We start from the raw sequence: 230686 nt of genomic DNA on the forward strand, positions 1-230686 counted from the left end.
CTGTGGTCGGTAACCCGCTCGTCGGTTAGCCGGTACGTAATCCAGTCCTTGCACGAGAGAATCGTCTCGACCTGCGCGAACCGGGCGGGTTCCTCGCGGGCCAGCCAGGCTAACAGCGGGAGGCTCATGCCGGGATAGGGGGCCGACCCACACTGGGCGACGATGTCGTCGAGGGTTCCCGCATCGTCCCACGCGTCGAGGATCTCGGCCGCCCGAGAGTCCGACCAGAGGATCGCGGGACGAACCGGGTCGCCCTCGCTCGTCACGGCCCAGAGCCCATCACCCTGTCCGGTGACGCCGACGCCGCGTGGCTCGGCATCCGCTGGAAGTGCCTCGACTACCTCGCCGATGGTCTCCGCCGTCAGTGCGTAGGCCTGTCCCATCGACTGCTCGGTGTGGCCGGCCTCCGGAGTGGCGGTCTCGGTCTCGCGTGTGGCACTCGCTACGGCCGACCCCCGCAGGTCGAATGCGACCGTCTTGATTTTCGTCGTGCCGACGTCGACGGCGACGAGGACGTCTCGCTCGCTCTCGGTCCCGGTCTCTCCTTCGGTCATGCGTCTTTGTCGCTCCTTCGTGTGTCCTGTCGTCTGTGTCTCATCTGCCACAGAGTGGGGGTCTCGCTCTCACCCACCTCGCTCAGAACGAACAGCCGGTCTCCTCGCACGACCGGACGGTCTCCGGGCCGTCGATCTTGTTCAGCAGGTTGACTTCGGTGCCCTCGCCCGCCTCCACGATCTCGCCGGTCCACACCGGATTGACCGACTGGTGGTCACACGCCCGGTAGGACGTCTCCCCGAGGACGGTCTGCATCTCCAGCCCTTCGAGCGTGTCGCGGACCGTCACGTGGTCGCTCGTCCCGGCTGCTTGGACCCCACGAGCAGCGGTTCTGACGAGTTCGTAGCCAACGCGGGCGAAGTTCCCCGGCAGCGTGTCGTACGCGTTCTGGTAGGCCTCGACGAACTGTCGGTTGTCGCCGGTGTCGAGTTTGTGGCTGTACAGCGTCGACGAGTAGGTGCCGGCTGCGACCTGACCGAGTGCGCCACGACTGACCTGCGCGAAGAGGGCGGTGCCGATGATGTCGAGTTCGTCTTTCAGACCGGCGCTGTTGGCCTGTTTCATGAAGTTGATCAGGTCGCCTCCGGTTTCGGGGAGGACCAGTACGTCGGCGTCGGAGCTGGATATCTGGCTGATCTGCGGCCCGAAGTCGGACGTCCCGGGGTCCGGCATCGTCCGCCCGACGACGTCGACGTCGAGGTCCTGTTCGTCGACACGCTGTTCGAGTTGGTTCAGTGCGGACTGCCCGTAGGCCTCGTCGGTGCTGTGGAGCCACCAGTTCGTGCCGAGTTCGCTGGCGGCGAAGTCGGTGAGGCCGGCCATGTGCTGGGCCGCGTTCGACTCGTACCGGAAGGTGTTGGCGTTGCAGTCCTCGCCGGTCAAAGCGACCGTCGCCGCCCCGGACATGTAGAGCGTCTCCTGCTGGCCGACGTAGTCGGCGACGGCGAGTGAGACGGAACTCTCCAGTGCACCGGTGATGATCTGCACGCCGTCCTCTTCGACGACCTTCTGGGCTTTCTGCCGCCCGGTTGCGGGGTCGGTCTGGGTGTCCTCGTACACGGCGTCGACCTCGAAGTCGAAGGCATCGCTCTCGGTGACGAACTGGACGCCGAGTTCCGCGCCCTGTCGCTGTGCCTTCCCGAGTGGGGCAGAAGGGCCGCTCGTGGGAACCAACACGCCGAGTGAGAGCGTCCCGATGTCGGTCGCGCCGGCTTCGGTGTCGGTGCCGCTGCTTCCCGCCCCTGCTTCGGTGTCGCTTCCGCCCTCACTCCCGCTTTCGGTGCCGCTTCCCCCTTCCCCAGCGTCTCGGACGCACCCTGCGAGTCCCGTCAGGGCCACGCTACTCGACAGTATCTGCAAGGCTCGTCGTCTGCTCAGGCCACCACTGGAGGTGTCGGCGTTCTCCAGTGTCCCGTCGGGTGTTGACATGAACCTCTGTATCGAGTTACGACACTAAAGCATACTGATGTACAGGTCTGACCACCATGCTTCAGGATTTGCGTTCTCGAGCGCGATGGGCGACGGATGCAAGTACTCGACGGCCTACCGACTTACACCCAGATGCCGGTCGAGAACGTCGTCGTCGGCCTGCAGTGCGTCGCTCGTGCTCCCGTGGACGATCCGGCCGTTGTCGACGACGTACACGTAGTCACAGACGTCGAGTGCGACGTGGACGTTCTGCTCGACGAGGAGCACGGTCAACCCCTGTGATTTGAGGTTCTCGATGACCTCGACGACGCGCTCGATGATGTAGGGTGCGAGCCCTTCCGTGGGTTCGTCGAGGAGCAGCAACTCGGCGTTGCTGACCAGCGCGCGGGCGACAGCGAGCATCTGCTGTTCGCCCCCACTCAGCGCGCTGGCGGCGGTGTGCTCGCGGTCGGCGAGGTTCTCGAAGGTGTCGAGTACGTCCACGATGCGCTGACCGAACTCCCCTTCACCACCGCCCAGTTCGGCGAGTTCGAGGTTCTCCCGGACGCTCAGGCTGTCGAAGACGCGGCGCTCCTCGGGAACCAGAGCGACGCCGTGGCTGACGGTCACCTCCGGCCGCGTGTCGGTGATGTCCACGCCGTCGAACGTGATCGACCCGGCGCGAGGCGTGAGAGAGCCCATGATCGTCCGCAGCGTGGTCGTCTTCCCGGCACCGTTCCGGCCCACGAGCCCGACCACCTCTCCCGAACCGACGTCGAAGCCGACCCCTTCGAGTACCGTCGTCGCACCGTAGCCGGCCGTCACGCCTTCGAGGTGCAACAGGGGGTTGTTGAGGCGGTGCGGACCGTCCCGTCTCGAACCGGGCGTCCCGTCTGTCCTCGAGCCAGGCGTCGCGTCTGCCGTCGACCCCGACTCCGCTTCTCGCTCGGGCGTGTCGGTCATCGGTCGTACCCCCCGAGGTATGCTTGCTGAACCGCCTCGTTGCTGGCGACCGCCTCGGGGGTGCCCGTCGTGATCGGACGGCCACTGTTGAGTACCGTGATCCGGTCGGAGAGACGCATCACGAGGTCGACGTCGTGTTCGACGAGGACGAGGGTCCTGTCTGCCAGCACGTCTTCGACGAGTTCGATCGTCGCCAGCGTCTCCTCGCCGCTCATCCCCGCAGTCGGTTCGTCGAGCAAGACCACCTCCGGGTCGGTCGCGAGGACGAGCCCCAGTTCGAGGCGTCGCCGGTCACCGTACGAGAGCGTGCTCGCCCGTGCCTCGGCGAACGCCGTGAGACCGACCCGGTCGAGGACCGACTCCGCACGGTCTGTGATCGTCTCGAGACCCCCGACTTCGGCGAGGAACGTCTCCAGCGTGGAGAGGTCGTCGTAGGTCGCTGCCTGGGTGGCCAGCCTGACGTTCTCGCGCACGGAGAGCCCGGTGAAGACGGTCGTCAACTGGAACGACCGGGCGAGGCCGCCCGCGACACGCGTTGCTGGCGGGGAGTCCGTGACGTCCGTCCCGAGTAGCGTGATCGACCCGTCCGTCGGCGCCATCGCCCCGCTGATGAGGTTGAACAGCGTGGTCTTGCCCGCACCGTTCGGGCCGATGATACTCCGGAACTCGCCGCGTTCGATCGCTAAATCGACCCCGTCGACTGCGGTGAACCCGCCGAACTGTTTCGTGAGCCCATCGGTCCGCAACACGACGTCGTCGGCCACAGTCGTGTCTCCGTACGGTGTCTTCTCGCTCTCTGCGGCCGTGTCAGTCATCGCCCTCCACCTCACTGGCCCGCCCACCCGAAGCCGTCTTGGTTTCGGTTGCCCCGGCGTACTCAGACAGTCGAATAGGCAGGGAGACGAGGCCCTTCGGCAAGAACAGCACGACCGCGACGAAAGCAGTTCCGAGCAGCAGTCGCCACCACGGGATGAGTGACGAGAGGCGCTCCTCGAAGATGGTGAACACGGCCGCCCCGAGCATCGGGCCGTACAGCGTTCCAGCACCCCCGAGGACCGCCATGACGACGACGTCGCCGCTGTTGATCCAGTGCAACAGCGTCGGTGTCGCAAAGCCGTTGTAGAGGGCGAAGAGGGCTCCCGAGAGGCCGGCGAGCGTCCCACTCACCGTGAACGCCTGTCGCTTGACCCGCTGGACGCGATAGCCGACGAAGCCCGCTCTGAGTTCACTCTCTCGAATCGCCTGCAGGACGGAGCCGAACGGTGCGTGCATCATGCGGCGGACGAGAAGGTACGAGCCGACAACCGTCATCAAGAGGAAGTAGTAGAACAGTGCGTCGCCCGTGAACGCGAACGGTTCGCGACCGACGATGATCTCGCTGAAACGCACACCGACGGGGCCGAACCCGTACAGCGGCTCGGGGACACCGAACAGGCCGTTACTGCCGCCGGTGAAGCCGAACTTGACGACGGCCTCGTTCGCGAGCTCGGCGAAGGCGAGGGTCATCATCACGAAGTAGACCCCCGAGACACGGATCGCGAGGTGACCGACGACGCCGGCGACGAGCGCAGAGCAGCCGAGGGCGACGGCGAGGGCGACGAACGCCGAGGGCGTGACGTGCGTGAGCGTCAGCACGACGGCGTACGCGCCCACCCCGTAGAAGAGCGTGTGTCCGAGCGAGATCAGGCCGGCGTATCCGAGGACGATGTCGAGACTCAACGCGAACAGCGCCCAGATGAGTGCCGTCGTCACCATCGAGACGACGAACTTCGAGTAGAGGACCCCCTCGAACACCGGGACGAGCGCGAGCAGTCCGACGACGGCGAGGCCTATGCGGAACCGTAGCCGCGGTCGGTCGCCGAGGACGCCACCGTCGAGGTCGCTGACGAACTGGCTCGGTTCGGAGTCGCCGGCGTCGACCTGCGTGCTGCCGCCGCCGAACAGCCCCTCTGGACGGACGAGTAACACGCCGATCATGAGCCCGAAGACGACCATCCCCTGCAGGTCGGGGACGAACGTGCTGGCGACGCTCTGGAGGATACCGACGAGGAGCCCGCCGAAGACCGCCCCGCGAAAGCTCCCGAGACCACCCAGGACGACGATGACGAACGCCGGGATGATCACCGCATTGCCCATCGAGACGTTCACGTTCTGGTAGCCGCCCAGGACGACACCACCGAACGCCGCCATCGCAGCCCCGTAACCGAACACGAGCGTGTAGTAGCGGTCGATGTCGATGCCGAGGTTGCGGACCATCCCTCTGTCCTCTGCCCCGGCTCTGATCACCAGTCCGAACCGCGTGTGGTGCAAGAGCCCCCACGTGACGAGGGCGAGCAGGAGGCCGGACGCGATCATGAAGTAGTTGTACAGCGAGTAGGAGAACCCGAGGAGCGAGACCGCACCATCGAGCAATACAGGGGGTGAGAGGTTCTTCGCTTCGGTCCCCCAGACGAGCTGTTTCGTGTCGTAGATGATCAACAGCAGGCCGAAGGTGAGGAGGATCTGTGCAAGTTGGCCGCGCCCGTACACACGTCGGATGAGCCCCCGTTCGAGACCTGCACCGAGTGTGCCGACGAGAAGCGGAACGAAGACGAGTGCGAGCCAGAAGCCGCCCTCGCCGAAACCGATGATAACCGAGACTGCGAAGTAGGCACCCAGCGCCAGCAGCTCGCCGTGTGAGATGTTCAACACGTCCATGACCCCGAAGACGACGGACAACCCCGCGGCGACGAGGACATAGACGACCCCAATCGTCACCCCATTGAGGAGAATTTCGAGCAGTTGGAGTGCCGAGACCATATCACGCTCTCACGAGTCCAGTGATAAAATCCCATCCTTACATCGCTGGAGGAGTCTCAATTCGATATCACTCCTTGTGACCCCGGGAAACACTCATCTGCGTCCGGCGTCCAGTGTGTGCCAATGTTCCGTGCGAAGCTCTATCTCGACATGGAGACGGACTGTATCCTGAGTGAGGTCACCGCTCGCTGGGAGACCACGTTCACGGTCAACTACGAGGAGGTGATCGACGACGAGCACATCAAGTTCGTCATCGATGCCGGGGGCAACGCCGACGAGTTCGTACGGGCGTTCGAGGCTTCAGACCAGGTCTGCACCGTCGACCGGGTCGACGAGACCCACGTGAAGCTCACGAAACGCTCGTGTGGTGCGCTGCCGATCATCCGGAAGAACCACGGCATGATGCAGTGGTGGGACCGCGTGAACGGCACCCAGCGAATCTTCGATATCGTCGTCTATCGTCGGGCTGACCTCCGGAACATCGTCACGGAGCTTCGGGAGTTCGGATCGGTCGAAGTCCTGCAGTTGCTGCCGTACCAGTCCTCAGAGACCCTGCTGTCGGACCGCCAGGCCGAGGTGGTCGGACTCGCGCTCGCAGAGGGCTACTACGAGTGGCCCCGAGCGGCCGATGCCGAGACGCTCGCGGCGGAACTCGGTATCGCGCACTCGACCTTCCTCGAGCACCTCCGGAAGGCGGAGGCCCGACTCCTGCGCAGCGCGTTCGAGGGCGAGCAGCGCAGCGGCACGACCAGTGACGGGGAGCTGCGTGTCTCGCCGTCCATCGGGAACTAGCCCAGCATCCGATTGCTGTCGCAGAGTCGCTTCCGCCGGGGACACATCGACCGACTCTCTCTCTCGCCGAGTAGCCGACCCCACTTGAATAGCCTACGAGTGTAGGCTAAAGACGTTCATGATTAAGTGTTGTAAAGTGAACCATGTCTCAGAGGCATACGTCCAGGCGTGCGTTCCTCACAGCAGCGGGCACCACAGCGACCATCGGCCTCACAGGCTGTCTCGGCAACGGTGGCGACGGCGGTGGCGGTGGAGACTCCGGCGGTGGGGGAGACTCCAGCGGCGGGAGCGGGAACGGGGGCGGCGATGGGGGCAGCGGTGGAGGTGGTGGGGGCGACACCTCGACCACCATCACTTACCTCTCGGACCGCGGGGACTCGAAGGACGTCATCGACCAGATCATCGCGGAGTTCGAAGCGGAGTTCGACTACACGGTCGACGTGACGTACACCGCGAAGGGGACGTCGACCGACGAGCAGTTACAGAAGATGCGGGCCGCGAACAACCCGCCGGACATCGTCTTCGACACCGCTTCGGACGCGTACCGGTACCAGCGTGACGGCAACGCCGCTCCGGTCAGCGAAGCCGTCCAGGGGACCGGCCTCCCGGACCCTGTGAACGTCGAGGGGGAATCCTACTTCGTCCCGACGATGGTCGAACCCCTGATGGGGTGGTACCGGAACGACATCTACGACGAGAACCCGACGACTTGGGAGAACTGGCTCGCCGAGGCCCAGCGCGCGAGCGAGGAGGAAGACATCAACGGCTACGTCGTCCAGTCCGGGAACACGAACAACGCCGACACCTCGGTCACGCAGACGCTCTGGCAGAACGACGTCGACATCTACAGCGGCCCGGAGGGCGACATCGAGGTCACCATCGACCAGGGCGAGAACCGAACTCGCGCGGTCGAGACGTTCGAGTGGCTCGCGTCGATGGCCGAGTACGCGCCGAACGGGTCGGGCTGGGAGTGGGGCGACGCGATTGCCGCGCTCCAGCAGGAGAACGCCGCCGCCGCGATGAGCGTCGGTGGGCTCCCGATTCTCACCATCATGGGGAACCGTCCTGACCTCGTCGACAAGCTCTCCCCGACCGCGTTCCCCGTCCCCGACGGCAAGGAACAGGACAAGTGGTGGGCGTACATGGAGGGCCACGTCGTCTGGTCCGGCGGCGAGGCGACCGAGGGCGCCCGCGAGTTCGTCAACTTCTTCAACCAGTCCGACCGGTTCATGGACTTCCTGCTCTCCGCACCGCTGTTCCAGTTCCCGCCGACGCGCGAGGGTCTCGACAGTGAGGCGTACACCACGAACGAGGTCGTCCAGAACAACCCCGAGGTGATGGAGCTGGTTCGCGAGAACTGGGATGCGTTCACGACCGTCCTCGCGACCGGGGACGACGGCGCTCCGAACATCGTCGGCGCGGACGCCTACGGCCAGCAGAAGTTCGGCGAAGCCGCCGACCAGCTACTCGTCGGCGGGCTCTCACCGGAAGAGACCGTCGACTGGCTCGCGGAGGAACTCAGGGCGCTCCAGGGCTAACTGAGGTTCCTCGCCGCAATGAGTACCTCAACGTCGCTTTCGACACGGTTCGCAGAGATCGACGAGCGTCGCCTGCTGCTGTTGGTGACGTTCGTCCCGCTCGTCGCGTTCTTCGTCGTCGTGTGGGCCATACCCATCCTCTACGCGCTCGGGATGAGCCTGTTCTCCGACCCGACCGGCGCGAGTGTCTTCGTCGGCCTGGAGAACTACACCGCGATCTTGGCCACACCGGCGTTCCTGACGTTCCTCTGGAACAGTGTCGTCTACGCCGTCTCGACGACGGTGTTCAGTCTCCTGCTCGGCCTCGCGCTCGCACTGGTCGTCAATCAGCAGATCAAGGGCGGAAACGTCCTCCGGACGATGATGATCTTCCCGTACCTCCTGCCGACGCTCGTCGTCATCTTCATCTGGCAGTTCCTCTTCGACCCGAACCTCGGTGTCATCAACCAGTGGCTGCTCGGCTTCGGTGTCATCGAAGAGCCCATCGCGTTCTTCTCGACGCTCGAGTGGGCGATGCCGGCCGTCGCGATCACCAGCGTCTGGAAGTTCGGCTCGTTCGCGTTCTTCATCCTGCTCGCCCGCCTCCAGGCCATCGACCCCAACCTCTACGAACGCGCCCGCGTCGAGGGCGCATCGTCGTGGCAGTCGTTCCGCGATATCACGATTCCACACCTCCGTGGAGCCATCCTCATCATCCTCCTCGTTCGGGGCATCTGGATGTTCAACAAGTTCGATATCATCTACCTCGCCACCAGAGGCGGCCCGCTTGATGCGACGACCACCCTCCCGATCCGCGTGTACGAACTCGCGTTCAACGAGGTGAACTTCGGCGGTGCCACCGCGTTGGCAGGCATCATGTTCTTCCTGCTCGCGGGGGTCGCCGTCGTCTACTTCAAACTCTTCACCCCCGAAGAGGAGGTGGCGGCCTGATGGCCCTCGGCGAAGGCGCTGCGGGGTCGTACGTCCCACAACACGTTCAGGCGACGGTCAAACGCGTCTCACTCGCCGTGGTCGCGATACTGGTCGCCATCTTCGTCACCATCCCCGTGTACGTGATGGTGGCCGTCGCGGTCCAGGCACCCCAGACGGTGTTCGCTGGCGGTGACGTGAACCTCCTCATCGAGTCGTTCACGTTCCGGAACTTCGCGGTGCTGCTCGAAGAGACCGCGACCGTCCAGTACTTCACGAACAGTCTGATCGTCACGGTGAGCTCGACGGTCCTCTCGACATCGCTCGCGGTGGCGGCCGGCTACGGCCTCACCCGCTTCGAGTTCAGGGGGAAGACGATGGCGGCACGCGCGGTGCTGTTCTCGTACATGTTCAGCCCGATCGTGCTCGCCATCCCGCTGTACGTGATCTTCTTCACGCTCGGCATGCTGAACAGCTACTTCGCGCTGACGCTGGCGCTGACGGGAATCTCGGCGCCCTTTACCATCTGGTTGATGTGGCAGTACTTCCAGACCGTGCCCATCTCGCTCGAAGAATCGGCGTGGGTTCGCGGTGCGAGTCGCACCCGGACGCTCTGGGACGTCGTGTTACCGGTCGCGAGACCGGGGTACGTCTCCGCGGCCATCTTCTCGTTCGCCGTCGCGTGGAACGACTACACGATGGCACGCGTCGTGATGAGTCAAGACGAGATGTACACGATCACGGTCGGGGCGAGCCTCTTTCTCGACCGCGTCAGCATCGGCTGGGGGGAGACGATGGCGGTGTCGCTCCTCATCTGTATCCCCCCGTTCCTCATCGCACTGTTCCTGCAGAACTACCTGCTCCAGGGCTTCAACGTCGGAGGGCTCGAATAATGGCACGACCAATCCACTTCGATACGGTACGCAAAGAGTACAAGACAGCCAGCACCGTCCACGTCGCCGTCGACGACCTCACGCTATCGATTCCGGAGGGCTCGTTCACGACGCTCGTCGGGCCGTCCGGCTGTGGGAAGACGACCACGCTCCGCATGATCGCGGGGCTGGAGACTCCGTCGAGCGGCCGCATCGCGTTCGGTGACGAGGACGTCACCGAGCAGTCGCCACAGGAGCGCAACTGCGCGATGGTGTTTCAGTCCATCGCGCTCTACCCGCACATGACCGTCCGCGAGAACATCGGGTACGGCCTCAAGATCCAGGGGGTTCCGAAGGCCGAGCGCGACGAACTCATCGACGAGGCTGCGGCCACCCTCCAGATCACCGAGCAGCTCGAGAAGATGCCCGCGGAGCTTTCGGGCGGCCAACAGCAGCGCGTGGCGCTCGGGTCCGCGTTCGTCCAGGACCCCGACGTCCTCCTGCTGGACGAACCGATGAGTGACCTGGACGCGAAGCTCAAAGCCGAGCTTCGCGTCGAGGTCCAGCGCCTCCATCAAGAGCTCGACGCGACGGTCGTCTACGTCACGCACGACCAGACCGAGGCGATGACGATGAGCGACCAGGTGATCCTCCTGAACGAGGGCCGACTGGAGCAGTTCGCGCCACCGGGCGAACTGTTCGACAGGCCGGTCTCCGCGTACGTCGCGGAGTTCATCGGCACACCGTCGACGAACCTCCTGTCGGCGACCGTCGCAGCGTCCGAAGACGGCTACGTCCTCAGCGCACCGGGGTTCGACGTCGCCGTGCCGGCCGAACACTTCGCGGACCGTGTCGGCGAGCGGGTGACGGTCGGGATTCGCCCGCAGTACCTCTCGGCGGACGACGGGACGTACGGCCTCGACATCACCGCCGAGGTCATCGAACAACTCGGCACCGAGTTCGTCGTCCACGGCTACACGGACGACGGTTCGGCCGTCGACGCCGTCTCCGCCGCCTTCGGAGACGTCGACCCGGGCGACGAACTCGACCTGTCCTTCGAAGCACGCGACCTGTTCGTCTTCGACGACGCCGGGCAGACGATCTGTCACGGTCCTGACCTCGTCCGCGAGAACCTCTCACAGCCGAGCTGACCACCTGTTCGCTATCACGCATCCCATGACACACGACTCACCGACACACCGAGCGCGGACGAAACGCGAAGAGCAAGCCAGAGACGACCGCAGAGAGGTGACGCCGGTCATGACCGACGGTGGACGGGTCGCGCCATCGCTGCTTCCGGGCGGCGAGGGCCGACCGTTGTCGGACGTGACGGTCCTGGAACTCGGGCACATCATCGCGGGCCCGTTCTGCTCGATGATCCTCGCCGACCTCGGCGCGGAAGTCATCAAGGTCGAATCACCGGGGGGCGGTGACGCCGTCCGCGACTCGAGTCCGATCGGGAACAGCTCGTTCAACTACGTGAACCGGAACAAGCTCAGTGTCACGCTCGACCTGAAGTCCGACGACGGCACGGCCATCTTCGAAGAACTCGTCGCGAACGCCGACGTGCTGGTCGAGAACTTCGCGGCCGGGACCGCCGACCGCCTCGGCGTCGGCTACGACGACCTCAAGACGGTCAACGAGGAACTGGTCTACTGCTCGATCAAGGGGTTCAACCAGGGCCCCTACGAGCGGTTCCCGGCGCTCGATCCGGTCGCCGAAGCGCTCTCGGGCGTCATGAGCGTGACCGGCCATCCCGGCCAGCCGCCCGTCCGGTCGGGAACGAGCCTGTCCGACATGGTGGCGTCGCTTTACGCCGCCGTGACGGTTCTCGGTGCCATCCGTCAGCGCCAAGAGACCGGCACCGGCCAGCACCTCACCGTCCCGCTGTTCGAGAGCACGGTCGCACTCATGGGGTACTGGCTCGCGTACACACAGGCGTACGACGACGTCCCCGAGCCGATGGGCGCGAGCCACCCCGGCTGGGCCCCGTACGACGTGTTCCGGTCTGGCGACGACGAGTGGGTGTTCATCGGGCCGTCTTCGGACCGGCAGTGGCGGCAGTTCTGTGACGCCCTCGGCCTCGACATCGGCGACGACGAGCGGTTCGCGGAACTCGAGAACCGCCTGGAGAACCGCACGGAACTCCACGCCATCGTCGAGGCGACCTGCGAGGAGTACACGCGTGACGAGCTCGTCAGGCGTCTGCAGGACGCGGGCGTTCCGGTCGCCCCGGTGAACGACATGGGTGACGTCCGGGACGACCCCCACCTCGAGGCGACGGACGCACTCGCCGAAGTCGAAGCCACCGAGGGCGACGGTGGCCGCGTCCGGACCCCGCGATTCCCGGCGCGCTCGACGGGGTTCGACCGGGTCGAGTCGACGGACCCGCCGTCGCTCGGTGAGGACACCACCCCCGTCCTCGAGGCGCTCGGCTACGACGAGGGCGAGATCGACCGGTTCCGAGAGGCGGGCGTGCTGTGAAGCTCCTCGACCTCACGCTGCGCGAGGGCGAACAACGCCCGGGCGTCGAGTACACCGTCGACGAGAAGGTCGAGGCCGTCCGAGAACTCGACGCGCTCGGCGTCGACTTCGTCCAGATCGGGTTCCCCGTCGCGGACGACCGCACCAGGCGCATCTGCGAGCGCGTGGACCTCGAGGCGAAGACCACCGGCATCGCACGGGCGATTCCGAGCGATGTCGATGCGGCCATCGACGCCGACGTCGACGTGGTCACCGTGTTCGCGCCGACGAGCACGCGTCACCTCGAGCACGTCCTCGGGAGCCCCCGCGAGGCCATGCTCGAGTCCGTCGTCGACGCCACCGACCGCGCCCGCGCGCATGGCCTCGAGGTCCACTTCGACGCGATGGACGGCTTCCGCACCGAGCCATCCGTGCTCGACGAGACCTTCGACGCCATCGACGCCGAGTACTACACCATCGCGGACACTGTCGGGAGTCGCACGCCAGCCGGCGTCGTCGACCACCTCGAATCGCTCTCGACCGACCGCTCACGTGTCGGCGTCCACTTCCACGACGACCTCGGCGTCAGCGTGGCGAACACGCTCGCGGCGGCACGGCTCGGCGTCGCGAAGGCCGACGTCTCGGTCGGCGGCATCGGCGAGCGCGCCGGGAACGCCTCGCTGGAGGAGGTCGTTGCCGGCATCGCGGTCGGCGAGGAACCGGCGGAGACCCACGTCGACGAAGCCGAACTCCTGCCACGGGCGACGGCAGTCCTCGACGCGCTCGGCGAGTCCGTCGAGCCGTCGAAACCACTGCTCGGTGACGAGGTGTTCGCACACGAATCCGGCTTACACACGGCCGCGATGCTCGAGGACCCGGGCACGTTCGAGCCGTTCGACCCCGCGCGCTTCGGCGGACGCCGACGCTTGCTGTTCGGCTCGTCGACCGGGAACGGGGCCGCGCGCCGACTCCTCGAACGCGCTCAGAGAGAACCAACGGAAGACCGCATCCACACGCTCCTCGAGGAACTCGACGCACCAGCGGACGAACTCTCGCTCGAGGACGCCATCGCTCTCGCCCGTCGAATCGACTGACTCCACGCTGTTCGGTCGGCGTCGCCCCCGCCTCCCGAGGCAGTCGGTCAGTGTCCGTCGGTCAGTGTCCGTCGGTCGGTGTCCGTCGGTCGGTGTCCGTCGGTATCCACTGAGTGCGGTCCGCAGTCGTCTGTGAGTGGCGCTTCGAGTTCCTGACGAGCGAGCCACGCTGGACACCACCCCGACACGAGCACCGGCGACACGCCGACGTGCGCCGAACAGACACCTCAACGCATCAACACATTTGACATTGGCCTGTGCGTTGAAAATGTTTTATAATCAACTATTATCGATACTACGCTGACGATGAATCGGAATAGCCCCCGGCGAGGGTGCGCGAGCACCCGACGGCGAAGCACTGCTCGCCCACACACCGATGGTGACCCAGTGTAACACCGCGCACAGACCGTCCGTCGAACGGTGGCGGTCCCGAACCCGATGTGACCAGTCACGACCCGTGACTGGAGGCTTCCGATGACTCGCGTGCGCTGTCGGACCAGCGTCGTCGTGCTCTGTTGTCTGGTTGTCGTCGCCGGGGGACTGGCCGGTTTCGCCGCGGCGCGGAGTGACAGTATCCACACCACGGCCGACGGCGAGGCGGCGGCGGTCGAGGCGACCGACGCCCCCACGATAACCACGAGCCCTGCCTCACCGGAACTCGGCACTGAAGTACAGTTCACCCTGTCGGGCGCGAGTCCGAACGCCGAATCGTACGAGTGGGAGTTCGGCGATGGGACAGCCGCGACCGGTCCGCAGGTCAATCACGTGTACGTCGAGCCGGGGACGTACACGGTCACGGTAACGACGGCGGACGACAGCGGCGCGCGAATCGACCAGTACACGACGGAGGTTACGGTCGAACGTGCGTTCGCGAACGTCACCTCAGTCGAGGACGGGCAAACGGTTCGCGTCCCCGAGTTGGGGTTCCCACCCGAGCCGCGGCTCGACGTGTATCAGCTCGAGGTCGAGGCCGGCCAGGCAATCGCGATGACCGTCAGTGGCTTCGGTGGAACGGTGCGGTTACACTCGCCCGACATCGAACGACTCGACCGCCTCGAACTGAACATCAACCTCGGCTCACTCGGCACGCTGATGGGGACGACTGCCGAGGAGACCGGAACGTACTACATCGCAGTCGAGCCTGCGCTCGACGGAAGCGTCTTCTTCGAACCCACGCTCATCGACCCGGATCCGTTCGAACCGAACCAGGAACGAACCACGGCCGAAGAAATCAGCGTGAACAGCCCCATCGAGGGAACGGTCACGGAAGCCGACAGGGATGACTGGTTCGTCGTCGACGCCGGCGAGGGGAACCTCAACGCGACGGCCGAGTTGACGCTCCGACCGACGAACCAGAACGACATCGCCGTCGAACTCTACGACGCCGATGGGACGCAACTCGGCGAGTACAGTACGGCGTACGACGACATCACGACGAAGAGTCGATCGAGTGCCGTCGATATCCAGTATCGTCCTCGGGCCGAACAGTGGGTCGAAGATGCGCCTGCGGGGGTCTACTACGTCCGAGTCCGGTGGCTCGACACCGACTCGTTCCGTGATGGGCCGAGTTCGTACGAACTCCGGGTGAACGGGACCGAGCCGGCGGACCAGCCGGTCCGGATCGACGTCTCGTCCTCGACGGCGACGGTCGGAACCGAACTCGAGTTCAGTGCGCAGAACGACGCTGACATCGAGTCGTACGAGTGGGAGTTCGGTGACGGCGGCGCTTCGGACCGTCCACGCGTCAGGTACGCCTATCTCGAGCCGGGCAGCTACACGGTTACGCTGACTGCAGCAGACGAAGACGGCACGGTCACCGAGACGACGACCGAGGTCACAGTCGAACGCGACTTCGCTGACGCCGCGCGGATCGAACCGGGAGAGACGGTGAGCGTTCCGGACCCCGAAGATTCGTTCAACCGAAGCGTCGACGTGTACCGTTTCGACGTCGAGGCAGGCCAGGCAATCGCCATCGATGCCAACGGGTTCGGCGGAGAGTTGCGACTGTACTCGCCCGACGCCGAGACGCTCGACCGTCTCGAATTCAACATCGACATCAACTCGTTCGGTACGCTCGTGGGGACGACTGCCGACGAATCGGGGACCTACTACATCGCGACCACTCGGTCGGCCGCCGGGCCGACCTCGTTCAGCGTCGCGTTGAAAGAGTCGGACCCGTTCGAGCCGAACCAGGGTCAGTCAACCGCGGCGACGATCGAGCCGAACAGCCGGCTCGACGGGACAGTCACGGAAACCGACCCCGAAGACTGGTTCGTTCTCGAGGCTGGTGAGGGCGACCTCAACGCCACAGCCAGGCTCACGCTCTCACAGATCAATCAGAACGACATCGCCGTCGAGCTATACAACGAGGATGGGCACACCATCGGAGCGTTCGGCACTGCGGGTGGATTCTCCCCGAGAAATCGGACGTTCGCCGAAGAGATCAGAGGGGTCTATCAGGCCACGCAAACAGCGACTATCGACACGCCCGGGACCTACTACGTCCGTGTTCGCTGGGTCGACTCGGACGAGTACCGGGATGGGCCGAGTCCGTACGAACTGGCGGTGAACGCCACGGTGGAAGACGTCGCCGGTCCGGCGAATTTCACCGTCTCGAACCTCCAGGCACCCCATACTGCAGTGCGGGCCACACAGATCGAGATTGCGGCAGACGTCACCAACGTCGGTGAACGGACGGGAACGCAGACCGTCGAGTTACGAGTCGACAACCAGGACGACGGCTCGCTCGAATCCGACGAACCGCTCGCACAGCAGGACGTCACGCTCGACCCGGGCGAAACCCGGACGGTGACGTTCACTGACGTCGATACGCGGGACCTCGGTAGTGTCGGTGAGGAGACCGAGTTCGGTGTCTTCTCGGCGAACGAGAGCGTGACCGGCCGGATTACCATCGAGGCACAGCCGACTGCCCCCGCAGACTTCCAGGTCTCGGCACTGGAAGCACCGCGTCGCGCCACAGCGGGTGATCGGGTCGAGGTCTCTGCACTCGTGACGAACGCCGGGGAGTCCGACGGGACACAGGCTGTCGACTTCCGTCTCGACCAGAACGGAAACGGCATGCTCGAGGACGGTGAGACGCGCCGCTCCGAGCAAGTCACGCTCGCTCCCGACGAGGACACGACCGTCACGTTCGACGTCGACACTGGCAGTCTCACACCGGGACCGTACACACACGGCGTCGCCACGGCGGACGATACGGACACCACGACCATCACGATCGAGTCTGCGGAGACGAACCAGCCACCGACCGCAGACGCCGGGGATGACCGAACGGTCGACGAGGGCACGACTGTCGAACTCAACGCGAGCGGCTCGACTGACCCCGACGGAGAAATCGTCACCCACGAATGGACGCAGACGGCTGGGCCGTCGGTCGAACTCTCCAGCGAGTTCGCGGACCGGCCGACGTTCACCGCACCCGCGGTCGACGCGGAAACGACCCTGACCTTCGAGGTGCAGGCTCGTGACGGAAACGGCGGCACCGACACCGATTCGGTCACCGTCACCGTCACCCCGACGAACGACCCACCGACTGCCGATGCTGGCGACGACCAGACCGCCGACGCAGCGCTGACCGTCGAACTCGACGCGAGCGACTCGACCGATCCGAACGGTGACGAACTGTCGTACGCCTGGCGACAGGTCGCCGGGGCCGGAGTCACGCTCTCCGATGCGGACACGGCGACACCCTCGTTCACTGCCCCGACGGGTGACTCTCGACTCGTCCTCGTCTTCGAGGTCGAGGTCGACGATGGGTCTCGGACCGACACGGACACGGTCGAGGTCACCGTCGAGCCGGCCTCCGAGGGGACGGCGTTCTTCAGTGTGACCGACCTCGACGTTCCGGACGAGGCGACGCAGGGCGAGGAGCTGACCCTCTCGGGGACGGTGACCAACACTGGCGACGCCGAAGGAACACAGACCGTCGAAGCGCGTGTCGACCGCGACAACGACGGGACCTTCGAGACGATTCAGTCCGAGACGTTCACGCTCGCGAGCGGCGAGAGCAGACAGTTCACGTCCACGCTGACGGTCCCGGACGACCTGGGGCCTGGAACGTACACGGGCGGCCTGTTCACCGACGAGAGCGAGCGGACGGACTCGATCGAAATCGTGTCGGCGACGCCGGAGCAACCGGAGCAAGAGCGGTACACGCGCGACGAGATCTCTCAGGCGAAGTACGGCGAGGACTTCGACGAACTGAGCACGGAGACGGCACGGCAGGTCGAAGAACTGTCCCTCCGTCAGCCGTTCGCCGACGGTGACGGCCCAGTGGACGTCAAGACGCGTGAGGAACTCGCGAACGACCGGTACGGTGAGGATTTCGACGACCTCAGCCGGGAGACGACGATCGAACTGCAGGCCGAGTTCGACGCGCAGTTCGGTGACGCGGGTGCCGACGCCGAGTACACGCGCGACGAAATCGCCCAGGCGAAGTACGGCGACGACTTCGACGAGTTGAGTACGGAGACAGCCGGCCAGGTCGAAGAGCTGTACAACCGCCAGCCGTTCGCGGGTGACCGAACACCGAGCGAGGTGCGAACGCGCGAGGAGATCGCTGAGGCGAACTACGGTGCCGAACTGGGCGACCTCAGCCGTGAATCCCGGCTCGCAGTCGAGCAGGCGTACCACGAGCAGTTTGCGGAGATGGAGGACGGAGCATAAGTGGTAAACTATCCCGCCCTACTCGCTCCCTCCCGCCTTGCGGCGGTCGGTTACTCCTTGAGGACGGGGGCTTTACCGAAACGACATTGTGCCCCGCGACCCCATGCGTGGACGCGGCCCGACTTCCTCTTCCCGTCTTGCCGTCGGCGTGGGCGCATTGGTGATGCCTCCCACTCCGACCGACGGCGAGGATTGTCCCGTCGATTTACTTCCCGGTATCCTCACGCTCTACCCCAAGACGGGGACGGAGTCGAACCGTTCGCGGTCGTCGTTCCCGAGTGCAGGGTGCGTTGGAATCGCACCACAGGAGCCAGTTTACTGGTGGCTCCTACCGACCTCGGCTTGTGCGAGGACGGCAGTAACTCGGGGTACAAAGTCAACCAAATTAATACCTTGTGAACGGGCTTCCTCTCCTCCCTACTCGCGTCTCCGACGCTCGTTGAGGAAGGAGGCTCCGCGCTACCGCGTGCTGAACTGCTGGATCGGCAACGAAGAGCGAACACTCATCTGAACACACGTTCGAGATCATCCTCGTCGTAATTGACCAAGAGTCGGTCCTCGTCTTTGAATGTCCGGAGGACGATATTCGTGGTGGAGTTTTCGATCCCCTCCGTCTGGATGATTCGCTCCATGAGTCGTTGGAGGTGTTCGTGATCTTGAACGCGGGAGATTACGTAAAAAGACATCTCCCCGAGCATGAAGAACACGCGCTGGACGCCTGAGTACGCCGCGAGCTTCTCGGCGACTTCCTCATAACCAGGGCCGTTGTAGTCCGCGTTGATCTCGGTGATCGCCATGAGGCCCAGGCCGAGCGCCTGTGGGTCGAGTTGCGTGACTTTTCCAGTGATGATGCCTTGCTTTCGGTACTTCTCCATCCGGTAGTAGATGGTCGATGTGCTCACGTCTAGTTCGTCACTCAATTCGTCGACGTCCACGTCAGTATCCTCGTCCAGTCGCCGTAACAGCTGAAAATCCACCTCGTCGAGGTCGACCTTTGTCATCAAGGAGACCATGGGTCGCGATAAGTTAATAGATTGGTCTCGTCCCAAACGTTGGATAACAAATCTGGAATCGTTCCAACCCTCTCCGGATGGGGGTCACTGAACCGTGAGGTCTGCGTCGACTGTCGGGCGGTCCGTACGCATCGGATTCCGCGCGCGCTCGGCGTCAACCACGCCCGGATCGAGCGTGACCGAGACCCGACCGGGTGCGTCGCCCATCTTCACAACAGTCGCTCCATCGGGTTCGATGACAGTGCTCTGTCCGCAGAAGCTGTTGCCCGCTTCCAGTCCGGCACGGTTACAACCGACGACGTACGCGCCCTGTTCGACCGCCCGTGCTGGGAGAAGGGTATGCCAGTCGCGTTCCATGCGGACCGTCCATGCGGAGAGGTTGACCACTACGTCACACTCTGCCCGAGCGAGGGCAGCGCTAGCCGCGGGGAAATTCAGGTCGTAGCAGACCTGGATCCCGACGCGGCCGAAGGGCGCGTCGACGGCGACGTACGTTTCCCCTGGCGTGAAGGCGGTTCGTTCGTCCCCCCAGAGGTGTCGCTTGTCGTACTGTGCACGGACGGCACCGTCCGAGTCGAGCCAGACTGCAGCGTTCGAGACCCCCTCACAGCTCCGGACCGGCATTCCGAACAGGACGTGGCTCTCGGCATCTGCGGCCGCTGCCCCGAGTACGTCGGTCGTCGGGCCAGGAACCGGTTCTGCCACGTCGTCCAGCGCATCGAACACGTGGTAGCCTGTCGTGGCGAGTTCGGGGAACACGATCAACTCTGCCTCGGAGGACGCGACTGCGTCGGCCATCCGCTCAACTGGGTCGTCGTCATCGTCGGTTTCGAGCCGACTGTCGAACTGGACGACGTCGACGGCAAAGCGGTTCATCTGCCCTCGAACTCCGGTTCGCGGTCCTCTCGGAACGCCGCGACGGCCTCCGTATGGTCATGCGTCTGCGAACAGATACGCTGGGCGCGCGTCGCGTCGTCCAGCGCTCGATCGAGGTCAACGTCGAAGCTGTCGTTGATCAGGTGCTTGCTCTGGGCGAGCGCGATGGGTGGCCTGTTAGCCAGTTCTGAGGCGAACTCCTCGGCAGCGTCGAGGAGGCGATCGGGCGACACGTGCTCACGGGCGAGGTCCCAGTCGACGATCTCCGCCCCGGCGAGCCGCCGCCCAGTGAAGATGAGTTCCTTCGCCCGTGCCTCGCCGATCAACCGGGGAAGGAGGAACGCGCCACCGTCTCCCGGAACGAACCCAACGTCGATGAATGTCTCCCCGAGGACGGCCTCGTCGCTCACGACACGGAAATCACAGGCGAGAGCAGTGTCGGAACCCGCGCCCAGGGCGTATCCGTTCACGGCCGCAACGACGGGCGTCCCGATACTCCGGATGGTTCGGACAACGTCCTGAAAGAGCCCGAGGCCCGTCTCGTACTCGACGAACTCCATCTCCGGGCGAAGTGGCATGTCGTTCAGATCGACGCCGGCACAGAACGCGTCGCCGGCGCCCGTAAGAACGATGGCTCGGACCGCCTCGTGGTCATCCAGGCGCTCGAATGTCTCGACTGCGACACGCAAGAGGGCCTCGTTGTAGGCGTTCATCGCGTCGGGACGATCGTACGTGACGCGAGCGATGTGTTCGCCCGTGGCCTCGACTCTGATCGGGCCGTCGGTCTCGACACCGATATCGAACGCTGTGTCAGTCATCGGAATCACCGGGAGATGGAACCGAAGCGATATCACTTGATTGTCTCTCTTCCCCGGAGACGGTGATTGCGGCGTCGATGATTTCGACGCCCGTCGCGTCGGCGAAGACGGGATTCAGATCGAGTTCCGACACCGACGGGTGTGCCTCGACGAACCGGGAGACATCGATGAGAAGGTCGACGACCGCATCTCGGTCCACAGGTGGCTCCCCACGAGCACCATCGAGCAACTCTTGAGCATCAATGTCGTCGAGCATGGCGCGCGCATCCGCTTCGGTCAGTGGGAGTGCACGAAAGGCGACGTCTTCGAGTATCTCGACAAACACGCCACCGAGGCCACACATGACGACCGGCCCGAACTGTGGGTCGTCGACTACGCCAATGATGAGTTCGACGCCGGTCTCCCGCATCGGAGACACGAGCACCCCGTCGAGGCTGGCTGTCGGGTCGAACGCGCGAACTGCGGCTATGAGGTCGTCGTAGACGTTGCCCGCACGGTCCGGGTCGACGTCGAGGGCGACACCCCCCGCGTCGGACTTGTGGACGATGTCTGGGGTTACGATCTTTAGTGCGACCGGCCCGTCAAAGTCGGCCGCTGCTGATACGGCTTCGTCAGGATTGGTCACGAACTCGAACGGTGTAACCGGGAGCCCACTTGCCGCGAGGGCACGCTTCGATTCGAGCTCCGAGAGCTGGCTCCGACCCTCGGAGATGGAACCGTCGGCTGGATCTGGTGCAGGGTCGTGGGCGAGGCGAAAATCACTGCTTTCGGCCAGCGCCCGGGAACGAGCACCGTACGTCGACACGGCCGCCAGGGTCGCACTGGCGACGTCGAGCGACTCGAGGACCGGGACCCCCCGCTCTCGGAGGACGGCATGCGGCGCCGTGTCGAACCCTTCGTAGGCGCTTTGGACGACGATTGGCGTCTCGTAGTCGGCCACGAGGTTGGCTAGCTCCGTCGCGGCCTCCACCTCGACGTCTGTGTACTGCTCGGCGAACCGGATCCCGTATCCACCGAAGAGGCCGGTCAGCAAGAGCGCATCCACATTAGGATCAGCTAAGATCGCCGCAGCGCAGTCAACGAACACGGACTGGTCCTCGTCGGTCCCCCCTGCAACGTCAACCGGGTTGACCACACTTGCAGCGTCCGGGAGGCTCTCGCGGAGGCGAGCCTGCGTGGACTCACTGAGGCGTGGGACCGACAGTCCACGCTCGGCGAGGGCGTCGGCCGCGAGCGTCGCGTGACCACCCCCATCAGCGAGGACGCCGACGTTCAAGCCGTCCGGGCGGGGGAGTGACGCCAGCGCGTTCGCGACGTTCAGTAGTTCGTCGGAGCGGTCCACGCTGACAACTCCTGCCTGTTCGAGGACAGAGTCGGTCACAGCCGCGTCACCGGCGAGCGAACCGGTGTGAGACGACGCCGAGCGCTTCCCGACCACAGACCGGCCGCTCTTGAGGACGACGACTGGCGTCTCGGTGACGACCTCTCGGGCCTGTTGTAAGAACGCGCGCCCGTCGCTCAATCCTTCGACGTAACAGACGATCACCTCGGTCTCGGGGTCGGCGTTGAGATACGGAAGATACTCGTGGAACTGCAGATCGGCTTCGTTGCCGACGCCGACGTAGTGGCTGAACCCAACACCGTCGCGCGTCGCGGCCTCAGTGAACAGCGATATCGCCATATTCCCGCTCTGACAGAGTAACGCGAGGCCGCCTTCAGGGACTGTGTCCGTTCCGACGAGATTCAGGCCCCGGTGGACGTTGATCATCCCGGAGGTGTTCGGGCCAATCAGTCTAATGCCCTGTTCGCGGGCGAGCGAGACGATTTCGTCCTCAAGCGACTGTCCCTCCTCGCCCATCTCGCCGAACCCGACTGCAACGACAACCGCGCCAGCGAGGTCGGTTCCCTCGCAATCTTCGAGCACGCTTGGGACGACTTCAGCGGGCGTGACGATGAGCGCAAGATCGACGCGCTCGGGGATCGCAGAGACAGTCGGATAGACCCGCAAGCCTCTGATTTCGTCGGCATGTGGGTTAACCGGATAGATCTCACCGTCGTAGCCGCCCTCGTGGAGAGTTTCGATGGCCTGATAGCCCCGTTTGGTCTCGTCGGTCGAGGCACCGACCACCGCGACCACGTCGGGGTCCATGATGCGGTCGATATCTGTTGTGTCGACCGACACACTCACTCCCCCTCGAACGACGGATCTCGTCCCTCGGCGAACGCGTCGACCCCTTCCTGCCAGTCGTCAGTCGCCATGCAGGCCAGCAGGGCCTCAGCCTCGGCGGTCAGCATGTCGTCGCGTGTGGCCGTCCCGACTCGGCCGAACTGCTTTTTGGCGAACTCCATCGGGATAGGCGCGTGCTGCACGAGGGTTTCGGTTAACTCCCTTACGGCTCCCTCCAACTCGGAGGCCGGATGAGCGCTGGTGGCAACACCCTCCTCTGCGGCCTCGTCTCCGGTGAGCGTGGCCGCCGAGAGGATGAGTTCTTTCGCCCGGGCTGCTCCCACGCGCTGGCTGAGGGTGTACGAGACACCCCCGCCCACGTACGTGCCGACCCCGACCTCGGGGAACCGAAATTCGGCGTCATCCGCTGCCAGAACGAAATCCGCGCTGAGTGCCAACTCTGCGCCAGCACCAATCGCGTACCCGTCCACCTTCGCGACGACAGGTTGGGGGTGTGTCTGAACCGCTCTACAGGTGTTCTGTGCAGCCCAAACGTAGTCACGCCGCTCTTTTGGAGTGCGACGCGTCTCGTCGTGCTGCTGCATGTCTGCGCCGGCACAGAAGGCGCGGCCCTCCCCTTCGAGAACGACCACCCGGGCATCCTCGCTGGCTGCACGGTCGAGCCCTTCCCGAACGCCCTCGTACAGCGCTGGGGTCACGGCGTTGAGGCTGTCCGGCCGGTTCAATCGGATGGAGGAGACAGCCCCGTCTCGGTGGTAGATGGTCGGGGGGTCTCTTGTGGTGTCTTTCTGGTTCATGTGCGAACTGCTACCTAAGCTCTCAGGGGCAATCCACATAAATTTTATCTCGATACAAATTTAGGGGCTATAATTAGCAAAAAGTTTGAATTAGAGTCTACAATCTGCGAAAGATTATTATGGCAGTCTGTAGAACAGTAGCATGCCAATGTCGAACATAGACATGCGCAAACGACGTAACGTGCTGAAAGCGGCCGGCGTGGGGATGGTGACGGCCCTCGCAGGCTGCACTGGCGGCGGTGGCTCCGGGTCGGGGTCAAGCGGAAACGCGGGGTCGGGAACGGAGTCCAGTTCCGGTTCGACGTCGACGAGTCAGTCAGGATCAGGTTCGGAATCGAGTGGCGGTGGGACGCTTCGGTTCCTCGGGTTCGGCGGGAACACACAGAAGTCCCAGATGTCTGTCTTTGAGGGGTGGAGCCAGGAGACCGGAGCGACAGTGAAGGGGACGTCCGCAGGTGGCACGACGGAGATGATCTCGCTCATCAAGCAGAATCCTGGCTCTTTCGACATCGTCGCATTGAACGATACCGGGATGGCGCGCGCACAACAGGAGGGGGTGATCGAGCCACTCGATCTCTCGAAGGTGCCGAACTACGAGAAGAACATCAAAGAGTCCGCCCGGTCGCTCTCGTTCAACATGAACGGCGACGAGACGATGGGGCTCATTCGTGAGAACGGTGCCACGGGCTTCGCGTACAACACAGAGAAAGTCGATGGGGAACTGAACTCCTGGGACGCACTGCTCGATTCGAAGTACGAAGGGAAGGTGTCGCTCATCGACCGGACGATCGACCGCCTGTCGAACAGCGCGGCGGCAGCGGGACTCAACATCAACGAGGTGCCGGATAACCAGTCGAAGACCGATCAGATGTTCGAGCGGGCCGAAAAGGAGAACCAGAACGTCTTCTCGTACTGGGGAGACGGCGCCACATCGATCCGTTACCTTCGCCAGGAGAACGCCTGGATATGTGAAGCGTGGGGCGGCCGCGTGCTCGCACTGCAAGAAGAAGGCTACGACCACATCGAGTACGTCATTCCGAAAGAGGGGGCAATGGGCTGGGCCGACAACCTCGCGGTCGTCAAGGGGTCCGAGAGCCGCGAGTTGGCCCACGAGCTGCTGAACTACACCTACAAGCGGGAGAACCTGCTCACTCTCTCGGATGACATGAACTACACCGTGCAGGTGAAGAACCCTCCGAGTGAGATGCAGCAGCTGCCCGACTACGCACCGGCAGAAGACCTCGCCTTCCGCAACTGGGAGAAAGTCCTCCCGAAACAGGACGTGTGGACTCAGCGACTGGACAAAATCAAACAGAGTTGAGATTGATGCTCGAAGTCAGGGGTTTCACGAAATACTACGGCGATCTCTGTGCAGTCGAGGACCTCTCGTTCCACATCGAGGAAGGGGAGTTCGTTACGTTACTGGGTCCCTCCGGCTGCGGCAAATCGACGACGTTGCACGCGATTGCCGGGCTTGTTGAGCCGACGGAGGGGAATATCTATCTTCGTGGCGACGACGTGACCGACCTCCCACCCGAAAAGCGGAACATCGGGATGGCGTTTCAGTCTACTGCCCTGTTTCCGCACATGACCGTTCGCGAGAACATCGCTTACGGGTTGAAAATGCACGGCTACGCGAAGGCCGACGTGACCGACCGTGTCGAGGAGTCACTCGAACTCGTCGACATGCCTGAACATGGCCAGCACAAGCCGGGTGAGCTCTCCGGTGGCCAGCAACAGCGCGTCTCTCTGGCCCGTGCCCTGGCGTACGAGCCCGACATTCTCCTGTTGGACGAACCACTCACGGGGCTCGACCGCGTCCTCCGTGACGAGATGCGTGGCTGGCTCAACCGGATTCAGCGCGAAGTTGGTGTCACGACGCTCTACGTCACGCACGATCAAGAGGACGCACTGTCGATGTCCGACACGGTCGTCGTCCTCAACGACGGCCGCGACCAACAGATCGACAGCCCCGAACGTATCTACGAGTCACCTACTAACCCGTTCGTCGCGGAGTTCGTCGGCAAGTCCACGCAGTTTACCGGAGAAGTCACCCACGAGAACGGCCAGGCCGTTGTTTACAATCAAGACAAACGGATCGAGTTGGACGGAGCGCAGTTTGCTGACGGCACCGCAGTTTCACTGTACGTTCGCCCCGAAGACATCGAAGTAAGCCACGAGGCAGTCGAGACGCAGAACGAACTCCGTGGGACGGTCACTGACGTCGCAAATCTCGGTAACCGTGCCGAGGTGTCAGTCGAACTCGGCACTGGTTCGACTGCACTCGCACATACGAATCGATTCCCTGACTTCTCAGTTGGCGATGAGGTGTACGTCCGATTCGACTCCCGACAGGTGATCGTTCTATGAGCGTTCAGCGGTCGGGTCTGAACGGACTCACGCACCTGATCGGCGATCGTCTTGAAGGCCGCGTTTCTAACCGCCATCTCGCAGGGTTCGGCGTCGGATTCGTCGGGCTTTTCTTTATCGTCCCAATCGCTCTGTTGGTCCCTGAGAGCCTTCACCTCGGGAGTGCGACGCCGTTCGAGTCCTATCGGCGGGTGACGAACGGCATCTACGTGAACGCGTTCGTCCGTTCGTTCCTGTACGGAGCGCTCACGACTGTCGTGACGCTCGCGCTGGCGTACCTGCTGTCGTACTTTCTCGTGTTCTCGTCCGACCGAGTCCGTCTCGGAATGACGCTCATCGTCGTTCCCCTCTGGATCGCGTACATCGTGCGGTACTTCGGGATTTTGCTGTTCTTGTCACCGGCCGGTCCGTTCGCCGATTTGACCGGGATCGAACCGGAGCTGCTCTTTACGACGCCTGCGGTGATCATCGGGCTCGCGAACGTCTACCTTCCGTTCGCGGTGTTGCCGATATACAACTCGCTCAACGCCATCGACGGGGCATTGATCGACGCGTCTCGGGTCCTCGGTGCTGATAAGTGGCGAACCCTTGGCAAGGTGGTGTTCCCGCTCAGCCTTCCCGGACTGGTCGCAGCTGGGCTCATCGTCTTTATTCTTGCAGCCGGCTCGTTCCTCGGGCCAGCCGTCCTCGGTGGCCCGAAGCAGACGATGATCGCGAACGTCATCGCCCAGTCGTTCCTGGAGAACTTCAATATCCAGTTCGCATCGGCACTCGCCGTCGTATACACCGTCTTGCTGGTTGGGCTCCTCTTGGTGTTCAATACAGTCTTCGACCTTCAGGAGGTGCTCGGGAACATATGACTCAGACCACGACGGCTCGACTCGAAGGTCTCACGCTCCGCGTGATGGTCACGGTCGTGTTCGGGTTCTTGCTCCTCCCAGTCGTGATCGTCGTCCTGACGTCGTTCACGACACAGAGTTTCCCAGCCATCCCGCAGGAGGGAGTCTCGCTCACGTGGTACGCCGAACTGCTAGCAGACCAGAAACTACTGGACGCGCTGACGGTGAGTCTCATCGTCGCGACTGCGTCTGCGGTCCTGTCGGCAATCGTCGGAACCATTGCCGCCGTCGGCTTCGTTCGAGGAGAGTTCCCTTACAAGGAACAGATCTCGACGGCTATGCTCTTACCGATCATCATTTCACCGGTCATTACCGGTATCGCGCTCGTTCGGTACTTCAGTACGGTCGGGCTCTCCTCGGGATATCCAGCACTCGTTCTTGGCCACACGGTGCTGTCGCTCCCGTACGTGTTCTTGTTGGTCCGTTCTGAGCTTCTGACCTTCGATCAGGACCTCGAACGGGCCTCGCGGATCCTCGGTGCCGACCCAGTAACGACCTTCAGGCATGTGACCGGGCCCATCATCTCTCCTGCGATTCTCGCCGGTGGCTTCATCGCGTTCGTTGTCTCCTTCGGGGAGTTCACCGCAACGCAGTTCCTTATCTCACCCGACACCAGTACCGTGCCGGTCGTCATCTACACGATGCTCAGGACGGGCCTGACGCCGACGATCAACGCCCTTTCGGTGGTTTTGATCGTCGTCATGCTCCTCCTCGCACTGAGTAGTCGGCAACTCTCTTCTTCGTGAGGCCCCCGCTTGGCCGATGTTGATTCATCGAACGGTGTGTCGGATCGCAGGCGGCATGTTACAGAGATACTCAATCGAACAGCTGTCATGCCCCCGACCGCGTGGGGCGAGAGGCGAGACCGCCTGTACGACCCCGAGTGCAGGTCACTACACGGCACGCTCGGCAGGAGTCTCCGCGATGCAGGCATCGATATCGCTCTCTACGACCTCACGACCCAAGCATAATCTGTGGAAATATCCGCGTTCTATGGGGCTGAACCACGCGCTGTATGGCGATTCACCAGCGCCCTTACGAGATCACTGTGACGACCACAGTGTCTCTATGCGTTGCTCTATTGCTGTGAGGACGGTGGAGTATACTTCGAGTGGATGGAGCGACGGGCGTTCGAGGTCGGTAATTTCGGTGGCAGACGGTGGCTTGTGGACATGCAATCGGGTGTTGTGCGCGTTCGGGTGCCGGTCCCAGCGACACTCCCAGCGTTCCCCGTCCTCGTGCTCTTCGACGTAGTGGACTGAGAAATCGCCAGTCGTGAACCATCGGATGTCGAGACGGACCGCTGTTACTGTGTCTGGATATCGTCCAGCGTCGAGCAGTCCACGAAGCAGTCGAGGTTCGTATGAATCCGGGTCGAACGCAGTCTCGGCGACGAGTGAATCGGACGACAGGTGTCGCTCCAGCAGGCGCAGCGTCTGTCTGTCCGCTGGCCCTGTCGAGCGCGGGGCCGAATCCTCCGGTGGCTGGCTCATTTAGGCCGGAATCAGATGCCCGTCATTCTGGGAGAGCTGGCGAGCAAGTTCGTACAGCCGGATATCTCGAATCACGCCCTGCCACTCGCTGATGGCGGTCATCCGCTCGTGAATGGTTTCGTGACTATCGTGATCGAACACGTTGACAGCCGTTGGGTCGGTCGTCTCGAACTGCGCTTCGTATTCCGTTCGCTGGGCTTCAAGCGCCTCCACGCGGTCGATGATTGCTTCGATAGAGAGCTCGGTTGCGATTCGACTGGCGTCCTGCCATTCGAGATACCCCTCGTTACGTTCGTATGTTGCTGGGCGACTGTCTCTCTCGGCTCGAGCGATGCCCATCTCTGCCAAGCGATCGAGGTGCTTTTTGGCGGCATTCGGAGAGCAGTCTGCAAGCTCAGCGATCTCGGTGTAGGCAGTCGGTGAGGTAACGCCGAGGACGACGTCGTAGACACGACCAAACGTGTCTGTCCCCGTCTGCCACCGGCGCTGCGTATCGTCGGACGTGGGGGTCGGATCGAACTCGGTCATATCTCTCTGTAGGCGGCTACTCTCAATATATCTTCTGATTTTTCAAATATATGCGCAACCGTGATGGGCTACCGAAACAGCAGACTCGCTCTCGCTCCCCGTCAGGGGCCCCGCTCGGGCCTATACATTGATTACGGCGGGTTTGATACGCTATTCAGCCGGTCGATGTCGTCGTCCTCGTAGGCTGCTCGCCACATCGCGTGGACAGCACGCGTCACGAGTGAGACCTCGGTCACCTCGATGCAGGACGGTACGGCGGCCGACGTTGCGGCCTCGGGTGGCGGATGGAAATGGGTCTCGGGAGAGTGTGTATTCGGGTGGCGATCGAAGCGCCAGTTGACGCCGTCGCTATCGACGTAGTGAAACGAATACATCCCGAGTTCGCTCCATTGGATATCGAGCCGAGCGCTGGCGGCGTCGCCAAGGCCGTCAGCGAGACTGATCTGCAGTTCCGTGGGGGCGACGACGTCATCGTACGCTGTTTCGTCGACTAACGGCTCGAGGTCGAGCCAGAGATCGCGAATCCGCTGGAGCGCCGGAAGATAAATTGGCCCGAACTCCCCGGCGCGGTCGTCATCGCTCATACAGCGAGCTGGTGGCTGGCCTCGTCGTAGGCGAGTGCGGCTTGGGCAACGGCGAGATTCTGTCGCGTTGTGCGCCACGCCGTAAGATCGTCCCACACCTCCGTCTCGTCGGCGTCGAGTTGCTGGGCAAGTTCCTCCGGTGACACCACGTCGTAGCGGTCCTCGTAGCGCCGGATATCGGCCTTCATCTCCTTGATGCCCTCGAGCAACTCCGTCCGAGTCGCTTCGTCGCGAAGTTCACGGATCCGGGACATCAGCACCCGGTCGCTGTTGCGACGATACAGCGTTGTTTGGCCGTCTGGTTCCGTTTCTGCGAACCCGGTGTTTACGAGCGCCTTGCAGTGACGCCGGGCCGTCGGCTCGCTCACCAGCGCTCGATCGGCGATCTCGGCTGCTGACTGCCCCTCGTGGGTTTGTTCGATGATCTCGTACACGCGCTCGAACGGTGTGGTGTCTGCTTTCCAGTCGGCTTTGACCTGCTCGTTGACGTCGTCCCACGTCTCGGTCATACTGGGAGGTACGGACTCTAACGTCAAATAATTTCTCAAGGAAAGCATTCTTTTCTAAACCGACCGCGATCAGACAATCTGCTCCTCTAACGTGTCTCGATGCGACCGGATGGTTGGTGGAGTGACGCTCGCCACCTCCGCGACGTCCGCCTGCGTCAGCCATTGTCCCTCCTCGCGACCCGCCTTGTACAGACAGGCCGCTGCGAAACCTGACGGGTTGACACCCGATGCGACGCCTGACGATTCTGACTGTTCAGCCAAGCTCCGCGCTCGCTGTCGGATGTCCACCGGAACATCGAGTGCTGACGCGAACCGGGGGACGAACTCACTCGGGCGAACCGGCTGAGTCGGGAGCCCAAGTTCTGTATTCAGGGTCTTGTACGCATTCGCGACGCTCGATTGTTCGACGCGTGCTGTGTCGACGACGTCGTCGACGACCTCTACACCTATCTCGACACCAGCGGTGCCCAGCGGACGTCTCGACTTCCCGAGTGGGAGGACTTCCTAGAACTCGCCGAGGAGTACGAGGTGGCGCCATGAGGGCGTGCTTTGATCGCTCAAACGGGGGATGCTGAGCGGTCACAAATCCTCGTACGATGCGTCTCCTTCTATCCCATCCCTCAGCTACGATTCGAAACCAGGTCTTCGATGAACCGGAACCCGTTCACGAACGTCACCGAGTCACCGTACCCCTCACTCGCGAGTACGGTCTCAGCCCCCTCTCCAGCCGCAATGTCGGTCGTGTAGATGTACACCTCGGCCGCCGTCCCCGCGCTGAGGTGCTGGGCAGCTAGCGCAGTGAGGGCGGGGTCCGCTCGTTCAACCTCGTCAGCAGGGCGGTCGTCGGCGTTCGCGATATACCGCTGGACACCGTCCATCACCCGCGAGACGATCGGTTCGGAGAACTCCAGCGGTGACGCAACCGTCGCCCAACCCTCGTCGTTCACGTCGTCGACGGGCGGGGCTTCGATATCGGGGTCGTCGACGGTCAGCTCCTCGTACACCCGTTCGGGGAGGACGAAGGTGACGTCGTTTCGGCGGGCGAATCGCCGAACAGCTTGGTAGCGGCTGTTCGAGGGCTGGCCCATCGCGACGAATAGCCCGGTGTCGGCGATGTGGAGCCGGCTCACGTGTCGTCAGTGCCGTTGCCGATGTCCAACTCACCGAGCCCTGCCCCAGCCTCCTCGAAATCGTAGTGCTCGTGGACGACGGGCCGGAGCGCTTGCAGAATCATCTCCGCGGCCAGCGGTGAGATGTCGAGGTCCTCCGCCATCAGTCGGTGGGTCACCTCGCCGCGTTCGCGGGCGACAGCGTATGTGAGCGCCGTCGCGAGTCCGGCGACGCCGTGGCGGTCGATGTAGGTGTCGATGTCAGAGTTCGTCTCCCGGCGGCCCACCGCGTCGATGAGTGCCGGCGTGATCGTGTACTCGCGGTCGCCGGCAGTCGTCGTCACGGTCAGGTCGATTGCGCGGGCGGCGTACTGCCGGGGCTGTTCGTCTTGTGTAACTTCGACGACGCCGGTGTCGACGAGCCGGTTCACGTAGCTGTATGCCGTTCCCTGGGCGAGGTCGAGGTCCTCCATCACGTCCTGGACGGTCGCCTCCCCCTCCTGGGCGAGATACGCGTACAGCTGAGCTAGCTGTGGCTTTTCCAGCAAGTCCGCGACCGAGAGGAAGTCACGGACGATGTCGCCGTCGGCGCGCTTTGAGGTGCGCGACATGGGCCGTTCTTGATTACAGTTTACAGCAAATCAGTAAAAAGTGTTTTGGGTCACTCTGCCGGCGTTGTGACGAGGTGTTCCTCGAGGTCGCGTGTCCAGTACGTTGCGGGGCCGCCGGGACTACATCTCGCACACAGCTGTAGTGGGCCTTCTAGGTGGCCGAATTCGACACGGAACCGGGTGAGGGCTGCAAGTGCGTCGACGACGAGCCCGCACCCGTCGCAGGCGGAATGGTCACGCTCGTCGGGATCGAGATTCGACTGGATCGCGCAGTCGACGCAGATCGGGTGTGTGACTTGTTCGTCTTTTCCCCAGGTATGTGCCTCCCCCACGTCTGTACCGGGAACCGAATCGCAGAAGGCACAGCCAGCAAGTGTCTGTTGCATCACGCTCCTCCCTCGTCGGTGTCGCGAGCAAAGCGAGGCGCGACGAAGTAGTGCCTCGATAGCGAACGGCGACCAGTGGGAGCCATGAGCAAGCAGCAGCGGTCCAGCCTCGATGGAAGACCGCGAGTTGGAGTATCGAGTCGAATGTCTCGTCACTTGGCTCGTGGACGAGAACGCGTTCGTTGGGGATGGGACTGACGACGTCGTCGTCGACGAGGGCACTGACCAGAGAATGGGCTCTCCTCTCGTCGATATCCGCTACCGCCACGCGGACAGCAACTTGATCCTGTGCGACGAGTTCTGCTTCAAACCGTTCGTGGTCGGCTGATGCATCGTCGAGTGCGTCTGTACCGGGCATAGGAATCACGTCGGCGCGAATTGACGCGCCTCGGTCTCTCAGGCGCGGACAAACTGCTCGCTGTTACGTGCTTAACCAACGCTGCAGGGGGGTATGATTCTGTGTTGGTTAATTCGCGGCGGCGTGACAAAATCGTTGGTGTGCTGGTCTGGACGCTCCTCCCGCTGGTCGTCGGCTATCTCGGGTTCCGCCGGGCCGACCTGAGCTAGTCGGTCTTGACGGGCTGTCTATTCGGGTCCAGAGAACCGACGCTGGCATCAGATTCTCGGGCGACAGAGATAACCATCTCACTTGATATGTTCCGTCTGCGTAGGAGGGGACGTGACTACCGATGACGTTCGACGGACTCGACAGACAGAAGCTGGGATACCTTGGACGATTCACGCTGGTCCACGTGCTCGCGTACATCCTCGTCGGGGCTGCGTTCCTGAGTATCCAGAACGCAATCCCCGCTGCTGACCGGGTCGCGATCGACTTCTTCGAACCGTACCGCCCGGTCGAGATCACTGTGCTCGGCTGGGAACTCGTTCGCGGTGCCCTGCTCGCGGTCGTACTCTCTCCCTTCTACGGCGACATCCTCGGGAGAGACCGGGGCTGGTTGGTCCTCTTCACCACGGTGCTCGGTCTGACGATCGTCGGGTCCGTCGAACCGAGGGCGGGGTCGATCGAGGGCGTCCTGTACACGGAGACGACGGCGGTCGCCCACCTCGCCGTCCTCGGAGCCAGTGTCGTCCAGGTCGGACTGCTCACCGGCGCGTTCTTCTGGTGGGAACGGCGGGCGACTACGGACGTCTCGGGAGAGCGACGGAACTCCCTGGTCGACCGCGAGGTTCGCGGAGCGATCCCGAAGTACGTCGGCCGTTTCACCGTCGTGCACGTCGTGACGTACTTTCTGGCCGGCATCGCGTTCTTCGAGTTGCAGGATTACGAGACCGCGTTCGCGACGATGGAGGCGTTCGAGCTCTACCGGCCTCTCGATGGAGCAGTGGGCATCTTCGTGTTCCCGACGCAGATCATCCGTGGAGCGTTCCTCGCCGCTTTGCTCGTCCCCTTCTACTCGACCATCTTCCGTAGCGACCGGGGCTGGCTCTACCTGTTCGGATTGTTCCTGGGTATGACGCTGTTCGGCGCGCCTAACTTGCTCCAGGAGTTCGTCGAAACGCTGGCGTCCGGCTCGCTCGCGGAGGCGTTCGTGGGGACTGCCGAGGTCACCGTGCAGATGGCCGTGTTCTCACTCCTCCTCTGGTGGTGGGAACGGCGGTCGCTCGCCCGTCGCGACCGCACCGCGAGCGAAGGGGGGCGTAATGCACGCTTGTTCCAGTTATAGTCCAAACGCGTGTCGGATTAGACGTACGACGGTCGCTCAGCGTATTCGATGGGATCGTGTTCCTCGAGATTCTGGAAAGCCTGCAGACGGAACGCACAGGAGTCACACGTCCCACAGGCGGGTTCCTCTTCTCGGTAACATGACCACGTGTGTTCGTAGGGGACCCCAAGTTCGAGCCCTCGCTCGGCGATGTCCGTTTTCGTCCACTCGACGAACGGTGCGACCAGGGAAATATCCGTCTCGGGTTTCGTTCCGACGTCGATTACCTGCTGGAACGCCTCGAAAAAGGCCGGGCGGCAATCAGGATATCCTGCGAAGTCTTCCGAATGAGCGCCGATGAAGATGGCTGATGCGTCGTGTGCCTCCGCGTAGGACGTCGCCATCGACAGGAGATTTGCGTTCCTGAACGGAACGTACGACGTGGGGATTTCTTCGTTGTCCATATCCGCGTCGTCGACCTCGATATCCTCATCAGTCAGTGATGAGGCACCGATTCTGGCGAGGTGCTCGGTCTCGATATGGAGGAAGTCATCGGCATCGACGACGTCTGCGAGTTTCTGCGCTGACTCGAACTCCTTATCTTCGGTTCGTTGTCCGTACGACGTGTGGAGGAAGAGGGGATCGTATCCACTCTCGATTGCTTCGTACACAGCTGTCGCACTATCCATTCCGCCTGAAACGAGAATCACCGCCTTGTCGTGTTCGCTCATATGTTTGAGTCGTTATCGATTGCTCGTTCGAACTGCTGTACAACGGTCTCCGAGACGTCTCCAGAGACTGATCGTGTGGTCGTCGTCGTCGATCGCTCGACGCCTCGCATCGCCTCACAGAGATGGGTCGCTGAAATCTCAACGACGACACCGACGGCACCGAGTTCGTCGTAGAGACCAGTCGCGATATCACGCGTCAGTGACTCTTGCATCGTCAGCTGACGAGACTGCCAGCGGACGTACCGTGGTAGTTTCGAGAGTCCAACGACTTCGCCATCGGGGACATAGGCGACGTGGGCAACGCCATGATACGGAAGAAGGTGGTGCTCACAGAGACTGTACAACGGAATCCCGGTCTTGACTACTGGATTCGACTCTTCGACGGGGAACGTTCTGAGTGTCGGCTTTGCCGCTGTGCGAGTCCCTTCGGTCAGTGTCTCGAATGTCTGTGGGACCCGACGCGCCCACGTGTCATGGAGTTCCTCACGCTCTGGGTCCGCTCCGACGGCTTCCAAGAGGAGTTTGGTTCCCTCTTGTGCTTTCTGCCAGTCGATCTCCGTTCCATCGGGTGCTCGCTGACTCTGCTTCGTCTTCCCGTTTGTTTCACCCGTCATGAATCACGTCCCCGGAGCGTCGTTCCACAGGTCGACATGCAAGCGTGGCGTGTACCGATATCCGTACTCGAGTGCGAGCTCTGCGGTCAACTCGCGGGTTTCGGACAGACGTTCTCGAGTCATCCCCTCAGGCATCAATAAGACGTCTTCGTTCCGAATCGAGGCAGTACTCACCTCTCGGAGTTCTTCAACGAGTGACTCGATCTCGTCCATGTCCTCGCGGTCAGTGACGACGAACTTCAGCTGGAAGTCATAGGCCTCAACGAGAGCCGCAAGCGCGTCGTAATCCAGTCGGTCCCGTTCGTGTCGTTCATCCCAGACGCCGATATCGGTGTCGCCGCCCGCAGGGGGTCGTTCTTCCGTCGGGGTCGACGAGGCGAGTTTCGGACTAATCGAAGCGAGATCCATCGGGACGTCGCGGAAGACGGTCCCGTTCGTCTCGACCGTGATGTGGTAGCCTTCCCGATTGAGTGTCTCCAGCAGACTGTCGACTCGGTCATGCATCATCGGCTCTCCGCCGGTAAGAACGACATGTTCACTCTCGTGTTCGGTCGCCTGTGAGACGACCTCGTCGATATCGAGCCAGCCGTGTGTTGGCTCCCACGACGTGTGATACGAGTCACAGAACCAGCATCGGAGGTTACACCCCGACGTCCGGATGAACGTGCTCGGGACCCCAGCCAATTTCCCCTCACCCTGCAGCGAGTGGAATATCTCGTTGATAGGGAGTGTGTCGTCCCCCTGCTCGACAGGGCGAGAGACTGACCCCGAGTCCGAATTGACAGGCATAAAATCAGATACCCGAACAGAGTTCGTGCGTCTCGGCGACTTCGACAGAGACGTCGGAGATGTTGTCTGGGAGCGATTCGAGTATCCGATGTTCGAGAACGACTGCCATTACCTCTGCAGTCGGTGGATGCTGAAGAACGACGACAGCATCGCCGTCTCCCGACTGTTCGAACGCGTCGATGAGTGGATCACCCGCTTCGAGGAGGAATCGATGATCCCACTCGTCGATGATGCTCGTGATATCTCCTTTGTCGACAACCCACCCTTCCTCAGTGAGTTCGCCAGTCACAGTGACTGCAATCTCGTAGTTGTGGCCGTGCGGTCGAGCGCACTTGCCGTCGTGGTGCTGGATACGATGCCCAGAACTGATCCGTATCGGACGATCACGGCCCACGTGGAGGGTCCGCTCGCCCGCCTCAGATAATGGCGAGTGAGACGAATCAGTTTCTTCGAGTACTCTCTGAGTCATACTCGGATATTCTTCAGGTCGTATTAAAATGATGCGCTTCGGAGTGAAAGTGAACAGCATCGACCCTCAGCCCGTTAGCGATGGTTTCCACAGAACGTGATACAGTTTGAGTGCAGTACCAAACTCTAATTCGCCGAAACGGCACCTGTCACTCAGACCGACACACGACAGGCCCACGATTCCCTTCTTCGGTTGTGGCACTGATCTCGCAGTGAAAATACTCCCCTTGTGGATACATGATGAATCGGTCTTCGTCATCGTTTTCGACACGACCGACTCCCGAGATAGACCACTCTGCATCCTCAACCCCGTGCCATGTGAAATATTCTTGTTCGTCAGAGACGGCAAAATCGAGCGTTCCGGTCCCACTGCCGAGAATGTGCTCGACCTGGTCGAGTACGATATCATCGGTAATGACAGCCATAGCATGAGATACTGCGCCATCGCATTTAATTGTAGAGACGAGTTCTACTCTCGTTTGAGAGGATTCATTACCCCGAGCAAGGTATGATGGGCCGGTGAATATCTAGCTGTGAGGTTCTACGTGCCCGAGTGGGATGATGCAGTCGACGCTCACTATGATTTCGAGCACGACGAGCTCTCTGAACTCGACCGTGACAATCGAGAACTCAACTACATCTGGGATATCTTCGGACCTGAAACGACGCCGATCGATGGGGTTCTGATCTCACGCGAACAGGTCGAAACCTCGGACCGGAAGTTTGCGCGACTCACATCTGATGGCGTCTACGAAGATGACGTTCTCTCGGTCCCCGACTGGTTGCCGACAATCAGTGACTGCGGTGCATGGGGCTACAAATCGCTCCCCTTCCCGCCGTACGGGAACAAAGAGATGCTCGACTTTTACGACGAGCTGCAAGTGACGACAGGGGTGACAATCGATCACCTCGTGTTGGGATCGGGAAAGGACATGGGGCGGTTGTATCTCGATAAACGCGCCTTCGGTGACGGCTTCAAACAGTCTGATATCCCTGATTCGGTGACTGATGTGGTCGACGTTATGATTGATGAGTGGCCTGACGAGTGGCCACCGTATGTGGACAAGTATGAACCATCGATCCGGACTTCACGTGACGAGGACGTACCGCCGTTCACGCGAGAAGATTTTGAGGGGGATGTCGAGACGGTGCTATCGTGTCTCGATGACGATTCGCGGGCGGTCTATCGTGAGGACGACAAGCAGTTCCGATACGACCTGACCCTTCGGAACGCTCGCGAGATGTATGACCTGTATCAAAACGGGCCCGACTCATCTCCAGAGAAAGACTATCGCTTCCGTCTCATGGTCGCAATCCAGGGATGGGATACCGAATCGTATCGGACTGCCGCGTCGGAGGTACTCGACTTGGGGTACGATTATCTCGGGATCGGTGGCGTTGCTGGGAGCCCGATCCACGAAGTCCGAAAGATTGTGAAGGGAGTCGGAAAGACGATCAAGGAATTCGAACGCACTAGGACGACACGGGTTGACTCACACGTGTTCGGCTTCGCAAAAACCGAAGCTTTCGAAACGATCGGACGCTCGGGGATGACCAGTTTCGACAGTGCCAGCATGCTCCGCTCTGCGTGGACGGGTGGAGAAAATTACCGATTGGACACTGAGGAGCGGTATGATGCGATTCGTGTTCGGTATTCGTCACCGGGAGATAATCTCTCTGAAGCGATCGAAAAGTCACTTCGCGGTCGAGAAACACTTGTTGCCCTTCGGGCGTATGCCGCAGAAGAGTCGATTAGCGATGCACTACGGGATTGGGAACATACGGCTGAAAAGGTTCTTCCGGAAACTCGGCAGTTCCTTCGCAACCATCGACACGACACATGTTACGATGAATCGCGCCTTCGAGACGTCGAGACAGCACTCAGAGAACGGTTGACGCCCGCAAGAGAACTCCAAGCGAGTTTCAGTGACGACCTTCGTGGAAAACTCATCAAACTCCTCCGTGCGGATGACCCCGAAGATTCACTCCCGTTCGCGGAGTACGAAGAACTTCTCGATCAGGCGGAGTCGATATTCGAGTCGTTCCCACGGATGCAAGACGAACTCGAGGGGATGGAGTCGGCCACACCGTTAGAGCAGGTCTGGACCGTCGTCAAAGACTACGCAGAATGGATTGGTGACGAAGACCTCCTCGAAGAGTACTACGAAACCTTGGCTGCACGCCCGTGGGAGAAATGTGACTGCCGTATCTGTGGGGATACCGAAGATCCTACCCAGGGCCATGGAATCGAAGTGTGTATCTTCCGCGGGAACGACCGAAACCGGCGACGGGGATTCCACAACACCAAACGGTTCTACGACCAGTTTGCCGAGGCGCTCCCGAAGATCCTAGTCGTCTCTCGTGGAACTGACGACATCAATCAGTACGAGAGGGTCCAAGAGTACCTCGCGGCCGAACAACCGGAGTTCTGGTCGCATATTCACGACCTGCCAGTCGCTGAGATCGGTGTAGTAGACAAAGAGGGCGTTCGAGAGTGGTGGACAGACACCGATACGTCCGGTACTCCGAATCCACCGATAGAAAGCCTCACAGAGCATGCCCAACGGTACCAGCACCTTTTCGTCCATACTCCCACCCAGCAGGGACTCAGTGACGAAACCCGAACCACTATCGAAGAGACTGGATGTGATGTGACGGAACTTTCGGAGGCAACTGCACTCCGAGAAACTGTCCTCGAAGCCTGTGGTGACAACTACGCGGTCGGTCGTGACTTTCTCCCCCATCCGCCCGAAATCGAAACAAAAGACGGACTTGATGTACTGGTCATCGATCAGTGTTCGGGATCGAAAAACGTCCCAGAGACAGCACCGGTTTTCGGCGCCGAAGAGACACTCAAACACTCACGAAAAGAACTCCTCAACCGGGAGAACGTCCTTGGTATCGAAGCGCGCGACCTCTATGCGGGGCGTCAGCAAGAGTATATCACCAACGCAGTTCGGCAGTTGCGGAGAGCTCACGATGTCGACCGGTATTTCATCAGTGCAGGGTTCGGACTCGTCAAAGAAGACGAGAAACTTCCCCCGTATGAGGTGACGTTCAGTTCGATGAAGGTCTCTGAAATCAGAGACCGATCCGAGCGGTTGCACATCAAACAGGACGTCCAGCGATTGGTACACGAGTCGTCCTACGACGTCGTATTCTTCACTCTCGGAAAAGACTACTACACGAGCATCGATATCGACGAGATGGTTCAGCAGGTCCCAGCGAATCGGATCGGTGTCGTGTTCAATCGCGAACTTGTCGAAGAGCAGTTCGAAAATATCGTCTCTGTCCCTGCACGCACCGAAGACGCGAAGAACCACGGGACCATCGTTATTGGCCTCAAGGGGCGGTACATGGAACACTTTGCTCGTCGGGTCGACGCCGTGGACACCCTTACACCCGCACGAATCGAAGAGCTCTGTCGCCGAATCGACGAGGAGCCAACACAAACCGGGTTCGGGTCTGAAGACGAAGACCAAACGAACGGCAACGACGAGAGTACCTCATCAGAGACACTGACTGATGAGAGCACTACAATCGGCCCACAGGCGGTCTACGATGCGTTGGTCGGCCTCTCAGAACTCTCTGCAGAGACGTATCGTGAACTCGAATTTGATGAACTAACTGAGCTCCTGGCTGCGTTCGGTATCGATTCGAGCACCGTCACCAACCTCGGTGATGACGCGTATCTGGTTCAACCCGAAGGACCACACGCCACGGACTTTGTCGTGCTGTGTGGAACAGCTGTATCGACAACTGCAGCCGGAGAAGGGCCGGTCCGTGCTAAGGAGACACCCCTCCCTGTACTGGCAGAGAAGGCCAGCGACGACGAGAGATTTCGAGAACTCGAGAATCCGCTCTTCTTAGACGTCAACTCGAACCAAGTCGCGGTGTACAGCGATCGGTATCAGCAGGTAATCTATCTACATGACCGTACAGGAGACTGGGAGCCCGTCGCTGCGCAAGTCCCACTGTCGATCGAGGTGGCCACAGAGCTCTATGAGGTATTCAGTCCACTGGAATCTCGAGTCTCCCAGACGCAGTTAGAATCGTTCTAATTCAGCGCCCCGACCTGTTCTGAGCGTCATCCTAGATAAAGCATGGTATAGCCTAGCAGACGTGTCAATACATATCAAATAGTTATTAATACTCCCCGAGCCTGTTGAAGCTCGTCGTTCGATGCTCTATCGCCAACGGACCCTCGAGACGCCACACGGTGACCTGGAGACACCCGTACTGTTTCCAGTCAGCAACGTGGGAAAGCGATCCTCAGATAACACACCTGCTTACGCTGATCAGATACCCGATCTGCGGACAGCGATGGTCAACGCCCGAGCGATTCGTCAACGCGAACCGCAGTGGGAACGGTTACTGGACGGGTCTTCCCTCCGCCAAGAAATGGGGGTCCCAGACGACACCATCGTGTTTGCAGATAGCGGTGGGTTCGACTTCCACACCGAAACGCTCGATACGACGCCAGAGAAAACATTAGAAACGCAAATTCGAATCGATGCAGACGTGTTCGGAACCGTCGACCTCCCCCTCTCGCGGGAAGATCGACAGGCCAAAAATCAACGACGCATCAATGAGAGTATCCAGTACGCGTTGGCCGCGAGTGACGCGCACGAGGGTGATTCACTCTTGTTCGCAAGCGTTCACGGTCACGACCCAGAGACGGTCCGTAATTCGATTCGCTATCTCGACCGACACGGTGATTTCGATGGGTTCGCACTCGGGAGTCTCGTCCCGATTCGGACCGATTACCGAAAAACGACGAAACTGATTCTCGCCGCTCGATTGGCGACGGACAAACCGCTCCACGTCTATGGGTTGGGTGGATTGGTGTATCAACCGCTCCTCTTATATCTAGGAGTCGACACATTCGACTCGTCGTCGTTCATTCGGAGTGCGGGAAATCGGAACTACTTGATTCCAGGGTTCGGGGGTCGGGAGATGCACCGGATAGAGGGGTTGGAGTACTTGCCCTGTCCATGTCCGGTGTGTGGGCCGCGCACTACTGAAGCGGTTCGCGCCGACCGCAACCTCCTCGTCCAGCACAACCTCTGGGCACTCACCATCGAACTCAGGCGGTTTCGATATATGATCGCCGCCGGTGAGGATATCGAGTCATATCTCGAATTAAGATTTCAGGGGAACGATGTGACCCACCGTGCGTATCGAATGGCCAAACAACAAGTCCGGAGGCTTGCGTGAGCGAACGGCCCACCGTTCGACCGGTCACTCTTGGTCGCCTCGTCGAACTTACCCACGCATGTGAGCACGATCCGCAGACAACCGACGATATTGAGACTCGACTCGACGTCTCTCGACGAAGAGCACGCGAGACGCTTCTCGAAGCGATCCGACTCGACTTGGTCGATGAACTCGAAGATGGTGACGTCCTTCGGTACACGACGACCGACATCGGCCTTGAGTTCCTCAACGCAATTCGAGAAGAAGCGTGGGACGGTGTCAGCAGTCTGCTTGAAGCCCACAGTCCCCACTACCACGCCTTCCTCGAAGTGCTACGCGATATCGGCCCGGCGGAACTCGAACTCGTGTTAGCCGAACTAACGCACCGTGAATCGGCATCGAACCGAACGTACAACCAGACGAGCATCGAAATCCTGAGTGACTGGGGAGAGCGACTGCAAGCAGTTCAGCGGAACGCTTTCACCGGAAGCTACTACGTCATCAACGACTGGTCTGCGCCGACTGCGTTCGCGGATGAACTCCTCAGCGTCTACGACGACCTCGAACAGACCGCTGGCGTCAATCTCCGACAGCGATATCTATCGATCCCAAAACTCCGAGAACACTTCTGTGAGCGGACGGGTTGCTCGCGGGAGTCGTTCGACAAGTCCCTTATAGAGTTGGTCAGCCAGAATATCGGCTCACTTGAGCTGTCGGGAGCCCCTATCGATACGGGAGCAAAGGACGCACTCCTCGGAATCAAATCAATTGCACTGAGCGACAGTGACGGGTTGGTTTCGACGACGCAGTCAACAGCACAGATTATGACCGGTGTCGAACAGTACGGAAAACAGTTCTACTACCTCGCGGTGCACGAGCGAGACATCACCTACACCCCCAACCACAACCCATGAGTAATACCCAGTTCACCATCACCGACCAGCAGCGAGACTACTCCCAGTTCGGTCTCTCGGAAAATCCGTTCCCGTACAGCCCAGTCCCGGATGATGATCCAGCCGTCTACTGCGGGCAAGAACATGCGACCAGAGAGATCAGCGAGACCGTCTCGACGGTCCTCAGTACAGGAAAATCGAAGCACCTCGTCATCACCGCGAAGTATGGGAATGGAAAGTCACATACCCTCAAATACACGCGGTCACTCATCCGTGACCGATCGGATGTGATTGTTGGGTACGTTGCACAACCGGGTGAGGGGTTTCACGACATCTACCAGGAGTTCATTTACGACCTCGGCTTCGACCGGATTCAGCGGTTGGCCTACGAGTATCTCGCGGTCTTGTCCTGTGAGGTGACAGAGTTCGAACCGACCGGCCCGGACGAGATGCAACGGCTCATTGATGACGGCGAGATACTGCTGTCGGAGTTAATCCCCGAAGCGATTCGTCGACTGAACGAAATTACGGCGTTCGCCGACTTTGCTCGCGCGATGCTTCACATGGTGTATGAGGATACAAACCTCTACGCATGGCAGTGGCTCACCGCTGATGGCATTCGGTACGAACAGCGAAAACAGATGGAGATACACAGCGCACTCGACGATGACACGTCGAGTGTTCGAGCCTTTACTGCGCTGAAGAACTTGGTGGTCGAACTCGGATACACCGGTATTTTCCTCTTCATCGACGAGTTTGAGAGCATCTCTCGTCTGAGTCCGAAAGACAAGCAAACGACGCTCAATAGCATCCGTCATCTGATGGATCAGAACAGCCATGGCCTGTGTGTTCTCTTCGGGTGTGCCCCAGAGGTCTGGCAGGACGTCATGAGTGAATATCACGCCTTCTCTGAACGCATCGGCAAAGAGGTCGCGTTGAAACCACTCTCCGATGAGAACCTCAGATACCTGGTCCGGAGTTATCTCGAACTCGCCCGTGAGAGTGGTGAGGAAACGCTCGCCCCCTTTGGAGAAGACGGGCTGAACGTTGTGTTACAATACTCACAAGGGAACATCAGACAGGCACTGTCTATCTGCAGTCAGACACTGGATCAAGCGGTCGAACAGGACCTCGACGTGATTGATGCGGCGTTTGTCGAAGCACAGATATCGAATCGGAGCTAATATCCCTGTTGGACCCCCGGGGTGACCAGTTTTATATATCAAGGCAGGGAGTTGCGAGACGTTGAGACAGACTGTCTTACTCCCCGATGGCGGCGGTACGCAATCCTTCGAGTCGCTGCTACGAGACTGCAAGGAAACACTGCGGAGCGCACGAAACACGCAGTCACAACTTGCTGATTTCGAGACACCGCCTTCCAGGCTGTTGGACGCACTTTCTGAGTGTGAGCACGAGTATAAAGAACTCGACGGAGAGATAAATATCGGAGAAACCGAACGGCAGACTGTGGGGCAGGTGGCGACGCGCCTCGAACTGATCGAAGCGGTTTTTACAGCATACCTCTCGTATCACGAATCTCTCGTCGCCCATGATGCCGAACTCTATCAGACATGGCGAACTGGCCTTGACGAGTTGGCGGCGTCGACGACGCGTCTCAGTGCAATCGACGGCGTCGAAAGGCAGTGGACGGCCGTCGAGAAACTCGCATCGAAGGGGCGATTCGCCCAACTCGCAACGAATGACCGATTCAATCTGTCGTTGCTCGATAGCGCCCTCCGCGAAGCCGACAGCGCATATCGAACCACAGTCGAGACCGATCCCTACAGGGAGTACTGCCGGACGATCGGGACCGAGCACCGACGTGCCTGTATCGAGCTACTCAATGAACTCACGGAAGACAATCCGGCGAAAGTAGAGTTCGGGTCGACGCTCTCGACGTGTGCTGATCTGCTCGACGCAACAGCGGTCGAAAAGACACGAGAGGGGATGGAGGGCCTCGCGATGACACGCTACAGCATCAACCGAGCTGTGGCACGCCAAGAGACAGCACAAACCCTGGTGACAGAACTGGAGTCGACGCTTGCAGGCGAGAAACGAGCCGAAGTCGACACTGAGGCGTTGTCGGAGCGTGCCGCATGCGGCGACATGGATGCCGTTCAAGCGGCCGTCGTCGACGTCGTTGGGGCGGCAGTCACGAGACCACCAGAAGACCAACTCCGACGACAACTCTCCGCAGCAGATGGCAGTCTCCTCGCCGTGATGAACGAGTACGGACAGTCACTCGCGGACATACAGCCGCTTCTCCAGACGATGCTTGAACGAAACGAAATCAGTGACATAACGGTACAGTTCGATGAGTGAACACGCCGGGACCGATATCCCAACTGAGGAGGTAATCGACCGAGCGTGGTCGACGTTCAAGGACGCCGAGGCGTTCGAAACGGTTCGATCGCGTGTGCTGAAAGCCGTCGACGAGGAGTGCCGCAAGCAACTCAACGCCGGCGATTACGACCCCACAGTCGCTCTCGCGACAGTCTTCGAGGCGTTCGAAGGCGGATATTACGACGCGGACGAGAGTGTCGACAGTACGGATTACGTCGGAGAACTCCTGGAAGAAACCGACCTGTTCTTGGACGTCCTCGATTACAGCGAACAGCGTCTCAAGCGACTCCTCTGTACGCGGTTGGTGGAGCAACTCGACAGAAACGACGAACTGCTCTATGTATACGACAGACAGCGCGTCCGGGGTCGTGTCGCCGAGATGGCGCGGTATTTCGCACTTATGCGCCAGCGGATTACGGCCGACACCGATTTCGAGTTCACACCGAGTCTGGTGAAGATGGTGAAGATGGACGTGCTCGACCGGCAGCAACCCATCTTCGGTGCGGATCGACCCGAGGCGGACTCCTTTCAGACGCCGCTCCGAGAGATTAACTCGAAAGTATCCGAGGAGACCACCCGCCCAGCGTTCGAGCTTGAACAGACACTCGGCGACGAGTGGCGGACGGCGGTCCAAGAGACACTTGAGACGTTCAAGCAGTTCTTACAGGACGGTCTTCCCGACGAGTTCGACTCGCTGGCCCGCTATCAATCAGCGTCGTTCAGTAGTCTATATCTCGACGCAGTCACAGCCAACACCGAAGGGAGTGACTCTCATTCGAACGTCATCACCGCAAGTACCGGTGGGGGAAAGACGGAGGCGTTCATGTTTCCAGCGCTTGCGTACTGCATCACGGCTTGGAAGGCAGGAATCAGCGGGAACAACGCCGTCTTCACGTATCCACGACGAGACCTCTGTAACAACCAGTTTCGCCGCGTCGTCAAGTACGCGTTCATGCTCAATCGGCAACTCGGGTGCGCAGACGAGGACGTTCATGAGGCACCCATCTCTGTCTCACTACAACACGGTGGTCGAAAGTCGATCGAGGTACCGTGTCCGTATGACTCCTGTAGTGGGACCCTTCGGCCGCCGAAAAAGCCCAACAGTGACAAACACGATGACGGACCACTGCACTGCAGTCGGCATGACGATCACGTCCTTGCGTTTGTGACGACGGATCGCAAAAGCGCTGCAGACGTCATCGTCACGACACAAAATTCGCTTCACATCCGACTGATGGATCTTTATGGGGCCGATGCCTACTGGAATGCTGAATTCCCGACCAAATTCGTCGTCATCGACGAGGTCCACGTTTACACCGAGCAAGCCGGTATGCACGTTGCGAACGTTATTCGGCGATTCAAACAGGCGCTAAGGAAACAACAACGCCGTCAACAGCCGACACTAGTCGCTTCGAGTGCGACGATCAACAACGCCGAAGAATTCACGAAGAAGATATTCGATACAGAGACTGCAGCACACATCACACCGGCTGCAAACGAACTTGAGACGACTGGTCGCGAATACATAATTTTCGTCAAAGCAACCGAGCCCAGGGACGTCGCGATACCTGTCGGGGACTCCGTGTTCAAGCCACGAGACGAGTGGGAGGATATCACTCGATCGACGGCATCGAATCTCTCGTGTATGATTCAGGTGGCGTTTGGGTTTTATCATACGATGCGGAAAGAGCGGACTGGGAGTCGGCCTGGACTGGATGTGGACAAAGACAAGATTCTGGGCTTTGTCGATTCTATCGACTCGGTCAGTCGACTCGGTGGTAAAGTACAGGAAGCAGAGCGCGAAAACGGATTGTACAAGCTCCGCCGCCCAGATGCCGTCTTATCCGGGGAAGGAACGAATCCCGACTGTCCGAAAGAGCAGTTCCAATCCGCCGCCGATGAAGAAACTGGAGAGCGTGCGGTCTGTGACCCGCTCCCGCCGAATCCACACCTGAACTCCTGTCCGGTCTACGAAGCCGGTGAGTGTTGGTGGACGATGCGGAGTCGGTTAGACCTCAAGGAGATGCGCGTCGCGATTCACAAAAGTGGGACCACGAGTCGACCAGATTCAGATGAGAATCCCGGCGACGAATGGGAAGAGATGATCTCGACCAGCGCGCTCGAAGTCGGATTCGACCATCCGAGTATCATCGGCACCTTCCAGTATCGAGCTCCAAGAAACGTGCCCGGATTCGTCCAGCGGAAAGGACGGGGCGGTCGCGACTCAGACGACAAACCTGTGACCGTTGCCGTGTTAGGTTCGACGTCGACGGACGCGTACTACTTCCACCACTCGGAGTATCTGAGCAACCCTGGCGAGAAGCATATGACAATCCCACTCGACCAGAACAACCGCTTCATTCGTCGTGAACATATGACTGCGGCCGTCTTCGACTACTTCAATCTGCACGAGTCCGTGGACTCGATTCGGATCTATCGAGGCGGGTACAACAGTGGGCCGGATATCGATCAACTCCAAGCGGAGTTGGAGTATCGCCGTGAGGAATTGGCTGACTGGCTGCGGTCGGTGTTTGCCACGAGTGACAGCGGCGAGTTGAACGAAGAAGTTGAACTCGTCCTCGACAATCTTGAAACGTACGCCCAGTCGCTGTCAGAGCCAATCGCTCCAGAGCACGACGAGACGCCATACTGGAAGTTTTTCAACTCCGTCGTCGACGAAACGGGCAATGCTGGTCGGAACACGCGTCTGGATGACCTTCTCGAGACACTGATAGAGGGAGGAAGTACATGACGAAGCGCTCGTTGAGCAGGGAGGAGAGAATCGGCCGTCTCGAAGGGATCAACCGCCATCTCGAAGACCTACAGGGCAAGAATTACAGTTGGCTCCACCTGCCGAATATCTTCGCTCATGACCCGGTTGCCGAAGAACCGTTCGTCCTGTCGAGTAGTTTTATCCCCGAAAGTATCGGTGGGTCGGTCAGCGTTGTCGAGACCGAGGACGGTGAAGTGCTCGCACAGGAGAACCTCAATCAGATGCTCTCGAACTTCCTCCCCGGTGGGTACAAACAGCGGTGGAAACGGTTCGACCTCTGGCAGGGGGATTGGCGAGTTATTCACGATGGCACTGGCGTCGTGAACGTCCAACCGATGTTCGAGGTAAAAGAGACGAGCTGGCTCTCCGAAGAAATCGGTGATGTTGGAGCCGAACAGTACACCGGACTCGAACTCGACCCCGACGAAGTCCTGGTGTACATCCCTCGGACGATACGGGTGAAACAACTCCAAAAGCGAAACGTCGAATACTACTGGTCGGTGGACTATCAAGTCGTCACTGCGGGAGGGGAACCACCGGGGAAATACCTCCGTCTTGGTGATTCCGACCCGACGACGAACTACCTCTGGTTCAAGCATCTCGTCTCCGAGCGTGACGGAACACCGTTAGCCCTCGCACCGACGAACGACATTGTCGTCGACGGAACGTATCTTCTGGACGTGGAGTTCCTCCGCTGCTACTACACGTCACTGTTGACGCTCTACGAGAAGGACACGAACAAGACGCTCTCGCGAACGATCAGATATCGGCATGGGACGGGTGGACCTCCTGCATTCGTCGGGAGTCGCGAGAAGAGCCAGGCACTTCTCTTCGATCTGCAGCGAGAGACAATCCGTGAGCGAATCGCGACCGTACTCGATGACTCGGAGCCACTGAAACGCGATCTGCAGTTTGCGTTCCTCTATCGACTCGTCTGGGACCACCTCTTTTTCGAGGCACAAGGCGAGATTCTGGATCACGTCTACGAGGTGGGGCCCTTCGTCGATCACCTTCGAGCAGTCGACTATCGGAGTAAACTCCGAAAGCCGGCTGGTAACGGAGTATTCGACGAATCTCTCGAGGATATCGAGGTGACATTGGGCGAACTGCTTTCGGACGAGGCGGAGACACGACTCACACAGATGGGGTATGCGTCAGTCGATGAGTCACATATTTTTGACGTCATCCACACCTATGAGGGGATCGTCGAAGAACTCCTCAAGAAAGTCGATGACGAGGCTGCTCTCCTCGACTTTGCCGAGGAAGTGTTCGTCCATTCGGCTGAGCATGCACTCTCTGCGTGGGCGACAGAGGAGACAGCAGCTGGTGTCGATTTCGAGTTATGGTACGACGTTAATTTCCAGGCCACGGAGACAGAGACAACGCCCGTGGGAGTCTATGACTCGATTCAGGGGGGCTCCGGGATTGCAGATGAAATCCATGAGCGATTGCTCGAGACGCCAGATATCGACCTCGATACCGCAATCGAACGACAAGGTGAGTGTCACACTGCCGTCACAGATCGCATCGTCATCGAATTGCTCGGAGACGCGGATTCACAGTTCCTCTTCGAGGAGTTTTGGGAGCACCGACAACGGTTCGAAGACCGCCTTGACCAAGTCATCTCCTCGGCAATCGGCGCCGAAGTCGATGCCTACAACGAGTCCGACCTCCTCTTACACGTCGGAAATCGGATTCGGACGCTGTTGGAGACGCGCGAACTCGCCCGATTCAACACCTACGTCGCTGGTGAATACGAGGGAGTCGCAGAGACGATCGACCGAACACCTCGAGCTGTCGATCTCGTACTCCATCTCGACCAGCATTACTTCAGAGACCCGCGAATCAGATCGACGTACGAGCAGTTCACCGATGCGTCGAGTCGTCGTGACCTTTCGGAACTCGCAGAACGTGTCGGTGAGCTCACCATGCAGTGTGTGACTGCCTGCCCGGACTGTCTCGAAGTCGATACGCCAACGTGTATTCACGGCATGAAATATCAGTCACAACTACTCAATCGCAAGTTGCTCCAAGCGGTGATCGAATGATATACGACCTCGCTGAGGTCGCTGCGAAGTACGACTCACTGAGCGGTTCAGAAATCACGGTTCGGTGTCGTGTTCAGAGCGATCCGCGGTCGGGTCCTGCACACGGTCAGAAGACCCTGTATGTAATCGACGATCCGACCGGGTCGATGCCACACGAGGGGTTGTTGTCGTTCTGGACGAGCGAACCGGACATTCCCAACGTTACCCGAACCGAACCGTACGTCATCTCTGCAATCGGGGAGACAGAACCTGGAGCGCCACCGGCGACACTTCGACGCGGTGAGACCGTCTTGGTCCGAGGGATTCCGAATCTCCTCACCTCGGATGGGCAGTCGAAGCTGTACATCAACGTGACGACGGCGGTTATTCGAGCGCCAGACATTCGAATCGGAAAGAGTGAGATGCGCGTCCGCGAGCAGTGTTCCCGCGAGTACTACCTCTCGTTCGTCAAGAAGGTGTACTCGGGACGAAAGCGCCTGAACGGGGCGATGCTGCGTGGGCAAATCGTTCATAAAGCGATCGAGAAAGGACTGGACGAACAGCTCGACCGATTTCGCGATGATGGGTGGGGCGCGTCGAATACGAGGCAGTTCGTCGACCAGATCGTCGACGAGCAGTTCTCGCTTGAGTTGGCGAAACTCGTCGCTGCCGGGATCGGAAAAAGCCCTGTCGAAGACGCGAAATCACTCACGGAGACACTGTTTCAGGACGCGGAGTTTCAACGGCGACTCACAGCCGCATCGAATCCGCAGACTGAGCGCGAACTCCCCGTCGCGTACGGATACCGTGGTGACGTCGACCTCGTCCTCGATGGTGTACCGTACGAACTCAAGACGACGCACAATCCAAGCCCGAAGATACGTGAGAAACACGAATTCCAGCTGAAACTGTATCTGTTAGTCTTGTTGCTCGAGCGATTAGATCGTGGGGACTCGCTCGCCGATGAGTTAGCCAACAGTGTCGAGGGCTATCTGCTCTACCCGAACACCGATAATGATGAGGGGGTGCGATTCGTGCGCGTTACCCTCCAAGAGGACGATATATCGACACTTATGAGATTTCGAAACGCGGTCGCAGACGCTCGGACGACGTTCGGCGTCCCATCCCCATACAACAAAGACTGTGACGGGTGTCGCCACCGGACCGAGACGAAACTTGGCGATGCAACACTGCCGTCACCGTGTAAGTACCACTGTCAGACCGAGCGCCGGTGGTCATGCTACAATATCGAACAAAACGGAGCAGTGACGTCAGACTGTTCACTGTTTGCAGAGTGTGAACAACGCTTCGAGTTCATCGATTCGGAGAAAAATGATCATTACAACCGTCTCCGAAAGGCACTCCGGACTGAACACGAGGCGCGAACCACAGCCGGGAATTTAATCGAGCGACTGGACGAGTCCACACTGACACGTAGTGGCCGGTTGATAACGGGGGCCTCCCTCTCAGGCGCTCAGTCACCGTCGGTGGCGATCTTCGGCTGGACCGAAGACACGATACCGGCGTTTGTCCCAGGTGACGAGCTTACTGTCATCCCAGAAACCCCTGGAGAAACCGCCGAATATGCAACGTATCGTGGACACGGCGATGGCGAGCTCTATCTGGAGTTCGCTCCGAAAATTCCCACTCGGTTCATCCGTGACGATGTCTCGTTCAGTATCTCATATCGGTTCAACGCCGACACAGTCTCTCGGAAGTACCTCCCGTATCTCGATTATGCCCAACGACGCGACACCAACCCACGGTTCAATCACGATGCGGCTGCGACATCGACGACACAACAGCCGGATGTACTCACTGATACAGCAGACATCTCCAGTTCTCTCACTGCGAATACGGAACTGTTCGTCGACGTTCCGGTCCGGGCGGACCGTCATACTGTCGTCGAAGAACTCATCTACGAACTCCTCACTGCACAATACTTCGACCTCGAGGATGAACCGGTTACCAGTGCTGGACGACGGACCCTCGTTCTCACAGGCAACCCACAGCAGCTAGCGGCAGTCGAAGACACAACGCCCGCAGGAAACCATTACCGACTGGACGGCCGAACGGGAGGCGAGAAGACGATCGATCCGACGGATTCGTTCCACGAGATACAAACACAGTTACTCAATTCACGATCGCTACTCTCGACGATACAGTACGCCCTCGAATCGGAGACGTTTCACACACTCAGAGAAGGTGGCTTCGGGAACCGAGATCACTCCGACCGCTTTTTCGACGTCCTCGTCTTGCTTGGGGCCGAGCAACTCACCGAACCGGAGTATCTCTTCGTGAATGACTTGGCAGATAGAGTCGTTTCGATCGGCGATCGGCGCCATGGTGGTCCGACGATGCTCAGCCCGGCAGCTCGTAACGAAGGGCTCGCAGAATCGTATTTCGCCTGGGGGCACTCGAGGTATCAGTCAGTCCCGGCGTCGGAGGCGACGAGTCTCTCGTTCGGTGGTCACGGGAACACGTTCCTCGAGGAGTTGTATCCAGACACGACTTGGGAGCCACATGAAACCTCGTTCACCTTTTTACCGGTGAGTGGGACAGACGCGACGGACTTAGACACGCTCGAACTACACGCGTCGGTCCGTGCAGAGTCAGGGGATGCCCATCAGTTCGTCTTCGATACGACACATACGACGGCGAATCCGTACGAGGTTCAGGCATCATTCATCGAGCGAACCCAACTCGATGACGAAGCGTTCGTTCAGGGCGAGGTATATCTTATCGACGACCACTCACTGCACCTCGTCGAAAAGGAGCGACTCGCAGACGAAGAGACCGCGTCTCACAAGATCATCATTCAGGCAGAAGCCGAAGAAGTCTCAGCCCTCACCGAGAGCTTTCTGTACAACCGTCAAGAGGCAGGCGTCGTGGCATCGGTTGTCGCCGAGTCCAACCCAGACGTCGTCGTTACCCCCTTTGCCGCCCAGGCAAACGCGATCCAATCACAACTGGTCGATCGCGGATTGGAGGTGCCTGTGATGCTGGCAGACCAACTCAATGGGACGCGATACGACAGCGCAATCGTGAGTTTCGCCGTCGCAAACGACATCAATGTCCTTCGCCCACCACTGACCGAACCAGGAACGCTGTACCAACTGCTGAGTTGTGCGGACGATATCGTGCTCGTGGGAGACCGTGAGACAGTTGGATCCAAAGACCTGCTGAAACGCCTGCTTGAAGAGGAAGCGGCAGAGTACGTCTCACCGATGTAATCGAGACGAGTCGATTATCGGCCATCAAGAGAGCCTCAGGCAGCAGTCGCCCTCAGCTCACTCACCGACAGGACTGCCTTCCAGACACACCGTGGGAACGTCTTTATACGCAGATCGGAGTGTCATCGTGGAGACCCCCGCTGCAGTGGCGAGTTCTGTCTGTGTGAGCCTCGGTTCGGTCTCACGGCTCCACAGTAGACGACACCAGCAGCTACGCCACCAGGATACCTCCCGACGAATGTGTCGGTACTCATCGCCTCTCGGAGCAACTGACGCGCTGCGGACTCGGTTTCTGAAGACGCATCCACCGCCGTCAGGATTTGTGGCAGAACATCTGTGGGTTCGACGGGGGGGACGCCCAGTCGGAACTCCTTCAACATCGCACGATACGCTCGCTCGATTCGTTTCCGCTCGACTCGAGACACACAAACGACCGCCGCAATCCCCCGTGGAATCCGCTCGATTCGAGCGCCTGCGTACAGCGCCGCACTCGCACACCCTTCGATGGTTCGGCCGTGGAGGAATCCCTCATCGTGGATACGTCGATACACCATCGACCCCGTTTCAGTGACGGCCTGTGGGAGGCCGAGCGCCGATGCCATCCGGTCAATCTCACGGAGTCCAGTCCGAAGCGTCCGCTCGTTCCCACCGTGCGACACCATGCATGCCACGTTCGCAGGCGACTGAGTTGCATCCGCTTTCGCGCCGAGAGCGGCCGACCGTTACTGTTGTAGTTCCCCCACCCGATGTCGGTCGTCAACCCTTTGTCGTGACGAGTCAACGTCGCTGGGGATCCGACACGCGACCTCGAGTCCCCCTCATCGGACACAAAACTCCGCCACTCCGGACCCGGGTCGATCTCCGCTCTGTTCCGTCGGGGATGACACTCGAATCGCACTCTGGACACCGTTGTGTCGTCGCAGCAGTCTCGTGGGGGCTGGTTTTCTCAGTGTGGTCTGTTTCGTCTGCCTCTGAAGGATTCGAACAGTCGTCGTGTTGGCACTGAGTGATGTCATCTGTGTCGCTGTAGATGACACCGAGATTTCCGGGAGCAGCCATCTTATCTAGCACCTCCGGAGGACGTTGGCAGTTCAAGTGGGAGGGCTTGGGTGCCTTCGTCGGTGAGAGACGCGAGGATAGGATTGGGGATGTGGGTGACTGAGTGTTGCAGCCAGTCACCGGTGGTTCGAGTTGACTGGTGGGGAGTCTCAGGCACGTCCGATGCGTAACAGCGGTGGGCCCGTTCACACTGAGGCCATCCAGGAACCAATATCCGGTCACTTCTATCTCTACAACATCTACGATGGTGGGGGCCTGCCGCTGACTTTGAGGGGTGGCTCGTCTTTTCAGTCCCCGAGTCTATGCCCTCAGAGATTCACATATGCATGTCAGGTGGGTGTGGAACACCCGTCGTGGCCGTCTGGTCTGGCCGAATGAAGCCGGCATGACGCTGCTGGACTCTCGGTGAAACGCATCACTGATCGGGGTTTCAACAAACCACGAGAACAGGTTGCTAACCGCGAACCGTAATATCCCAACTCAGCGGCGCGGTGCCGTGGGATTCCCGCGTGTTCACGCGCAGGAGGATCTCAATCCGACTCTGGTCGTGCCAGACGTGCGCGAAGCGTCTCCTCGCGGCGTTCGAACGACGCTGCTTTCGTTTCGATGTCCTGACTCACTCGCTGAAGGCTCGCCAGAGCCGCTTGACTCTCGATACCCGTCTGCCCATCGCGCTTCGTCTCTGATTCGGCACGACGTTCGTACGACTGCTTCACCGTCTCTAACGTCGTCTCTGGATTAAACAGGAGATCGTTGGCTGTCCGGACGTAGCCGTCTAGTGCAGACCCCTCCTTTCCGGTGAAAAAGTGTGTGAGTGCGTACGTTGCACCCGAGTGCAGTGTCCAGAAGTCGATCTCAAACGGATCTGCTGTGTTGACGTTCGCATCACTCGCTGCCCGCTTCGAGAGATACTCCGGGAAGCCCAAGAGCTCGTAGAACGACTCCACCGAAAACGGCATCGCGGCGAAGTCGACAGTGAGCTCCTGCGCGTCGACGATGAACTCGTAGAGGTCGTTCGCGACCAGTTCGAGTTGGGTGAGCGTCTCCCCCCACCACGTTCCGAAGCCGCCGACGTCGCCGACGTGCTTCACTGTCTCGCGGTCGGTCAGCGAGCGAATCGAGTTCGCACACGTCGTATCCCGGGCGAAGCCCTCGACGTAGACCGCATGGCCGCCGAAGAAGTCATAGCCCGATGAGAGGCCCATCGTGATCGGGTCGCGGCGGGCCGGGAGTTCGACCGACAGCCCATCGAACATGACGTCCATGTGTACCTCGCCGCCACCGCGGTACTGTCGAATCTCACCGAAGACCACGTCACCGAGTGCATGGCTGTCGATGGTCGTCTCGCGGAGGACGCGCTCTAAGGGAGCGTACACATCTGAGGGGTTGATCACCGAGTACGATTGAGTAGGGATGTGGAAGAGCGCGTCTTCTGAGACGGTGTGACCGTCCTCGGTTGCAGGCGAACCCGAGGATGTCGTCCCCCCGTCCGGTTCGAGGTGAGTTGGCCTGTTGTCTTGTTCCTGTTCTCGCGTCACCAGCCGAGATGGCTCCACGAGCGCGTTGAATCGTGACGTCTTGACCCACGAGTCAGTGTACGGATTGTGGTAGGCGACCTGCGTTTCGACCGCTCGGGGGAGGTCTCTGATTGCTTCGGCGAACGAGACGACTGCTGGTTGTTCGACGTCTGTCTGTGCTGCGTACCAGTCTGGAAGCTGTGCGTCCGCGCGTCCGTCGACGCCCGCGAACACGGTTGTTGTCTCTTTTCGTGGCATTTCTGCTCCACGAGGCACGCTTCTTCGCGCCCCGCACCCTTCAGGGGGCGATAAAACTCGCTAGACGATCGCCGACACGTTCAGCGGGCGGTAAACGAGAGGTCAAGCGGCGTTTCGTGCGCGAAGTTGTCGTCTTCACGGGGGGTCGCTCTTCGACCTCCGAGAGCCACTGCTGGACCGTCTCATCCGACGCGTCCACACCGGCCGTGATGTCGACGCGAATCTCAGATCCATCTCGACTCAATCGAGATGCGCTCGAAGCTCGTCACGCCGTGCTCGAATCGTCGTCGGCGTCGTCCCGGCAATCTCCGCAAGGTCGGTCTGTCGAACCCACTGATTCGACTCGTTCAGCGCGAGATACAGACACGCCGCCGCAACACCCGACGGACTCCGGCCGTTCGCGATACCCGATGATTCCGCATACGCTACCAACTCCTCCGCACGCCGCCTCGTCATCGGCGAGAGCGAACATTCGAGTTCCGAGATGAGTCGAGGCAGGAGTGTTCGTGGCCTAATCAGTGCCGTTTCGAGGCCGAGTTCACTGTTAATCGCTCTGTAGGCGTTGTTCACCGACGACTCGTCGACGTGTGCGACCCTGACTACCTCGTCGAGGGTTCTCCCGGACCCTGCACAGCGACAGACCGCATAGACACACGCCGCGGCCATCGCTTCGATCGATCGCCCGACGATGAGATCTGCTGCCATCGCTTCGCGATACAGCGCACTCGCCTGTTCGCGGACGTCCCAGCCGAGGTCGAGCGCGCTCGTTAGCCGTGCGATTTCGCCACAGGCAAACGAGAGATTCTTTTTTGCTTTTGTCGACCACCGTGCCTGAGTCTGGTGATATCGAAGCCGTCTGAACTTCGCTCGCGTCTCACCAGAGAGCGTGTTGCCGTAGCCGTCGCGTTTGTAGCCGATTTCAGTCGAGAGGCCACGGTCGTGCCGAGTCGCTGTCAACGGTGCACCCGTTCGCTTCGTCTGTTGCTCCTCATCATCGAACAACCGCCCATCTGCGGCGTGGTCGATCCAGTACTCGGTGACGATGAACCCACAGTCGAGACAGGAGACTTCACCACCGTCTGTTTCGAGGCACCCGGTACACTCCGGGCACGCCTCGGTCGCAATCGTCTTGCCAGTCTCTTCATCGAAGCCGGTTTCGTAGGGATTTCCAAGCGACATCAGTTCTCCACGGAGCGCATCTCTTCGCGCCCCGCACCCCTCTGGGGGGAACAAAATCGGCTTGCGGTGACGGACTCGCCAGTCACGCGTCGGCGGTCGCCGAACGAAGCGACGCTTCCCCTGCACGCCGGTATGGCTTTGTGGTGTCACGTACACCCAGCAGTGTGTTCAGACGCGACGGTCTCTCCGTACTCGCCCTCTCGATACTCCTCTTGCTTGCCGGCTGTACGGCCGGTATCTCGCCGACAACACAGGCGACAGAGTCAACTGGAGCTGGAAGCCTTGAACAGGGAGTCACTGTCACAGTCATCAAGGTGACCGATGGCGACACGATGGACGTCCGTTTCGCCAACGGGAGCGAGGAGACGATTCGACTGCTCGGCGTCGACACACCCGAAGTCTACGCGGAGAACAGCCCCAGCGAGTGGGAGGGAGTTCCCGAGACGCAGGCCGGCCGCGACTGGCTCCGACAGTGGGGCGCGAGAGCCAGCGAGTTCGCGACGAGCGAACTCGACGGCGAGCGTGTCGAGATTCGCGTCGACCCACAGGAAGATCGGCGTGGGGGGTACGGTCGCCTCCTTGTGTATCTCTCGACAGCCGACACTGAGCGGTCGTTCAACTACCGACTCATCGAGCGCGGCTATGCACGACTGTACGATACACCGTTCACCGAGCGCGATGCGTTCGTTGCGGCCGAGGCAGACGCACGAGAATCCGGGACCGGCGTGTGGAGCTTTGGCGACGAGATAGAGAGTCAGACAGCATCGAGTATCCAAGACTCCCCACTCGAACTCGTCGAGGTCAACGCGGACGCCGCAGGTAACGACAACGAAAACCTCGACGATGAGTACCTCGTCTTCGAGAATACTGACCCGGAGCCACTCGAGATCTCGGGGTGGACGGTTTCCGATTCAGCAGGGCACACGTACACCGTTCCAGATGGCGTCCGGCTGAAACCGGGTGCACGTATTCGACTCGTCACAGGGCCGGGGAGCGATACACAGTCGGCGCTTTACTGGGGCGAAGACCAAGCACTCTGGAACAACGGTGGGGATACAGTGACGGTTCGGACGGCGAATGGTGAGACGGTTCTGAAGCAAGCCTACTGAAAATGAGACCAAGCGACGCAGTAGCTCTCAGCCACGGTCAACCGCGTGACTCTCTATACGTTTCGAGGTCCAGTCCCTCGATAGCGTGGAAATAGTCGTCTCCGGCAACGAGCGGAACTCCGAGTGAGCGCGCAGTCCCAGCGATGTAGAGATCACTCCTGTTGATTAACTCGCCCTTAGAACGGAGTTCAGTGCGGATCGCCGCCGCTCCAGCGGCAGTCGTATTCGTGAATGCCACCGGCTCAACCCACTCGTATTTCGACATCGCTTCCTCCTGTGTCATTTCTTGGGTGATCATCAACCCCCGATAGAGTTCGGAACAGACGATAGTTGACGCGCCAATCTCTTCGGCGTCGTGAGCGGCCAAGTAGGTGAGTGCGTCCTCGTCTCCTATCGCGTAATCGATAAGAAAAGATGAGTCGACGAGCTTCACGATTCTCCCGAGAGCTGCTCGTCGATGTCGTCGCCGAGTTCGTCGAGCGAACTGTCAGTATCCTCGAGCCCGCGAGCGACCGCTGCTTCGAGGTCTGCAGCCTCCTCGTCGGTGAGAAAGCGTTGGTCCGCCAATTGGAATCAAGTTCGTTGAGGACCCGATCGAGCGTCTCACTGAAACTCTCGTCGCCACGCTTGTGCGCCTTGAGCCATTTGTAGACCTCTTCTTTGATACCAATGTTCTTCGAGGCTATTCGTTGTTTGTGTACACATCAATGTTAGTTGCCGGGCTTAATCTATGGGGACGTGTGGCTCGTCGAATCAGAGCCCGTTCTCACCAAATCTCTGGAAACACGCCCAGCAGGGGAGCGAATCGAGTTCAGCACAGACACCACAGTCATCGGCCTCAGTCGAAGACGACTCGGAAGTCGCTTCCTCGCGAGAGCGCGCAGACTGACCTGACACCACCGAGGCGTACCCACCATCGGCGACCACGTTGACTTGTGTGACGACGTCGAGAATCTGCCGGCGCATCGCGACGGCGACACGGTGTTTACAGGCTCCGTCGAATCGAGCATCAGCTGGACAGGTACACGCGACTGGGACGCCCGCACGAACTGCCACGATGTACTCGTGATTCTCTGGGTCGGCGTAACTCTCGTTTCGCACCTGAACACCGTCGGGAACAAGCGAGAACTCGAACGCTTCGTACTGGGCACGCTTGCGAACTCGACCGGAGAAGTCGAGCCGCGCGAGTGGATGCACTGTCGGGTTGTGGTCGGACATGAGTGACTCCGCGGAGTCTCCAGAGGGACAGTCCTCGTCGACTGCACCACTCGAAGCCCCGCGCCCCTGCCGGGGCTGAGAAACGCGCTCCGCAGCGATGACCAAGCCAGCCTCCTCAGTCGTTCCTGAACGACCGCAGCGTCGTCGCTGTCGTTCCACTGCAGTAGCCACGAACGCGCCGCTCACGCCACCCGAGCGGAGCGAGGACGCTCACAGCTGCTCGGATCAACAGGGCGTCGTAAAAGTCGGTGTCGTAGCGCTCGTCGGATTCAGTGGCGAGTCGGACGCGGTCGGCCGTCTCATAATCGTCGTCGACGACGACATACGACAGCGTCTCACCCGGCGAGGTGTCGAGCCCCAGCTGCTCCGCGCGTTCGAGTGCGGCGACGTTCCGCGTCGCCTGCGTGTACTGGTCGAGTCGCTTCGAGACGCGATTGTCGATCACCAAATCCCTCGGATTGACGTCACCGCGTCGAAGCCGGCCGCGCCAGTACTGGAGTCGTTCACAGACGGCCTCTGGGTCGCGATGGGCGTCGAGTGTCTCGATGAGGTCACGCTGTGCTTCGGCAACGAAGGGAGGTGTACTCCGCTGTCGGCACTCGGTCCCTCGGTACTTGTACTCGTCTCGACCGCGAACACGACCAAAATACTTCGTCAGCGCACCTGCCTCGCTGTCTCGCATCGGGCAAAAGGCGATCCAGTCGTACGCATCTTCGTACTCGAGGCGAATCTCGGTCGTCTCCGTGAGGTCAGCACAGAGTTCGGTGAGTGGTGTTTGTGGCTCTCCTTCCCTCGGCGTCACCCACAGACTGTCGACGATACCGTGAACGATCTCCCAGCCGCTCTCCTCTAAGACGTCCTTCGCGTCGAGCAAAATCTCACGGGCGAATGCGTTGATCGCTTCGTGACATTCGATACGGCCGAACTTCGCGTTCGAGAAGCCCTGATACCCGAAACAGGAGACGAGAATCCACTTTAGCGCGTCTGACTGTCCCTCTAATCGGCGAATACACTCTGGGTCGACCGCCTCCGATAATTCAGCCTTGATCTCATCACGGTCGGAGACGATCGGTTCGAGCACGTCGGGGAGAAACCCGGGCTCGTCGCAGATGCTGTAGTCGAGGCCAGGCACGTCCGAGCAGTCGTGACAGTCACAGCGAACCGTCTCGGGGCTGATGTTCCGCGTGATGATGATGTTCGGATAGAGGCTCGAGAAGTCGAGTTCGTGGACGTCTTCATGCAGGCCGACGTTCGGCGCGAAAGTGTACCCCCCGCGGTCGGCCTCGTGGAGTTGCCGCATGGTTTTGAACCGCTCCGGACGCCACGACTTCCACTGCACCAAGACGTCTCTCGCGTGGGCCTCGCGAATCTGGATCGCCGTGAGGACGTTTCCGATCGAGGCCCACGCGAGTTCCTGCAGCGGCTTTCGCGAGCGTGCCACGAGGTCGAGACAGCCGTCGAGATTCGTCTCGTCGAAGAAGAACGTGTTCGCGCGATTCACGAGGACTCGTCCAGGAAGGTCATACCGAGCAGGCGAGTGCCCGACACGACCGTAAGTCGTATACGTCGATTTTCCTGCTAACTCTGTCCAGCCGGGCTCTCGTCCGAGTGCAAAGTCCGTGTCCTCACACTCTTCCGCCAGTTCGAACAGGGTTGGAACGAGTTCGGCCGTATCGACGATGAGGACGTCCGGGTCGCGTTCTGCAAGGGCCGCGGTGACGGCTGCGAGCAACTCGGTCGGCGAGCCAGTATGAGTCGTCCCATCGATTTCGATTGCTTCGAGTGGCGGGGTCGAGATATCCACGAGGTCCACACCGAGCGAAAGCGTCGAGAGCGTCGACGGCGGTGTCGGGTCGAGGTTGTTCTCGAGACAGTAGCGAAACTGTGGCGAGAAGTCGACGTTGAAACAGCGGTACGTCCCGGGTGTCTCCCAGGTGTGGATCTGACGTGCGACGCGGCCGGCCGCGTGGGGTGGCCCGTCGAGGTCGACGGCGAGGACTGTCTCTAGACTCCTCCGCCAACTCGGTCGGCGCTCGACCTCCGAAATGGTATCCACGAACGGGAGCCTCTGGAGCCGCTCGGCAGTCTCTACGCGACCGGGAGCCGCTGAGTCACAAATACTGACGTACAGCCGAGGGCGATACGACTCGTCTTCGATCCATCTCGTCTGTGTCCCGTCCGTCTGCCAGATGGTGACGGTGCCATCTTCGTCGAACTCGAATTTGAACGGCACGAGCGATGAAGTCGACATGGGTCAGGCTCCGTTCGGTGGCTCACCTGAGGACTCGCCTTCGCCGAGACGCTGCTCCAGTTCACAGAGCCGGCGTTCGTGTTCGAGGAGGATTGAAACAAGGAGTGGGAGTTCCTCAAGCTGAGGATTCAGATAACCACCCGCAGCGGCGTGGGCTCGAGCGTGCTCGAAGAGGCGATCGAAGTGTGGCTGGTCGTCACGACGAAGCGCTCGTCGGTATGGTTGCCACTGGTCTTCGAGGCCGCGAATCGAATCCCGGTAGGTCGGATTAGTCCGCCCCATCAACCGACACCTCCCGAGACAGTGATGACGCCCTGGTGAACGACGGCGACGCTGGGACTGCTGCTGTCGATGGCGTCGTCCCCTCTTCCATTGCCTCGAAGCGTACCGAGAGGATCTCAGCCCAGTACGACAGCGTCGTCTGGAAGCCTCCCTCGACCGGATAGACGAGCGTCTCGAACTTTTCATTCCCCCCACGCTCGCCGACGAAGCGCGGGCCGAAGCGAGTGAGCTCACACTCGAGGACAGAGTCGGCCGCCTCCACAAGGGCCGCGCTCAACGGTGCGGTCGTCTCACGCGTCATCAGTATCGGAATTTCCCGCTCGTGTGCGAGTTCCTGAAGCACCCGGACGTTGGCCTCGACAAGCTCGTGTGCGACACCGAACCGGATGTCCGGACTCCGATAGTGGAACTCGAGTTCGGGAACGACGACGAGCGAGGTCTGAGTGTCGACGACCTCGTGTAGTTGTGAGACGAGCGTCCGGTGTTGATACGGCGTGAACGCCCGTGCAACGTGGATCCGGTCGAGGAGACGCATACTCGGAACGAGCCGGGTGAGTGTACTCGTCGTCGCCATGCCGTTGCTGTCGACCCATATGGCCGTACTGCCGGTCGGTCCCTGCGTGAGGACGTGGTTGATTACCAGCGACTGAATCGTTCCGACGGCCCGTTCGTCGACGTCGATGAGGTGGAGCCCCGGGTCGAGTGAGGGCAAGGTCGGGGTCGTTCCCTGTTCGTCAGTGCGAGCCGGTGTGTTCGGTCGATGTCTCATACCACCCTATGCAGCCACCAGCGAATTAACCGCGAGCGGGTCGTTTCCGAAAGTTCCGGCGACCGGGCAGCAAGAGTTTCCAGCGATCACTGACGGCTAGTTACCGAGAGTCAACATCAAAGCCCCATCAGATAGGACCGATGCACGTCGCGTTGAGGGAGTACGGTGGAGTACTTCACTCGTCTCGCCGTGCGACGATGATGCCAGCGGCGAACAGGACGACTCCGAGTCCAATCAAGCCGACAGTCGCGATCTGACCGGACAACAGAAATCCCGCAACGACCAGCACAGAGGCGACGGCATGCAATACGGCGGTTTGGTTCACACGCTGACCAGGGAAAGCTCGTACAAAAACACCCGGAAATGGGTGGCCACTACCTGGCCGCAGAGGACACCCTTCTCCAGCACGGCCGTAAGAAGTCTCCGTATCTGAAACCGTCAGGAGAGCTGAATGCAGGCTGGCAACGAACCCGTTCGAGCACTGACCCGACACCGCCTCACGGCTCCGGTGCACGAGCCGCTAGCCGATACTGTCGCCCGCGTTTCTGTCCCTCGGCTCGAATCAGGTTGTACTGTTCGAGCTTCGAGCAGTAGTTTCGAATCGTCCGCTTCGTCTTCGGGTCGTCGACGCGCTCGCGATACGCGTCGTACAACGAACCTGGACTCACCTCGTCGGCCTCGGCGATGATCTCGTAGACGACGTGCTGATGCGGGGTGAGTTTCTCTATGTCTTTCCGTTTCAGTTCCGATTTCCCCTCGGGAACCGCACTCTCGACGACGGCCATCGGGATGTGGTCGAGGCCCTGACTCTGTGCCTCTCGGGCTGCGGTGCGGAGGATGCCGATCGAGACGCGGGCATCACCCGCTGCGGCCTCGGCGATGTATCGAAGTGCCTCAGTGTCGATGACACCGTCGTCGAGCCCCCACCGCACGCGGTCTGAGAGGATGGCGACTAGTTCATCCGTCCCGTACTTGTCGAACTGAATCCGAACCGAACTCTGCAGTCGGCTCCGGACCCGCTCGTCAAGTCGCGAAAAGAGATCGGTCTCGCGGTTGGCGATGAGGATTGGGTGGACACCCCTGATACGATACAAATCGTAGAGGACGTCCGTCGATTCGAGTTGGTCGACTTCGTCGAGAATGACCACATAGGGCTTGCCGTCGTACGCGTGCAGTCGGTCAAGGAGTTCGTCCTTGGGAGTGGAGCGGCGATGGATGTCGAGCGTCTGGCCGATGCCATCTAAGAGCCGGTAGAGTAATCGGAATCTCGTGTAGTCCTGCCAGCAGTTGACGTACTGGTACTCGAGTTCGAGGACCGCTTCACGAAGGCGGTCGACGGTAAAACGGGCGATGCACGTTTTCCCGGTCCCCGAGGGGCCCAAGAGAAGGGGTGTTTCCGGGGATTCGCCCAGCGTGAGTGGGTCGAGTGTTCGCGAGAGATGGTTGACTTCGGCGTCCCGGTGTGCGACCTCCTTCGGGATGAATTCGGGCTGCAACACGCGGGCGTCCTGTATCACACCAGAGTACTGGGGCGTGGAGGGACTTAATGGGAACAGGGTCGTTTCCGATACTTCCGATACGATGTGTGGGTTGTTGGATTGGAAGTATCAGAGTCGACCCGATTTTCAGGATATACAATATGTATTTATACCTGGACGCATTCGCGTAGCCTATCGACAAAGTCATTTATGACTAATATTCAGAGACTTGTCTCAAACGCTGCCATTGATTACGAGGCGGATTTACTCACGTCGACGGGCAAGAGTGGACTGTTCTCGACCGGTTATCTCGCGACGAAACCACTCATCGAATATCTAAATTCGGGAGAAATCCCGCTTGTTGTGTTTACCTCGCCGAAGGAGTCACCGAGCGTGCAAAATGGAGATGAACCGGTGGTAGAGTTTCCGAGTGCCGAAGGATACCAGTCGTTTGGTGTCGTCACCGATTCTCGAATTCTCCTCCTCACCGGCAATGATGACGGAGACGTTTCCTACTCGTTCTCACTCATGGACATCGATACCGTCTCGGTCGAAACTACCTCCTCGTTTTTGTCATCCCAAGCTCGTCTGGTCATCACGACGGTCGACGGCGTAGAGGCTGTAACCCATCGGCTCACGTCAGTTGACCCGCATGAAGCTGCGGAGGTCATCGTGGAGAAGGCAAACGAGAACCGGTGTGTCGAGCTTACTGATCGACTCGAAGAGTCAGCACAACAACTCGCTGCTGGTGACAGTCGAAGAGACTCCCTCGAGATCCTTGAGCAAGCCGCTGACCGATTATTTACGGTCACTTCTTATAACGACGCACAAACAGGAGAGGCCGATTCTCTCACCGACTCAGGCCGTCGGTTACAGGAACTTCGAGGCCAGGTACAGAGTGCCCAAACCGCCCTCTCGAAACTACAGGACGTCGAGGACACGATTCAGGACGGTGATGATGCGGTCCAAATTGGTTCCTCGAACGCGATCGGACACTACGAGACAGCGCTTGACCAACTTCAGTCCTTACAAACTGTAGTCGAAAAGAATGAGCTTCCATTTGCGGATATCCTTTTGGGTCGAATACAGAAGGTAAACAATCGCTTAGAGAACCACCGTCCGACCACAACTCACGAGAGACTCCACAAGTTACTCACGAAAGGACGGGACGCCATCGCGCAAGCAGATCGCACCGACGGACCGAAAGACCGACTCGAACACCTCCAAACCGCGGTTGAGACACTCAGAGAGTACGCGGCCACAGTGAAAGATGCTGGGTTCGAAGGAGGTGTGAACAAAGGCGAACGATGTGAGATCTGTCAGCGACCAACATCGGTTCGTTGTGAGACCCACCTCAACTCGGATATCGTCTACACCTGTCTGCCGTGCCGGTCGTTTGGTGCTGAGACGGATGAGGGGTTGCTCCTGTCCGCACAAGTCACCAAGCAGATCGATGAGTGTGAACGACGACTGGGGCAAACACTCGCCGATTCCAAATTCGTTCTGTACGCGAACGGTTCGTGGAGCGGATTTCCCGGGTCTGAAGCGTACTCGAAGCGAGTCCGTCGTATCACGGCGCTCATCTGTCTCACAGACGCGCTCGGACGTGTGCCCTCGTACAACGAGGCAACCACTCGGTTCCCGGATGGCTTGAGCCCACCTCACGACTACTACGACTTTGCCGCCGAGGTCGGTGTCCGTCTCGATGAGGCGTTCCTCGATCAACTCCGAGAACAATCCTCCAACGACGAACTAGCACCTACGGCCGATCAACTCATCGAGGAGAGTGCGTATCCCCGATCCCAGTATGAGAAGCGGTTCGGGTCAATAAACAGTGCCATCGAGAAGGCGGGAGTTCGATTTGGTCAATCGGACAGTTGGGTCCCTGCTATTCGTGAGTACTACGAGACACACCGAAGTGCACCGACTCCCGACGAACTGGAGGCGGAGTTCGGTGTCGAGATCGGAGACATCCTTCTGGACGCCCAGACATGGCGAGAGGCACTGTTGTGGGCTGGGATTCCAGAACGCGACATCGTTGAAGAGGACCCGATCCGCGATGAGGCCTTGCGGATCGAAGGCGAGCTCGAACATCGCCCCACTGTCGAGGAGATACGGTTCTACTTCTCGTACCCCACTCGGGCGCTCAGACGATACATCCCACGAGGAGAGTCACTCGAGGAAGTCCTTGACCGACTTTCGTTCCAGTATCCGGAGCGATCATTGGAGCCAACAGGAGATCTCGATGAATCCCCGGATTCGGCGTCGGATATCCCATCCCACACGGACTTGTTGAGAGAAGCACTGTGGCTCGTCCGGCGACACGGACAGGCGAAGTGTAGAGCCGAATTCGCGGACCTCTCTATGTTCGATATTCAACACTACGATGTCCAATTTGGGTCACCCGACGCTGCCATTGAGCGTGCTGTTGGTCTCTCGACTCACGACCCCACCCAAGCGGAATACGCCCCGAAGGTGCAACTCGCCGAGGAAATCGAGGAGTTTGGAGACTTTCTGGGTCGGTCACCAAAGCCGATCGAGTTACTGTTGTACGGTTCGGTGTCAGTCGATAAATTCGCGCAGAAGTTCGAATCGATGGCCGAGTTGAGTGAGGCTGCTGGTCACTCTTGGCCCCAAAGTATTCCTTCGAACGAAGCTCTTCTGTCTGACCTCAAGCGTGTTGCTGTCCCGCTCGGGTCGCCCCCTACGCTCGAACAGTACGCCCAGAACGGTGAGTACCCTTATGAACACCTCGTCCGCCGATTTGATGACTGGTTCGGCGTCCTCAGAGCTGCCGGGTTCTCACCGCTGTCTGAGGGGAATCCAGTACTCGAATACCACTCGTCGGATGTCGACTTAGTTCGGTTCGACGCTGACGTGCGAGTTCGTACTGGCCTCGGCCGTGATGAGATACTCATCGATGAAATCTACCGAATCGCGTACGAACTCGGTGGGCGGCCGACACCGGACTCCGTGCAAACCCTCTCACAGTACCCCATCGATCTCTACGCTGAGGAATTCGGCTCCGTTCAAAACGCGATCGAGGTGGCTGACCTCGAGGATCTTGCCGACGTCGACCCTGCAGTCAATGCCCACGTTCGTGGTGATTTACGAACAGCGCTACAGGCGCTCATCGAAGAGTCACCGCACCCACCGCTGTCGCACGTCGTTTCCGCTGAACTTCAGTACTCAACACTATCGTTCATCACTGTGTTCGGTTCGTTCGAGAACGCGCTGAAGGCTCTTGGGTATTCCGCGGACGAACTGCCCACTGCCACGAAACCCGAACTCCTCGAGGCGTTCAGTACCGTAATGGATCAACTCGACGAGGTCCCGACCCCACAACAACTACACCGTCACTCGCGATTTGCAGCGCAAGACTTCGTGCTAGTCTTTGAGACGTGGCACTCGGTGTATGACGAGGCGAGTGTTGAACGCCCTTCGGAGATGTTCGGGAGTACCTCTTCTGAGGCCAATGAGAGTCAACAGCCGTCCGAACCTGTCTCCGAGTTCGAGTTTGACTCCGAAGTCGAGTCCGAATCTGGCACCAGAGGTACCGAAGAGAACGAGTCTGGAGCCTCACCAACGCGAGCGGAACTGATCGAGGCAATCCAATCGACGAACGAACGTGTTAGTGGGCCACTCAAATCGTCGGATCTCAATGCACACTCTCCGTACTCCCAACACCAGTTCACGACTGAGTTCGGCTCGATAGAGGAGGCACTTGAACACAGTGGGATCGACAGACGCGAGCAGTGTCTCGACGAAATTGGCTTCGTTATCGACGAAATCGGCAGATTCCCGAATCAGGCCGATGTCGGTCGGCATGCGCGTGTAAGTGGGCCCTTCATCAATCGATACTTCGACGACTGGCTCGACGCGCTGACGGCGTTCGCAGACCGTCAGGGACTCTCAGGAAAAACCGCGAGTGATGAGTTGCTACTCGGTGAGATCGAGCGACTCGGTTCCAAGCAAGCCGACGCTGTGATGCCGTCTCAGATAGAACAAAAGGGTGTTTTCGAGCCGGCCGACTACGTGGAACGGTTTGGGTCCTGGCCGGAGGCACTCAACTCCGCCGGTATCGAGGCAGAAACTGAACTCCTCGAATCAATCCGCCGACTGAGACGCGATGCTGATGGGCCGCTCACCGAACAGTCGTTAGAGAGGAGTGATCGATTCGACACGGACATACTCGATGAAGTGTTTGGATCGCTCGAAGCCGCTATCGACGCGTACGTCGAATCGTACGACACTGACATCGCCACGACGTCAAACGCTGTCGCTGGTGACGAATCTGATGAGCAACAACCAGCCTCGGACGAATCAACACATCAAGCCGGAGGGGCGGGTACCCGGACAGAAACGCCGGATAGCCCGACAGATGAGGCAAACGAAAACACGTCAGACACGGGCTCAGAACCCACCTCTAATGACGAACTGCGCGAAGCGCTGATCGAAACACTTCGTGATCTTCACAACGAGTTAGCGCACCCGGTGATGTCCTATGACATTAGTGAAAAGACGTCCTACTCTCAGTACGACTATTCGTCCGAATTCGGGTCACTGGACAACGCCTTCGAGGCAGCAGGTATCGACCGAACAGACTCGTTCCTCTGTGAGTACCATCGAGTGGCGCTGGAAGTCGGAGAACTCCCCTCGAAAGCGACATTCGACGAACACGCACATTTCAGCTATGTCACCTTGGTAAACAGACTGGGCGACTGGGATGAGATTCAAGCTCGCTATCGGGAGTGGGTAGAGGGTAGGTCCGACTCACCTGGCGACACAGAGATCCACAGCGGTTCAAGGGAGGCACAGAATGACTCCGACGCTGACTCCAAAGGGGCTGGTTCGTCATCCACTGAACGTGAGACGGGCGGTTCACTCGAAGAAGAGAGTGCGCCGGCAAACGAATTCGATGAGCCAGTCGAGACGGTCACCTTCTCCGATGTCGCCGTCGGCTCTCAATACGACCAACCGATTGCGGTACGCTTAGTCGCAACCGAACCGGAGACCGCCAGTGATGTAGACGCCCTCCTTACAGTCGAAGATACGAGTGGCGAGCGGGTACAATTTCGCGTTCTCACGGGCCACTCTCCGGGGGTCGATTGGACCGTCGGAGACTGGTACGAGATACAGAGATTTTGGAGTGGCAATAAATACAAAAACGGTGAGCCGCACCGATATTTACTGAGTACAGAGAGGCTCTCAGCTCAGCAACTCGATACTGCTGAACAAGCGAACGAGGACAGCACTGATCATGACAAGGATAATAATATCGATGACAGTGATGAATTGATGGGTTCGATAGATGAACAACTCGATGAGTTGCTTGGAGAGACATGACCTCCGACATGAGTGCGCCGATTGAGTCGATCGACGGTGTCCCAACGGATTCGATCATCGTTATTTCAGATCCTGCGACGTCAGGTGGTGATCGAGGGAACATGGGGTGGTTGCGAAGCCTTCCGTACTTGGTGCGGCAGGGAGTGACCACGTATACGTTCAATCCGGCGTGGCTTCGATACGGATCGGATGAGACGTTCGATGAGGTCTTAGAAGAACAACCTGGAGAAGGCGGATATACGTACCGCGCAATCGACGATTTCAGCTTCCAGTATCAACTGATCGAGACGGACACTCCCGTATCCACGATCACTGCCCCACACATCTGTCAGTACACGAGTCAAGAGGGCGAGCACAAGGGTGAGGTAAGTACGACTCACAAACTGCTTCGAGCCTATGATGCGGGACAGTTAGACGAGCTCGTCCTTGTCGTCGACAAGTCTGGATTCCGTCTCTCGAAGCAAGAGACCGACAAGCCACTGATTGAAGCCTTAGACGTACATGAGCTCTCATATCGAGGGGTTGCGAGTTATTATCTCAAACACGAACTTCCTGTCCGCTATCTCGGCCTGGACGAGACGCTCAATATCTGGTTACATGAGGCAGCAATCGAGTACGCCAGCGTCATGGAGTCCGAACCCAACCGGATCGCTGATCTGTTCGAATTCGATGTACTGCAACCTGGTATTCGGACGTGGGGCTTTCTGGAGTTCTTAGCGAATAAAACGACCGAAGAACAGACCGATCACGTGCAAGCGACGATCCGGCCATGGGTAGAACGCGACATTACGAAAATTCGTGATCACATCCTCAATGCGCTCCAGCGGTTCGAATTCGATGCTGAACAGGTCCGAGCGTTTCGGAACTCCAGATAACGGCCTCAGTGGTGGTGTTTCCCTCTCCGGACGGTGATTGTCAAACGCGATACGGGCGGGCATAGATATTTTAATGGCTCTTTCTTGATTGATTATATCACCCGCGAAGTATCCCTCTCTCGACACCACCATGGCGCTATTTAGGAGAAACGTTGTTGGCACTGAGGTCCTCTCGATGTGGCGATACGTATCCCACGCCGAACCAGTCACTCGGAAGGAACTTATTCAGCGATACTATCCCGGAGATGCATCGAACCCCAACGAGAGTGATCAGCGAAAACCACTTGTTGATGCAATCGATTTCCTCATCGACACTCGACAGTTCCTGGAGCACGAGAATGGACTGGTGATTACGGACGCAGCCCGTGAGGAAGTGTGTCCGGAAGTTTCGATTCTCCGTGGGATCCGTACCGCGACCGGCGAAGACGCCGCCTACAACGACGTCCTCGACGTGCTGACCGAAGACGACCAGGTCTTCTTCGATCGAGGAGATCCATTGGTAGACCTGCTGAGTGGGCGACGGAGCGATGTCAGTTGGAACTCCACCCGTCTGAACTACTGGCGACGAATGATGGATGCGATTGGCGTCGTCAGAGACGTTGATGCGGATTCAGATGAGGACTATACCACCATGTTGTCCCTCCATCGAGAGCTACTGAATGCACTGCTTCGCTCAGTGATGGAGCCGTCCGAACCGGCGCAACTCAGCCAAGTCCTCAATGACCTTCACGAAGAGTACCTCCCAGTGTATGCGGGCGCGAATCGAAACAGCGTGGCAGCATACATCGAGCGTGCACTCTCCCACGCTCAAGCACACGACGACGTGAATATCGGACAGGAAAGTGACTTTGGACCGACAGTTGACCTCAACGGAGCTGGAGTCAACTTAATTGCACTCCGAGTACGCAGTCAAGAATGACGACCTATCCAAAAAATTGGACGACAGATGCGATCCGCAAGTACATCACACAAGAATCACAACAGAAAGATCGTGAGTCGTTCGAGAAAACACACGTCCCGATAAGTCGAATACGGGTTGAAGAGGACAAAGCAGTGTCCTCTTGGGTCGACGAAGACCAACGACTAGTTGGCGAAGAGATCGTCTTGGAGACCGTTCTCGACTCAACGCCTGACCAAGGGAATCGACTGTTCTTCGTTGTCGGTGAGAGTGGGAGTGGAAAGTCCGAACTCTGTCAGTGGCTCGATTACAAGATTCAAGACGAGGTCACTGATCAGACATCGGATAGCTTCGCACACGAGCCGATCCTCATCCCACGCCAGGTCAGAGAACCCCGGGATGTACTACAGTTACTCACTGAGAACCTCGACGAGTGGGATTTCGAGGATGTAAAGTATCTCTCGGACCTTCCGGAGTCGGGCATCTTCAAAACGGTCACTGGGAATATCATCAATCGGTTTAACAAACGCCAGACCGCGACGGTCGACTTTCTCAACGACGACCTGTTCGAAGACAAAGTCAAAACGAATCTGAGTGAGTACGTCGACACCTTCGCCGACCCCGACCAAAGTGTTGAGTTCGAACCGATCTCTCAGGAATCTCTCGAGTCGTTGCTCGAGAAATTCCCGCGCGTCACGCACGAACACGAGCACCACGATATCGAACCAACAGAATACCTGTATCGTGAGATCAAGACTGCAGCAACTGACGCTATCGAGGAGATGTTGTTCGATGGAGACTTCATCGATGTGTTGAACGGTGTCGATGAGGCCTATCGAGAGCGAAACCGCCGCCCGGTGTTGATCATTGAAGACCTGACCGGGTTCACGATCTATGACCACCAGGTTCTCTCGTTCTTTTCGGATCTCGGTTCAGCCCATTTCGACGTGATTGTCGGGGTAACCACAGGTGTCCACCGGCGGCTCATCGACAAACGACGTGCAGACGTCTCCTCTGAGGACACTATCGATGACCGAACGATGGCTCGGTTCCGACTCACCGAAGAGACTGCAGACGGAACTGGCTCTCGGACCCTCTTTCTCGAACAGGAAGACGTCCATATCGACCTCGCTCGAAAGTACTTGACAGCGATTAAGTCAGAAACCGATGCACAGTACGAACCGCCGCTGCCTGCGGGGTTGAGCGCAGACGACGTTGAATCTGCGTTCGGTGACGGGTTGTACCCGTTCAACGAGCAGTTCCTCACCCGGATTTACCAGAATCTCCAAGAAGACGAGATCCGCAAACAGACTCCGCGTGTCTATCTCACGTTCGTCATCGAGGAACTACTGAACAGCATTACTCCTCCCTTCGAGCATGCAGAGAAGTTACAACAGCGGTTGGGCGTAATCGAGAACCCGATCTCACCAAGCTACAACGGCGAGGACGAACCAGTCCTGAAGTGGTACGGGGTCGTCTCTGGCCGCGCGCAGGTCGCCGACTCGCGGATTCCCGGGTCATTCGGGATTGACAGTGAGGGGCGTGCTCCAATCGTCGACGATCCCGTTGATGTGTGTCCCGAGTGTGGAACCGGGATCTACCAAGACAGCGATGAGTGGGTCTGTCCTGAGTGTGGATACGAGTCCACGTCGGGAGACACACGTAGGGAAACCTTCGACGAACAAAAAAACGAGCTCCTAGCGTGGTGCCGCGGGGAGACGGATTTCAATCAGACGAAGAACATTGAGCGTGGTGCAGAACGAGTGATTCGATTTTTCCACCGGACGCCGGACTCACTCGTTCGACCGGGGAACTATTCACAGTCGGCGGCATATTTCAGGTGGGAGAAGGGGTCGACGCGAGTCCCCGTCCATATCGACAATGGGGACAGCCCGAACTTCACACAGGTCGTGTTGAACCCCGATTTAGACGAGAAACTCCTCAGAGACCTCCTGCGAGTTGGTGTCTGGGACGATATCGGCATCACGACACACGACGCCAAGGAGAATATCGACCTGGGTCAGTTGCGAGAGTGGGCTGACGACGCTGTCCAAACGCTCCGAGCAGACATTGAATCTGATATTCACGACACGTACGGTGCTGATCTCGATGAGATCGCGATTTTCGGGAAGTATCTTCTCAACGTCTTCACTGGAACCAGCACCGAGTTCACCGCAAGGGCGCTGGCACAACCAGTCGATGAGTCGCGAATACAGCTCGCCTTCTCCACGACAGCGTTCGAAGGCGATCTAAACAAGCTCCAAAATAAAGCCGAGTTCCTCCGAGGTCTCTTCCACGCTCGGTTCCACGTTCGGAGAAACGTCGTCGATGCCGACCAACTCGAAGAGACAGTGGGCGATCTCGACCCTGAGAAACTTCTCCTCCGCATCGGGTCGATCAGTGGAAGTCTCAAGGGACTCAAAATCGGACCGAAGTCCTCTGAGACGATCGAATTCGACACTCTACTCAAATCCCCGGTCTCTCTCAACATTAGAGGGTTCGCGCGTGATATCGATGAGTACAGTTCCATCTTCGCGGACGATCTGGAGTCGATTCGGTCCGAATACGGAGGGTTGTATCGACGACTCAATGGCATCGAATCTGAGTTCGACATCAAGACACTGACCGAGGCGTACTCAGTCGTGACGCGCCAGCAGCCAAACGACCTCAGCGAGATAGACGACATCGAGCTCTCGACAGTCAAGACGCTCATGAGCGAACTGGAGAGCATCGCCCAATCCGTAGAAACGTGTGACTCAGTGTGGGACTTCCTCCTTCTGAAGCAAACGGCGTATCAACTGAAATACAAGGGGTCACTGAGTGATTATTTTTCTCAGTTCAGTACCTTTGTCGATGAATTGGAGGGGCTCGAGACGGATCTCGACGCTCGAATCGCGGAATTAGAAGACACGGAGTTTAATCCGGACACTGAGTCGTTCGACCAGGCACAGCAGACTGCTCGGACGCTTCGTGAGAGGTTAGGTGAGTCACTATGACGACAGCACAGAACGTCTCGACTGTGCAAGACCGTATCGAATCGATTCACAACAAGGCTGAACAGGTTGCCGAACTTGCAGAGGAGGCCGATCAGATCAAGGCGAAACGCGAACGGGCCCAAGCAAAAAACAACGGGTTCGAATCGCTCGAGAGTAAACTCGATGACGTCGAAGAACAGTACGGCAAACTCAAAACATGGGTACAGATCGCGGGGTGCCTCAACGTCTCTGTCGAACGGGATGAACTTCGAGCAGTAATCGAAGAGATCGACGGCGATATCGGTTCGTTCCTCGAGAGAGATTACGAGGGGTTCTACAACCGGAGTGACGTCGATGACGAAGCGGCGTCGTTTGAACACCATCGAGAGACCCTTCGAGGCTTCACCGATGAGGTAAAGCGTGATGTCCAATCGGTGGCACAACAGGAGGCAAAATCCGTCGATCGGATCCAGTCGCTTCTTCAGATTCCAGACATCGGAACTGACGAGGACAAACAGGTTTGTGATAATTATCAGTACTTCCTCGGCCAGATCTCGAAAGGGAACATGCATCAAATCACTATCGAGCGCCTCTCTCAGCATCGTGATGACTTCCACTCGTTGGATATCAGTCTGGGTACGGATCTCTCAGAGGAAGCGAGAGACGTGATTTGGAGTATTCTCGAAGACAAAGAGGTCACACTCGCGGAAGTGAGTAGTGACGTCCTGGCCGATCTCAAGAGCTTCGAGGAGTTCAGCCAGCGACTCACTGTTGAATTCACGAGGTCTACATGACTCGATTCGATCCGATTGCTCTCGGGGAATACGCACAAGATAGCTACGCGACGTACCTCATCGGTGGTAACCAGCGAGGGTATCATGGCCTGCTTGAAGGATTTCAAACTGACACAGCATCGGCAGAGGGGACTCCGACTGAGTTCATTCGCTCAAAAGGACCGATTCTTCAGGGTGTTCCTGCGGCAACCTGGAGTGAGACCCCCTGGACAACGTTTGCACGCTCGGTAGACGGAACGTTCGCCCCGAACGGACTCGAAAAGCCGATTATTGACGCGTTCACCGACGAGGGGTTCGAGAGCCTCCAGACACATCAGGAGGAAGCGATACAGTGGCTCGTCGATGACAAGCACGCACTCATTGCTGCGGGAACGGGACGTGGGAAGACGGAAGCGTGGTTCATCCCAATACTGCAATACGCACTGCGTGCGAAGCGTGGTCGCATAGAGGGGCACTCTGGCTACGATTCGTCGATCAAAGCGGTTATCACATATCCGACAAAAGCACTTGCACAGGACCAACTCAAACGCTTCATCGAGTATCTCTGGTTGGTCAACGAAAAGACCGACCTACCGAGCGATCAGAAACTCACTATCGGCGTCTACGACGGTGACACGCCGTATCGAAACTGGGTCTCCGGAGAGAACAAAGACCCCTTCACGTACCTCATCGACTCGTTCAAACACTTCGAGTTACCAGGGACGATCGCAGAACAGACCGCGATTGATGAGGCGACCCTCGAGGAGGTCCCACCCAGTGTCTTCGTTGAGAAGGGAAGTACCACAAACGAGTATCGACTCAAGTTACGAGAGGAATACGGCGGCCACCGCCTGGATTTCGTGCATCTCACACGCGACAAGATGCACGAGGATCCACCAGACATCCTGTTGACTAACCCGGACACCATCAATTATCGACTCTTCAACATCAATGACGAGCAGGCCCACCGGATGTTCGTCGACCAACCCAAGTTCTTGGTGTTCGACGAGGTTCACACGTATCAGGGCCTTTTCGGCGCACACGTCTCCATGCTCGTCAAACGACTCCGGCAACTCCGAACCGAACGCGGAGTCGAAGATCAACTTCGGATTATCGCCTCAAGTGCAACGATTGACGAGCGAGAAGTACTGTTCCAACGGTTATTCAACGTCCCTACCGACGAGCGAGACACGACGTACAAACTCATCGAAGAAGCGACCTCCGACGAGGTATCGGGCGAATCCGGCGAGTTGCCGGACAGTTTGACCACGGTCCGGTTTGACCCTGATACGATCGACCAGCCCGACTCGTGGTCAGTAGAGGTACGCGAGCAATTTTCGGACCTCGGGATCGACCCGACGGATGGGGGTGAACTCTCAGAGCAAGTGTCGGCTGCCGTGTCTGATGGGTCGCTCCAGTGTGTTGACCACCTTCACGGTGTTCTTCAAGACCCGCTTGCAGACGAATATGATATCGATGCCGCACCGGAATTCGATGACTTCACCGACTACATCGAACGCACATACGGGTGTAACTCCGCCGAGGCGACACGTGCGGCGCACAACGTTCTCGTGCTGTTTGGACTTGCAGGATATGAACTTCGGGCTCACGTACTCAACTGGCCCGTTGACGGCTACTACAAATGCCTCCACTGTCACCAGATATACTCGAAGCCGAAAGAGTGTGATTGTGAAGGTCACGAACACAGCACCTCGTTCGTTACTAAACTTCGATTGTGTCAAGACTGTGGTGAGCAGGTGTATGAAGCATGGCTCTGCCCCGACTGTGGGACAGTCCGCCCGGTGACACAGGAGACAGAAGGTGAGTATCTCTATGCAAGCAAACCGGAGTGTAATCACCCAAAGCACGCAGAGTTACAACGTGTTTACTGGACTCCCGAGTACCAGTGCGCTTCGTGCGGGACGATCGAGCGACTCAGCGATGGCTTGGGCTACTGTGCGTGTGGGGGGTCGCTGACCCGGACAACCGACGGCCTCGTTTGTAAAGACCCGACCTGTGAGAGAGAGAACAAGCCTGCAGAGAGTAGCTGTGCTGACTGTGGTGGGCAGTTGGAGCTCTTAGAACCAGAGCGACTCGAGTGCTCTGACCCATCCTGTGAGCGCCATGGAGACGATCAGGAGGGTAGAAACTGTCGCGACTGTGATTCACGACTGGTTCCGAAGGTTTCCCTCTCGTGGATCTGTAGCAATGAGAATCACCGTGGGCATCGACCGTGGGAAAGCCCTGGTACCTGTGACTGCGGTCGTTCGACGTTCGTCCTCCCGGCGTATATCGATACCCAAGAGGCGGATTACTGCGTCGACTGCAACGAAAGCCGGAAATCCGAGGTCTATCACCTCGCCGGGACAGGTTGTGCAATCGAAGGACACGATTCGATCGACAGAGAGTACTCTTCGTTCGGACTCAAGGCGGTGTACCGTGATTCGGACGGCAACATCCGTCTTGCATCACCCGGTAAGGCCTCGCATGCGCTCCCCTGCTATCACGGACGGCGTCGGAACTACGACTCACTCATGCGGTCACCGACGAACGCGGGCGTCACGATGAGCCAGTTTATGTTGCGACGATTGGCTGATCGCAACGGCTCCCAAGAGCAGGCCAAACTCATGTCATTCGCGGATTCGTACCGTGACATGGAACGGCTCGCAAACGACTTTGACGAACCCGAACGGAAACTGTTCATCCAACAGCGGATCCTGTCGTTCCTTGTCGAGCATCAAACAGCGACGCTCACCGAACTCCTTGAGGGAACACTCGAATCAGCACGGGCGTATTGGAACGACATCGAGGCGAGCGATGACGTAATCGATGACGTCATTGGCTACGGGCAGTGGAGAGGGACACTCATGGGGCAACTGCTGCCGGGGTCGTATCTGCTGTACAATAATAATATCTCCCGCCAGTACGGCGAACTTGTCAACAAAGGATTCGTCGATATTTCGTTCGCAAAGCCACTGCGAACCCCAGAAGAACGGAAGATCTGTCGGGAGTTGTTGGAAGAAAACCGCCAGCCTCGGCAGTCACTCCTCAAGACGATTCGCGAATCAACCGAGATTGCGAACCCAGTTTCGGTCATCAGCGATTTGAAAGAGCGTGGCGTCCTCAGAGAAGACGAAGAGTACGACCGCATCGGATTCGACTTGGACGCAATCGCGGTCAAGTTAGTCTCCGACGCGCATGGAATACCGTACAATCCCCATTACGATACCTTCTGGAGTACGGCAGAGAGGGAGGTCGGGAAATCGATTCCGGAGACAGTCCAGTTTACCGTTCGATACACTGAGCGGGCAGACCCAGGCTCACCATACTTCGAGCGGACAGCGTACAGGGCAGCGACGACCAGCCCTCGACTACTACTCAGTCAAGTCTACAAGGGAGACGTCCCTGCTGACGAACGACGACGGATCGAGCACGAATTCAAGCACGATCCGACGCCGAATTTCCTCTCGACCGGGCCGGCGATGGAGATCGGGATCGATATCGGAGACCTCAACACGTTGCTACTGATGGGGACGCCACCGAATACGAACGCGTATCTCCAGCGGATTGGCCGAGCAGGACGTGACGTCGGCAAGTCACTGGTCACGACGGTCAGTAAGCGCAACCCCATCGATTTCTACTATCACAAACTCCCGGAGAAACTCATCAGCTCGGCCGAAAAGCCTGTGCCACTCAACCAGCACAACGAGAGTGTTCTTCGAATTGCACTGACATGGTCGGTGATGGATTACATCGCTGCTCGATATCACATTCCGTGGGAACGAAACGAGCACGTCGACAGCCAAGAGATAACGAAACCCGACCCGAGCGAGTGGGATCGTTATCGGAAAGAAAACCCACGAGACAAGCCCCCCTCGGACGTTCAGCGCTTTACGCAACTCTACAACAAACGAGTCGAACAGATTAATCACGGGTCGATTTTCGAGGTGCTCCAGCACATCGTCGAACATGATGACGGGGTCGACAAATGGCTCCATGATCTTCTGGACTACGTCTACTGCCGAAACTGCCAACATATCTTTTCTGCAGAGACGACAGGAGAGTGCACGGAGTGTTCCGAGGGAGATCTTCGCCACGCAAGAGAGGAGTTCGACGAACTCATCGACGACGTCCTCAATAACTTCGCCAGTCGAGTGGTGTATCCTGCCTACAACTATCGGAGTGACTTACAGTCGGATCTCCAAGGAGTCGTCGACGAAATCGATGAACTGGAAGGGACTGCACAGGCAGGTGGAGGGGGAGCGTTCGGCGGAGGCGGATTCGATGAGCTTGACTCGCAAGGGTCCGACTCAGAAGTCGATCGCCGTCTCAGTCGCCTCAAACTCAAGCGAGACATGATACAAGACCTCATCAGCGAGTACAACAGCTCGAAGTTCAGTGACATCCATGGTCGGTCTGCGGTCTCCGAGTACGTCCCTCAACTACGAGCGTTCGGTGACTCGGTGGCGGTGACGCGTCGTGAGCGGTCCAACCGCGGGACGATCAAAGCCGAGAGCAAGTCCTCGTGGGACAGAGATTCCGCCATGGCGATTCGCGAACTCCATCCGTACGCATACGTTCTTCGCAACAAGCGCGGATACGTGGTGACAAAGGTGGAGCGCGATACCGAGGGGACACGCGCGCTCCAAGAGCAAACTGGCGGACCGAAACTCCGCTGCCGAAAGTGTGGGTTCACGACACAGTGGGAAGAGCAATCCCAGTGTCCAGATGACGGCTGTGATGCGGGTGCGGAGCACCTCGTGAAAGTGGAATCGATAGCCATCAACGGTGTCGAGCTCACGGAGGCGTCTGTCGAAGAAAACGACTACAACGTGACGGACGTGTATCCGCTTTCAGGGTACAATACGAATCCACGGAGCACCTTCGGGCACACCTCGACTGAGATCCCAGAGTTCGAAGTCGAGCGATCCGTAACGTTCACCGGCCCCGATGACGCGCTGCTGTTCACGGTTGAACAGGGGAGAGTCGAGGTCGTCGAAGCCGTCACATCCTTTACGACCTCCTATGATGACGAGCAGAAAGATCCACGAGAACAACCCCTCCGAATCTGTCACGATCGCGACTGTGGGAGTGTTGTGGTCCCCGGCGCTGATGGGACGAAACGGTGTCTGAGCGATCCGACCCACGACCGCTCTGAACAGGCCGACGTCTTCGTGGGCCGGACCTTCACGACGAAAGGGCTGCGTATAACGGGGTCAGAACTCTCTGATTCGTGTCTTCATACGCTCGCGCATGGCTTCAGACTCGCACTGCAGCGGACCGGTGGACTGGATATCCGCAGTCTGCAGGAAGCGTTCAACGAGGGCGATGACGAAGCGTTCGTTTTCGAGAGTGCTGTTGGTGGGAACGGCGTCACGGATCTCCTCTTCCAAGTGGAAGATGATGTCCACGTCGAGTTGCTCGACGCATTGACCGTCATGCACCAGAATATCACCGGGTGTGACTGTGCAACGGGTTGTCCCGAGTGTCTGTATCAGTACGGGTGTTCCGAACGCAATCGGGATACGACGCTTGCGAAAGACCTCACTGAAGAACTCCTTGACTCGCTACTGAGTCAGCAACCTGAGGAGATCATCACCGGATAAGCAGACGGGTTCCGGAGGTAAGCGTACGTTCAACTCGTCCGGTCTCAGATGACCTCACTGAGCGAGGACTCATCATCCCCCTCCTTCGGAAGAGGGGCGCCCTCTTCAAGGACGAATTCGGCGAACTCGATCGTTGGATCGCCACCCGTGTCGATCGCTTCCTCGAGGATGTCCACGCCGCCAGCTGCATACTCACCGAGGATTTCCAGTTGTCGAAGTTGATCAGAGAGGATCTCTGGATTTCCCGTCTCCTGATACGCAATCGAAGCTGCAATCGAGGTATACAAATCTGTGTGGTTCACGTTCGCCCAGAGCATCTCCTTGTCCCCATCTTCGTCACGCTGTCTCTGGCCTCGCTGATACCCCAGCGCGGCACAGAACATGAACATATCGACGTAGGACCCGAAAATGCCGAACTCTCTGACAAGGGTCTCATACAGTTTCGGTCGGGTGTAATAGATTCGGTCGCTCATAGGGAAGCCTCCTGTCCGGTCAGTTGATCGTGTTCGGGTTTGAGTTCCGTCACCGGGTACGAACCATCAGCTTCCCCGTCATCGAAGTCGAGAGAATACTGCTTCCCAACGCGTGGACGAAGTTCATCGGCAACTGGTCCGCTCCACTGTGAATCCGTTGCGAAGACGACGACTTGTTTGGCGAGTTTAGGGATTTCACGGCTGATATGTCGGCGGTGGGTATTGTCTAGACTCCCGAACGGCGAGTCCATCACGATCGGATAGATTCCACCTGAGAAGTATTGCGCGTCGTTCGCTTCTTCGTGTCGCTTCCGAGCGATCGAGACGAGGCTTCCAATGAATGTGAGACTCGCGATCTGGCGTTCACCACGGGACATCTCTACCCGCTCATACTGGTTGCCGACCTTCTTTCGAGCCTCTAATTCGAAGTTCTCGTTGATGATCGCGTGGAGCGCCTCACCGTCCTTGTGCGCGATTGCGTCAAACTGTTCGGAAACCGTCTCGTTTGCCAGTTGGCGCACTGTTTGCTGGAGTTTTCGGAAGGATGAATCCAGTTCGCCCCACGTCTGCTCTGCTGCCTGCCACCGCCGTCGAGCGAGTTTTGCTTCAGCTTCTTCTTCCCGTGCCTCTCGGACCTTCTTTTCGATGTTCTCTTTTCGTTCCTGTAACTCCGAGATCTTGTCCTCGATGCGTCCAATGTCTTTCAGGGTCTCCCTGAGCTGCGCTCGTTTTTCTTCGCGTTCCTGCTGGAGTTCCGCCGGTGATTTACCGTCGACACCTGTTCCACTGAGAGAGGACAGTTTTGTCTCGAGTTCGTCGATTCGTTCGGTTTGCGCTCCGATCTCGTCTGTGAGTTCCGCTTGTCGCGATCGGCGGTCAGTGAGCGTCGACCGTAACTCCTTGTACTGTTCCTCAGCGAATCCGAGCCGACTCTTCGTCTCCACAGCGTGCGCATCGACACCACTCGCATCGTGAGTCGGTTCGATAGCCTCAACTCGATCGTGATATATCGACCCTTCATCTAGGGGTCGACCGCAGATACACTTCTCTTCTTCAAGCAGGTTATCGAGGAATTCCTGCGAAACCCCGGAACCTAACAAATCGTTCGAACGAAGTTCTTCCAAATCAGCAACCGTCTCCCTCATCGCAGGAAGAGCAAACGCTAACACGCCGTCTTTTGTGAGTGACTCTCGGATGCTCTTTGTGACCGACTCTCTCTCCCCGATGAGTCGCTTCCGCTCATCTTCAGCGGCTTGTAATTCCGCTTCAATCTCTTGGCTCTCGTCTTGTTCTTCCAACTGATCGGTTATTTCCTCAATCCGAGCCTCAAGATCGCGCTCCTTGCCATGGTACGTCTCCAGTTGGGCCTGTTTTTGGGTTAGTTGCGACTCGATCTTGTCTTGTTCGTCGAGAGACTGAGAGAGTCGATCGCTTCCTGAGGATTTCAATTCAGAGCGAAACTTCCGAGCGACGTCATCGAGATGGCGGAGTGAGCGCTCTAGAATAGTCAGTCCCATTATGTTCTGGATCGCTGTTTTGATGCGCTCTTGATTCGCTGTTTCGGCAAGGGCGTCGATATCTTCACCGTCGAAAAAGAACAGCGAACTTAGTCGTTCGGGAATCACCTGCATCAGGCGTGTCTCGGGGTTGTTGATCGTCTGGGACCGGCCCTGCTCATCCGAGGTGAGGTTCGTAGTCGTCTCACCTTGTTCCCCGAGTAAGTCACCCGCATGTTGTTTCTCGTACGAAGTCGTTCTGGTGGCAACATACTGAACACCATCGTGTACGAACGAGAGTTCCACCGAGACCGGTACCGCATCACCCACTGCCGCCTCGTCAATCGCCTTCTCGTTTGCGAGTCTTCGAGTACCAGTCTCGAAGTCAGTATTCCCGTACAGCACCCACGTAAATGCGTTCAGTAATGTCGTCTTTCCCGATCCATTGTCTCCGTGAACGACGGTGACGTTTTGTTGTTCGTCTTGGGAAAAATCTAGTTCTGCATCGCGAAACTGTCTGAAGTTTTTGAGCGTGAGTCGGTGGAGTTCCATTAGTTCACCTCTTCCTCGATTATTTTCTTGACTTCAGGGATAATATTGTGCGGTCGCTGGAGGTGGAGCTGCTTTGCCTCAGCATCAAGAATCCGATTTTGGATACGTTTGATCGTCTCCTCGTCGATCTCGACATCCGCGTCCACATCGTCACTCATTATTCGTTAGAAGTACTAACCATCTGGATGTGTATATATTTGTCCTGGGATTATCAATTCAGATGTCGGGACTGTGATGACATTGGATTGGGTCGCTCGCCCCCGAACAGAGAGCTCCGACACTCGTAGGAACGCCCACCCAATAGTTGAGTTGAGCTCATGTTGATAAGTACGATACGTTCTCTGGATAAGGGTACTCGTTTTGAAGATAGTTCAAAACCTTCTCCGGATATGGTTTGAACGTAGGCGTCGTCTCAGTCAGCTCCGGCCACAACGACTCGAACACCGCCCGTACGTCGAACGGATTCGAGACCCGGACGACCGCCTTTCCGGTTTCTTTCTCCGTGAGGGTCGGCCGCTTCACTCCGCAGTCACTCATCCACCCTTGAATCGTCTCTGCCCGGTCGACGTTCGACACAGAGATGTTGAAACCCCCTGTCGAAAAGTAACCACTTGACTCCAGCCATCCGCGCAGAAAATGCGTCTCCAAGCCATCTCCGACGTGAGGAAAATCACCGGCATCGTAGTCCGGGTACGGATATCCCGCATCACGCAAGTGACTGATAAACGTCGGATTCGAAATCTGAGTGCTGGTGAGTATGTTCCCAGTCTGAGAGTGCGTGTTACGTGAGATCGAGTATTCACTGTCGACTGCTTTGGCAAATTCGGTCACAAAATACGACTTCTCTCCAGTTCGGCCAATCAGTAGTGCGGGCTTTTGATTCTCTCCGTGAAACTGTAGCGACGAATGGGCGACGAGCGCTCCGAACCAGTATGCCTTCTCTGGGGTTGAGATATCTGCAAAGTATGACTCATCTATTTGAATCCGAGGTCCCCCTACGTCGCGGGTTTCGAGACCTGCCGCTTCCTTCGCAGCGTTCCACGAGCCAAACACATACCTGATCGCGTCTGCTGAAGTGGCTAGATCCAGTGAATTGAATTCCTTATATGAGGGAGACTTACCTAGTTGCTCCGCTGCGTAATGGAGGAGTTGGATCAGGTCAGCCCGTCGCTCTTCGCTCACCACACGATTTGACGAATCCTTGAACTCCGAACCGTCTGGGAGTTCCTCTGCAAGGAGTGTATCTAACTCTTCCATCAAATCGTCGTTCATGGAGGAATCACTGTATGTCTGATATATAAACATCGGGCAGCAATTCTCAAGTCGTGATACGGTAGGAGTGAGGCTCCTGTGAAGAGGAGTAGCGAGCGGGCTCCAACCACGGTTTACGATTACGTGTAGAAGCCAACCGACAGCTATAGTAGACTTTGAAACTCTTCGCAGCCGATTGCGCCGCTCTGGCCGTCCCAACGGGTTCACAATAGGCCCTGACAATCGAGTGAGTGGATTCTTTCAAAGTCTACTATAGAGTGCGATTGTTGCTCCGGATCGGATTGTGGTCGACGAGACGAAGTATTGATAACGCACGCATTGCTGAGTTTCCTGTCGATGATACATCCACGTTGTGGAGTCTAGCCGCGCTTCGTCGGGCAAGTAAGCTAACAGGCGATGATGTCAAGATCAAAACCCTATCTCAGTACACAGACGAAGAATCGAGGGAGATCTCGAAACGATGTAAGAAACTGCGTTCGGTTCTCGGCCAGAAGGAATTACAGAGCTTCCGTCACAAGCACATGAGTTAGTGGTCTGCCGGTGGGATGTATAGCCATACTCTCCCACCCGGTCGCCCAGCGATGCAGTCCATGGACCGGAGAGCCTGTGAAACCAGGTCCCAGAGTTCACCCGGGGGACGGTTACCAACCGAGATCGACTCTAAGGCAGTCGCTTTGACTGTGCTCGTTCTGGCTACCGACTCCGATCGTATCAGACGAGCGGTGACGACGGTCGCGTTGAGTATCTCCTCTCGTGTGAACGCACCTAAGCTAGTGGCATCGTCGTGAGGCACTGGGTCTTTCCGATCGTTGGTTTCGGACCGAGTCTGCGTCTGACGAGAACTGTGCTGCTCACTGGATCCGGATTGTGACGACAGAGAGACATCCGTTTCCGGATTGATAGGACTGTCTGGTGACGTCGTGTCGTGTCCTGTCGGTTGGTGTGGTTCCGCTCGGATCGAAGTCTCCGTCTCCGATGCCGGTCGAGAGTACTCTGCTGCCTGAGACTCTCCAACCGCTACCGATGCAAATGATTCGGCGATTTCTCCGAGTATCCCTTCTTCGGCTTGGATCTCCTCTAGTGAGAGAGGTGCCTCGGTCACCTCCTCGTCTGTCTCAAACTCGCGTAAATGTTTGACTGGATCGAGATCAGGATTTAGTAATAGAGGTTCGAACTCGCCACGGGTGAAGATCCGCTCGTATTCGGTAACGATCCCGTCCAACGCTTCTACTCCCTCTTCTGTTATCATGTACGTCGAATCGAGATCTAAGCGCGACGTTGCTTTCGCGGTTTGTGACTGTGGTGGGTTTCGATGCTGATCACGCTTGCTCGAACTGATCAGATGATGACGTAGAAATCGGGTCAGAAAACTGGCATCCGACGGGTTGAGCCCTGGTGACTGGTCGATAAGTTCGCGTGGGGTAAATGAGTCGACATCAGTGAGTGCCTTAGCCAATCGAAGATACTCGTCGTAAGTGGCAACAAGCCATAACATATCATAGACGATCGGGTTGTATTGGTGAGAGGGACGTGGAAAGATATCGAACAGGAAATCGCGATCTGCCTCGGTGAACTGCTGATTATATAATTGCTGTTCACCGGAGAGTCCACGGTTCAGTTGGATCTCCAAGATCCATCGATACCGCTTCGCGAGGCGAACCAAGGCCCATGTTCGATGTTCTGGTCGAAAATAGACGGCATGCACACCACTGGACGCAGATTTCGCCGGGACTAACCGAAGGGACTCGATCTCAGTTGTTTGTCTGAATTGTTGCGGTGAGACACTCAGTTCGTCACTGAAAACAGGCCCTTCCAGAATGATCTCGGGAGGGAAGCCACGGGAAGCGCTCATATACAGATATAGTTTAATTCAAATATATGAGTCTATGCTCTCCATTATCATTGATTAGTGTCTACTGGGTTGGCTGATTACTTTCATTGCGGTGCCTCGAACTCCGTCTTTTTCATTGACGAAGTCGTCAGCGCGAGAGCGAACGTCTCGATGGCGGTTCTGGACGAACACTACGACCGCCGCACCGAGCGTGACAAGATGGAACAACGAAGGCGATACTTGAATCAGGTGTAACCCTCCGTCTCGGGATGCACCGTTCGTTAGGATGGTGTTCAAATGACGCGAACATCACCATCGCCGTCGACGATGCCATCGCGTCGTAACACGAGTACTGACTCGTCGTACCCGTGTTGTTCGACCGCTCGTTCGATTGCCGCCGCAGCGATTCGGTCGTCGGTCAGAATAGCCACCCGTGGGTTCCCCTCACGCAATAATTCGATTGCCATCCCCGCGAACACCGTATCGGCTTTCTCGACCCGATGTTCTTCCTTCCCCGTCTGACGCGCAATCTCACGGCGAACGAAATCCATCGCTGCGACTGCATCGGGGTCCGTCGGGGATGGCGGATCGATGAGTTCTGCCCACCCCTCGTCTACCGCCCTTTCCACTCGGTCGGCGATATGCATCGTACTCAGTTCCTGTTTGACTCGCTGTGGAACCAGTAGCGTGAGTTGCCCACGCTCAGCAAACTCTCGAAGCTTCTGGAACTTCGGATGGTTTACCCCACCCACAGCGACAAACAGGTTCGTATCGATGAGGATGGCGTCCTCGGGACCGAGTTCGTTACTCCCCATCGAAGACTAATGCGTCCGGATCGCACGAGATTAGCTGATCGAAGTACGGATCATGTTCTCGGCCAGCCTCGAGAACCGGGCGGAGCGCGTAGATGATTGCCATCCCCTCGGCAGGCTGGACGCCCATCTCCGTCGCGGCCATTCGCTGCGTGAGTTCACCCGCGTAGTACTTCGCTGCCGTTTGGACCGCAGCTGTGAGTTTACTCACTCCGTGCCGGTTGTGGAAGTACGCGGCATCGTCGTCAAATTCCGTGAGAGCCACGGCGTGAATCAGCGTCGGCGTGATCGCGACCTCACGCCCGTCGACGAACGCGAACGGAGTCGCTGTGAGCTGATGCGGGCGCGTCGATTCGTCGCGGTCGACGACACCCAGCCGCTCCAGTCGTTCGACATCGTCGTACGCAGTTGCACGAGCGACCTCTAGTTCGTCGATGAGTTCCTGAATCGTCGTCGGGCCGTAGTAGGAGAGGTATACGTACTCGCGGGCGAGACGAGGATTCTGGAGCAACGTCGTGGCCGCGAGCAAGCCGTCAAGGTCATCTAGTGACCTCGGACTGGCTTCCTCGGTTGTGGGCGTACCACCGTGGTCGGTGAGTGTGGGCATACTCGTGATACGAAATCTATGTATTTTAGATTTTTGCCGCTTCAGAACGCAAATTCGTCCTGGGACAAGTCTGAGTGTAAGGCCACAATCTCCCGAAGTCACGGCTTCTTCGATTCGTTGAACACGCGATGGTGCTGGCTCGTCGTGCGGTTCCACGATTCTCAACGCGCTATTCGCCCAAGCGATTTACGCTCCGCCAACACGTTGTTCTGCTCTGTCTCAAGGTGAAACGACGATCACATACCGCGGCCTCGTTGACGAATTGATTCCGAGAACTCATCATCAAGTGTGTCGTTCACGACATCGAACAGACACTCGCGTTGTTCCATACAGCATAGTCACGGGTATCAGTAGATATCGGTTATTTTTTACTTCGACCAAAACGGCGTCAGTCACACTTGCTCAGGCTCAGACGGTTCGTAGACTTGAATCCAGCCGTCACTCCTGACTTTCACGAGGTAACGGGTGTACTGAAACTCGACCGTGCCGACGCTCTGTCGAGACTCACCGTCCACGCTCGGCCCGAAGAACGCAGTTTCAATCGCTGGTACGTCTACAATTTCGTACAGCGATGGCGATTTTACCTCAACCGGGGAGACACCTTCGGCCTCTGCGATGGCATAGACGATTGCGGTCGTGAGTCCCCCCCCCCGACAATCGGGTTGGTAGTATCGCTGTCCCACCTGCGACCAGTGCGTATCGACACCACTGGTTGGGTCGTCGTCGCTTCTTATTCCGCCGTTAGTCTTCTCGGTCATTCATCTCACTCCGTGCATGTGTTTCCTGATACGAGTCGAGACTGCCACCGATGCCTTCGAGAGCGGCCAGAACTTGGTCGGCGTGTTCGGCGGTCGTAATCGTCTCGGTCGCCTCGTCGTACGCGATGACTCCTTCGTCCACCAACTTCGGAACGTGAGCGTGATACAGTGAAACGTACACCGCTTCGCGCTGGTCTTCTCGTACTTCGTGTTCGGGAATCGTGTTCTCCCACGCGGCGATTTTGGTCGCCAACTCCGTCAACGACCACTCGGTGTCTTCGAGGAGGGTGTAGCAGATGTAGCGCTGTCGGGCGTGTCCTAAGGCCTCGTACACCGACTCGATCTATAGGGCGGCGGCAGTTGCGTGTCGGGTGACGCGGACACGTCGGATGCTGCTTCCTCATCCGCACCCCGTTCGTCAGCCATATTGGTATATAACACGCAGAGTGCATTAACGATTCTCCCGAGTTGGGGGAAGACGGTGTTTGCCTGTCTTGATTTACGAGGGGAGAACAGATAATCGTTTGAGGGTTTCAACGGAGTCATTTCATTTTCATCGATTGCACTCATATCTGTGAGTGGACGGTAATTATATTGACTACAACCTCGTGCTAGTCTGTATGAACGTCTCCGACGACGAACGTGGTCCGCCTCGCTCGGATTTCTCGGGAGATTTGGGTGAACGACTCGAAAACGCTCCGGCGGACGAACGCGTGTACCGAACCGCACTCGAACTCACCAGCCCAACTCGTGTTGTGGAGGTTGCAGAGCGAGCCGACTGTTCAAAGAATTCGGCTCGTCGGCACCTGCGACGGCTTGCTGACATCGGCGTGTTGACGCGGGTGACGGAAAACCCGGAGGCGTTCGAGCGGAACGAGTCGTACTTCGAGTGGCGGCGACTCAATCGACTCTCGGAACTGGACGACGACGAGTACCGAGACCGACTCGGTGAACTCCTCTCAGAAGACGAAACGTACCGCGAAACGTACGATGTCGAGACGCCGGACGAAATCGACCCACTGGAGTACGGAGAGTACGGCGACGCCGAGAAGGTCTGGCTGGACCTGAACAACTGGACTGCGATTCGGAGAGAGATTCGTGACCTCAGGCGCTCCCGACGGGAGAGTCCCGTCGACGAAGGGGTCGCCTGACAGTGGACGGAAAACACGACCGAACACCGAATCGGGCGCTCCTCCGAGAACTCGCGTCGTTGCTGGGGTCCGAGTCGTGGGTCGACAACACGACGGTGTTTCCGGTGAACCGTCCCGACTCGATTGTCATATCCCTCGAACGGCAATACTACCCTCACAAGTACGTCTCGGAAGCGTACATCGAGGTGCAGTCGTACACGAACGGCGACTTTCACATCTCGTACGTTGAAGATCATCATGGCGAGAGGTGGTTGTGCCGATGGGATAGACACGACAGTGAAGACTACACGCGAGACCATTTTCACGCACCGCCGGAGGCTCGTCACGAAGACGGTGAGAATCGGGAGTACCCGAGTTCAGTGTGGACAGTGATTTCTCGAGTGGTTGCACCGTGGGTGTACGAGCGAATGGGGACGGTCTGGGACGAGTTCGAATCATGAGGGCCGATTCACTCGGTGAGTTCGTCATGCTTCATGACGGAACCAAGTAAAGAACACGTGGTTACCCTGCCGCAGTACTGCGGTTTTGATTATACGGACCCGACGGGAATTCGTCATACCGTATGACGATCCTGAATTAATCGCCGTGCAGTCCGGCGATTAGGACTTCGGCGCTATGTCGTGGTTGACCCCGATTTGCATCGACACAGAGCCATGGCACTCGAACCACTCGACCCAGACACAACCGTCGAACCGTACCTCGAAGACCACAAGAGCGAGTTAGCGACCCAATACGCGCACTCCTCACGACTCGGCCACCTCATCCGGTGGTGTGACGAACAGGACATCGACAACCTGAACGACCTGACCGGACGGACGCTGCACCGCTACAGACTTCGGCGGCGTGCAGATGGCGACCTTGCCCCTCCGAGTGAGAAATCACAGATGGACACCTTGCGAGTATTCATCCGATGGTTCGGAACCATCGACGCTGACGTACCCGAACCGATAGTGAGTGCGCAAGCGAACGTCTCCACAGCGGTTCTAGACGAACACTACGACCGGCGGACCCAACGCGAGAAGATAGAACAGAGGCGGAAGTATCTCGATCAGATCTGAAAGCAGCGAAAGCTCCGAATGTGTCTTGATCTAGTCTCGAGAACATGCCCTCAATCGGAAAACAACTCGCGCCTCACCGATTGACACGACTCAAACGGTTAAACCGATAGCTGTTTGAGAATTTTGAAACCCTTCCTCAGGTTGAATGGGGAAATATTCAGACAAACCGAATAGTGAGGTGGATGTAAGATTATAGTGTCAAATATAGTCGCTTTATCGGAGACCATGCCTCGTTATCATGTGATCTATGACCGCGGTTGCATCTCCTCTCGCGATCACTCTGGCCAGGGGAATCTGGTCTGGAACTGACCGCGTATTGAATTTGCAGATTTCGACAATTGGCTCGATGTTAGATCGGCAGAACCGTCACCGGGACTTCTCACCGTCTGTTTCACCGCGTAACGGACCATGGATTCAATTTCAGCACCGGTTCTACCGTTTATTAACCCCTCATCGGGAGTGGGTGTACCCTTCGTAACAAACTGTTGTAACTCAGGCGAAAGTCGGTGCCCATTTTCGGACTTCCGAATCCGCTCAAGATAATGATGAAGCACAGATAGTGCATTCGAGCCAGACAGAGGACTGAACTCAATAGATTCTCCGAACCGGCCTGGGCGCGTTAATGCATCATCAAGTACGTCCGGGATGTTTGTCGAAGCAATCACCTGTACTGGACGTCCGGCGGAATTATTGGTGCGCTCAGTTCCATCAAGCAGGACTAATAGTTGCGCAACGAGTTGTGCAGTATGATCCTGGGTTGCGCCACTTCTCGAGCGGGCAATGGCGTCAATCTCATCAATATAGAGAACGCCTGCATCACGTGAGCGAGCCTCCTCAAACTTCTCTCGAAGCTGTCGTTCCGACCCTCCCACCCATCGGCTCAATATCTCTGGGCCAGAAATCACGACGGGAATCGAACCGTATCGTTCCTCGCACACTTCAGTGACGAGTTGAGTCTTCCCAGTACCAGGTGGTCCCTGCAATAAGAGTCCACGCTCCGGAGTCAGCCCCCAGTCTGAAGGGACATTTGACAGAAACTCGATGAGATCTTGTTTTTCGGAGTCTAACCCCGAGACTCGACGCACGCCCGCAGGTGCAAGCTGTTCTCGCCCAGCTGGTTTGAGAAAGCTTCGGTCAGTCGAGAATATCAACTCAGACGGGACCACTTCGTCCTCGAGTTCTTCCGTACACTCGAGTATGAGCGTACCATGGTTGCCCCCAGACACTTCTCCACCTACAGGTATCTCATACCGATACCACGTCTTGACACCTCCTTCTGTGTACTCGAAATGTTCAGAGTACTCTTCCAGATTATGTCCCGCGAAATTGAGTTCGGTTTGCGAATTCAACTCACCTGAACGGCGGATACGAAGACTGTTTGACTCCTCAGTGATGGTTGGAAGAAATCGCTGCCCATCGGTTGTAAACGCTCGCCGAACGAGTTTGCCGTTAGACACATCGGTGACGAATTCCTCGAAGAATTTACGCATTTGTCAACGCCCCCTCCACGGCAACGACACCTGAACACCCGTTTCCGTCAAAGCGTGGACTCAAAAGGAGGACTCTTGGTTGGTCGTGAGTCTGGTTCCACTGAGAAATCATCCTTCGAACCGCGTTTGACTGGAGTCGGTCCAGCTGCAAGACCCAGGGGGGAACAACCACTCCGACGATGTCGACCGTTGATTCATCGTATTTCTCAATAGTTTCGTAAATCTTTCTGAACCCAAACGCCCCCTCGGAACGACCTGTCTCAAACTCGAATGCGAGAGTTTCGACCCCATCAAAATCACACTGACCCTCAAAAAACGCGTCCAGTATGGACTCAGGTTCGCCAAGCGTAGAACAATCAACGTGTACATCTGCTTCCCCAGAATTGATTTGGTTATTTGATTCGGTCTGAATTGCCTCCGTTACAACATTGTTGAAGTACGACCGATAGTTTTCGTACTCCGAGGCATCGGTCTGTTCGTAGGCTACTCTCCCGAATTTGCTCGCGATTAGAGCTTTACTCAAGTAGTGGAAATCGCTCTCACCAATGCCTTCCTGACTGTTCTGGCGGCTGGTTAATGCGATTGCGTACCAATCTGGTTGTTCGATATTCCGCCAGAAGCGGTCTTCTACCCCTACGAGAGAACAGTCCTCAGTATCTCCGTCATAGCCGAGATACTCCGCCATAACGCGACTCCATTGAGCAGAGTTGTCCGACCGGGTTACAGAGATAACTGTCGTGTTATCCTCTTCTGGACTCCCAAGCGCATCGATAAGGGCATCGTACACCTGCGTTGCGACACTTCGTGTCTCGAAGAGCGAATGCCCAACATCACCAGGAACATTGAGCACGAGGTATCCAAGCCTCCCTGAGAACTGTGATTTGGAAACAGCGGTGAGTTTTGGGAGGACATCAGTACCGTTGTATCTGACTCGGAATCTATCCGAGTCGGTATCAAACTCCCACTCATCTCCGGTCATATCCAACCGCAACACGCTGTTTGCAAGCGCTGGGATCTGTGGACGATTGGAGACGAACTTGACCGGTTCGACCACCGGTTCACCGCCCTCAATGAAGCTGTACTGGTCTCGAAGCACCCGACAGAGATACTCGAACGATTCCGGTTCCTTCGGTGGCTGCTCATATACGATTACCTGGGGCCTCCGGCGGCTGAGTGGGGAAAGTTCCCCTCCCTCTGTTCCATCCCACTCTTTGAATTCGAACAGTCCCTCAAAGTCGGTCGCTGTCGATGCTTTGGCTTCTGTGTGTCTTTCCTCGAATTTCATTTGTGGCTGGTGCCGTCGTAACTGGACCGAGTCAACCGTCGTTACTTCCATCGCTGACCTACCAGTCGGTTTGAGAGGATTCAGAACGGTATCCTGCTCGCGGCTAATTGAAACAGCGGGGGTCTCAAATTGGTGCTGTATATTTGAACTGTCGGTAAGAGTGAGACTCCGTTCCACGTACTCTGTCGACTGAGTGACGACCGCGTTCTGTGTCTTCTGGTGCCACAGCTGTGATTCCAACTGTCCCTTCGGGTTTCGGAGGGTAATTTCCCGAGCACTCCTTGCACTGACAGAGACTCTAACCGAGTGTATTTCGGGTTTCTTGAGTCGAGAGCCGAGGTCTTTGCCTCCCGTTCGCTCTGGAGATGGTTCAGTCGCCTGGTTACCGTCTGCCGACTGCTGTGCTTTCTCCAATTCATCCTCAGTCTCGTCCGACGTGTCGTCAGAATCGGGGTTGGAGTGGTTTCCGGTCCGGGATGCGTATCCACGATTCCTTGCGTTTCTTTGTGGATCTTCATCCAGCCTATCGAGTTCTCTGTCACCATCCATTGAACTCTATCTCTTCGAGGGGGAGGATGTCGGCTATGGCTCGGATTCTGGGTTCGTCTTCGGTCGAATAATGATTATGCGTTGGCCTTTTTGTTGAATCCAAAGTCACGCTCCCTCTTGAGTTGAGGTAGAACGGAAGCAGGAACAACGCTTTAGCAACAGTATCTTTATCAGTGGGTACTCGCCCCATACGTTGGAACGCTGCCTGTATTACCTCGTCCACAGCCTCAGTTCGTGGGATGTTGTCCTCCCAGCTCTGGTATCGAAGTTGTTCAAGAGCATTTAAGCCGCCTTTCTGGTCCTCGACTTCGATTTCTATGTCGAATTCGGACGAGATTTGATATAACTTTGTAATATTGTCAAACAAATCCTGGTCTCTTCTCGTGTCCAGACCCGCCTGTTTCAGTGTCTGCTCCACGCCGACTGGAAGAAGTTGATTGTATTCTGGGTCAAGCCCAGTCACGACTACATTCAGTGCTTGAAGAGTTGGATTGACCGGAGGACAAAGCTCGAGCACTGCTTCGAAGAACTCTTCGAACTCCTCAGTCACGCGTAGAGTGTCAAACATCTCTGTCCCCTCACCCACTCGGTCAAGAACGAACGGATTCTCAGGCAGTTCCAGTCGTTCAAGATTGATATATGGCTCGGTGTTTTCGATATCTAACCTGCCTTCGAAGTACTCACTGACGTCGTCAAAGGCTTCTAGAGCCATCATAAGGTCTGAACTCTCCAGAGTAGGAAGATTCACTTGTGTTTCGGATGGGTTACTCTCCTCAAGTCTCGGTAATTGCTCCACAGTGATGTGCTCAGTTGTGTCAAGCTCAAAGGACCACTCGAACTCTCTCAGCCACCACGGAAGGTTTTCAGTCCCAGTCTCAGTTCTGGTGTACCCAATCAGATTCTGTGTTTTGTCTGGTAGCTCTGAGAAAGCCACATATTTAGTTCCCTTATGATCTGATTCCTCCCCTAGCAACACTGAACGAAGTTTCTCTTCGATATGGGTTTTATATCTCTGTTCATTCGGGAGAGCATCAATCGCAGCATGTACCGATTTGAGTTTGTCGATGCTGAGCGCTTCTTCATATGATGTTTTTGTGGTATCCATTGTCACTGTAGCCGTTCAGATTTAGCTCCGAACCGTTCACTGGTTTCGCAATTGTGGAACACTGATATATTTCCCCCGACCAAATTACAATGATTGATACTATACTGGTTCGCTTCCACCATTCTTTGCCAGATTGGTCTGAATATTATATTTTAGAAAGCATCAAATCCACTCCATACTTGATTGCGAACAATCGATTGAAACCCATGAGCGAACACAAGCAGCAGTCCGCTCTCTAGCCCGTGTGGTTTCACAGACGTCCGAATCATCACCGGTCCCTGTCGCTCCAGTATCGTGAGGGTATTCTCGAAGTACCCAGCACACCCAGCCTCCGTCACCGCAACAGAGGCCGAATCTGACCCAACAGACCACAGTTCTTCGACTTCCCACACCCTTCCCTCTGAATAGCTGAGCGGCGGATTATCACAAGCAGCGTATGCAGCGTCGACGAGTTCCTGATACACCATCCCCTCTGGTTCACGGTATTTTTCATTCACCGGCCACAGAACACCCGAGAAGACTGCACCGGGCCGTGTCGCGTCGTAATCGACGTGGTACCTGACGAACTCCGCTGCAAATCGTGAGGGTGGGACGGAGATGGTGTCGATAGAACTCCAGTACGTCGAACAGATTCCCTTGACCTCATCGCCGGGAAGTGTCTGTTCGTAGTCGTCCCAGATATCGGACGGTCGTAGTGCGTACGTCGGCGAAACGGTCTCGTCGTCTGAGTGGTTGGTCATTCGAAATCACCGAGTGACAAATCAGTCGAACCGTCGCCGGCAGCGTTTAGTTTCTCTTGTTGGTACTCTGTGATACGGCTGAGGAACCGCTCGTATGGCCACTCTTGGAACGACTGGTCGACTGGACCGAACAGGTTCGTCAAGAGTGCCACTGGTCCCCGGAGGTGCAGTCGCATGGTCTCGGTGAACGTGTGCCGCCCGCCTTCTCTCTGTGGTCCCTCTAGCAGCATCTCATCGATCCAGATGTCGACGTTCCAGTCGAGATATCCCGAGTGCCGCTCGTGCCGATTCTCGAACCTCCACGAGGGAGGTGTTTCCTCGTCGTATTCGTTGACGAACTCGTGGTGGGAGTCGGTGGTAGCTCTGATAACTGACTCAAGTGGGACTCCATCAGGGACAACATATGCCAGAGTCGTGAGAACCCACAGTGGATTCTCCTCGGTTCCCCGTGCCCAGAACCCACGGCCTGCAAACGTTGCGTCAGCAAACGACGCGTCGACGGAACGGAGACGTTCGAAGAATGGCACGTCTTTCGGTGTACTCACGCGGGTGAACGCATCAGGAATCTCGGTGGAGGATACGAGGAACTCTGTAGGAGAGGGTGCTTCCGAGGACGTCGTACTTCTCGGAAGACTCGAAGACAACGCCGTTGCTCCCATTGCGGTAAGGTACTCACGGCGATTCATCGACACCACCACTGTTCGACGCACTTCTGAACCAGCGAGTGAAGCGTGAGTGTCATGTGTCGAGTCTATACCCTCCGAGCGAGTCGAAGCGACTCCGAGTCGAACCCATTAGATCGCTCTGCGATTGCATCCGCCAACTGTCTCGAATACCATGCGGCGTGTGTCCAGAGTGGAGCGTACAGGTTCTGACGACCGTCGTGGACTGGACCGAGAACTCGGTTGACAGATGGACGATACAGCCGTGTATGACACGAAACGTCGATTACACCGATCTCGCATGGACGAACGCGCGTGATTCCGTACGCGTCCGTGTCTGTGATGGGACAGACGAGACGGTCTCCGTCAGGCCGCTCGTGTGTTCGTGCGATACTGCCGTCTGCACAACCCGTCGGAGCGGGTACCTCAGCGTATGTGTGTTCTTCGGGGTCCCAGACGTGCCATCGGAGGTCATCCGTCTCCCCACGGTATGCAGACCACTCGTACTGTTCGACCGCATGGTGTGTGACAGCCTTGGCGAGCGCTGAATGTGAGTGGTTGGAGCGTCCGGCATCCCAGAGTGGTATCCATATCGTTGCTTCGGCCGCAGCGTCGACGGCGATGTTCTCCGGCCCGATGAGGTGAATCTCGACGAGTGCGACGTGAGACGGTAGGTCGTCTGCACCGTCGGCTGGAGGCTGTAACCCGCTCGTCCCTCGCACTGTTACCACCGTCGTCTCGACGCTAAACGGGGTCTGTGAGACGTCGGAGTCAGACACCTCCAAGTCTGCGAACGTTCGTGTCCGACTGTTCCTCCTGGAATGCTGTCCACTGCCGTCTCCACCACGATCAAAGACGACGTTGATGGGAGTCCGACCGTGGAACGTTGAGCTCAGCCGCTCGGCAACGGTACGCCCAACCTCGGCTGTGTCGATGGTCGATGAATCGAGTGGTTCGGCTCGCTTATCGGTGAGATTCCGCCCGTATTCAGCTGAAGGCTTCGTTTCATCGTCGAGTCGCAACTTCGTGTCCACTGAGAGGACACCGATGGGACTCCTCAGAATTCGGACGTCACGCTCGAGAAACTGGGTTGTCCCTCGTGCGTGGACGAACTCATCAGTCCGTTCCACGATGGAGACGTCTGCACTCTTGGAACTGGGCGGAAGACTCATCTCCGTGATCTCGAGTGGTGGCTCTTTGATGACCTTCCGTTGGGGACCGCCTGTTCGTTCGTCGACTTCCTGGTGGTACAACGCGTCGATTAGCGCGTCTCCGGCAACGACGTCGCCCGCAGGAGTTGTGAGTGTGGTATCGATTCGAAGGTCAGAGCGTCGAGTCGCACCAGAAGAGAGGTAGCTTCTGAAGATTCCGATGTGTGTCGCTGCGTCGGGCCACTCGAAGGTTTCGTCGGGGATATCAGCGGTTTCTGCGATGGTGCCACTGCGCTCGCACCCGATTACAGGAAGGTCACTGAACAGTGGAAGCGACGCAAAAAGGTTCGTAAGCGGTACGCTACCGTCGTGGTTGTCTGTGTGTTTCATTCAGGTTGGATGAATCCGCGATCGGTGGTCGAGACACCGGATATCGAGTCACGTATTGCGCGATGATTATCGGTGTCGTCCGTTCTGCTTACTCATGAACTTTCGATGCCTTTCGAGCGGGTCACCGTCGTCTGCGAATCTCGATGATTGCGGCGTCTGGGTGAGTGTCTGGATGTGAGTTCCACCGCAGTCCTCCCAAATCGCGTCGAGCGTTCCCGGTGTTGTGGACGAATCAGGAGTAGCTAGACGTTCAGGAGTAACTGGGGGGTCTGGTGTGGCCGGTTCAGTTGGTGCTTCGGCTTCAACCGGTTCAGCTTCGATAAACCCCTGCTGCCTGCTGAGAACTGTGACCCATACGGTATCACCGATGGTCCCGTTATCGAGGTGAATGCCGTCCTCTTTCGGGTAGGTCTGCGGTGTGTAGCCTTCCGGATACGCGATGTAGTCGCCGGATCTTCCCTTTCGGTGGACATTCACTGCGAGGGTCTTGCCGGTGGAGAGGTGTTCTTTCATTGGTTGATTTGGGTTGGGAGGGTCGCCGCGTAGGCGGGGGTATTCATAAGGGTTGTACAACACCGCAATCCACCAGACTAAGTTGTGTGAAATTCCCGCTGAATCGAACTATCCGAGATCTGAGCCTCAGTCGATTGACTCTTGACGGGAGTTCCGGTTTACTGAGCAATACGGTATGCAGTTGGTGCCGATATGGCGTTCCCACCTGCCCCATTACCCCGATAGCGAATCGCTCGCTCGGCCTACGGTCTTTCGACCGGTGCTAGGATCACTGGGGGTTACCGCTCGCGCACTAGAGTTCGTGCAGATGTCCTGATGGATGCACTTGATGTACAAAGAGGCCAGAAATAAACCCTTCGGATTTTGGCATAATTCAAAGATACGACATTAACTGCTGGAGTTCGGGATTAGAATTCGTTCGTCTGGCAGTACGTGGGGACGATTGTACTGGATATTCGGAACGGCTATACTCCCAGAGACTTCACACCGGCGCATGCCACGACCAAGTATTGACGAGAGTCTTGCCGAGGAGATTAGACGAATCCACCGCGAGACACAGGGCGAGACTGCAGGTAGTTTTCAAGAGGCATTAGATACTGTCGTACAGTTGGCGTTGCAACAGGCGGGGATGGAGGAACGCACAAAAAACGACTCACAAGGATGGTATCCGGGGAAGTATGCAGGGAAGGTCATCAACCGCGTGATTGAGAGTGCAAACGTGCAGCGATCGCCAAGAGTCGCGTCTCAGGAGTCCGCGAACGCATTCAATGCATCGCCCGATGCGACGGCTGTGTTTAAAGCTCGACTCGGTGAGGACCGAACAGTCGAAGTCCCCGAGGCTGAAGTCGCCGCACTGGGGTTCGACCATGGAGATATTCTCCAGTTCTACGCGTACAAACAGGTATCTGAGAAGAACGAACAGAACGACGAATAACTGAGTCAAGGGTCACAGAGAGCTGTCGAGGTCCGCTGTTTCAACTAAACTCTACGTCCTTCGTCTCGGAGACGTCCGTACCGTGTAACCGCTAACAACCTGGTGTATTCCTCAACAGTTGGTTCAGCGGATGCCGACCCAGCTGTCCAGCTACAATCCGAACTCCGCAATGATTGGTGCGTGGTCACTGCAGCTGAACCCTTCTTGATCGTAATAACAATCGACTGGATTCAGTTCGTCCGAGGCGATGATATGATCGAACCGTTTCCCTTTCACTTCCTCTGGGGGGACTGCTAACGGGTCGTCCGTCTGTGTGGCGTGACTCACATCCAGCATATCCAAGTCACCGTATCCGTGACAATGCCGAAAGACGTCAACCATACCGTTTTCTTCTAACCCACAGAGGACGTTGAGTTCTGCTTCAACCCACCGCTTGGCGACATCTCCTTCCTTGTTGTGACGCCAGGGGATGGTGGTTCCATCCGCCAACTCTCTATCTGGTGAGTTGAAGTCGCCAGTTAGTATACACGGAGTCTGACTTCCTTTCATGATTCTGTTGAACGTGTTCTCCAGAATCTTCACTTTCTCCTCTCCATGCATGCTCCCTGGAACCGCGCGGATGTTCCAGAGTTCGAGTGTCTGGTCACCCAGCTCCATTTCTGCGTGGAGAATTTTCTCTGGGAGATTCGTGTCCCAGTCTTTCAGATCCGCTCCGTCCCACGGTCCATATCGGATACTCGGCTGCAATCGGGTGAGGTTACGTACGGCTGCATCTTCGTGAATTGCAGTCAGATTCCCGTTCACATGGTTGTAGTCTTGATGCGGGGGGATGTCGGACTCTCCTAACTCCTCAGCCCAGTCGAGCGTGTGGACGATCTGGTCGTATCCGATACTGACCAGTTCATCTCTCCACACATCACGTCTGTGTCTGCTGACCTCGTTTAACGCGATGATGTCGGGGCACTCAGCTGCCTCTCGAATATGTTGGACCTGGCTTTGGATACGGTCGATGGGTGTGTAGGGAGGGAACGCCCCCTGAACGTTCCAAGAAAGTAGCTTCATTTCTCATCGACATTCTCACTCACCTTGATTATCTGTTCCGGGGACAATCGCTCTGGTCTAAGGCAAAATTTGTGTACTCTCGGTTCAACTGGTTCTCTCATGCCCGGCTCTGACGACGAATATCGTAACCAGATTCAGTCCGAATTAGAAGCTCGGTTTTCACCGGATGCAAAAGCACTGGAGCGAGTTTTGGATAAAATCGAACAGGCCAGAACGACGGATGAACTAAGCGAACTGCACTGGGATGACCTCAGTAAACTCGCGGACGATATCGAGAGTTTCTCCAGAGGATACGGGTTGAAAGCAGGATGGAATACGTGGATTGGTATTCAGCGTACCGACACATCTCATCTGATCATTGAGTAACCAACGGCTAGAACTTTTGATTCGATTCCACGCCAACAGATAACTTGGAGTGGTAGTGCTTGATGAGCGTACACAGATTGGTGACTACTTCGCTAACGTACTTCTCGTCGATGTTGTGACCCTCTTCGACCTCAACGCTCGTTCGAACTGCATCCATGATGTTGCCTGTCGCCTCGAACTCGTCTAGTTCTTCGACGTGATCGGACAGAAGAGTCTGTATCGCTTCCTTCTCTGCTTCTGGTACACTACTGTCGATCTCGATTCGGACGATTGCGGTTCGCCCGTCGTACTTTCCTGGAACGTATACCTTGTACGAGACTGTTGATGGGTGATCTGGATTTGTCGACTCCACGGTGACTTGCGTCGGTGTGACCTTCGAGATAGACAGTTCCGGTAGATGGTCATCTTGTGAGGCAAACTGTCTCCTGATTTCGCCAGTCAACTCCGAGTGGTCTGTTGCAGTTGGTTTCCGAAGTGCTTCTTCAAACACGCACTCAAAGAACTCACTACTCGGGTGGTCTATCGATTGCATTTGACCCAACATCTCTTCGTAGGTCACGACTTCATCAACAGCCGCTCGAGCTGAAGCACTTGCGTAGCCTTCTGGAGCGATGAGACAGACGGTAACCCTGTCACAGGAATCTTTTGAAATATAATGTTCTCCGCGCTCGAAGTATCGGGCGAACTGGCGGTCCTGTTTTGCGGCATTGATTTTGTTTTCCACCAATACTCGAATGCGTTCCCCAGTCCTCGACGTGAATCCAATCTCAATATCGGATTCTCCGTTCTCGGTCATGACCGAGTGACAGACGCCTGTGAAACTGAACTCTAACTCTCTCTCACCAATTGCTTCGAGGAACCACTGCCGGAAATCAGATGATGACTGCACTAACTGCACGAACACTAAGTCCACATCCCTTTCTACAATGTACGCTAATTCGATTCCATTCGATACACTCATTCCTTGGACTGCTACGCTTCGGGTGATGTAGCTTATCCCCTGTCTCTCAGTTTCGATACACTATCTGTACCGAAAATTTTGAGTTTCAGTTCCAGGTTCATCTGTTGAACTTTTTACTGCCCAGCACTGATTTTGCTCACCACAATTCTTCGTCTCTTCAGAGTCCGTCATGCTGCATGACGAACCATAAGTAACATGTTGAGCCAATTCAGCCACAATCTTGCGATTGGTCAGCACCGTGTCCGACGGGATTTGGACCCGTAGCATTCCTCTCAGCAGCCAATTCACACGAGTTCTGAAAGTCTTCGGACAACGTTCGGAGTCGAGGAGGGTGCAGTGAAACCCTACTCCGCATCGGTCTGTTTGAGTCGTTCGCGAAGCGTCTACCTCAAAACGACGTCGTTGCCTCACGGACCCCCTCGAGTACAGGCTCGAATTGTGCCAGTGCGAGTTGCCTCCAAACTCTGGCGGACGGTCAGCCGTGATTTGTGACTCGATGCGTCGTCCGCTTGACCGTCTCAACTATAGCCTGTGGATTGAACAGCAGGTCGTTCGCCGTCCGTCTCCACGCAACTGGTTGTTCACTCAGTGAAACAGACGCGACTCGCGTTCTCTCAGCGTGGAACGGTCTCATAAGCGATCTAACCGTGGGTAGATCGGCTGGCTGACAGCGTTTCAGACCTGTCGTCGTTCTCGAGAGCGAAACTCTCGTGAGCCAACCAGAACGCAACGCGTTCTGGTGACGGTCCAGTCGACGCGGGTCACAGTCAGCGAGAGCGCTGTCAGAATCGATGGCAAGTGGTCGTGGTTGTCTGCTGCAATAGATTTGACTCGAAGTTACTCTTTGTCGTCAGCCTCTTCGAACGTCGAGGCACCGATCTAGCAACTAAGTTTCTCCAACAACTCATCACGGAACACGATCTCTCAGACACCGATTTTCTCGTCGATGGCTACGGCTATCTGACTCCCTTCTTTCGATTAGGTGCCTCGGAACCCGAACTACCCCTGACTGAAATCGGATGTGAGAGAGCGACCATCAGGACAGAAAGAACGGATCCGCGACCAGTAGCCTATTATAGTATTTGATACTCTGGCACAATGATTAAGATGCAGAGAAGAATACCTCCGAGGAGTGACAAACGTCGGAAGCACTACGTCATGCCCGGTGGCTGGGTGCTCCTATCGCGGACCACCGGCCTCCGTCGCAGGTCACGTGAGTGGAAAACGAGACGGCGCTCACGACTGGAATCGGTTAGGATACCGAGGAGCGAACCACTACAAGCGAGTTCAAGCAGCGGGCCCAGTAAATATGACGACGCTCGGATGGGTAAGCGATAGCCACATCGGCAAACGAACGGGTGGATACGGCCGGAAGCGCTGGGCACTCCACCCAGAAGAAGACCTGGTCAGAGTCGTTCGCCCCCTGTGCGATCCCGCGCCGGCTGCGGTGATACACACTGGAGACGTCTTTCACGAAGACAGCAGTGGCGTCACACCACAGAACCGATCACTCGTCCGAGAGGTCCTCGAGCGGTTCGCACAGACGGACGTGCCAGTGCTGTACATTCGCGGAAACCACGCACGACAGGAGAGTTCGATAGTACTGAGGCGCTTTGAGCGAGCAGGGTTGCTTACGCGCCTCCAACACGTGCCCACCGAGATCGGGTCGGTCGCCGTCTACGGGATCGATTACCACGACAAAGAGTGGTGGAGCGAGTCAGTACCGAGACTGCAGCCGTCCGATGCCCCCACGAGTGTCCTCTGTCTGCATCAGTCCCTCCGACCGTACGTTACGCATACACGTGCACTTTCAGTCCACGAACTGCTTCAGCGACTCAGTCAGAATCTCCGGCGCCCACCGGACGTGGTACTCGTCGGGCATATGCACCGACTCATCGATGACATGATCGAAATCGACGGTCATACCACTCGCGTCCTGAGTTGTGGTGCGACGACCCGGATCGGAAAATCCAGGGATTCGTTCGGACCGAGTCGCGGCGAATTACAGTTTGTGGACGGACAGATACACTACCAGCGGATATCCGAACCAGCGAACTGAGGCGTTCTACAAAGAGACACGGTGAAATCCATGAACACGATATCTCTCCAGGAGTTTGAACGGAAATGGGACGAACTGAACGGGTGGGAGATCGAGGGCGGAAAATCCGATATCCTCCACCACGAGAAAGGGCCACTGTGGGTCCTTGCAGGCCCGGGAAGCGGTAAGACAGAGGCGCTCATCATCAGGACCCTCCGACTGCTCGTCGTCGATGGCGTTGATCCCGAGTCGATCATGCTCACGACTTTCACGGAGAAGGGGGCCGAAGAACTCGAAGATCGCATTGCAGTTGCGGTTCAGGCGTTTGGATACGATGACGAAATCGATGTGACGAACCTCCGGAGCGGCACGCTTCATAGCCTCTGCGACGCCCTCATGGACGAGTACCGCTACCCACAGTACCTCGATCTCCAGTTGCTGGATCAGCACGACCAAGAGTTCTTTGTGAGGCGGCATGCTGGCGACCTTCTGTCGTGGCTCAAGGATGCCGACAGTGGGGCACACCAGTTCTTCGAGTCGCTTCGGTTACCGTGGAAACGGACGTACCCACCCAACACCTGGGAGGCGACTCGTCTAGCGATACAGTTGCTCAACAAGTCCCGTCAGTATCGGACTGATCCGGACGCGCTCGCCAACAGCGATGAATCGGTGTTACGTGACTTGGGTGCCCATCTGGTGGCGTACGAGGAACTGCTCGGCGACCCCGACCAACAGCGGTGTGATTTCGCCGCGTTACAGGAGCATTTCTTGGACTTCATCGAGTCGACATCGAGCGACCGGTTGTTCGAGGGTGACCCAGAGGTGGAGAAACCTCCGCTCGAGTACGTCCTCGTCGACGAGTACCAAGACACTAATCCGCTTCAAGAACGGATCTACTTCGAGCTCGCAAAGCGGTGCAGTCAGAACCTGACGGTCGTCGGTGATGACGATCAAGCGCTCTACCGGTTCCGGGGCGGCACCGTCGAGTGTATGGTTCGATTCGGAGCGAAGTGTGAAGACGAACTCGGCGTGTCTCCGAACACGGCGCAACTGACGGAGAACTTCCGCTCACACGGCGAAATCGTCCAGTGGATCAACCGATACATCCACAATCATCGTGAGCTCAGTTCGGATCTGCGGGCGCCGAACAAAGAGCAGTTGGAACCGGCTGCCGGCATTGAAGCCGAATACCCCGCAGTCAATGCTATTTTCGGAGAGAGCAGGCGTGAGACGGCTGAACTCACCGCCGAACTCATCGAATACGTTCTCGAGGAAGGCGTTCTGGACGACCCCAGCCAGATCGCATTGCTCGTCCGGAGTTCACGTGAGTCTCCGCAGAACGCCGGTCCATTCGTCGAGGAACTCCAAAATCGAGGGATCAACGTGTACAACCCACGAAACAAGGCACTCATGGATCAAGAGGAGGTTCGATTAGCCTTGGGCGGCCTCATTACGGTATTAGACCGTGAGCTCGCGCTACTCGAAAGCGACAGAATACGGGGGAACTTCCAGGAGACGGCACACGAATGGATCGCCGAATTCGAGGCGCTTCGGACTGAAACCCGGGGGGACGGACTCGATGAGTACGTGAAGAATGCGCATGCGAATCTCGATAACCGCGACACTGAGGAGTGGCTCGAGTCGGTGATGGACGTCTTTTACCGACTCGTCTCTCACGAACCGTTCAGTTCGTGGCGTGAAACCGAACCGAACCGAGCGAAACGCCTTGCGACGCTGACGAACCTCCTCGAAGCGTACACGAACGTCTACAGCGGAAAGCTCCGGACGTCGGGTCACTACGAAGGGCACATCTCACATGGATGGCTGATGGGGTTCTACTACAACTTCATCCAGTACGTCGCGAACTCGGGGTTCGACGAACCGGAGGACCCCTACGACCAGATTCCGGCGGGATACGTCCAGGTGATGACCGTCCACCAGGCGAAGGGGCTCGAATTCCCGTTCGTCATCGCTGGTGACGTCGACAAGAGTGACGGCCCCGACGGGACCCACTTCATGGAAGACGTCCTCGCGCCGTATTCGGACCTGAACACTGACGGGAGTAGTGCCGAAGTGCGTGCAGCAGGCGATACTATCAGGCGATTCTTCGTCCAGTACTCGCGGGCACAGGACGCGCTGGTTCTCGCCGGGACAAAATCTGGCACAAAGCAGGTCGCGCTGGGGAACGACACCGGTGGACGAGCAGTGACGCCAGACTCACTGGCAGCCCGAGGTCGGGTACTCAGTGACCGGACCGACTTCGCCCGATTCGAGGCCATCGACAGAGAGTACGAGCCGAACGACGGCGTTAGACGGCGGTACAGTGTCACCGGTGACATCCTCTCGTACCGTCGATGTGCACGTCAGTATGGTCACTTCTCTGACTATGGATTCTCACCCGCCCAGGCTGCACAACTGTACTTCGGGACAGTTGTTCACGAAACCCTCGACCGGATGCACCAGCAGTATCGTGGGCAATTAGATGACGTACCTGAAGGGATTCCGAACGAGGCGGATATCGAGCGATATTTCACTCAGGTGAGTAACGCCCTCATCGCTCATGGAACGAAACCGATGAGTGGTGATGCCAAAGACCGGGCACTCGCATACATCAAACGTTTCAACGAACAGATGGCTGATGAACTGTATCCACGAGTCAAAGACACCGAACACCGACTCCAGTCACAACAGGAGAGCTTCGTCATCGAGGGGACTGTCGACGTCCTCGTGCGGGACGAGGGGTCGCTGGAAACCGACGACCCGGACGAGTGGGAGATATGGGACTACAAGGCGGCACAACTGCCTACAGACGGTAACATCGACATCGAGAACTACCGCTACCAGATGCAGGTCTATGCCGGACTCTACGAGCAAAAAAACGGCGTGCTCCCGTCCCGCGCAGTTCTGTACTTCATGGGCGAGTCAGACCCCGAGCAGGCACAGGTCGAAATCGAATTCGACAGGACGCAAATCGACCGCGCTCTGGAGACGTTCAGAGCGACCGTCGGCGATATCGAACAGAGTCGGGACACACAGGAGTGGCGACCGCCGAGCGAGGCCCCGTCCGAAGAGACGTGTTCGGCCTGCGACCTTCGGTGGGACTGTCCCACCGTCGATGCGCAGTACCCGATGCGTGCTCCCTGAGTTCAGCCCTCTCCGTGTAGCGACCCACACCAGAGGTCTGCAGGACTGGTTCTCTCACAGTACCGAGGAGTTCCTCGAGCACAGAACGACGCAAAGACAATACAGCATTGAGCTCAGCTGTTCAATGGCGTCTCAAGTGCCCACACGTCTGTCGTGGGGTCCAGGGTAGATTTTTTATCATGGCCACGCTCGGTGAGTAGTCCGCAATGATACAAGATCGCCTTGTACTGGAAGGTAGTGTGCGTCGAGTAGACCGCTCCACTCTCGAAAGCCTCCAGATCAAGTGGTTGATCATCGTTTCCTGTGAGGACACGTTCGCGAGAGTGTGCAACCGGACTCACGAAGAGGTCAAGCGCGAAATCCGGTCGATCCCTCGCGATCGCCCGTGCGACTGTCGAGAGCGAGGGCTGATCGGTTCCCTCATCGGCCAATGCTCGCAACGTGTCGATCAACACGTGCGTCGGAGGATACCCGAGGATAGCCTGCCGAGCCACTGTACCCATCACCGGAAGGGCGTCGATAAGCCGAGTGCGAGATCGCGTCTGTGCATCGATCGCCTTTAGTGCCGAATCGAGACTACCGTGGTGGTATGCGATTGTGCGGACGGCTTCACGACCGGTTGGCGTCAGCACAGTACCGTCGACCCCGCTGGTTACCAATCCGAGTGCTGTGGCGTCTCGACACGCATCGCCAACGGATCGGATGACGTATCGCTTGAACACGGAGTCGGTATCGTTCTCGTGAGCTACTGCTATCGCGTATCCAAGCGCGTTCTTTGGGTGGTTTTTTGTGAAGTTCTCGACAGGTGCTCCGCCGACCGCCCCGTGAAACCTGATGGTCCTGACCGCCGGTGTCTCATCGGTACCGACCAGTCTGGGAGATTCGATCAGTTCGACGGTACCCTCCTCGACCGAGAGAAGGCCGATGTTCAGCTCTCGTGCCAACGACCGGTCTTCGTCTCGAATCAATACCCGTGGGACAGCGGCATACCCCACATTCGTTTCTCCGAGGTGGCTGTGAGCCTGGGTGATTGCAACCCTGGTTGCGTTTCGGTCGTGTCCATGACCTGAGGCGGTCACTCCTTTTGCCTCGACGACAGCAACGGGGAGCGACCTCTCACCATCGGTGGCGTGGCCTCGATACGCTTCAGGCGTTGGCGGGGCGATGAGCGCATCAGGCAGACCACCGCGCAACTGAAGCGTGTTGATCGGCCGGAGACTCCTCCGAACGGCTCTCGGAACCGGTGTCGAGCCCCAGTTCTCGACGCCGAATTGCGAGTCGACGACCGCATATCCTGGCGTGTTCTCCCCTGGGAGCAAGAACTCCTTCGCCGCCAACAGAACACGGGGCTCGATGAGAGTGGTCATAGCATCAGATATTGAGGAGGCGTGCTGAGAGGAGTAAATTCCTTTCCTCTCAGATGTCAGCATGAACAATTTTCGTCGACTGCGGTCTATGAAGAGTATCTCACACTACCGCGTCCGACTCACGCGATTGCCTGGACGTGGGCCTTCACGGCTTACGGTCACGGTTTTCGAGTCGGACGAAGCACGATGGTCCCGCGAGCACGTGAGAATCCTGTTCGACCCCTAAGTGGTCACTGAACAGTTGGGAAATCGTCTAATCGGAGCAGCTCGTCGCTTACTGTGGCGATTGCACTCTCCCCGAGTGGAACGATCGGGTGTGGCTCGCCACCAAGTATGTACGTCGCGAACTGCTCGCCAGTTTCGATATCTACGCAGTAGATCGTCCCATCACTATCTAGGGCGACTGTGGTGCGCTCTCCAATGAGATGAGCAGAACGGAATCGATGGAGGGGTTTGTTCTCTGTCGGGTCGAATCGCCATTCGATGGCACCCGTGTCCCGGGTGAGACAGAACACCCCATTCAACGTCGGGACGAGGAGTCGGCCGACTGTGACACAGATCGGGCCATTGACCGGTGCTTTATACTGTTTTCGTGTGGTCTCGTCCGTCTCAGTCCCTTGCTTTCGGACCTCCTTCGTTACCGTGAATTCAGTCTGCCACTCGCGAGACCCATCAGACAGCGAGATGGCCTCGACTCGATGGCCGGCGGTTACGTACATCACGTCCTCGCGTACTGGACCGAATCCAAAGCTCCGGTCTTGTGCCCATCTCGGTGTGCCAGCAGGTTCGACCGCGTACACGGAGCCATCCGCCGTCCCGACAAGGAGGCCGTGATCGGTGTAGGCTACCTGAACGACAGCACTCTCAAACCTGCTGTGAACCGTGCAGGACCCGTCTGTTCTCGAAAGAGCAAGTACTGATCCACCACGTGTGCCGATGTAGACTGATTCCGGGCCGATCTCGACTCGAGCATCGATCAAATCTTTATCGGGGTCCTCGCCCGTCGTGAAGTCCCAGAGTAACTCTCCACTCACCGCCTCGTACGCTCGGACCGAGAACGAGCCTTTCACGACTACAATTCCGTTAGCCACTTCAGGCACACTGGTGATTCGCTCACATTCACGCTCCCATATCAAGTCTCCAGACGCCACGTCTACCGCAAAGACGGATCTTGATGTTGCATGGTAGAGATATCCCTCGTCTGTTCGTGGCATATTGTCAAGTAGATCGAACGACTGACGCCAGGAAATCCGTGGCTGATCGATCCCGATATTGACCACCTGGAGGATGATGTGGGCGCTCGGATTTTTCACTGACCGGCCGTGTTCCATATTCAACGGACGCTCGTGTCTGAATACGTCTCCATCGTCGTACAGCTCGGCGAGTTCGCTCCGCACACGCCCGACTTGCTCGAGATTATCTGCTCGGGCCTCGAATAACGTGGTCGCGAACTCTACCTCCGAATCACTGAACAGCAAGTCGCCATCATCAACGATCGGAAATCCTTCCGCAGTCAGTATCTCACAGATGCGATCCCACCGGTACTCGTCATCTTCCGGTGTTAATACGTGTAGCTGGAGCAATCGTTCCATAGTTCGTGCAGACGGAATTTCATGTATAATCTTGTGCGTCTGAGAATCTGAATTGATATCTAAACATACCTCCGTCCCCTTCTGAGATGACCGTGGACGACAGTACCCTCGTCTCAAATTGTCGAACATGCTCCACTGATACGTGAACGGCAGTTTTGTCTCGACATCATCACTCCGAGTGCGTCCAGACCACTGGCGGACCGTTACCCACACATTGAAAATCGAACGAGATAATGAGGGAGATAGGTTCTTCAGGTCGACAATATCTATCCCAGTATGGTCGACTCTGACGTTTTTCGAGTGCTCCATATGACCGAGGATGAACTCATTGTGAATCCAATCTCGGAGGAGAACGGCCGATTTGTCGATACTGCTGCGGACGCGATCCCCGTCGAGAGGACCACCGCAGACCCGAGCGTCGCTCAGGTGCTCTCATTCGTCGAACCGGGGCACCTCCTGCGGGGACCCCTTGTCGAATCGGATTCGTCATACCGGTTCGAATCAGTCGAACATCGTGGTGGGTTCTCGCTCGTCGAAATTGACCCGAAGGTGATTCCCTACCTCGTCCAGAACTATTGGGACCAGGAACCGGAACACGACAGAGCACACCGTCGTGACAACGTTCGGATCGCACCGTTGTCGGCAATTGATGCTTTCGAGGATGATGATGAGTTCCGCGGTGAGTTGGTTATCCAGCCCCGGTCGAATCCCGAGACACACACGTGGGACGAGTTCCGGCAAGGAGTCGGGAGCGAAGCAGTCTTCGGTGGTTTCGAAGCCACTGATAGGAAACCCCAGGAGGTCTTCATAGGAAATCCTGCCGGAGAGGCGTACTGGTATTGCCTACTCTTTCCGGAGTACCGATCAGATCCTGCACGTCGGGTGCAAACTCAGGTCGGATTTCTCTATGACGATCAGTATCTCCCAACCCCCACATGGGAGAGTACGGCTCTTATCGACCCCGAGAAACTGCCAGAAGATATCCAGCGCGATCCGAAGGGAGTCTTTGCTCCAGGATCCCAGGTCCACAGCAGCGCGATTCCCGAGCGGTTCGGCTACGATACGGTCGAATTGCTCGCAGAACTCGTCTACGTCGGCGCCCAGTTCGAAGCCACGCTTTCCAGCGGAATGGGCGACTCACTCGATCCCGATGAGACCTTCTCGTACTCTCCAAGAGAGGTCAGTGATGCAACGGTCTCAGTCCTCACGGCATACCGATTCTACACGACGGTTCTGATCGATCTCTACGAGTGTCTCGACGACATCGGTGATGTGACCGTCGAGTCGGCAGTCGAAGATGGCGTGTTGCCAGACCCTGAACTCCTCTATCGAGCCCAGCTGAAATTCACCTCGCACGTTTACGAACTCGAGGCGTATCTCGAGAAGATGCGACAGGTTCCCGTCGAAGAATACGTCGTTGAACAGTTCAAGGGAGCGATGCCCGATAAGAAGAAGCAATTACGAGAGGAGTTTGGCGTCGAAGGATTTCCCCTGATGATTCGACATATCCTCTACGATATCGAACGACAACTGGGCACTCTCACGGACGTACTCAAGATAAGTGAGTACGTTGCGACCGCTGAGCAAACAGACGACGGGTTCCGCTACGAGATCAGTGCCGAGGAACAGGCGTATGCGTTCCTCAAGCGACATCAAGACCGCGTTTCGGAGCACTTGACACCTGCCGAACTCGGTGGAGAGGGATCTGAGGTGTTCATGCTCGTACTTGGGCGATTAGGTCGTCGTCACGACTGGTTAGATACCTCTTCTCTGGGACCGATGGGGATGTTGTTCACTCAGATGGACGGGGTGATGCGGTGAGGAACGACCGGAGCGTCGTCGTTTCGAGCGGTAATTGTCGCGTGATTAAATCCCTCTGAGCGACACTCTATGACTCATCAGGAACTCGCGCTGAAGAGGCAGCTATCTGGGTCATCGTCAGCAACGGTGTGTCGCCATCCTCGTCGTCACCGTCGAATTCCGTGTTCTCACCAGACTCATCGAAGGTGAGTGCGTTTCGCACCGTCTCCGGAAGCGACGGACGTGGGGCCTCCGCGTGTGTTTCGACCTTCTCGTCTTTTTTTGTTCGAGCGTAGAGGGCGCGCATCACGGGCAGACCGGAGAGGTAGTTGTACTGGTCGAGAACGCGAACGCCGTACGGGGTGAACCCGTAGAACTTCGCGGGATACTCGCGCTCGTCCATGTTCTCTGGGTATGGGTACATATCGATGATGTCGGCCTCCTCTAGTTCGTTGAGTTGATTCCGAATCGCTCCACTACTCTTCCCGGTCATGTATACGAGCTCATCGAGCGACGCGAGGTGGTCAGGATGGCCGAGGAGCATCTGGATGATCTTGTGACGAGTGTCCTGAGAGAGGAGTTTGAACAACCGTTGTTGTGCTCCGAAAGGGTCAGACACAGGTTCGTCCGCTCTGGCGTCGTCGATTTTAGACATAATTGGGTGTAGGTCTCCACCACCTATAATGATTCACCTGCATTGGTGCTAAAAATACTCTCAGAATAACACTGGTCGGAAGAGATATACATGACACGATAGAGGTCCTTCCATGGAAGACCCCTCCCCTCCGGAACACGCCGCACAACTCTTCGAGTACGTCGATCACGCGATCGGAGAAGGTGTCGAACTTGAGCAAGAGGAACTCCACGCGATTCTCGAGTTCGACGCCAACGAAATCGCTCCGCTTCGGTCACCAGTCATCTCCTACTTCATCCTTGGAAGCTATCGCTCGCCGTACCGGTACCGCCTCCGAAGTGCGGCCCATGAGCTCAAAAAAATCGGCGCATACACCGTCATCCTTGGCGATGTCAAGCAACTCCGAACCAGCCGACTGCCTGATGAGGATATCATGTTTACTCTCATCGCCGCGTTTAGCAGCTACATCGTCGCGATCTACGAGAAAGACAGTGGCGGCGAAGCGCCTGAGCTGGGAGAAATAGACGATCCCCCATTCTTTGAGAAAGCCCACGTCTACGTTCGTGATCACGACCCGAATACCGACCCCGATCTCGAACTCGTCGTCGAGACACTCGAAGATCACTTCGATTCTCAATTCGACGATGACGAGCGCGAACTGCGGTTCACGAGACGGCTGGCCGCGAGCGACGCCACGGTCAGCCGTGAAGAGGTAGAGGCCATCGTCGAGAGAAGAGTCAAGGAAAACGAACCACCTGCATCGTACAGTTGGCCCCACAAGAACAAGTTCAAGAAGTTCGATCTCCACAGCCGTTTCCACTCGTGGGTGGATCCGGATGCCGTACCTGATCTCGTTGTCGAAACAATACCGGGCCCATAGGTTGAGGGGCCTTAGGAGGTTGCCACAACAATAGGCGCCGCGATGGTTGTCTAGATTCCATACGCACCTCACGCCGTCACTCTCGATTCGTAGTCGTATGTTAGATGTCATCGAACGTCGAGTGGGGGTCCGGTCGGTCCTGAATCGAGCGGTTCGACAACGTATACGGACGCATTGCTCGGCCTTGACATCGAGTCACGTTTTGTATCTCTGTGTGAAGTTGTCCTACATCGGACGGAGTCCCGAGTCGAATCGATTGCCGAGCGAGCGCCTGCTCGCTCAGGTCAAACTCGAATCCTCTGGAAGTTCCCAGAAGTCCTGATAGAACTCGGCGAACCGCTTACTCATTCGCATGCTGCTCACGTCCGTCTTCGTTACGTCGTCCGATAAGGCCGACTTGTCCCTGGACACGCTCAGCTCATTCTTGTGGTCATTACCAGCGGGAGACTTGGAAGAACGGTTGTGGCTGCGCGCGCAGCGCCCTTGGCGCGAGCACGGAGCGGTGGGTGGGGAGGTGGGGCTGGTCCGGCACACAGCAAAAAAGAGCCCGCGGCGACCGGCTATTCCCACCACCGACCGCGCTCGGGGAACCTCACGTCCGACCAGCCCGTCACAGCCAGGGATACACGCCCCTGGTACCAGTTTCGCGCCGCCCCGTGAATCCGCACAAGTTCGCCCTCTCGAATCTGGGGGGCATCCGACCGCTTCCAGATGGTCACACGCGTCCGGCCGCTCTCGTCTCCAATCAGCCCGACCTGGGCGATACTCGGATGGGAGGGCACCCACAACGTCTCGACGCGACCTTCGATACTCACCTCTCGACGGCGCACGTCCTCCAGTGCTCCAATCGGCACGACCCGCCCAGGCTCGGTCTGTAGCTCCTCGAACGTCCCGACGACGGCCGTCATCATCCCCTGGCCGTTCACGACCTTCTCAGCCAGCCGCCGACTGATCGCCGCTCGCGACCACCCCTTCAGCTTCCTGGCCATCCGCATCGACTCGCGGTTCACCATCGCCAACTCGTCTCGAGAGAGTTCTTCACGAGGATCACCCTCCTGGCCGAACAGCGAATCCACAGCCGCCGCCCGTTCGTCGAACTCCTCACGTCGCCGCGCACTCATCGCACCCACCACATCGGACGTCCGCTGTGCTCGCCCCTCCTGGGTTCCGAGCGTCGCTTTCGTACTGATGGACGCCAGTTCCGCCGCTCTTGCGTTGATGCGCTCTTCTTGGGCCAGGGTCGCACCGTAGATTCGCTCCTGACCAGTGTCGACCATCCCCTCAGGGTGGTTCGCATCCACCTTCGCCTGCACTTCCATCTGCACCGTCGCTCTGAACTCAGGAGTCTCGTCGACGACCTCGAAGCCGTTTTCATCCACGACCCGCTCGTTCACCTGTTCGTACGCCTGTTCATCGACCGAAACTTCTTGTCCGAATACGTTTGTACTAGACATTGCTGTAGCTCTGAAGGCGCTCACTCGGCGTCTTCACCCCACTCCACGACTCTCCAGCCGCGGCTCTTCTCTCATCGACGGACATCCACTCAACGCGCTCTCGCTCGCGCCTTCGTGAGCGCCCCTTGGGGCGCGAGCGAGAGCGCTCAGAAGGAGAGAAGAAACCAGCCGCGCGCGCCGCGGGCGGGGACCTGAGCGGCCAGCGCCAAGGTGGTTCGCGGTCCGTCCCGTTCTGCGGGTTCGTGTCCAGGCCGACTGTCGCGAGCACGGTGGCGCGCCGACGGCAGGAGGTGCGCCAGCGCGCACAGCGGCATCAAGGGCTGGAACGCGAAAGCCCGCAAGGGGCGAAAACCGCAACCACACTTGGCTGCTGGCGCACCGGGAAGGTGCGAGCGAAGTGAGACGCGAGCACCGCGAGCGTCTCAGTAGCCCCCGCCCCGTGGAGGCGAGCGCGGCGAGGCGGGAACGGAATCCCCGATGAGGGTCACGATTGCGCCCCACTGAGTAGCTGACTGAACCGAGTGAGGTGTTCCATGCCGAAGGGTCCCGAGACTGGCTCAGTTGAACCCCTCACTAGGACAAGAAGCGCGTGACACAGACAGTGGATAGAGTCATCATAGAGTCCAACACGTCTCCCCCTCTACTGCGCGAGACCTTCGCGGTAGCCGGCCAGCGGCGGTCACCGAAGGCTGCTCGCGTGGGGTCGGCGTCTGCACACGCCTTGCAGAGCGAGTGTTCGGACAAGTCCTGCAGGCCGGAGGCGACGACACAATACAGGAGTCTTTGCCGAGGAGTCGCATCTTGCAAACCGCTCACGATCACGGCGTGATTCGTCGTTATCCGATTTTTCACCGTCTAGGATGCGACCCTCCGAAGTGGTCTCTCCCCGGATGCTCTGCCACCCTCTCACCCGAATTTTAGATAAAGACACCGTTCAGTCGAATCAAAGTACGAAGGCTCACGGAAATACTGATAGATGGCCGAAACTTTGAATTGAAATGATTTCAACTGGACATGTGATGGTGGAAGAAATCGACATCAAGATGACCAACGTGGTCCGTCGGAGTCCGATATACCGGATCGCAACGCCGAACGTCGCCATCGCTAAAGGGTTCACACCGGACGAGAGGGAAGTCGAAGGAATCGGGGTATCCCTTCTCTCCGAGGACCGGGCGCTCGATGCAGCGGTAGAGAACCTCAAGGAGAACGCCCGGGAGGTCGACTTCTCGTTTCACATCAAACTTCTAAAAGGAGGGAACATGGGCGGACACATCGAAATTTGGGAGGAAGGAATCAAGCAACGGCCCGGGTCGTCCTCTGGGCGGCCGGTTGTCGAAATCAATGCGATGCGGGACGGCAACGCCGTAGACGCGAAAGGGAAGCCCGGATGGCTCGAAAACGCCGGCTGGACTCCATCGTTCGACACCGCCCTGTCGTCGGCGCTCGACTCCGCTGAGTCGCAGTTCGACCGGGTGGGACGGACGTCGGTGTGAGTCATCGCGCCGCTCGTCGACCGAGAATGAACACCAAGAGAGCGAGCAACACCGCCCCGAAACTCGTCTCTATCGTGGTCAAGACGCGACCGAACCCGACCGGCTGGAAGTCGCCGAAGCCGAGTGCGGTGAACGTGAGGGTCGAGTAGTAGAGTGAGTTTCCGAACTCGGCGACGCTCGCGAGGCCGTCGTACGTGACCGGTTCACCTCCCTCCGGTCGCATCCAGCCACCGAGGGGATACAGCAGTGCGAACCCGATGACGGTGACGAAGCTGTAGCCGATGACTCGCCACGGACTCTCGCCGTAGAGCAGCATCGCCCGTGCTACCGCCGACCGACCCCATCGTGCCCCTGCCACAAGCCGCTCTTCGGCGGTCACGTCGGCGGCCGTCGCATCGTCCCAGTAGCCGTCTTTCTGGAGATCCTGCCGTCGGACGAAACAGCGGGCTTGGAGCCGAGACCGGCCCGTTCGCCGGCCGAGGTCCTCCAGCGTCCGGTAGACCGATTTAGCCGTGTCAGTGTCAGCGTGCCCGTCGTCGCCGTAGGCCGGGTCGTAGACGCACGGATGGCTGGCGCGGATCGCCGCGATGGTATGCGGCGAGCGGGTGTCGTCGCCGGGACGACCGAGAAATCGCGTGTCTTCGTCGACGTGTACGTCGCCTATGACCGCTCCCGAGAGTGTGGCACCGCGCAGGTCGGCGCCGGTCAGCCTCGCACGGCTCAGCAACGTGGACTCGAGGTCTGCCCGGCACAGGGTCGCGTCACCGAAGTCTGCGTCGGTCAGGTCCGCACCATGGAACTGTTGCCCGGTGAGATCCACGCCCTGGAATCCGGCGGTGCCCCCGAACGTGGCCTTGCGGAACGACACTGCCGCCACGAACTCACACCCCAGGAAATCAGCGTCCGAACCGAAGGTCGCGCTCATGAAATCGGCCTCTGCGCCGAAGGTGGTCTGGTGGAAGTCGGCATTCTCCCCGAACGTAGCGAGTGCGAAGTCGGCTTGGACCTCGAAGGTCGAACAGGAAAGTTCTGCCCCCCGCTCGAACGTTGCGCCGCCGAACCACGCCGCCGGCTCGATAGCGTACGGCTCGTCGGGCACGTGGGCGTCAGCGAACGTCGACTCGAAGAAATCGGCTCGCTCGCTGAACGTGGCGTGTTCGAAGCTGACGAGCTTCTCGAACACCGCCTCCCTGAACCTCGAAACGTCCTCGAAGACGGCACTGTCGAAGCCCAGCATCTCCTCGGAGTGTACGCCTGCGAACGATGCCCGTGCTTCGAAGGTCGCGCCCGTGAACGTCGTTGGAAGCTCGAAGGCGGCGTCTTCGAAGGTCGTCTCTGATTTGAATGTGGCCCCTTCGAATGACGCTTCGGTCGCGGTATCGGCGTCAGACTGGGGAGACTGGAACGTTGCGCCGACGAACGAGACGCTCCCTTCGAACACCACTTCGGAGAAATCCACTGAGCCACTAATCGTGGCGTACGACAGTCGGAGGTTGCCCGACACCCGCTGTAGACGCTCGGCACCACGCGGGTCAAGGCGACCGAACGCCGCCCCGAGGAACTGTCCTGTTTGGTCGTCCGTCGCCGTGTCGGCCTCGTCTCTCGATTTGACGGCGGCCACGAATGCGTCGAGTACCGCCGTCTCGTCTTTCTCCGCCAGTGGGCGATGGAAGATACACCGGTCGTCGTCTCCTTCGGCATCGTGTGGGCAGGTCCAGACACCATCCTCGTTCAACACTGCCTCGTCCACGCGACATTCGTTGTCCCGGCCGCCGCTCCACGTCTCGGGATTGGACCAATTGAACGCCGCATTGCCGTTCTGACACTCGTTGTGGTCGTCACCCCGTCTCTCGAAATCAGTCGGGTCGAAAACGTACTGGCAGGTGCCACCAGTAATCGACATACAGAAATTAAAATACAGATATATTGTGTTAAAGCCTGCTCTCACTCGCAATAAATAACTATATCACAAGATATTGGACGAATCGTATTACGAATCAAAATAATTAATGATGTATTCTTGACAACAATCGCCTCCTTATTTCCGTTCTGAGACGGAGACCGTAGAGGAACCCAGTGGTCACACTGACGACCACCAGTACTGCCTTCGAGCTGGGAGCTGACACGAGCAAAAGGAGAGTGATACCTCCGAGTAGGGCCCAGAGACACAGCTGGCGAGATTGCTTACCTCTGAAGTGCGTATTGACAATATGATGTGCACGAGAGAATCATAAAAACAATAACATGACATTCGAGATAGTATGGCCCCATTCTAGAAGGGCTCGTCTTCCTGTACGTTCCTTGCTGGTGTCCGACTGAACAATTGCATTGGTTTTCTCGATCCAATACTCTGACTCTGATAATTAGTTCGGATACTGAGTTCAATTCTACTGTTCGAACTTATCAGCCAATTTTGATGCGTCCAAATACATTAATAACGAACTGTCAAAAGTAAATCGCGGCCCATGGAACGGACAACGAACAGGCTGTCACGGCGCAACGTGCTGAAGTCAGTCGGTGCGGCCGGAGCGATGGCGCTCGCTGGTTGCTCGAGCAGTGGTGGAAGCAGCGGTAGTAGTAGTACAGACCGAGAAATTATGCAGGGGTTCCTCCTACCGCTAACCGGTGACCTGGGGGCGTTGGGGACGGCAATGCGAGATGCGGGTATCATGGCCTCCAACCAGGTCAACGACGCCGACAACGGCATCACCGTCAGCACCCAAGAGGAAGACACTCAAACCACCGTTCCCGATGCCATCAGCGGGGCCAACGCCTTGGTCAACGCTGATTACCCGATGATGGTCGGTGGGGCAACCTCGAACATTGAAATCGGCAACCAAGTGTTCGTGCCGAATGAGATGGTCGCTTGCTCCCCGTCAAACACGCTTCCAACGCTACGGACGTTTGAGGACGACGGCTTCTTTTTCAGAACAACCCCCGGTGATCGTTATCAGGGGTTCGCGATGGCTCAAGCCGCTTCGGAACAACTAGACGGTATCGAGACTGCGGCGACGACCTACATCAACGACGACTACGGTCAGTTGCTCTCACAGTGGTTCACTGACCACTTTGAGCAGGGCTTCGGCGGGAGCGTCCAGCAACAGGTCGTCCACGACCCGACAGAGTCGTCCTACAGTTCGGCTCTTCAGACCGCCTTACAGGATGATCCGGACCTGTTCGTTGTCATCACATACCCTCAAAGTGGAACCCAACTGTTCCGAGATTACTACGCCGACTTCGACACCGGCCGTCCGATCATGTTGACCGACGGTACAAAAGCACCAACGCTGCCCGATGAGGTCGGTCAGGACATGAGCAATGCAATCGGGACGATGCCGGCAGCAGACGGTCCGACGTACGATACCTTCGTGTCGCAGTATGAAGAAGAGTACGGCAATGCGGCCGCCGCTTTCACCGCCCAAACGTACGACGCCTCAGCGATTACCTTGTTGGCGAACGCCGCAGCCGGCGAAAATAGTGGACCGGCAGTTCGCGACCAGATGCAGAACGTCGCGAACCCAGAAGGGACCGAAGTCACCATCGATAACCTCGCGGAGGGTGTCGAAATGGCCGCGAACGGCGAAGAAATTCAGTACGTCGGTGCCTCTTCGGCCGTTGACTTCGATGATGAGGGTGACCTTCGAGCTGGAACCTATGAGCTCTGGGAGTTCGACGACAGCGAGTCAGGCATCAACCGGCTCGACCTCGTGACTGTCAATCGAGACCAAGCAATTGAGCCGGGGAGCTGACTGACGGACCAGCCGAAAACCGCTGAATCATCTTTCCTTTCAGCGGCCATGGACTGAGGACTTCTACGACTAACGTAACACCGTCTGTGCCAGTATGCATAGAGTCGATGTCGGATCCGGTCAGCCGCCCAGGAAATCCTTGCGGACCTGTTCGTCTGAGAGTAACGCGTCACCAGTGTCGGCGTAGCGGTTCTTACCGTTGACGAGAACGTATCCTCGGTCACAGTGGCGTAGCGCGGCCTTAGCGTTCTGTTCAACCATCAAGACGGCGGTGCCCGACTCGACGATTCGGTCGATTCGCTCGAACATCTCTTCGACCAAGTCGGGCGCAAGACCTGCGCTGGGCTCATCCAGTAAGAGCAGTTCGGGGTCAAGCATCAACGCCCGGCCCATCGCGAGCATCTGTTGTTGCCCACCTGAGAGTGTCCCGGCCTTCTGTGCGGCTCGCTCCCGAAGCACTGGGAATCTCTCGTAGACGTCTTCAAACGTGTCTTCGGGTACTTGATCGAGAATGTACGCACCCATCTCGAGGTTTTCGCGGACTGAGAGTGGTGGAAACACGTTGTCGGTCTGCGGGACGTATCCAATCCCCTCGTGGATGATTTCCTCGGGATCCATCGTCGTGATTTCAGTCTCATCGAAAGCGACGGTTCCATCCATCCGGTCAGTCAAGCCGAATACGGATTTCATCATCGTCGATTTGCCTGCACCGTTTGGACCGACAATCGTGACATACTCCCCATGGTTGACATGCATATCGACGTCGGTCAATACTTTGAGGTCGCCGTAGCCGGCGGAAAGACCATCCACTTCGAGGAGACTCACGCTACTTCACCCCCGAGATACGCCTCGATGACTCGTTCTTCGGATCGGACTTCTTCGGGTGACCCAGTCACCAGCGTCTGTCCCTGATGCATCACGATGACTCGCTCACAATGTTGCATGATAAGGTCCATGTCGTGTTCGACGAGAAGGAAGGTCCGTCCACGGTCTCTCAAATCCTCGAGACGGTCGAGCAACTCTTTCTCAAGCGACGGATTCACACCCGCGAAGGGTTCGTCGAGTAGGAGTACGTCAGGGTCGAGCATCAGCGACCGAGCCAACTCTAGAAGCTTTCGCTGGCCTCCCGACAACGTTCCCGCATCCTTCAGCGCCAGATGATCGATGTCGAAGAACTCGAGCATCTCCCACGCACGCTCAAACAACTCCTCTTCGTCCCGCTGCACATCGTTACGCATTCCCGGCAGAACAGACCGCCACGCCGTCTCCCCACGTTGGTTCTTCGGTGGTAACATCATGTTCTCGAGAACGGTCATGTTCTCGAACTCACGGGCGATTTGGAACGTCCGGACGAGCCCTCGGGATGACGTTTGGTATGGTTCCAACCCTGTGATGTCTTCGCCATCGAAGGTGATCCGGCCTGCATCCGGTTCGATGGCACCGCTAATGACGTTGAACGTCGTCGATTTTCCAGCGCCATTTGGGCCGATGAGTCCCGTGAGCGTCTCGGACTCGACGTCGAAGGAGACGCCGTCGAGCGCAGTCACGCCTTGGAAGCTCTTCTGTAAGCCGTTAACGGAGAGTACTGGATTGGCCTGCCAGTCAAGCCCGTGCGGGTCACCGGCATCGGCATCGTCATTAGTAGTATCCTCAGCTCTGGATTGTCGGCTCAATCTCCGTCACCTCCCTGTACCTGCGCACCTGATTTATTTTCCCGTCGCTCTGCGACTAACCTCTTGAGGTCGACACTTGAGGCAATCTCCTGACGATTCCCGAACAGCCCTTGTGGGCGCCGCTTCAGCAGCCAAATCAGCACCAGTCCAGTGAGGATGACCCTGAGCGCACTGGTTTGATCGAAGAGGTACAGCACGAGCGGATCGATGTTCCCGCCCACGAGCGCACCGAGCGCGTCTGGGAACGTCGGAACAGACCCAGACAGTCCGACGAACTCTTCAACAACTCGGCGTACCTGACCAGGTCCTTCGAGAATGAGCCCAACGAACAGAATCGTCCCAACGACCGTCCCAGTGTTTGAGCCGGCGCCACCCACGATGACAGCAATCCAAATAAAAAATGTCAGCTCGGGGATAAAGCGGTCAGGAGTGACGTAGCCGCTGCTTGCGCCCTGCCAGACGATGCCCAGAAGGCCCAGTATCGCACACCCAATCACGAACGCACGAATCTTGAACGAGGACGTGTGCTTTGCGAGGGATTGCGTCGCCTCTTCGTCGTCGCGAATCCCCTTCAACACGCGTCCAAAGGGCGAGGCCGAGAGACGGGCGATCAGCCAGTAAGTGCCGATCAAGATGACGAGCAGGACAAACACGAAGGACCAGTCAGGGACGACACGGCCGTCGACACCAACCGTCTCGACGGCGGTGACGAGCGGCTGACCGGACGTTTCAAAGAAGTCTCGAACCGGATTGGAGAACGTTCGGATTCCACGCCCCCCGCCAGTTCCGAAGGTCCACCCGAAGACCGTGACCTCCTGAAGCTCGGAGGATTTGAACGTAATTCGGAGTATCTCAGCGAAGGCCAGCGTGACAATGGCGAAGTAGTCGTCACGAAGACGTAGCGAGGGGAGTGCGGCTACGTAGCCGGCCGCAGCGGCTGTGAGCACGCCAGCGATAACGGCCAGTGGAAGTGGGACGCCGAAGCCAGGGAGCGAGCCGGTCGGATTTTGGCCAGCGACCGGCCGTGAGAGGATTGTCGCCGTGTAGACGCCGACAGCCATGAATCCGACAACGCCGATATTGAACAGCCCACTGTACCCCCAGTGGAGATTCACGACCAAGGCGGCGATTCCGTAGACGACAATCAGGAACGTGAGCCGACGCAACGAGTTGAGCTGGCCGAAGAGGTCGTATCCTAACAAGAGGCCGACAAACAGATACAGAGCGTACACCACCGCGAGCGTGCCGAGTATTTTGATGAGGTCCTGCTCCCAGTATGTCGCTACCCAGTCGGGGAGCCGGCGCCCGATTGGGTCGGTCGGTCCGCTCATAGCGCATCACTCCCGAAGATGCCTGACGGGCGAGTGAGCAGGATGGCGATCATCACGGCGAATCCGACGGCTTCCGCGAAGCTGGCTGGAATCCAGATCTGTGAGACGCGCGTCACCAGTCCAATCAGGACGCCACCAGCGATGGCGCCATAGACCGACCCGATTCCGCCCATGATGACACCGGCGAATACCAACAGTAGAAGTGTCCAGCCGAGCTGATAATTAATCGTCCCCTGAAACAGAGCAATCATGAATCCGGCGAGGCCAGCGAGTGCGCCACCGAGTAGCCACGTCGCAGTAATTACTCGCTCAGAGGGAATTCCAGTCACCCGAGCGAGGTCGCGGTTGGCAGACATCGCCCGCATCGCCTTGCCGAGTTTCGTCCGTGTCAACAGGAGGTGGACACTCACCATCGAGGCGACGGCGACAGTCACGAGCATGAGATCCGGAGCGCTGATGTTGACCGCTCCGCCCGGGAGCGAAAGTGCGTAGGTCCACGCTCCGACCGTCAGACCGAACGAGTTCTGTGTGTATAAGAACACGATCAGAAAACGGAGTGTGAACGCCACCCCAATCGAGGCAATGAGGAGGGTAATCGCTCCGGTTTTTCGTATCGACTGGTAGACGAAGCGGTCCAAGAGTAGCGCAACTGTTGCTCCTCCCACTGCGGCGACGACCAACCCGAAGATTACCGCCCCTGGCGTGTTCGTCACGCTTATGCCCACGTCGCGTGGGAACACCGTGTCCCCCACACCGAGAAAAAACAGGTTCAGTGGGCTAAACTCGCCAAGGCCGGCGACGAGATACGTAGAACCCCAGCCGATGAACGCGGAGATACTAATGTAGTCCCCATGTGCGAAATTGGCGAATCCGAGTAAATCATATGTTAGCGAGAGGCCGACTCCTGCCAACCCAATAACTAACCCGAAGACAAGTCCGTTCCAGAGATAGCCTGTTAACAGCGCTGGCGCGAGTGACTCCCCGAGCAGACGGCGTAGGATGTCAAGAAGTAGCACGGCCAGAACGGCACCGAACAGAGCCGCTCTGATCCGAGTCGAATCCTGAAACCACTCAGGTGTTATATCATGTAACAGGGACATTTTCGACAGCAATTCTGACAGGTCGTAGTCCTAAATAAATGACTAATACGGCGAGCACTCTGTCTATCGAAAAACCCGGCAAATCGTCGAGACGGGGAAGGGTTTTTTGTGTCGATTGTCCGAAGACTTCCTGTATGTCACGTGAGGTCGTTTCCTACGATGATGATGGACATGTGTATGAGTTCGCACCGGACATGGAGTCCGTCTACACCGCCGCAGATGGGGAATCGCTCACGGTTGAGACGATCGACAGCCTCAACAAGGAGATTCAGACCGATGACGACTTGCTTAGTTCAATCCCCGAGGAGGTTAATGCCGCAACTGGCCCTATCGCTGTCGAAGGTGCTGCGCCCGGCGACATCCTGGAAGTAGAAATCGAAGACGTCCGAGTCAACGAGGACCGCGGCCGTGTCATCACCGCACCCGGATTCGGCCTTCTCAAAGACGATGAGGACATCGCACACCCCGCGACACGAATCACCGATGTCGAAGACGAGACGATTGACTTCGACGGGATCGACGTCACTATCGACCCGGTAATTGGAACCATCGGCGTTGCCACCGCTGAAGAGACTATCACCACACTAACGCCTCACGACCACGGCGGAAACCTCGACACCACGGACATGACCGGAGGCACGACCGCTTACTTCCCGGTCTTCCAAGAGGGTGGCATGCTTGCGATGGGGGATTCCAAGGCTGCCATGGCCGACGGAGAGATGTGCGGTACTGGCGCTGAAATCGGGACCGACATCGATATCACCGTCTCGGTTATTTCTGACCCCGAGGTAGGAATCGATCGCCCGGTTGTCGACACTGGAGACGCCGTCAAGTCCATCGCCAGCGCCGAGACGATGGAGGAGGCTGTTGCACTCGCAAATCAGGACGTTTTGTCGCTGCTGCAGGCCGACCACGGCATGTCGAAGACCGAGGCGTATTTGTTTTCGAGCCTCGTTGGCGGGTTGGAGATCAGCCAGGTCGTTGACCCGCTCGTGACCGTCAGAAACGCCGTCCCAGCCGAACATCTCTCGCTGCCGTTCTGAACTGAACCGGGACTCTCGGGATGAGTATCCTGTTGCCTCCCGGTACCAAGTTCCCCGCGTGAGCGGTAGGCCGGTCTTCGGTTATGAACGTCAGTTCAGCTGGATGTTCGCCGCTTATTCGAGGGTCTGGCGTTGAATCTGAGTGATTCACTTTGGTCACGTAGAGCGCCGAAGCGATGACCGACTCGCGCCTTGCATTCAGCACGGCCACAGAAACCTCACTGAACCCGATCAGAAGTGCCGTGTGAGATACAGAGGGTGTATGCAGCAGGTATAGTTATCATTGAAAACTGACAGAAGACATACTAGATATATTCCCTGACATACAGAAATACGCTTATAACTCCGTCCAAAAGCGTCTAAACCGGAATTTCCCATTACCATTAAAAACATATATTTACTTACCTGTTTAATAGTTAAGGTATGGCATACCTAGAGATGCCGGACCACATACCCCTGTACTACGAAGAACGTGGCGAGGGCGAGACCATCCTCTTGGTACACGGCTGGTCGTGCAACGGCGGATACTGGTGGCAGAAGAACGTCGAATCGCTCTCCGAGTCGTACCACGTCGTCACAGTGGACCTGCGGGGCCACGGCCAATCAGGGAAGACCGACCACAATCACACTCTCTCCCAGTACGCACAGGACATCCGGCACCTCATGGAGTCACTGAACCTCACGGACGTGACGCTGGTTGGGTGGTCGATGGGAACTGCTATCGCGCTTTCGTACTTCGACCAGTTCGGAAGCGACCGGCTCCGCTCGTTCGTCTTCGTCGACATGAGTCCGTACATGTTCTCCGAAGAGGGCTGGGAGTATCCGCTGTTCGGAGAGTTCACACCTGAAGCGCTGGATGGGGTGGTCGAAGCCCTGCAGAACGACCGGCCGTCATTTGTCAAGGAACAGATATTGGAGGCATTCTTTATCGAACGACCATCAGAGGATGTCATCGACGAGATGTACGCGGAGATGATGAAAACGCCAACCGGCGTGACAGTCGCCGCGTTTCAGGCGTTCTGTGATAACGACTTCCGTGACGTCGTTGGGAAGATCGACATCCCGACACTCCTAATGTACGCCGAAGGGAGCGCCATCTTCCCCGGCGACGTTGGTGCGTGGATGCACGAGCAGATTCCCGACTCGGAACTCGTGGTTTTCGAGAACAGTAGTCACTGTCCGTTCTGGGAAGAGCCCGAGCGGTTCAACCACGAGCTAGCGACGTTCGTCGCGGGACTCAAAGACAGAATGATCGGGGCACCATAGTCAACGAGCATCCTCGGACGCTCCAGCGGGCACCTACTCGACAGTTGAGATGTCACGCAATTATGTGACTTCCACTCAGTACTTCAGCCAGTTTGGAACCGACTGTTCGCGTCGGTCCGCTGGATAATATGTAGTCTGTGCTGACCTCGTGACCGACTCGCGCGCTGTATTCAGCACGGCCACAGAAACCTCACTGAACCCTGTCAGACGCGGCGTACAACAGACAGAGAGCTTCTCTTTCTCTTTATGTTGGGACTGCCACCAGAGCAGTGTGTCATGACACGGATGGCGGGTCACAACAAATATATTCGCAGAGCGATTATCTCCGGTTACCATGGCAACAAGCAACGACAAAATCCAATTCAGGGGGGCTGACGAGAAGCGGGCAAGTCAACGCCTCAGTGAGATGCGTCTGGGAGGGATTAACATCAGTGAACTCGCTCGAGAGGGACTCAAGGAGAAGCTTCGGGAAGTGCTCTCAAATGAGGAGCGAGTCGAGTTGCACCAACAGTACCTCGACGGAGAACTGGACGAAGGCGTTGCAAAGGTTCTCATCGGCGATCTGCTCGAGGATATCGAGCGTGAACGCGAGGCAGTCGGGAAGGCGGAGACGCTCAGTACCGATGGCGTCTTCCAGAACGAGTAACGAATGGGTTCAGACGAGATACGGCACCCTGTTCTTGTGGATACTGACGCACTTATTTCTGTAGCAAATACATCTCTGTGGCCGACGGCTGTAGGCAATCTCAACCTGACGACGACGAACGTCTGTATTCATGAGTTGAAACGACACACCCGCGAAAAGTCTGAATATGCGCCTGATGGAAGCCGTCAAAAGTGGATTTACGATGGGAGTGTAGCGGCACTCGAACCGTTTGAAGGCAACGCAAACACGGCGTTCACCACGATCAACAGCGTTCCCCGACCGCACGGACCGGACGCTGGGGAACAGTCGTTAGAACAAGAACTCGAACAGCACCCAGAAAGCTACACGTTCGTCGTTCTCATGGATCAGAGAGGTCGAGAATCTATAAGTCGAACCTTCGAGGAACGAGACCAATACGGTGTTGCAGTCGCTCCCTCCTATCTGCTCTACTTACTCCACAAGAACGGGAACTGTTCGAAGCAGGAATTCTGTGAGGCGTGTGGAGAGCTTCTGGAGGGAGAGGGGTGGACGAGTTACAGTGCGATACAAGCGATTTGGCAGGAAATCCCGATTGACTGCAGTTCGTACTTAGATGGAAGCCTATTGCCCTGACTCACCAGAATGTCTTTTTCGCTTTGGCGTGCCGAAATAAATATGGAGAGACGTAGGTTCTTCGCTGGGTGCTCGATTGCAGCGGTTACTGTAGTAGCGTTTGAAACTCTTCGCAGTCGGTCACGTCGCTCTGGTCGTCACAGAACGTTCACAGCGGGTCTTTGAAATCGAGTGAGTAGATTCTTTCAAACTCTACTATAGTCTATCCGGATGTACAAGTGGGTCGCTCGGGGACGTAGCGTATTCAGGCCGCTATTCTGGGGACGAACTTCCATCGGCTGAGCCAATATTCCAAGCCGAAGAGGGGGTGCGGTTAGAACAAGGAGAAACAGCCACATTCTTAGCGAACTCAAAAGCGGAACTTCGCAAGCAGATGGTCGCGGAGTCTAGTGCGATTGAATCTCGGGAAAGCAACCAAGCGGTTGCCTTTCTGACCGCGATTAGTGTCGTGCTCCCGATTCGTAGTCAGGTCAGCTTCACTGAATCGAGGATTGTAGGGGACACGGTCCGGATGAATGTCAAGCCACAACCGGATAATGAAGATGAATCCGACCAATTAGGATTCCATCGCATGATGATTTATTGGACCCAAGACTATCCAGTCGCTAATGAACCGACGAGCATCGAACTGATCGAATAAATCGTCGTTTCAAACAGTCAACGCTCTGCTGAATATATACTCTGTATCTACCATTGCCGATTCCCCGCCAGATGACGACTAACCAGTGACACACACGCGCTGTATTCAGCACGCCCGCAGAAACCTCACTGAGCCCTGTCAGAAGCGGCGCGCAACACTCAGAGAGTGTCGTCAGCAGCGCATTTCAGCGTAGTTCTGCAAAGGCCCGAATTGGCATCGCAGCCGTCTGTTCCGCTTTAACTGGGACCGCAAACAGCCGGAAGGACTCTCCGTGAAGCGCGTCCAGCCCGGTCATATTCTCGACGATAAAGACGTCCTCGTCGAGAAGGCGCGTATGTGCAGGTCGTGACGGATTGCGGTGATCATCGATGTTGATCGTATCGACACCGACAAGACCCACGTTTTCATCGATTAGCCTGTCGATTAGCGCCTCCGAGAGAAACGGATATGACCGATACTGTTCTGTGCCCCAGTGGTCGTCCCACCCGAAGTTGAACAGGACAGCCCGATTGCTGAGAGTCCGGTCGGTGGGCAACACATCAACATCGAGTTCATCACCTGGCTCCAGCCCCCGGGCTTCAACGACGACACCCGGTAACACGAGTTCGTCGATATCGAGGTCACCAATGTCACGACCATCTGGATATCGATGATACGGCGAGTCGAGGTACGTGCCGACCGATGTCTGAAACGTGACCTCCGTGACCTCGAACGCGGCCTCTCCGTCGTAGTGTGATTCGGACTCTTCGTGAGTGAAGAACGGTTGTATCTCTGCCGTATACTCGGTAACTGTCCCGTCTTCATTTTCCATACGGAAGCCCGGCATCTCGTCCTCAAACGAATGGCTGAGATCTATGAAAGTCATAGAGTCACCAACGAAGACACGGCAGTAAACATTTTAGATCGGTTCAGCTGTATCGACCACAAGCGGTACTGCTGCTGCATAAGGCCCTGTATTCAGCAGCCACTAACATTGTATCAGCAACGAACGAGTTCAACAGCAGTGCTGACGTCTCACACAATGCCAGTCGATGGGGTCTTCTGAGGCGTTCTCGCGGGGAATGACTTGTCGGAGAAGAAGCTGGAGAGGGTTGTATGCTACCATCTTAACCAACAAAAGGACGGCCACCCACACGAGTTGTTGGTTAACAGACGAAGGCACGACCCGTCTCGTGAACTCGCACACTTGCGTTCAGCTCGTATCTGAGACCCTCACCGTGCCATAAATCGGCACCGACGCTGGGGGCGCGACGCACTACTCCTCGACGTCTCTCGGCACCGTGTGGACCGTCGTCGACGACACTATCGAGCACGTCGAAGCCACCCGTGACCTCGACAAGTGGCGGCGCTTCATCGACGCCCGCCGCAGGTGGGTCGCACACCGCATCGATTCCCGGTCGACTACCGAGTTCGTCTGTGACGCCGTCGCGGAGGCGCTGTCGATGGTCCGCGCACGCCTCTACGGCGGTCGCTGTGCGAAATGCGGCACCTGTCTGTTGTCCTCCGACGGTGACCGATACGGCCGCTGTGCGGGCTGTGTCGTCGACGAAGAACGCGCTCGCGACCAGGGAGCGCTCTGATGGCGTCGCTGACCGAAGCGCTCGCGGACGCCCGGATGGCCCTCGCCCAAGCGGAGACCCGCGCTGAGAATCCCGACGCAGTGCGGGCGCACTGTCAGGCTGCGCGGGCACACCTCGATGACGCGCTAGTCGAGTGTCCCGTCTGTGGGCGGGTCGGGCTCCCTGAGCGGATCGTCGCCCACGACTGCTGAGGCGACGGCGACTCTGCTTTTTTGTTCGGCCGGCATCTCGAGCGCACACATCGGGTGGTCGATGACCGACTCAATAGGCCGTCCGGGGGTGGTTCCGGTAGGTTCGTGCGAGTGGTGACTTGGCGGGTTTCAGTGGGGTTACTGGGGTGATGAGTGGTGATTTCCGGATGTTTCTGGATGTGTCGCTGGTGGGTGGATAGAGAACCAGTATTCAACCCCACAAGGGTTCGTCTGAATCGACCCTTAGCCGAAGACCGCCGAAATCGGGAGTTTGCTTCAACCCCACAAGGGTTCGTCTGAATCCATGTTCGGCCACTCGAGCACCTGGACGGTCTTGTAGCTTCAACCCCACAAGGGTTCGTCTGAATCCCGGCGTCTCGGTTGTTGCGCCCCGAGCCCCAGACGCTTCAACCCCACAAGGGTTCGTCTGAATCTCGTGTTCTCTAAGATTCATCGTGTCCGTTGAGCTCGCTTCAACCCCACAAGGGTTCGTCTGAATCAAGGAACTCACAGAAGACTCGCCTGGAGGTGCGGTTACGCTTCAACCCCACAAGGGTTCGTCTGAATCTGGGCGAACGTCACGGCCCACGACGGCGTCCCATCGGCGCTTCAACCCCACAAGGGTTCGTCTGAATCGCGCGCCGTCAGGGAGGCGCTCGCGGATGGCCGCCGCGCTTCAACCCCACAAGGGTTCGTCTGAATCCGCCATCGTCACGGAGCCCTCCGCCGACAAGCTCCGCTTCAACCCCACAAGGGTTCGTCTGAATCGACGGTCCTCGACGTCGCTCGACTGCTCGGAGGTCTGCTTCAACCCCACAAGGGTTCGTCTGAATCTCGCGAGAGCTGGTGGATGAGCAAGATGGTGAGCTTCAACCCCACAAGGGTTCGTCTGAATCTGAAGCAGCATTCGGAGTTCGCGCGGCACCGTCTCGCTTCAACCCCACAAGGGTTCGTCTGAATCCGCCGTCTCACTCGACGTCGCGGGCTTCGAAATCGAGCTTCAACCCCACAAGGGTTCGTCTGAATCTCCCGTATCGGCGTTCCACGGTTCCCTGTCCCTCGCAGCTTCAACCCCACAAGGGTTCGTCTGAATCTCGATGTAGTAGCTCATGCTGGTTTCACCCATCCGCTTCAACCCCACAAGGGTTCGTCTGAATCACTTGTCTGCCCGCGCCATCGGCTTGCCCAGGCGTGCTTCAACCCCACAAGGGTTCGTCTGAATCTCGTCGCTGAAGAATACTTCTGCGGCCATGACTCAGAGCTTCAACCCCACAAGGGTTCGTCTGAATCTTGTTGTTCCAATCGGAGTTCTCCAGCAGGTGCCGGCTTCAACCCCACAAGGGTTCGTCTGAATCTCTTGGCGTCGCACGCCGAGCACGGCAGCCCGTCGTCGCTTCAACCCCACAAGGGTTCGTCTGAATCGTTTCACACACGACAAACATACGGGTGAGTGAGTTTGCTTCAACCCCACAAGGGTTCGTCTGAATCTTTGAGGCGCGGGAGACCCACACCGGGTTTCCGAGGCTTCAACCCCACAAGGGTTCGTCTGAATCGACACCGAGCGCCTCCGCCGCGAGGAGACCGGCTCCGGCGCTTCAACCCCACAAGGGTTCGTCTGAATCCAGCGTCGTTATCGAGCCCGCTTCCCAGTCGACTTCGCTTCAACCCCACAAGGGTTCGTCTGAATCCGCGCTCCAGGCGGAGGCGCGAGGAGTGGACGGCGGCTTCAACCCCACAAGGGTTCGTCTGAATCAGGGCTCCTCGGGCTTCGACGACTCTCGAGAAGCGCTTCAACCCCACAAGGGTTCGTCTGAATCCTTGAGTCGAGCGGCCAGCGTCCCGTCGAGATGGCTTCAACCCCACAAGGGTTCGTCTGAATCAACCGCTGTGTCGACCGCCCGTGCTTGGCTGGATCGCTTCAACCCCACAAGGGTTCGTCTGAATCCGATAACGCACTCGACGGCGTCGGCCTGCCAGGGACGCTTCAACCCCACAAGGGTTCGTCTGAATCCCCACAGTGCCGCGAGCAGTTCGATGACGGGAGCGAGCTTCAACCCCACAAGGGTTCGTCTGAATCGAAGGGGTACGCCCACGACACCACCTCGTCGCGGAAGCTTCAACCCCACAAGGGTTCGTCTGAATCGACGGGGGCTGCGGTCGCCGAAGGAACACGTCGAGCTTCAACCCCACAAGGGTTCGTCTGAATCTCTGGGTCGGGCACTCGATACGTCAACAACGTCTCGCTTCAACCCCACAAGGGTTCGTCTGAATCACGGCGGTAAGGCCGACCGCTTGCATCTCCGTGCCGCTTCAACCCCACAAGGGTTCGTCTGAATCACGGCGGTAAGGCCGACCGCTTGCATCTCCGTGCCGCTTCAACCCCACAAGGGTTCGTCTGAATCCCGTCGACAAATCCCTCCGGAGACACTATCGAAGGGCTTCAACCCCACAAGGGTTCGTCTGAATCAATTATCTTCTTTGCACTGGCGACAGCCGCGTCTTGGCTTCAACCCCACAAGGGTTCGTCTGAATCCCATGAGTGTGATGTCGCTCATGCTACCGTCTTTAAGTCTTCAACCCCACAAGGGTTCGTCTGAATCAGGCTTGGAAATCATCGAGTGGCTAGAAGCCAATGGGCTTCAACCCCACAAGGGTTCGTCTGAATCATACATCAACTCGTACACTTCGTTGACGGGGAGGTCGCTTCAACCCCACAAGGGTTCGTCTGAATCACGCCGACAGCGACGCCACGCCGACGCTCGCGCCTTCAGCTTCAACCCCACAAGGGTTCGTCTGAATCCTTCTGTGTGCGCTTCTCGCCCGACTCGCAGAGGACGCTTCAACCCCACAAGGGTTCGTCTGAATCGACGCGGCACAGGCCGCCCTCGACGCCAAAGCCGAGCTTCAACCCCACAAGGGTTCGTCTGAATCGCGTGGCTCGACGGCGAGTTCGTGGCGCTCGCGCTGCTTCAACCCCACAAGGGTTCGTCTGAATCGCGCCGTCTTTTTACGCCCCCGTAACGTATCGATGCGCTTCAACCCCACAAGGGTTCGTCTGAATCTGCGCGGGAAGCGTTGCCTCCCCCGTCGTAAGTCCCTGCTTCAACCCCACAAGGGTTCGTCTGAATCTTCCAGCAGAGTGCCATTACGGGTGTCACGCGCTGGCTTCAACCCCACAAGGGTTCGTCTGAATCCTGGGTCCCTCTGTCAGCAGTCCTCGGAATTGTCGGCGCTTCAACCCCACAAGGGTTCGTCTGAATCGTCTCTCTGCTGTCGAACATGAACGGCGTCACGTCGCTTCAACCCCACAAGGGTTCGTCTGAATCTCGGAAGGCTTCCACGGCCTTGACAAGCGCTGTCGGCTTCAACCCCACAAGGGTTCGTCTGAATCGGTCAGGGCAGGTACTGGACGCCGACCGTGAGGCCGCTTCAACCCCACAAGGGTTCGTCTGAATCAGTCGCCCGCCGTCGAGATGTCGATGATGGGAGCGAGCTTCAACCCCACAAGGGTTCGTCTGAATCCCTGATCTGGCCTTTCCGGGTTGTTCTGGGTCGCTTGAGCTTCAACCCCACAAGGGTTCGTCTGAATCATGCTTCAGACGCTCGTCCCGCCGCTCATCGGCGCGCTGCTTCAACCCCACAAGGGTTCGTCTGAATCCAGCGACGCGTTGGACCATATTGACGCCGACTGCTCGCTTCAACCCCACAAGGGTTCGTCTGAATCCCTCGTACTCGGTGTGAAAGAGTCGGCGCGGCCTCGGCTTCAACCCCACAAGGGTTCGTCTGAATCTCCAGAGCGTCTTCATCAGCCCGTGTTCGTCGTCGAAGCTTCAACCCCACAAGGGTTCGTCTGAATCCGTCGGGGTCAGACGAGGTCGCCATCAGAGACCCTCCGCTTCAACCCCACAAGGGTTCGTCTGAATCGCGGTCACTCCGAGGCCGAGGCCGAGCGCCTCTGGGAGCTTCAACCCCACAAGGGTTCGTCTGAATCAACTCCGTGAACTCCTCGGGGCACCCGGTATCGAGCTTCAACCCCACAAGGGTTCGTCTGAATCCCGCCATGGAATGACGGTATAGATGCCTGTAACAGCTGAATTCCAATCAGTGTTTTCATCGACCCCCAATTCACCGCTCCCCCCGGGGGGTCGATGGAAGTTGCTCACTCTCGTGAAGAAGACTACCTGCTACAATCAGGTAAACCGGCTTCCAGGAGCCTCTGCAGCGCCGAACGTTGTGAAATCGAACGCCGCCTGGTTTGTTGTCTCGAAGACCACGATCGAATCATCATCCTCCAACTCCGACTCAATCTCGTTTTTCATGGCCTCAACCTGTCCTGGAGTGAGTTGCCCATAGAACACGGAGTACTGGAGGTGTTCAAGACGTCTTCGCAGCAGCTTGCGATAGACGTGCGTTCGGTCGGCTGGGACATCGTACACAACAATGACTTGCATCCTTACCACCACCGCTCTGTTGCTTGATATGGTTCTCCAGTTAGGAGGTGCTTTTTTAGACTGTACACATCTGTCTGGACCAATGTTTTGAAGCTCACTTTCCGGTTGAGTCGTGGATGCTCAATTGTCCGATCGAGAGTCTCTTCATACTCCTGCAGAACCGTCAGACGACCGTCCTCGGTTAGGAGACACCCGTCTAAGTCAGATTCAAAATCATCAACGGTTATCTGTTGGCGGTTCACCAACCGGAACACGAGCCGATCCGCAAGAATCGGCTTAAATATGTCTGCGATATCGAGCGAAAGGGTGAATCGTCGCTCTCCGGGTTCATGAACGAACCCGACGGTTGGGTCGAGTGCGGTTTTCCTAATCGCGGATACACACGTCGTGTAGACCATTCCATTGAGAAACGACACAAGCGCGTTTGCCTCGTTTGACGGTGGGTTGTACTCACGCCTTTCCAACGCAAAGGGTTCGCGAAGAATCGTGTCGAAACACCGATAGTACTGTTTCCGTGCATTCCCCTCAACAGCTCGGAGATTGTCGATTGTCTCTGTACTGGTGACTCGTTCCTTTAGTTCGCTGAGCTTGTCCAACGTGGTGGAGAAATCTCCTTTGCGGCTAGAGTAATACCGAATATTAGCCCGCATATTGTGGATGCTCGCTTCAATGACCTGGTGAGCAATCCTTAGTCGTCGCTTATCATCGTAAGCCCGCACTTGTTCGACAACTGTATTCCCCGAGACTTGGCCTCGTTTCGGAAGGTATGACCCTTTGTAGTAATCCTTCCAACCGAAGACGTGTACCGGAACGCCGTGGTCGTTCAATAGCCCCAGCGCACGGGTGTTGAAATCAATCTGCCCGTGGAGATACAACGAATCGACGGATTCGACCGGGAGGTACTTTGTCTCTCCGTCAAGGGTGTCGATTCTCAGTGTACTCTCATTGCGGGACAATTCCCCATCAGCGAAGATATGATGATTTGGTTTTGTCATAGTTTTACATCCAACAGAGGTCTTGATACAGACAGGAATCGCAGTATGGTTTCTTTGACAACTCGGGGGGTGTCTCTTCTGCCACTAAATCAAGAATTCCGATGATGGTCCGCTCAACCTCGGCGGTAGCCCGTTCATCCAACCGCACCGATTCCCGTTTTCGCTCGGTTGGGTATGCAAGAACGCCGTCTTTCTCGATATCATAGACGTATTTCAGGAACCACAAGTAGAACAGAAGCTGCATTCGAGCTGGCTTTTCTAATGTGGAAGACACCTTTATTTCCATTACAGCCCCTGAATCGAGCAAATCAAGTTGAATACGATTGCCGATCATGAACGACCGGCGTGAGTCCTGATAGCTTGTTTCGTCAACGTGAGTGCCACGTTGAATGTTCGTCGTTTCGCGGTCGATATCGATTCCACGAGACATGAACCACAGCTCCCGCTCACAAACATGGTAATACTGTACCATCAGCCCAGTGACCGGCGTTGCTGGTCGGGTCCCAATCTCACGCTCTTCTTGGGTGTACTCATCAATCCGATCACCAGTACTCATTGTCGTGCCTCACAGTAGTGACAGACTGTGACCAATTATGACTCATCAGAAATTCCATATAGACAGATTGTTTTGTCATGCTATTGGTCTTTCCCCTAGTCGGACTACTCGGCCCTACGGTCGTCTTGTTCCATCAGGCGGATATCCCCCCAATTAGAGGGTGAACCGACCACCGACGCTGTCTTCGCGTCCCTGAAGGCCCCCATCCGTCAGCGAATACTGTAATGCCGAGTCCTCAACGTAACAGAACACATTGACCCCGTCTTCATTCCGTCTTTTCCCGTCGAGTCGTGCAATCCCTGGCGCGTCTTCGACGATCGTGGCTGGAAGCGAGACACGCATTCGGGACGCTGTATCCAACTCGTCGTACGCGGTCACATCCCCCTGCGTAAACCGCTCAGTGAGTGTATTCACGAACTCGACCTCGGCGTCGGTTACAGCCACAAGCACATCGACTGTCTGGTAACCACCGATGAGTGACTGCCGGGCCAGCCAAGCTGCATTTGCGAGGTCGATATTCTCTCTGATTTCTGTCGAACTGAGTGACTTGTCACTGAGTGCGTCGAAGTACCTGTCGACCGCTCGTTTCGAGAAATCAACATCGGAGATGTCTGTGGGATTCTCGACCGTCGCAAGAACATCAGCGATTAGCTGGAGGTGAGCGGGAATCCCGCGGTTGTACACGTAGTGAGCCGGTGGGTGCGTGGACTCATCGTTCGGTGGGCCCAGCGTCCAGACGGTGACTCGCCCTCCGTTCTGCCCCCACTCATATGACCGATTACAGCGGCCAGCAGCTTGGACGATGCTATCTAACGGTGCGATATCTCGGTAGACACGCTTGAAGCTGAGGTCGACACCCGCTTCGATTGCTTGCGTCGAGACCAACACGAAGGGGACGGCACTCGTAGAGAGGGTATCGGCTAGCTCGATGATGACTTGCCGGTCGAATGGCCGATACCGCGAATTGAGGGTCAACACGAACGGCCCGGCCGTTGTTTCACCCCGTGATTCAGGCGGCTCACGCTCTTGGAGATCGTGTCTCGCGAGCACTTCCTGAGCAATCTGGGTCGATGTCACCGCTGGCTCGAATGCGGTGACATTCCGCTCGCGTACAACTGCCTCGATAGTGTCACCGAGGTGTGTGACATCTCCGTGGTTACAGAGGTGTGTGGTCAGGGTTTGCGAACTCTCAATCGTATTGCACACCGTAAGAACCGAGCCATCGTCGGTTGTTGCACGGTGAATTCGGTCGGCTGCCGTCTGATGCTCGAGATATGTATCCTCGACAGCGAGTTGGTGACTGAGCGCCGTCTCGTCGATTGTGTACCGGACACGCTCGGCGCGCTCGAAATACGCTGTTTCAGCAACCGGTGGGAGAGTCCTCGAGTACTCTGGGCCTGTTGCACACCACTGGCAGCCGTCTTCCTCGTGGATTTCACCCGCCTCTAGTAGCGAGACGGTTTCTAAGTCACGAAGGAGACTGGGTTGGGTCGCAGTCATCGCGATGATTCGCGTCCCATACTCGTCGGTCAGCAAGTCCAATTCACGCGCAATGGCATCCCACCACGCCTTTGGCAGCGCTTGTGGTTCGTCTAAGATGACGAGGCCCTCATCCAGCGCTGACAGCTTCAGTCCTTGTCTGTTCGAGGGGCCAGTCAGACTCTCAAAGAGTTGGACGAACGTCGTGAGAATCGTGCCATCCCGCCACGACTCTCCCAACAACTGCGCACTCTCGTTTGCGTCCGAATCTCCGACATCACTCGTGTCTTGTTCGCCGTGGTAGACGACAGTCTCACTCAGATAGTGATGAACCGTCAGACCTGACTGGGTTGGGTCTGCACCCCATAGGTCGGGGTCTTCAAAGAGCGCCCTCGTCTGTTCGATAATCGAGGTGTACGGCAGCGCGTACACGATTGGGTGCTCTGACCCTCCTTCCGTGAGCATATCACGGGCCTCAAACGCAGCTGAAAGTCCCGTCAGTGTCTTTCCGAGCCCCGTCGGGAGCGTCAAGGTTGCAATCGGGGTGCCGTCTCCAATCCACTCGTGAACTCCACGGAGTGCTTGCCGTCGGGCGCGTTCGCGATCAGTATTGAGTGCCGTTTGTTCCGAAGTCTCTGCAGAGTCATTCCTCAGACTCTGGACATAGTCTTCAATCGTGGCCCGGTCAAGGGTCTCGATATCGAATATGTGTTCAGGAGTGATATCCATCGCGTGGCTCTTATCCGCCAGCGTGATGGCCGCCCAGTAGTGCAGTGTACGGTCGTACAACCGCTCCGGAAGCTGTCTAGCGTTCGATTCTGGCCCTGTGAGTTCGCGTCGAGCGGCCGCATCGTACAGGTCCTCGGCGATGGCCCCGTCGTTGACCCAGGCCTCGAACTTCTCCCACGACACAGCCACTCCGGTAAGGTTGAGTAGTTCGGCCGCAGCAACCGGCCACTCGTCACTGATGGAGGCGCACTGGGCACGAATCACAGGTCCAGTAAACGCTTCTGCAAGCGTATCGACCGTGTACGGTGCCGCGTCTGGAAGGGCCTGATGATGGCGAGCAACCGCTAGTGTCGCCGCGAGACAGTCCCGTGGTGGGGCTCCCTGTTCTGCGAGGACAAACCACGTCGCGAGGGCACCCAGCCGGGCGTGAAAGCGTTCTTCGTCGGGTCCTTCGTAATGCTCTCCAGGACGCACATAGGCTTGGAACTGCGGTGTGGCCTTCCCGAAGTCATGGAGTGTCGCCGCCGCGTGAAGGTAGGACGCCCGCTCGTCAGTCGGCCCAAACAGTCGGGTGGCTCTATCGGCGACGACTGAGCTATGTGCGGTGAGCCGAAGGTCGCCACGCGAGGTAAGTTGTGACGAGGGATAGTCGTGGGTCGTTCCTGCAGTAGGGTGTGAAATAAGCGGTGGGTCCATCTGGTATCTGAAAGATGAGGGTGGGTTGTGCTGGGCCAGCCTACCGGAACACGACGGTTCTCTCACCGATCTCGACCGGCACAATATCTGTATCCTCGCGGACGCGAACCGGCTTGGGACCTTGTTGTGCGTAGACGTAATCGTCGAAGCGCGTCGTCCGCCGGCCATCGCCGTCTGCTTCCATAATTGCAGGTGACCGCTCCGTCCCATACGTCACCCCTCCCTGTGGGACTGCGTCCGACAGCGAAATCGGGACGACTGAATCAATATCGAGCGACCCATCAACACCATGTGTGGTCGGTGTACGGTCGGCTTTGACGTCTTCAATAGTCGCGAGGTATTCTGATTTACCTAGGCTTGGGGTATAGATGGCCGTTCCATTTATCAAGTGCTCACGCAGAGTACTGTAGAACGCTTCATCCTCGAGTGCGACATCGATTCGATAGCTTGGGTCGGCCAGCACCTCATACGCATGCAGTTGGCGGTCGCGGTCCGTTTCCTGATAGGTCAACTGGTACGACGCCCAGTGTCCGGCCGTCGTCGTGACGTCCTGCTTTGGGTCTGTTCCGAGGCCAGTTGTTGGGATATTGACCGTCCGAAGGTTCGACAGTGGTGTAATCGCGACCGCCGAGTTGTCCGCGCTGAAGATATCGTAGTACGAATCTCGGTCAGCACCGACGATCGCCGCGAGCAACCCGGCGACGGTGGTCCGCGGCGGGATACGATAGGTTTGCTTCGTCACGCTTCGGCCGACCCGCTTGAAGTGGCCCCAAGTAGACCGGATGGTAAACGACAGACAGCGGTCCGGAACGCCATCGTCGTCGATGGTAGGTGCCATGACGAGGGTTATGCCGCGAGATCGCGCTCTTCAATCACGTCGATTTCGTGCACGTTGTGGCCCTGTCCTTCGAGATGCATTCCGAGTTCATCACCGCGGATGGTTTCGTCGCCGACCTCAAGCGTTAGGCGGTCATCGCCAACGAGGTGGATGGTATCGATGCGGTCTGCCCGATGGCCCAGCGAATCAACGAGAGCAGTTACGTCGATGACGACATCGTTAATCGAGCGAAGTGAGTCGGCACTCGAGTCAGAGAGCTCGATGAGTTCCTGTAGGCCGCCGAGATGGTAGTCCTTTTCTTGATACTCGACACGAACGTATAGTCGCGGTTGTTGGCCGAGTTTCGAACGCGAGGTTGTCTGATTCTTCAGTGCACGCCAACAGAGGGTATCGAGTCGACTGACGTCTGTTTCAGACAGCTTCGTCGACTCGGCTCCATTGTTGTCGACGAGTCCCCAGAACGGGAAGATGCCGTATTTGATTCGCTTGTCGTCGAGGTCGAATCCACCCTGGCGGTTCTCCTCACCCGTACTGATGACGCTTGTCAGAGAATCATACTCTTCGTTCTCCTCGACGACGTTCAGTGATTTCGCGGGAAGGAATTGGACAGGCCCCTGGTAATTGTTTGGGAAGACACTGTTGAGTGCTGTTCGGAATTCCTCATCTGCCTTGTTGTCGCTTTTCTCGAAGCTCAGCGTGGCTCCGAAATACCGGACGTCAGTTGCCGTGTTGAGGAATTCATCCCCGACGTCGTTGATTTCTTCGAGGTCGTCGGCATCATCGACGCCGTCAAGAACATCTTTGACGAGTGCAGTTCGCGTTCGAGATTCGCCGTTGAGCTTCTTGACATAAATGCCGAAGCCATCGTCCTGAAGCTGATCTCGGAGGTATCGCTTCAACCGGACGTCGGTGATGATTCCGTGGCCGGTATCAGGGTCGCGGCGTGGCCGGTTATCGCCGATTGGGTTCCCGTTGGGGTTGCAGTCACGGGCGTCGTACACGAACAGGATTTCGGAGCGGTTGAGTGTCGTCATTGGTATGGGAGTGAATTACTCAGCAGTCTGTGCGTCGGGTTCCTCGTCCGTGCTACCCTCATACAGGTCGAACGCGACCGGCATCGAGCGACGGCCATGTGCGTGACCGAGTACGTAACAGAACTGGAGTTCCCGTTTCTCGATATCCCACGCAGAGGGCATCTCCTCGGTCGCCTCAAGCAGTCGGTCGACTGTCTCCGGGAATAACAGGTCTCGGTCTGAGTCGAAATCCGAGTCAAGCGCGTAGACTTTCGCCTTCTCAAGCGCACTTGTCAATGCGTTTTCAAGGCTGTTTTTATTCAGTTGGTCACCCTTGGTGGTTGAGTCTAGTGGGCGACCAATCTCCCGTTGATTCTCTTGATGCCAACTCACCTGCCCAACCAAGACTCCAGATAGCGCTGCTGCACTACGCGCTGAATCCTCGAAGAGGGGTCGGTCAAGGAACGATTCCAGTCGGTACTCCCGGATGGACGGGAGGTCAGACGTGTCGAGGGTTGTGTGTGTACTCATTGTCGTATCAGTTGGTTCGATTACAACATCAAGGCCGTCAAGTAATCCTGCTCGTGAGAGTGCTTCTAGTTGGACTAACTGCTGGACGACGATCTGGTGCGGTGGTATCTCACCATCTTCGCTCGCATCATCGTATCGCCGCATATACTCATCAAGCAGCATCGATGCATCAAGTGGGGTCCCTGCGATTAATCGGGCGTCGACGACCCTGCGGAAATCGTCTCCTTCGTCATCACCACGATATGCAAACGTTGCATTGGTGAACTCCTGCCCTGTGATGCAGTAGAACGCAGATTTCCGTGCCTGGTCTCGGTTGTCACTGAAGTCGAGGAGGGGCCAGTTGTCGAAACGCTTGAACCCACCCACAGCCGGGTCGAGCGTTGGTCCATGAACCGTCTGTTCGAGAGAATCCGCGAGTTCGGACACCCAGTAGGTCGCCGCAGCAGGCTCTTCTGCGATGACGTTTTTGTCATCACTAATCGGGAGTGTGATCGTGTAGAAGCGTAGTTCAGTCTCGGCCAACTCCCTGACCGCCTCCGTATCTGACTCGCGGAGCTTGTACGTCACGCGGGCCATGGGCGCGCTCGTACCGCTGCTGTACTCACTTTCACTATCGAGCGACTGAATCGCTCCATAGAGCAACTCGGCCTTTGCTGCAGTGAGTTCTCCAGCGAAGTATGGCAACGCGTAGGTTTCGACCCCACCACTCCGAAGAACACACTTCTCGATGAGGTCCTGTCCCTTGCTGAATAACATCGCGACATCCGGACTCACTGGGTAATTCCGCCAAGATTGATCGCGACGGAGCCCCGGTTGTGCATCGGGATGTTTGACCGAAAAAACGCCGAGAGGACTCTCTGGGGTACCGACGACACGTCCTTCGGTTCCCGTAACGACGCAGACGCCTCGACCTTCGGATGATCCCGAGTCTAGGTTCTTGTTCGCGGCGTTCTCTGTTGCGTACCGCTTCATCGCCTCGTTGAGGACTGGTAGCCCCGCTGGCCAGAACCACTGCTCTCCTGTCACACCACTCTCTGTCTTCTCGAGGTCGGCTGCATCGATTCGGAGCCGCACTGTGAACGCCGTCGGAATCGATTCATCTGCCGGAAGGAGGGCTTCGACCTTCTCTTTCAGTTCTGCAAGCGTCTGGCTGTCTTTCTCGAAAACGGCCGCGAGCCGTTCGATTACCCATCCATCTGGATGGCCATCCTCACTGTCGGTGACGCTCAACACACTGTCTTGGGTGGTCCACGAACGGACTCGACCGAGGACGGTGCTGGCGACGCCCGTCGCGTCGTTCCCGTTCTTTGACCCAATCTGTGTCAGGCTGTACTTCGCACCTCTCCCGGAAGACTTGTGTGAGTATGCCAGCTTCGAGACGTGCTCTTTGCGGAGCGTGTCGACCTTTGGGTCACTGACGACGGGGGTCTCACCTGTGAGGTCGATATCGACCCACACAAGCCGACCGTCATCGATGAAAGGGTCGAGTTTGCTTGCGGTCCCATACAGTTCCCCACCACTCTCGGCCACAGCAAGGACACCGTACAGTGCCATCACGTCTTCCAGACTTGCTGGCGGCCGGTCATGCCAGTACTGCTCAATCGCGTCAGCAAAATCCTGGCGAGTGACCCCGCTCATGATGTCTCAGCTCGTGGTGGCTGTTGATTGATGAGGTTCACGAATCCAAAGCCGTGTTCACGGCGTTGGCCAATTCCGGCATCCAATGCAAGGTTGAGGTGATACCGATGCGTCTCGTCCCGAACCCGGTAGCCATACCGCCACTTCGAGAGTATCACAGTACGGTCGACAGCTGTTGCCGGTTGGAAGTGAATCGCGTATGTGACGTCGTCTTTGATGGGCTCGACTGATTCGAACAACGGTTCGTCAACCTCGGCCGGGCCGGTGTAGTAATCATCACCGTGCTGTTCATGGGTCCGTTGGAGCGATCGACGAATCGTTTCCTGAAGTGGGTCTAGCCCATGTTTTGGACGCCAGAACAGCTTCGTCTCCGAATCACCCTCATCGATCTTTGTCGTGTCCAGCCCATGCTCTTCGGCGAGACGTCGATCGAGCGCACAGAATACGCCCGTCGCGGTATCGATGACACCGGTCGCGCCGGGCTCGCCAACATCGGGTGCATGCCCAGAGATTTCATCAATCTCGAAGCGCATTTGTCCGACGTCGAACGTGCGGTCGCGACCGAAATGCCGGACGAGGTCGTCTAACACCGAACGTTGAGGAGACGCGATGCGGAGGTACCGCTGGTCACCGGTTTCGATATCGCCCCACGGATAGATGTTCGAGAATGCGAACCCGACACCGCGGTTGGTATCGTGGGCAGCAGCATACTCATCTACATCCTCAAGGGCTTTCCAGATTCGACCGCGAAGCTTGTGATGAGCGGAAGTATCGTAGGCCGCATCTGCAATCGCATCAAGCGAAAGTTCGATTCGCACGCGCCGTACCACCTCTGTTGTTATACAAACCGGACAACATGAACAGACAGTGACGTACTATTGAGTTATACCTTGTGTGATAAGGTTTTTACACTTGCATTTTGCCCGAGTTGGGACTTTGTTGGTGGCCGTACGGCAGTGGATATTATTCACATAACAATCAGACGAGTTCACCGACGCCAGAGGTGTCCACACTCACTCCTCGCTCCCCTCAAACCCGACCTCCAGACACTCCACAAGCAGCGATTGCACCGCTGGCAGCGCGTCTGCATCGACAGAAAAGCCGATGGCCCGCCCACCACGGTCGAGGAGATGCACGACAACCACCGCTCGGAAGTAGTGCAGCGAGGCTTCAAGCTGGCCGAGTTCTGGGTCCGCCTCAATCGGGGCCCGGTTGACACGCGTCGTTTGGTACAGATTGTCGACGCGAACAAGGCGTTTGTTCGCGGTCGCCGCATCGACATCCTCTCGCAAATACAGGATGCGTTTTGACTGGGGGCGATACTCGACACAACTGCGGAGCGACGCGCCGAACCGCGTCTCGAGAAGGCCGATGAGGTCTGCGACGGACGCGGGGTGTGATGGCGGTCTCATTTTCAAGAACGTTACTCGCGGTAGAGTATCTCCACCACGGTCTGTTATAGACGTTCGTCTCCATCTCTCACACTTGAGAGACGATGCGGTACCTCACTCCCATCGTAACCGCACTAGAGGCGAAAGGACAACCGAAGTGCCGATGCGAACCCACCCACGAGACTCGGGCAGTGCTCACTCGACCTAGGGACAGACCACCTCAGGCATTCGAGCCGCCCTCCCGACGCACGCCCACAAGGCCGAGTCGCCGAACCACTGGGACGACCCACGCCGGCACCGACTGGTCTGTCACCGCAACGTCGCGGTCGATCTCGAACCGATACGCCTGGTCGGCGGTGAGTGTCAACACCATCGTCTCTCCACGATGGTCGATTGCGACGGTGACCTCGCCCTGCTCGAGGGCCATCGTGCGGCCGCTCGTGTGTTCACCGGTCTGTGTTCGCGTGCCCATATCAGCCCCTCACGTGCGCACATAAATCGAATACGAGCACTGCACTACATCAACACTATGCGACACCTGACCGTACAAAAACCGACGCTGAGAGATTCAACCCCACGAGCGTTCGTCTGAAACAGGGCCGTCGCATCAACCCCACAAGAGTTCGTCTGGCTTCAACCTCACCGCATGAGTGCATCTGAAATCGTGGTCGGGACGGCCAACACGAGTCCTTTAGTTCGTGTTCACATATCATTATTCCCAACGACCCGCAATCACTCAATCGATGAAGGAAATCCGGGAAAGACGACATACACCGACCATCGGAACGGTCGTGGCTGCGCGCGCAGCGGAGTCCTTGTGAGCATCGTGAACGAGACGCCTCGTTCAGGGTGAAACAACCACCTTGGCGCTGGCCGCTCAGGCCCCCGCCCCGGGGAGGCGAGCGAAGCGGGATTCGAGTACAGCGAGAAGGATGAGCGCCGAGAGCCGACACAAACAAAGTGGCCTGAACGGGTCCGGGCGGTCAAGACTAGCCGCTCGCCTAGCTTCAAGCTCCCAGGTAAACGGTGCGGGTACCTCGAATCAGCCGAACGTATATAAATGTACACAACCTTCTGTGTACACATGGGCACGAAAACGATCTCGCTCGACGACGAAGCCTACGAGCGGCTGAAAGCGCACAAGCGCGAGGGGGAGAGTTTCAGTGCCGTCGTCAAGCGGCTCGCGGGCGAGCGGTCGTGGCGTGAAGTCGCCGGCATCTGGGAGGGTGAGACAGACGATCTCGAAGAGGCAATCGCAGAGGGTCGCGAGCGGTCACGGGAGCGTCGTGAGCGACTCCATGACGAGTTGTCCGAATGATTCAGGACACGAGTTTCATCATCGACGTCCTCAACGGTGACCCCGATGCACGGGACGTCCTCGAGCTCATAGAACGCGAGAACCGTCCGGAGAAGATCGCGTCGATCACATCGCTCGAACTGTACGAAGGTGTCCAACGGTCACGAAAACCAGAGCGCGAGAAGCAGACGGTGCTGAGCGTACTCGACTCGAAACACGTGATTCCCGCCGACCACAGCATCATGAAGCAAGCCGGGGAACTGAGTGGTCGGCTCATCACCGACGGAGAGCGAATCGACCGTGAGGACTGTATCATTGCAGCGACGGCGATTCAAGAGAACGAACCGGTCCTCACGCGAAACGCCTCGCACTTCGACCGAATTCCAAATCTCGACGTCGAGACGTACTGAAGGGGGGCCGGACTGCTGGGGCAGCGTGACTACTGAGACGGGCCAATGCGTCGGTTCGAACAATGAGAGTCCGCGATCAGTGTTAACCAACAGCCTCGGTAGTTAACCAACACACGGTGGTTGGTGCAGTTGAGATACGATACCGAGTGCCCTCTTCGAGTGAGTCACTGTTGATAGCGAGAGAAATATGTATGTGAAATTCGGCTCTGTTAAAATCCTCAGTAGTTGATACAAACGGCGTGCTGAATAGAGAGCGTGTAGTCAGCACTGAAAGTTGATAATTTTCACCAAACAAATTATAAATAAATTACAAACGGCCGCACGCACTCTCTTTGATGAGTCCGACCAGTTCCGGTCGGAGAACGGTCTCAGTTCACAGCCTTCGACAGCTCCGCGCCTGCCTTGAACTTCACATCTTGCGACGCCCGACTCGCACTCACCAAGTGACGCACCGGCGCATCCACCGCCACATGCGTCACGAACCCGTATTCGTCGCCGGGCTCACCGTCATCACCGCTCATAGCCCAATCTCCCCCTCGACTGGTGATGACATCGATAATGTCATTCGACACGCCTTCGAGACCGTCTTCACGACCGAACTCTTTCACCGCCCCGGAATCCAGCCGCCCGCCCCGCCGGACGCGTGGCCAGTCCCAGTCGGCTGCTCCACCGGCTACATCCTCAAACGAACCCCCAAGGTCAGAAAGCTCGACGCCCACCACCTCAGTCGGACCCGCCATCGACAGCACCGTCATCGAATCCTCGTACAACGCAGCGTCGTCGATGACCCACCCACCCGTGTACACGAGCTGGTCGTTGCTCTCACACCGTTGGACGTACAGCAGCGCGGGGAACGGCTTCGGACACCGCGGCGGTTGCACCATCATCTGATACACCGATACACCGGTCGACGCTCCAGACTCTGTCGCCTCTGGCCACCCCGCCTGACCACACTCTCTCATCGTCATCATCCCAACTCGTCCCTGCCCACCAGACTCACACGAACGTTCAGCCTCCGACGAAACCGCCGACCCCGACAGCAGGAACACCGACCCATCCTCCGTCCGGACGACCTCCAGACCCCCGCCCGCCGCCGTCGGTCCCGACACCTCCGCAACGAAGTGAGGCGTCGTCCCACACACCGCCCCCGGGAAAATCCCCTCGTCCGAATCATCACAATCGCCACCTCCGTCTGAGCTAGCCTTCGGCGTCCCCCACGAGTACACCCGCCCCTCGCCATCAGACTCGCCCGTCAGATACGCAATGAGACGTTCCGGCGTCACCGCTTCCCTGATACTCCCGTTCCCAACCGGAACCTCGGCATCAGGCAGACAGACCGTAAACCGCTCACTGACCATCGGCTCGCCGTCCAAATACGCGAGAATCTCATTTCGAGCATCGAACTCGAGCACGGTGTCGCCCACTTCGAATTGGTCGGGGTCATTTGGGTCGGCCACATCATCCTCGTCAGCGTCACCAAGCCCATCATCATCAGCATCTCCGTCCGATGACCGCGACTTTTGCTTGTTGCTCCGCGACGAGTTGTAGTCCTGAGCCATCACTGCCGACGACGTAACCCACCCCTCCAACTCCACGTCTCCAAGCTGTCCACTCGACACCGTCGGAGTCAGCCGACTCACGTGCGGCTCACCGACAACGAACTCGCCCAGACTCGCTTCTTGTGTCCCCGCGAACACCGCTGCAGGCGACGCCCCCGTGTTCGTCACCGCCGCCGCCGCGCGGCTCAGACAGCCGCTGAGTCCGACAACGGTGACGGCACCGGCTGCGGCAAGGAGGCTCCGGCGGCGAACCGGCATCTCGCCCGTGTCGGCAGCACTGCTCCCCGGGGGTGATGAACCATTCATCTGGTATTGAATGCCATGTGTATGTATAACATTTCCTGTGAGTAGAACGTAGAGGTTACACTCATTTCTGGATGGATGCTGTCGAGGCGTTTCGAGGCACCGAACAGGGACGTAGATGACCGACTCGCGCGCTCGATCCAGCACGGCCACAGAAACCTCACCGAACGCTGTCAGGAGCGGCGTGACACATGTAGAGGGTGAGTTCAGCACGCGCTTGCTGTCTGTTTCACGTGGTTACGTGCTTGATAGCCCGGCGACGTTGAATGAGGTACGCACTTACAGTTAGCACATTCACGAGCGGGATGAACGAAATGACGTACAGAATATTTGGCGTCCAGTCTGTATGTTCTGTGAGGAATTTGCGGTCATGGTAGATGACCACTGGTGAGTAAAAGGAAACAGCAATGTTTGCGATGATTAGCCACTCTTGGAGAGTTATGATGTATCCAGATAGACCGATACTATAATCGAATACGACGAAATTATTCAGCAGGAAAAGGACTTGATGAAGAAGCAATAGTAAGGGTATCAAGAAGAGTACCTTCCACCATCCTCGGTTTGAAAAATATCGTTGGAGACTCACTTGGCTCATTAGTGTCTGTCTGGGTTAAAGCGCATTAAAAACCTCGCAGGTGACTAGATTTTCTACTTCGTCCGCTCCTACAACGCGGGGTCTCGATGTTGACGATGCGTGCCGTATGTAGCGAAAGAGCAAGGCAAGTTCTGTGACCGACTCGCGCCCTGTATTCAGCGCGAGTGCTGAAACCGATCACTGAGTGAGGGTTTCAATAAGGCCACTCTCGGTGTTCTCAAACGAGTGTTCGGTGTGGGTCTTGCCCGAGAACGTCGGTCAGCTGAGGCGAACCTGTGTTGCCGACGATTTTCCGGACCGGTATCGTGCTCAAAAAGAACCGCACCCCGTCGGAGTCCTTCACCCATGAGGCCACTGGATCTGACGGTAAGGCGCCTACGCGGCGCTAAATGACCTGTACTCACTCTCGCAAGGCGGGCCAGCAGTGCCGAGGAGTCGTCTATCGGTCAGATCCATGATGTAGCTGCCGTTCGTCTGTAGCCGATCGAGTTCCGGATCGTCTTCGTTCGGATGTCGACAGATGCTGTTTGGCCGTCCAAAGTGGTCTCGGAGTGCGTCTTTGATCACTTCGGTGCCAATCTCACCCGAGTGTCGCGAGAGAAGCCGTCTGAGACGGGGTGCCCGACAGAGTGTGTCGGGGATGAGTTTTTCGAACTCACTATTCATCGAACTCCGATCCTCAACGTGGTTCGCGTGTGTTATCAGATGCTCCTGGGGGTACAGGTAGTTCGCTGTTTCCGGAGCGATCTCGATATTGACCATTTCGCCCTCTGCGTGAGCAACGATGACGTTCCCGGAACACGCCCTGTCCTTCGTGATTAGTGGTGCGATAGCGCTGTCCATTCGTTCGGCGTCCAGAACCTCTCGGAATCGGACGTGGAACGGTTTTCGGAACGGGTGTTCCCCGTCTTTCGCAGTGACGAGACCGTTGAGCGTCATCCCAAGTCCGTGTTCGTTGACACCGATTTTGCCGCCGACAATTCCCGCTTCGGTCATTGCGACCATGTTCGGCTTGTCGTCGCGACGGATGTCCATGACGAAGGTTTCCAGTCCAGGCATCCAGTCCCAGTTCTGTCCGAGATACGTGTGTCCGTCCTCCGTGATTTCTTGTTGTGCAGCGAACGCTGTGCAGGCGTCTGGGCTAGCCTCGTTGACTTCGTCCGCCGCCTGTTTGAACGCACTGTACATCACCTCGTACCGCGCATTGAGAATCGTGATGTCTTCCAAAGAGAGTCCACTTCCCTCCGCAACACCCTTCATCTCGTCGTAGTACTCTCGATTCTCGTTCTCAATGAGTGGTATGAACTCTTCTGCCTGCTCGTACACCGTTTCCTCGTCTGTTCCTTTGTACTCGAAGACGTCCAGGTAGATCTCGAGATTCTTCTGTATCTCGTCCGCGAACTCGGTTCCGTGTGTGACACCTCGTTCTTCTGGCGTTCCCGTCAGTTCTACTCCTCGAAGGGTAGCCTTGGCTTGGGACATATTCCACGTTGAATGTTACCACACAACTCCATTAAATGTTATTCAATTTATATTACCAATTAGTTTAAGTAGATAGTTAATGAACTGTCATGATGGTCATGTCAGACACAGAAGCGACCGTCGCACTCGGTTTCGATTTCGACGCAGTGTCGATATGGTTGCACAGTTTTGACTTCCTCGAGAGTCCAACAAAACACTCCCGTGGGATGTACGGTGCTGAGGTCGGTACACCACGTCTGTTAGACCTCCTCGATCGACTGGAAACCCCGGCGACCTGGTTTATTCCAGGTCATACGATCGATAGCTTCCCTGAGGTCTGCGGAGAAGTTCACGACAGAGGCTATGAGATACAGCACCACGGGTGGAAGCATACGAATCCAGCCAACTTCGAGACGCGTGAAGACGAGAAAGCGGACGTCGAACGCGCGATTGAATCCATCCGTGATCTCACGGGGCAGAAACCGTCAGGGTACCGGTCGCCGTACTGGGACTACTCGAAACACACGCTGGGAATCATCCAAGAACTCGGATTCGAGTGGGACTCCAGTCTGATGGGACACGATTTCCAGCCGTACTACGTGCGAGAAGGCTGGAGTGCTGACCCGGACGAGCCGTATGACCCAGGAGAAGAGACAGACATCCTCGAAATACCCGTCTCGTGGCATCGAGACGACTGGCCGCCGTTCCAGTTCATTCTCGGTGCGGACTCACAGGGCGGTGCCCCCGATGAACTCCAGGTGTTTGAGATGTGGGAGCGCCAATTCGATTGGATGTACGATAACGTCGATAACGGCGTCTTCGCACTTACGATGCATCCACAGGTGATTGGACAGCCGCCCCGGACGCTCTACCTGGAGGAACTCATTCGGCACATGGAGTCGAAACCAGACGTAGAGTTCAAAACGTTCGACGAGATCGCCGCCGAACGAACATAGTCACTCGTGGCGTTCTGGGGGACCCGCTCAGACGGTGTTTCCGAGCCCTCCAATTGAAGTTTCACTGTCTGGTGGACTCGGTACCGAAGTCGTGTCTCGCCTTCTGGTCGGGGCGGGTTAGTGCGTCGGCGACAGTGAATCAGCGCCACGGGAGCCACCCGTGCTTCTCGTCAGCCATGTTTGGGTCGTATTCGATGCGCTCGAGACCGACATCACGAGCGTGGTCAAGGACCGCCTGATACTCTTCGGGGGTGATCGGGCGGTTGATCTGTTCGTACCGTTCCTCGGTTGTCGCTTTGTAGTACGGACGGTACTGGGCCATCACGTTCACCACCGTATTGGTGCTGATTTCCTCGGCGATGAACGAGAGGACACCCTGTGCGTTTTCGACGTGACCCGGCATGACGAGATGACGAACGAGAAGGCCGCCAGTGGCGAGACCGTTGTCGTCGATCTCGAGGTCGCCGACCTGTCGGTGCATCTCTCGGAGCGACCCCTTGATGTTCGACCAGTACCCTGGAGCTTTGGAGTACTTGGCGGCAGCAGCGTCATCACTCCACTTCACGTCCGGCATGTAGATGTCGACGATTCCGTCGAGGACTTCGAGGATCTCGGCGCGTTCGTACCCCCCGCAATTCCAGACGATGGGGAGGTCGAGGCCCTGGTCACGTGCGATTCGAACGGCCTCGACAAGATGTGGGGAGTGGTGCGTCGGGGAGACGAAGTTGATGTTGTGACATCCTCGAGATTGAAGTTCGAGTGCCATCGCCGCAATCTCGTCGGGTGTAGTGGGCTCTCCACGAGCTTCGTGACTGGTCTCGAAGTTCTGGCAGAAGACGCACTTCATGTTGCAATGTGCGAGGAAAATCGTCCCGCTGCCCTCGTGGCCCCGCAGGACGTCCTCCTCGCCGTGATGGGCAAAGTACGACGAGACGTACGCGGTATCGTCGACGCGGCAGGCGCCGGTCTCGCCGGCCGTGCGGTCGACGCCACAGTCGTACGCACACAGGTCACAATCGGCGTACCGATGCCACAGGTCGTCGACGCGGGCGGCGAACTCAGTGTCCGGTAGTCGCTTGTAGTTCGGAATCGTGTCCGGACGGGTGCTCATATCTAACATTGTAAATCGTTAGAAATAATCGTGTCGCTGTGTCGTCGGCGTACGACTTCGAGGTGTTCGTCCAGTTCCAGTATCCCTCTGTGAGTCATCTCTGCCCGCGATTTGTGCGTTCGACTTACTGAAGTGCGAGGAGGAATCCGATGGAGCCGAAACATCAGAACGGCCCGCGTGCTGCGGACGCGAACAAACACGCTCCAGTAAGCAGCCTGTGGCAGTCTGTCTTAAGAATTCGGTAGCCGATTACGGCGACGTCGTACGTGTCGACCCGCGAATCCTGTTCCTGTCGATATCACCGGGAATCGTCGACGGAATAATCAGCTGTGAGTTGGGTGCGTCGACACCACTCGAAGCAGGGAGATCACCACGCCCGTCTCTCCGCGAGTGTGAACGGCACAACATTGCCACTCCCTGCCTTCCGCAAAGCGGTCCCGACTTCCGTCAGTGTCCAGCGGGAGCCGACGATATCGTCGACAAGGAGCAACGGTGTGTTTCGGATTGAACCTGTTGTCTCGTATGCTCCAGAGACGTTCCAGCACTGTTGATAAGAGTTAGCCAACTCTGCTTGGGGAGCCGGATTACCGGTACAGTTCATTGTCTCGACGAACGGGAGTCCGAGGCTCGCAGCGAGACGCTTGGCGAACTCGACGACCAGTCCAGGCTGACGAATTGAAGGAACAGCGGTGACCCAACGTGGCTCAGGTTCGGGCTCCCACTCTTCGATGAACTCCACTGAAGCCTCCACGAGTTCTTTCCGGTACCGACTACCATCGCGCTTGTCTGCATACACCTTCGTCCCCCACCCAGGGTCCTTGTACACCGAGAGCGACCTGCCGGGTTCGAGCAGCTGATTGGCTGGAATCTTGCTTCGGCCGCCAGACCGGTGATGCATATACTTCCGTGGGGGAATCTGCTGCCACCCATCACTCCGGTAGTATCCCTTCGCTTCCTCGACGAGCGCCTGGGTAGACACGGAAGAGGGGAGAAAGTCTCCCATACAGTTCGCACAGCGACCACAGGGCTTGTCGAGGTTCCCGTCGAGTTCGTCGTCGATGAATTTCGTGAGACAGCTATCGGTAGTGACGAACTGTTGCATCCGCTCCAGTTCCTTCCAACGATTCCTTGTCACTGACTCCACACGCTCGTGGTCATACGACCAATCATCTGCTGTCCGGACGAACCCGTCTTCAACCTTCTCTATCGCACCTTCGACCTCGAGAATGTTCAGACAGGAAGTGGTCGTTCCCCACGAGACGTCTACATCACGGAGAATCTCGTACTTGTACAACGGTTCGTCGCTCTCTGTGATCGTTTCGAGGATGTTCTCGAAGTGAGTGGGGTTCGGGAACGCTTTCTCGATGAAATACTCCGCAATGTCGTCATCATCTGGGCCAGAGAGAACAACCGCATAGGATTCGTCGAGTGCACGACCCGCACGGCCGATCTCTTGGTAATAGCGGATGAGATTCGGTGGCCGTTGGAAGTGGATGACCCAGCCCAAATCAGGCTTGTTGAACCCCATCCCGAGAGCGTTCGTGGCTACCAACGCCTCTACTTCGTTGTTCATCAGCTTCGCTTCTCGCTCCTGGCGAACATCGCCGTCCATCCCGCCATGGTACGGGAGTACATCGTGGCCGTGCTCGGCGAGCCAGCCAGCGACGTTTTCGGTCTCGTCCGTCGTGAGACAGTAGATGATGCCGGCAATCGGAGTATCTGCTAAGACCTCGGTCAGCCAAGCTAGCCGCTCCGCTCGGGAAGTCATCTGTATCGTCTGAATGTGCAGCGATTCGCGGACCAGATCGCCACGAAGTGGTTCAAGCTTCGGGAGCTGGGAGGTCACGTCGTCGATGACTCGATCGTTCGCCGTCGCGGTCGTCGCCGCGACGGGGAGATCGTTCGGAAGCTTCTCGAGTACATCACTGATTCGTCGATAGTCCGGGCGGAAGTCGTGCCCCCAACTGGAGATGCAGTGGGCTTCGTCGACAACTAACAGCCCAAGTTCGTCAGCGATTTGCTCGAACACCTCGTCTTGGAACTGTTCATTGGCGAGGCGTTCCGGAGAGATGAGCAAGAGGTCACAATCGCCGTCGACGACGGATTCCTGAATCGCACCCCAGTCGTCTGTGTTGTTCGAATGGATCGTGGCCGCATCGAGGCCGAGCTGTTCTTCGGCGTCGATGACCTGGTTCCGCATCAAGGCGAGCAGTGGGCTGATAATGAGTGTTGGGCCTGCACCCTGCTCTCTGAGCAGTCGAGTCGTGGTGAAGTACACAGTGCTCTTGCCCCACCCCGTCCGCTGAACCAGCAGCAATCGACCTGAGCTGTTGACCAGCGAATCGATTGCCTCCCACTGGTGCTGGCGGAAGGTCGCATCAGAGCCGAGGCTCTCCCGCAAGATTTTCTCTGCCTCCGCCTTCGTCACCCGTGACACATTCTGATAATCAGGAACGAATATAATAAAGACTCGGCTGACACCTCGACGACTCACTGCTCGAAGGCCTTCTGCATGTCGCCCCCTCCATCGAGAGATTTGTAATCGGGGCATCGATGATATTTCTGTCAGCGGCTATCGGTGCGATAATCCCCCCATACACCGTACGAGAGAGCTTCCATGCCCACGATGGACTTCGACGCACAGGTGGCACGGATCCTAGAACACATCGACCACTCACCGGAGATCCACGAAGCAAACAAGGAGCTCATTCGGCAGTTCCATCGCGATCTCCTACTCCGCGGGATCAGCGCGGCGCGACGGCAGAAGCTCACGTCGCACCTGAAGATCATTGCACGACACCTAGGGCAAAGCCGCTTCGACGAAGTAGACCGCGAGGATATCGTCGAGTTGGTCGAATGGATTCACAGTCGTGGGTCCGCGCCGTCGACCGTGTCCGACTACAAACAGGTTCTCAAGCAGTTCTACAGATGGAACAACGGCGGGGAAGAGCCAGACGAAACGAAGTGGATCCGGCGAGGGCCCACGCCTCGCGGGCAAACGCTTCCTCAGAAGTTGTTCTCTCCAACTGATGTCTCACAGCTGATTGACGCCTGCTGTAACGACCGAGACCGCGCGTTCATCGCGCTCCTTTGGGAGACCGGTGCCCGGATTGGCGAACTCATCGACCTACGCGTCGGCGATATCGAAGCCGATGACTCGGGGACACACGTCGTCGTGATAGGGAAGACCGGTGCTCGACGGCTCCCACTCGTCGAATCGCGCCCGTATCTCGAACAGTGGGTACAGACGCATCCATCCCCGACGTCGAACTCCCCCCCTCTGGTGCAAACTCGAGCAGGGGACACCAGACGAACAGCTCGGCTACAACTACATTCGATTGCGACTCCTCGAGCGGGTTCGAGAGCGCGCCGGGTTCGACAAGCCGGTGAACCCACACCATTTCAGACACAGTCGGGCGACCCACCTTGCGAACTGGCTCACAGAAGCCCAACTCTGTGAGTGGTTCGGGTGGGTACAGGGCTCGAACGTGCCTGCCCGATACGTCCATCTCTCTGGCAGGGATATCGACAACGCGTATCTCGCGTTATTCTCGAATCAGCGGTTCGATCACCTGCCGCAGACGAGCTAGCAGGAGCCGCAGATCAGTCACGAGTCCAGTCGTGACTCCCAATGATGACCCCCTTGGCCGTGTCTCAGTACCACGTGAGCGCTGAGTTACGCTGAGCTCTCAGAAAGGCGTTGAATCCGCCGATTATGTTGTCTTCGATGGCACATATCGAACCGGACGAGTCGAGTGCGACTTTCTTGACGACGCCGGCGTCGATCAGCTTCTGGATGTGCTGTAAACGGTGGCATCGCTAACGCTGGGGTCGAATTCTCACAGTTACTGACACTGATATGATCGACGAGTCGCAGCGCTCCTGAATTTTATATACGAAACCGAGGCCAGGAGGTGCTGTTGGTGTCCAACAACCACACCAACGGAGAACAATAATGACCGCAGAATACGACTTGATTGACCGTAAAACTGGACTGGTAGCACTACCGGCATTGCTCATCGGGTCTGCGTTCCTCCCGTGGCTAGTCGTAACCGCCGGTACCGTCCAAAGAAAAGCAGCCGGAACCGACCTGGATGTGGGCCTCGTGCTCATTCTTGGCGGACTCGCCGTGGCAGCCTCCTGGGTCTACAAATCGGGGAAGTACCGGGTCGACGGCTGGATTGCCGGCGGCTTACTCATCGAAGGGGCAACGCTGTGGACGCTTCGGGAGCTGAATCAGGGCATCAAAACGTACAGAGCGACGGAGTCGGGGCAACTGTATGGCGACTTCGTGTCGTTCGATATCGGGGTCGGGTTCTTCCTGGCCGCGAGTGTCGCTGCGGTGATTATCCTCGTCGGACTGTACGAGTATCTGACCACCTCCAAGGGGTTTGCTGTGCCAGACCTCGTTGGAACTCTTATTGATCAGCGTCAATCGACTCGGTGAATCGGTGCCGCGCTGAATTCTCCGTCGATACGGTATTCTCCTCATCCCCGTGCACTGCACAATCGTCTCTACAGGGAGTGTCGAAGTCGCTCGCGAACAACTGATCGATGTGGCTGACCGCACTATGCCCTACTCCCTTCTAACTCGAGGAGCCACGCCGCTCCCATTCTTCATCAATTCGGCTCAAGAGGACTTCAGGGACGCAAACGTTGATTTTCTCCATCCGGTCGTCACCGGAGTCGATATCCGCGTTCATGTGCTGTGATACAGTGGTATCACACAAGTGACACCCACACGTTGACGCTGATTCGCCTCAGTTGGTTGCGTATTGGTGACCATGGAGATACTGCAAACAGATCACGGGTTTGAGACGGGTTAACCAACAAAAACGCATAGCCCGACGGTTTTGTTGGTTAAGAGTAGAGGGGGGGTCGAATCCTCACACCCCACTGTTTCCAGTAAAGCGGCGTCTGCAGAAAGACGTCTCGCGAGGAGCGCGAGGAGACAATGATAACCACCGAACCGCGAGATCGCGCCATGAATCAATGAATCAGTGAGGTTTGGATGTCGGTAGAAGATTCACCCATCCCCTTCGATAACCCGTTGAATGTTCTCGTATCGGAGGCTGGAGAACAGGCCGTGCAGCGAGTGGCACAGTTGAGGAAGACACTATGTAACCAACAAGTAGGTGCCCCCTCTTGAGAAACTCAAAAACTGTTCTATAGTTGTCAGACGCGCAGCTTACAACTCGAAAAAGGGGGGTGTCCGTTCGAACTCAGACCACCACTGGATGGCAAAAGCCAGCGGCTGGACTCGCGATAATGGCTTTTTCACGGCCTCAACGGTGGATTTGCAGTAGCTCAGCGATGTTTCAGTAGACCCAGCTCAACGGGCAAAAAGCAGTCCGGAGAGGCGACCTCCTCCCCCCGTTTTCGAGTTGTAATTGAAGCAGTCCGCAGTATCCACTCCCCCTTTTCGAGTTGTAAGGGGCTCAGGGCTGCAAAGGGACCCCCCGTTTTCGAGTTGTAATCCCAGCCTGTCTGCAACCACAATAGAGACTCGGACCAACGAACCAGTTCGTTAGACTCTCCCCCCCCCCGTTTTCGAGTAGTAAGTCAGGCAAGCCGAGGAGTACAGAGTGAAGACCGAATCTTAGCTATCGCTGTGGAACCGCTTCATCTGCTCTCTGACAACGGCCCGGATTGGCGCCTCCTCCTTCGCCAAGTCGGTGAATCGAGAGTCTTCCCGGATCGTGCTCATGATCGTCTCCGGGGACTCCGAGAGTGAGAAGTACATGTGGACGCCCCGTCCGCGACCCTTCCCCCGGCGTTCGAAGTCGAGGACACCGTATGTGCTCTGTTCGGTGACGTGATTGACGAAGGTCTCACGGCTGTACCGGTCAGCGTCCAACGCATCAGCGATGAACTGATACGCTTTGAACGCGGGTCCGGCAGGGATCCACTCGGGGCTCCCCTTCGTGTAGTACGCGGTGGCAGCGACTGCATAGATTGAGAGTTTCTTCTGTGTCGAGATGCCACTGATGTGACGGAGTTTTCGGTTCTCGGTGTACTTCTCTTGCGCTTCGCGGACGTCAGGCTCGGTGACCGTATCCGATCCGCGGCGCTCGGCGAGCTCACCGGCCCATCTGAGAAGGTCGATCGCCTTCCGCGCATCACCGTGCGTCTGACTGCCGAATGCGGCAACGAGCGGGATGACGTCATCAGCGAGCGAGCCGGGTTTGAACGCGTCCCGGCGATGCATAAGGATACTGCGGAGTTGCGTCGCGTCGTAGTCGTCGAAGAAGATATCATCGGGGTTGTAGGAGCTCTGTGCTCGACTATTGAGGTCCTTCATGAAGTCGGCATAGTTGGTGATCGCCGTGAGCGAAATTGGGCCGTCGAAGTCAGCCAGCCCCCGAGCTCGAGAGAGTTGATAGATCAACGAATTGTATTCGGCCTCCTGGTACGGGCCCTCGAGCATGTCGATCTCGTCGAGGATGAAGATGACCCCATCGTAATACTCGCGCATGAGTTCGTAGAGTCGTTCGAGCTTCTGGTCAGTCGAAACGCCCGTCTGTGGGACTCCCGGGTCGACTCCCAGGTCGTCGGCAGCGCACTTGACCAGCCGATAGACCGCACGATCGGCTGTCTTCGGTCCCTCGCAGTTGATCGAGAGGACGCCGAACGTCTTTCCTTGCGACTCACACAGTTCGACGATCTGCTTACACACCGCGTGGATGATGAGCGACTTACCCGTTCCCGACGGACCGCTCAACAGCATATCCGGAATCCCTTCGTCGTGAAGAACTGGTTTGAGATTGTCGACGACCCGGCCCAGTTGGTCGTCACGGCCGACGATCCGGTCCTCGTCGATGATTGTATCCGAGCGGACGAGGTCCTTGTTCGCGAAGACACCACCCGATGACTCCGTCTGCAGTCGTTCTCGAATCGAGATTCCACCATCCTCGGTGCCGTTGAGAGAACCGTCCCCCTCAGTATCGGACTCCTGGTTCGCTCCGAACGTCGTTTGTGACGTCGAAGAGCCCTCAGACGCTGAACCGGCTATCGAGGTGTCCGGTTCTGGTGAGTCCTCTAAAGAGTCTTCCTGGGTTCGTCCACTCCCAGTGGATTCCGAGCTCTCAGGGCGACCGTCTCGCTCCATTATGAACCCCCTCGGACTCTGGGTATAAAAATCTGAACCCTTATGGAGTAGTAACTCGGTTGATTCCGTCGATATATGAGCTTAAGACGCGAATCTCTGAGAGACTTCGCAAACCGTCATCGGAATCTATCTCCCCCCGTTTTCGACTTGTAACAACGATCAGGATACGCTAGAATTTGTATCAGAATGACACTTCACACCCCCCGTTTTCGAGTTGTAAGAACGAGATAACACATGTCACGGATTGTCCCCGGACCCCCCGTTTTCGAGATGTAACGAACAGATTCGAAGACGAGGGTGGAGCACGGGATGTTGAACGTGAGATGCGTTTAGTATCAGTCGTCAGTATACTTCACGGGGACACTCTCGATGAAGGAAAGGCAAAGAAACTCGAGTAAACTGAGTCAGGCAGTTGATGACGCGAATTGTCTGAGTGGACGACCTCGAGACCGTTTGTGGGTCTCACGAGCCGTTCACCTCGGAGGCTCAACCCCCTCCCCCCTTTTTCGAGTTGTAACTCCCCGAGGGAGGGGGAGGGTGATTCGACGGTTGTACCGGTGAGAAGGGCTGAGGTGCCGGAATCAGCGGAGAGAAGCACTAAGTCGGTAGAATCTGCGATGAGTGTTGATTAAAGAAAAACTTATATGTGAGATACACGTACCAAACCTGTAGGATAGAAGTCGTGTAGGTTAGTTTAGCATAAACTAAACTAGACTGACAGAAGAGGGAGTCGCCCTTCAGGGTGGATCGATTCCTCTGAAATCACCCGTCACAGACGTCTTATCCGGATTGTCACCAAGCAAACCCCTTCGTCGTATTCTCCAACCCTACGCCCCTGCGTTCGTTTACAACTCGAAAAAGGGGGGAGAGGGGGTCCGAGATAGATCGAGTTTGACCTACTCCCGATGAAGCTGTCTGTCCCAACTCAAACCTCAACACGAGAATCCGCTCTTCCACGACAGGCCTCCATGCGTGGTGTTTGATGCTCTCCTCCGTGTCCACCACATCCCCCTACTGACGTCTATTTTCGCCGCTCCAGTCGTGAACCCCTCCCAGTTCTCGATATGTCACGAACTGAATCACCCGTTCAAACGGCTTTTAGAGAGGATTCGAGCTCACGTCTCCGGAGTAACTGGTCCCTTGTACTTCGAGCGCACCTTGTCTCCCTCCCGCCACTGCCAGTAGTAGTACCGATTGTCGTTGATGCGCTTGATCGTGATCGTCGCTTTCGCAGGGACGTCGTCTGGTAGGTCGTCCGGCCGTTCTTCGACGTTCTCCTCTTTGTCCCCTTCAGCGATTCGATCTTCACGCTCACGGTATTCAGCGAGTTCCTCGGCATAGGCGGCGACACGACGAAGGATGTCAGGCGAGGAGTCGCTAAGCGCGTCGACGACGTCGGGAGGAAGTTCCGCCGGGGGCGTCGGTGGTTCGGTGGGCATGGTGGCTCAACCCGCGTTAACCAACATCGACGCTCATCAGCATATATCTGTTGGTTAAACCAACCGAGAATTCTGTTCTTGAGGACCTCGATAATCTCTCGTGCCGTTCGACTGATTCGGCCGAGACACTCGCGAACGACCTCGTGGTCGTCTGATTCCCACGTCGCGAGGTAGAACGCTGCTCCGCTGATATCGAGTCCGCAGTACCATCCGACCACGTACGCCACAGCTTCCGCCTTGACTTCGCGTTTCGAGCGCTCGGTATCTTCGTTGATGTCGAGGTTGAGCCGAGGGGGACCGAACGTCGCCTCCCCACCGTCGAAAACTGTGATCGGGCATACCTTGTGGTATTTCGTGCTCTCCCTCCGTCTGGGTCGCTCCCATGCGACTAGATTCATTCAACCCGACTCGTCGGGAAAGCCCTCCGTCAGCACCCGTTCTTCGAACGGACTCGGCCGAACACGAAGCGGGAACCACCCCTCCTCGTCGATACCGAGTAACGCCTCCGCGTAGCCATCATCGCTATTCCCAGCGTTCGCCGTCCGGACCCACTCCACCTCACGCTCCGATAAGCCAAACCACTCCGCCAACTTCCCAGCCTCCTCATCGACGCGATGAACCAGCGTCATCGAACAGAGATTCGCAATCGTTCGTGCCTGGGGGGTGAGCGCGAACTCCCCACCAGTCTGTGTGAGAAACTGCAGTGAGAGGTCGTGATGGCGACTGTGTCTCACCGCAGTCTCCAGAAACTCGAGAGAGGTCGAATCACCCAGCAGATAGTGCGCTTCGTCGATCACGAAGACGACCCGCTTGTCTGTGCGTTTCGCGCGCTCGTAGACTGCTTTGAACAGCACTTGCATCATGAGACTCGTCCGATGCTGCCCACGTGTTCCTTCGCCCTGCTGTAAGTCGAGATACAGCACATTGGAGTCGAACGCGAACTCGGTCGGGCGAGATAGGTGCGCGAGGTCACCACCACGACGAAACGACGGCCGGAGGTCGATCAGTAACGACTCCGCCTGTGACTGCACCCGTGCTTGCTCCGCTTCGGTTCGATACCCGAACGACGCCGGCGTTGCAATCATGTCTTCCAAGACAGCGAGGACGTCACGAACGGTCGGCGAGGCTCGCGTGTGCGTCGAGAGCTCTTTCGTGATGCCCTGCCGTTCGTACGCGTCCTGAACGGCGCGCCGAAGCGTCTGTGTCCGCTCACCCAACGGATTCCCCGCAACGGTCTCGAAGAACGTCTCGAAGAAACTCATCACCCACGAGAGTTGCTCGGCCCAGGGGTCCATATCGGGAACTGACTCGAAGACGGCGCGTGGCGTCGCCGTCATCTCCAGGGGGTTGAACGCACGCGTGCCTCCGACGGTCACACGCTCGCCCCCGAGCACGTCATTCAGCTCGCGGAATCCATCGAGCGGGTCGAGCATGACGATGAGTGTCTCCTCGTCGTACATCGCTCGCCTGAGCAGGTGCAACTTCGTCGAAAACGATTTGCCCGCACCGAGTTTCCCGATCACCATCAGACAGGAACCGGTCTCTCGATTGAATCGGTCACAGATGAGCGGGCTCTCGTTTCGCGCATACGTTCCGTACTCAATACCCGCTTCAGCGAACGTCCCCGAAACGAACGGGACGGTCGCACCGAGTGCACCCGCAAGCATCGGCGTCGTCGTTTCGAACTGCTCGGCCAGACGGTCGACCCCGACCGGGCTCGCAGAGACGAGTGCATCGAGTTGTGCCCACCGCGGCGTCACGGGCGAGAGGTTCGCCGGTGACTGTCGCGCCACCGTTCGGACGTCCGTGCCGTCGACCTCTCGTTCCGTGTCGTACCGCGACGTCAAGTACATCGAGACATCGAACGCCGTCGTCGGCGTGTTCCGAAGGACGTCGTACAGTTCGCGGTGGTCGTCGAGGTCCTTCTTGATGCCACGAGCACCAGCTCGGCGTCGCGAGGCGAGAAACTCGAAATCCGCCTCGAACGTCTCGATCTGATTCTCGAGACCATCCAGCGTCGCCTGTGTCTCTCTCGGCTCGATGTGTAGCGAGATGTCGGTTCGCCGTGTCTCGGGCGCGGCATAGAGGCGCTCGAACAACCCGTCGATAGGCAAATCCGGAAACTCCCAGATCCACTGCGTCTGTGTCCACGCTGCGCCTGAACGAACAGCATGTGGCAGACACTCCAACGCCGATGGAGCGACGAGTCCACGCTGAACGTGAGCTGGTGAGCGAAGCGGTCGGGTACTCGGCGTGGAGACGACGTCGATGTCGACAGGGTTGTCGGTCTCGTCGCGACCAACACGTCCGTCGACGCACGCTCTGTTCGGCATCTTATCGACGTCTTCCACCCGGGCGTCGTAGATACCGCTCGTATCGACCCCACCAGAGGAACGCACTGAATTGGAATTGGAGTCTGAGTCGACGGGAGCCGAATCGGTCGTTCGAGGACCGAACGGAAGCCGCTCGCGAAGCCACCGCCTCATTTCTGCCTCCCGTTCAGACAGCGCCCGGCGATAGCGTGTTGTGTCTCCCCGTACCGAACTTCTTCACCCTCCCAGAACGTCGCGATAAGCTCTGTCGCCTCCGAGACGTCGAGTCGACGTGCGTCACATCCTTCGATCTGCGAGAGGCCGTGTTCGACTCGCGTGAGTCGGTCTGAGAGTGCGTCGACCATCGCCTGTCGCTCCCCGTCAGGTCGTGGTGCGAATCGCTCGATGATGCCCCCGATGACCGCAATCGAGGAGAGCGTTCCAACAAGTCCGTCGCGCTCGAACCGAACCTCCGATGGGGCGACTGAAACGACCACGTAGTGATCCCGACAGGTCAGTTCCCGCGTGGTTCGGCTGTCTCGATACCACGAGACGTACTCGTCGATCAGTTTCGCGAGGCGAGGGTTCGACTCGACAGAAGGGTCGTCCAGACGTGATTCGTACTGCTGAAGATACGCATCGACTGGGAACGGTCGCGTCGTCGAATACACCTGGATTGGGAACTCAACAACGGCATTCAGAAAGTCGCGGAAGCCGTTTGCTTTCCGTCGCCACTCCGCGTTCGTCGCGAGTGCCATCGGCGGCGGTGTGACCGCGATGAATCCCACGAGTGCACCATCGGTTCGTTCGATGACCCCGTCACCCAAGTGGAGCGCTTCGACCTGGGTGTGTTCCGTTGCTGCGTCGTGGGGCAATCGAGTAGACCGGGTTTGAAACCCGGTCACTAATCCAACCCACTGGACGGTCGTGAGATGCGCGGGCGTGAGCGCGACGACGAGCCCACCACACGCAATCGCGAGACACGTGAGTGGGAGCGTCGCTTCGGTGACACGATATCCACCGACGGTCATCGTCGGGGAGACGAAAAACTGCATCACCATGATGACGATGACACCAGGAATGACCCCTACTGTGAGGTCCGTGAGCGTGTATGTCCCGATGGCGTACGTCTCGGAGTCGATGGTCTTTGGGATTCGTTTCCCAAGGTCCGACGCGGTCATTCGACACGCACCTCGCGATGGGTCGCGGAGGCCGTCGGGTCGACGCCAACTGAGTCGAAGCGTTCAGTCATCGCGCTCCTCCGATCCAGGCTGTTCCGAAGAGACGGAGTCGTTCGAGACAGGGTTCGAATTCGACCTGAGGTCGCTCCACAGAGACTCCCAGTCAGCAGTGTCGCTGTCGTGGAGACCCTGAGAGTCTGCACCGTCATTGAGTCCTGGTTCACGATGGCGATCGGGGAGTGCGGATGCATCCGCCCAATTGTCCATGCTGTCAGAAACTCGGGTCGTATCCGACCCGTCAGCCACGTCGTCCACCCCCGAGCGAATCTCGTTTCCTCCCCGAGAAGCAGTTACCTCAATGCCGTCTGCAGCGTCCACCGTCGAGGTCCACCGACTGGAGTGCTCAGTCGTATCCAGTCGTGAGGTCGTAGCACTCGAGCTGAATCGCTCGCGTAGTGACGACGCACTCGACCGGAGGCCGCTCCCGAGACGGTACCCCCGCGACGACGCGCCCCCAGAGTCGAGAAGCAGTTGTCCATCGCTTCTGATCGGCGGTTCGTCACGAAGACCGCGAGTGGCGTTCCGACCAGTCTGTGCGGCGGTCGCGCCGTGGGTAGCCAGTTGTGCTGCTCGCTCACGCGCTCGCAGCCCTGAGGCGTGTCGGGACATATTCTCGGCGACGAAGAAAATCGCGCCAGCCTGCCAGACCAGGATGAACGGCGAAACAACGGCGACGACAGGGATTACCAGCGCGGTGAGCCACTGTCCGAACCCATCGAACGAGACCGTCGCAGAGCGTCCGAGCAAACCGCCGAGACGAAACAAGAGTGCGACCGGGATGACCATGAACAGAAACGGGACGTAGAAGCTCGCCAGTCGCTGTGCGAATCGCGAACTGTATCGGAACGGTCCGACGCCAGGAATCCAACAGACCATCAACAGCGGCATCCCCAGGACGAATCCATAGAGGACCAGCTGTCGGATGAAATAAATGAGTGCGATCAGGATGAATATCACCAGATCAACGCTCAAGGAGACGAGGATACCCAGGAGTCCAATACTCGAAAACGAGAGCGTCTGGAACAGCGAAATAGAAGAAAGATCGGGTATGATGAATCGCGCCAGCTGGTCAGTGAGTTGCAGCGAGAAGGCTGCAATCCACCACCACGAGAGGACGCCCAGCAACCCGACGAATGCTCGGCGCTTCAGATGTGCGCGATGAAAGCCGCTGAACAGGTGACTCGTCGATTCGAGGAGGATAACCACCCCGACAGCCAACCCGAACACCAACAGCGCGAGCGGAATCACCGTCTCCCAGTAATACGCGTGAATCGCGTCCCACGGAGCCGTCTGTGGCTCGCCGAAGACCGTCTCTGGATGGGGTGTCGAGACGAGCAACTGGAGGAGGCCGTGGACGTGATTCTCGATTAGCCCCTCGACCGGCGAAAAGAGGGTCGTCAAGAGGCTCGTCAACCCCTCGACGATCGCCTCACTGAGAGCCCCACCGTCGGTTCCGTCGCTTGCACGACCACCAGAACCGGTTGGCGAGCTGTTCGTTGGAGTGGAGTTTGTTTGCTGTGCCCGTACGGGGCGGGTTAGAACTCCGAACGTGACAAGGCCAATCCAGAGACAGACTCGAACACGTGAGCGAGCACAGGCGAGGAGTCGCGAGTACCATACTGGACAGCTGTGACGAATCGACAGCGGCGGTCGGTACCGACTACTCAGCGATCGAGCGCTCGATAGAGTAGCGTTCCCTCTCGAACAGGTGTCGATTAGAACGTGCAACTCGCACCACCTGCAACGATCGAGTTCAGAATGAACTGGATGATGACGGTCCCAAGCGGTGCGACGACGACACCCCAGACGATGCCCTGGTTCCGCAGTTCTTTGATCTCGCGTTTGTGATCTGAACGCCGAACGACCGACAACCCAACAGTCGCACCGAGTGCGACGACGCCGCCAATGAGCGGCCCGCCGAACTGGATCACGGTGAAGATATTCATGACCGTCTCTGCGAGGGCGGTCTCACAAAGCGACGCTCCGGTCGACTGTGCGAGTACTGGATCGGAAAGCAAGATGACTCCGAACAGCCCGAGCCCTACCTTCCCACTCGTGATGAGACTCCACTGACGAGAGTGGCTTTCGAGCGATCCGGCAAGGCGAGACTGCAGAAGCCGCCACATCTTCGAATCCAACCCAGGAATCATTGGCTTCCTCCTCGACCACTGTGTTCTACCACAACAGACTCGCTCGAACCGCACGGTTGCTCGTGTGACTGAGCGTGCGGTACCATGGATCTACTGCGACGATATGCGGTTGCACAGGCAATCGGAACACCCGTACGGAACTGTCTCCGGTTCATCGAGGCGGGTTGGCGGCGGTATCTGATTTAAACCTGCGCGTGGAGCAGTACGCCCCTCTCGATCGAGACGTCCGGTGTCGTGCAGTTGGGTGCCGAGCGGGTGAGTAGAGGCGCAAACGATGGCGGTGAGCCATCGAACCTTCCCCCCCCATCATCGATGTGTAAGTCCCCACGAGAGGGTGGGGGGGTGAAAGAGCCAAACACTGTCGAAAGGCTATCATCAACCGATGTGACAGGGAAGAGACCCAGCATCTGCCGATTTCTCATCCGTCATGCGGAGAACTATTGTCTGACGACTTTTTATATAATTACTGTTAGTATCAGGTCTGTAGTATCAAATGGGTGAGAGAAAAGAGATGACTCTCCTCGATCACATTACCGAGGGCTATTCACACCACCGTTCACCGTCGTTGTTCTCTCTCCCATCCGATATCGTCTGTTTCACCGTCTCACGGACGAGGTTTTCAGCGTCCATTTCCCCGTCTCTCGGCGGTTTACACATCGATGACAGGGGGAGTGGGTGCGCCGTCCGACAGCGACGCATCCAGAGAGACAAGACGCACGTCGTGATGCGCTCGAGACAGGTGGACAGCCCCGTCTATCAGAGACATTCCTTGTCTGATCTGATCACTCCCGGTAGTGAAGGGTAGCACCAGTCGTCTCGTAGTCCTCGTTCGTGAGATACTGCGAGTGGGGCGTGTCATGGCTTTCGTCGGGAAGTTGGTATCCGACGGTGACGCGCCCATCAACGGTCGAGAGCGTCGCGTGGTCATCGTAGAACGTGGCGTTGCGGTGGTTGTACTCGCAGAACGGCGTCCTGAACGTCGGCAAAGACGCCGAGTCCCCTTGCATCCACTTCGCCAGAGTGCTCTTGAGGGCATCAACAGCACGGTCGCGTGCAGACTGCACGTGGTTGCTGTGCAGCTCCGTTCGGTCACGGACGTCGCTGTACGTCTCTTCGTGGAGTACGCTCTTGCGAGTCTCGACCCACTCGCCGTCGTACGCTACGTCGACGACGTAGTTCGCAGCGTCAAGGAACTGTCGGATCGTCTCGTGAAGAAGGTCCGCGTCGCGCTCGTCGACGTCAAGTTTGACGGGAACAGTACGACGGACCTCCATACAACATCACAATACATACTATGTGCTTAAGAGATACGGGAATCAGCCTGCTATCGTAGAGCGTATCGTTCACAAGTGTCAGTTTCCTCCTGCGCCTAAAGGCGCAGGTATCCACCTCGTATCTCTATGAGGGCGCGATTTGATAGCGTATACATTCGCTCAGAACTCGAGCGCATCGGCCAGCAACTCGACAACCCACTCACCGTCTTCTTGATTGGCGGAGGATCAATGGCGTTTCGCGGACTAAACCAGGAATCGATACCGACGGGAGTGCGAAAAATTCTGGTGGCTCACTCGTCTTCGAGTGCGGCGTAGATCTCTGCGTGGCGGCGTCGGTCAAGTGTCCCCATCTCGAGGGCGATCTGGTGGCGGTCGGCGTCACTCTCGGCTGCCTGATACCGCTCGTATAGTCAGCGAACTTCTTACTGTCGTCGAGGAATCAGTACTGGACACCATCTCTGTATCTGAAAGACTCATTAGGCCCCGAAATCAAGTTGGTCTCCCCTCAAACTGGGCTGACACCTGCATAAGCTACGTCTGCTCGTCAACGTCGAGCGCACCGATCGAATCGAGGTATTCGCGTATCTCGACGACGAACGTTCGGTACCGTTCGAGGTCTTGCAATGCGTTGTAGACCACGTCGTGGTCGATAATTCGTCCGTACGTGTGCGCAAGGACGTTTCGAAAGCGGGCACCCTGCGCCATCTGGCCAGCAGTTTTTGATGAGAGGATACCGATTTCGTCGAGTGCTCGCATCGATGCTGGATTGCTTCGTGGTGGCTGTCCACGCTCGTGCTTGACGAGTTCTTCACCGATGTCGATCGCTGCCTCTGTCATTTTCACGAACCGACGTTCGACGATATCTTGCGTATCCGGGTCGTGTTTTTACTCCTCTCGAGTGAGCTGTTGCTTGCGAGCGAGTGTCCCAAGACTCTCCTCAATTGTCTCAACAGCAACGAGAATACGATTGAGGCGGTCTGCTGGGAACACGTCGTCAGTCATCGCTCATCGTCATGCCCATCGGTTGCTGTGACGGCAGAACCACCGAGATGGTCATCAATCTTTGCGAGTGCACTGTCGAAGCGCTCGCGTGGAGATTTGTCGGTCGATGATGTGTCAGTCACTCGCCGTTGGAGGTCCTCGGCATGGGCCACATCGCCGACAAGCAGAACTCCTTCTTCGAAGACTGACGTAGCAACGTGTGGTGAGAGTGTGTGGATGTCCACGAGGTCTACGTCGTCCGTTCCGAGTGCATCGATTAAATCCGCACTGAGGCCGAAAAACGCGTCGTTGTACGCGGGGTCCTCACGGTCGATCATCTCAAGTTCCACTGCGATATCGATATCACTCGTTGGATGTGTCGTTTCCGTGGCGTAGGAACCGAAGAGGAGTGCGCATTGCACCGAATGCTCCTGTAGAATCGCTCGAAGTGTCTCGAGCGGAAGGGAGTCATCGATGTCTGCTGACTCAACGGTTCTCATCATCATGACCCACGTGCCTGTGTCATATAAAGCCTCAGTCACTCCGGTGGGGTCGTGTTAAGTTAGGAATGAGGCGGTTGATGTTCGAATGTTCTATGCCCGAAATCAACCGCCTCAGTCGAAACACCGAGTGGATTGACTTGGAATTTGTGGAGCGACAGCGGACACCCGAGTTCGCGATTCAAGTGGGTATTCAGCTCCATCTTGCTGGTCTCTCGCTTTCGAACACCAAACAATATCTTGAGAGGTTGGGTGTCGAACGAAGCCGAACTGCGATTCACGACTGGGTTCGGAAAGCCGGTCTACAGCCCGACAGTGACGTCTCTCCGAATCAAATCGCGGTTGACGAGACGGTGATTCGCGTCAACGGCCAGCGCCACTGGCTGTTCGCTGCAGTCGATCCCGACACGAACCAATTCCTCCACGTTCGGCTGTTTCAGACGCGTACAACGCAACTCACCGTGCTGTTTCTTCGTGAACTCCGTGAGAAACAGCACCTCTCAAACACCACGTTTTTGATCGATGATGCGGCTCATCTCAAAGCTACACTTGATCGACTCGGCCTCCGATTTCGCGTGAACTGCCATGGAAATCGGAACAGTGTCGAACGTGTCTTTCATAAGGTAAAACGACGAACCTATTCATTTTCAAATACGTTTTCGAACGCACGGTTGCCGACCGTGGATTCGTGGCTCAAAGCCTTCGCCGTCTGGTGGAATCGATGCCAAAGTTAACACGACCGTTTATATTTCCGCGTCGCCCAACTCATTTGATTCGGCTGCAGGCCTCGCTGATGGAGTAGAACTCAAGCTAGACTGGGCGCACGCAGCCGAGCTCGGCGAAAAAACGCTGTCCGATCGGTGTCATCAACAAGAGGTCCCGACTGAAGCTATCAAGAGTGTCCACCTGCCCCCAGGCAAGGACAAACGACACGGGATGTCGATCGCCCCCGGAAATATCGGGAGAATCACGGACTGTACCCACAACGCCTTCGGCGACGAACTCTCTCCGGAGTGGCTCACTGTCCACTCGGCCCGTCGATTCGGCTATCGAGATCACGTCAAGCGACTCGCGAATATCACTGAACTGACTGGATACTCGATCGCCATGGAGAACACGCCGGACAGCTCGTACTTTCACGCACCTGAAGAACTCGCCGTGTTTGCCCTCTTGAGCGTGACCGTCGATCAGCTTGGAGAGACACATCTACTCGTCGATACGGCACACGTCGACAGCGATAGACGACGGTACGCCGTCGACGAGACAGTGATTACTAAAATCGTTGATCGAATGGGGCCCGAACTGGCCGACCGGCTGGAGGCCGAACTTCGGGAATTCGTGGGCCACAATCTGGCCGAGGCTAAGGAGACGCTTCCACGGAGCGATCCGTGGCGCCCTGTACTGACAACGCTGTTCGCTGTCGGTGGGTCCCGTGTTCGGGCACTCCATCTGAACGACCCGGAATCGGACGGACTCCCAGACGTTGGACACGAAAGCGCCGACGGATTGGATCACGTCCTTCGGTACTGCTGTGAGCCGAGGTTGTGGTCGTGCTCGAAGCCGGTCCTGCGACGAATGCCGAGATTCGCGAGGTCGTTCACTGGCTACGCAACAGGATGGAACGGTAGTGCAAGCGCCACCAGAACTGTCATCACCCCTGTTCGGCTAACACCGCTTCCGCTCTCCGACGGAGAGCAGGATGTGGACTGGTTTCTGTTCGTTGCTCTGCAACCATCTCGAAGGCACGGTCGATATCACAGCCCTGTTGAATCCCAATAGCTGCTGCAGCAACGGCGACGCTCCGGGAGGCACCCGCCGAGCAGTGAATGAGAACCCTTTCACCAGACCGGAGATTCTCAAGTGTCGCACGGACGGCTCGCTCGAACGTCTCTCGATCGTTCTGTGGGCCGTCTTTCATCGGGAGCTTAGTCACGTCGATTCCAGGTGGATACCCTCTATCGGGGTCTCCGTACGTAAGAGAGACGATGGTAGTAATCTTATGAGTCTGAATCGAGGTTCCATCGCCCGCGTCTTCCATCGCGCCGACGAAGAGGTTGTCTGCAATGCGGTCCATAAGACGTTCCTCCTTCCGCCTAAGGGTGTGTAAATGTGCCCGAATGCTGAGCGTCCCTACCGATCGAACGTCTTCAACAGGAGCGCGCTGTTCTCTGAAGTACTCTCGGACCGGTTGCAACGCCTCGTTGATTCCGGTGGCAACGGCTTGCTTGAGGTCGGCGGGATGGAGGTCACCACTGCGGAAATCCTCAACGAGTTGTGCGGGACGGTCGTAGTGGACGTTACCACCGTATTTTGCCGGCCGCGTCACGTGGCACTCTCCAAGTTGTGGGAATCCGAAGTGGGTCGCGTACTCGAGGACCGGATTCTGCTCCACTGCGTCTGGTGGACAGTAGGCCTGTTCGATGGCTTGTGTCACCTGCTCCGGGGAAGCCCATAGCTCTATTCTCGATTTCTCGGCCGCGTGCGTCCTTTCGGCGTCTGGACCGGTACTCAGTGGGGTGAACAGGAAACAAACCTGTTCTCCGCCCAGTTGCGGGAGCAACTCTCGAGTGAGCATGTAGACGTGACGCTGGTCGCTTCCACCCAGAGCGAGGTCGACGTTCAGATGCTCACAGTCGAGCGACTGCATGACCGGGTACGTGAGCGAACCGAGTGTCGGGGCGTCACCACGGACCACTTCCGACGCCGCACGCTCCACACGATTTCCCGTCACCATCCCAAGCGCACGGTATAGGTCGTCAATGTACGCTTCCAAGCGCTGGAAACTACTTCCCCGGACGAACGAGGCGTCGTCAAGACCGAGCAGTTCGAACACGGTCTGGTAGACCCCGGCGCGGCAGTCCATCTCCCCCCATGGATACTTCTCGTCGTCCAGGTAGGCGTGGAGATTAGCGAGCAACACGGTGTGGTCAAACCCGTGACCGAACAATCCAACTGCTTCTCGATCAGTCGGTAGTGGCCGAGATGTGGCGGTCCAGTGGGCACAACCCTCCGGTAGGATTGAGGAAAGTCTTGATTACAGACGTCTCAGAACTCCTCTTCAGTGACAATTTCTGTCGTGTAATTTGATAAGTGGTTAGGACTCATTGACTTCTGCCGGTAAGAGAGTGGTTGATTCACCCGCACGTTGCTCCCACTGTGGGATCCTGGGATACCATTCGGTCGCGCTCCAAACCCAGGAACGCACCGTACAAATTTAGCCACGAGCGTCACAAACATAACTATGCCAGCGACATCAGGCGCCTCTCACGGGGCAGCCGCGTTCGTGACCCTCATCACCGGTACGATACTGTCGAAGTTGATCTGGGATCTTGTACCGCCACTCGGACAGGTATCCTTGTTCGTCATCGGATGGCTACAACGGGTAACTGGGGCAGGCCTTCCCGTGAACGAACAGTTCGCCGGAGCTGCCGTTGTGATGGTTGGGTTATCGTTTGTGTGGGGAGTCGTCTATCACCTGGGACGCCACGCGTGAGTGGCGTATCCGCTTGAAGAATGTCAGTGTGAGGTGAACGAGACATTATGAATGCGCAGACGAATGTGCAAAGAGGCGCTTGACCGGCGTGTTAGGTTTATACACTGCCAAACATAAACTTCGTGTGAGGACACTCGTTCCGTTACCGCTCCTTTACTCCGCTATGTCGTCGTATCGGGACATCAGGGGGGTTGTTGACGAGTAGTTCACACAGCGGCCTCGTCAGCTAGAACATCTGCTCTAATCGGACTACCAGATCCCCCCGATGGAGCCACCGTCGATGTCAGGAGACCCCGGATGAGAAGCGAGTAGCACTATTGGTGGGGAGCGCCGACTGTGAGACAGTGGAACTGTTGATGCTGGAGGCCCCGTCCAGTCGGCCAAGTCCTCGTACTGAGAACCGTGGTTGAATAATCGGTCGAGATATCGAATCAGAATAGTTTCTATCATTATATTAAACAACAAAACATTATATTTCACGATGGGACCTTGCATTCTCAAGTAATTCTAATTGAATAGTATCTGATTCCAATCAGTTCTAACTTACAGTTACAGATGTACTGTTGTAACTAGGTTTGGCATTGTCTTTCGCATGTAATCGTTAACCAGACGTAATAATAAAGTTGTATACTATTGTGGTCTTGGCATATTTAATATCAACCACACAATATGAATGTCCGTGTGCCATATCAATGAGTCGGCCCAGTTCGCGTTTGGAGCCGTGATTTACCATATATGAGATGACCCCCGCTGGTATCGCATTTGACTCACCGAGGGTCGGTTCTTCCCATCGTCAATCACGTCGACGTCGTATGCCGCCTCTAGATTCCTGTCTCGTGGTGACCCCAATGCTTCCACGGCAGAACACTCTTGATTCTATCTGGTACCTTCGTCCGGGCGTACGCCTTTTGACCGTGCTGCTTAGGCGTGTGATCGAGCGCAAAAGGAATCGGTACACCAATCAACGTCGAGAGAGCGAGCGTTCGTCAAGAGTCAACGATGTAACTGTATCTCTGAATTGACTCACTTTTCTAAATCAATCCGCTCCGAGAATACGTCGAACACGGTCTGCGCCACTTTCCGCCTGTACCGGTAACACGTCCCAGGAGTGAGTTCGAGTTGAAGACCACCTTGTTTGGACAGATAGTTTACGCTATTGGTATCACTCGTGCCAGCCCACATCATCTCGTCTAGTTCATCAACGACGGTCTTCCCCGTTCGTTCCCGCAGTAGCTCCGCGATCTCGATGCGAATCTCATCGTCGACTTGCCCCCCGACACCGATGTAGTACTCATCACGCTCTTTGTCTTTTCCTTGCATATGGAATGAAACACAGTAGTCGAACCGACGATCAGAGAGTTGCCGCAACCCTGGGTATGAGGGAATGGACTGGCAGGGCTTTTTGATATGCCATCTGGTAAAAGCGTCCTTCGCTAAGTCATTATTGAACCCATGACACATCCACACCGAACTGGAATACCCATTGTTTTGCATCGCGTTGTGGCTCCGAATCGCGATGTCGTCGGTGCCAAATTCGACGTCGCCGCCGTGGGGTGCGATGAAGAGAATCTCATCTTGTTTGCCGTCGTCCCACACTGTCTCAGTGAATCCGCCTGTTCGCCTGGCCTGCAGGTAGTCTTCCTGAGGAACAATCGGAGAAATCGTTATTGTATCACCTGGGGAACTACCGAGACGCTCTCGCCCCTTTTTCGCCGTTCTGAAAGGATAACTCGAGTTCTCGTGAACCTGATCGACAATATAGTACGCCGCCTTCCCTTCACACTCAACCCGAATATGATGGTTTGGCTCCACACCTGTGGTCATCTGAAGTTCCCGCGAGAGGCTACATCGTCTCCCACGATTTTTCAGCCGAGTCTGGTCTGAGCGTGCCTTGTAAACTTGTGTTTCCATGCGATTTCCTTGTAATCTCTACTAAATAACAGTCCAATACTGTATCGATAGCTGATTCAAAATTGTCACAGTCCAACTGAATCGATGAAGCTGTCTCCTGCTGCTTGAAACGAATATTCAGTACCTCACAAAGAATCCTCGGCTAGCTGTTTCTAAAGCCTGAGTTCTGTGGCGGAGCGGTTGCACTGGCGGTCTCGACGTGAGAATTCTGGGCGAACCGATGGAGAGCTGTCGCTGTCGGCGGCAGCCGCCGCCGACGCGACAGCGTCGCCACTCACACCGCTGGCTAGCCCAGTCGGAGATTACCGGCTAAACCGGTCGTCCGGTGGCCGGTTTGCGGGGACGGCCCGACGCGTCGCGAGGGCCGTCCACGCTGCCCGTCGCATCATGTTGGTGAACTCCTTGTACGGCCACTCCCAGAGGCGACGCCCCCCACGGCGGGGCGTCGCCACATACTCCCAGTGCAGATACCGCCACACGTTCTGTAACACCAAACTCACCACGACGTACAACAGCCGCACGACCGGATTCTGTGTCGTAGTCGTCGCAATCGTTTGCTCGGAGAGCCGATAGCTTGCCTCGATACCGAAGCGTTTCGCGTAGTGGTATCGAGCGTCTCGTGGAGTGTTGATGAACGGCGCGTCAGCGGCATAGCCGTGACGCGCCACCCCATGCTTGTCGTACCGCTCGTTCAGGTACGTACAGTCGATGTAGACGGGAAACTCGACGGTCCAGCTGTGACCGTCGAGTTTCGCCGTCAGGTCATGCCGAATCACACGACTCCAGCCTTCCGAGAGTTCTCGCTTGATCGTCCGTCCCCAGCGGACGATCGGCATGACGTACGCGTGGTTGTGTGCCTGAAGTAATGTCAAACACTTGCTGTCGTAGAATTCGCGGTCAAGGTAGACGGCCTTGACGCCGAGGTCAAGGCCGTCGAGGATACCGAGAAACTCTGCGAGGACGCTGCTGGCGGTGTCGCCGTCTTCGAGACGGCGCACCGCCAGCGTGTAGCGTTTGTTCTTCACGCGTGCGTACAGTGTTGCGTACGCGTGGAACGCGGTGGTTCCACGCTTCGCTTCCGAATGGTAGAGACCCTCTGTATCGTCTTCGTCACCGTAGTAGGGCCGCAGGTGGAGGTCCGCAACGACCTCCACCTGCTCGGGGAGGACGTCGAGAACGTCCTTCTGGAGGAGCGTGTTGCCGACTTGTTCGAGCGTCTCAAGGTCGAACTTGGTGCGGAGATGGTAGAGAACCGAGTTTTCGTGGGGTGCATCTTCGCTTTTCTTACAGAGCGTTGAGACCGAGGTCCCGTCGGCGCACGCGCCGACGAGGACCTCGTAGATGTCTTCAGCTTCGAGCTCGGCGTTTTCAGCGAGTGTAAGAGCAACTTCCTCGTCAAGGGAGTTGACGAGGAAGTTAAGGAGCTGGTCTTCGTGGATTTCACCGTCTGCTTGCTGGGTCTTAGGCACACCTTCTGCAAGCAGACGTCTCAACTAACCGGCTTTGTGATGTACTGATATTGAATACTGCTCTGGTCTCAGAGGTCGTTCATGACCCGGTATCTCATCTCCGACCTTCATCTCGAGCATGCCAACATTATCGACTACTGTGACCGGCCGTTCACTGATGTGGAGGAAATGAACGAGGCCCTCGTTGATAACTGGAACCAGACTGTCGATGAGGATGACGAGGTCATCTTCGTTGGCGATTTAGCGCTTACACGCGGTGAGGACCAAGTCTGTGAGTGGATCGCTCGCCTCAACGGTCGTCTTGTGTTCATTCGGGGAAATCACGATTCACTCCGAGATGGTATCGATGGACTCGGAGCGCACGAGTGGTATGTTCTCTCTCATGGCGATTGGAGATTCCTCTGTACACACTGGCCTGAAAAGGTCCCGCAGGACTGGGATGGCTGGGTGGTCCATGGACACCATCACGACAATCACCCGGACCAATTTCCGTTCATCGACCCCGAAAACCAACGAGTAAACGTCTCCGTCGAACTGCTCGAATACACCCCACTCAACATCGACCTGCTCACCAATTACATCGACCTGGACAAACGATTTGCCGACGTGAACGATGCGAGACAGGCCTGGGAAGATCATAAGAAGTGATGATTATTGCCGGACTGCAATCCCTCGAAAGAGAGTTGAGAAATGACAGTAGTAACTTCCATCACAGTCCATTTTGAATAGGGAGACCGCTATGTCGAGGGGAGAGGAACGGGACACGGCTGGTCCTCCACGGCGGTGGGTAGAATCGTTCTACGACAGTGAGACCGAAGTCCGGAGCGTGCTGGACGACCTCAGAGAGGAGCATCTACTTGGTGAGTACGGGACGGTCAGAAACCGACTTCGAGCCTTCGCAGAGGCAGAAGACGGCATCTTCCGGATCGTCGCGTTCACCCTCCTCGATATCGAGACGTTCTACGAGGATCTCGAATCCCAGTACGGGGAGGACCAGTCCGCACCGACCGACGATCTTCGAGCGCTCGGCGCGGAGTACGACCGTCTGTCTGACGAGTTTGAGTTGGTCTTCGCAGAACGGACGCACGAGTTGCAGAACCCGATGCCGGTCCTCAGGCGAGGGTTTAGATACTCGGAAGGGTTGAGTTTGCCTCGACTGGATTACGACCTGTATTCGGGGAATGTCAAACTCTGTCAGTTCATCCATCCACCCTCACAAGCGCTCATGCTTGCCCGCGGTGTTGTCGCCAGTACCTGCGACTTGCTGGAGCGGGTAGCGGAGAATAACGACGACATCTCTGAGACGGAACGAGAGCGGCTTGCAATGGTGTACGAGAATCTGGAAGAGGAACTCTCTCGCATGGAGGTCTACGTTGACCGAGGAGATGAGGAGTCGCTGACAGACGTCGATAGCTCAGAGGAGGTCGAAGCGTATCACGATTGGTCGTTCTACTGATTCGGATAGGCGAATTTGAATTCGAAGCTGCAGAATTTAAAATAGCATTTTTGAAGAGGGTACCATTTCGGTCAGAGTACTAAATTAGGAGCCATCGAGAAGTTGAGTACCAGTTCGCATGGGCAATAAGACCTCCTCAATACGCGAGATTACCCGGTTGAGGTCGTACTCAACACGGTGCATCTCGATATTCCCTTCCTCCGTATCCAAGATTGCATACGCCGCATCCGGACTCCCGACTGATGTCGGCGGTAGGACGCTCATCAAGGCCCACCACCATCCCAGACTGACTGTTGGCGACGCCGTTCGGTGTGAAGATGTGATCAAGCGCTGGTACAATGGTGACCCGACGTTCGAGACATGACAGGATACCACGTTGACCATCGCAGATCGACCAATCGACGACGCACCGACAGCCAACGACCGTGTTCGGGTAAGTAGGTGATGTCGAGAACGTAGCCACGTTGTATCAGTAGCGAACCGTAGCGCGGCGAGTCCTTTCGGATTCAGAACTCAGACACACCCTTTTCGGCACGACCTGTGGGGAGAGTGATCTGGCCTTTGAGAGAATCTCGGTGGCTCATAGGTGTTAGTTTACCGACTGCTCCAAGATTCCGTTGACTAATGACGAACTCAAGAACATCGAGCTCGGTCCCCGGACCTCTTTAGCAGTGAACCTCCTAAGAAATATACAGAGAGAATATGACACGCTCGGATGATCCACATAACCTGCAACGGTTCGTTGAGACCCAGGAATCCGTAATAGAAGAGGTCAAGGAAGAACTGCGGTCAGGTCGTAAGCGGACCCATTGGATGTGGTACGTGTTCCCTCAGATGGAAGGGCTTGGTCGCAGTCAGATGGCTCAGCGCTACGCGATATCTTCCAGAGACGAAGCTGAGGCCTACCTAGTCCACTCGATACTTGGGCCACGGATTCGTGAGTGTACGGAGATCGTGAACGCCGTTGAGGGGCGCTCTGTCAACGACATATTCGGATCACCGGACGACCTGAAGTTTCGCTCCTCCATGACACTCTTTGATGCGGCCGCGAAAGACCCGACCCCATTCAGAACGGCTCTAAAACGGTATTACGACAACGAACCCGACCCGAAAACATTAGAGCTACTGGAGGATGCCTGAAACGCAAACCAGCGTTCGGACGTCGTTGACGTCACTCTGATCGTCGCTGCAGATCAAGATCCATCGAGAAGCCGGGCACCAGTTCGCTTGGGAAGACCGACTTCCTCGACACGCGAGATGACCCGGTTGATATCGTACTCGACACGACGCATCTCCACATTTCTCTCCCCTGTGTCCAAGATCGCATACGCCGCATCCGAATTCCCGTCTCGTGGCTGGCCGACGCTTCCAGGATTGACGATTAGACGGTCGTCGATGACAGCTTTGTGCTGAATGTGGGTGTGTCCGATGACGATTCCTTCGTGATCATCGAGGTACGGCCGCATCTTCGGGAACTCGGCCGGCCGAACGTACCGGTCGAGTTTGTGTGGATCTGGGTGGCTGTGCGCTAACTGATAGGTGTTGTTCGTGAATACGGTTCGTGGCGGCAGGTCCGCAAGCCACTGTCTCTGTTTTGCGGTCAGCTCCCCTCTAGCATACTCCAGTCCGGCTCTCGCCATCTCGTTAGCCGCGTACCTTTCAGGAGTTTCTACAGTCCGGTCGTGGTTCCCCTGGACGACGAGCGAACAGACGTCCTGAACACGGTCAACGCACTCCGCGGGCCATGGGTTGTACCCCACGATATCGCCGACACAGATGATAGTATCTACCGCATCCATGTCCTCAAGAACTGCTTCAAGAGCGGGAAGGTTGCCGTGGATATCCGAGAGTAGACCAATTCGCATAGCAACGGGTTGGGTGTCCAGTCGGGAAATAATGCCGGTCAATTGTCTGACGGAACTATATGTTTCTGTAACTCGCTACACCTGAGCATGCAGGACTTTTTCGGAGAAGGTGGATACCCGCTCAGCCGAGAAAAGAGAAAGAAGTTAGACATGTGGTGTTCCACCTGCGGTGGCGAACTGCACTGGGTGTCGTACGAGGGTGGCGTCGAAGTAAGAGAATGTGTCGACTGCGACTGATGCAGTGACCTCCGAGACGCAGTCACTTTCGCAGGAGTTGCTCGCGCTCTTCACGTTCAGCCTCAGCGATCAGGAAGCGTTTGACGTGCGATTTGTCTTGGTACCGTGGGTGGATGCGTTGGTCCCACAATACGGGCGTATCTTCGTAACGCGACGAGGCTCGTTGGCCTAACCGGTACATTTCGTCCCTCGAGGCGCGTTCCCCAGCACACCTGAATAGTAGCACAGAATCCGGTGAGTCGATGCTCGTTCCGCGAGTGAGGATGGTCTCTATCTGACTATCGACCTCGACGGACAGTGAAGCGATCCGCGCTGACCCGGTACTTAAGATGATGTCACCATATCCCAGATTCTCGACCATCGGCGGGAGCATACACTCGAAGAAGTCCGCGACCGTGCTCGAGACTAACTGTTCTGATTCAGACCAGACCTCATCGCGAATCGGGACGAGGAGGTTCGTACTCTCGAGGAGTTCGCCCGGCCGGTCTGTGGTTCCACTCAACAGGCAGATCGTACGGGACTCAGAAGATGAGAGAACGGTCGACACCCAATCGGGAACGCTCGTCTCGCGGAGGTCGCCAGTAAGAAAACAGAAGTCGTAATCGGACACCTCGTCCGCTACCGATACTGCTTCGGTACCGCTCAAGATGGTCTGGATGTTTGCGGCGGTCGCTGTGTCGATCGCTCCAACGATGCCGCTCCCGCGCCTGCCCACACCGACAACCGAGACCGATGGTTCCCAGAACGTTTCTCCAGGCTCTGTTGACACGACTCGTCCTTTTATTCCGGGCTACAATAAGTCGTGGTGTCGGAGTGGAGGAATGTCTCCGACATTGTAGCGGGTCGTCGAGACGACCGCTTCGCCGAGGGTTACCTCGATGGTGAAGGTGTGGTTGTAATCCAGCCACGGAATCATATCCGGGAGGAACTCCGTGTCCCCGGCACCGACCGTCTCGGTTTCGACGACGGGCGTAAAATCGCCGGTGATGGAAACCATGATTGTACGAGGTGTCGCGTCCTCGTTCGTGATGATAGTGCTGGGGGCCTTCCTAGTTGAGCCCGCCATCCTGAGTGTCCGGCGCCATTTCCGCTGGGCGTGGATTGGGCTCGCCGTCCTCTGGTTCGTTCCCGCCGTCGTGCCACCGTACCTTTGACACTCTCACCGCTCGCCTCGCTCTTTGTGTGAACTGATCGAACAGTTGACATCACCGATACGATTTAATTCGCTCACCACGGTCTTCTGGTATGGAACGACGAGGTCACTACGGGATGACCCTGCTTCTCGGAGCGGTCGCAGTCCTTCTGTTGAGTGTCCCTGCCGGGGTGCTCTCGACACTTGTCATGCTCTTGTTCACGACGCTCCCAGACAAGGACCAGGTGGTCTCAGTCCTCCGTCATCGAGGAGTGACGCACACCGTGGGTTTCGCCCTGCTGGTCGCGTTCACGGTCCCCAGTACGGTCGCATATCCGATTCACGTGCTCCAAGAGCTCGTGATCCAGTTCGGCGTGCTTCACGAAGTCCTCATCAACCCTCACCACGTGTGGCAACTCCTGTGTATCAGCATCTTCGTGGGGCTGACTGGACACCTCGGGGCGGACATGTTGACCAAAGGAGGCGGGTACAGAGTCCGGCCGTTCTGGCCGATCAGCAAGCAGACGTACGCCGCGGGCCTGTGTACCTCGGACGACGAGCGGTGGAACACCGGGTTGCTCATGGGCGGGGCAACAGCGTTCTCCGCCTCGGTCGTCCACGAACTGTACGACGTGTTGTTTCCGGGGATAGTGGCCATCTGAGGACGACAATCCGCCTAGACGCGCGGACCGAGCGTTCGATGACGATAATAAAACCCATCAAGTACACAAACCGTCCGAAATGTTCTCATACATGTACGTTTTTTTGCCAGTAACGATGAATCAGGAGACCGTACCGAGGCTACAGATTGTATGATCCCAGCTCAAGCTCGATGGAAGGAGAACTCCGAACTGCGGGAGGCCGTCATGGGTACGGGTCTCTTGTTCGGAATCGTCTCAACGACGTTTCTACTGGTACATGAGGTCTGGGTCCCATCGTGGAACGAAGGCCTCCTACTCTCCGGGTCGTTCGGGCTCCTCGTCGGACTCTTAGGGACTGAAACCGCAGCATACGCGCTCGTTCTCGGCCTATGGGGTGGCGTGGTGTTCGTCTGGCTGTACGATACGTACAAGCGGTATCTCGTCTTCGCTCCGGTCGCGTTTTCGCTAGTCATCGTGGGAGCGACTATAGACGGACTGCAGTCGTCACTTGGTATGACGTTCGAGGCAGGAGTGCTCGTGGGCGCTGGGGGGTTGGCCGGTGTGCAACTCGGAGGAATCCAGTTCGTGAAGTACGCGACAGGCCGAAACACCCGACTCATGGACAACCCGCCTAGAGCGCTCAAACGAGCTCCCACCTTTGTGTTCGGTGCGGTTCTCATCGGCGTCGTCGGGGGCCTCATCGACTTCCATCTGTTCGTCGGGTCGGCGAACTCGTTCTCGACCAGCACCGGGCTCGGGGCGGTCCCTCGACACCTGCTGTTCGCGGGCGTTCTCGTGTTCTGTTTCTACCTCTCGACCGAGTACGACAACGAGTTCCGTATCGTCCAGATCGGTCCTGAACGGTCGGGCAAGACAGCTGTCATGGGTGGGCTGTTCCTCCACGTCGACCGGAACTTCCAGCAGGAACGGCACAGCGCGCACATCGACACAATCAGTGCGAAGATCAGTAACCACAACGAGTTCCCTCCTCGAACGGACGAAGGCGACTTCAATGTGCTCCAGTTCAGCTACCTCTCGAATCGGAAAATCCTCCGAAAGAAGAACACTGTCACCGGGATTGACTATCAGGGAGAGCTCATCATCCCGAACGAGAACGAGAAGTCGTTGGCCGAAGAGGTCCGAACGCATCGAGAAAACCAAGAGTCTTCGGATGGCGTTGTCGCACGAGTACTCGCCGTCGTCACGAACTATCTGTGGTTCCTCGGATCCGAGGAGCAGTGGGAAGACGTGTTCGATAAAATCGAAGAACAAGGAGAGGAGATAAACGCGGAGTATCTTCGCATACAGTTGGCGAAGCTGATCGACACGGCTGACACCGTGGTGTTCACGGTCCCACTCGACGACTTCCTGACACCGGTCGTCGAACGAGGAAATACCCCTGTGTACTTCCCGGTCTTCGAAGTCGAACGGCTTGACGAGGGACGCCTCTCCGTCAGGATCCCGGAGACCGAAGACCCCGACGACTATGACGGCAACGCCGAACCGGGAGAGTGGGTCGTCGTAACCCGAGAGAGCGGGCAACTCGTGTACGAGGAGTCCGGTGAGCCGGCCACGCGGCTTGACGAGTTCGAATCGTTCGAGGACCTCCCCTCTCTCGGTGAGGACCGGGCCTACTACGCCCCGGGACAGAAGCAACGCGCGGATTCACAGGCCTACAAGAAGGCGTACGAGGACCTGATTGGTCTACTTCGGACCGACCGGACGAAGTCGTTCGTCTGGGTGACGACGATGGCCGACCTAGTCTTTCAGGACTTCAAAGAGATGCACAACGGCGTCGATAATGCTGAAGAAGCCGACCGTAAACTCCCCGAGATGCAGAGTATTCGTACCGCAACAAACGACACCGAAGTTTTCAGTGAAACGCCGGAGAACGTCGTACGGGACGGGTCGACAGGGCAGAAGCTGTACGCCAAATGGATTGCGAGACAGTACATCGACAACAGATGGAACTACGACTTCGACAACATGCTGGCAGATACCTTTCAGGAGTTCGTCTATCCGCTCTGGTTCGACATCGATCACAACTCACAGGACTCGGACGGACTCAATATCCAACTCTCGAGAGACGAGCCCGTCCTGAAAGGCTCCGAGCAACTCCTCCGTCGGTTCGAGGGCAAAGATCTCGTGGACAGAACGCCACTTCGTAACGGTGAGTCGGACGTCACGAAAGCGTATAACGCACTGTTCGAATACATGAGCCAGACGGATTTCGATGACAATGACGACGAATGACCGTCCGGAGAATCTACGCGGCGACGACCGGTCAGTGCCTGGTTCGCAACACCGATGACGTCGATGAGGAGGAACGCTCTCGCGTCACTCGCGACTTTGAGGCCGGCGTCCGACTCGTTGTCGATTCCGACCATCAGGAAGTCCGTGGATTCGTCCCCGCGATGCGTTCGACGAGTGAAGCGCTTTTCGCCGTGACACAGTTCGACCACGAGTCGAACGCGAGTCCACTCGATACGCTTTCCGCAGCCGTAACCGAAGAGTTCGAGAAACGGCCCCACTGGAGGCTCCGCGAAGACACCCCTGAAGGGGCGTTCATCCGGCAACTCGCAGACCCTTCGTCCGAGACAACGTTCCCAGAAGGGTTGCAGGAACTTCTCGACGCTGACCCGTCGGACGACACGCCGGTAACGGTCGCTGTTGGCGACTTCACGGCTGCGGCTAACGTGGTTCGCGCGATCGAACAGCTCCAGGCGAGAGGCCACACCCCGCGACGAACCGTCGTCGTCGCGGTGTACGAGAGCGTCGACCACATCAACTACGACGTGCTCTGTCTGGTCCGTGAGCAGACGAGTGGCGTGAGCGTCATCGACGACGCGACCGGGGAGTCCGGAGAGACGCGAAAGACAGAAACACGAGCGGAGTCACCCGTTCTCGACGAACCATCCACGCCACGGCGACTCCTCGACACGCTCCGTTGTCTGTTCGGACGCGACTGACGACAGGGCGCCTCGATTCTCCGCAAGGGGTCTCTGTGACTGGTTACGAAACACCGAGCGAAGAGCGGGTGGCGAACACGCTCACTTCGAAATCTCCCGGAGTAGCGTCTCGAACCCTCGGACCTGGTCCTCGCTGAAGCGGTCGACTGGGACGACGGTACAGGAGTCGAGGTCGAGACGTCGCTGGATTCTCGCCACGAACTCGTCCGATTCGACGGCATGACCGGTTTGAGTGGCCTCGGAGGCGGCCTCGGTTGTCGCGACGACCACATCGGTTCGAAACGAGTCCGCGTATCGCTTACAGATGTCGGCGTAGACGTCAACCTCGACCGGTCGTCCTTCCTCAGCAGTCGGGGTCGGACTCACGAGGAGAACGGTCCCGGAACGATCCATCCGAGACAGTACATCGCCGGTGGATTCGGTGAACTCTCTACGGACGACGGACGGGACCAGTGTGATCCAGAGGTAGCTTCCAACCCAGTGGGCGATCCGCCCGGCAAACCGCAGTGCTGGATGTTGTTCACCGTATCGCCGGTCGACGGAGCGGAGGTCCCTCGTCGTCCAGCACTCCGACTCGAGTATCACGGTCCGTTTGAGTACACGGCCGGCCGGCGAGACGAAGCCGAATTTCACGAGACTCGTGAATCGCTTCTGTAAATCTCGCATATTGCCCGAGTGTTGTGCGCTGTTCAGTTCGCTGTCCCCTTCGATCGGAAAGCCGTGATACTCCGTCTCCGCAAGACCGTACAACCCGCCGATGATGTAGGGGTGGTACCGACCTTCGGACTGATCTGCAGGTGAGATGACCACGATTCGACGCTGGTAGTCGTACGTCGTGAACACACCGAGGAAGAACACGAACAGCACCGACGAGCCGAGAACGACCAGCCCGTCGGAGGAGGATGGCACGACGAGCACGTAGTTGACCGAGTTGAGGACGACGACTGCGCTGATCGAATAGAAGAACGCGCCGGTCGCTGCCGGGAACTGTACCCAGCGGAACTGCTCTCTCACACCGAGGTCGTCCGGTCGCTTGATACCGTAGAAGCGGGATGCCGACACCCCCGTCGCAAAGCCGAGTAACAAACCGATGAGGAACGCGACTGGTGACCGGCCGATAGTCGCGAGGATCCGACCGGTGTTTTGGACGATTGGAAAGAACGCGATGGCGAGGACGGCCAACGTGAGCACTCCCTGAACCCGTTTCGTCCCGTCTAGGAGAAACAGCAAGGCCCACGCGAGTACCAGCCCGCTGATGAATGCGACTGGAATGTCAAGGTTCCCGGCCAGCGGGATGGCGAACACAGCAAGGAGGTCGTGAACGATCCCACCCGCACGCCAGAGGTCGCTCGCGGCGTTGCTAACAGGGTCGACCGACACGCCGAGAACAACCAGCGATCCGACGACGACAGCTGCCTCGAAAGCGTCCTTACGGCTAACCATGTGACTCGCTAGCTGTCCTTGCTGATCGTGCTCTCGTAGGCGTTGACTGAGAGCATATCGAGGAAGACGTCTTTCGCGTCCTTCGTCTCGTCGTTGTCGGCGATCATGATCTCGTCGATGAACTTCCCATCGACGCCCCGAACCTCGTCGCGGTAGACGTATGCACCGTAGTCGTTGAATTCGGTCTCTTGCGCAACGGCACCCTCGTGTGCATCCGCCTCCATCGCGTCCCACCGGTTCCACCTCGCACCGAGGCCGATCGTGTGGTGGGTCCCGATGAATTCGTGTGAACCGAACTTTTCGTCGTACTTGTCTTTGTAACCGCCCCGCCTGGTCAGCAACTCGATGTTGTCGAGGAAGACCCCGCCGATGAACAACGTCATCGTGATGTCATCCGGGCCGCCTGAGTCGTACGTCTCCGCCCTGTAGACGTCGTTGTCAGTCTCGTTCAGCGTGATATCTTTGATCTGCTCGTGGACGTTGTCGTACTTGGACGTGAGGCTGTCAGCGTGGTCCAACGCGCGGGACATGTAGATCGAACGGTACCGTATCGCGGTGTAGCGCCCACCTACTTCTGCGGAATCAGCGGAGCCCTGTGGGAAGAGGTCGTTCAGCGGCACGCGTCCGTGCTTGTTGTTCTGCAGCGCCCGCAGGGAGTTGGCGAAGTCCTGCGTGATTCGGTCGATGTGGTTCTCGAGAATTCTCGACTCCCCGATGTGGTCAGCGTCGATGAGGTCCTCTGGTTCCGACTCCTCGTGTTTGACGAAGGGGTGAGTCCCGTCAGTCACATCGGCCTCCTGAGGCAAGGGAATCTCGTAGATGCCCTCGTACCGGTTGGCAAAGGTTCGTCCGTACGTCTCCTCACGATCATCGAGACGGTGGGCTTTGGGCAGGGCGACGCTCACATTGTCTTGACTGGGGCCGGCCGACAGTCCGTACAACGCCTCGAAACGGTGGATGAGTCCGGTCTTCTCCCGGTCAAGATCGTCGTACTGCTTCGATGCCTGCTTGTGCGCAGTGCCGATCGGCTGAAGGTACTCCTCCAGCAGGATGTCCATCACCTTCGTACTCTCCAAGTCGAACTCGGCGGTCGGCGTCTCGGGGTCGAGTTGGCTGTACGGGAGCACTGACTCGAGCAGACGTTCCCCGTCCTCGGCGTCGCTTGCTTCGACCAGCGCACGGAGCTCGTCCGTGAGGTCGTTCGTGCGGTCGCTCGTTGGGACGGTGACTTTGTCCGCACCCGTCTGTCCGGTCTCCTCGTGCGAGTAACTGACGAGCTCGCCGTTGTCGGTCAGCGTCCCTTCGAGCGCGTCGACGATGGCGTTGATTGCCTGCTGTTTCCGCTTCGAAATCGCGGCTGTGCGGTCGAGTTTCTCGTCCGCGAAGTCACAGGAGAACGGGTCGGTGACGTCCAATCCGTCTCTCGTCTTGTTGATCTGGAACCAACCGCTGTCGTTCGCCGCACCTGCGTTCTGTAGGAACTCGTCACTCCGGTCGTTGCCTCCGATGCCAAACCTTCCCTTGCGGTGCTTGTGGGTGTCTTTCCGAGCGGCTTTGACGTATTCGAAGCCGTTTTTGACCGCGTCTCCATCGATCTTATCGACGTCCATCTCGGAGAGTAGCCGGTTCAGCTCCGTGAGCCCCCCATCGATCGACTCGAGCGACTTGTTGGAGAGGTTCAGGTTGGTTCCCTCGACCGCGGAGGCGGTTCCGGAGCCTTCGACTCTGGCAATCGCTCCACCGGTTCCCCCGATGATTTGCGATCCGAGCTCGTCGAGTGCCTCCTCTACGGTCTCTTGGTTCCGGTTAATCGCGGCGAGGACGGCGGCCTCGTCACTGACCGTCCCCTGCCAGGAGTCGAGCATCTCCTGTACGTCCGTGGCGACCGTACTGTAGAACGTCTCGAGGGAGTCTCGGCGCTCTTTTCGCTGGTTTCGCTTTGCACGGAGCTCCTCGATTCGATTGTCGATCGTCGGGTTGGTTAACACCCTGTTCAGGAAGGTAACGTCCGGCGAGAGGACGCCATCACGGAGTGCCTTTCTGATGTCCGCAGCGGTTTGTTCGTCCACGCCCTCCGTCTTGTCTGCGGTGAGGAGGGCAATCGCGCCCCACAGTCGAGCTCGCCGTTCGATGTTATCGAACTCCTGTTTCAGAACCTCGATGAGCGTGTACAGGTGGCCGTCAGTCTCCTCGTAATCGAAGTGGTCTTCGAGTTGGTTGCGCAGCATTCCCGGTGCGGTCGAGATGAACTCCCGGGCCTGCTCCATCGAGTTCATCGAATTGATGCCGAGGTTCTGCTCGTCGTCGAGGATCTCGTCGAGCACCTTGTGAATCTCTTCGAGTTCGTCGCCCAACCCCGCAACCCGGAACGCGCTCTGTTCGAGGAACGTGTCTCGAACGTCTTCCTCGATTCGCTCACGCAGCTGGTACGCTTCTTCCCGACCATCGTCGGTGTCCAGGTTCCCAGTTTCCGTTCCGTCATCTCTGAACACAGCTCCTGCCGATTCGGGGAACGACTCCTCGAGGTATTTTTCGACCACGGTGTAGAGGTCGGACTCGCGTTCGAGCTCCTTTCGCTTCGCCGCGAGCTTGTTCTCCAGTTCTTCCTCGGCGATGCGCCGCATCTGGACGTCGTATCTGACCGTGTACGGCATCGCGAGGGTGAACGGTGCGTAGTCTTGGGGGCCGACCGGCGAACCAGGGATGATGTCCTCGGTGAAGTTCCCTTGTTGCACGCCGTTCTGGTGGGCGAGGATGCTCCGGACGACTGCCATCTCGAAGTCCCGGTCCTTGTCGTCGAGTGATTCGAGATGGGGAATCAGCGTAATCGTGCTGAACGGACTGTCGCCGGTGAGGTGCGCGTACTCCAACTCCGACAGGGCCGCGTGTGCGTTCGCCTTGACACTCGCGTTGTCCGAGCTGTGAGGCAAGATCGCGAAGAGGTGGGTTCGCTCGCTCGGGAGATCAGCGGCGATGTCGAGGACCATTCCTGACCCAGTCCCACCGCCGAGGGCTGCGACGATGACGACTTCGTCGTCCGCATCTGTGTTCGGGGCGACGTCCTGTTCGGTGTGCTCACTAACGTGGTACAGCGCCTTACTCATCGACCGACGGCGCCACACGCCACCGCCGAATCCCTCGCGTTCGATCTTGCTCAGCGGCTCTCGGCCCTGCTGGAGCCACCAGCTGTTCAGACGCTGCGTGTCGAACAGGTCGCGAATCTCGACCGGGTCCGTCAGTCGCTCACTTTTCCAGGGGTCGGGGAGGCCTTCGGTGATGAGTTGGGGTCCGTCGAACGACACCTCGACGTCGTCTTCAATCTCGTCCGACTGTTCGATGGCATCAGAAACCGCTTCCTTGGCGCGTGCGGCCCTCTCCTTGTGCCAGTCGTCGCCAGTCGCCGAGTCGATGATTGTCGCTCGAAGTCGGTCGGGGTCATCGTTGTATTCATCTGATTTCAAGACCTCTTCGAGAATCCACTCCTGAGACATGAATCGATACACGACCTTGCTTCCTCCGCCACCGAGCCCAATTAACGTATCAGGAGTTTTGCACCGAGGCATAGTCTTTCAGTATATCCGATGATATTTAAAAACAGGGTAGGAATTAATTCTCTCCGAGAGTACCCGCTGTCTTCGGAGGAGTCGACAGCGGTTCTGCGCGATCAACGAAGTGTTTCAGCCTACGATTCGTCTCCGAACGGGATCGTGCTCTCGTAGGCGTCGACCGAGAGCATGTCGAGGAGGACGTCCTTCGCGTCCTTCGTCTCGTCGTTGTCAGCGATCATGAGCTCGTCGACGAGCTGTCCGTCGACGTCTCGGACCTCGTCACGGTAGACGTACGCACCGTACGCCCCGTCGTCGAATGCCTGGGAGACAGCGGCCTCGTGGGCGTCCGCCTCCATCGTGTCCCACCGGTTCCACCTCGCACCGAGGCCGATCGTGTGGTGGGTCCCGATGAATTCGTGTTTACTGAATTTCTCGTCGTACTTGTCTTTGTAACCGCCCCGCCTGGTCAGCAACTCGATGTTGTCGAGGAAGACCCCGCCGATGAACAACGTCATCGTGATGTCATCCGGGCCGCCTGAGTCGTACGTCTCCGCTCCGTACACGTCGATATCTGCCGCGTTCAGCGTGATATCTTTGATCTGCTCGTGGACGTTGTCGTATCTGTACGAGAGGCCACCGACGGAGTCCAACGCGCGGGACATGTAGACCGAACGATACCGCATCGCCGTGTAGCTCCCGCCGACGTCGGCGGAGTTCCCAGAGCCCTGCGGGAAGAGATCGTTCAGTGGCGCCCGTCCGTGCTCGTTTCTCTTCAACGCCCGCAGGGAGTTGACGAAGTGCTGCGTGATACGATCGGTGTGATTCTCGAGGATGTCCGATTCCCCGATGTGGTCGGCATCACCGACGTCTTCGGGTTCCGACCGCTCGTGTACGACGTATGGATGGCGCCCATCGTCAAAGTCGGCTTCTTCGGGCAGGGGAATCTCGTAGATGCCCTCGTACCGGTTGGCGAAGGTTCGTCCGTACGTCTCCCTGCCGCCGTCGACATCGTGCGCAGTGGGCACTGCCACGCGCACGTTGTCAGGACTGGCGGACAGGCCGAGCAACGCCTCGAGGCGGTGGATAAGCCCGGTGTCGTTCTCGTCGAGATACCGTCTCTCGGCAACCACGTCCTCGTACTGCTGACCGACTGATTGGAGATACACGTCGAACAGCACCGCCGCAGTTCTCGACGCCGAAGTCGAGGGGTCACAGACCGGCGTCGAGACGTCGAAGACATCGTGTGGAACGAGTTTATCGAACAACGTCGAGGTGGTTACCGCGGTCTGGTCGTCCAGATCTGCTTCGAGCGCCCGCAACACCGAATGCGGCTCCCCCACCGGAACGCGGACCAGTTCACCGAACTCTTCGAGAAGGGGCGTCTTCGGCAGGATTCCCTCGAACGGGTCGGCGAGGACAATCCTGTCGAAACCGTCAACGATTGCGTCGGCCGCGGCCGCCCAGCGCTCACGGATCTCTCGACTCCGATCCAACCGCTCGGCGTTGAGCTCATAGCTGAGCGGCTCGCTGACGCTCAGATGACCGGCACCTTGGAAACGGAACCAATCGCTGTGCTCTACCTGGAGGGCCACGTCGAGGAACTCCTCCTCGCGGTCCCTTCCGAGAAGTCCGCCCAGCAATCCCCCGCTGTGTTCCAGTTGGTACTGCCTGGTCTGTTTGAGCTGTTCGAACGCGTGGCCGAGTGACTGCACGTCGATCTCCGACACGTCCATCTCGTCGAGCTTCTCGTTCACTCGGTCGATTTCGTCGAGATCAAGAGTGACGCGCTCGACTTCGGCTTCCGATTCGGCGTTCTCGACACGTCTGACCGCGTCGGTAATCGACTCGGCGACCCGCTCGAGTGTCTCGTTGACCGCCTCCTCGTGTTCGTGTATCGCCGTGAGGACGCTCGCTTCAGGCTCGGTCTCGTATCGCCACTCATCAGTGCGCATTCCGAGCTCATCGGCGATCCGGTCGTAGCACTCATGAAGTTCGTCTTCCGCCCGCTGCAGTTCGTCTCGCCTCTCGTCGAGATGAGCAAGTCGCTGGTCGATCGTCGGATCGGTCAACACGCGGTCCAGGAACGTGACGTCCGGCGAGAGGATTCCCTCACGGAGTGCCCTCCTGATGTCTGTGGCGGTTTGCTCGTCCAGCTGTGTCTCCTCTCCTGTGATCGTTCCAATCGCGTTCCACAGTCGGGCTCTCCGTTCGATGTTGTCGAACTCCTGTTTCAGCACCTCGACGAGCGTGTACAGGTGCCCGTCGGTCTCCACGTAGTCGAAGTGGTCTTCGAGCTGGTTGCGCAGCATCTCTGGTGCGGTCGAGATGAACTGCTGGGCTCGCTCTATCGGGTCCTCGGCTGTGATGCCGAGGTTCTGCTCGTCGTCGAGGATGTCGTCAAGTACCTCGTGAACCTCTTCGAGTTCGTCGCCCAACCCCGCAACCCGGAACGCACGTTGTTCGAGGAAGGTATCTCGGACATCTGCTTCGATTCGCTCACGCAACTGGTACGCTTCCGTGGGGTCGATGTCGGTCACAACGACTCCTTGCTCGGTCTGCTCGAGAGCCTCGCCAGCCGACTCGGCGAACGACCGCTTGAGGTACGTCTCGACGACGGTGTAGAGGTCGGCCTCCCGCCTCAGTTCTTCGCGCTTCCTGGCGAGTCGTTCTTCGAGTTCCTCTCCGGCGATGCGCCGCATCCGGACGTCGTATCTGACCGTGTACGGCACTGCAAGGGTGAACGGCGCGTAATCTCTGGGGCCGCCCGGTGAACCAGGGATGACCTCTTCGAGACCACACCCCGTTTGGACGAGGTTCTGGTGGGCGAGGATGCTCCGGACGACTGCCATCTCGAAGTCCCGACCCTTGTCGTCGAGTAATTCGAGATGGGGAATTAACGTAATCGTGCTGAACGGATTGTCGCTGGTGAGCTGTGCGTACTCCAACTCCGACAGGGCCGCGTGTGAGTTCATCTTAACAAAATCGGGTTCCGACACGTGTGGGAGGATTGCGAAGAGGTGGGTTCGATTGCTCTGCAGGTCCGCGGCGAGATCCAGCGCCATCCCCGACCCAGTCCCACCGCCGAGTGCCGCGACGATGACGACTTCGTCGTCCGCACTCGTGTACGGTGCGACGCGGTGCCCGGTGTGTTCACTGACGTGGTACAACGCTTTTCCGACCGCCCGACGGCGCCACACGCCACCGCCGAATCCTTCGCGTTCGATGTGGCTCAGCGGTTCTCGGTCCTGCTGGAGCCACCAGCTGTTCAGGCCTTGTGTGTCGAACAGTTCACGAATCTCGACCGGGTCCGTCAGTCGCTCTTGTTGCCAAGGCGGCGGAAGTTCTTCGGTGATGAGTTGGGGACCGTCGAACGACACGTCGACGCCCCCCGGATGGTTGCCTGACCGCGTGATGGCGTCCTCAATGGTTTCTATCGCGCGTGCGGCCCTCTCCTTGTGCCAGTCGTCGCCAGTCGCCGAGTCGATGAGCGTCGCTCGAAGCCGGTCGGGATCATCGTTGTATTCGTCTGATTTCAAAACCTCGTTGAGGATCCACTCTTGAGACATGAACCGATACACAACTCTGCTCCCTCCGCCACCGAGTCCGATTAGAACATCCGGGGTGCTACACCGAGGCATAAAAAAGTATCTGTACGTCCACATTTAACTCTTTTTTGCGAGCGAGGACACAGTCGGTTGCCTCTCGGGTGAACACGGGTGCGCGGCAACGGTGACCGAACCGACGACCTCGAGTAGTGGATATCTCGCTCAGGTCGACTCGTCGGTCGGGACGAGGACCCGGGTGACAGTGGTCGTCGTGTTCTGGTTCGTCGCGGACAACACGACGTAGTAGACTCCCGGTCCATTGGTCTCGAGTTGCTGGGTGACTCGGCCGTCTTCGACCGGACCGCTGGTCGTGGTCAGCGTCACTCCCGAGTCGTTCAGTAGACGGAGCGAATAACGACTCGCGGTCACGTTCGCCTCGACAGTGAGTGTCTGGGTGGATACCTCTGCACCCCACGTCGGACTCAGAATGTCAACGGTCGGCTGTTCATCGGAGCCACCCATCGAAACCGTCGACACGACGTGGAGGGATTCGCCACCCTCGGGCGCGACTGTCACCTCGTACTGACCGCTCTTGCCTCCATCGAACCGCACCTCGAACGACCCGTTCGTGGCGGTGGTCCGCTTACTCGTATTGAGCTGCGGGCCGACGATGCTGACTCGTACGTCCGAGTCATCCCCATTGACCGTCCCTCCGACTAAAATCCCGCCGCCTCCGCCACCGCCTGCAGTGATGGACAGTTGTCCGATCTCAGCGGGGCCGGCCGTCGCCCCGATACCGTAGACCTCAAGGGCGCCATACGTGCCACCACCAGCGAGGAGAGCCACGACGAAGACGAGGACGACGAGGCGAGGGGAGACAGCACCGAGTTTCGACCGCAGGCCGAGTTTCAGAGCTCCAAACCGTCCGTACCTGCCTGACGGCGGGCTGCGCTGCTTGAGCAGTTCGTCGATCATGTTCTCGATGTCCGAGGTAATCTGCTCGTACTGTTTCTGGTGGATAGCGTCCTCGCGCTTGAGTTGTCGTATCTGAGTGATTGTTTCGATGGCGTTCGCGAAGTGTTCGCTATCCGACGAACCCACCTCTTGCTCTCCAGTGACTACCTTTTTCATACTGTTGAGCCCCGTCTCTTCACCCGCCGCAGTGACCGTCTCTCGCCACTGTTCGAGCGAACGGCGAATCTTCGCTGGTCTCGACTTCCGGAACTCTTTGAACGCTTCAGTCTGGTCTGTCTGGATATCACTCCAGATCTGTTCTCTCTGTTCTTCGTTCAGGACCCTACTTTGCTTGGCGAGGGCGTGGATTTCTTGCGGATGTGATTTGTCCCGTTTCCCATTTAATGCATCCTTCAGTCTACGAAGCCCCCGTAATCGGTCTGCAGGATCACGCCTGGCGAGCGCCTCTCGATGCCTCTCAAACTGCCCGACAACTAGGTTTTGTTTTTCAGCTCTCTGTCTGGTTTTGAGCTTCTCCAGTGGCTCCCCCAGCTCCTGGACCAGGATGTTCTGCTGCTCTGGTCCCACCAGTTCGTTGGTGAGCGCCTCTTGAATCGACTGTTCGATATCCGGTGGGAGGTTTCGACTGACAGCGCCGGACGAGAGGAGTGTCTGTGCGGCGTTTATAACTCTGATCGCCTCGTCAAAGTCTTGAATGCTGAGGTCACCTGTAAGTCTCCCGTCCAGATGCGTGTGTATCTCGTTCCTGATTCGGTTCGCGAACTGTCTAGCGAGTTCGTTTTTCGCCTCGGTTTGCTTGTCATGTAACAGGTCTCTGAGCTGCCTATCTAACTCGCGTTTCTGCTCTGGCCTGAGGACCGTATTCGTGTCGATTACCTCGATGATGCTCCGCGCCCGCTCGAGATACTCGCTCACCTCGTCAGCGTGACCCAGTGTGTTCTCAGCGTCAAGATGCGGTTGATCGACAGTGGAGCCTGAGCTCTGACTTTGACGGAGCTGTTTGATTCTATCGAGCGTGTCGACTTTGTCCGCCGGGTCGACGTTCGGTTCCTCCAGAATATCCTCGACCAGTTGCGTACACTCGTTCGCAAGACGCCTCTGTTCTCTTTCTCGAAACGTTTCTATCTCCGAAGAGACGATATCTGTAAGCTCGTCCCTGTTCGAATCGGGGTTAGCGAACAGCTTCGGTCGGTCCGTACTCGAGTTTGTTAGTAAATCGATGATTTCTGCGATACGCCGAAACCGATCTAATCGCTGCTTTTCAGCGTTTCCTGTACTGTGGATATACCGATCGACCATTTGGAACGCCTTCCATAGCTGTTCGCTCCTGTCGGCGTCCAGCGTGCTCCCCGAAGCAGCACTCATCTTTTCTCGGAACTCATTGAGGAGTTCCTCTCGTTTCGATTCGCGGAGCTGAGTAATCTCGCCCGTCAGCTGTGTCCTGACGCTATTTCTAATATCGTCGATTTCGCTCTGGTCGAGCAATCCGTCCGTATTCAGATTTCCGATGTACGCCGCGAACCGCTCGAGCGACGCGTCGACGCCCGACAGGTCCGGATCAGACGTGCACAGACGTTTCGCACGTCGCAGCCGAGCGTAGACGGCCCAGGTGTCTTCATCGGATCTTGGGCGGGTGAGGTTTTTAACCAGCCGTTCCCCCTCTTCCTCGAGCTCCTCTTTTCGCCGTGCTCTACGCGTTTCGATGCTCTCACTCAGCTTACTGCGAAACGCGGCCTTGAGAGTCTGCTTCTTTTCACCGAGAATACTATCCTTCTGGAGTCTCCGCGAGAGGGACGAGAATCTGCTCAACACCTCAGGCCCTTCCACAGCGTTCGACTCGGGATCTTCGAGCAGCCTGATTGCAGCGTTGAACTGTCGGCCCAAATCGTCTTCATCACCGGAACCGTCCTCCAGCAACCCTTCCAGAGCCCGGTCGAACCCGCGTTCGAAGCGATCCTCTCGGAGGTCTACCAATTTGTCCTGGCGCTTCTCGATTTTCCCGATGACGAACTCTTGAATCTCTCGTTTCTCTGGTCCGCTGAGAACCTCGTTCGCCCAGAGGTTCTCAATCAGCGTCTTGACCCGGTCGACCGAGTCCGAAGACGGAACACTGTCTTCGTCGCTCTCCTCGTCCAACATGACGGATACGGCTTCGAGCTCGCGGTGTTCCACCTCCATGTCTTTATTCGACAGCGCGTCGAGGTGCGATTCTAATTCGTCTCGGACTTCTTTTTTCATCCCGTCTTCCAGTGACTTCCGCGCATTCTCGAGGGAGTCGACGACGTCTTGGGAGATTCCCCGCTTCCAGTTCTCGCTGAGCAACTCGGGATCTGTCAACGAGAACTCGCTCAGTTCTCTCTCGTCGAACAGCGCGTCAACGATGTCGACCACGTGGCCTGCGTGGTCCGTTCGGAGGTCGGCGCGGTTCGAAGGCGGCTGACCGGATTCGATCGCGAGCACACAATCGGTCAGTGTTTGCAGCTCTAGGTAGTGGTGCCACACGGTCAGCGACTCCCGCTGCAGCAGCGACGTCACGAGACCTTGGAGTCGGTTGTCCCACTCTTCACGGACGTCTTTCGCGATGTTCTCATACCGCTGCCGCATCTCCTCTTTCGTCTGATCGTTGAGGGGTGTGAAGTTCGCCAAATCGGGCTTCATCAAAAGCGTGCTCGGGCCGACCGGGGACCGACTCCCCGACTTCGACACCGTAATCCCGACGGAGAGGCCCCGGTCGAAGAGGAGATAACTGATGACGATGGCGGCGTTCTTGTAGTTACGAATCCCGATGTCGAGTTTTGTCCCTTCCTCCAGAAGGCGCACGACGGCAAGCTGTTGTCCGCTGTTCAGTCCGACGTTCATCAATGTTCCCGACGCCTGGTTCAGTTTCCAGGGGAAGTCGAACACACCCTCTCGAGTGAATTCCCACCGACCACGGGAGTCTCCTCCCCGTTTGAGTGCCTCGATGTTCTGCATCAACCCCGAGAAGAGCGTGTCTTTACTGTCGGCGACGTAGGACATGAAGTACTGCGCGGACCGGCCCCCACTCACGTGCGGTGCCTTCGCCTCGACGTACGCGACGAGGTGGGGTGACGTCGGGTCGACATAGAACTCGATGTCACTCAGGATGTGGTCCAGCACGGCATCGTCAGCCTGCGTCGCCTCGTCTACCGCTGGATACACCTGGTACCCCTGCGTGTTGTAGATTCTGAGCCTGCTCATGCTTCGAATAGTGCTGTCTTTATTTAGCAATCACTGGGCCAGTTCGTCGAGGACTTCCTCGAAGCCGACCGGAATGATGTGCCCGTTGTCGTTGGTCTTCAGCAGCGGTTCACCCTCGACATCCTCGGTTGCGAAGTACACGGGATGGATGATGCTCGTATTCGCATTCGCTGTCAGCGGGTCGATACCGGCTTCGTTCACGAACCGTCTCTCGACGTACTCGCGGAAGTCCCGGAACTTCGCCGGACTGTCTTGCGGTTGAGCCCGATGATCGCGGCTTTCTTTCCAATCGTCGATGAAGAAGTCCGCTTTCGACGCGACCAAGATGATCTCATCGACGTTCGCGTTCTTTGCGATGTGGACCATCGCCGTGTCTTCCATCGACAGCCCACCGCCCCCCGACCCAGTCGGGTCGAATCCGTAGAACCGCTCCGAATCGAGGAGGAACACTAGTTTATCCGACCCTCGGATATTCTCACGCATTTGCTTTGCAATTTCTTCTCGGTCCGTCTCAACTTCGGCCTGTGAGGACACCTTCTCTTCTTCGATCGGATCGGCGAAATCAGTCTCTTCGTCTTCATCATCCTCGTCAGGGAACGCTGCGTCATCGACGTCTATTTCTTCGTCTTCATCATCCTCGTCAGGGAACGCTGCGTCATCGACGTCTATTTCTTCGTCTTCATCATCCTCGTCAGGGAACGCTGCGTCATCGTCTTCAGCGTCCTCGTCTAACGAGACAGAGACGTTCGACCCGTCTTCGTTTGCGACGTAATCCGCATAGTTGCTCGACTCTTCTCCGTCCTCAAGCTCGCCATCGCCATTAAACACGTCGTCCTCTTCATCAGGAGCGACCGCGTCTTCCTCCTCGTCGTCTGCGGAGGGCTCTTCCCACCACTCGAGACCGCTGTCGTCGTCTTCGTCGTCATCGTCGTCTTCAACGTCCCGCCCACCATCTGTTGCTGTCTGACGATTGTTTGTGTCTCCATTGACATTACCGAACTCGAATAGATTTCCAATCATCTGCAATACCTCGCCAGGATGGTCTCTCATCTCGGCGTTCACGAGCGTCGGGAATCGCCTCTTGGTGAGAAAACTAAACTCGAGTTGATACAGCTGGCGATCGGTTGCGTCGATGATTTTCCAAGGGAGCGGAGGGTCATATTGCCTCCTCCCCTCATTATACTCGTTGTTCAACACGATCATGGCTTTATCCACGTCCTTTTGTTCGTACTTTTTTGGGTGTTCCAAGACCGTCCGGTACAGACCCAACGCGAAGTACGTCTTCCCTGACTGTTGCGGCCCTAGCACCTCGAAGTTCCGCTCGCTCGGCGGAACGTCGATGTCGATGAACTTGTCGAAAAAGAAGAGGAACAGCCCACTCCCCACGATGTAGACGAAGGTGATAATCGGTGCAGTGAGTCCGTTGACGACGATGTTCACGAGGTTACCGACGACGACGAGTCCCTGCACGAGGTAGACGAGGCCGAGCGACGCAATCGGAAATTCAGCGTAGTCCCCGTTGATCAACATCGCCCGGAGGAACATGCTCTCCCCGAAGTCGATGTCTCTGAGGTTCCCCTGGAATTTGCCGTTGTCCTCTTCCGTCTCAATCTCGACTCCCTCCGATAGAATCCCCAGTGCGACGCCCGCGAGAAACGACCCGAGGTTAGTGAGAGTTGGGTTGATGTTCTGCACACCACGGCCGAGAGCCGTCATGACGACGAGAACGATTAGCGTCCCGATGAGCAACAGGGCCCCCTGATACCGTTTCCGGTAGTCGTGGGCGAAGAGTCCTAGCCACGTGATCAAGAGACCGAACAAGAAGAGGACGACGGCCTCGACCCCTGGTTCGCCGTCTGGGATGAACGGGATGGCGGTAGCGAGACCGTTGAGGAGGTCGTATCCTCCGCTCGTCCACATGTCGAAGAACATGAGCGCGATCACCGCTGTCAAACCGGTGACCACGATCGTGTACAGGTAGAACGTCCGTCTGTCCCTGACTTCTCCCCGACTCATGAATCAGACAACGTGCTCTGTGCCCTGAACTGGGTAATGCCTAGAGGTTGAACCAACCCCACCGTCCAAGGGATATTCAGCTGGTTGTTCTCACTCCGGACGTATCGAGTCATAATCAAGAGTTCATGACGACATATATAAATATTCGGTCTCTTGCGACGGTCGTGTTAAGTTAGGAATGAGGCGGTCAATTTCTAAGTTGTCTATGCCCGAAATCGACCGCCTCAGCGAACATACCGAATGGATTGACTTGGAATTTGTGGAGCGACAGCGGACACCCGAGTTCGCGATTCAAGTAGGTATTCAACTCCATCTTGCAGGATTATCGCTCTCGAATACCAAACAGCATCTTGAGAGGTTGGGTGTCGAGCGAAGTCGAACCGCCATTCACGACTGGGTGCAGAAAGCCAATCTACAGCCCGACAGCGATGTGAGTCCGAATCAGATCGCGGTTGACGAAACCGTGATTCGCGTCAACGGCCAGCGCCACTGGCTGTACGCTGCGGTCGACCCCGACACGAACAAATTCCTCCACGTGCGGCTGTTTCAGATGCGTACAACGCAACTCACCGTGCTGTTTCTCCGTGAGCTTCACGAGAAACAGCAGCTCACTGACGTCACATTCTTGATCGATGCTGCGGCTCATTTGAAAGCCGCGCTCAACCGACTCGGCCTCCGATTTCGTGTGAACCGCCATGGAAATCGCAACAGCGTCGAACGTGTCTTTCGTGAGATAAAACGACGAACTTCTTCGTTCTCAAATACGTTCTCAAACACACGACTGCCGACCGCGGAGTCGTGGCTCAACGCCTTCGCCGTCTGGTGGAATCGATGCCAAAGTTAACACGACCCTTGCGACTCTATCGATTGGGACGACTCACATCAATTCTGGAACGCTCAGGTGGAACTCCTCATTTCGTTCCTCGACCAGACAGAGGTGATAACCCCGCTTTCGCGAGAGTTTTACGAAGCTTTTCTTCCTGTTCAGACTGAAGAGGCTGGTCGTCGTCTCTTCGCCGACCGCGTCAAGCGCTTTGGGTTCAAAAAAAGAGGACGTGACGTAGAACGCAGCGCCGAAGGTCTCTTTTGACTCGCCGACGGCTCTCGAGTCCTTGATGAAGTGTTCGACCGCCTCGCCCGTTGTAAACGACCGCCCGGTTTCGAAGTTCGCCACGAACAAAGGGTCGCCCATCGAGTTCCAGAAGACGAGGTCGAACGGCCGGTCCTCGTATGTCTTGCCGTTCTCATCGGCGATAGTCACCGGAACCTCTCCATTGAATTGGATGCGGTTGATTTTGTGGATGGCGTCGAACAGCCCTGACAACTTCGATCTGTCGCCCGACCGGCCGATCTCGTACAGCAAATCTTCGACGATCCACTTCGCGAATCCCCACTCGATCGTGTCGCGCAGGTACGTCTCGTAAGAGTCGTCTTCAACGGTCGCTGTCTCGTTGTCGAACGTCGTGTGAGGCTCCAGCCGGAGGTTTTCGATCACTGACTCTTGATCGGCATTGCCTGCCCGGGCGTCAGCGAGAGTCGGTCGGTCTTTATTCCGATATCGGACAAATAGATTAGTCCACTCCTGCGCCTTGGCGGGTGATATATCTCTTCCCGATGTGGACGGTCTAAGAGCGGTTGTTGGCCCTTCGCTCTCTCGTGTGTCCGATGTGGACGACTCAGAACCAGTCGTCTTTTCGCTCTCTTTCGTCTCAGTGGAGGATAGGTTGGACTCCGATGCTACACCGTCTTCGACGCACGTGGCCAGTCGTGATTCAAAGGACGCAATCGTTCGATACCGGTCTCCTTTCGACGTTGCCAGCGCTTTCAGAACAATCTCATCCAGTACCTGTGGGACGGTCGACCGGAGCTCGCTGGGTGGGGGAGGCCGCTCCCCATCGCACACCTGCTGTTTGACCGAGAGCGCAGTGCCGGTGTACGGCGGCTCGCCAGTCAGCAGTGCATACAGCAGACATCCTGCCTGGAACACGTCAGTAAACGTATCCGGAGCGCCAAACTCGTCCGAGATGAACTGCTCGGGCGCTGCATACTGTGGCGAGAGGCCATCAACCGTACCAGTCTGCTCGGAAAACTCGCGAGAGAGCCCCCAATCGGCGATCTTTGGGACATCGTACACCCTATCGGGTGTTTCCCGAAAGAGAATATTCCCCGGACTGAGGTCTAAGTGGGCGGTTCCGTCCTCGTGTGCGACTTCAAGGCCCCTGCAGATGCACTGCCCAATCCACACGGCTTCAGCGAGTGGAAGCCCCGACGACCGGTTCTCCAGCCGCTCGTCGAGACTCCCTGCGTCCATGTACTCCATCGCGACCCACGGAAGGGTGTCTCCGACCTTGATCACACCCACAACGTGTTCATAGTCGTTCCACTGTGCTTTCTGGCGCTCTCTCGCGTCAACGGTCGCCCAGATAGTGGCCCTCCGCAGGAACTCTTCGACGGCGTCACGGGAGAGTGTCCCCTCACTCTCATACTCTTTGACAGCGATCAGATCGGAGTCCGTCTCTCCCGAAATCGTCCCGGTACGGACGATGGTTTGCTCACCACGTCCAATCGTCTCACCTAGCTTGATCTCGCGGTACGAGAGGGACCGACGCGGTGGGCTGCGAACCGCGGAGAGATCGGCCCGAGATGGGATCTGCACACTCCATCTCATAGAAATGCATATTTAAAAGTTTACGTAGTCGCGTCTCACCAGCAATCCAGCCTGTCGCCGACGGATATCGTCCAGACTACTGACTTCGGCTCTGAGCTTCACCTCGAAACCGGAGATTCATGTGGTGTAAGACACTATCTCAATCTATGCAGGACGGTAGGGTGCCAGATATCACTGCGGCAGCCAGTCCTCCTCGATGCGAGATCAACACAAACGACCTCGCAATCGGCGAGCAGCTCGGCGCCGGCGGTCACGCCGTCGTTCACGAAGCGTGGCTCCCTGACAATCCCGAGATTGATCGCTTCGCGCTCAAAGAGCCCCGCGTTCACGGGGCCGGAGAGACATTAACTCAACATGCAGTAGAACGGTTTCTCAAGGAAGCCGAAAATTGGGCGAAGATCGACCAGCGAGAGAGAGAGGAACATCGGTGGCGGCATTCGGAACATATCGTGGGTGTCATCGACGTCGGTGACCGACAACCCTGGATCGCGATGGAGTACATGGACGCGGGAAGCCTCGACGAGCGGATCGATCTGAGGTCGGACGGTCTCCACTTGAACGAAGCGCTCTGGATCGGCGAGTGTCTATGTTCCGGACTCGAAATCGCTCACAGCTTGGGTATTGCCCATCTCGATCTCAAGCCTGCCAACGTGCTCCTTGGGGAGACGCCAGGTGATCAGTGGAACCTCCCCAAAATCGCTGACTGGGGACTGGCTCGAACGCTCGTCGACGAGACTGGCACGATGGAGGCGATGTCGGTCGGGTATGCTGCCCCAGAGCAGTTCGACGCAGGGAAATTCGGTGATCCTGACAATCTTACCGATGTCTACCAAGCCGGCGTCATCATGTACTACGTGCTAACCGGTCGGCTGCCCTACACAGGCGGCCGACACAGCGTGATACAAGACATCCTTGGCCCTGACCTGCCGGCTGCCCCGAGCACGCATCGCGACGGACTTCCCCCAGAGGTCGATGCGGCTGTGCTGATTGCACTCGAACGGGACAAGAGTGACCGATATCGGGGAATTCAGTATTTCGCTGACGCACTCGCTGCGACCAGACGGGACGAAACGCCGCCACCGGTGGTCGTTCGCCGATCGAAGGAGTTCGGTACTCACAGTTCGCCTCGCCGGTCGCGAGCCAGGGAACGCGATCACGAACGACGTGTCGAAACGGAGTCAGCGTCGTCAGACCGCGCCGACACGGGCGGCGCAGCTGCAAGTGACTCGCTGGATCTGGATCTATTTGGCCTGATTAGAGGAGGTGATGGGGTGGGTTCAGGGTCGTCGGACCGAGCTAGCACCGATGAACCGTCATTCAATGAATCAATGAATCCAGACTTCTTTGATCTGCTTGAGGGAGACGACGCTACGGAGTCAGGCTCGACACCGGTCGGCGTCCGGGAGTTGCAGACGTCCGACTCGGGCGAGGCGGAGGACGGGTCTGAATCGGCATCTGCTGATCGAGACGAAACAGAGATAACGACGACACCTCGACTGTTTGACCAGTATTCGATCGACCCAGCGGGACAGGACGATGACAGATTCCTCTGGAATCCGGATGAATCGGCTGATTCAGAATCGTCCGACCTCATCAAGGATAGAGATGACGCGGAGTCACAGTCACAGAACCGCCCCGACACTGACGAACCGTCAGCGAGTGACTCGTTGGATCCGGAGCTATTCCGACTGATTAGAGGAGATGACGAGGCGGAGTCAAAGTCGTCGGACCGAACTGAAACCGACGGACTGTCGATCGATGAACCTGTGAATCCAGAACTCTTTGATCTGCTTGGAGGGGACGTCGCCGTAGAGTCGGACTCGACACCGGTCGGACTGAGAGAACTGAAACCGTTCGACTCGATCGGTCAGGACGCCGAAGAGGAGTAGGCATCGACTGATTGAGGTGACTCCGGGAGCGGCGACGCCCTAACTCACACTCCCAAAAGCATCGGTCATCCCCGAAGACACGGGAGAACCATATTGTCACTCTCGAGCCTGTTGTCCGAAGTAGTTCGCTTTCGACCAGCAGGGTTTCCTTCTTACAACAGTGACGTCTTGGATGTCTGCTTACTCCCCACTCGCTGACGTGCTGCCACGACTGTGGGGAGAACTGCCCACGAGTCGGTATCGGGAGTATCTCAACACCATCGCCGGGGCAGTCGAAGCAACGATACAGGTCGATTTGGCTTGATGAGCATCCCGCCTGCACACAAATGGTGGGCGGATCACGAAAACAAGTTCGACGACCTAGGGAGGGTCACCATCTTCCTCATCGACGCCCTCCCGTTCGACCTCGCTCAGCGTCTCGTCGAACAACTCGGTGAGGAGCTCGAAGTGAAACAGGAGACGCGGATGGCGACGCTGCCCTCCGAGACCAAGTTCGGTATGGTGGCACTCACTCCGGGTCGGTCGTTCAGATTCGCGGTGACGATGGACGACGACAGGCTCACTCTGTTACGAGGTGAGCGATCGCTCTCGAACAATTCGAGGCGGGTCCGATTATACAAAGAGGGAGGCTGGGAGGTGCCGGACAACCCCGGGGAGGGGTGGGAACACAGTCGGATCGTCTACTACGACAAGGAGACCGATTACGTGTGGGAGAAATTGAAATCGGCGATGTCGAACGCCATTTCAGCGAATACATCGAGGAACTATCGGCGGAGATCCAGCACAAGCTGGCGGACGAAAACTGGGACCGGATCTACGTCGTTACTGATCACAGGTTCGTCTTACTTCCCGAGGATACGACCTGTTCGGGATCGTTCCGAAATTTAGCGCATAAACGGCAGGGTGAATCACCACAGGACAGCTATTTCGCCGCGGTTGCATGGATCATACCTCTGGTCAGTCGCTGGCGACGAAGCGGATGACTCAGTTAGTTCGGCACCTCCGTGGACCCGTGTCCGTCCTCCGTAGATTTCTATGAGCTCTTTTCGGTGGAGTTCATTTCCGCTTCCACTCGGTGAACAACTCCTCCAACTCATCACGCAGATAGAACGTGTTTTCGTGCCGTTCGGCCTTTCGTCTGGCGAGTGCAGTCAGGAGGATCTCGTCCAATGCTGCGGGGACGTCCGCGATCTCGCTTGGCGGGGTTGGCTGCTCATCCATGATCGCTTGCACCATCTCAGTCTCCGAATCTTCAAATGGTGATTGGCCGGTGAACAACTCGTAAAAGACGGCGCCGAGCTGGTATCTGTCTGTGGCCTTGTCTAGCGTTCCGTAATCATCGTCGAACTGTTCGGGAGCGGCATAGCGGGGTGACAGACCGCTCACACCCGTCGAGTGTTTTAGGACGTGTTTCGAGAGTCCCCAGTCGGCCACTTTTGGGACATCCCACGCGTCATCAGTCGTCCGGAACAGAATATTCTGTGGTTTCAAATCGAGGTGAGCGAACCCGTGTTCATGTGCATGAATGACCCCGTTTGTGACCGCAAGGGCTGTCCAGAGAGCCTGTCGAAAATCCATCCGACCGATGCGCTCGGAGAGGTTACCTCCATCCATATACTCCATCAGGATCCACGGAAGCGGTTTCGCTCCAAAATCGACGACGCCAACGATGTGATCGTGATCGTCAATGTTCCTCCATATATCTGCTTCGTCGAGCATCCGCTCGACCTGTTCGAAGTGGAGAGTTCCATCCAACCGTGGCTGTTTGAGTGCCAGTTTCAGAACGCCCTCATCAGCCTCGACAGTTGCTTGATAGACACGTGCGTCCCCGCCTTCGTCGATCACGTCACCAAGGGTGATGTCGTCGTAGCTGAGTGACCGGTGTGGCGAGCTCGGAACCGCCTCGGGGACCGGGAAACGGTCTTTACTAGTCACGACTTTGGCTTGCCGTAATATCTCGCCATTTCGCTCGTAGCCGGCCTCCACGGTCCTCACTACCCGTCCCTCGGGGAGTTCGCACGCCACTGTATCCCAGACCACGTGCCGATGGCGGTCCAAGTCACTCTCGTGTTCCGGCCCAATCACCGTGTAACCGACTGCTTCGATCGAGTTGTCGATCCAATCGATGCTGGAGTCGAGGTCACTCACGGTCACCTCCCCGCTTTTGATCGATTGCTGGATGGCCGTCAGTGTCTGGTCGAGATGCCATAGAGGCTCGTCGAACGGGGCTGTGCTCCCTCTGTTTCTCTGTGGAAACATATCGAGATGGTCGGATATTCTGTCGGCCGTTTGTCGGAGGCTGTCATCGATTTCTGATGCCGATCGGTTATTGTCTCGGCAGTACTGCCGACTACGATGTATCTCGTCTCGCAGCGTGATTGCACCCTCGACAAGCAGCTCCACGAACTCCCGTTCGTTTTGGACCTCGACTGACTGCTCAACGATCACCTGCAATGCCTTTCGGATCTGTTCCGTCTCTTCGACCCCGACGTTCGCTCCGATGAGTCTGTTCATGAGTTGATCCTCATCGTCGACGTCGACAGCTATTTCGACGAGAGTTTCGAGGAGTTCCTCTGCGCTCTTGGCGTCGACCGTTCGTTCGGCAAGTGCCTCTATGAGAACCGGTCCGCCTTCGAACTTGACTGGACCTTTAGCACCGAGCGCTTCAACGAGTTGCTCTGTCCTCGCCGACTGCTCCGTCTCGGGTATCCACAGAACTGGCAAGGACACCTCTGCTGTTGAATGAACGCTCTCCTCCCCAGCTTCGATCCGTTCGAGACGCTGTGTATCCGCTTCGGCATGTTCCTCAGCATCTTGTCGGAGACGTTCGACTTTCTCATCGGAGAACCATGCTCCCTCCTCGATCGTAATCGAGTCAATGACCCCCGTGACCTGGTCCTCAGCCGAAACCCGGATTGTATGATCCGCATCGATCGAACATCCGATTTCAATCCGGGGTGTCCCTGCAGGTGCCGGTGGAATATCAGTTACTGTGAAATCACCGAGGAGGTTATTCTCCTCGGCGATTTCCCGCTCACCACAGAACACTCGCACCTGTACGTCAGTCTGGTTATCAACCGCAGTCGTGAAAGGTTTCGACTCCTGAACCGGAACGGGTGTATTTTTCTGGACGAGTCGTTCGAAGAGTCCATCTTCGACCTCGATTCCGATGCTGAGTGGAGTTACATCCTGAGGGACAATATTCGGCGGTGCAAAGTCATCCGCCAACTTATCAGGAGCCTCCGCAATAGTGATCGCCTCGTGTCTACCAGTTTCTTTCTCGTTCGCCTCGACGCTTATACTCCCGTTCTCATCGATATTGAACACGACTTCGATTAAGGGTAATGTGTCTTGTGTTTCCGGAATCTCGATAAGCGTGAGTGCATCAAGGAACTCGTTTTCGGCTGCACTCTCATCCTCGCCTTGGAAGATCCGGATCTGTGCGTGCTTCTGACCGTCTTCGACGGTAGTGAATAACTTCGACTCTTCGGTGGGAATCGTGGTGTTCTTCTCGACAATCCGCTCGAACTGGCCACCGTTCACCTCGACACCGAGCGACAGTGGCGTGACGTCAAGGAGGACGATATCGTCGATGTCACCCGACAGAATGCCACCCTGGATGGCTGCCCCACGCGCGACCGCTTCGTCTATATCTACCTTCCTCGTCGGTTTTTTGCCGGTGAGTTCTTTGATTCTCCCTTGGACCTGGGGCATCCGGGTCGCCCCACCGACCAGCAGAACCTTGTCGATGTCACTCATATCGTAGCCCGCGTCTTCCACAGTCTGTGCCGTCAGCTCAACGGTTCGCTCGATCAGGTCCTCGGTCAGGCTCTCGAAGGTTGCACGAGTCAGCGTTGCTGAAAATCCTTCTTGACCGTCATTGTCGGGAGGGACGACTGGGAGGTTGACTGCCGTTTCCGGTCGAATCGATAGCTCGATTTTTGCCGTCTCGGCACTGTCTTTCAGCTGCCAGAAATCCTCTTCGTCGTCTCGAAGACCCGTGTCGTGTTCGCTGTTCACCTCGTCGGCGAAGTAGTCGATGATCGCCTGGTCCCAGTCGTTGCCACCTAGATTGTTGTCCCCGTTGGTTGCGAGGACTTCATATACGCCACCACCGAGGTCGAGAACTGCCACGCTGAACGAACCTCCACCCAAGTCGTACACGAGTATCGTCTGATCGGACTCATTATCCAGACCGTAAGCCATCGACGCTGCAATCGGCTCGATAATAACGCGTTCGACGTTGAGGCCGGCCATCTCGCCGGCTTCCTTGATCGCCCGATACTGGCAGAGATTAAAATATGCCGGCACTGTGATGACGGCCTTCTCGACTTCGTCACCGAGGTACGCTTCGGCGTCGCGTTTGATCTTCCGGAGAATAATCGCCGAGACCTGCTCGGGTGTGTATTCCTCACCCTCGACCTGTATGATGTGATTGCTCTGGCCCAGGTGACGTTTTATATCCCGGATGTTTGTACTTTGATTGTCTGCGACCGCTAATCTCGTAGCTGACTTGCCTACGATCGGTTCACCAGCCTCGGTGAACGCTACTACCGAAGGAGTCGTTCGGTTGCCCTCGGCGTCCGTAATTCCTTTCGGAGCACCGTCCTCAATTACTGCAGATACAGTCTTCGTACTCCCAAAATCGATCCCGAGGATTTTGTTCGTGGTCATAAAAAAGACGAGTTCGCTCTTCACGTGGGTGTCCATGGTTAAGTAGTCTTCTTCCAGTGAGTCGAGGTCTCACAGAGGACAGCTTCAGCCATCGCGAGTCTCGCTCGGAAGGCTCGCCACGACTGGCGTGTGCCAGCACCACGGTCACCTGCCTGAAAGCGCGTATAATGTGGCTGACTTCACTCACAGTGTACACAGTGTTGTCGACCACCGCTAACGATGACCACACAGTCCGTCGATAATGATGAACGCCGGAGCAGAGTTCGGACGACACGGCCTACCCGGAGACCGAACTGCCGAGCCCACCGCCACAGACCCCCTTTCGCCGAGTGATTGCGACGGGACTCGTCGAAGCAGCTGCTGGTACCGACACTGATGGCCGAGCTAGTTCCGACACCGGAGCAGGTGAGCCCCCTGAAGCGATCAGTACTCCGCTCGACTCGATAGGTCTCGCGGGGAATGAAATCGGGACGTTCGTCCACCGACTGCTCGAACTGGACCGTCCTTGAGTCCGCTGGCGCACGACGATCAGAGAAATCGCGGACCGGCAGGGCTTCGAGGTCTCGGACTCGGCGCTCGAGGAGATCGTGTCGCACGCTAAGGCAGGCCGTCAGTTCCTCGAGTCTCAGCATGACGCGTACGCTGCCGGCGAAGTGTATGCGGAGCTGTCCGTCTCAGCCGATGCTGGGGAACGCGCGCATCGTGGGGAAAATCGACCACCTGCGGGTGACCGCGGATACGTTCGTCATCCCTGATTACAAGACTAACAGTATCGGGCGTCGCTCCACGGAGGAACTGGCCTCCCACTACCGACCGCAGATGATAAGCTACGCTGCCGCCTTGCTCGCTCACGATTCCGATCGAAGCGTCATAGTGAATCTCTACTTCATCGATGTCGGAGTTACTGAATCGGTTGCGTGGACGAAAACGGATCACAAGTCGATCACTGACGAACTGCAGTCTCTACTCCACGGTGTTGATGATGAACGATAGCAACTGTGTCGGGTGCGGTGGCTTTGCAGTGTAGTATCCGTCTCCCCTCGTTCAGTCGCCTCGCTGTTCGACTCCGTCCCCGTTTGGACTGACTACGGTCTGACTACGCAGGAGTACTCCCTGTGACTACAGCGTAAGCCGCTCCGGAGCAGCGCACGGAATGGGAAGCGCCGCGGTAGTAGAAGAGTCTCCGGCGAGTGAAAACGCTGCAGAAGTAGTCACTCAGCCTCACCGAGTGCGATCAGATGCCGACCGCGGGTTTCAATATCAGAGAGGGTGCAATCGTATCCAACTGCGGACAATAGCAGATGAATCATAACCGAATGTTTCCGTGCAGCGCGAGATGGATTGAATGAGCGACGACGTGATTCCGACGACTGTCCGCCGGTCGATCCAAACGGTCGAAGAGACGCCCCAGTGGGCTTCCAAGCGCGATATAAACGTACTTTTGGATGGGCTAAATGACGATTATTTCCGGACCCGAGGAACCTGTGCTGACGCGTTGCGGGTAGTTGTGCAGTCGAACTCGTCATGTGCTGCTTATGCGGCAGAGGGTCTCTTAGACATGGTCTCCAACCAGAGTCCGGAAACGCGGTCGCTCGCCGCGAAATGTTTATTTTTCGCAATCGATGAGGGCGATTGGTTCACTGGAAGCGAATTATCCGTGTCAGGGACCGTACAGAGCAATCTGTGGGCCGTTCACGAAACGATCGTAGGCGCTGGAGGGGTTGAAGTATTGCTCCGGGCTCTCGACGACGAGGAAGCTCTGGTTCGAAGATATGCGGCTCGGATACTGGGACGCATCGGTCAGAGAGAGCCTGAGGCAGTGAGTGAGCACAGGGGCGTAGAGATTCTCACAGCTAACCTTCGTGACGAGACCTCGATCGCGACTGCGTTGGAAAGAATCGGGCACCGTCGTCCTGACTTGCTCGTTCAAGCAGGCAGTATCGATGTACTTGTTTCACAGGTCTACGATGGGTCGAACGCTGCCGCATCAGCGCTTGAGACTATCGGCAACACTGATCCCAACGCAGTCATCGGGGCTGGCGGCGTCGATGCACTGTTTAGCGCCTTGTACGGGGACAGACCGGTACCTAGTAGATCTGCACTCATCACGCTCGGGAGACATGCGCCAACGGATTTTGCCGCTGCCGGTGGCTTCCACCGGTTGAACGATCTTCTTAGTAACAAGGAGAGTTGTATTCGATCCGAAGCCGCTGCTGTACTCAAAGGCGTTGCAGAGGGCGACTCGTCGGTTGTATACGACACCTGTTTTGAGTCAGTACGCACAGCAATTGACGACGACCGGCCCGAGATCAGGGCCACCAGTATACGAATCGCAGGAGTACTCGTCGGTCACCTTTCGAGTGAGACTGGGTCGGTCCCAAACATGATTGCTAAATCGGGCGTACTCGACCAGATCTTCGACTCATTCGATTCCAGCAACTCGTCTGTCCGCTCCGCAGCGGCCTTCGCGCTCGGAGAAATCGGCACACGAATGCCTGACCGAGCGCATGAATCGGGTGGGATTGATTTGTTGAAGGCCGCACTGGGCGACGAGGACCGTTGGGTTCGTTCGACAGCGGCGAAATCGCTTGGGAAAATCGCTGAGTGTGCCCCCGAAGTAGTGATCGGAGCGGGCATCAATGAATATGTGATACAATCGCCGGAAGACCACGATCAGTCAACGGTTGATATGATAGATGCGCTTGGTAATCTCGGTGAAACTGCTCCCCACGTATTAACGAACTCCGGCTGTCTTCGAGACCTGTTTAAACTCCTCTCATCGGACAATAAGGCTATCCACGCTGCGGATGCACTCGTATATATCGCACAGCAAGATCCTGAGGTTCTCTCAGAGAGTGCGTGCTACGATCGACTGGTTCGGGTACACAAGTCTCATCCGGTGAAGGGAGTCAGATGCAAAGCGACGATAGCACTTGCACACATTGGCCTACAGAACGTGTCCGCGACGTCTCTCGAACTACTCGTCCGGGTTATGAATGGGAAAGAGGAGTGGGCGTACCGAGATGGAATGATCCTGAGAGATGGGGTCCCTGTGCTCGAAAAGCTCGTAACGACGGATCCAGACCGTATTAATCATACTCGATGCACCTGTAACGGGTTGACTACCGGTCAGGAGCGCATACACGCCAGCGCCCAGATGGTAGAGGTCGGTGATGTCATCGGGAACCCCGAACGAATCCGGATCAAACTGTTCAGGGGCGGCGTAGGTCGGCGAAAAGCCATCGATGCTGTTAGAATGTTCGAGCAGCATTTTTGCCAGTCCCCAGGTGCTACTTTCGGGTAGTCCCAGGTTTCAGGTCCGGTCTCCCGGAGAAGCACGTTGGTCGATTTGATCTCGATATGGGCGATTCCATGTCGATGACCGCGACGAATGCCTTCCGCTATTTGTCCACCGAGCCACAGCCCCCTCGTCGAGATCTGCTGAGCCAATCCGTGAGCCGAACGTCTCACCATCCGTGTACTTGAGCGCAATTCATGGAAGCCCTCGGGCTCCCCATCCATAGACGGACATAATGTTATTGTGATCGTCAAGTTTCTCTCATGTTCCCGCATCGTTCTGAAACTCTTCCACGATTCGATTGTGAATCGTATTTAGAAACCGAGGCTCCTTGACAGCCACCGGGTAGGTGGTGCCCCCATCGGAGACAGTTGCATAATACACGTCTACATCGCCCCCCCGCCCCGATCTGGTTCTTTTTCTCCAGATCGTCATATTCGATTTTAATATCAAGTGCTTGTGGTGAGACGAACTCAGCGATTGGTTCGTGTGTGGCGAGATTTGACATTCTGTCGGTGACGGTATGAGAAAGCTGTTTAATTTAATCAGAGATGAAAAATTGAAGACTAGATAATTACACTCGAATGAAAGTGATTTGCATTCAAGTCACATATTTTGATATTCCGGAGAGGGAGCGTATCGGATTAACATTCAAAATTAAGGAATGGAAGTGACTGAATTGTACTTTGCCCAGTGTGTACTGGAATCTGAGGCCGCGTCACAAGCGGTGTTCAGTTCTGTATCTGCACGTCGAATTCACACCCAATACAGCCACATCCGTGATCGATCCATCGATATCGATTTTTCTTGAGAATTGAGCGCCAGAGCCGCACTAATATCCACCATAGAGCTGTACCTATTCCTCAGGGTCTCGCCCGAATGCACTCACCAGATCCCGCCTGAGATTTACAACCGTGTCATATCGCTCCTCCTCACGCTTCCTGATTGCCTTCATGATGACGTCATTGACTTCCGGAGGGAGATCGTTTGACATCTCACTCGGTGGTGGCGGAGTCTCTTTTTTGACTGCATCCACCACCGTGATTTTGTTTTCATGCCCGAACGGATTTTGGCCAGTAAACAGTTCGTATGCGACGACGCCAAGTTGATAGATATCAGTGTATGGGTTACTAACCTCCCGCTGTTGATCAACCTGCTCCGGCGCCGCGTACTCCGGAGTTAATTCATCAATATCTTTCGAGTGTCTAAAGAGCAATCTGGCCAATCCCCAGTCACCGACCTTCGCACGTTCGCACCCGTCCGTATTAGTGAACATGATGTTCGCTGGCTTCAGGTCGGCGTGTACGATACCCTCTCGGTGGGCGTAGAAGACTGCACCACAAATCGATTCGAATACCGACACAGCATCGAGGATGTCTATCGTACCGATTCGTTCTACGAGGGTTCCATCATTCATGAATTCTAGCATCAACCACGGATACGGCTTGGCTCCCCAGTCGGCAACATCTACGATGTTCGGATCCTCATCGAGTCGTTCCCAGATATTCGCCTCTCTCACGAACCGTTTGATGATATCTGTATTCAGGGTTCCCTGCCACCGAGGAATTTTAAGCGCAAACACCTCGTTCGACTCGTGCAGTCGGATTTTATGCACGTCGGCGTTCCCCCCGACACCGTATCGCTCCTCAAGCATATCGTGGGGAGGAAGCTCCTTCCGGAGTTCGTCGCTCACCCCAGCCCGGAGGTGATCGACGGATCGAGAACTGCTGAATTGCATATCGATGTCGGGCATCTCGAAGTCCATTCCCGACGGCGACGCACTAACCCGGTCTATGTCGACGGATGCGGCCTCCTCGAAGTTGACGAGGGCACGCCGAGCATGGTTTACGTTCTCCTCGCACACTTCGATGAGGCGATCGAGCTGTGAGACTTGCTCCTGAAAATCGTGCTCCGTTGCATCGGACCGGATGTCATGAAGCGAGCCGAGTGCCGATTTGAACGTCTCGCGTGCCGCGTAGAAGTCACCATCCTCGAATTCTCCTTGCCCACGATCGATGACCTCGCGAGACTGTTCGGTCTGTGCGCTGAGGTAGCCTCGTAAGGCAGCATTCCGAAGGTGGTCAATCTCTTCGCTACTGTACTCCAACCCGCTGATTGTTCGCCCCTGTTCTTCAAATTCTTTTTTTGCGCGTTCGAGTTCCCCGTCATCTATCAACTCCTGCGCCCGCTGGATTCCCTCCAAAACGTCTTTCAGACACGCGTTTTTGTGCCCGCTCGTGGCCTGTGACGTAATCTCATCGATCGCAGGATCCTCGTATTCGATGGCCTTTGCAACGCTACGGGCTGTATCGAATCTCTCTCGGGCTTTGTAGTACTCACCGGCCTCAAACTTCTCCTGACCGTCCTTCACGATAGTTCGTGCCAGCGCGAGTTGAGCTTTCTTGTGCCCTTCGCGTGCTCTATCAGTTGCCTCCTCTAGAAACTGGTTAGACCCATCAACAGCGTCGATATCGTCAAGTATCGACGAGAATTCGGATTCAGCCCGCTCATACTCACCCGTTTCTAGCAGTTCGGTTGCTTCTTTGAGACAGCTATTCGCCAGTCCAGCATGGCAGTCTACGAGATCCGATTCGATCTTGTATAGCTTGGATTCGATTCGGGACTGCAGGTCGGCAAGCCCCTGTTGTTCGACAGGCTCATCGCCTACGAAGGGCCTTGACGTTAATATCTGTTTGTACAACTCGTGTACACCTGTATATGCCTCGATCGCGGCCTCATACTCGCGATTTGTGAATCGTTCTTTAGCGATTTCCAGTCTGCCGCTGGCAGAATTCATCATAGGTTTGATCTGGCGTCCGCGGGCAAGGCTCTGAGAATTGTCAATATATTTTATAATCTGTGTCCACTCAACTTCTTGCGGATACTCCTGACTGATGGCTGTGAGAGATCTGATCGCATAGGTCTTTTCAGTCTCGTCGTGTTCTTGGTTTTCTGTCTTAACGATCGATTCCAATGTATCTACTAAAGGCAGAATATCATCAGGGTCCTTTTCGGCTATCTCAACACAGACTTGCAAAGCATTCTGTCGGACATCGGTGTCGAGGTGGTTAAGAAGTGGTTTGAGGTCTGCGGCCACTGATTGAACAGCTCTGGGATACTTATCAACTAATCCAGCTAACATCACCGAAACGTTCCTCTTGACACGCGAGTCGTCGGCTTTGAGCAGTGGCTGGAGGTTCTCAATTATCGGTCGAACATCGTCGGGATACTTTATACTCACTGATGCCAATATTATTGACAAATTTATTTGGATATCAGGGTTGTGATCGTCGAAATAGTGTTTGAGATCTTCAACAATCGGTCGAACAGCACCAGGGTACTCTTTTGCCAATTCAGCCAATGCCAACGAAGCGTTTACTCGGACCTGACTCCGGGAGTCACGGAGGAGTGATCGGAGCGTTCCGACTACAGGCGGGATACTTTCGGGGTGTTCTTTTGCTACTATTGCAAATGCCGTAGATGCGCTGGGTTTATATGAATCACCAGACAGCCCTTCTAAATAAAGATCATCAGTTAGATTGTGAACAAGTTCGGGGTTCTGTTTGGCCACCTCAAACCACGCGTGAGTAGCCTGGATTCTGGGACCGGGAAGCCTTGAATCGAGAATTTCTTTAAGTTCCTTATCTATTTCCTGTAGGTTGTAGGATCCTTCATTTGCTATCCGGCGGAGTTTCCGCGCCCGCTCTATGTCGGAGTTCCCGAACAGCCCCATCATCATGACAATAAATTTCATGTAACCTAATGCTTTCTACGGCCCGTTGGAGGGAGATGTATATGACATCTAAAACACGATGGTCCTGCTTACTTCCCAGCGGACGAGAGGCTACTTTACTATCTCCACTGCAGGGAGCGCTTCATTGGCCAGCCGTGTTCAATGAGCAGTGCGTCCGAATCGCGATAATTCGCGACCGACAGCTGGAGTAGGTTCTATAACGATTATAACCTGAAAAATCAGTGCAGGGTCTGGTGTTCTAAGGGAAACAATATAATCTGAAAGGGCAGAAATCAACAACACGACTCATGAGACTCGAACGGTATCGGTTCCGGAGTCGTTCTCATACTTTCTCGCCCACATAGCTGGGTCGTACGACCTTCCCACAGGAGGGACACTCGGCAAAGACGCCCGTACTCCTGTCGTCTCGCTCGAACGTGATGAGCGTCCAGCCTGACGGAAGGGGCTGTCCACAGTCGGGACAGCTACCGGGCGAGGATGAGTCAGGGTCCGGGTATATAAAAGCAAAAGACGGTGTGACAGAGCCACATTCATCGCACAAACATATGGATTCCGTGATGATCGACGAGCGATCCGAGCTGAGCCAGGAACGAATCGCAGGAATCCTTTCTCGGAAGTATCGCAGGTTCCAGACTCGTTTGCTTTCGATTCCCCTTCGAAGTCACATCGTGTCCTGAAGACCTGAGTATGAGAATCGACTCCGGCGGCAATGCAGACGTCTATCATTCCTCAGTCACAACTGGAGGGGACTCACATGAGGTCGCGGTGAAGTTCCCCCGCGGATACGGGACGATTCAGCGAGACCAGGTTCAACAGTTGCTCGATGAGGCAGAGAACTGTTCGAAACTCGACGACCACCCACATATCGTTACGGTCTTCGGCTATGGGGCCGAGTCAGGATTGCCGTGGATCGCGATGGAGTACATGGAGGGCGGGAATTTAGCCAGTCGCATTCGCGAAACTTCAATTTCGAGTCTGGAGGCCGTCTGGATCGCGTATGCACTTGCGACAGCACTAAACCACGCTCATCATCGAGGTGTCGCTCATAACGACCTCAAGCCCCGGAACGTCCTGTTCACGGAGGCACAGTCGGGCTCGTGGGCGACCCCGAAGCTCACGGACTGGGGGATAGCGAAAGAACTCATCGAGCGAGAACAGTCTGTCGATGGGTTCACGCCGGAGTATGCTGCCCCGGAACAGTTCCGTCCCGACGAGTTCGGGAAGCCGGACAAACGAACCGATATCTACCAACTCGGCGTGATCCTGTACGAACTGCTCGTCGGCGAGCTACCATTCGTCGGTCCGCCAGCCAAACTGATGTATGAAGCGACGCATGGAGAGGCGGCCCCGCCGACCGAGCGCGATTCGAGCCTCCCCAACATGGTCGATCGGGTGTTGCTCACGGCGCTGGCTACGCGGCCCGAAGATTGGTACGAGTATGCACTGTACTTCCCGTATGATATTGCTGAACTAACTTCTCAGCTGCAGCCCGACTGAACCGAAATATGTAGATTTCAATCCGAACTCGTTCTGCGGGCAACCCTTACCGGACTCACTCTACAACTTCGTACAGAGCGAGGGTCACGTTGTCGGACGCGCCCGCGGCGAGGGCTCTGTCGATCAATGTCGATCCCGCGTCACCGATCGTCGAGGACGTCTCGAGAGTCTCTTCGATCACATCATCCGAGACGGCATCGGTAAGCCCGTCAGAACACAGCAGGAGTCGACCACCGGCAAGTGAGCGTTCGGAGATCTCGACGTATAGGTCGTCAGCGGTTCCGATCGCCTGCAACAGAACGTGGCTGTACCGGTGGTCTTCAGCATCCTCGGGATCGAGTTCACCGGCCTCGACGAGTTGTTGCACCTGGGTCTGGTCGGTAGTTACCTGACTGAGCGACCCGTCGTACACGTACGCACGGCTATCACCGACGTTCGAGATGACTGCATCATCGCCATCGAGAAGGGCCGTGATGAGGGTGGTACCCGGTTCTCGATGGAAGTTGTTCGCCTCCGTCATCTCGACGACCGCCTCGTGAGCACGACGCGTTCCGTCCTCCAAGAGATGCTCCCGATCGGTTTCGCTCTCCGAAAGAGCGGTCGTGATCGACTCTTCGACTGCGTCGAGAGCGGTCTGGCTCGCGATCTCCCCTCCCTCGTGGCCTCCCATTCCGTCCGCGACGGCGATGAGATGATACCCTACCTCCTCGAACGCGCGACAGAGGACCGAGTCCTCATTCGTGTCACGCTTGCCACCGATATCGGTTTGCTTGTACGTAGTGCCCGAGCCGACCTGATCACTATCACTGCCGTTGTCATGGGTGTCAACTGGCAAAGCATCTGCTGAATCGAGAGATTCGTCCGCAGTCGATTTCTCGTCCTGTCCGCCGTCCGGTAGGCAGATACGTGGTGGAGGGCTGGCGGTTCGCTCACGACTCCCAGCGTCCGGCCCGTCGTCGTCCGTCATCAGGGCGTCCCCGAGCGACCAGGGGATGAGTCGGCTGAACGAATTCTTCATGAGTTAATTATGCAAACTTGCGATTATATGCTTTCGGGGCTTCCTCCACTGAGATAATAAAATGCCATCCGCATGCGCTCACTGAGGCGGCCGGAGAAGCGAGACCAGCTCTCACTACGTTGTCCGTCTTGTCGGTGAGCCACTGGACGTGGTCAGTCGATGTCGATGTCACCGAGGTTCACCGGTGGGGCCAGTGAGGAGGACGTCAGCCACTCGGTGAAGATCCCTCCAGGGACGAGCGAGACCGCATCGTTTCGCGCAGCGCTCTGGCGTGCCTGTTGCGTGAACCGGCCACTCGTCACGACCAGACACCGATCCACGTCGAAGTCCTCACGGAGTCCAGCTGTCCGCTGGACGGTCGAAATACCAACCGGGTTGTCCGGATCGTAGCGCTTCGCTTGGACCGCAAGCGTGTTCCCGCGGGTAGTCCTGACGAAGAGATCGACGCCGCAGTCCTGTGATTCCTGAGTGACTCTGACAGCATGTTCCTGCGTGCTCCAGTACGTACCGAGAAGGTGCTCAAAGCCAGGCGGTGAAAACTGAAGCAGGTCGTCTTGCGTCCACGCACGCTTAGCGGCCGCGGTGATCGTCTGTTGTACCTCTTGAATCTCGTCGACTCCCCCCGTCGTGAGGTAAGTGTCGACAGTATCGCTGAATCGCTCCCGGTCGTTCGCAGGGTGTGGAAAGTAGTCGGACAGGTGCGTGACACGAGCACCGATCAGGAGAGCCTGTGCCAGTCGGAGGGTCCGGCTGCCGGCGTTGAGGACGGACTCCGGTGTGAGGTTCGAGCGGATGCCAGCGTTGATCGAACGGGTTACCGCGCGACGTTCCAGATCAGGACGGATCAAGACAGCATCGACCAACACCGTCGAACAGGCGATGATTCCCACGTACCGCACCACCCGTCCTGTCGGGATCCCGTTCGTGGATTCGGCTCGCAGATACTCTTGCAGCGTGTCGAACTCTATCGCACAGGGCGACCGATCAGCCAGCTGATCGACTACTGAGCGGTACCATCGAGTGGTGTTCTTTCCCGGGGACGCACACGCTGTGAGTACGCGTTCCACCGAGTTTGTTCGCGACGAGATCGGGATTGGCGTAGCGCTTCATGAGCGCCGGTGCGATGTCTGCGACCGATGAAAGCGACGGTAACTCACTCATACCTGCTGGTGGTCCAACCATCCACGGGTGAAGATCCTGGGGACAGGTCATCTGATCGGGGTCAACTCTTCACCTTATAAATCGAGCTGATATCGGTAGCGACCTGTTCGTGTGTCTCAATGACATCGTCATTGAGTTCATCCCCGGTAGGAACGGCATCTGATTTGAGGTTCTGGATTGACCGCTCTAGGTCGGCAACAGCCTCCTCGAAGCTCTGGTGATCGACCGGGTGCTCCCTAGCGAACGTTAACAATTGCTGACCGTAATAATACGCGTTGGAGGCGGAACTCTCACTGGCGTCGACGAATCCATCGCACAACAGCTCGACATAGGCAACCGTCGAAATCCCTCCTTTTTCTTCCAGCTGATCGGCCTGGTCCGCTTCGTCAGGTTTGAAACTGAGTCGTAAATTCGTCCAGAGTCCGGGTTTGACCACACAGTCTTCGGTGACTTTCTTTTCATTACCTTCCCCGATCTCACGTTGTCCGTAAAGATACTCCACTTCGATAGCGTTCTCATTCGAGTTGTTTCGGATGAAGATCGACCCATCCCGATCGAACATCTCCACTGGACAGATGTCGCGCGCGTTCGAGGAGATCCGCGACACTGTCCGATCGTGAAACCCTAAGTCGATATCCTCGTCGGGCGTCCGGAGGAAGATATTCCCCCGCTCCCCGTCTTTCCGATAGATGCCGACGGTGTCACTGATAGGCTGTGTTTCGATCGGGTCTTTGCCTTCGTCTTCGGTGACGGTCGTGATGTACGCGGGCATATTACTCGTTCCACGCCTCCAGGCTGGGAGTCGTTTCGAGTATCGCTTCTTTGAGATGTCGCTGCGCGATGGGCTTGAACGTATCGCTCCGCTTGGTTTCCTGCAGTCCCTTGCGGGCAGCCTCGTCGACGATCACTGCGATATCACTCGGGGTGTATCCGTCAGTGTTCTGCGCGAGATGCCGAAGGTCGACATCGTCGTCGACCGGCCGGTCACGGAGGTGTTTTTCCAAGACCGCTTCACGACCGTCGACATCCGGCGGGGGCACCTCGATGCGTTTGTCGAACCGCCGCCAGGCGGCACCATCGATCTCGTCCGGGAGGTTGGTTGCCGCGATGAATACGACGTCGGTGTCGCCGAGACTCGACATCTCTGTGAGGAACTGGGTGATCATCTGGCTCTCGCTCATCGTCTTCTGCATCCCGCCGGAACGCTGTGTCGCGATCGCGTCGATCTCGTCGAGGAAGACCAAACACGGCTGGTTCGCTTTGGCGATGTCGAAGACGTCCGCGACGTTGCTGGCGGCCTCCCCAACGAGCGAACTCGTGAGGTCGCTTGCTTCGAGTTCGATGTAGTTGAATCCGAGCATCCCCGCGAGGGCCCGCGTGATGAACGTCTTCCCGGTGCCCGGCGGGCCGTGGAGGAGGACACCGTTGATCGTTCCGAGGCCATATCGCTCGTAGAGCGACGGGTTCTCAAGCGGGTCGACGATGGTCTCACGGAGGGTCCGCTTGAGATCGTCCATCCCACCGACATCGTCGAAGTCCATATCCGGCGATTCGACGAGATACCGCTCGGCATCGAGTCCCTCCCCACCCCCGTCGCTGTCGCTTTCAGCTCTGCCTCGTCGGCGACCGGAATCGGCGGAGCCGCTCGGCGACTTTCCCTCGAGCTTGTCGGCAGCTGACGAGAGGTTCTCGGCCAGTTCCTTTCGCTTGCGGATGAGGCCGTCTCGCGTTTCGAGGTCGGCTAACTGACGGACGATATCCGCGCACTTCCGATAGTACTGTGCTGCCGTCTCTTGATCGTTGTTTTCGCGAGCTTTCTCCGCTCGTGAGCGGTACTTGCTGTAGTTCTTCTTGAGGATCTCTTTGTGTGTACTGTCTCCAAGTGACATGTTTCCTCTCTGGTCGCGGTGTGTTTTGTTTGCCGATATGGAGTGGGAAAACCGCTCGATATCTACCAGTTCAGCGGGGCAGTATCGAGGTGCTGCTGTGGATAAGCCAGTCGTGACCCGTCGGGATCGTCGCCGCTTACAGGTTAGGCCCCGAAATACTCCCGCCGATATCATCATCAAGCGGGTCGTCGACGTCGTACGGATCTTCGACGTCTGCCTCGTCGTCCTCGATGGAGACCTTTTCGGATTCGGTCTTCCCCTCTGCGATCTGCTGCATGATCTCCTCCTCTTCGCCACCGCCCATGTCCACGTCGGCCCCGATGATGTCGATGTCCAGGGTGTCCTGAATCTCCAACATCATGTCCATGTCCAGTTCGTACTGGACCATCTGGTCCATGAGGTGCTCCTGAACCCGGCCGTGGTCGACGTCCTGATCCATGACCTCGCTGATATGGGTGGTGTCCTCGTTGGTCATCTCCATGAGCTCCCGGGCTCCCTCGATGGAAACGATCGTAGCCATCTGAACGCTGTTCTTCTGGTACTTCTGCTGCTTGACCTGGTACTTCTTCTTCGCGATCTTCGCCTGCTGAGCGTACTGCTTCCGATCGACCTCACTCGAGTTCGCCCCCTTCTCCAGCAACTCTTGGTACTCGTGCTGGAGCTGGCCCATCTCCTTCTTCAGCTGTTTCCGCTCCTTCTTCAGTCGTATTTTATCCTCGCGGATTTCCGCGTTTGAGTAGACGCTCTCGTCCAGCAGGGTTTTCTTATCAGCGGTTCCGAACGCACCTTTGATCCAAGCTCTGAGTTCCATTGTTGTCTACTTACTCCAGTTCCGGTTTGACCGTGAGCACAGTACCCGTCACGCCGATCGCGGCGCCGACCGCCGCGGCGATGACGAGCAGTTTCATCTCGCTGACCGTGACCGTGAACAGCTGTTCGCCGAGGGTTGCCTCGGCGTAGATGACGCCAGCACCGATCGCGATGCTTCCGAACGCACCGAGTGGGATGCTGCTTTCCATCAGCCGGTAGATCGCCAGGACAAGCACACCAGCGGCGATCGCGTTGATGATGGTTGCCCCTGCCACCCACATCATGAATCCGTTCATCAGCGCATCACAATACTTTGTGTACGCCCTGACCACATAAAACTATCTCCCAATAAGAATCGAAGTGCAGTCTCCAATATGGAAAGAAAGGCTTTTTCCAGATGGTCCAATATCCATAATGGATACTTCTTTGTGTAGGGAGTTCGTAAACTCATCTATGGTCACGAGTAACACCGAACCGTCGGTCACCAATGAACTGTGAGAAAATCATGCGCCAACCAGAGGTATCCATGTCTGACGAAGCCACCGATCATGACGGAGACAGAGAATATATATTTATCGTAACATACGAAGACGAAACTGAGCGCAAGCGTGTTGAATATTTGTTCAACAATTGGGAGGATGGTAAGATCGATCGTCCCAAGGGTGTCATTAGACTAACAGCAGGGGTTGATCATGACAAATTGTACGAACAACTGCTGACGAAGGTGCCCGAAGAGCAAGTTACCTCGTATAAGCTCGATCGATCGGATCCGGATATCGAACCGTCGCGACGAACCGTTGAACGATCGATTTCCGCCCCAGAACAGACAGTCAACTCGTTTTTAGAGTACGTCTTCTCCAAACGGAAGGCCGTGATACAGTCCCGCGAATACAACGAGTACGAGATGTACACAAAGAAAGGACGCGCGGACGTGCGTTATACATTAACCACGTCTGACGGTGACACAACTGCTCGAATCGTGATCGAAGGGTACGAGCCAGCCCCTTCGTTCCTCGGGGACTTCTTCGAGGAGGAACTCGACGAATTTTCCGCCAGTCAACAATGAGCCAGGACTGCCTCGAACACTTGGAAAAGCTGCGACGCCCCGAAAAGACGGTTCTGGACCAGTACAGAGACCTCGCATCCCTGTCTGCGGTAGGCGAGCGTCGACGTCGGGAAATGCACAATAAACTCAAAGCCAACAAACAGGAGTTGATCGACGAGTTCATATTCGAATGTCCAAAAACGCTCGAAGGCGACCAACAAGACGTCGTCAGAAGTCGGTTCGAACTCGCTCGCCTGATGATTGTCGCCAGCTTCGCCTGGACCGGTGATGGGATTGATATCGATCAGATCCCGGTAGATCTTCAAGGGGAGTTCCCCGACATGGCGATAGAGACGGTTGGGGAGTTCGAACGGTACAAACAGTTCTCCGAACTCGACGAGGATCAGATCAACCGCCGAATCCGACGGCTAGAAGGTGAGGTGTACGAGCTCGTTAAGGAGTACACCAGCACGCAACTCTCCGATCTCGACGACCTACTCGAATCGTCTGATGTGCCAGGAGACATCATGCGTCGCCTCTCTGAGCGGTACGACGACCGTCTGGAGAAGATGCGCCAAGGGTTCTACATGTATGTCGAGGAGCAGGGCATGGTGCAGATGATCGGCGCAATCGAAGACGCCATGGAGACGGTCTCAGAAGCACAGGAGACGAGTGCGAAAGTCGATCAAGAGTTGGCCGCCAAAATCGATCACCTGTCCGAACAGCTCTCCCGAGGGTTCGAACGCCAAGAACAACAGCGGCGTCGAGAGCTTCAGGCGGTCGAACGGGAGTTGGCGAGTTCGTCGCCGGATCTGGAGGCGATCGACCGAAAACTTGAATCCCTCAATGTAGGGACGAACGAGTCACACAACCAGGCACTCAAGAAGCTCCAGCGGGCGATCGCGGAGACGGAGTCGCTCCGGGAGGATCTCGAGTCGAATCTCGACAAACTCCACGAAGTCAGAGAAGATTCCGGCTCGACCGGCACTGACGAGCTCGCCTCGCAGGTTGCCTCGATCGTCGACAGTGAAGTTGCAGAACTCGAGACGCAGCGTGAGGAGGTCAGCGCCGAAATCGAGCGACTACAGCAGGAGCGTACCCGACTCGAAGCCTCGCGTGAACACGTCCAGCAACGCCAACAGGAGCTACAGGAGCGAATCAACGAGATCGAATCCTCTGTGTCCGACGATGAGGGTGGGCTGGACGGCGAGTCGGTGGTGACTCCGACCGTCGCCCGCCTGCTGGAGATGGATTACATCGGTCGATTCGAGACGTCCGTTCACGAGGCACGATCGATACGGCTCCGGGAGGAGGCGCGGAAGATTCCGGAGGGATACTGGGAATCTCGTTCGGAGCGTCGCAACGAGCGTCCCCGGCTGGCTGAGTTCCTCAACGAGTCTCAGAACCCGGAGCAGTTCCCTGTCAACACGAGTGCCAGATTCACTATCGACTCTTCTGGATTCCTCGGGCTCGGTGGCTCCGCCGAAATGGTTCTCGAAGCCGCTGTCTGTTCTGATCTCGAGGCGCTTGCAACGAACGGCTTCGATGCATCCCCGGCGACGCTCGACGACCTCCTGGAGCACGTCAACCAGAGCGTTTACGAGGCGGAGATGACCGAGGTCGATATCCTTCTGGGCATTGCGTCGCCGACCGGCTGGTCCGACTCGGTCCGAGAACAGATCATGCAGGGCGAGTTGGCGCGAACCAAATACAGCCGACGGCTGAGTATCGTCCTCGTCGACGCGCGGACGGGCGAGCTAACGTACGATGCGTCAGACCCGGTCGCCAGCGAGAACGCCCGGCTGTTCGAACTCCCGATCGACGAGGAGTTGCTGGCCGACTGCGAGGCGGCTGTCGAAGGACGCTTTGACACGGCCGGATTCGCAAGTGAGGGGGTTATCCTGGATACAGTCGTCGAAGAAGACGGCTACTCCCCACATATTGTCAAACGGACGTTCGATCGGCTGTCAGCGCGGCCTGAGTACGAGCAACAGTACGTGGATACCGACCTCGTGCTCTTCGAGAGCTGACCACGGGTCGAGGTGGAGTGATCGGCATCGGGATTCATTATTCTGCTACACATTGATGGACCTGATGGCTGATCCGCGGATTCCTGATCTCTCTACAGTCGCGAGCCCACCTCAACGCAAGATTTCGTACGAACAACTCCAGGATGGGAAACTCCTTGGCAGTGGTGGGAACGCGATCGTAACCAGGTTCGAGCTGGACGGGCCGCCGCCAAACACTGTCGCTGTCAAGGAACCACGGAGCCCTGTCGACACGATTGATACGGAGACGGCTGAGGCGTTCATCGCCGAGGCACAGACGTGGTCTCGACTCGATGCAATCGAGCGCAACCGTCCGCTGTTTGCCGACTGCGAACACATCGTCGGCATCATCGACGTCGGCGAGAATTTGCCCTGGATCGCGATGGAGTACATGGATGGAGGGAGTTTGGAAAACGTGCTTACTTCGCACCCGGATGGACTCCCCGTCGCGGAAGCACTGTGGATCGGCGAGTGCCTTTGTCGGGGGGTAAAGCTCGCCCACGACTTTGGGGTCGCACATCTCGACCTGAAGCCGGCGAACGTGTTGTTTCGGACGACACCGGACGATCTGTGGAACATCCCCAAGATCGCAGATTGGGGATTGTCCCGTGTACTGCTTGACGAATCGGGGAGTGTGGACGGCCTCTCGGTTGCGTACGCAGCGCCGGAACAGTTCGATGCACAGCAGTTCGGAACCCCGGACAAGTACACCGACATCTACCAGCTCGGCGCTCTCGTGTACGCACTACTCACTGGTAACCCACCATACACTGGGGGGCAGGCCAGCGTGATGCATAACGTCGTCTACGGCGAAGCGCCTGCGCCGCCGAGTGCTCGTCGAGATGGACTGTCGGCGACCATCGATGAGGCGGTTCTGACTGCACTTGAGACTAGTAAACCGGAGCGATTCCATGGGGAGGTCAAACGGCTCGAGGAGGAACTACACAGGGCACGTGAGGAGCGAACAAATACAACAGCGTCGACTTCTGCGACACCTGCTGAAACGTCGACGGATGAGGCGCAAACACGATCCAACCAGCAGGAGGAGACAGATGAGGAACCAGCAGCAGTAGACACACAGACTGAAAATAGTACATCAACACAACACGACTGGCCGATGTATAGGCGAACCCCGTCAAGGTGGGGTCACAATCCGCTGACGACGGGGCCGAACTCACCAGTCACCGCCCGCTGGACGTACGAGACTGGTGATCTGATCCAGAAGTCACCGGTGATCGTATCCGACACGGTGTACGTTGGGAGTGATGACGGATTCGTGTATGCGCTGGACGCGGAAACGGGGGAGAAAAAGTGGGGGTTCCAGGCGAATGCAAGGGTTCGATCGTCACCAGCCGTCGTCGACGGAACCGTCTATGTGGGCGTCAGCGAGTACATGTACGCTCTTTCGGCAGACGACGGGAGCAAGCTGTGGCGATTCGAAACGGACGGGGAGGTATATTCATCGCCCACCGTGGTGGATGACACGATTTACTTCGGGAGCGATGATTCTCGAATCTACGCGGTGTCGAAAGAGGGGATCGAGAACTGGACTGTTGAGACCGAGGGCAATGTACGTCAGTCGCCGGCCGTTGCGGACGAATCACTCTACATCGGGAGCGGTAATGACCTCTATGCGCTTGGTTTGAACGGTGGAGCTGAGCGGTGGCAGGTTCGACTCGAGAATGAATCCGTACGAGGGATGTTCTATGTCAAAGGAAGATATCAATCTTCCCCTGTAGTCAGGAATGAAACCGTTTACGCCCAGGGCTCAAATCTATATGCGTTGTCGACGGAAAATGGGGATCAAAACTGGCACTCGAATAAAAGCAAACACTCAGTACCTCCGGTCGTAACGGATAATACGATTTATACCATCGGTTCAGGGGGTATCATACACGCGTTGAATGCAAATGATAGAAGCAACCGCTGGTCCCAACAATTAGAGTATGATGTGGGGGGGTCACCAACTGTAGCAGGGGCGACTGTGTATATCGGGAGTCTGGATAAGAATTTATATGCGTTTTCAACCGTCGACGGAATGGAACAATGGCGGTTTGAATCCAAAGGGAGAGTGAGATCTTCACCCGTAGTCTCCGATAGAACCGTCTATTTCAATAGCGGAAGCAAAGTCTATGCAGTCAGTTCCGAGTGAGTTCCGGTCAGCTACGTAAACAGCCTACCGAAGCGATACTGAATTGATAGCCGAATCCAGACTCAGTACCTCACAAAGCGTCTTCTGCCAGCTGTTTCTGAGGCCCGAGGCTGTGACGAAGCGGTTGGATTGACGGATTAGATGAACAATTCCGGGATGAATCGACCCGAAGGCGTCGCTGTCGGCGGCGGTCAGCCGCCGACGCGACGGCGTCGCCACTCTTGCCGAAGGCTATCCCGGTCGATGATTACCGGAAGAACCGGTCGTCTGGTGGTTGGTTCGCGGGGACGGCCCGACGCACAGCGAGGGTCGTCCACGCAGCCCGCGTTACCATGTCGATGAACGGCGCGTCAGCGGCGTAGCCGTGACGCGCCACCCCGTGCTCGTCGTACTTCCCATTCTTGTAGGTACAGTCGATGTAGACCGTGAATTCGACGGTCACGAGTGGACCGTCGAATTCTGTAGTGAGATCGTGTTCGATCTCACGGCTCCATCCCTGATTGAGTTCGGCCTTGATTGTGTTTCCCCACCGGATGATCGGGAGGACGTACGCGAAGTTGTGCGCTTGGAGGAGCGTGAGACACTTCCCGTCGTAGAAGCCGCTGTCAAGATAGACCGCTTTGACATCAAACTCGAAGGTGTTGAGCAGACCGAGAAACTCCGCGAGGACATCGCTGGCGGTGTCGCCGTCGGTCAGACGGCGCACCGCCAGCGTGTAGCGTTTGTTGTTCACGCGTGCGTACAGCGTCGCATACGCGTGGAAGGCCGTCGTTCCACGTTTCGCCTCCGAGTGGTAGAGACCGTCTGTGTCGTCTTCGTCACCGTAGTAGGGCCGCAGGTGGAGGTCTGCGATGACCTCCACCTGCTCGGGGAGGGTTTCGACAACGTCCTGCTGAAGCAGCGTATTCCCCGTTGAAGCGACCGATTCCAGATCGAACTTCGACCGGAGATGGTGGAGAATGTCGTTGCCTGACGGTGCGTCACCACTGTCTTCGCAGAGCAAAGAGGCCGAGGTTCCGTCGGCGCTGGCGCCGACGAGGACCTCGAAGATGTCCTCGGGATCGATCTCAGCGTTCTCACCGAGTTCGACGCTAAACGCGTCGGTGAGGATGTTGACGAGGAAATTAAGAAGCTGGTCTTCGTGTATCTGATCGTCTGCTTGCGAGGTCGTATGCACACCTCCAGCAAGCAGACGTCTCAACTAACCGGCTTTGTGAAGTACTGAGACTACGTGCCCTGAGTAAGATGGACAAGCCGTAACGTTGGGAACCACCAAATTGTATACGCTCAATCGATCTCACACATCCAAATGGTCGCTCTCTCCGGTTACACCTTTATTTGCACTCACTCCATCTTCAGTTCCAATGAAAACCGTACCATGCGCTACTGTCGGCGACGACCGAATGCGGTGGTCAGAGTACGACCACACAACGTCCCTCGTTGAGGGATGTAGCGCATAGAGGCTGTCATAATTAGCACAGAAGACGAACCCCTCAGCGATGGCAGGGGAATATCGGATCTTAACAGATGAATTGAAGCCCTGACTCCACTCTTCGTCGCCATTGTCGACGTTGAGCGCGTAGAAATTCCCGTCATCGTTCCCGTAGTACACCGTGTTGCCTACGATTGCTGGCGAGGACGTGACAGTGTTTCCGGTCTCATACTGCCACTGAACCTCACCAGTCTGCTTGTCGACTGAGTAGATGACTCCTTCGTCGTTTCCGATGTACACGTGACTGCCGTCGACCGCCGGAGATGAGTCGACGATTGCGCCAGTATTGAGAACCCAGTCCTCTTCTCCGGTCTCCGCATCGATTGCGTATAGATGTTTATCTCTGCATCCGAAATAAACAGTGTCCCGTGATACAGCTGGTGAGCTCCGTACCTTATTACCGACGTGATAAGTCCAATATGTATCCGGACGATCTATATATTTAGCATGAAGCTTCCCACTGTCGCCGACAATGTAGACTTTGCCGTCGGCTACAGCTGGAGACGTTCGGATCCGATTTTCCGTTTTGAATTTCGACTGTTCAGATCCTGATTTGGACGATAATGCATACAGTTCTCCTGCATCACGCCCGAGTAATAGCACAGATTGTGTTACCGTCGGAGACGACCTGAACCGACCTACGGGCTTGCCAACATATGTATTGGGACGGTACTCCCACACAGTGTCCCCAGATACTATGTTAACTCCGTAGACTAGTCCGTCGTCACAACCGATTAAAACCAGATGGCCATTTACTGCGGGCGAAGAACGGACATCGTCGTCAGTAGTAAACTCCCACTTTGTTTCACCAGTTTCGAGTGGACTGATTAACGAGCCCCATCGCATATTGTTTTGAGTGCCCCCGAACATCGGCCACTCGGTGGGAGTATCAGCACAAGGGGGGTCGGCGACACGCCATCTCCAAGCTTCGACGACGGTGTACGTGACGAGATAACCCTTGATCGAATCGCGCACACTTTCTAGTAGCTCGTTTATGAATTGGGATTCGAGAAGACTTCCTTCGGCGACTCGGTCTGTGTCGACAGCAGCTAACTCCCAGGCTGAATCGACGCCAGCTGTTCCGAGTTCACTCATAACATAGTCGGTTTGCTCATCGTCTCGTGTCTGATTCGAGACGATACTTCGAAGATCAGTTGTTTCCGTCGTTGTGTCTGGTGGAACAAACTCCACTGCCCCCTCGTCTCCAACCGTACTGCCGACGAGTTGCCGTTACAACACTGGAGGTGCCGTCTGTGAACTTATCACAACCAGTTGCGTATAAGATAGAGTGGGCTGTGATTCAATTAGTTGGCCGTCGATGTCTAGATACTCTATTGACACTTCCACAATGTCGCCCGGTTCAAGCGGATCAGCCTCCCCCGCACTCCTCCGGCGCTGGTGGCATGGACTCAGGTTATAGGTGAACAGAATAAAAAGTATCTGCTCTGTTGAATAGCGATCTAATCAGCTGATATCGATGGTTTAGAAGGGTGAAGCCGAGGAATTCGACTCTGTCCTATGGAGATCGATCTTCTCGACTTCGTTGAGCAGTGTCCTGACCTAGCTAAACAAGCTTTAGGAAAGCACGCGGGCGAACCCGCCAGCGGCGGGTTCGCCCGCTGGATCCATGTCGTTTTACACTGTTTTCGGCTCGAAGAGGGCCACAGCTACCGTGAAACGCCGAATCGGCTGAAGTACATGACCGAGATTCGTGACGTACTCGGTCTTGATCGGGACAATCTCCCGGAGTACACCACGATCTACAAGTCGTTCGATCGGCTGAAAATGTGGGTATGGCGGGCGCTGCTGCGCGTTTCCGCTCAGCAGCACCCGCAGTCTGGCCACGCTGCTCTCGACAGCACGTTCTTCGACCGGCGACGTGCGTCATCGTACTTCCGCCAGCGGTCAGGAAGCACTGTGCAGACGCTGAAAGTGACGACGTTAACTGATGTGGAGTCGCTCGCTGTTCTTGACGTCCACATCACAGCTCGGTGGAAGCACGATACGAAGACCGGGCCGCAGGTCGTCCGCCGGAACGCGGACGACCTGCTGACCGTCGCCGCCGACAATGGATTTCAAGACTGGCACACCGAGTACGAGATTGCCGCATACGACGTCGAGTATCTCGCTCACTATCGCGGGTCATCACCGAAAGCAACCATGAACAACGCGCTCACTATCGCGGGTCATCACCGAAAGCAACCATGAACAACGCGCTCATCCGAACAAAAGGCTATTCTCAGCGCTGGATGGCTGAAAGCTCGTACTCGACAGCGAAGCGCTCGCTCGGCGATGCCGTGCGAGCGCTGAGCTGGTATCGCCAG

Annotated in this window: 170 protein-coding genes, 9 pseudogenes and 1 CRISPR repeat array (2 of these 180 running past the window's edge); of the genes and pseudogenes, 70 read left to right on the plus strand and 109 right to left on the minus strand. The window is 57.4% G+C overall.

The window, feature by feature from the left end:
* From E6N53_RS16460 to E6N53_RS16480, 5 genes are all read right to left on the minus strand, one after another.
* Window positions 1-554: the 5' end (the start) of an FGGY-family carbohydrate kinase gene (locus tag E6N53_RS16460; RefSeq protein WP_142860602.1), read on the minus strand. Its footprint begins 997 nt before the window's first position; only the first 554 of its 1551 coding nucleotides appear in the window; its start codon is at window positions 552-554; its stop codon lies off the left edge, out of view.
* A gap of 82 nt (window positions 555-636) precedes the next feature.
* On the minus strand, window positions 637-1983 hold the full coding sequence (locus tag E6N53_RS16465) for an ABC transporter substrate-binding protein (protein ID WP_142860603.1): 1347 nt from the start codon (window positions 1981-1983) through the stop codon (window positions 637-639).
* Window positions 1984-2097: 114 nt separating this feature from the next.
* Entirely contained in the window at window positions 2098-2925 is an 828-nt protein-coding gene (locus tag E6N53_RS16470; protein ID WP_142860604.1) for an ABC transporter ATP-binding protein, read from the minus strand.
* Complete coding sequence (locus tag E6N53_RS16475) at window positions 2922-3740, minus strand: ABC transporter ATP-binding protein (protein ID WP_142860605.1); 819 nt, start codon at window positions 3738-3740, stop codon at window positions 2922-2924. The genes E6N53_RS16470 and E6N53_RS16475 overlap by 4 nt, the downstream gene beginning before the upstream one ends.
* On the minus strand, window positions 3733-5724 hold the full coding sequence (locus tag E6N53_RS16480; protein WP_142860606.1) for an ABC transporter permease: 1992 nt from the start codon (window positions 5722-5724) through the stop codon (window positions 3733-3735). The genes E6N53_RS16475 and E6N53_RS16480 overlap by 8 nt, the downstream gene beginning before the upstream one ends.
* Before the next feature lie 123 nt (window positions 5725-5847).
* On the opposite strand from E6N53_RS16480, the gene E6N53_RS16485 reads away from it, so the two are divergent.
* The 8 genes from E6N53_RS16485 (at window position 5848) to E6N53_RS16520 (ending at window position 18078) form a co-directional block, all read left to right on the plus strand.
* The gene (locus tag E6N53_RS16485; RefSeq protein ID WP_142860607.1) at window positions 5848-6516 is read left to right on the plus strand and encodes a helix-turn-helix domain-containing protein; all 669 of its coding nucleotides are present in this window, start codon (window positions 5848-5850) and stop codon (window positions 6514-6516) included.
* A 143-nt stretch (window positions 6517-6659) separates the two neighbouring features.
* On the plus strand, window positions 6660-8054 hold the full coding sequence (locus tag E6N53_RS16490) for an ABC transporter substrate-binding protein (protein ID WP_142860608.1): 1395 nt from the start codon (window positions 6660-6662) through the stop codon (window positions 8052-8054).
* Between the two features lie 18 nt (window positions 8055-8072).
* The gene (locus E6N53_RS16495) at window positions 8073-8984 is read left to right on the plus strand and encodes a carbohydrate ABC transporter permease (protein ID WP_136590995.1); all 912 of its coding nucleotides are present in this window, start codon (window positions 8073-8075) and stop codon (window positions 8982-8984) included.
* A complete protein-coding gene (locus E6N53_RS16500; protein ID WP_394344771.1) occupies window positions 8981-9856 on the plus strand; it encodes a carbohydrate ABC transporter permease in 876 nt (291 codons plus the stop codon). The genes E6N53_RS16495 and E6N53_RS16500 overlap by 4 nt, the downstream gene beginning before the upstream one ends.
* Window positions 9856-10986 (plus strand): ABC transporter ATP-binding protein, encoded by a 1131-nt coding sequence (locus tag E6N53_RS16505; RefSeq protein WP_142860610.1) that lies wholly within the window; start codon window positions 9856-9858, stop codon window positions 10984-10986. The genes E6N53_RS16500 and E6N53_RS16505 overlap by 1 nt, the downstream gene beginning before the upstream one ends.
* Before the next feature lie 109 nt (window positions 10987-11095).
* On the plus strand, window positions 11096-12319 hold the full coding sequence (locus tag E6N53_RS16510) for a CaiB/BaiF CoA transferase family protein (protein ID WP_142860899.1): 1224 nt from the start codon (window positions 11096-11098) through the stop codon (window positions 12317-12319).
* On the plus strand, window positions 12316-13392 hold the full coding sequence (locus E6N53_RS16515) for a LeuA family protein (RefSeq protein WP_142860611.1): 1077 nt from the start codon (window positions 12316-12318) through the stop codon (window positions 13390-13392). Before E6N53_RS16510 ends, E6N53_RS16515 begins: the two co-directional genes overlap by 4 nt.
* Window positions 13393-13866: 474 nt before the next feature.
* A complete protein-coding gene (locus E6N53_RS16520; RefSeq protein ID WP_142860612.1) occupies window positions 13867-18078 on the plus strand; it encodes a PKD domain-containing protein in 4212 nt (1403 codons plus the stop codon).
* Window positions 18079-18581: 503 nt separating this feature from the next.
* Here the strand turns inward: E6N53_RS16520 and E6N53_RS16525 are convergent.
* The 5 genes from E6N53_RS16525 to E6N53_RS16545 all read right to left on the minus strand — a co-directional run bounded on the left by E6N53_RS16525 (window position 18582) and on the right by E6N53_RS16545 (window position 23770).
* Complete coding sequence (locus tag E6N53_RS16525; protein WP_142860613.1) at window positions 18582-19079, minus strand: Lrp/AsnC family transcriptional regulator; 498 nt, start codon at window positions 19077-19079, stop codon at window positions 18582-18584.
* A gap of 96 nt (window positions 19080-19175) precedes the next feature.
* A complete protein-coding gene (locus E6N53_RS16530; protein ID WP_142860614.1) occupies window positions 19176-19967 on the minus strand; it encodes a carbon-nitrogen hydrolase family protein in 792 nt (263 codons plus the stop codon).
* Window positions 19964-20785 (minus strand): enoyl-CoA hydratase/isomerase family protein, encoded by an 822-nt coding sequence (locus E6N53_RS16535; RefSeq protein WP_142860615.1) that lies wholly within the window; start codon window positions 20783-20785, stop codon window positions 19964-19966. Before E6N53_RS16535 ends, E6N53_RS16530 begins: the two co-directional genes overlap by 4 nt.
* Window positions 20778-22922: an acetate--CoA ligase family protein gene (locus tag E6N53_RS16540; protein WP_201741173.1), complete on the minus strand. Its 2145-nt coding sequence runs from the start codon at window positions 22920-22922 to the stop codon at window positions 20778-20780. Before E6N53_RS16540 ends, E6N53_RS16535 begins: the two co-directional genes overlap by 8 nt.
* Before the next feature lie 47 nt (window positions 22923-22969).
* Complete coding sequence (locus E6N53_RS16545) at window positions 22970-23770, minus strand: enoyl-CoA hydratase/isomerase family protein (RefSeq protein WP_142860617.1); 801 nt, start codon at window positions 23768-23770, stop codon at window positions 22970-22972.
* 148 nt (window positions 23771-23918) lie between these two features.
* Here E6N53_RS16545 and E6N53_RS16550 point away from each other — a divergent pair, with 148 nt between their 5' ends.
* The 4 genes from E6N53_RS16550 to E6N53_RS16565 are packed head-to-tail and all read left to right on the plus strand — an operon-like array spanning window position 23919 to window position 27785.
* Window positions 23919-25091: an ABC transporter substrate-binding protein gene (locus E6N53_RS16550; protein ID WP_201741174.1), complete on the plus strand. Its 1173-nt coding sequence runs from the start codon at window positions 23919-23921 to the stop codon at window positions 25089-25091.
* A gap of 5 nt (window positions 25092-25096) precedes the next feature.
* Window positions 25097-26140, plus strand: coding sequence for an ABC transporter ATP-binding protein (locus E6N53_RS16555; RefSeq protein WP_142860618.1), 1044 nt, complete (start codon window positions 25097-25099; stop codon window positions 26138-26140).
* Window positions 26137-27000 (plus strand): ABC transporter permease, encoded by an 864-nt coding sequence (locus E6N53_RS16560; protein ID WP_142860619.1) that lies wholly within the window; start codon window positions 26137-26139, stop codon window positions 26998-27000. Before E6N53_RS16555 ends, E6N53_RS16560 begins: the two co-directional genes overlap by 4 nt.
* A gap of 44 nt (window positions 27001-27044) precedes the next feature.
* The gene (locus tag E6N53_RS16565; protein ID WP_201740223.1) at window positions 27045-27785 is read left to right on the plus strand and encodes an ABC transporter permease; all 741 of its coding nucleotides are present in this window, start codon (window positions 27045-27047) and stop codon (window positions 27783-27785) included.
* 297 nt (window positions 27786-28082) lie between these two features.
* Here the strand turns inward: E6N53_RS16565 and E6N53_RS21660 are convergent, their stop codons facing one another.
* The 5 genes and pseudogenes from E6N53_RS21660 to E6N53_RS16590 all read right to left on the minus strand — a co-directional run.
* The gene (locus E6N53_RS21660) at window positions 28083-28532 is read right to left on the minus strand and encodes a toxin-antitoxin system TumE family protein (protein WP_142860620.1); all 450 of its coding nucleotides are present in this window, start codon (window positions 28530-28532) and stop codon (window positions 28083-28085) included.
* Complete coding sequence (locus tag E6N53_RS16575; RefSeq protein WP_142860621.1) at window positions 28533-29060, minus strand: winged helix-turn-helix domain-containing protein; 528 nt, start codon at window positions 29058-29060, stop codon at window positions 28533-28535.
* A 131-nt stretch (window positions 29061-29191) separates the two neighbouring features.
* Window positions 29192-29644, minus strand: coding sequence for a toxin-antitoxin system TumE family protein (locus tag E6N53_RS16580; protein ID WP_142860622.1), 453 nt, complete (start codon window positions 29642-29644; stop codon window positions 29192-29194).
* Window positions 29641-30153, minus strand: a complete 513-nt coding sequence (locus E6N53_RS16585) for a winged helix-turn-helix domain-containing protein (protein ID WP_142860623.1) — start codon at window positions 30151-30153, stop codon at window positions 29641-29643. The genes E6N53_RS16580 and E6N53_RS16585 overlap by 4 nt, the downstream gene beginning before the upstream one ends.
* A gap of 69 nt (window positions 30154-30222) precedes the next feature.
* Window positions 30223-30588: pseudogene (locus E6N53_RS16590) on the minus strand (transcription initiation factor IIB family protein); the annotation flags it as partial.
* Here E6N53_RS16590 and E6N53_RS21120 point away from each other — a divergent pair.
* Window positions 30571-30693, plus strand: a pseudogene (locus tag E6N53_RS21120) (transcriptional regulator TrmB); the annotation flags it as partial. The pseudogenes E6N53_RS16590 and E6N53_RS21120 overlap by 18 nt on opposite strands.
* Window positions 30694-30773: 80 nt before the next feature.
* Here E6N53_RS21120 and E6N53_RS16595 read toward each other — a convergent pair.
* From E6N53_RS16595 to E6N53_RS16605, 3 genes are read right to left on the minus strand one after another with little or no spacing between them, the layout of a single operon-like run.
* Window positions 30774-31283: a PIN domain-containing protein gene (locus E6N53_RS16595; protein WP_142860624.1), complete on the minus strand. Its 510-nt coding sequence runs from the start codon at window positions 31281-31283 to the stop codon at window positions 30774-30776.
* The gene (locus E6N53_RS16600; RefSeq protein ID WP_142860625.1) at window positions 31280-31873 is read right to left on the minus strand and encodes a DUF7437 domain-containing protein; all 594 of its coding nucleotides are present in this window, start codon (window positions 31871-31873) and stop codon (window positions 31280-31282) included. The genes E6N53_RS16595 and E6N53_RS16600 overlap by 4 nt, the downstream gene beginning before the upstream one ends.
* A gap of 50 nt (window positions 31874-31923) precedes the next feature.
* Entirely contained in the window at window positions 31924-32259 is a 336-nt protein-coding gene (locus tag E6N53_RS16605) for a DUF7558 family protein (protein WP_142860626.1), read from the minus strand.
* A gap of 112 nt (window positions 32260-32371) precedes the next feature.
* Between E6N53_RS16605 and E6N53_RS21665 the strand changes: the two genes are divergently transcribed.
* Together E6N53_RS21665 and E6N53_RS16615 are read left to right on the plus strand one after the other, a co-directional pair.
* The gene (locus tag E6N53_RS21665) at window positions 32372-32587 is read left to right on the plus strand and encodes a hypothetical protein (RefSeq protein WP_142860627.1); all 216 of its coding nucleotides are present in this window, start codon (window positions 32372-32374) and stop codon (window positions 32585-32587) included.
* Between the two features lie 361 nt (window positions 32588-32948).
* Complete coding sequence (locus tag E6N53_RS16615; RefSeq protein WP_142860628.1) at window positions 32949-33944, plus strand: hypothetical protein; 996 nt, start codon at window positions 32949-32951, stop codon at window positions 33942-33944.
* Window positions 33945-33961: 17 nt separating this feature from the next.
* Here E6N53_RS16615 and queC read toward each other — a convergent pair whose 3' ends face one another.
* From queC to E6N53_RS16640, 5 genes are all read right to left on the minus strand, one after another.
* Window positions 33962-34654, minus strand: coding sequence for a 7-cyano-7-deazaguanine synthase QueC (gene queC / locus E6N53_RS16620; protein WP_142860629.1), 693 nt, complete (start codon window positions 34652-34654; stop codon window positions 33962-33964).
* A complete protein-coding gene (gene folE / locus E6N53_RS16625) occupies window positions 34651-35268 on the minus strand; it encodes a GTP cyclohydrolase I (RefSeq protein ID WP_142860630.1) in 618 nt (205 codons plus the stop codon). Before folE ends, queC begins: the two co-directional genes overlap by 4 nt.
* Before the next feature lie 3 nt (window positions 35269-35271).
* Entirely contained in the window at window positions 35272-36057 is a 786-nt protein-coding gene (locus E6N53_RS16630) for a 7-carboxy-7-deazaguanine synthase QueE (RefSeq protein ID WP_142860631.1), read from the minus strand.
* Window positions 36058-36061: 4 nt separating this feature from the next.
* Complete coding sequence (locus E6N53_RS16635) at window positions 36062-36526, minus strand: 6-pyruvoyl trahydropterin synthase family protein (RefSeq protein WP_142860632.1); 465 nt, start codon at window positions 36524-36526, stop codon at window positions 36062-36064.
* Between the two features lie 148 nt (window positions 36527-36674).
* A complete protein-coding gene (locus E6N53_RS16640) occupies window positions 36675-36950 on the minus strand; it encodes a hypothetical protein (protein WP_142860633.1) in 276 nt (91 codons plus the stop codon).
* A gap of 108 nt (window positions 36951-37058) precedes the next feature.
* Here E6N53_RS16640 and E6N53_RS16645 point away from each other — a divergent pair, with 108 nt between their 5' ends.
* The 8 genes from E6N53_RS16645 (at window position 37059) to E6N53_RS16680 (ending at window position 52990) form a co-directional block, all read left to right on the plus strand.
* The gene (locus E6N53_RS16645; protein WP_236642387.1) at window positions 37059-40586 is read left to right on the plus strand and encodes a DUF6884 domain-containing protein; all 3528 of its coding nucleotides are present in this window, start codon (window positions 37059-37061) and stop codon (window positions 40584-40586) included.
* Between the two features lie 121 nt (window positions 40587-40707).
* Window positions 40708-41742 carry a tRNA-guanine transglycosylase gene (locus tag E6N53_RS16650; protein WP_142860634.1) on the plus strand — a complete coding sequence of 345 codons (1035 nt, stop codon included), beginning with the start codon at window positions 40708-40710 and terminating at the stop codon, window positions 41740-41742.
* Window positions 41739-42635, plus strand: a complete 897-nt coding sequence (locus tag E6N53_RS16655; protein WP_142860635.1) for a hypothetical protein — start codon at window positions 41739-41741, stop codon at window positions 42633-42635. Before E6N53_RS16650 ends, E6N53_RS16655 begins: the two co-directional genes overlap by 4 nt.
* Window positions 42632-43798, plus strand: a complete 1167-nt coding sequence (locus E6N53_RS16660) for a BREX system ATP-binding domain-containing protein (RefSeq protein ID WP_142860636.1) — start codon at window positions 42632-42634, stop codon at window positions 43796-43798. Before E6N53_RS16655 ends, E6N53_RS16660 begins: the two co-directional genes overlap by 4 nt.
* A gap of 61 nt (window positions 43799-43859) precedes the next feature.
* The gene (locus E6N53_RS16665) at window positions 43860-44936 is read left to right on the plus strand and encodes a hypothetical protein (protein WP_142860637.1); all 1077 of its coding nucleotides are present in this window, start codon (window positions 43860-43862) and stop codon (window positions 44934-44936) included.
* Window positions 44929-47709, plus strand: a complete 2781-nt coding sequence (locus E6N53_RS16670; RefSeq protein WP_142860638.1) for a DEAD/DEAH box helicase — start codon at window positions 44929-44931, stop codon at window positions 47707-47709. The genes E6N53_RS16665 and E6N53_RS16670 overlap by 8 nt, the downstream gene beginning before the upstream one ends.
* Window positions 47706-49778 (plus strand): hypothetical protein, encoded by a 2073-nt coding sequence (locus E6N53_RS16675; protein WP_142860639.1) that lies wholly within the window; start codon window positions 47706-47708, stop codon window positions 49776-49778. Before E6N53_RS16670 ends, E6N53_RS16675 begins: the two co-directional genes overlap by 4 nt.
* Window positions 49775-52990, plus strand: coding sequence for a PD-(D/E)XK nuclease family protein (locus E6N53_RS16680; RefSeq protein WP_142860640.1), 3216 nt, complete (start codon window positions 49775-49777; stop codon window positions 52988-52990). Before E6N53_RS16675 ends, E6N53_RS16680 begins: the two co-directional genes overlap by 4 nt.
* A 122-nt stretch (window positions 52991-53112) precedes the next feature.
* On the opposite strand, the gene E6N53_RS21670 is transcribed toward E6N53_RS16680, so the two are convergent.
* From E6N53_RS21670 to E6N53_RS16695, 3 genes are all read right to left on the minus strand, one after another.
* On the minus strand, window positions 53113-53652 hold the full coding sequence (locus tag E6N53_RS21670) for a transcription initiation factor IIB family protein (protein WP_142860641.1): 540 nt from the start codon (window positions 53650-53652) through the stop codon (window positions 53113-53115).
* 927 nt (window positions 53653-54579) lie between these two features.
* On the minus strand, window positions 54580-55824 hold the full coding sequence (locus E6N53_RS16690) for a hypothetical protein (protein WP_142860642.1): 1245 nt from the start codon (window positions 55822-55824) through the stop codon (window positions 54580-54582).
* A gap of 240 nt (window positions 55825-56064) precedes the next feature.
* Complete coding sequence (locus tag E6N53_RS16695) at window positions 56065-57003, minus strand: transcription initiation factor IIB (protein ID WP_142860643.1); 939 nt, start codon at window positions 57001-57003, stop codon at window positions 56065-56067.
* A 164-nt stretch (window positions 57004-57167) separates the two neighbouring features.
* On the opposite strand from E6N53_RS16695, the gene E6N53_RS16700 reads away from it, so the two are divergent.
* On the plus strand, window positions 57168-58112 hold the full coding sequence (locus E6N53_RS16700) for a lamin tail domain-containing protein (RefSeq protein ID WP_142860644.1): 945 nt from the start codon (window positions 57168-57170) through the stop codon (window positions 58110-58112).
* A gap of 37 nt (window positions 58113-58149) precedes the next feature.
* Here the strand turns inward: E6N53_RS16700 and E6N53_RS16705 are convergent, their stop codons facing one another.
* The 8 genes and pseudogenes from E6N53_RS16705 to E6N53_RS16735 form a co-directional block, all read right to left on the minus strand.
* Entirely contained in the window at window positions 58150-58545 is a 396-nt protein-coding gene (locus tag E6N53_RS16705) for a PIN domain-containing protein (RefSeq protein ID WP_161596580.1), read from the minus strand.
* Window positions 58542-58679 carry a hypothetical protein gene (locus E6N53_RS20810; RefSeq protein ID WP_161596581.1) on the minus strand — a complete coding sequence of 46 codons (138 nt, stop codon included), beginning with the start codon at window positions 58677-58679 and terminating at the stop codon, window positions 58542-58544. Before E6N53_RS20810 ends, E6N53_RS16705 begins: the two co-directional genes overlap by 4 nt.
* 23 nt (window positions 58680-58702) lie before the next feature.
* Window positions 58703-58798: pseudogene (locus E6N53_RS21675) on the minus strand (antitoxin VapB family protein); the annotation flags it as partial.
* A 67-nt stretch (window positions 58799-58865) separates the two neighbouring features.
* Window positions 58866-59330 (minus strand): SWIM zinc finger family protein, encoded by a 465-nt coding sequence (locus E6N53_RS16715; RefSeq protein ID WP_142860901.1) that lies wholly within the window; start codon window positions 59328-59330, stop codon window positions 58866-58868.
* 115 nt (window positions 59331-59445) lie between these two features.
* A complete protein-coding gene (locus E6N53_RS16720; RefSeq protein WP_142860646.1) occupies window positions 59446-61581 on the minus strand; it encodes a type B DNA-directed DNA polymerase in 2136 nt (711 codons plus the stop codon).
* Window positions 61582-61584: 3 nt separating this feature from the next.
* Complete coding sequence (locus E6N53_RS16725; protein ID WP_142860647.1) at window positions 61585-61863, minus strand: DUF8156 family protein; 279 nt, start codon at window positions 61861-61863, stop codon at window positions 61585-61587.
* Window positions 61850-62632: a P-loop NTPase family protein gene (locus E6N53_RS16730; RefSeq protein WP_142860648.1), complete on the minus strand. Its 783-nt coding sequence runs from the start codon at window positions 62630-62632 to the stop codon at window positions 61850-61852. The genes E6N53_RS16725 and E6N53_RS16730 overlap by 14 nt, the downstream gene beginning before the upstream one ends.
* A gap of 497 nt (window positions 62633-63129) precedes the next feature.
* A complete protein-coding gene (locus tag E6N53_RS16735) occupies window positions 63130-64149 on the minus strand; it encodes a Cdc6/Cdc18 family protein (RefSeq protein WP_142860649.1) in 1020 nt (339 codons plus the stop codon).
* A gap of 171 nt (window positions 64150-64320) precedes the next feature.
* Between E6N53_RS16735 and E6N53_RS16740 the strand changes: the two genes are divergently transcribed.
* From E6N53_RS16740 to E6N53_RS16765, 6 genes are all read left to right on the plus strand, one after another.
* Window positions 64321-69456, plus strand: a complete 5136-nt coding sequence (locus E6N53_RS16740; protein ID WP_142860650.1) for a homing endonuclease associated repeat-containing protein — start codon at window positions 64321-64323, stop codon at window positions 69454-69456.
* Window positions 69453-70331: a hypothetical protein gene (locus tag E6N53_RS16745; RefSeq protein ID WP_142860651.1), complete on the plus strand. Its 879-nt coding sequence runs from the start codon at window positions 69453-69455 to the stop codon at window positions 70329-70331. Before E6N53_RS16740 ends, E6N53_RS16745 begins: the two co-directional genes overlap by 4 nt.
* 130 nt (window positions 70332-70461) lie before the next feature.
* The gene (locus E6N53_RS16750) at window positions 70462-71250 is read left to right on the plus strand and encodes a hypothetical protein (RefSeq protein WP_142860652.1); all 789 of its coding nucleotides are present in this window, start codon (window positions 70462-70464) and stop codon (window positions 71248-71250) included.
* On the plus strand, window positions 71247-74225 hold the full coding sequence (locus E6N53_RS16755; RefSeq protein ID WP_142860653.1) for a hypothetical protein: 2979 nt from the start codon (window positions 71247-71249) through the stop codon (window positions 74223-74225). The genes E6N53_RS16750 and E6N53_RS16755 overlap by 4 nt, the downstream gene beginning before the upstream one ends.
* Window positions 74222-74998 (plus strand): hypothetical protein, encoded by a 777-nt coding sequence (locus E6N53_RS16760; protein WP_142860654.1) that lies wholly within the window; start codon window positions 74222-74224, stop codon window positions 74996-74998. Before E6N53_RS16755 ends, E6N53_RS16760 begins: the two co-directional genes overlap by 4 nt.
* Complete coding sequence (locus tag E6N53_RS16765; protein WP_142860655.1) at window positions 74995-80583, plus strand: DEAD/DEAH box helicase; 5589 nt, start codon at window positions 74995-74997, stop codon at window positions 80581-80583. Before E6N53_RS16760 ends, E6N53_RS16765 begins: the two co-directional genes overlap by 4 nt.
* Window positions 80584-80627: 44 nt before the next feature.
* On the opposite strand, the gene E6N53_RS16770 is transcribed toward E6N53_RS16765, so the two are convergent.
* The 7 genes from E6N53_RS16770 to E6N53_RS16800 form a co-directional block, all read right to left on the minus strand.
* A complete protein-coding gene (locus E6N53_RS16770) occupies window positions 80628-81056 on the minus strand; it encodes a hypothetical protein (protein ID WP_142860656.1) in 429 nt (142 codons plus the stop codon).
* A complete protein-coding gene (locus E6N53_RS16775) occupies window positions 81053-83104 on the minus strand; it encodes an AAA family ATPase (protein ID WP_142860657.1) in 2052 nt (683 codons plus the stop codon). The genes E6N53_RS16770 and E6N53_RS16775 overlap by 4 nt, the downstream gene beginning before the upstream one ends.
* Window positions 83104-83262: a hypothetical protein gene (locus tag E6N53_RS20815; RefSeq protein WP_161596582.1), complete on the minus strand. Its 159-nt coding sequence runs from the start codon at window positions 83260-83262 to the stop codon at window positions 83104-83106. Before E6N53_RS20815 ends, E6N53_RS16775 begins: the two co-directional genes overlap by 1 nt.
* 157 nt (window positions 83263-83419) lie before the next feature.
* Window positions 83420-84376, minus strand: a complete 957-nt coding sequence (locus E6N53_RS16780) for a homing endonuclease associated repeat-containing protein (RefSeq protein ID WP_142860658.1) — start codon at window positions 84374-84376, stop codon at window positions 83420-83422.
* 526 nt (window positions 84377-84902) lie between these two features.
* Complete coding sequence (locus E6N53_RS16785) at window positions 84903-86228, minus strand: hypothetical protein (RefSeq protein WP_142860659.1); 1326 nt, start codon at window positions 86226-86228, stop codon at window positions 84903-84905.
* Between the two features lie 272 nt (window positions 86229-86500).
* On the minus strand, window positions 86501-87022 hold the full coding sequence (locus E6N53_RS16795; RefSeq protein WP_142860660.1) for a PIN domain-containing protein: 522 nt from the start codon (window positions 87020-87022) through the stop codon (window positions 86501-86503).
* Window positions 87012-87626 (minus strand): DUF7437 domain-containing protein, encoded by a 615-nt coding sequence (locus E6N53_RS16800; RefSeq protein ID WP_142860661.1) that lies wholly within the window; start codon window positions 87624-87626, stop codon window positions 87012-87014. Before E6N53_RS16800 ends, E6N53_RS16795 begins: the two co-directional genes overlap by 11 nt.
* A gap of 128 nt (window positions 87627-87754) precedes the next feature.
* On the opposite strand from E6N53_RS16800, the pseudogene E6N53_RS16805 reads away from it, so the two are divergent.
* Window positions 87755-87894: pseudogene (locus E6N53_RS16805) on the plus strand (IS5/IS1182 family transposase); the annotation flags it as partial.
* 124 nt (window positions 87895-88018) lie between these two features.
* Here E6N53_RS16805 and E6N53_RS20820 read toward each other — a convergent pair.
* On the minus strand, window positions 88019-88384 hold the full coding sequence (locus E6N53_RS20820) for a HalOD1 output domain-containing protein (RefSeq protein ID WP_161596583.1): 366 nt from the start codon (window positions 88382-88384) through the stop codon (window positions 88019-88021).
* Complete coding sequence (locus E6N53_RS16810) at window positions 88368-88718, minus strand: DUF7344 domain-containing protein (protein WP_142860662.1); 351 nt, start codon at window positions 88716-88718, stop codon at window positions 88368-88370. Before E6N53_RS16810 ends, E6N53_RS20820 begins: the two co-directional genes overlap by 17 nt.
* Window positions 88719-89004: 286 nt before the next feature.
* Here E6N53_RS16810 and E6N53_RS21750 point away from each other — a divergent pair, with 286 nt between their 5' ends.
* Entirely contained in the window at window positions 89005-89535 is a 531-nt protein-coding gene (locus E6N53_RS21750) for a DUF7342 family protein (protein WP_142860663.1), read from the plus strand.
* 653 nt (window positions 89536-90188) lie between these two features.
* On the plus strand, window positions 90189-90593 hold the full coding sequence (locus E6N53_RS21125; RefSeq protein WP_201741176.1) for a site-specific integrase: 405 nt from the start codon (window positions 90189-90191) through the stop codon (window positions 90591-90593).
* A gap of 275 nt (window positions 90594-90868) precedes the next feature.
* Here E6N53_RS21125 and E6N53_RS16825 read toward each other — a convergent pair whose 3' ends face one another.
* From E6N53_RS16825 to E6N53_RS16855, 7 genes are all read right to left on the minus strand, one after another.
* Window positions 90869-92083 carry an AAA family ATPase gene (locus E6N53_RS16825; RefSeq protein WP_142860664.1) on the minus strand — a complete coding sequence of 405 codons (1215 nt, stop codon included), beginning with the start codon at window positions 92081-92083 and terminating at the stop codon, window positions 90869-90871.
* Window positions 92076-93917, minus strand: coding sequence for a hypothetical protein (locus E6N53_RS16830; protein ID WP_142860665.1), 1842 nt, complete (start codon window positions 93915-93917; stop codon window positions 92076-92078). Before E6N53_RS16830 ends, E6N53_RS16825 begins: the two co-directional genes overlap by 8 nt.
* On the minus strand, window positions 93907-95022 hold the full coding sequence (locus E6N53_RS16835) for a hypothetical protein (protein ID WP_142860666.1): 1116 nt from the start codon (window positions 95020-95022) through the stop codon (window positions 93907-93909). The genes E6N53_RS16830 and E6N53_RS16835 overlap by 11 nt, the downstream gene beginning before the upstream one ends.
* A gap of 152 nt (window positions 95023-95174) precedes the next feature.
* Window positions 95175-95762 (minus strand): hypothetical protein, encoded by a 588-nt coding sequence (locus E6N53_RS16840; protein ID WP_142860667.1) that lies wholly within the window; start codon window positions 95760-95762, stop codon window positions 95175-95177.
* Complete coding sequence (locus E6N53_RS16845; protein ID WP_142860668.1) at window positions 95759-96448, minus strand: hypothetical protein; 690 nt, start codon at window positions 96446-96448, stop codon at window positions 95759-95761. Before E6N53_RS16845 ends, E6N53_RS16840 begins: the two co-directional genes overlap by 4 nt.
* Before the next feature lie 65 nt (window positions 96449-96513).
* The gene (locus E6N53_RS16850; protein ID WP_142860669.1) at window positions 96514-97965 is read right to left on the minus strand and encodes a hypothetical protein; all 1452 of its coding nucleotides are present in this window, start codon (window positions 97963-97965) and stop codon (window positions 96514-96516) included.
* A gap of 66 nt (window positions 97966-98031) precedes the next feature.
* Window positions 98032-98478 carry a hypothetical protein gene (locus E6N53_RS16855; protein ID WP_142860670.1) on the minus strand — a complete coding sequence of 149 codons (447 nt, stop codon included), beginning with the start codon at window positions 98476-98478 and terminating at the stop codon, window positions 98032-98034.
* Window positions 98479-98971: 493 nt separating this feature from the next.
* Between E6N53_RS16855 and E6N53_RS16860 the strand changes: the two genes are divergently transcribed.
* On the plus strand, window positions 98972-99412 hold the full coding sequence (locus E6N53_RS16860) for a hypothetical protein (RefSeq protein ID WP_142860671.1): 441 nt from the start codon (window positions 98972-98974) through the stop codon (window positions 99410-99412).
* A gap of 150 nt (window positions 99413-99562) precedes the next feature.
* On the opposite strand, the gene E6N53_RS16865 is transcribed toward E6N53_RS16860, so the two are convergent.
* Complete coding sequence (locus E6N53_RS16865; protein WP_142860672.1) at window positions 99563-100474, minus strand: endonuclease/exonuclease/phosphatase family protein; 912 nt, start codon at window positions 100472-100474, stop codon at window positions 99563-99565.
* A 99-nt stretch (window positions 100475-100573) separates the two neighbouring features.
* On the opposite strand from E6N53_RS16865, the gene E6N53_RS16870 reads away from it, so the two are divergent.
* Complete coding sequence (locus tag E6N53_RS16870) at window positions 100574-100840, plus strand: hypothetical protein (RefSeq protein WP_142860673.1); 267 nt, start codon at window positions 100574-100576, stop codon at window positions 100838-100840.
* A gap of 7 nt (window positions 100841-100847) precedes the next feature.
* Here the strand turns inward: E6N53_RS16870 and E6N53_RS16875 are convergent, their stop codons facing one another.
* A complete protein-coding gene (locus tag E6N53_RS16875) occupies window positions 100848-101801 on the minus strand; it encodes a PD-(D/E)XK nuclease family protein (RefSeq protein ID WP_142860674.1) in 954 nt (317 codons plus the stop codon).
* A 488-nt stretch (window positions 101802-102289) separates the two neighbouring features.
* Here E6N53_RS16875 and E6N53_RS21310 point away from each other — a divergent pair.
* The 3 genes and pseudogenes from E6N53_RS21310 to E6N53_RS16885 all read left to right on the plus strand — a co-directional run.
* A pseudogene (locus E6N53_RS21310) lies at window positions 102290-102791 on the plus strand (hypothetical protein); the annotation flags it as partial.
* 319 nt (window positions 102792-103110) lie between these two features.
* The gene (locus E6N53_RS21680; protein WP_142860675.1) at window positions 103111-103860 is read left to right on the plus strand and encodes a metallophosphoesterase family protein; all 750 of its coding nucleotides are present in this window, start codon (window positions 103111-103113) and stop codon (window positions 103858-103860) included.
* A 30-nt stretch (window positions 103861-103890) separates the two neighbouring features.
* Window positions 103891-106983 (plus strand): UvrD-helicase domain-containing protein, encoded by a 3093-nt coding sequence (locus E6N53_RS16885; RefSeq protein WP_142860676.1) that lies wholly within the window; start codon window positions 103891-103893, stop codon window positions 106981-106983.
* Window positions 106984-107096: 113 nt separating this feature from the next.
* On the opposite strand, the gene E6N53_RS16890 is transcribed toward E6N53_RS16885, so the two are convergent.
* Together E6N53_RS16890 and E6N53_RS16895 are read right to left on the minus strand one after the other, a co-directional pair.
* Window positions 107097-108413, minus strand: coding sequence for a hypothetical protein (locus E6N53_RS16890; RefSeq protein ID WP_142860677.1), 1317 nt, complete (start codon window positions 108411-108413; stop codon window positions 107097-107099).
* 167 nt (window positions 108414-108580) lie between these two features.
* Window positions 108581-109942 (minus strand): outer membrane protein assembly factor BamB family protein, encoded by a 1362-nt coding sequence (locus E6N53_RS16895; protein WP_161596584.1) that lies wholly within the window; start codon window positions 109940-109942, stop codon window positions 108581-108583.
* Between the two features lie 309 nt (window positions 109943-110251).
* On the opposite strand from E6N53_RS16895, the gene E6N53_RS16900 reads away from it, so the two are divergent.
* Window positions 110252-111763 carry a hypothetical protein gene (locus tag E6N53_RS16900; RefSeq protein ID WP_142860679.1) on the plus strand — a complete coding sequence of 504 codons (1512 nt, stop codon included), beginning with the start codon at window positions 110252-110254 and terminating at the stop codon, window positions 111761-111763.
* A gap of 67 nt (window positions 111764-111830) precedes the next feature.
* On the opposite strand, the gene E6N53_RS16905 is transcribed toward E6N53_RS16900, so the two are convergent.
* Entirely contained in the window at window positions 111831-112397 is a 567-nt protein-coding gene (locus E6N53_RS16905; protein ID WP_201741177.1) for a winged helix-turn-helix domain-containing protein, read from the minus strand.
* A gap of 112 nt (window positions 112398-112509) precedes the next feature.
* Here E6N53_RS16905 and E6N53_RS16910 point away from each other — a divergent pair, with 112 nt between their 5' ends.
* Window positions 112510-113256 carry a DUF8170 family protein gene (locus E6N53_RS16910; RefSeq protein ID WP_142860680.1) on the plus strand — a complete coding sequence of 249 codons (747 nt, stop codon included), beginning with the start codon at window positions 112510-112512 and terminating at the stop codon, window positions 113254-113256.
* Window positions 113257-113816: 560 nt separating this feature from the next.
* Here E6N53_RS16910 and E6N53_RS16915 read toward each other — a convergent pair.
* Window positions 113817-114710 (minus strand): OB-fold nucleic acid binding domain-containing protein, encoded by an 894-nt coding sequence (locus tag E6N53_RS16915; RefSeq protein WP_142860681.1) that lies wholly within the window; start codon window positions 114708-114710, stop codon window positions 113817-113819.
* Between the two features lie 1019 nt (window positions 114711-115729).
* Here E6N53_RS16915 and E6N53_RS16920 point away from each other — a divergent pair.
* Window positions 115730-116203, plus strand: coding sequence for a hypothetical protein (locus E6N53_RS16920; protein ID WP_142860682.1), 474 nt, complete (start codon window positions 115730-115732; stop codon window positions 116201-116203).
* 1 nt (window position 116204) lies between these two features.
* On the opposite strand, the gene E6N53_RS16925 is transcribed toward E6N53_RS16920, so the two are convergent.
* Entirely contained in the window at window positions 116205-117644 is a 1440-nt protein-coding gene (locus E6N53_RS16925) for a pentapeptide repeat-containing protein (RefSeq protein ID WP_161596585.1), read from the minus strand.
* A 1090-nt stretch (window positions 117645-118734) separates the two neighbouring features.
* Here E6N53_RS16925 and E6N53_RS16930 point away from each other — a divergent pair.
* Window positions 118735-119952, plus strand: coding sequence for an ABC transporter substrate-binding protein (locus E6N53_RS16930; protein ID WP_236642418.1), 1218 nt, complete (start codon window positions 118735-118737; stop codon window positions 119950-119952).
* 120 nt (window positions 119953-120072) lie between these two features.
* Here E6N53_RS16930 and E6N53_RS16935 read toward each other — a convergent pair whose 3' ends face one another.
* From E6N53_RS16935 to E6N53_RS16950, 4 genes are read right to left on the minus strand one after another with little or no spacing between them, the layout of a single operon-like run.
* Window positions 120073-120777 carry an ABC transporter ATP-binding protein gene (locus E6N53_RS16935; protein ID WP_236639890.1) on the minus strand — a complete coding sequence of 235 codons (705 nt, stop codon included), beginning with the start codon at window positions 120775-120777 and terminating at the stop codon, window positions 120073-120075.
* Window positions 120774-121625, minus strand: coding sequence for an ABC transporter ATP-binding protein (locus E6N53_RS16940; protein WP_142860685.1), 852 nt, complete (start codon window positions 121623-121625; stop codon window positions 120774-120776). Before E6N53_RS16940 ends, E6N53_RS16935 begins: the two co-directional genes overlap by 4 nt.
* Entirely contained in the window at window positions 121622-122956 is a 1335-nt protein-coding gene (locus E6N53_RS16945; protein ID WP_142860686.1) for a branched-chain amino acid ABC transporter permease, read from the minus strand. The genes E6N53_RS16940 and E6N53_RS16945 overlap by 4 nt, the downstream gene beginning before the upstream one ends.
* Window positions 122953-124056 carry a branched-chain amino acid ABC transporter permease gene (locus E6N53_RS16950; RefSeq protein WP_142860687.1) on the minus strand — a complete coding sequence of 368 codons (1104 nt, stop codon included), beginning with the start codon at window positions 124054-124056 and terminating at the stop codon, window positions 122953-122955. The genes E6N53_RS16945 and E6N53_RS16950 overlap by 4 nt, the downstream gene beginning before the upstream one ends.
* 134 nt (window positions 124057-124190) lie before the next feature.
* Here E6N53_RS16950 and E6N53_RS16955 point away from each other — a divergent pair, with 134 nt between their 5' ends.
* From E6N53_RS16955 to E6N53_RS16970, 4 genes are all read left to right on the plus strand, one after another.
* Window positions 124191-125099 (plus strand): acetamidase/formamidase family protein, encoded by a 909-nt coding sequence (locus E6N53_RS16955; protein ID WP_142860688.1) that lies wholly within the window; start codon window positions 124191-124193, stop codon window positions 125097-125099.
* Window positions 125100-125522: 423 nt separating this feature from the next.
* Entirely contained in the window at window positions 125523-126365 is an 843-nt protein-coding gene (locus tag E6N53_RS16960) for an alpha/beta fold hydrolase (RefSeq protein WP_142860689.1), read from the plus strand.
* 334 nt (window positions 126366-126699) lie between these two features.
* Window positions 126700-127011 (plus strand): DUF8065 family protein, encoded by a 312-nt coding sequence (locus tag E6N53_RS16965; RefSeq protein ID WP_142860690.1) that lies wholly within the window; start codon window positions 126700-126702, stop codon window positions 127009-127011.
* 3 nt (window positions 127012-127014) lie between these two features.
* The gene (locus E6N53_RS16970) at window positions 127015-127623 is read left to right on the plus strand and encodes a hypothetical protein (RefSeq protein WP_142860691.1); all 609 of its coding nucleotides are present in this window, start codon (window positions 127015-127017) and stop codon (window positions 127621-127623) included.
* Between the two features lie 824 nt (window positions 127624-128447).
* Here E6N53_RS16970 and E6N53_RS16975 read toward each other — a convergent pair.
* Window positions 128448-129128, minus strand: coding sequence for a cyclase family protein (locus tag E6N53_RS16975; protein ID WP_142860692.1), 681 nt, complete (start codon window positions 129126-129128; stop codon window positions 128448-128450).
* Window positions 129129-129543: 415 nt separating this feature from the next.
* On the opposite strand from E6N53_RS16975, the gene E6N53_RS16980 reads away from it, so the two are divergent.
* Window positions 129544-129843, plus strand: coding sequence for a hypothetical protein (locus E6N53_RS16980; RefSeq protein WP_142860693.1), 300 nt, complete (start codon window positions 129544-129546; stop codon window positions 129841-129843).
* Between the two features lie 399 nt (window positions 129844-130242).
* Window positions 130243-134089: direct repeats of the CRISPR family, unit length 30 nt; unit sequence GCTTCAACCCCACAAGGGTTCGTCTGAATC.
* A 135-nt stretch (window positions 134090-134224) separates the two neighbouring features.
* Here E6N53_RS16980 and cas2 read toward each other — a convergent pair.
* The 10 genes from cas2 to E6N53_RS17035 all read right to left on the minus strand — a co-directional run bounded on the left by cas2 (window position 134225) and on the right by E6N53_RS17035 (window position 144823).
* Entirely contained in the window at window positions 134225-134485 is a 261-nt protein-coding gene (gene cas2, locus E6N53_RS16990; RefSeq protein ID WP_142860695.1) for a CRISPR-associated endonuclease Cas2, read from the minus strand.
* Window positions 134486-134487: 2 nt separating this feature from the next.
* The gene (gene cas1b / locus E6N53_RS16995; protein WP_142860696.1) at window positions 134488-135480 is read right to left on the minus strand and encodes a type I-B CRISPR-associated endonuclease Cas1b; all 993 of its coding nucleotides are present in this window, start codon (window positions 135478-135480) and stop codon (window positions 134488-134490) included.
* A 4-nt stretch (window positions 135481-135484) separates the two neighbouring features.
* Window positions 135485-136036 (minus strand): CRISPR-associated protein Cas4, encoded by a 552-nt coding sequence (cas4, locus tag E6N53_RS17000; protein ID WP_236642389.1) that lies wholly within the window; start codon window positions 136034-136036, stop codon window positions 135485-135487.
* Between the two features lie 153 nt (window positions 136037-136189).
* On the minus strand, window positions 136190-138940 hold the full coding sequence (locus E6N53_RS17005; protein ID WP_142860697.1) for a CRISPR-associated endonuclease Cas3'': 2751 nt from the start codon (window positions 138938-138940) through the stop codon (window positions 136190-136192).
* 40 nt (window positions 138941-138980) lie between these two features.
* Window positions 138981-139778 carry a type I-B CRISPR-associated protein Cas5b gene (gene cas5b / locus E6N53_RS17010; RefSeq protein ID WP_142860698.1) on the minus strand — a complete coding sequence of 266 codons (798 nt, stop codon included), beginning with the start codon at window positions 139776-139778 and terminating at the stop codon, window positions 138981-138983.
* An 8-nt stretch (window positions 139779-139786) separates the two neighbouring features.
* Window positions 139787-140812 carry a type I-B CRISPR-associated protein Cas7/Csh2 gene (cas7b, locus tag E6N53_RS17015; protein WP_142860699.1) on the minus strand — a complete coding sequence of 342 codons (1026 nt, stop codon included), beginning with the start codon at window positions 140810-140812 and terminating at the stop codon, window positions 139787-139789.
* Between the two features lie 15 nt (window positions 140813-140827).
* Window positions 140828-142960, minus strand: a complete 2133-nt coding sequence (gene cas8b, locus E6N53_RS17020) for a type I-B CRISPR-associated protein Cas8b/Csh1 (RefSeq protein ID WP_236642390.1) — start codon at window positions 142958-142960, stop codon at window positions 140828-140830.
* Window positions 142957-143778 carry a CRISPR-associated endoribonuclease Cas6 gene (locus tag E6N53_RS17025; RefSeq protein WP_142860700.1) on the minus strand — a complete coding sequence of 274 codons (822 nt, stop codon included), beginning with the start codon at window positions 143776-143778 and terminating at the stop codon, window positions 142957-142959. Before E6N53_RS17025 ends, cas8b begins: the two co-directional genes overlap by 4 nt.
* A 195-nt stretch (window positions 143779-143973) precedes the next feature.
* Complete coding sequence (locus E6N53_RS17030) at window positions 143974-144372, minus strand: DUF7522 family protein (protein ID WP_142860701.1); 399 nt, start codon at window positions 144370-144372, stop codon at window positions 143974-143976.
* A 199-nt stretch (window positions 144373-144571) separates the two neighbouring features.
* Window positions 144572-144823, minus strand: coding sequence for a hypothetical protein (locus E6N53_RS17035; RefSeq protein WP_142860702.1), 252 nt, complete (start codon window positions 144821-144823; stop codon window positions 144572-144574).
* A gap of 612 nt (window positions 144824-145435) precedes the next feature.
* On the opposite strand from E6N53_RS17035, the gene E6N53_RS17040 reads away from it, so the two are divergent.
* The gene (locus E6N53_RS17040) at window positions 145436-145669 is read left to right on the plus strand and encodes an antitoxin VapB family protein (protein ID WP_142860703.1); all 234 of its coding nucleotides are present in this window, start codon (window positions 145436-145438) and stop codon (window positions 145667-145669) included.
* On the plus strand, window positions 145666-146058 hold the full coding sequence (locus E6N53_RS17045) for a type II toxin-antitoxin system VapC family toxin (RefSeq protein ID WP_142860704.1): 393 nt from the start codon (window positions 145666-145668) through the stop codon (window positions 146056-146058). The genes E6N53_RS17040 and E6N53_RS17045 overlap by 4 nt, the downstream gene beginning before the upstream one ends.
* A gap of 368 nt (window positions 146059-146426) precedes the next feature.
* Here E6N53_RS17045 and E6N53_RS21320 read toward each other — a convergent pair whose 3' ends face one another.
* Entirely contained in the window at window positions 146427-148073 is a 1647-nt protein-coding gene (locus E6N53_RS21320; RefSeq protein WP_236642391.1) for a hypothetical protein, read from the minus strand.
* A gap of 817 nt (window positions 148074-148890) precedes the next feature.
* Window positions 148891-149997 (minus strand): C45 family autoproteolytic acyltransferase/hydrolase, encoded by a 1107-nt coding sequence (locus E6N53_RS17055; RefSeq protein ID WP_142860705.1) that lies wholly within the window; start codon window positions 149995-149997, stop codon window positions 148891-148893.
* A 92-nt stretch (window positions 149998-150089) separates the two neighbouring features.
* Here E6N53_RS17055 and E6N53_RS17060 point away from each other — a divergent pair, with 92 nt between their 5' ends.
* A complete protein-coding gene (locus tag E6N53_RS17060) occupies window positions 150090-150932 on the plus strand; it encodes a polysaccharide deacetylase family protein (RefSeq protein WP_236642392.1) in 843 nt (280 codons plus the stop codon).
* A 139-nt stretch (window positions 150933-151071) separates the two neighbouring features.
* On the opposite strand, the gene E6N53_RS17065 is transcribed toward E6N53_RS17060, so the two are convergent.
* Together E6N53_RS17065 and E6N53_RS17070 are read right to left on the minus strand one after the other, a co-directional pair.
* Window positions 151072-152043, minus strand: a complete 972-nt coding sequence (locus E6N53_RS17065) for a radical SAM protein (protein WP_142860706.1) — start codon at window positions 152041-152043, stop codon at window positions 151072-151074.
* 367 nt (window positions 152044-152410) lie between these two features.
* On the minus strand, window positions 152411-154471 hold the full coding sequence (locus E6N53_RS17070) for a RecQ family ATP-dependent DNA helicase (protein WP_142860905.1): 2061 nt from the start codon (window positions 154469-154471) through the stop codon (window positions 152411-152413).
* A gap of 198 nt (window positions 154472-154669) precedes the next feature.
* Between E6N53_RS17070 and E6N53_RS21685 the strand changes: the two genes are divergently transcribed.
* The 3 genes from E6N53_RS21685 to E6N53_RS17080 all read left to right on the plus strand — a co-directional run bounded on the left by E6N53_RS21685 (window position 154670) and on the right by E6N53_RS17080 (window position 156490).
* Window positions 154670-155503: a tyrosine-type recombinase/integrase gene (locus tag E6N53_RS21685; RefSeq protein WP_394344772.1), complete on the plus strand. Its 834-nt coding sequence runs from the start codon at window positions 154670-154672 to the stop codon at window positions 155501-155503.
* Window positions 155430-155633, plus strand: coding sequence for a hypothetical protein (locus E6N53_RS21690; RefSeq protein WP_394344768.1), 204 nt, complete (start codon window positions 155430-155432; stop codon window positions 155631-155633). The genes E6N53_RS21685 and E6N53_RS21690 overlap by 74 nt, the downstream gene beginning before the upstream one ends.
* 365 nt (window positions 155634-155998) lie before the next feature.
* Complete coding sequence (locus tag E6N53_RS17080; protein ID WP_142860708.1) at window positions 155999-156490, plus strand: hypothetical protein; 492 nt, start codon at window positions 155999-156001, stop codon at window positions 156488-156490.
* Between the two features lie 1152 nt (window positions 156491-157642).
* On the opposite strand, the gene E6N53_RS17090 is transcribed toward E6N53_RS17080, so the two are convergent.
* The 10 genes and pseudogenes from E6N53_RS17090 to mntA form a co-directional block, all read right to left on the minus strand.
* Window positions 157643-159151, minus strand: coding sequence for an AAA family ATPase (locus E6N53_RS17090; RefSeq protein WP_236642393.1), 1509 nt, complete (start codon window positions 159149-159151; stop codon window positions 157643-157645).
* A gap of 1115 nt (window positions 159152-160266) precedes the next feature.
* Window positions 160267-160590 carry a DUF6788 family protein gene (locus E6N53_RS17095; protein ID WP_142860709.1) on the minus strand — a complete coding sequence of 108 codons (324 nt, stop codon included), beginning with the start codon at window positions 160588-160590 and terminating at the stop codon, window positions 160267-160269.
* A 74-nt stretch (window positions 160591-160664) separates the two neighbouring features.
* A pseudogene (locus tag E6N53_RS21325) lies at window positions 160665-160862 on the minus strand (DUF955 domain-containing protein); the annotation flags it as partial.
* 126 nt (window positions 160863-160988) lie between these two features.
* Window positions 160989-162923 carry a VirB4 family type IV secretion system protein gene (locus E6N53_RS17105; protein ID WP_394344769.1) on the minus strand — a complete coding sequence of 645 codons (1935 nt, stop codon included), beginning with the start codon at window positions 162921-162923 and terminating at the stop codon, window positions 160989-160991.
* Window positions 162924-163072: 149 nt separating this feature from the next.
* Window positions 163073-164083, minus strand: a complete 1011-nt coding sequence (locus E6N53_RS17110) for a TraC-like domain-containing protein (RefSeq protein ID WP_142860711.1) — start codon at window positions 164081-164083, stop codon at window positions 163073-163075.
* A gap of 63 nt (window positions 164084-164146) precedes the next feature.
* Complete coding sequence (locus E6N53_RS17115; RefSeq protein WP_201741178.1) at window positions 164147-165544, minus strand: TrbL/VirB6 family protein; 1398 nt, start codon at window positions 165542-165544, stop codon at window positions 164147-164149.
* A 314-nt stretch (window positions 165545-165858) separates the two neighbouring features.
* Complete coding sequence (locus E6N53_RS21130; protein ID WP_201741179.1) at window positions 165859-166089, minus strand: hypothetical protein; 231 nt, start codon at window positions 166087-166089, stop codon at window positions 165859-165861.
* A gap of 992 nt (window positions 166090-167081) precedes the next feature.
* Window positions 167082-167567: pseudogene (locus E6N53_RS17125) on the minus strand (RNA-guided endonuclease TnpB family protein); the annotation flags it as partial.
* 531 nt (window positions 167568-168098) lie between these two features.
* Window positions 168099-168437, minus strand: a pseudogene (hepT, locus tag E6N53_RS17135) (type VII toxin-antitoxin system HepT family RNase toxin); the annotation flags it as partial.
* A gap of 128 nt (window positions 168438-168565) precedes the next feature.
* Window positions 168566-169048, minus strand: coding sequence for a type VII toxin-antitoxin system MntA family adenylyltransferase antitoxin (gene mntA / locus E6N53_RS17140; RefSeq protein WP_201741181.1), 483 nt, complete (start codon window positions 169046-169048; stop codon window positions 168566-168568).
* Between the two features lie 95 nt (window positions 169049-169143).
* Here mntA and E6N53_RS17145 point away from each other — a divergent pair, with 95 nt between their 5' ends.
* Window positions 169144-169782, plus strand: a complete 639-nt coding sequence (locus E6N53_RS17145) for an IS6 family transposase (RefSeq protein WP_142860713.1) — start codon at window positions 169144-169146, stop codon at window positions 169780-169782.
* A gap of 917 nt (window positions 169783-170699) precedes the next feature.
* Here the strand turns inward: E6N53_RS17145 and E6N53_RS17150 are convergent.
* The 3 genes from E6N53_RS17150 to E6N53_RS17160 form a co-directional block, all read right to left on the minus strand.
* On the minus strand, window positions 170700-171995 hold the full coding sequence (locus E6N53_RS17150) for a tyrosine--tRNA ligase (RefSeq protein ID WP_142860714.1): 1296 nt from the start codon (window positions 171993-171995) through the stop codon (window positions 170700-170702).
* Window positions 171996-173564: 1569 nt separating this feature from the next.
* Window positions 173565-174452 carry a poly-gamma-glutamate hydrolase family protein gene (locus E6N53_RS17155; RefSeq protein ID WP_142860715.1) on the minus strand — a complete coding sequence of 296 codons (888 nt, stop codon included), beginning with the start codon at window positions 174450-174452 and terminating at the stop codon, window positions 173565-173567.
* A 302-nt stretch (window positions 174453-174754) separates the two neighbouring features.
* Window positions 174755-175921 (minus strand): ISH3 family transposase, encoded by a 1167-nt coding sequence (locus E6N53_RS17160; RefSeq protein ID WP_142860909.1) that lies wholly within the window; start codon window positions 175919-175921, stop codon window positions 174755-174757.
* Window positions 175922-176002: 81 nt separating this feature from the next.
* Here E6N53_RS17160 and E6N53_RS17165 point away from each other — a divergent pair, with 81 nt between their 5' ends.
* The 3 genes from E6N53_RS17165 to E6N53_RS17175 all read left to right on the plus strand — a co-directional run bounded on the left by E6N53_RS17165 (window position 176003) and on the right by E6N53_RS17175 (window position 178517).
* Window positions 176003-176569, plus strand: a complete 567-nt coding sequence (locus E6N53_RS17165; protein WP_161596586.1) for a metallophosphoesterase — start codon at window positions 176003-176005, stop codon at window positions 176567-176569.
* Between the two features lie 91 nt (window positions 176570-176660).
* On the plus strand, window positions 176661-177377 hold the full coding sequence (locus tag E6N53_RS17170; protein WP_161596587.1) for a hypothetical protein: 717 nt from the start codon (window positions 176661-176663) through the stop codon (window positions 177375-177377).
* A gap of 702 nt (window positions 177378-178079) precedes the next feature.
* Complete coding sequence (locus E6N53_RS17175) at window positions 178080-178517, plus strand: DUF1810 domain-containing protein (protein ID WP_142860717.1); 438 nt, start codon at window positions 178080-178082, stop codon at window positions 178515-178517.
* Window positions 178518-178570: 53 nt separating this feature from the next.
* Here the strand turns inward: E6N53_RS17175 and E6N53_RS17180 are convergent, their stop codons facing one another.
* From E6N53_RS17180 to E6N53_RS17190, 3 genes are all read right to left on the minus strand, one after another.
* Complete coding sequence (locus E6N53_RS17180) at window positions 178571-179242, minus strand: metallophosphoesterase family protein (RefSeq protein WP_142860718.1); 672 nt, start codon at window positions 179240-179242, stop codon at window positions 178571-178573.
* A gap of 259 nt (window positions 179243-179501) precedes the next feature.
* Window positions 179502-180248, minus strand: coding sequence for a hypothetical protein (locus tag E6N53_RS17185; protein ID WP_142860719.1), 747 nt, complete (start codon window positions 180246-180248; stop codon window positions 179502-179504).
* Between the two features lie 21 nt (window positions 180249-180269).
* Window positions 180270-180545 carry a hypothetical protein gene (locus tag E6N53_RS17190; RefSeq protein ID WP_142860720.1) on the minus strand — a complete coding sequence of 92 codons (276 nt, stop codon included), beginning with the start codon at window positions 180543-180545 and terminating at the stop codon, window positions 180270-180272.
* A gap of 179 nt (window positions 180546-180724) precedes the next feature.
* Between E6N53_RS17190 and E6N53_RS17195 the strand changes: the two genes are divergently transcribed.
* The 3 genes from E6N53_RS17195 (at window position 180725) to E6N53_RS17205 (ending at window position 184221) form a co-directional block, all read left to right on the plus strand.
* The gene (locus E6N53_RS17195; RefSeq protein ID WP_142860721.1) at window positions 180725-181273 is read left to right on the plus strand and encodes a metal-dependent hydrolase; all 549 of its coding nucleotides are present in this window, start codon (window positions 180725-180727) and stop codon (window positions 181271-181273) included.
* 204 nt (window positions 181274-181477) lie between these two features.
* Complete coding sequence (locus E6N53_RS17200; protein ID WP_142860722.1) at window positions 181478-183505, plus strand: Bax inhibitor 1 family protein; 2028 nt, start codon at window positions 181478-181480, stop codon at window positions 183503-183505.
* Window positions 183502-184221 carry a hypothetical protein gene (locus E6N53_RS17205; protein WP_142860723.1) on the plus strand — a complete coding sequence of 240 codons (720 nt, stop codon included), beginning with the start codon at window positions 183502-183504 and terminating at the stop codon, window positions 184219-184221. Before E6N53_RS17200 ends, E6N53_RS17205 begins: the two co-directional genes overlap by 4 nt.
* 81 nt (window positions 184222-184302) lie before the next feature.
* Here E6N53_RS17205 and E6N53_RS17210 read toward each other — a convergent pair whose 3' ends face one another.
* From E6N53_RS17210 to E6N53_RS17230, 5 genes are all read right to left on the minus strand, one after another.
* Window positions 184303-185664 carry a DUF389 domain-containing protein gene (locus E6N53_RS17210; RefSeq protein WP_142860724.1) on the minus strand — a complete coding sequence of 454 codons (1362 nt, stop codon included), beginning with the start codon at window positions 185662-185664 and terminating at the stop codon, window positions 184303-184305.
* Between the two features lie 8 nt (window positions 185665-185672).
* Complete coding sequence (locus E6N53_RS17215) at window positions 185673-189155, minus strand: tubulin-like doman-containing protein (RefSeq protein WP_236642396.1); 3483 nt, start codon at window positions 189153-189155, stop codon at window positions 185673-185675.
* A 191-nt stretch (window positions 189156-189346) separates the two neighbouring features.
* Entirely contained in the window at window positions 189347-192778 is a 3432-nt protein-coding gene (locus E6N53_RS17220; RefSeq protein ID WP_161596589.1) for a tubulin-like doman-containing protein, read from the minus strand.
* A gap of 201 nt (window positions 192779-192979) precedes the next feature.
* Window positions 192980-196951, minus strand: a complete 3972-nt coding sequence (locus tag E6N53_RS17225; RefSeq protein ID WP_142860727.1) for a sbcc family protein — start codon at window positions 196949-196951, stop codon at window positions 192980-192982.
* Between the two features lie 30 nt (window positions 196952-196981).
* Complete coding sequence (locus tag E6N53_RS17230) at window positions 196982-198967, minus strand: cation:proton antiporter family protein (protein ID WP_142860728.1); 1986 nt, start codon at window positions 198965-198967, stop codon at window positions 196982-196984.
* Window positions 198968-199172: 205 nt separating this feature from the next.
* On the opposite strand from E6N53_RS17230, the gene E6N53_RS17235 reads away from it, so the two are divergent.
* On the plus strand, window positions 199173-199811 hold the full coding sequence (locus E6N53_RS17235) for an IS6 family transposase (protein WP_142860729.1): 639 nt from the start codon (window positions 199173-199175) through the stop codon (window positions 199809-199811).
* A gap of 33 nt (window positions 199812-199844) precedes the next feature.
* On the opposite strand, the gene E6N53_RS17240 is transcribed toward E6N53_RS17235, so the two are convergent.
* Window positions 199845-201623, minus strand: coding sequence for a serine/threonine protein kinase (locus E6N53_RS17240; protein ID WP_161596590.1), 1779 nt, complete (start codon window positions 201621-201623; stop codon window positions 199845-199847).
* 158 nt (window positions 201624-201781) lie between these two features.
* Between E6N53_RS17240 and E6N53_RS17245 the strand changes: the two genes are divergently transcribed.
* Window positions 201782-203524, plus strand: a complete 1743-nt coding sequence (locus E6N53_RS17245) for a serine/threonine-protein kinase (protein ID WP_161596591.1) — start codon at window positions 201782-201784, stop codon at window positions 203522-203524.
* 303 nt (window positions 203525-203827) lie between these two features.
* On the plus strand, window positions 203828-204412 hold the full coding sequence (locus E6N53_RS17250) for a PglZ domain-containing protein (RefSeq protein ID WP_142860732.1): 585 nt from the start codon (window positions 203828-203830) through the stop codon (window positions 204410-204412).
* 168 nt (window positions 204413-204580) lie between these two features.
* Here the strand turns inward: E6N53_RS17250 and E6N53_RS21755 are convergent, their stop codons facing one another.
* Complete coding sequence (locus E6N53_RS21755) at window positions 204581-208198, minus strand: Hsp70 family protein (protein WP_236642419.1); 3618 nt, start codon at window positions 208196-208198, stop codon at window positions 204581-204583.
* Window positions 208199-208657: 459 nt separating this feature from the next.
* Between E6N53_RS21755 and E6N53_RS17260 the strand changes: the two genes are divergently transcribed.
* Both E6N53_RS17260 and E6N53_RS17265 read left to right on the plus strand, forming a co-directional pair.
* Window positions 208658-209191 carry a PD-(D/E)XK nuclease family protein gene (locus tag E6N53_RS17260; protein WP_142860734.1) on the plus strand — a complete coding sequence of 178 codons (534 nt, stop codon included), beginning with the start codon at window positions 208658-208660 and terminating at the stop codon, window positions 209189-209191.
* Between the two features lie 352 nt (window positions 209192-209543).
* Window positions 209544-211502, plus strand: a complete 1959-nt coding sequence (locus E6N53_RS17265; RefSeq protein ID WP_142860735.1) for a HEAT repeat domain-containing protein — start codon at window positions 209544-209546, stop codon at window positions 211500-211502.
* 850 nt (window positions 211503-212352) lie between these two features.
* On the opposite strand, the gene E6N53_RS17270 is transcribed toward E6N53_RS17265, so the two are convergent.
* Window positions 212353-215232, minus strand: a complete 2880-nt coding sequence (locus E6N53_RS17270; protein ID WP_161596593.1) for a protein kinase domain-containing protein — start codon at window positions 215230-215232, stop codon at window positions 212353-212355.
* A 340-nt stretch (window positions 215233-215572) separates the two neighbouring features.
* Entirely contained in the window at window positions 215573-215791 is a 219-nt protein-coding gene (locus E6N53_RS21760; protein WP_142860737.1) for a DUF7837 family putative zinc-binding protein, read from the minus strand.
* A gap of 146 nt (window positions 215792-215937) precedes the next feature.
* Here E6N53_RS21760 and E6N53_RS17280 point away from each other — a divergent pair, with 146 nt between their 5' ends.
* Window positions 215938-216747: a serine/threonine-protein kinase gene (locus E6N53_RS17280; protein WP_142860738.1), complete on the plus strand. Its 810-nt coding sequence runs from the start codon at window positions 215938-215940 to the stop codon at window positions 216745-216747.
* A gap of 55 nt (window positions 216748-216802) precedes the next feature.
* On the opposite strand, the gene E6N53_RS17285 is transcribed toward E6N53_RS17280, so the two are convergent.
* The 6 genes from E6N53_RS17285 to E6N53_RS17310 form a co-directional block, all read right to left on the minus strand.
* Window positions 216803-217765, minus strand: coding sequence for a PP2C family protein-serine/threonine phosphatase (locus E6N53_RS17285; protein ID WP_142860739.1), 963 nt, complete (start codon window positions 217763-217765; stop codon window positions 216803-216805).
* Window positions 217766-217917: 152 nt separating this feature from the next.
* Window positions 217918-218655: a restriction endonuclease gene (locus E6N53_RS17290; RefSeq protein WP_161596594.1), complete on the minus strand. Its 738-nt coding sequence runs from the start codon at window positions 218653-218655 to the stop codon at window positions 217918-217920.
* Window positions 218656-218987: 332 nt separating this feature from the next.
* Window positions 218988-219698, minus strand: a complete 711-nt coding sequence (locus tag E6N53_RS17295) for a hypothetical protein (RefSeq protein WP_142860741.1) — start codon at window positions 219696-219698, stop codon at window positions 218988-218990.
* A 1-nt stretch (window position 219699) separates the two neighbouring features.
* Complete coding sequence (locus E6N53_RS17300; protein ID WP_142860742.1) at window positions 219700-220992, minus strand: ATP-binding protein; 1293 nt, start codon at window positions 220990-220992, stop codon at window positions 219700-219702.
* Window positions 220952-221626 (minus strand): hypothetical protein, encoded by a 675-nt coding sequence (locus E6N53_RS17305; RefSeq protein WP_142860743.1) that lies wholly within the window; start codon window positions 221624-221626, stop codon window positions 220952-220954. Before E6N53_RS17305 ends, E6N53_RS17300 begins: the two co-directional genes overlap by 41 nt.
* Before the next feature lie 10 nt (window positions 221627-221636).
* Window positions 221637-221921 carry a hypothetical protein gene (locus tag E6N53_RS17310; protein ID WP_142860744.1) on the minus strand — a complete coding sequence of 95 codons (285 nt, stop codon included), beginning with the start codon at window positions 221919-221921 and terminating at the stop codon, window positions 221637-221639.
* Between the two features lie 230 nt (window positions 221922-222151).
* Between E6N53_RS17310 and E6N53_RS17315 the strand changes: the two genes are divergently transcribed.
* From E6N53_RS17315 to E6N53_RS17320, 3 genes are all read left to right on the plus strand, one after another.
* On the plus strand, window positions 222152-222691 hold the full coding sequence (locus E6N53_RS17315) for a hypothetical protein (RefSeq protein ID WP_142860745.1): 540 nt from the start codon (window positions 222152-222154) through the stop codon (window positions 222689-222691).
* Window positions 222688-224700 carry a coiled-coil domain-containing protein gene (locus E6N53_RS20825; protein ID WP_161596595.1) on the plus strand — a complete coding sequence of 671 codons (2013 nt, stop codon included), beginning with the start codon at window positions 222688-222690 and terminating at the stop codon, window positions 224698-224700. The genes E6N53_RS17315 and E6N53_RS20825 overlap by 4 nt, the downstream gene beginning before the upstream one ends.
* A 64-nt stretch (window positions 224701-224764) precedes the next feature.
* Window positions 224765-226870, plus strand: a complete 2106-nt coding sequence (locus E6N53_RS17320) for an outer membrane protein assembly factor BamB family protein (protein WP_161596596.1) — start codon at window positions 224765-224767, stop codon at window positions 226868-226870.
* A 247-nt stretch (window positions 226871-227117) separates the two neighbouring features.
* On the opposite strand, the gene E6N53_RS17325 is transcribed toward E6N53_RS17320, so the two are convergent.
* Both E6N53_RS17325 and E6N53_RS17330 read right to left on the minus strand, forming a co-directional pair.
* Entirely contained in the window at window positions 227118-228047 is a 930-nt protein-coding gene (locus E6N53_RS17325; RefSeq protein WP_142860910.1) for an ISH3 family transposase, read from the minus strand.
* Between the two features lie 120 nt (window positions 228048-228167).
* Window positions 228168-229553: a PQQ-binding-like beta-propeller repeat protein gene (locus E6N53_RS17330; protein WP_161596597.1), complete on the minus strand. Its 1386-nt coding sequence runs from the start codon at window positions 229551-229553 to the stop codon at window positions 228168-228170.
* A gap of 327 nt (window positions 229554-229880) precedes the next feature.
* Between E6N53_RS17330 and E6N53_RS17335 the strand changes: the two are divergent.
* A pseudogene (locus E6N53_RS17335) lies at window positions 229881-230686 on the plus strand (IS5 family transposase) (it continues 63 nt past the right edge of the window).

The sequence above is a fragment of the Salinigranum halophilum genome, from assembly GCF_007004735.1.
In the GTDB taxonomy this organism is placed as follows: domain Archaea; phylum Halobacteriota; class Halobacteria; order Halobacteriales; family Haloferacaceae; genus Salinigranum; species Salinigranum halophilum.

What these genes read in the sequence shown, in the direction of transcription:
- E6N53_RS16830 (WP_142860665.1), bottom strand. Translation starts at nt 93,917, where the DNA reads ATGGATGGTGACAGAGAACTCGATAGGCTGGATGAAGATCCACAAAGA.
- E6N53_RS16485 (WP_142860607.1), top strand. Translation starts at nt 5,848, where the DNA reads ATGTTCCGTGCGAAGCTCTATCTCGACATGGAGACGGACTGTATCCTG.
- E6N53_RS16720 (WP_142860646.1), bottom strand. Translation starts at nt 61,581, where the DNA reads ATGTCGACTTCATCGCTCGTGCCGTTCAAATTCGAGTTCGACGAAGAT.
- E6N53_RS17155 (WP_142860715.1), bottom strand. Translation starts at nt 174,452, where the DNA reads ATGGAAACACAAGTTTACAAGGCACGCTCAGACCAGACTCGGCTGAAA.
- E6N53_RS16780 (WP_142860658.1), bottom strand. Translation starts at nt 84,376, where the DNA reads ATGAACGACGATTTGATGGAAGAGTTAGATACACTCCTTGCAGAGGAA.
- E6N53_RS16575 (WP_142860621.1), bottom strand. Translation starts at nt 29,060, where the DNA reads ATGACCGAGTTCGATCCGACCCCCACGTCCGACGATACGCAGCGCCGG.
- E6N53_RS17315 (WP_142860745.1), top strand. Translation starts at nt 222,152, where the DNA reads ATGTCTGACGAAGCCACCGATCATGACGGAGACAGAGAATATATATTT.
- E6N53_RS17030 (WP_142860701.1), bottom strand. Translation starts at nt 144,372, where the DNA reads ATGAGACCGCCATCACACCCCGCGTCCGTCGCAGACCTCATCGGCCTT.
- E6N53_RS16975 (WP_142860692.1), bottom strand. Translation starts at nt 129,128, where the DNA reads ATGACTTTCATAGATCTCAGCCATTCGTTTGAGGACGAGATGCCGGGC.
- E6N53_RS16765 (WP_142860655.1), top strand. Translation starts at nt 74,995, where the DNA reads ATGACTCGATTCGATCCGATTGCTCTCGGGGAATACGCACAAGATAGC.
- E6N53_RS17090 (WP_236642393.1), bottom strand. Translation starts at nt 159,151, where the DNA reads ATGGAGCGAGACGGTCGCCCTGAGAGCTCGGAATCCACTGGGAGTGGA.
- queC (WP_142860629.1), bottom strand. Translation starts at nt 34,654, where the DNA reads ATGAGCGAACACGACAAGGCGGTGATTCTCGTTTCAGGCGGAATGGAT.
- E6N53_RS17060 (WP_236642392.1), top strand. Translation starts at nt 150,090, where the DNA reads ATGGTCATGTCAGACACAGAAGCGACCGTCGCACTCGGTTTCGATTTC.
- folE (WP_142860630.1), bottom strand. Translation starts at nt 35,268, where the DNA reads ATGACGGGTGAAACAAACGGGAAGACGAAGCAGAGTCAGCGAGCACCC.
- E6N53_RS17220 (WP_161596589.1), bottom strand. Translation starts at nt 192,778, where the DNA reads ATGTCTCAAGAGTGGATCCTCAACGAGGTTTTGAAATCAGACGAATAC.
- E6N53_RS16760 (WP_142860654.1), top strand. Translation starts at nt 74,222, where the DNA reads ATGACGACAGCACAGAACGTCTCGACTGTGCAAGACCGTATCGAATCG.
- E6N53_RS16600 (WP_142860625.1), bottom strand. Translation starts at nt 31,873, where the DNA reads ATGTCGCGCACCTCAAAGCGCGCCGACGGCGACATCGTCCGTGACTTC.
- E6N53_RS16755 (WP_142860653.1), top strand. Translation starts at nt 71,247, where the DNA reads ATGACGACCTATCCAAAAAATTGGACGACAGATGCGATCCGCAAGTAC.
- cas4 (WP_236642389.1), bottom strand. Translation starts at nt 136,036, where the DNA reads ATGAGTACTGGTGATCGGATTGATGAGTACACCCAAGAAGAGCGTGAG.
- E6N53_RS16960 (WP_142860689.1), top strand. Translation starts at nt 125,523, where the DNA reads ATGGCATACCTAGAGATGCCGGACCACATACCCCTGTACTACGAAGAA.
- E6N53_RS17225 (WP_142860727.1), bottom strand. Translation starts at nt 196,951, where the DNA reads ATGAGCAGGCTCAGAATCTACAACACGCAGGGGTACCAGGTGTATCCA.
- E6N53_RS16630 (WP_142860631.1), bottom strand. Translation starts at nt 36,057, where the DNA reads ATGCCTGTCAATTCGGACTCGGGGTCAGTCTCTCGCCCTGTCGAGCAG.
- cas1b (WP_142860696.1), bottom strand. Translation starts at nt 135,480, where the DNA reads ATGACAAAACCAAATCATCATATCTTCGCTGATGGGGAATTGTCCCGC.
- E6N53_RS16580 (WP_142860622.1), bottom strand. Translation starts at nt 29,644, where the DNA reads ATGAGCGATGACGACCGCGCCGGGGAGTTCGGGCCAATTTATCTTCCG.
- E6N53_RS16670 (WP_142860638.1), top strand. Translation starts at nt 44,929, where the DNA reads ATGAGTGAACACGCCGGGACCGATATCCCAACTGAGGAGGTAATCGAC.
- E6N53_RS17230 (WP_142860728.1), bottom strand. Translation starts at nt 198,967, where the DNA reads ATGAGTCGGGGAGAAGTCAGGGACAGACGGACGTTCTACCTGTACACG.
- E6N53_RS16550 (WP_201741174.1), top strand. Translation starts at nt 23,919, where the DNA reads ATGTCGAACATAGACATGCGCAAACGACGTAACGTGCTGAAAGCGGCC.
- E6N53_RS16640 (WP_142860633.1), bottom strand. Translation starts at nt 36,950, where the DNA reads ATGGCTGTCATTACCGATGATATCGTACTCGACCAGGTCGAGCACATT.
- E6N53_RS17095 (WP_142860709.1), bottom strand. Translation starts at nt 160,590, where the DNA reads ATGCCCACCGAACCACCGACGCCCCCGGCGGAACTTCCTCCCGACGTC.
- E6N53_RS16565 (WP_201740223.1), top strand. Translation starts at nt 27,045, where the DNA reads ATGGTCACGGTCGTGTTCGGGTTCTTGCTCCTCCCAGTCGTGATCGTC.
- E6N53_RS17065 (WP_142860706.1), bottom strand. Translation starts at nt 152,043, where the DNA reads ATGAGCACCCGTCCGGACACGATTCCGAACTACAAGCGACTACCGGAC.
- E6N53_RS16905 (WP_201741177.1), bottom strand. Translation starts at nt 112,397, where the DNA reads ATGTCTAAAATCGACGACGCCAGAGCGGACGAACCTGTGTCTGACCCT.
- E6N53_RS16475 (WP_142860605.1), bottom strand. Translation starts at nt 3,740, where the DNA reads ATGACTGACACGGCCGCAGAGAGCGAGAAGACACCGTACGGAGACACG.
- E6N53_RS17250 (WP_142860732.1), top strand. Translation starts at nt 203,828, where the DNA reads ATGAGCATCCCGCCTGCACACAAATGGTGGGCGGATCACGAAAACAAG.
- E6N53_RS17265 (WP_142860735.1), top strand. Translation starts at nt 209,544, where the DNA reads ATGAGCGACGACGTGATTCCGACGACTGTCCGCCGGTCGATCCAAACG.
- E6N53_RS16530 (WP_142860614.1), bottom strand. Translation starts at nt 19,967, where the DNA reads ATGAACCGCTTTGCCGTCGACGTCGTCCAGTTCGACAGTCGGCTCGAA.
- E6N53_RS16465 (WP_142860603.1), bottom strand. Translation starts at nt 1,983, where the DNA reads ATGTCAACACCCGACGGGACACTGGAGAACGCCGACACCTCCAGTGGT.
- E6N53_RS16950 (WP_142860687.1), bottom strand. Translation starts at nt 124,056, where the DNA reads ATGTCCCTGTTACATGATATAACACCTGAGTGGTTTCAGGATTCGACT.
- E6N53_RS21685 (WP_394344772.1), top strand. Translation starts at nt 154,670, where the DNA reads ATGGACTTCGACGCACAGGTGGCACGGATCCTAGAACACATCGACCAC.
- mntA (WP_201741181.1), bottom strand. Translation starts at nt 169,048, where the DNA reads ATGAGAACCGTTGAGTCAGCAGACATCGATGACTCCCTTCCGCTCGAG.
- E6N53_RS16675 (WP_142860639.1), top strand. Translation starts at nt 47,706, where the DNA reads ATGACGAAGCGCTCGTTGAGCAGGGAGGAGAGAATCGGCCGTCTCGAA.
- E6N53_RS17040 (WP_142860703.1), top strand. Translation starts at nt 145,436, where the DNA reads ATGGGCACGAAAACGATCTCGCTCGACGACGAAGCCTACGAGCGGCTG.
- cas5b (WP_142860698.1), bottom strand. Translation starts at nt 139,778, where the DNA reads ATGGCACCTACCATCGACGACGATGGCGTTCCGGACCGCTGTCTGTCG.
- E6N53_RS16955 (WP_142860688.1), top strand. Translation starts at nt 124,191, where the DNA reads ATGTCACGTGAGGTCGTTTCCTACGATGATGATGGACATGTGTATGAG.
- E6N53_RS17080 (WP_142860708.1), top strand. Translation starts at nt 155,999, where the DNA reads ATGACCGCAGAATACGACTTGATTGACCGTAAAACTGGACTGGTAGCA.
- E6N53_RS17215 (WP_236642396.1), bottom strand. Translation starts at nt 189,155, where the DNA reads ATGTCTCAGGAGTGGATTCTCGAAGAGGTCTTGAAATCAGATGAATAC.
- E6N53_RS16795 (WP_142860660.1), bottom strand. Translation starts at nt 87,022, where the DNA reads ATGGGGAGTAACGAACTCGGTCCCGAGGACGCCATCCTCATCGATACG.
- E6N53_RS21680 (WP_142860675.1), top strand. Translation starts at nt 103,111, where the DNA reads ATGACGACGCTCGGATGGGTAAGCGATAGCCACATCGGCAAACGAACG.
- E6N53_RS21750 (WP_142860663.1), top strand. Translation starts at nt 89,005, where the DNA reads ATGAACGTCTCCGACGACGAACGTGGTCCGCCTCGCTCGGATTTCTCG.
- E6N53_RS17005 (WP_142860697.1), bottom strand. Translation starts at nt 138,940, where the DNA reads ATGGACCCACCGCTTATTTCACACCCTACTGCAGGAACGACCCACGAC.
- E6N53_RS16965 (WP_142860690.1), top strand. Translation starts at nt 126,700, where the DNA reads ATGGCAACAAGCAACGACAAAATCCAATTCAGGGGGGCTGACGAGAAG.
- E6N53_RS16725 (WP_142860647.1), bottom strand. Translation starts at nt 61,863, where the DNA reads ATGGGGCGGACTAATCCGACCTACCGGGATTCGATTCGCGGCCTCGAA.
- E6N53_RS16915 (WP_142860681.1), bottom strand. Translation starts at nt 114,710, where the DNA reads ATGTCTAGTACAAACGTATTCGGACAAGAAGTTTCGGTCGATGAACAG.
- E6N53_RS16890 (WP_142860677.1), bottom strand. Translation starts at nt 108,413, where the DNA reads ATGCTGACATCTGAGAGGAAAGGAATTTACTCCTCTCAGCACGCCTCC.
- E6N53_RS16840 (WP_142860667.1), bottom strand. Translation starts at nt 95,762, where the DNA reads ATGACCAACCACTCAGACGACGAGACCGTTTCGCCGACGTACGCACTA.
- E6N53_RS16470 (WP_142860604.1), bottom strand. Translation starts at nt 2,925, where the DNA reads ATGACCGACACGCCCGAGCGAGAAGCGGAGTCGGGGTCGACGGCAGAC.
- E6N53_RS16690 (WP_142860642.1), bottom strand. Translation starts at nt 55,824, where the DNA reads ATGCCACGAAAAGAGACAACAACCGTGTTCGCGGGCGTCGACGGACGC.
- E6N53_RS17270 (WP_161596593.1), bottom strand. Translation starts at nt 215,232, where the DNA reads ATGATGGGGCTGTTCGGGAACTCCGACATAGAGCGGGCGCGGAAACTC.
- E6N53_RS16775 (WP_142860657.1), bottom strand. Translation starts at nt 83,104, where the DNA reads ATGGAACTCCACCGACTCACGCTCAAAAACTTCAGACAGTTTCGCGAT.
- E6N53_RS16560 (WP_142860619.1), top strand. Translation starts at nt 26,137, where the DNA reads ATGAGCGTTCAGCGGTCGGGTCTGAACGGACTCACGCACCTGATCGGC.
- E6N53_RS16870 (WP_142860673.1), top strand. Translation starts at nt 100,574, where the DNA reads ATGCCCGGCTCTGACGACGAATATCGTAACCAGATTCAGTCCGAATTA.
- E6N53_RS16885 (WP_142860676.1), top strand. Translation starts at nt 103,891, where the DNA reads ATGAACACGATATCTCTCCAGGAGTTTGAACGGAAATGGGACGAACTG.
- E6N53_RS16695 (WP_142860643.1), bottom strand. Translation starts at nt 57,003, where the DNA reads ATGTCGCTTGGAAATCCCTACGAAACCGGCTTCGATGAAGAGACTGGC.
- E6N53_RS17200 (WP_142860722.1), top strand. Translation starts at nt 181,478, where the DNA reads ATGGGTACGGGTCTCTTGTTCGGAATCGTCTCAACGACGTTTCTACTG.
- E6N53_RS16680 (WP_142860640.1), top strand. Translation starts at nt 49,775, where the DNA reads ATGATATACGACCTCGCTGAGGTCGCTGCGAAGTACGACTCACTGAGC.
- E6N53_RS16715 (WP_142860901.1), bottom strand. Translation starts at nt 59,330, where the DNA reads ATGTCCGACCACAACCCGACAGTGCATCCACTCGCGCGGCTCGACTTC.
- E6N53_RS17235 (WP_142860729.1), top strand. Translation starts at nt 199,173, where the DNA reads ATGCCCGAAATCGACCGCCTCAGCGAACATACCGAATGGATTGACTTG.
- E6N53_RS17035 (WP_142860702.1), bottom strand. Translation starts at nt 144,823, where the DNA reads ATGGGCACGCGAACACAGACCGGTGAACACACGAGCGGCCGCACGATG.
- E6N53_RS17285 (WP_142860739.1), bottom strand. Translation starts at nt 217,765, where the DNA reads ATGAAGAATTCGTTCAGCCGACTCATCCCCTGGTCGCTCGGGGACGCC.
- E6N53_RS17210 (WP_142860724.1), bottom strand. Translation starts at nt 185,664, where the DNA reads ATGGTTAGCCGTAAGGACGCTTTCGAGGCAGCTGTCGTCGTCGGATCG.
- E6N53_RS16650 (WP_142860634.1), top strand. Translation starts at nt 40,708, where the DNA reads ATGCTCTATCGCCAACGGACCCTCGAGACGCCACACGGTGACCTGGAG.
- E6N53_RS17195 (WP_142860721.1), top strand. Translation starts at nt 180,725, where the DNA reads ATGGAACGACGAGGTCACTACGGGATGACCCTGCTTCTCGGAGCGGTC.
- E6N53_RS21670 (WP_142860641.1), bottom strand. Translation starts at nt 53,652, where the DNA reads ATGGTGTCGCACGGTGGGAACGAGCGGACGCTTCGGACTGGACTCCGT.
- E6N53_RS16505 (WP_142860610.1), top strand. Translation starts at nt 9,856, where the DNA reads ATGGCACGACCAATCCACTTCGATACGGTACGCAAAGAGTACAAGACA.
- E6N53_RS16615 (WP_142860628.1), top strand. Translation starts at nt 32,949, where the DNA reads ATGACGTTCGACGGACTCGACAGACAGAAGCTGGGATACCTTGGACGA.
- E6N53_RS16740 (WP_142860650.1), top strand. Translation starts at nt 64,321, where the DNA reads ATGACTAATATTCAGAGACTTGTCTCAAACGCTGCCATTGATTACGAG.
- E6N53_RS16835 (WP_142860666.1), bottom strand. Translation starts at nt 95,022, where the DNA reads ATGGATACCACAAAAACATCATATGAAGAAGCGCTCAGCATCGACAAA.
- E6N53_RS16875 (WP_142860674.1), bottom strand. Translation starts at nt 101,801, where the DNA reads ATGAGTGTATCGAATGGAATCGAATTAGCGTACATTGTAGAAAGGGAT.
- E6N53_RS20815 (WP_161596582.1), bottom strand. Translation starts at nt 83,262, where the DNA reads ATGAGTGACGATGTGGACGCGGATGTCGAGATCGACGAGGAGACGATC.
- E6N53_RS16930 (WP_236642418.1), top strand. Translation starts at nt 118,735, where the DNA reads ATGGCGCTCGCTGGTTGCTCGAGCAGTGGTGGAAGCAGCGGTAGTAGT.
- E6N53_RS16860 (WP_142860671.1), top strand. Translation starts at nt 98,972, where the DNA reads ATGCCACGACCAAGTATTGACGAGAGTCTTGCCGAGGAGATTAGACGA.
- E6N53_RS17180 (WP_142860718.1), bottom strand. Translation starts at nt 179,242, where the DNA reads ATGCGAATTGGTCTACTCTCGGATATCCACGGCAACCTTCCCGCTCTT.
- E6N53_RS16490 (WP_142860608.1), top strand. Translation starts at nt 6,660, where the DNA reads ATGTCTCAGAGGCATACGTCCAGGCGTGCGTTCCTCACAGCAGCGGGC.
- E6N53_RS16635 (WP_142860632.1), bottom strand. Translation starts at nt 36,526, where the DNA reads ATGACTCAGAGAGTACTCGAAGAAACTGATTCGTCTCACTCGCCATTA.
- E6N53_RS21665 (WP_142860627.1), top strand. Translation starts at nt 32,372, where the DNA reads ATGGAAGACCGCGAGTTGGAGTATCGAGTCGAATGTCTCGTCACTTGG.
- E6N53_RS16510 (WP_142860899.1), top strand. Translation starts at nt 11,096, where the DNA reads ATGACCGACGGTGGACGGGTCGCGCCATCGCTGCTTCCGGGCGGCGAG.
- E6N53_RS16895 (WP_161596584.1), bottom strand. Translation starts at nt 109,942, where the DNA reads ATGGAACGATTGCTCCAGCTACACGTATTAACACCGGAAGATGACGAG.
- E6N53_RS17260 (WP_142860734.1), top strand. Translation starts at nt 208,658, where the DNA reads ATGAAATCGGGACGTTCGTCCACCGACTGCTCGAACTGGACCGTCCTT.
- E6N53_RS17295 (WP_142860741.1), bottom strand. Translation starts at nt 219,698, where the DNA reads ATGCCCGCGTACATCACGACCGTCACCGAAGACGAAGGCAAAGACCCG.
- E6N53_RS17165 (WP_161596586.1), top strand. Translation starts at nt 176,003, where the DNA reads ATGACCCGGTATCTCATCTCCGACCTTCATCTCGAGCATGCCAACATT.
- E6N53_RS16800 (WP_142860661.1), bottom strand. Translation starts at nt 87,626, where the DNA reads ATGCCCACACTCACCGACCACGGTGGTACGCCCACAACCGAGGAAGCC.
- cas2 (WP_142860695.1), bottom strand. Translation starts at nt 134,485, where the DNA reads ATGCAAGTCATTGTTGTGTACGATGTCCCAGCCGACCGAACGCACGTC.
- E6N53_RS17145 (WP_142860713.1), top strand. Translation starts at nt 169,144, where the DNA reads ATGCCCGAAATCAACCGCCTCAGTCGAAACACCGAGTGGATTGACTTG.
- E6N53_RS16745 (WP_142860651.1), top strand. Translation starts at nt 69,453, where the DNA reads ATGACCTCCGACATGAGTGCGCCGATTGAGTCGATCGACGGTGTCCCA.
- E6N53_RS16900 (WP_142860679.1), top strand. Translation starts at nt 110,252, where the DNA reads ATGACCGAGGATGAACTCATTGTGAATCCAATCTCGGAGGAGAACGGC.
- E6N53_RS16525 (WP_142860613.1), bottom strand. Translation starts at nt 19,079, where the DNA reads ATGACAAAGGTCGACCTCGACGAGGTGGATTTTCAGCTGTTACGGCGA.
- E6N53_RS16750 (WP_142860652.1), top strand. Translation starts at nt 70,462, where the DNA reads ATGGCGCTATTTAGGAGAAACGTTGTTGGCACTGAGGTCCTCTCGATG.
- E6N53_RS16920 (WP_142860682.1), top strand. Translation starts at nt 115,730, where the DNA reads ATGGTGGAAGAAATCGACATCAAGATGACCAACGTGGTCCGTCGGAGT.
- E6N53_RS16910 (WP_142860680.1), top strand. Translation starts at nt 112,510, where the DNA reads ATGGAAGACCCCTCCCCTCCGGAACACGCCGCACAACTCTTCGAGTAC.
- E6N53_RS17280 (WP_142860738.1), top strand. Translation starts at nt 215,938, where the DNA reads ATGAGAATCGACTCCGGCGGCAATGCAGACGTCTATCATTCCTCAGTC.
- E6N53_RS17320 (WP_161596596.1), top strand. Translation starts at nt 224,765, where the DNA reads ATGGCTGATCCGCGGATTCCTGATCTCTCTACAGTCGCGAGCCCACCT.
- E6N53_RS16855 (WP_142860670.1), bottom strand. Translation starts at nt 98,478, where the DNA reads ATGAAAGAACACCTCTCCACCGGCAAGACCCTCGCAGTGAATGTCCAC.
- E6N53_RS17105 (WP_394344769.1), bottom strand. Translation starts at nt 162,923, where the DNA reads ATGCCGAACAGAGCGTGCGTCGACGGACGTGTTGGTCGCGACGAGACC.
- E6N53_RS16535 (WP_142860615.1), bottom strand. Translation starts at nt 20,785, where the DNA reads ATGACTGACACAGCGTTCGATATCGGTGTCGAGACCGACGGCCCGATC.
- E6N53_RS16495 (WP_136590995.1), top strand. Translation starts at nt 8,073, where the DNA reads ATGAGTACCTCAACGTCGCTTTCGACACGGTTCGCAGAGATCGACGAG.
- cas8b (WP_236642390.1), bottom strand. Translation starts at nt 142,960, where the DNA reads ATGAGCGGGGTCACTCGCCAGGATTTTGCTGACGCGATTGAGCAGTAC.
- E6N53_RS21130 (WP_201741179.1), bottom strand. Translation starts at nt 166,089, where the DNA reads ATGAATATCTTCACCGTGATCCAGTTCGGCGGGCCGCTCATTGGCGGC.
- E6N53_RS16585 (WP_142860623.1), bottom strand. Translation starts at nt 30,153, where the DNA reads ATGACCGAGACGTGGGACGACGTCAACGAGCAGGTCAAAGCCGACTGG.
- E6N53_RS17170 (WP_161596587.1), top strand. Translation starts at nt 176,661, where the DNA reads ATGTCGAGGGGAGAGGAACGGGACACGGCTGGTCCTCCACGGCGGTGG.
- E6N53_RS17245 (WP_161596591.1), top strand. Translation starts at nt 201,782, where the DNA reads ATGCAGGACGGTAGGGTGCCAGATATCACTGCGGCAGCCAGTCCTCCT.
- E6N53_RS17300 (WP_142860742.1), bottom strand. Translation starts at nt 220,992, where the DNA reads ATGATGATATCGGCGGGAGTATTTCGGGGCCTAACCTGTAAGCGGCGA.
- E6N53_RS17205 (WP_142860723.1), top strand. Translation starts at nt 183,502, where the DNA reads ATGACCGTCCGGAGAATCTACGCGGCGACGACCGGTCAGTGCCTGGTT.
- E6N53_RS16970 (WP_142860691.1), top strand. Translation starts at nt 127,015, where the DNA reads ATGGGTTCAGACGAGATACGGCACCCTGTTCTTGTGGATACTGACGCA.
- E6N53_RS17310 (WP_142860744.1), bottom strand. Translation starts at nt 221,921, where the DNA reads ATGAACGGATTCATGATGTGGGTGGCAGGGGCAACCATCATCAACGCG.
- E6N53_RS16850 (WP_142860669.1), bottom strand. Translation starts at nt 97,965, where the DNA reads ATGAAACACACAGACAACCACGACGGTAGCGTACCGCTTACGAACCTT.
- E6N53_RS16825 (WP_142860664.1), bottom strand. Translation starts at nt 92,083, where the DNA reads ATGCGTAAATTCTTCGAGGAATTCGTCACCGATGTGTCTAACGGCAAA.
- cas7b (WP_142860699.1), bottom strand. Translation starts at nt 140,812, where the DNA reads ATGACGACACTCAACCGCTCCGAAATCCTGTTCGTGTACGACGCCCGT.
- E6N53_RS20820 (WP_161596583.1), bottom strand. Translation starts at nt 88,384, where the DNA reads ATGACCGAGAAGACTAACGGCGGAATAAGAAGCGACGACGACCCAACC.
- E6N53_RS17110 (WP_142860711.1), bottom strand. Translation starts at nt 164,083, where the DNA reads ATGACCGCGTCGGACCTTGGGAAACGAATCCCAAAGACCATCGACTCC.
- E6N53_RS16770 (WP_142860656.1), bottom strand. Translation starts at nt 81,056, where the DNA reads ATGAGCGACCGAATCTATTACACCCGACCGAAACTGTATGAGACCCTT.
- E6N53_RS16785 (WP_142860659.1), bottom strand. Translation starts at nt 86,228, where the DNA reads ATGAGCGCTTCCCGTGGCTTCCCTCCCGAGATCATTCTGGAAGGGCCT.
- E6N53_RS16520 (WP_142860612.1), top strand. Translation starts at nt 13,867, where the DNA reads ATGACTCGCGTGCGCTGTCGGACCAGCGTCGTCGTGCTCTGTTGTCTG.
- E6N53_RS16480 (WP_142860606.1), bottom strand. Translation starts at nt 5,724, where the DNA reads ATGGTCTCGGCACTCCAACTGCTCGAAATTCTCCTCAATGGGGTGACG.
- E6N53_RS16545 (WP_142860617.1), bottom strand. Translation starts at nt 23,770, where the DNA reads ATGAACCAGAAAGACACCACAAGAGACCCCCCGACCATCTACCACCGA.
- E6N53_RS16660 (WP_142860636.1), top strand. Translation starts at nt 42,632, where the DNA reads ATGAGTAATACCCAGTTCACCATCACCGACCAGCAGCGAGACTACTCC.
- E6N53_RS20825 (WP_161596595.1), top strand. Translation starts at nt 222,688, where the DNA reads ATGAGCCAGGACTGCCTCGAACACTTGGAAAAGCTGCGACGCCCCGAA.
- E6N53_RS16945 (WP_142860686.1), bottom strand. Translation starts at nt 122,956, where the DNA reads ATGAGCGGACCGACCGACCCAATCGGGCGCCGGCTCCCCGACTGGGTA.
- E6N53_RS16555 (WP_142860618.1), top strand. Translation starts at nt 25,097, where the DNA reads ATGCTCGAAGTCAGGGGTTTCACGAAATACTACGGCGATCTCTGTGCA.
- E6N53_RS16865 (WP_142860672.1), bottom strand. Translation starts at nt 100,474, where the DNA reads ATGAAGCTACTTTCTTGGAACGTTCAGGGGGCGTTCCCTCCCTACACA.
- E6N53_RS17045 (WP_142860704.1), top strand. Translation starts at nt 145,666, where the DNA reads ATGATTCAGGACACGAGTTTCATCATCGACGTCCTCAACGGTGACCCC.
- E6N53_RS17190 (WP_142860720.1), bottom strand. Translation starts at nt 180,545, where the DNA reads ATGGCGGGCTCAACTAGGAAGGCCCCCAGCACTATCATCACGAACGAG.
- E6N53_RS17055 (WP_142860705.1), bottom strand. Translation starts at nt 149,997, where the DNA reads ATGTCCCAAGCCAAGGCTACCCTTCGAGGAGTAGAACTGACGGGAACG.
- E6N53_RS16605 (WP_142860626.1), bottom strand. Translation starts at nt 32,259, where the DNA reads ATGCAACAGACACTTGCTGGCTGTGCCTTCTGCGATTCGGTTCCCGGT.
- E6N53_RS17305 (WP_142860743.1), bottom strand. Translation starts at nt 221,626, where the DNA reads ATGGAACTCAGAGCTTGGATCAAAGGTGCGTTCGGAACCGCTGATAAG.
- E6N53_RS16845 (WP_142860668.1), bottom strand. Translation starts at nt 96,448, where the DNA reads ATGAATCGCCGTGAGTACCTTACCGCAATGGGAGCAACGGCGTTGTCT.
- E6N53_RS17175 (WP_142860717.1), top strand. Translation starts at nt 178,080, where the DNA reads ATGACACGCTCGGATGATCCACATAACCTGCAACGGTTCGTTGAGACC.
- E6N53_RS21125 (WP_201741176.1), top strand. Translation starts at nt 90,189, where the DNA reads ATGGCACTCGAACCACTCGACCCAGACACAACCGTCGAACCGTACCTC.
- E6N53_RS21660 (WP_142860620.1), bottom strand. Translation starts at nt 28,532, where the DNA reads ATGAGCCAGCCACCGGAGGATTCGGCCCCGCGCTCGACAGGGCCAGCG.
- E6N53_RS16730 (WP_142860648.1), bottom strand. Translation starts at nt 62,632, where the DNA reads ATGAGACATCGACCGAACACACCGGCTCGCACTGACGAACAGGGAACG.
- E6N53_RS21755 (WP_236642419.1), bottom strand. Translation starts at nt 208,198, where the DNA reads ATGACCACGAACAAAATCCTCGGGATCGATTTTGGGAGTACGAAGACT.